204 protein-coding genes and 2 pseudogenes (1 of these 206 cut by a window edge) are annotated in these 230686 nt (G+C 64.6%); 84 read left to right on the forward strand and 122 right to left on the reverse strand.

Features of this window, described 5'->3' with window-relative positions; genetic code table 11:
- Positions 1 to 88: 88 nt before the first annotated feature.
- From AC1RR3_RS19580 to AC1RR3_RS19615, 8 genes are all read right to left on the reverse strand, one after another.
- The gene (locus AC1RR3_RS19580) at positions 89 to 544 is read right to left on the reverse strand and encodes a MarR family winged helix-turn-helix transcriptional regulator (RefSeq protein ID WP_492824745.1); all 456 of its coding nucleotides are present in this window, start codon (positions 542 to 544) and stop codon (positions 89 to 91) included.
- Positions 545 to 569: 25 nt separating this feature from the next.
- On the reverse strand, positions 570 to 1274 hold the full coding sequence (locus AC1RR3_RS19585; protein WP_492824746.1) for an ABC transporter ATP-binding protein: 705 nt from the start codon (positions 1272 to 1274) through the stop codon (positions 570 to 572).
- The gene (locus tag AC1RR3_RS19590) at positions 1271 to 2062 is read right to left on the reverse strand and encodes an ABC transporter ATP-binding protein (RefSeq protein WP_492824747.1); all 792 of its coding nucleotides are present in this window, start codon (positions 2060 to 2062) and stop codon (positions 1271 to 1273) included. Before AC1RR3_RS19590 ends, AC1RR3_RS19585 begins: the two co-directional genes overlap by 4 nt.
- Positions 2059 to 3948, reverse strand: a complete 1890-nt coding sequence (locus tag AC1RR3_RS19595; RefSeq protein WP_492824748.1) for an ABC transporter permease — start codon at positions 3946 to 3948, stop codon at positions 2059 to 2061. The genes AC1RR3_RS19590 and AC1RR3_RS19595 overlap by 4 nt, the downstream gene beginning before the upstream one ends.
- Before the next feature lie 202 nt (positions 3949 to 4150).
- Positions 4151 to 5353 (reverse strand): ABC transporter substrate-binding protein, encoded by a 1203-nt coding sequence (locus AC1RR3_RS19600; RefSeq protein ID WP_492824749.1) that lies wholly within the window; start codon positions 5351 to 5353, stop codon positions 4151 to 4153.
- Between the two features lie 33 nt (positions 5354 to 5386).
- Positions 5387 to 5971, reverse strand: a complete 585-nt coding sequence (locus AC1RR3_RS19605; protein WP_492824750.1) for an amino acid synthesis family protein — start codon at positions 5969 to 5971, stop codon at positions 5387 to 5389.
- Between the two features lie 27 nt (positions 5972 to 5998).
- Positions 5999 to 6898 (reverse strand): UPF0280 family protein, encoded by a 900-nt coding sequence (locus AC1RR3_RS19610; RefSeq protein WP_492824751.1) that lies wholly within the window; start codon positions 6896 to 6898, stop codon positions 5999 to 6001.
- A complete protein-coding gene (locus tag AC1RR3_RS19615) occupies positions 6895 to 8352 on the reverse strand; it encodes a 6-hydroxynicotinate reductase (RefSeq protein ID WP_492825147.1) in 1458 nt (485 codons plus the stop codon). Before AC1RR3_RS19615 ends, AC1RR3_RS19610 begins: the two co-directional genes overlap by 4 nt.
- A gap of 281 nt (positions 8353 to 8633) precedes the next feature.
- On the opposite strand from AC1RR3_RS19615, the gene AC1RR3_RS19620 reads away from it, so the two are divergent.
- Together AC1RR3_RS19620 and AC1RR3_RS19625 are read left to right on the forward strand one after the other, a co-directional pair.
- Complete coding sequence (locus tag AC1RR3_RS19620; protein WP_492824752.1) at positions 8634 to 9116, forward strand: (2Fe-2S)-binding protein; 483 nt, start codon at positions 8634 to 8636, stop codon at positions 9114 to 9116.
- Complete coding sequence (locus AC1RR3_RS19625; RefSeq protein WP_492824753.1) at positions 9116 to 12646, forward strand: molybdopterin cofactor-binding domain-containing protein; 3531 nt, start codon at positions 9116 to 9118, stop codon at positions 12644 to 12646. Before AC1RR3_RS19620 ends, AC1RR3_RS19625 begins: the two co-directional genes overlap by 1 nt.
- A gap of 113 nt (positions 12647 to 12759) precedes the next feature.
- On the opposite strand, the gene AC1RR3_RS19630 is transcribed toward AC1RR3_RS19625, so the two are convergent.
- On the reverse strand, positions 12760 to 13728 hold the full coding sequence (locus AC1RR3_RS19630; RefSeq protein ID WP_492824754.1) for a catechol 2,3-dioxygenase: 969 nt from the start codon (positions 13726 to 13728) through the stop codon (positions 12760 to 12762).
- 439 nt (positions 13729 to 14167) lie between these two features.
- Between AC1RR3_RS19630 and AC1RR3_RS19635 the strand changes: the two genes are divergently transcribed.
- From AC1RR3_RS19635 to AC1RR3_RS19645, 3 genes are all read left to right on the forward strand, one after another.
- Positions 14168 to 15928: an ATP-binding protein gene (locus tag AC1RR3_RS19635; RefSeq protein ID WP_492824755.1), complete on the forward strand. Its 1761-nt coding sequence runs from the start codon at positions 14168 to 14170 to the stop codon at positions 15926 to 15928.
- 243 nt (positions 15929 to 16171) lie between these two features.
- On the forward strand, positions 16172 to 16753 hold the full coding sequence (locus tag AC1RR3_RS19640) for a peroxidase-related enzyme (protein WP_492824756.1): 582 nt from the start codon (positions 16172 to 16174) through the stop codon (positions 16751 to 16753).
- A gap of 10 nt (positions 16754 to 16763) precedes the next feature.
- On the forward strand, positions 16764 to 17255 hold the full coding sequence (locus AC1RR3_RS19645) for an MgtC/SapB family protein (RefSeq protein WP_492824757.1): 492 nt from the start codon (positions 16764 to 16766) through the stop codon (positions 17253 to 17255).
- On the opposite strand, the gene AC1RR3_RS19650 is transcribed toward AC1RR3_RS19645, so the two are convergent.
- The 4 genes from AC1RR3_RS19650 to AC1RR3_RS19665 all read right to left on the reverse strand — a co-directional run bounded on the left by AC1RR3_RS19650 (position 17252) and on the right by AC1RR3_RS19665 (position 21136).
- A complete protein-coding gene (locus tag AC1RR3_RS19650) occupies positions 17252 to 19804 on the reverse strand; it encodes an HAD-IC family P-type ATPase (protein WP_492824758.1) in 2553 nt (850 codons plus the stop codon). The two genes, AC1RR3_RS19645 and AC1RR3_RS19650, sit on opposite strands and share 4 nt — an antisense overlap.
- The gene (locus AC1RR3_RS19655) at positions 19801 to 19968 is read right to left on the reverse strand and encodes a hypothetical protein (protein ID WP_008137419.1); all 168 of its coding nucleotides are present in this window, start codon (positions 19966 to 19968) and stop codon (positions 19801 to 19803) included. Before AC1RR3_RS19655 ends, AC1RR3_RS19650 begins: the two co-directional genes overlap by 4 nt.
- Positions 19969 to 20159: 191 nt before the next feature.
- A complete protein-coding gene (locus AC1RR3_RS19660; protein ID WP_492824759.1) occupies positions 20160 to 20390 on the reverse strand; it encodes a DUF6894 family protein in 231 nt (76 codons plus the stop codon).
- 14 nt (positions 20391 to 20404) lie between these two features.
- Positions 20405 to 21136: a Crp/Fnr family transcriptional regulator gene (locus AC1RR3_RS19665; protein WP_492824760.1), complete on the reverse strand. Its 732-nt coding sequence runs from the start codon at positions 21134 to 21136 to the stop codon at positions 20405 to 20407.
- Between the two features lie 142 nt (positions 21137 to 21278).
- Between AC1RR3_RS19665 and AC1RR3_RS19670 the strand changes: the two genes are divergently transcribed.
- The gene (locus tag AC1RR3_RS19670) at positions 21279 to 21482 is read left to right on the forward strand and encodes a hypothetical protein (RefSeq protein ID WP_492824761.1); all 204 of its coding nucleotides are present in this window, start codon (positions 21279 to 21281) and stop codon (positions 21480 to 21482) included.
- 35 nt (positions 21483 to 21517) lie between these two features.
- Here AC1RR3_RS19670 and AC1RR3_RS19675 read toward each other — a convergent pair whose 3' ends face one another.
- On the reverse strand, positions 21518 to 21661 hold the full coding sequence (locus tag AC1RR3_RS19675; RefSeq protein WP_492824762.1) for a hypothetical protein: 144 nt from the start codon (positions 21659 to 21661) through the stop codon (positions 21518 to 21520).
- Between the two features lie 273 nt (positions 21662 to 21934).
- Between AC1RR3_RS19675 and AC1RR3_RS19680 the strand changes: the two genes are divergently transcribed.
- On the forward strand, positions 21935 to 22090 hold the full coding sequence (locus AC1RR3_RS19680; RefSeq protein ID WP_492824763.1) for a hypothetical protein: 156 nt from the start codon (positions 21935 to 21937) through the stop codon (positions 22088 to 22090).
- Positions 22091 to 22157: 67 nt separating this feature from the next.
- Here the strand turns inward: AC1RR3_RS19680 and AC1RR3_RS19685 are convergent, their stop codons facing one another.
- Both AC1RR3_RS19685 and AC1RR3_RS19690 read right to left on the reverse strand, forming a co-directional pair.
- A complete protein-coding gene (locus AC1RR3_RS19685) occupies positions 22158 to 22826 on the reverse strand; it encodes a hypothetical protein (RefSeq protein WP_492824764.1) in 669 nt (222 codons plus the stop codon).
- A gap of 25 nt (positions 22827 to 22851) precedes the next feature.
- Positions 22852 to 23478 (reverse strand): ParB-like protein, encoded by a 627-nt coding sequence (locus tag AC1RR3_RS19690; protein ID WP_492824765.1) that lies wholly within the window; start codon positions 23476 to 23478, stop codon positions 22852 to 22854.
- 327 nt (positions 23479 to 23805) lie between these two features.
- Between AC1RR3_RS19690 and AC1RR3_RS19695 the strand changes: the two genes are divergently transcribed.
- The 6 genes from AC1RR3_RS19695 to AC1RR3_RS19720 all read left to right on the forward strand — a co-directional run bounded on the left by AC1RR3_RS19695 (position 23806) and on the right by AC1RR3_RS19720 (position 28599).
- Positions 23806 to 24147 (forward strand): hypothetical protein, encoded by a 342-nt coding sequence (locus AC1RR3_RS19695; protein ID WP_492824766.1) that lies wholly within the window; start codon positions 23806 to 23808, stop codon positions 24145 to 24147.
- A gap of 211 nt (positions 24148 to 24358) precedes the next feature.
- Positions 24359 to 24646: an acyl carrier protein gene (locus tag AC1RR3_RS19700; protein WP_492824767.1), complete on the forward strand. Its 288-nt coding sequence runs from the start codon at positions 24359 to 24361 to the stop codon at positions 24644 to 24646.
- A 10-nt stretch (positions 24647 to 24656) separates the two neighbouring features.
- On the forward strand, positions 24657 to 25127 hold the full coding sequence (locus AC1RR3_RS19705; protein WP_492824768.1) for a 3-hydroxyacyl-ACP dehydratase FabZ family protein: 471 nt from the start codon (positions 24657 to 24659) through the stop codon (positions 25125 to 25127).
- Positions 25124 to 26329 carry a beta-ketoacyl-ACP synthase gene (locus tag AC1RR3_RS19710; RefSeq protein WP_492824769.1) on the forward strand — a complete coding sequence of 402 codons (1206 nt, stop codon included), beginning with the start codon at positions 25124 to 25126 and terminating at the stop codon, positions 26327 to 26329. The genes AC1RR3_RS19705 and AC1RR3_RS19710 overlap by 4 nt, the downstream gene beginning before the upstream one ends.
- A gap of 51 nt (positions 26330 to 26380) precedes the next feature.
- The gene (locus tag AC1RR3_RS19715; RefSeq protein ID WP_492824770.1) at positions 26381 to 27658 is read left to right on the forward strand and encodes a beta-ketoacyl-ACP synthase; all 1278 of its coding nucleotides are present in this window, start codon (positions 26381 to 26383) and stop codon (positions 27656 to 27658) included.
- An 8-nt stretch (positions 27659 to 27666) separates the two neighbouring features.
- Positions 27667 to 28599 (forward strand): lipid A biosynthesis lauroyl acyltransferase, encoded by a 933-nt coding sequence (locus AC1RR3_RS19720; RefSeq protein WP_492824771.1) that lies wholly within the window; start codon positions 27667 to 27669, stop codon positions 28597 to 28599.
- A 3-nt stretch (positions 28600 to 28602) separates the two neighbouring features.
- On the opposite strand, the gene AC1RR3_RS19725 is transcribed toward AC1RR3_RS19720, so the two are convergent.
- A complete protein-coding gene (locus tag AC1RR3_RS19725; RefSeq protein WP_492824772.1) occupies positions 28603 to 30339 on the reverse strand; it encodes a tetratricopeptide repeat protein in 1737 nt (578 codons plus the stop codon).
- Positions 30340 to 30482: 143 nt separating this feature from the next.
- Between AC1RR3_RS19725 and AC1RR3_RS19730 the strand changes: the two genes are divergently transcribed.
- Together AC1RR3_RS19730 and AC1RR3_RS19735 are read left to right on the forward strand one after the other, a co-directional pair.
- Positions 30483 to 35075: an autotransporter domain-containing protein gene (locus AC1RR3_RS19730; RefSeq protein ID WP_492824773.1), complete on the forward strand. Its 4593-nt coding sequence runs from the start codon at positions 30483 to 30485 to the stop codon at positions 35073 to 35075.
- Between the two features lie 19 nt (positions 35076 to 35094).
- Positions 35095 to 39849: an autotransporter domain-containing protein gene (locus AC1RR3_RS19735; protein ID WP_492824774.1), complete on the forward strand. Its 4755-nt coding sequence runs from the start codon at positions 35095 to 35097 to the stop codon at positions 39847 to 39849.
- 178 nt (positions 39850 to 40027) lie between these two features.
- On the opposite strand, the gene AC1RR3_RS19740 is transcribed toward AC1RR3_RS19735, so the two are convergent.
- The 12 genes from AC1RR3_RS19740 to AC1RR3_RS19795 form a co-directional block, all read right to left on the reverse strand.
- Positions 40028 to 41134, reverse strand: a complete 1107-nt coding sequence (locus tag AC1RR3_RS19740) for a polyamine ABC transporter substrate-binding protein (protein ID WP_492824775.1) — start codon at positions 41132 to 41134, stop codon at positions 40028 to 40030.
- Positions 41135 to 41140: 6 nt separating this feature from the next.
- The gene (locus AC1RR3_RS19745) at positions 41141 to 42334 is read right to left on the reverse strand and encodes an aminotransferase (protein ID WP_492824776.1); all 1194 of its coding nucleotides are present in this window, start codon (positions 42332 to 42334) and stop codon (positions 41141 to 41143) included.
- 8 nt (positions 42335 to 42342) lie between these two features.
- A complete protein-coding gene (locus tag AC1RR3_RS19750; protein ID WP_008139644.1) occupies positions 42343 to 42669 on the reverse strand; it encodes a rhodanese-like domain-containing protein in 327 nt (108 codons plus the stop codon).
- A 157-nt stretch (positions 42670 to 42826) separates the two neighbouring features.
- Complete coding sequence (locus AC1RR3_RS19755) at positions 42827 to 44755, reverse strand: potassium transporter Kup (RefSeq protein ID WP_492824777.1); 1929 nt, start codon at positions 44753 to 44755, stop codon at positions 42827 to 42829.
- 141 nt (positions 44756 to 44896) lie between these two features.
- Positions 44897 to 46795, reverse strand: coding sequence for a potassium transporter Kup (locus tag AC1RR3_RS19760; RefSeq protein ID WP_492824778.1), 1899 nt, complete (start codon positions 46793 to 46795; stop codon positions 44897 to 44899).
- Positions 46796 to 46969: 174 nt separating this feature from the next.
- A complete protein-coding gene (locus tag AC1RR3_RS19765) occupies positions 46970 to 47800 on the reverse strand; it encodes a flagellar motor protein MotB (protein ID WP_492824779.1) in 831 nt (276 codons plus the stop codon).
- 24 nt (positions 47801 to 47824) lie between these two features.
- Positions 47825 to 48598, reverse strand: coding sequence for a motility protein A (locus AC1RR3_RS19770; RefSeq protein ID WP_071915126.1), 774 nt, complete (start codon positions 48596 to 48598; stop codon positions 47825 to 47827).
- A 213-nt stretch (positions 48599 to 48811) separates the two neighbouring features.
- Positions 48812 to 49636, reverse strand: coding sequence for an SDR family NAD(P)-dependent oxidoreductase (locus tag AC1RR3_RS19775; protein WP_492824780.1), 825 nt, complete (start codon positions 49634 to 49636; stop codon positions 48812 to 48814).
- Positions 49637 to 49651: 15 nt separating this feature from the next.
- On the reverse strand, positions 49652 to 50371 hold the full coding sequence (locus tag AC1RR3_RS19780) for an RraA family protein (RefSeq protein ID WP_492824781.1): 720 nt from the start codon (positions 50369 to 50371) through the stop codon (positions 49652 to 49654).
- A 122-nt stretch (positions 50372 to 50493) separates the two neighbouring features.
- Positions 50494 to 51375: a CDP-alcohol phosphatidyltransferase family protein gene (locus AC1RR3_RS19785; protein WP_492824782.1), complete on the reverse strand. Its 882-nt coding sequence runs from the start codon at positions 51373 to 51375 to the stop codon at positions 50494 to 50496.
- Positions 51376 to 51462: 87 nt separating this feature from the next.
- Positions 51463 to 52167 carry a phosphatidylserine decarboxylase gene (locus AC1RR3_RS19790; protein ID WP_492825148.1) on the reverse strand — a complete coding sequence of 235 codons (705 nt, stop codon included), beginning with the start codon at positions 52165 to 52167 and terminating at the stop codon, positions 51463 to 51465.
- 77 nt (positions 52168 to 52244) lie between these two features.
- Entirely contained in the window at positions 52245 to 54200 is a 1956-nt protein-coding gene (locus AC1RR3_RS19795; protein WP_492824783.1) for an ABCB family ABC transporter ATP-binding protein/permease, read from the reverse strand.
- Between the two features lie 200 nt (positions 54201 to 54400).
- On the opposite strand from AC1RR3_RS19795, the gene AC1RR3_RS19800 reads away from it, so the two are divergent.
- The gene (locus AC1RR3_RS19800) at positions 54401 to 55006 is read left to right on the forward strand and encodes an LOG family protein (RefSeq protein ID WP_492824784.1); all 606 of its coding nucleotides are present in this window, start codon (positions 54401 to 54403) and stop codon (positions 55004 to 55006) included.
- A 4-nt stretch (positions 55007 to 55010) separates the two neighbouring features.
- Here the strand turns inward: AC1RR3_RS19800 and AC1RR3_RS19805 are convergent, their stop codons facing one another.
- The 4 genes from AC1RR3_RS19805 to cysS all read right to left on the reverse strand — a co-directional run bounded on the left by AC1RR3_RS19805 (position 55011) and on the right by cysS (position 59027).
- Complete coding sequence (locus AC1RR3_RS19805) at positions 55011 to 55388, reverse strand: VOC family protein (RefSeq protein WP_492824785.1); 378 nt, start codon at positions 55386 to 55388, stop codon at positions 55011 to 55013.
- Positions 55389 to 55546: 158 nt separating this feature from the next.
- Entirely contained in the window at positions 55547 to 57145 is a 1599-nt protein-coding gene (gene cimA, locus AC1RR3_RS19810) for a citramalate synthase (protein WP_492824786.1), read from the reverse strand.
- Positions 57142 to 57633 carry a GNAT family N-acetyltransferase gene (locus tag AC1RR3_RS19815; RefSeq protein WP_492824787.1) on the reverse strand — a complete coding sequence of 164 codons (492 nt, stop codon included), beginning with the start codon at positions 57631 to 57633 and terminating at the stop codon, positions 57142 to 57144. The genes cimA and AC1RR3_RS19815 overlap by 4 nt, the downstream gene beginning before the upstream one ends.
- The gene (gene cysS / locus AC1RR3_RS19820; RefSeq protein WP_492824788.1) at positions 57633 to 59027 is read right to left on the reverse strand and encodes a cysteine--tRNA ligase; all 1395 of its coding nucleotides are present in this window, start codon (positions 59025 to 59027) and stop codon (positions 57633 to 57635) included. The genes AC1RR3_RS19815 and cysS overlap by 1 nt, the downstream gene beginning before the upstream one ends.
- A gap of 291 nt (positions 59028 to 59318) precedes the next feature.
- Between cysS and AC1RR3_RS19825 the strand changes: the two genes are divergently transcribed.
- Positions 59319 to 59624, forward strand: coding sequence for a hypothetical protein (locus AC1RR3_RS19825; protein ID WP_492824789.1), 306 nt, complete (start codon positions 59319 to 59321; stop codon positions 59622 to 59624).
- A 130-nt stretch (positions 59625 to 59754) separates the two neighbouring features.
- The gene (locus AC1RR3_RS19830; RefSeq protein ID WP_492824790.1) at positions 59755 to 60948 is read left to right on the forward strand and encodes a DUF2865 domain-containing protein; all 1194 of its coding nucleotides are present in this window, start codon (positions 59755 to 59757) and stop codon (positions 60946 to 60948) included.
- Between the two features lie 242 nt (positions 60949 to 61190).
- Here AC1RR3_RS19830 and AC1RR3_RS19835 read toward each other — a convergent pair whose 3' ends face one another.
- From AC1RR3_RS19835 to AC1RR3_RS19845, 3 genes are all read right to left on the reverse strand, one after another.
- A complete protein-coding gene (locus tag AC1RR3_RS19835) occupies positions 61191 to 62948 on the reverse strand; it encodes an NAD+ synthase (RefSeq protein WP_492824791.1) in 1758 nt (585 codons plus the stop codon).
- 97 nt (positions 62949 to 63045) lie between these two features.
- Entirely contained in the window at positions 63046 to 63399 is a 354-nt protein-coding gene (locus tag AC1RR3_RS19840) for a diacylglycerol kinase (RefSeq protein ID WP_492824792.1), read from the reverse strand.
- A 4-nt stretch (positions 63400 to 63403) separates the two neighbouring features.
- Positions 63404 to 64792 (reverse strand): class II 3-deoxy-7-phosphoheptulonate synthase, encoded by a 1389-nt coding sequence (locus AC1RR3_RS19845; RefSeq protein WP_492824793.1) that lies wholly within the window; start codon positions 64790 to 64792, stop codon positions 63404 to 63406.
- A gap of 182 nt (positions 64793 to 64974) precedes the next feature.
- Here AC1RR3_RS19845 and AC1RR3_RS19850 point away from each other — a divergent pair, with 182 nt between their 5' ends.
- On the forward strand, positions 64975 to 65871 hold the full coding sequence (locus AC1RR3_RS19850) for an alpha/beta hydrolase family protein (protein ID WP_492824794.1): 897 nt from the start codon (positions 64975 to 64977) through the stop codon (positions 65869 to 65871).
- A gap of 62 nt (positions 65872 to 65933) precedes the next feature.
- Here the strand turns inward: AC1RR3_RS19850 and AC1RR3_RS19855 are convergent, their stop codons facing one another.
- Together AC1RR3_RS19855 and AC1RR3_RS19860 are read right to left on the reverse strand one after the other, a co-directional pair.
- The gene (locus tag AC1RR3_RS19855; RefSeq protein ID WP_492824795.1) at positions 65934 to 66197 is read right to left on the reverse strand and encodes a hypothetical protein; all 264 of its coding nucleotides are present in this window, start codon (positions 66195 to 66197) and stop codon (positions 65934 to 65936) included.
- 197 nt (positions 66198 to 66394) lie between these two features.
- A complete protein-coding gene (locus tag AC1RR3_RS19860) occupies positions 66395 to 67879 on the reverse strand; it encodes an aldehyde dehydrogenase family protein (protein ID WP_492825149.1) in 1485 nt (494 codons plus the stop codon).
- Between the two features lie 114 nt (positions 67880 to 67993).
- Here AC1RR3_RS19860 and AC1RR3_RS19865 point away from each other — a divergent pair, with 114 nt between their 5' ends.
- The 3 genes from AC1RR3_RS19865 (at position 67994) to AC1RR3_RS19875 (ending at position 70179) form a co-directional block, all read left to right on the forward strand.
- Positions 67994 to 69076 (forward strand): substrate-binding domain-containing protein, encoded by a 1083-nt coding sequence (locus AC1RR3_RS19865; RefSeq protein ID WP_492824796.1) that lies wholly within the window; start codon positions 67994 to 67996, stop codon positions 69074 to 69076.
- Positions 69077 to 69176: 100 nt separating this feature from the next.
- Positions 69177 to 69551 (forward strand): winged helix-turn-helix domain-containing protein, encoded by a 375-nt coding sequence (locus tag AC1RR3_RS19870; protein ID WP_492824797.1) that lies wholly within the window; start codon positions 69177 to 69179, stop codon positions 69549 to 69551.
- A 22-nt stretch (positions 69552 to 69573) separates the two neighbouring features.
- Positions 69574 to 70179, forward strand: coding sequence for a glutathione S-transferase family protein (locus tag AC1RR3_RS19875; RefSeq protein WP_492824798.1), 606 nt, complete (start codon positions 69574 to 69576; stop codon positions 70177 to 70179).
- Here AC1RR3_RS19875 and AC1RR3_RS19880 read toward each other — a convergent pair.
- Positions 70176 to 70553 (reverse strand): hypothetical protein, encoded by a 378-nt coding sequence (locus AC1RR3_RS19880; RefSeq protein ID WP_492824799.1) that lies wholly within the window; start codon positions 70551 to 70553, stop codon positions 70176 to 70178. The genes AC1RR3_RS19875 and AC1RR3_RS19880 overlap by 4 nt on opposite strands.
- Before the next feature lie 181 nt (positions 70554 to 70734).
- Between AC1RR3_RS19880 and AC1RR3_RS19885 the strand changes: the two genes are divergently transcribed.
- A complete protein-coding gene (locus AC1RR3_RS19885; RefSeq protein ID WP_492824800.1) occupies positions 70735 to 72144 on the forward strand; it encodes an aldehyde dehydrogenase family protein in 1410 nt (469 codons plus the stop codon).
- 70 nt (positions 72145 to 72214) lie between these two features.
- Positions 72215 to 72775, forward strand: a complete 561-nt coding sequence (locus tag AC1RR3_RS19890; RefSeq protein ID WP_492824801.1) for a DUF2478 domain-containing protein — start codon at positions 72215 to 72217, stop codon at positions 72773 to 72775.
- Positions 72776 to 72779: 4 nt separating this feature from the next.
- Here AC1RR3_RS19890 and AC1RR3_RS19895 read toward each other — a convergent pair whose 3' ends face one another.
- On the reverse strand, positions 72780 to 73358 hold the full coding sequence (locus AC1RR3_RS19895) for a hypothetical protein (RefSeq protein WP_492824802.1): 579 nt from the start codon (positions 73356 to 73358) through the stop codon (positions 72780 to 72782).
- A gap of 163 nt (positions 73359 to 73521) precedes the next feature.
- On the opposite strand from AC1RR3_RS19895, the gene AC1RR3_RS19900 reads away from it, so the two are divergent.
- The 3 genes from AC1RR3_RS19900 to AC1RR3_RS19910 all read left to right on the forward strand — a co-directional run bounded on the left by AC1RR3_RS19900 (position 73522) and on the right by AC1RR3_RS19910 (position 77671).
- Entirely contained in the window at positions 73522 to 74460 is a 939-nt protein-coding gene (locus AC1RR3_RS19900; protein WP_492824803.1) for a LysR family transcriptional regulator, read from the forward strand.
- 146 nt (positions 74461 to 74606) lie between these two features.
- A complete protein-coding gene (locus AC1RR3_RS19905) occupies positions 74607 to 75575 on the forward strand; it encodes an AraC family transcriptional regulator (RefSeq protein WP_492824804.1) in 969 nt (322 codons plus the stop codon).
- Positions 75576 to 75733: 158 nt separating this feature from the next.
- The gene (locus tag AC1RR3_RS19910) at positions 75734 to 77671 is read left to right on the forward strand and encodes a sensor domain-containing diguanylate cyclase (protein WP_492824805.1); all 1938 of its coding nucleotides are present in this window, start codon (positions 75734 to 75736) and stop codon (positions 77669 to 77671) included.
- 9 nt (positions 77672 to 77680) lie between these two features.
- On the opposite strand, the gene AC1RR3_RS19915 is transcribed toward AC1RR3_RS19910, so the two are convergent.
- The 5 genes from AC1RR3_RS19915 to AC1RR3_RS19935 all read right to left on the reverse strand — a co-directional run bounded on the left by AC1RR3_RS19915 (position 77681) and on the right by AC1RR3_RS19935 (position 80558).
- Positions 77681 to 78265, reverse strand: a complete 585-nt coding sequence (locus tag AC1RR3_RS19915) for a TIGR00645 family protein (RefSeq protein WP_492824806.1) — start codon at positions 78263 to 78265, stop codon at positions 77681 to 77683.
- 34 nt (positions 78266 to 78299) lie between these two features.
- Positions 78300 to 78938: a TerC family protein gene (locus tag AC1RR3_RS19920; RefSeq protein ID WP_492824807.1), complete on the reverse strand. Its 639-nt coding sequence runs from the start codon at positions 78936 to 78938 to the stop codon at positions 78300 to 78302.
- A gap of 6 nt (positions 78939 to 78944) precedes the next feature.
- Complete coding sequence (locus AC1RR3_RS19925; RefSeq protein ID WP_492824808.1) at positions 78945 to 79298, reverse strand: hypothetical protein; 354 nt, start codon at positions 79296 to 79298, stop codon at positions 78945 to 78947.
- A gap of 2 nt (positions 79299 to 79300) precedes the next feature.
- On the reverse strand, positions 79301 to 79762 hold the full coding sequence (locus AC1RR3_RS19930) for a TerB family tellurite resistance protein (protein ID WP_492824809.1): 462 nt from the start codon (positions 79760 to 79762) through the stop codon (positions 79301 to 79303).
- 415 nt (positions 79763 to 80177) lie between these two features.
- On the reverse strand, positions 80178 to 80558 hold the full coding sequence (locus AC1RR3_RS19935; protein ID WP_492824810.1) for a nuclear transport factor 2 family protein: 381 nt from the start codon (positions 80556 to 80558) through the stop codon (positions 80178 to 80180).
- 178 nt (positions 80559 to 80736) lie between these two features.
- Here AC1RR3_RS19935 and AC1RR3_RS19940 point away from each other — a divergent pair, with 178 nt between their 5' ends.
- The 4 genes from AC1RR3_RS19940 (at position 80737) to AC1RR3_RS19955 (ending at position 85323) form a co-directional block, all read left to right on the forward strand.
- Positions 80737 to 82482, forward strand: a complete 1746-nt coding sequence (locus AC1RR3_RS19940) for an MOSC domain-containing protein (protein WP_492824811.1) — start codon at positions 80737 to 80739, stop codon at positions 82480 to 82482.
- A gap of 38 nt (positions 82483 to 82520) precedes the next feature.
- Positions 82521 to 83117 (forward strand): redoxin domain-containing protein, encoded by a 597-nt coding sequence (locus tag AC1RR3_RS19945; RefSeq protein WP_492824812.1) that lies wholly within the window; start codon positions 82521 to 82523, stop codon positions 83115 to 83117.
- A 35-nt stretch (positions 83118 to 83152) separates the two neighbouring features.
- Positions 83153 to 84619 (forward strand): MocR-like pyridoxine biosynthesis transcription factor PdxR, encoded by a 1467-nt coding sequence (gene pdxR, locus AC1RR3_RS19950; RefSeq protein WP_492824813.1) that lies wholly within the window; start codon positions 83153 to 83155, stop codon positions 84617 to 84619.
- A 74-nt stretch (positions 84620 to 84693) separates the two neighbouring features.
- Entirely contained in the window at positions 84694 to 85323 is a 630-nt protein-coding gene (locus tag AC1RR3_RS19955; RefSeq protein ID WP_492824814.1) for an FMN-binding negative transcriptional regulator, read from the forward strand.
- Here AC1RR3_RS19955 and nhaA read toward each other — a convergent pair.
- Positions 85320 to 86555: a Na+/H+ antiporter NhaA gene (gene nhaA / locus AC1RR3_RS19960; RefSeq protein WP_492824815.1), complete on the reverse strand. Its 1236-nt coding sequence runs from the start codon at positions 86553 to 86555 to the stop codon at positions 85320 to 85322. The two genes, AC1RR3_RS19955 and nhaA, sit on opposite strands and share 4 nt — an antisense overlap.
- A 191-nt stretch (positions 86556 to 86746) precedes the next feature.
- Between nhaA and AC1RR3_RS19965 the strand changes: the two genes are divergently transcribed.
- From AC1RR3_RS19965 to AC1RR3_RS19980, 4 genes are all read left to right on the forward strand, one after another.
- Positions 86747 to 87574 (forward strand): class II glutamine amidotransferase, encoded by an 828-nt coding sequence (locus AC1RR3_RS19965; protein ID WP_492824816.1) that lies wholly within the window; start codon positions 86747 to 86749, stop codon positions 87572 to 87574.
- A gap of 17 nt (positions 87575 to 87591) precedes the next feature.
- The gene (locus AC1RR3_RS19970; RefSeq protein WP_492824817.1) at positions 87592 to 88821 is read left to right on the forward strand and encodes a carboxylate-amine ligase; all 1230 of its coding nucleotides are present in this window, start codon (positions 87592 to 87594) and stop codon (positions 88819 to 88821) included.
- Between the two features lie 62 nt (positions 88822 to 88883).
- A complete protein-coding gene (locus AC1RR3_RS19975; protein ID WP_492824818.1) occupies positions 88884 to 89069 on the forward strand; it encodes a hypothetical protein in 186 nt (61 codons plus the stop codon).
- 348 nt (positions 89070 to 89417) lie between these two features.
- Complete coding sequence (locus AC1RR3_RS19980; RefSeq protein ID WP_492824819.1) at positions 89418 to 90557, forward strand: hypothetical protein; 1140 nt, start codon at positions 89418 to 89420, stop codon at positions 90555 to 90557.
- A gap of 110 nt (positions 90558 to 90667) precedes the next feature.
- Here AC1RR3_RS19980 and gor read toward each other — a convergent pair whose 3' ends face one another.
- The 3 genes from gor to rpiA are packed head-to-tail and all read right to left on the reverse strand — an operon-like array spanning position 90668 to position 93351.
- Complete coding sequence (gene gor / locus AC1RR3_RS19985; protein WP_492824820.1) at positions 90668 to 92056, reverse strand: glutathione-disulfide reductase; 1389 nt, start codon at positions 92054 to 92056, stop codon at positions 90668 to 90670.
- Positions 92057 to 92116: 60 nt separating this feature from the next.
- The gene (locus AC1RR3_RS19990; RefSeq protein ID WP_492824821.1) at positions 92117 to 92635 is read right to left on the reverse strand and encodes a DUF2059 domain-containing protein; all 519 of its coding nucleotides are present in this window, start codon (positions 92633 to 92635) and stop codon (positions 92117 to 92119) included.
- A gap of 2 nt (positions 92636 to 92637) precedes the next feature.
- Positions 92638 to 93351: a ribose-5-phosphate isomerase RpiA gene (rpiA, locus tag AC1RR3_RS19995; RefSeq protein ID WP_492824822.1), complete on the reverse strand. Its 714-nt coding sequence runs from the start codon at positions 93349 to 93351 to the stop codon at positions 92638 to 92640.
- Positions 93352 to 93501: 150 nt separating this feature from the next.
- Here rpiA and AC1RR3_RS20000 point away from each other — a divergent pair, with 150 nt between their 5' ends.
- The 3 genes from AC1RR3_RS20000 to moaA all read left to right on the forward strand — a co-directional run bounded on the left by AC1RR3_RS20000 (position 93502) and on the right by moaA (position 95986).
- Positions 93502 to 94176 (forward strand): HAD-IA family hydrolase, encoded by a 675-nt coding sequence (locus tag AC1RR3_RS20000; RefSeq protein ID WP_492824823.1) that lies wholly within the window; start codon positions 93502 to 93504, stop codon positions 94174 to 94176.
- Positions 94177 to 94330: 154 nt separating this feature from the next.
- A complete protein-coding gene (locus tag AC1RR3_RS20005; RefSeq protein WP_492824824.1) occupies positions 94331 to 94801 on the forward strand; it encodes a hypothetical protein in 471 nt (156 codons plus the stop codon).
- Between the two features lie 132 nt (positions 94802 to 94933).
- Complete coding sequence (gene moaA / locus AC1RR3_RS20010; RefSeq protein ID WP_492824825.1) at positions 94934 to 95986, forward strand: GTP 3',8-cyclase MoaA; 1053 nt, start codon at positions 94934 to 94936, stop codon at positions 95984 to 95986.
- A gap of 94 nt (positions 95987 to 96080) precedes the next feature.
- On the opposite strand, the gene AC1RR3_RS20015 is transcribed toward moaA, so the two are convergent.
- The 3 genes and pseudogenes from AC1RR3_RS20015 to AC1RR3_RS20025 all read right to left on the reverse strand — a co-directional run.
- Complete coding sequence (locus tag AC1RR3_RS20015) at positions 96081 to 96782, reverse strand: imm11 family protein (RefSeq protein WP_492824826.1); 702 nt, start codon at positions 96780 to 96782, stop codon at positions 96081 to 96083.
- A 210-nt stretch (positions 96783 to 96992) separates the two neighbouring features.
- The gene (locus AC1RR3_RS20020; RefSeq protein WP_492824827.1) at positions 96993 to 98522 is read right to left on the reverse strand and encodes an aldehyde dehydrogenase family protein; all 1530 of its coding nucleotides are present in this window, start codon (positions 98520 to 98522) and stop codon (positions 96993 to 96995) included.
- Positions 98523 to 98530: 8 nt separating this feature from the next.
- A pseudogene (locus tag AC1RR3_RS20025) lies at positions 98531 to 99442 on the reverse strand (NAD(P)-dependent oxidoreductase); the annotation flags it as partial.
- Between the two features lie 68 nt (positions 99443 to 99510).
- On the opposite strand from AC1RR3_RS20025, the gene AC1RR3_RS20030 reads away from it, so the two are divergent.
- The 4 genes from AC1RR3_RS20030 to AC1RR3_RS20045 all read left to right on the forward strand — a co-directional run bounded on the left by AC1RR3_RS20030 (position 99511) and on the right by AC1RR3_RS20045 (position 104259).
- The gene (locus AC1RR3_RS20030; protein WP_492824828.1) at positions 99511 to 100455 is read left to right on the forward strand and encodes a LysR family transcriptional regulator; all 945 of its coding nucleotides are present in this window, start codon (positions 99511 to 99513) and stop codon (positions 100453 to 100455) included.
- Between the two features lie 268 nt (positions 100456 to 100723).
- The gene (locus tag AC1RR3_RS20035; protein WP_492824829.1) at positions 100724 to 101263 is read left to right on the forward strand and encodes a TRAP transporter small permease subunit; all 540 of its coding nucleotides are present in this window, start codon (positions 100724 to 100726) and stop codon (positions 101261 to 101263) included.
- Positions 101260 to 102861 carry a TRAP transporter large permease gene (locus tag AC1RR3_RS20040; RefSeq protein ID WP_492824830.1) on the forward strand — a complete coding sequence of 534 codons (1602 nt, stop codon included), beginning with the start codon at positions 101260 to 101262 and terminating at the stop codon, positions 102859 to 102861. Before AC1RR3_RS20035 ends, AC1RR3_RS20040 begins: the two co-directional genes overlap by 4 nt.
- A gap of 120 nt (positions 102862 to 102981) precedes the next feature.
- Positions 102982 to 104259 carry a M20/M25/M40 family metallo-hydrolase gene (locus AC1RR3_RS20045; protein WP_492824831.1) on the forward strand — a complete coding sequence of 426 codons (1278 nt, stop codon included), beginning with the start codon at positions 102982 to 102984 and terminating at the stop codon, positions 104257 to 104259.
- A 14-nt stretch (positions 104260 to 104273) separates the two neighbouring features.
- Here the strand turns inward: AC1RR3_RS20045 and AC1RR3_RS20050 are convergent, their stop codons facing one another.
- Positions 104274 to 105674, reverse strand: coding sequence for a sensor histidine kinase (locus AC1RR3_RS20050; RefSeq protein WP_492824832.1), 1401 nt, complete (start codon positions 105672 to 105674; stop codon positions 104274 to 104276).
- 1 nt (position 105675) lies between these two features.
- Positions 105676 to 106350: a response regulator transcription factor gene (locus AC1RR3_RS20055; protein ID WP_492824833.1), complete on the reverse strand. Its 675-nt coding sequence runs from the start codon at positions 106348 to 106350 to the stop codon at positions 105676 to 105678.
- A 228-nt stretch (positions 106351 to 106578) separates the two neighbouring features.
- Here AC1RR3_RS20055 and AC1RR3_RS20060 point away from each other — a divergent pair, with 228 nt between their 5' ends.
- Positions 106579 to 107139 (forward strand): P-loop nucleotide/nucleoside kinase family protein, encoded by a 561-nt coding sequence (locus tag AC1RR3_RS20060; RefSeq protein ID WP_492824834.1) that lies wholly within the window; start codon positions 106579 to 106581, stop codon positions 107137 to 107139.
- A gap of 117 nt (positions 107140 to 107256) precedes the next feature.
- Here the strand turns inward: AC1RR3_RS20060 and AC1RR3_RS20065 are convergent, their stop codons facing one another.
- On the reverse strand, positions 107257 to 108231 hold the full coding sequence (locus tag AC1RR3_RS20065; RefSeq protein ID WP_492824835.1) for a DUF805 domain-containing protein: 975 nt from the start codon (positions 108229 to 108231) through the stop codon (positions 107257 to 107259).
- A 451-nt stretch (positions 108232 to 108682) separates the two neighbouring features.
- Between AC1RR3_RS20065 and AC1RR3_RS20070 the strand changes: the two genes are divergently transcribed.
- Together AC1RR3_RS20070 and AC1RR3_RS20075 are read left to right on the forward strand one after the other, a co-directional pair.
- Positions 108683 to 110212 (forward strand): FAD-dependent monooxygenase, encoded by a 1530-nt coding sequence (locus AC1RR3_RS20070; RefSeq protein ID WP_492824836.1) that lies wholly within the window; start codon positions 108683 to 108685, stop codon positions 110210 to 110212.
- 87 nt (positions 110213 to 110299) lie between these two features.
- On the forward strand, positions 110300 to 110518 hold the full coding sequence (locus AC1RR3_RS20075; protein WP_492824837.1) for a hypothetical protein: 219 nt from the start codon (positions 110300 to 110302) through the stop codon (positions 110516 to 110518).
- A 100-nt stretch (positions 110519 to 110618) separates the two neighbouring features.
- Here AC1RR3_RS20075 and AC1RR3_RS20080 read toward each other — a convergent pair whose 3' ends face one another.
- Entirely contained in the window at positions 110619 to 111077 is a 459-nt protein-coding gene (locus AC1RR3_RS20080; protein WP_492824838.1) for a hypothetical protein, read from the reverse strand.
- Positions 111078 to 111813: 736 nt separating this feature from the next.
- Between AC1RR3_RS20080 and AC1RR3_RS20085 the strand changes: the two genes are divergently transcribed.
- Positions 111814 to 112974 (forward strand): acyl-CoA dehydrogenase family protein, encoded by a 1161-nt coding sequence (locus AC1RR3_RS20085; protein WP_492824839.1) that lies wholly within the window; start codon positions 111814 to 111816, stop codon positions 112972 to 112974.
- A 124-nt stretch (positions 112975 to 113098) separates the two neighbouring features.
- Here AC1RR3_RS20085 and AC1RR3_RS20090 read toward each other — a convergent pair whose 3' ends face one another.
- The 6 genes from AC1RR3_RS20090 to AC1RR3_RS20115 form a co-directional block, all read right to left on the reverse strand.
- Positions 113099 to 113449: a YunG family protein gene (locus AC1RR3_RS20090; protein WP_492824840.1), complete on the reverse strand. Its 351-nt coding sequence runs from the start codon at positions 113447 to 113449 to the stop codon at positions 113099 to 113101.
- Between the two features lie 92 nt (positions 113450 to 113541).
- The gene (locus AC1RR3_RS20095; protein WP_492825150.1) at positions 113542 to 114102 is read right to left on the reverse strand and encodes a glycine-rich domain-containing protein; all 561 of its coding nucleotides are present in this window, start codon (positions 114100 to 114102) and stop codon (positions 113542 to 113544) included.
- A 140-nt stretch (positions 114103 to 114242) separates the two neighbouring features.
- Positions 114243 to 115307 carry a class I SAM-dependent methyltransferase gene (locus tag AC1RR3_RS20100; RefSeq protein WP_492824841.1) on the reverse strand — a complete coding sequence of 355 codons (1065 nt, stop codon included), beginning with the start codon at positions 115305 to 115307 and terminating at the stop codon, positions 114243 to 114245.
- A 428-nt stretch (positions 115308 to 115735) separates the two neighbouring features.
- Positions 115736 to 116827: a TRAP transporter substrate-binding protein gene (locus tag AC1RR3_RS20105; protein ID WP_492824842.1), complete on the reverse strand. Its 1092-nt coding sequence runs from the start codon at positions 116825 to 116827 to the stop codon at positions 115736 to 115738.
- A gap of 204 nt (positions 116828 to 117031) precedes the next feature.
- Positions 117032 to 118174 carry an Mrp/NBP35 family ATP-binding protein gene (locus AC1RR3_RS20110; protein ID WP_492824843.1) on the reverse strand — a complete coding sequence of 381 codons (1143 nt, stop codon included), beginning with the start codon at positions 118172 to 118174 and terminating at the stop codon, positions 117032 to 117034.
- A gap of 108 nt (positions 118175 to 118282) precedes the next feature.
- The gene (locus AC1RR3_RS20115; protein ID WP_492824844.1) at positions 118283 to 118720 is read right to left on the reverse strand and encodes a VOC family protein; all 438 of its coding nucleotides are present in this window, start codon (positions 118718 to 118720) and stop codon (positions 118283 to 118285) included.
- A gap of 197 nt (positions 118721 to 118917) precedes the next feature.
- Here AC1RR3_RS20115 and AC1RR3_RS20120 point away from each other — a divergent pair, with 197 nt between their 5' ends.
- From AC1RR3_RS20120 to AC1RR3_RS20145, 6 genes are all read left to right on the forward strand, one after another.
- On the forward strand, positions 118918 to 119790 hold the full coding sequence (locus AC1RR3_RS20120) for an NAD(P)-dependent oxidoreductase (RefSeq protein ID WP_492824845.1): 873 nt from the start codon (positions 118918 to 118920) through the stop codon (positions 119788 to 119790).
- 22 nt (positions 119791 to 119812) lie between these two features.
- Positions 119813 to 121090, forward strand: a complete 1278-nt coding sequence (nhaD, locus tag AC1RR3_RS20125; RefSeq protein ID WP_492824846.1) for a sodium:proton antiporter NhaD — start codon at positions 119813 to 119815, stop codon at positions 121088 to 121090.
- Between the two features lie 137 nt (positions 121091 to 121227).
- Positions 121228 to 122814, forward strand: a complete 1587-nt coding sequence (locus AC1RR3_RS20130) for a sensor histidine kinase (protein ID WP_492824847.1) — start codon at positions 121228 to 121230, stop codon at positions 122812 to 122814.
- Positions 122815 to 122859: 45 nt separating this feature from the next.
- Positions 122860 to 123063: a DUF1289 domain-containing protein gene (locus AC1RR3_RS20135; protein ID WP_492824848.1), complete on the forward strand. Its 204-nt coding sequence runs from the start codon at positions 122860 to 122862 to the stop codon at positions 123061 to 123063.
- Positions 123064 to 123091: 28 nt separating this feature from the next.
- On the forward strand, positions 123092 to 123646 hold the full coding sequence (locus AC1RR3_RS20140; RefSeq protein ID WP_492824849.1) for a TIGR02281 family clan AA aspartic protease: 555 nt from the start codon (positions 123092 to 123094) through the stop codon (positions 123644 to 123646).
- 214 nt (positions 123647 to 123860) lie between these two features.
- A complete protein-coding gene (locus AC1RR3_RS20145; protein WP_492824850.1) occupies positions 123861 to 124529 on the forward strand; it encodes an outer membrane protein in 669 nt (222 codons plus the stop codon).
- A gap of 91 nt (positions 124530 to 124620) precedes the next feature.
- Here AC1RR3_RS20145 and AC1RR3_RS20150 read toward each other — a convergent pair whose 3' ends face one another.
- The 9 genes and pseudogenes from AC1RR3_RS20150 to AC1RR3_RS20190 form a co-directional block, all read right to left on the reverse strand.
- The gene (locus AC1RR3_RS20150) at positions 124621 to 127938 is read right to left on the reverse strand and encodes a molybdopterin-dependent oxidoreductase (protein ID WP_492824851.1); all 3318 of its coding nucleotides are present in this window, start codon (positions 127936 to 127938) and stop codon (positions 124621 to 124623) included.
- A gap of 2 nt (positions 127939 to 127940) precedes the next feature.
- Positions 127941 to 128924, reverse strand: a complete 984-nt coding sequence (gene lhpI / locus AC1RR3_RS20155; protein ID WP_492824852.1) for a bifunctional Delta(1)-pyrroline-2-carboxylate/Delta(1)-piperideine-2-carboxylate reductase — start codon at positions 128922 to 128924, stop codon at positions 127941 to 127943.
- A 19-nt stretch (positions 128925 to 128943) separates the two neighbouring features.
- Positions 128944 to 129606, reverse strand: coding sequence for a helix-turn-helix domain-containing protein (locus tag AC1RR3_RS20160; protein WP_492824853.1), 663 nt, complete (start codon positions 129604 to 129606; stop codon positions 128944 to 128946).
- Positions 129607 to 129672: 66 nt separating this feature from the next.
- The gene (locus AC1RR3_RS20165; RefSeq protein WP_492824854.1) at positions 129673 to 130902 is read right to left on the reverse strand and encodes an ABC transporter substrate-binding protein; all 1230 of its coding nucleotides are present in this window, start codon (positions 130900 to 130902) and stop codon (positions 129673 to 129675) included.
- Positions 130903 to 131001: 99 nt separating this feature from the next.
- Complete coding sequence (locus AC1RR3_RS20170; RefSeq protein ID WP_492825151.1) at positions 131002 to 131901, reverse strand: branched-chain amino acid ABC transporter permease; 900 nt, start codon at positions 131899 to 131901, stop codon at positions 131002 to 131004.
- Positions 131902 to 132039: 138 nt separating this feature from the next.
- A pseudogene (locus AC1RR3_RS20175) lies at positions 132040 to 132915 on the reverse strand (branched-chain amino acid ABC transporter permease); the annotation flags it as partial.
- An 8-nt stretch (positions 132916 to 132923) separates the two neighbouring features.
- A complete protein-coding gene (locus AC1RR3_RS20180; RefSeq protein ID WP_492824855.1) occupies positions 132924 to 133625 on the reverse strand; it encodes an ABC transporter ATP-binding protein in 702 nt (233 codons plus the stop codon).
- On the reverse strand, positions 133618 to 134379 hold the full coding sequence (locus tag AC1RR3_RS20185; protein ID WP_492824856.1) for an ABC transporter ATP-binding protein: 762 nt from the start codon (positions 134377 to 134379) through the stop codon (positions 133618 to 133620). Before AC1RR3_RS20185 ends, AC1RR3_RS20180 begins: the two co-directional genes overlap by 8 nt.
- A gap of 139 nt (positions 134380 to 134518) precedes the next feature.
- On the reverse strand, positions 134519 to 135802 hold the full coding sequence (locus AC1RR3_RS20190) for an NAD(P)/FAD-dependent oxidoreductase (RefSeq protein ID WP_492824857.1): 1284 nt from the start codon (positions 135800 to 135802) through the stop codon (positions 134519 to 134521).
- Positions 135803 to 135971: 169 nt separating this feature from the next.
- On the opposite strand from AC1RR3_RS20190, the gene AC1RR3_RS20195 reads away from it, so the two are divergent.
- Together AC1RR3_RS20195 and amaB are read left to right on the forward strand one after the other, a co-directional pair.
- On the forward strand, positions 135972 to 136904 hold the full coding sequence (locus AC1RR3_RS20195) for a LysR family transcriptional regulator (RefSeq protein ID WP_492824858.1): 933 nt from the start codon (positions 135972 to 135974) through the stop codon (positions 136902 to 136904).
- A 232-nt stretch (positions 136905 to 137136) separates the two neighbouring features.
- Positions 137137 to 138693: an L-piperidine-6-carboxylate dehydrogenase gene (gene amaB / locus AC1RR3_RS20200; protein WP_492824859.1), complete on the forward strand. Its 1557-nt coding sequence runs from the start codon at positions 137137 to 137139 to the stop codon at positions 138691 to 138693.
- 59 nt (positions 138694 to 138752) lie between these two features.
- On the opposite strand, the gene eutC is transcribed toward amaB, so the two are convergent.
- From eutC to AC1RR3_RS20260, 12 genes are all read right to left on the reverse strand, one after another.
- A complete protein-coding gene (gene eutC / locus AC1RR3_RS20205; RefSeq protein WP_492824860.1) occupies positions 138753 to 139511 on the reverse strand; it encodes an ethanolamine ammonia-lyase subunit EutC in 759 nt (252 codons plus the stop codon).
- 1 nt (position 139512) lies between these two features.
- A complete protein-coding gene (locus tag AC1RR3_RS20210) occupies positions 139513 to 140904 on the reverse strand; it encodes an ethanolamine ammonia-lyase subunit EutB (protein WP_492824861.1) in 1392 nt (463 codons plus the stop codon).
- 5 nt (positions 140905 to 140909) lie between these two features.
- A complete protein-coding gene (gene hisN / locus AC1RR3_RS20215; protein WP_492824863.1) occupies positions 140910 to 141701 on the reverse strand; it encodes a histidinol-phosphatase in 792 nt (263 codons plus the stop codon).
- On the reverse strand, positions 141701 to 142636 hold the full coding sequence (locus AC1RR3_RS20220; protein WP_492824864.1) for a phosphotransferase: 936 nt from the start codon (positions 142634 to 142636) through the stop codon (positions 141701 to 141703). Before AC1RR3_RS20220 ends, hisN begins: the two co-directional genes overlap by 1 nt.
- Positions 142637 to 142652: 16 nt before the next feature.
- Complete coding sequence (locus tag AC1RR3_RS20225) at positions 142653 to 143618, reverse strand: phosphotransferase family protein (RefSeq protein WP_492824865.1); 966 nt, start codon at positions 143616 to 143618, stop codon at positions 142653 to 142655.
- On the reverse strand, positions 143615 to 144895 hold the full coding sequence (locus AC1RR3_RS20230; RefSeq protein ID WP_492824866.1) for a Zn-dependent hydrolase: 1281 nt from the start codon (positions 144893 to 144895) through the stop codon (positions 143615 to 143617). Before AC1RR3_RS20230 ends, AC1RR3_RS20225 begins: the two co-directional genes overlap by 4 nt.
- On the reverse strand, positions 144888 to 145649 hold the full coding sequence (locus AC1RR3_RS20235; protein WP_492824867.1) for a DeoR/GlpR family DNA-binding transcription regulator: 762 nt from the start codon (positions 145647 to 145649) through the stop codon (positions 144888 to 144890). Before AC1RR3_RS20235 ends, AC1RR3_RS20230 begins: the two co-directional genes overlap by 8 nt.
- 63 nt (positions 145650 to 145712) lie before the next feature.
- On the reverse strand, positions 145713 to 147554 hold the full coding sequence (locus tag AC1RR3_RS20240; protein WP_492824868.1) for an ABC transporter ATP-binding protein: 1842 nt from the start codon (positions 147552 to 147554) through the stop codon (positions 145713 to 145715).
- On the reverse strand, positions 147551 to 148471 hold the full coding sequence (locus AC1RR3_RS20245; protein ID WP_492824869.1) for an ABC transporter permease: 921 nt from the start codon (positions 148469 to 148471) through the stop codon (positions 147551 to 147553). Before AC1RR3_RS20245 ends, AC1RR3_RS20240 begins: the two co-directional genes overlap by 4 nt.
- 13 nt (positions 148472 to 148484) lie before the next feature.
- Positions 148485 to 149465 (reverse strand): ABC transporter permease, encoded by a 981-nt coding sequence (locus AC1RR3_RS20250; RefSeq protein ID WP_492824870.1) that lies wholly within the window; start codon positions 149463 to 149465, stop codon positions 148485 to 148487.
- Between the two features lie 69 nt (positions 149466 to 149534).
- Positions 149535 to 151118, reverse strand: coding sequence for an ABC transporter substrate-binding protein (locus AC1RR3_RS20255; protein WP_492824871.1), 1584 nt, complete (start codon positions 151116 to 151118; stop codon positions 149535 to 149537).
- A 559-nt stretch (positions 151119 to 151677) separates the two neighbouring features.
- A complete protein-coding gene (locus AC1RR3_RS20260; RefSeq protein WP_492824872.1) occupies positions 151678 to 152592 on the reverse strand; it encodes a polysaccharide deacetylase family protein in 915 nt (304 codons plus the stop codon).
- Positions 152593 to 152846: 254 nt separating this feature from the next.
- Between AC1RR3_RS20260 and speB the strand changes: the two genes are divergently transcribed.
- Positions 152847 to 153809 (forward strand): agmatinase, encoded by a 963-nt coding sequence (speB, locus tag AC1RR3_RS20265; protein ID WP_492824873.1) that lies wholly within the window; start codon positions 152847 to 152849, stop codon positions 153807 to 153809.
- Positions 153810 to 153843: 34 nt separating this feature from the next.
- Here the strand turns inward: speB and AC1RR3_RS20270 are convergent, their stop codons facing one another.
- Genes AC1RR3_RS20270 through AC1RR3_RS20295 form a run of 6 tightly spaced genes read right to left on the reverse strand, consistent with a single transcriptional unit; the run spans position 153844 to position 159588 of the window.
- Positions 153844 to 155016 carry a M24 family metallopeptidase gene (locus tag AC1RR3_RS20270; RefSeq protein ID WP_492824874.1) on the reverse strand — a complete coding sequence of 391 codons (1173 nt, stop codon included), beginning with the start codon at positions 155014 to 155016 and terminating at the stop codon, positions 153844 to 153846.
- Positions 155009 to 156109, reverse strand: coding sequence for a mandelate racemase/muconate lactonizing enzyme family protein (locus AC1RR3_RS20275; RefSeq protein ID WP_492824875.1), 1101 nt, complete (start codon positions 156107 to 156109; stop codon positions 155009 to 155011). Before AC1RR3_RS20275 ends, AC1RR3_RS20270 begins: the two co-directional genes overlap by 8 nt.
- A gap of 11 nt (positions 156110 to 156120) precedes the next feature.
- Positions 156121 to 157278 carry a M20 family metallopeptidase gene (locus tag AC1RR3_RS20280; RefSeq protein WP_492824876.1) on the reverse strand — a complete coding sequence of 386 codons (1158 nt, stop codon included), beginning with the start codon at positions 157276 to 157278 and terminating at the stop codon, positions 156121 to 156123.
- Between the two features lie 22 nt (positions 157279 to 157300).
- Positions 157301 to 158035 (reverse strand): amino acid ABC transporter ATP-binding protein, encoded by a 735-nt coding sequence (locus AC1RR3_RS20285; protein WP_492824877.1) that lies wholly within the window; start codon positions 158033 to 158035, stop codon positions 157301 to 157303.
- A 5-nt stretch (positions 158036 to 158040) separates the two neighbouring features.
- Positions 158041 to 158766, reverse strand: a complete 726-nt coding sequence (locus AC1RR3_RS20290) for an amino acid ABC transporter permease (RefSeq protein ID WP_492824878.1) — start codon at positions 158764 to 158766, stop codon at positions 158041 to 158043.
- A 12-nt stretch (positions 158767 to 158778) separates the two neighbouring features.
- Positions 158779 to 159588, reverse strand: coding sequence for an ABC transporter substrate-binding protein (locus AC1RR3_RS20295; RefSeq protein ID WP_492824879.1), 810 nt, complete (start codon positions 159586 to 159588; stop codon positions 158779 to 158781).
- 193 nt (positions 159589 to 159781) lie between these two features.
- On the opposite strand from AC1RR3_RS20295, the gene AC1RR3_RS20300 reads away from it, so the two are divergent.
- Positions 159782 to 160672: a GntR family transcriptional regulator gene (locus tag AC1RR3_RS20300; protein ID WP_492824880.1), complete on the forward strand. Its 891-nt coding sequence runs from the start codon at positions 159782 to 159784 to the stop codon at positions 160670 to 160672.
- Positions 160673 to 160695: 23 nt separating this feature from the next.
- On the opposite strand, the gene AC1RR3_RS20305 is transcribed toward AC1RR3_RS20300, so the two are convergent.
- Positions 160696 to 161457 (reverse strand): GntR family transcriptional regulator, encoded by a 762-nt coding sequence (locus AC1RR3_RS20305; protein WP_492825152.1) that lies wholly within the window; start codon positions 161455 to 161457, stop codon positions 160696 to 160698.
- 81 nt (positions 161458 to 161538) lie between these two features.
- Between AC1RR3_RS20305 and AC1RR3_RS20310 the strand changes: the two genes are divergently transcribed.
- The 7 genes from AC1RR3_RS20310 to AC1RR3_RS20340 are packed head-to-tail and all read left to right on the forward strand — an operon-like array spanning position 161539 to position 170156.
- A complete protein-coding gene (locus tag AC1RR3_RS20310; RefSeq protein ID WP_492824881.1) occupies positions 161539 to 162834 on the forward strand; it encodes a M20 family metallopeptidase in 1296 nt (431 codons plus the stop codon).
- 18 nt (positions 162835 to 162852) lie between these two features.
- Positions 162853 to 164400, forward strand: coding sequence for an ABC transporter substrate-binding protein (locus tag AC1RR3_RS20315; protein WP_492824882.1), 1548 nt, complete (start codon positions 162853 to 162855; stop codon positions 164398 to 164400).
- Positions 164401 to 164415: 15 nt separating this feature from the next.
- On the forward strand, positions 164416 to 165363 hold the full coding sequence (locus AC1RR3_RS20320) for an ABC transporter permease (RefSeq protein ID WP_492824883.1): 948 nt from the start codon (positions 164416 to 164418) through the stop codon (positions 165361 to 165363).
- Entirely contained in the window at positions 165356 to 166186 is an 831-nt protein-coding gene (locus AC1RR3_RS20325; RefSeq protein WP_492824884.1) for an ABC transporter permease, read from the forward strand. The genes AC1RR3_RS20320 and AC1RR3_RS20325 overlap by 8 nt, the downstream gene beginning before the upstream one ends.
- Positions 166183 to 167757, forward strand: a complete 1575-nt coding sequence (gene nikE, locus AC1RR3_RS20330; protein ID WP_492824885.1) for a nickel ABC transporter ATP-binding protein NikE — start codon at positions 166183 to 166185, stop codon at positions 167755 to 167757. The genes AC1RR3_RS20325 and nikE overlap by 4 nt, the downstream gene beginning before the upstream one ends.
- An 18-nt stretch (positions 167758 to 167775) precedes the next feature.
- The gene (locus tag AC1RR3_RS20335) at positions 167776 to 168990 is read left to right on the forward strand and encodes a M20 family metallopeptidase (protein ID WP_492824886.1); all 1215 of its coding nucleotides are present in this window, start codon (positions 167776 to 167778) and stop codon (positions 168988 to 168990) included.
- A gap of 44 nt (positions 168991 to 169034) precedes the next feature.
- Positions 169035 to 170156, forward strand: a complete 1122-nt coding sequence (locus AC1RR3_RS20340) for a M24 family metallopeptidase (RefSeq protein WP_492824887.1) — start codon at positions 169035 to 169037, stop codon at positions 170154 to 170156.
- Positions 170157 to 170195: 39 nt separating this feature from the next.
- Here AC1RR3_RS20340 and AC1RR3_RS20345 read toward each other — a convergent pair whose 3' ends face one another.
- Both AC1RR3_RS20345 and AC1RR3_RS20350 read right to left on the reverse strand, forming a co-directional pair.
- On the reverse strand, positions 170196 to 171218 hold the full coding sequence (locus tag AC1RR3_RS20345; RefSeq protein WP_492824888.1) for a glycoside hydrolase family 5 protein: 1023 nt from the start codon (positions 171216 to 171218) through the stop codon (positions 170196 to 170198).
- Positions 171219 to 171237: 19 nt separating this feature from the next.
- On the reverse strand, positions 171238 to 172524 hold the full coding sequence (locus AC1RR3_RS20350; protein ID WP_492824889.1) for an O-antigen ligase family protein: 1287 nt from the start codon (positions 172522 to 172524) through the stop codon (positions 171238 to 171240).
- A gap of 216 nt (positions 172525 to 172740) precedes the next feature.
- On the opposite strand from AC1RR3_RS20350, the gene AC1RR3_RS20355 reads away from it, so the two are divergent.
- Entirely contained in the window at positions 172741 to 173877 is a 1137-nt protein-coding gene (locus AC1RR3_RS20355) for a GNAT family N-acetyltransferase (protein ID WP_492824890.1), read from the forward strand.
- A gap of 29 nt (positions 173878 to 173906) precedes the next feature.
- On the opposite strand, the gene AC1RR3_RS20360 is transcribed toward AC1RR3_RS20355, so the two are convergent.
- Positions 173907 to 175130 carry an FAD-dependent oxidoreductase gene (locus tag AC1RR3_RS20360; RefSeq protein ID WP_492824891.1) on the reverse strand — a complete coding sequence of 408 codons (1224 nt, stop codon included), beginning with the start codon at positions 175128 to 175130 and terminating at the stop codon, positions 173907 to 173909.
- Positions 175131 to 175567: 437 nt separating this feature from the next.
- Between AC1RR3_RS20360 and AC1RR3_RS20365 the strand changes: the two genes are divergently transcribed.
- Positions 175568 to 176914 (forward strand): lipopolysaccharide biosynthesis protein, encoded by a 1347-nt coding sequence (locus AC1RR3_RS20365; RefSeq protein WP_492824892.1) that lies wholly within the window; start codon positions 175568 to 175570, stop codon positions 176912 to 176914.
- Between the two features lie 7 nt (positions 176915 to 176921).
- Here AC1RR3_RS20365 and AC1RR3_RS20370 read toward each other — a convergent pair whose 3' ends face one another.
- Positions 176922 to 179027, reverse strand: a complete 2106-nt coding sequence (locus AC1RR3_RS20370; protein ID WP_492824894.1) for a lipopolysaccharide biosynthesis protein — start codon at positions 179025 to 179027, stop codon at positions 176922 to 176924.
- A gap of 278 nt (positions 179028 to 179305) precedes the next feature.
- Between AC1RR3_RS20370 and AC1RR3_RS20375 the strand changes: the two genes are divergently transcribed.
- Positions 179306 to 180496, forward strand: a complete 1191-nt coding sequence (locus AC1RR3_RS20375) for a glycosyltransferase family 4 protein (RefSeq protein ID WP_492824895.1) — start codon at positions 179306 to 179308, stop codon at positions 180494 to 180496.
- Between the two features lie 29 nt (positions 180497 to 180525).
- Positions 180526 to 182061 (forward strand): glucosamine inositolphosphorylceramide transferase family protein, encoded by a 1536-nt coding sequence (locus AC1RR3_RS20380; RefSeq protein WP_492824896.1) that lies wholly within the window; start codon positions 180526 to 180528, stop codon positions 182059 to 182061.
- Between the two features lie 147 nt (positions 182062 to 182208).
- Here the strand turns inward: AC1RR3_RS20380 and AC1RR3_RS20385 are convergent, their stop codons facing one another.
- Positions 182209 to 183132, reverse strand: a complete 924-nt coding sequence (locus tag AC1RR3_RS20385) for a LysR family transcriptional regulator (protein WP_492824897.1) — start codon at positions 183130 to 183132, stop codon at positions 182209 to 182211.
- A 108-nt stretch (positions 183133 to 183240) separates the two neighbouring features.
- Here AC1RR3_RS20385 and AC1RR3_RS20390 point away from each other — a divergent pair, with 108 nt between their 5' ends.
- From AC1RR3_RS20390 to AC1RR3_RS20445, 12 genes are all read left to right on the forward strand, one after another.
- The gene (locus AC1RR3_RS20390; protein ID WP_492824898.1) at positions 183241 to 183564 is read left to right on the forward strand and encodes a Dabb family protein; all 324 of its coding nucleotides are present in this window, start codon (positions 183241 to 183243) and stop codon (positions 183562 to 183564) included.
- Complete coding sequence (locus AC1RR3_RS20395; RefSeq protein WP_492824899.1) at positions 183561 to 184640, forward strand: maleylacetate reductase; 1080 nt, start codon at positions 183561 to 183563, stop codon at positions 184638 to 184640. Before AC1RR3_RS20390 ends, AC1RR3_RS20395 begins: the two co-directional genes overlap by 4 nt.
- Positions 184641 to 184644: 4 nt before the next feature.
- On the forward strand, positions 184645 to 186018 hold the full coding sequence (locus tag AC1RR3_RS20400; RefSeq protein WP_492824900.1) for an amidohydrolase family protein: 1374 nt from the start codon (positions 184645 to 184647) through the stop codon (positions 186016 to 186018).
- 20 nt (positions 186019 to 186038) lie between these two features.
- Positions 186039 to 186941, forward strand: a complete 903-nt coding sequence (locus tag AC1RR3_RS20405) for an NAD(P)-dependent oxidoreductase (RefSeq protein WP_492824901.1) — start codon at positions 186039 to 186041, stop codon at positions 186939 to 186941.
- Positions 186942 to 186948: 7 nt separating this feature from the next.
- Positions 186949 to 187833: an intradiol ring-cleavage dioxygenase gene (locus tag AC1RR3_RS20410; RefSeq protein ID WP_492824902.1), complete on the forward strand. Its 885-nt coding sequence runs from the start codon at positions 186949 to 186951 to the stop codon at positions 187831 to 187833.
- Between the two features lie 61 nt (positions 187834 to 187894).
- Entirely contained in the window at positions 187895 to 189289 is a 1395-nt protein-coding gene (locus AC1RR3_RS20415; RefSeq protein ID WP_492824903.1) for an FAD-linked oxidase C-terminal domain-containing protein, read from the forward strand.
- Positions 189290 to 189299: 10 nt separating this feature from the next.
- Entirely contained in the window at positions 189300 to 190826 is a 1527-nt protein-coding gene (locus AC1RR3_RS20420) for a sugar ABC transporter ATP-binding protein (RefSeq protein WP_492824904.1), read from the forward strand.
- Positions 190819 to 191769: an ABC transporter permease gene (locus AC1RR3_RS20425; RefSeq protein WP_492824905.1), complete on the forward strand. Its 951-nt coding sequence runs from the start codon at positions 190819 to 190821 to the stop codon at positions 191767 to 191769. Before AC1RR3_RS20420 ends, AC1RR3_RS20425 begins: the two co-directional genes overlap by 8 nt.
- Positions 191766 to 192743, forward strand: a complete 978-nt coding sequence (locus tag AC1RR3_RS20430) for an ABC transporter permease (protein WP_492824906.1) — start codon at positions 191766 to 191768, stop codon at positions 192741 to 192743. The genes AC1RR3_RS20425 and AC1RR3_RS20430 overlap by 4 nt, the downstream gene beginning before the upstream one ends.
- Before the next feature lie 42 nt (positions 192744 to 192785).
- Positions 192786 to 193760, forward strand: a complete 975-nt coding sequence (locus AC1RR3_RS20435; protein ID WP_492824907.1) for a sugar ABC transporter substrate-binding protein — start codon at positions 192786 to 192788, stop codon at positions 193758 to 193760.
- A gap of 74 nt (positions 193761 to 193834) precedes the next feature.
- Positions 193835 to 194122, forward strand: coding sequence for a YciI family protein (locus tag AC1RR3_RS20440; protein WP_492824908.1), 288 nt, complete (start codon positions 193835 to 193837; stop codon positions 194120 to 194122).
- Positions 194123 to 194223: 101 nt separating this feature from the next.
- On the forward strand, positions 194224 to 195078 hold the full coding sequence (locus AC1RR3_RS20445; protein ID WP_492824909.1) for an alpha/beta hydrolase: 855 nt from the start codon (positions 194224 to 194226) through the stop codon (positions 195076 to 195078).
- 123 nt (positions 195079 to 195201) lie between these two features.
- Here the strand turns inward: AC1RR3_RS20445 and AC1RR3_RS20450 are convergent, their stop codons facing one another.
- From AC1RR3_RS20450 to AC1RR3_RS20495, 10 genes are all read right to left on the reverse strand, one after another.
- Positions 195202 to 195564, reverse strand: coding sequence for a Rieske (2Fe-2S) protein (locus AC1RR3_RS20450; RefSeq protein WP_492824910.1), 363 nt, complete (start codon positions 195562 to 195564; stop codon positions 195202 to 195204).
- Positions 195536 to 196240, reverse strand: a complete 705-nt coding sequence (locus tag AC1RR3_RS20455) for an ABC transporter ATP-binding protein (RefSeq protein ID WP_492824911.1) — start codon at positions 196238 to 196240, stop codon at positions 195536 to 195538. Before AC1RR3_RS20455 ends, AC1RR3_RS20450 begins: the two co-directional genes overlap by 29 nt.
- Positions 196233 to 197015 carry an ABC transporter ATP-binding protein gene (locus tag AC1RR3_RS20460; RefSeq protein ID WP_492824912.1) on the reverse strand — a complete coding sequence of 261 codons (783 nt, stop codon included), beginning with the start codon at positions 197013 to 197015 and terminating at the stop codon, positions 196233 to 196235. The genes AC1RR3_RS20455 and AC1RR3_RS20460 overlap by 8 nt, the downstream gene beginning before the upstream one ends.
- The gene (locus AC1RR3_RS20465) at positions 197015 to 198058 is read right to left on the reverse strand and encodes a branched-chain amino acid ABC transporter permease (protein ID WP_492824913.1); all 1044 of its coding nucleotides are present in this window, start codon (positions 198056 to 198058) and stop codon (positions 197015 to 197017) included. Before AC1RR3_RS20465 ends, AC1RR3_RS20460 begins: the two co-directional genes overlap by 1 nt.
- Positions 198055 to 198927 carry a branched-chain amino acid ABC transporter permease gene (locus AC1RR3_RS20470; RefSeq protein ID WP_492824914.1) on the reverse strand — a complete coding sequence of 291 codons (873 nt, stop codon included), beginning with the start codon at positions 198925 to 198927 and terminating at the stop codon, positions 198055 to 198057. The genes AC1RR3_RS20465 and AC1RR3_RS20470 overlap by 4 nt, the downstream gene beginning before the upstream one ends.
- A gap of 488 nt (positions 198928 to 199415) precedes the next feature.
- Positions 199416 to 200570 carry an ABC transporter substrate-binding protein gene (locus tag AC1RR3_RS20475; protein WP_492824915.1) on the reverse strand — a complete coding sequence of 385 codons (1155 nt, stop codon included), beginning with the start codon at positions 200568 to 200570 and terminating at the stop codon, positions 199416 to 199418.
- A 74-nt stretch (positions 200571 to 200644) separates the two neighbouring features.
- The gene (locus AC1RR3_RS20480; RefSeq protein WP_492824916.1) at positions 200645 to 201841 is read right to left on the reverse strand and encodes a xanthine dehydrogenase family Fe-S subunit; all 1197 of its coding nucleotides are present in this window, start codon (positions 201839 to 201841) and stop codon (positions 200645 to 200647) included.
- The gene (locus AC1RR3_RS20485) at positions 201838 to 202674 is read right to left on the reverse strand and encodes an FAD binding domain-containing protein (RefSeq protein WP_492824917.1); all 837 of its coding nucleotides are present in this window, start codon (positions 202672 to 202674) and stop codon (positions 201838 to 201840) included. Before AC1RR3_RS20485 ends, AC1RR3_RS20480 begins: the two co-directional genes overlap by 4 nt.
- On the reverse strand, positions 202671 to 205064 hold the full coding sequence (locus AC1RR3_RS20490; RefSeq protein WP_492824918.1) for a xanthine dehydrogenase family protein molybdopterin-binding subunit: 2394 nt from the start codon (positions 205062 to 205064) through the stop codon (positions 202671 to 202673). Before AC1RR3_RS20490 ends, AC1RR3_RS20485 begins: the two co-directional genes overlap by 4 nt.
- A gap of 9 nt (positions 205065 to 205073) precedes the next feature.
- Positions 205074 to 206366 (reverse strand): amidohydrolase/deacetylase family metallohydrolase, encoded by a 1293-nt coding sequence (locus AC1RR3_RS20495; RefSeq protein ID WP_492824920.1) that lies wholly within the window; start codon positions 206364 to 206366, stop codon positions 205074 to 205076.
- Between the two features lie 221 nt (positions 206367 to 206587).
- Here AC1RR3_RS20495 and AC1RR3_RS20500 point away from each other — a divergent pair, with 221 nt between their 5' ends.
- The 3 genes from AC1RR3_RS20500 to AC1RR3_RS20510 all read left to right on the forward strand — a co-directional run bounded on the left by AC1RR3_RS20500 (position 206588) and on the right by AC1RR3_RS20510 (position 209705).
- A complete protein-coding gene (locus tag AC1RR3_RS20500; RefSeq protein ID WP_492824921.1) occupies positions 206588 to 207031 on the forward strand; it encodes a MarR family winged helix-turn-helix transcriptional regulator in 444 nt (147 codons plus the stop codon).
- A 289-nt stretch (positions 207032 to 207320) separates the two neighbouring features.
- The gene (locus tag AC1RR3_RS20505; RefSeq protein ID WP_492824922.1) at positions 207321 to 208739 is read left to right on the forward strand and encodes a cytosine permease; all 1419 of its coding nucleotides are present in this window, start codon (positions 207321 to 207323) and stop codon (positions 208737 to 208739) included.
- Between the two features lie 15 nt (positions 208740 to 208754).
- Entirely contained in the window at positions 208755 to 209705 is a 951-nt protein-coding gene (locus AC1RR3_RS20510; protein WP_492824923.1) for an acetamidase/formamidase family protein, read from the forward strand.
- Here AC1RR3_RS20510 and AC1RR3_RS20515 read toward each other — a convergent pair.
- The 17 genes from AC1RR3_RS20515 to AC1RR3_RS20595 all read right to left on the reverse strand — a co-directional run bounded on the left by AC1RR3_RS20515 (position 209702) and on the right by AC1RR3_RS20595 (position 228624).
- A complete protein-coding gene (locus AC1RR3_RS20515) occupies positions 209702 to 210412 on the reverse strand; it encodes an RraA family protein (protein WP_492824924.1) in 711 nt (236 codons plus the stop codon). The two genes, AC1RR3_RS20510 and AC1RR3_RS20515, sit on opposite strands and share 4 nt — an antisense overlap.
- A 45-nt stretch (positions 210413 to 210457) precedes the next feature.
- Entirely contained in the window at positions 210458 to 211441 is a 984-nt protein-coding gene (locus tag AC1RR3_RS20520; RefSeq protein ID WP_492824925.1) for a flavin reductase, read from the reverse strand.
- Positions 211442 to 211469: 28 nt separating this feature from the next.
- Positions 211470 to 212594 (reverse strand): LysR family transcriptional regulator, encoded by a 1125-nt coding sequence (locus AC1RR3_RS20525; protein ID WP_492824926.1) that lies wholly within the window; start codon positions 212592 to 212594, stop codon positions 211470 to 211472.
- A 5-nt stretch (positions 212595 to 212599) separates the two neighbouring features.
- Positions 212600 to 213382: an amidohydrolase family protein gene (locus tag AC1RR3_RS20530; protein ID WP_492824928.1), complete on the reverse strand. Its 783-nt coding sequence runs from the start codon at positions 213380 to 213382 to the stop codon at positions 212600 to 212602.
- Positions 213383 to 213490: 108 nt separating this feature from the next.
- A complete protein-coding gene (locus tag AC1RR3_RS20535) occupies positions 213491 to 214798 on the reverse strand; it encodes an NtaA/DmoA family FMN-dependent monooxygenase (RefSeq protein ID WP_492824929.1) in 1308 nt (435 codons plus the stop codon).
- Positions 214799 to 214838: 40 nt separating this feature from the next.
- Positions 214839 to 216014 (reverse strand): alpha-hydroxy acid oxidase, encoded by a 1176-nt coding sequence (locus tag AC1RR3_RS20540; protein ID WP_492824930.1) that lies wholly within the window; start codon positions 216012 to 216014, stop codon positions 214839 to 214841.
- A 209-nt stretch (positions 216015 to 216223) separates the two neighbouring features.
- Positions 216224 to 217522 (reverse strand): TRAP transporter large permease, encoded by a 1299-nt coding sequence (locus tag AC1RR3_RS20545; protein WP_492824931.1) that lies wholly within the window; start codon positions 217520 to 217522, stop codon positions 216224 to 216226.
- The gene (locus AC1RR3_RS20550; RefSeq protein WP_492824932.1) at positions 217519 to 218082 is read right to left on the reverse strand and encodes a TRAP transporter small permease; all 564 of its coding nucleotides are present in this window, start codon (positions 218080 to 218082) and stop codon (positions 217519 to 217521) included. The genes AC1RR3_RS20545 and AC1RR3_RS20550 overlap by 4 nt, the downstream gene beginning before the upstream one ends.
- A 4-nt stretch (positions 218083 to 218086) precedes the next feature.
- Positions 218087 to 219082, reverse strand: a complete 996-nt coding sequence (gene dctP / locus AC1RR3_RS20555; protein WP_492824933.1) for a TRAP transporter substrate-binding protein DctP — start codon at positions 219080 to 219082, stop codon at positions 218087 to 218089.
- Positions 219083 to 219361: 279 nt separating this feature from the next.
- Positions 219362 to 220132 (reverse strand): polysaccharide deacetylase family protein, encoded by a 771-nt coding sequence (locus AC1RR3_RS20560; RefSeq protein WP_492824934.1) that lies wholly within the window; start codon positions 220130 to 220132, stop codon positions 219362 to 219364.
- Entirely contained in the window at positions 220129 to 220974 is an 846-nt protein-coding gene (locus AC1RR3_RS20565; protein WP_492824935.1) for a polysaccharide deacetylase family protein, read from the reverse strand. The genes AC1RR3_RS20560 and AC1RR3_RS20565 overlap by 4 nt, the downstream gene beginning before the upstream one ends.
- Positions 220971 to 222512 carry an ABC transporter substrate-binding protein gene (locus AC1RR3_RS20570; protein WP_492824936.1) on the reverse strand — a complete coding sequence of 514 codons (1542 nt, stop codon included), beginning with the start codon at positions 222510 to 222512 and terminating at the stop codon, positions 220971 to 220973. Before AC1RR3_RS20570 ends, AC1RR3_RS20565 begins: the two co-directional genes overlap by 4 nt.
- 14 nt (positions 222513 to 222526) lie before the next feature.
- Positions 222527 to 224134, reverse strand: coding sequence for an ABC transporter ATP-binding protein (locus tag AC1RR3_RS20575; protein ID WP_492824937.1), 1608 nt, complete (start codon positions 224132 to 224134; stop codon positions 222527 to 222529).
- On the reverse strand, positions 224131 to 224943 hold the full coding sequence (locus AC1RR3_RS20580) for an ABC transporter permease (protein ID WP_492824939.1): 813 nt from the start codon (positions 224941 to 224943) through the stop codon (positions 224131 to 224133). The genes AC1RR3_RS20575 and AC1RR3_RS20580 overlap by 4 nt, the downstream gene beginning before the upstream one ends.
- Entirely contained in the window at positions 224940 to 225884 is a 945-nt protein-coding gene (locus AC1RR3_RS20585) for an ABC transporter permease (protein ID WP_492824940.1), read from the reverse strand. The genes AC1RR3_RS20580 and AC1RR3_RS20585 overlap by 4 nt, the downstream gene beginning before the upstream one ends.
- Positions 225885 to 225898: 14 nt before the next feature.
- Complete coding sequence (locus AC1RR3_RS20590; RefSeq protein ID WP_492824941.1) at positions 225899 to 227464, reverse strand: ABC transporter substrate-binding protein; 1566 nt, start codon at positions 227462 to 227464, stop codon at positions 225899 to 225901.
- Positions 227464 to 228624 carry a C45 family autoproteolytic acyltransferase/hydrolase gene (locus tag AC1RR3_RS20595; protein WP_492824942.1) on the reverse strand — a complete coding sequence of 387 codons (1161 nt, stop codon included), beginning with the start codon at positions 228622 to 228624 and terminating at the stop codon, positions 227464 to 227466. The genes AC1RR3_RS20590 and AC1RR3_RS20595 overlap by 1 nt, the downstream gene beginning before the upstream one ends.
- 100 nt (positions 228625 to 228724) lie before the next feature.
- Between AC1RR3_RS20595 and AC1RR3_RS20600 the strand changes: the two genes are divergently transcribed.
- Positions 228725 to 229636 carry a GntR family transcriptional regulator gene (locus tag AC1RR3_RS20600; RefSeq protein ID WP_492824943.1) on the forward strand — a complete coding sequence of 304 codons (912 nt, stop codon included), beginning with the start codon at positions 228725 to 228727 and terminating at the stop codon, positions 229634 to 229636.
- A gap of 18 nt (positions 229637 to 229654) precedes the next feature.
- On the forward strand, positions 229655 to 230686 hold the 5' portion of the coding sequence (gene aptA, locus AC1RR3_RS20605) for an omega-aminotransferase AptA (RefSeq protein WP_492824944.1). The gene runs 315 nt beyond the window's last position; the window shows 1032 of its 1347 coding nt (coding positions 1-1032); its start codon is at positions 229655 to 229657; the stop codon falls past the right edge of the window.

The raw sequence follows: 230686 nt of genomic DNA on the forward strand, positions 1-230686 counted from the left end.
CCTGATCTATGCCAATACCGTCGTACAGCGCGGAACGCCATGGACCGAAAAAGCCGCATAGCCTTTAATGGTTGCTACGAGGCCGCATTCACCTTAGCTTGCTCAACAGCGCCATCAGTGTCTCGCGCTCCCTGGCGTCGAGCGGCGCCAGCGTTTCGCGGGTGATGGCGAGCGCGTTCGGCGCCAGCTTTTCCGCAAGCTGTTGACCGGCGCGCGTCAGGCTCACCAGCAGGCGCCGTCCGTCCTCCGGATCCTGGCTGGTCTCGGTCAGGCCGCGCGCCGTCATCCGGTCGATTACGCCCTTGATGGTCGCGACATCCATCGCGGTCAGTCGTCCGAGCTGGTTCTGCGAGCACGGCCCGGTCTCGGCGAGTTTCGACAGCGCCGCCCATTGCGTCGGTGTCAGGTTGGTACCGATGTCGCGCGAGAAGATCGAGCTGTGGCGCTGCCAGACCTGGCGCAGGATGAAGCCGACCTGCTCGTCGAGCACGTAGGACGATTTGGACGGCTTGACGCTCTTCTTCGCCGCAACACTTCTCGCCATCCGTTCGCTGCCCTTCTCTTTGCCCTCACAACGACAAATGCGCGTCGCGGATATCCGGACGCGCATCAAGCTCGGCCATGGTGCCGCCGAAGCAGATGCGGCCACGCTCGATGATATAGGCGCGATCCGAGATCAGCCGCGCAAAGTGCAAATTCTGTTCGGAGACGACGATGCTGACGCCCTCCTTCTTCATGGTCAGGATGGCATCGACCATCTGCTCCACGATCTTCGGCGACAGGCCTTCCGAGGGCTCGTCGAGCAGCACCAGCGACGGATTGCCCATCAGCGTCCGCGCGATGGTGAGCATCTGCTGTTCACCGCCGCTCATGCGCCCGCCGGGACGATTCTTCATCTCGCCGAGATTTGGAAACAGCGTGAACAACTTGTCGCGCGTCCAGTATGGCGCATTCGGCCGCTTCGGCTGACGGCCGACTTCGAGGTTCTCCTCCACCGTCAGATCGGTGAAGATGCGCCGCTCCTCCGGAACGTAACCGAGGCCGTCGCGCACGATCTCATGTGTAGGACGCACCGAGACATCCTTGCCCTCGAACATGATGCGGCCGGTTCGCTGCGCCACGAGCCCGACGATCGAGCGGAACGTCGTCGACTTGCCGGCGCCGTTGCGGCCCAGAAGCGCCACCACCTCACCCTCGCCGACCTCGAAGCCGATGTCGAACAGGATATGCGCCGGGCCATAGTGACTGTTGAGGTCCTGCACCGTGAGCTTCATGCCGATGCTCCCTCGCGATGCTCGGCATCGTAGAGCAGGCCCTCGCCGAGATAGACGGCCTGCACTTGCGGATTGCTGCGTACTTCGGCCGGCGAGCCCTCGGCGATCAGCGTGCCACGATTGAGCACGATGATGCGATCGGCATGCTCGAACACGACGTCCATGTCGTGCTCGGTGAAGAGCACGCCGATCGATTTCTCCCGCGCGATCTGCGCGGTCAGCCGCATCAGGTCAACGCGCTCGCGGGGCGCCATGCCGGCGGTCGGCTCGTCCATCAACAACAGTCGCGGCTGGTTGGCGAGCGCGACCGCAAGCTCGAGCCGCTTGAGGTCGCCATAGGCGAGTTCGCCACAGGGCCGATCCGCATAGCCACCCATGCCGACCAGCTCGAGCAACCGGCCGGCCTCGCCGCGATCGACATTCGGCGCCGAGCCCCAGAGATTGAACAGCTGCTTCCCATGCGAGATCAGCGCGACCTGCACGTTCTCGCGCACGGTCATGGTGGCGAAGGTCGCGGTGATCTGGAAGGTGCGCCCGACCCCGAGCCGCCAGATCTCGCGCGGCTTCTTGCCGGTGGTCTCTTCGCCGAGCAGGCGGACGTGGCCGGTATCAGGCTTGTTCTGGCCGTTGAGCATATCGAAGCAGGTGCTCTTGCCCGCACCGTTCGGCCCGATCAGCGCCAAGATCTCGCCTGATCGCAGCGAGAACGAGACGCCGCGGACGGCGTGGATGCCGCCATAGGATTTGGTCAGACCTTCGACCGCGAGAAGTGGGGGTGCGAGGCTCATTCGGCAGACTCGATCGGCTTGGCGAGCAAGGAGGATCCCGGCGGCGATGACTTCCTGCGGCGCTGCGCCAGCATCTCGAGCATACCGACAATGCCCTTGGGGAAGACCACGACAATCAGCACGATGAAGCCGCCGAGCACGAGCTTCGACAGATCGGTCTGGCTGACCAGCCAGATATTCAGCGCCTTGTAGACGATGGCGCCGATCACCGCGCCTGACACCGTCTCGACGCCGCCGAGCAGCACCATGACCAGCGCGTCGACCGAAAGCGAGATGCCGAGATTATCAGGGAAGACGCTGCCCTTGAGATAGGCGAACAGCGCACCGCCAATGCCGGCGGTCGTGCCTGCGATCACGAAGGCGGTCCACTGGATGCGCTTGGCGTTGATGCCGACCGCCTCGCTGCGCAACACCGAATCGCGCGTGGCGCGGAGCGCATAGCCGAACGGCGAGAACACCATGACCCGCAGCGCGATGGTGACGAGTGCCGCGACGCCGAGCGCCAGCCAATAGAAATGCGACGGGCTCGCCGCCCATTTTTCCGGCCAGATGCTCAAAATGCCGTTGTCGCCGCCTGTGACACTCACCCACTGGAACGCGATCGACCAGACGATCTGCGCAAAGGCGAGCGTCAGCATGGCGAAATAGACGCCGGACAGCTGCACGGCGAAGAAGCCGAACACGGCGGCGCCCATGCAGCCCAGCAGCGGGCCGAGCAACAGGCACACGATCATCGGCAGCCCCGCCATCTTGGCGAGGAAGGCGACGCCATAGGCGCCGAGGCCGAAATAGGCGGCGTGGCCGAACGACGCGAGCCCGCCGACCGACATCAGGAAGTGCAGGCTGACGGCGAAGATCACGAAGATCGCGATTTCCGAACCGACGGTCAGGGCGTAATTGCCGGCGAACAACGGCAGCGTCGCTGCGATGACCAACGCTGCCAGCGAGGCGAGCCGCTCGTTCGACGTCAGCGGCCGCCAGGGATTGACGGTGAGACCCGGCGTCTTGCGCGCGGCCGCCTCCGGCTTGCCGAACAGGCCCCAGGGCCGCACGATCAGCACCACCGCCATCACCAGGAAGACCAGGATGATGGAGATCTTCGGAAAGATCAGGATGCCGAAGGCGTTGAGCTCGGAGACCAGCACCGCCGCGACGAAGGCGCCGACGATGCTGCCGAGGCCGCCGATCACGACCACGACGAAGACTTCGACGATGATGCGCAGATCCATCGCGTGATGCACGGCGTCGCGCGGGATCTGGAGCGCGCCGCCGAGGGCGGCGAGGAAGACGCCGACCGCAAACACGGATGTGAACAGCCATTTCTGGTTGACGCCGAGCGCTGCAACCATGTCGCGGTCCTGCGTCGCCGCTCGCACCAGCACGCCCCAGCGCGTGCGCTGGAATAGCAGCCAGAGGATACCGAGCACGACCGGGCCGAGCGCAATCAGGAACAGATCGTAGCTCGGGATGTTCTGGCCGAAGAAATCAATCGCGCCCTTGAAGCCCGGCGCGCGGCGGCCGACGAGATCGTCGGGCCCCCAGATCAGCACAACGAGGTCCTCGACCATCAAGGTCAGGCCGAAGGTCGCGAGCAGCTGGAACAATTCCGGCGCATGATAGATGCGGCGGAGCAAGACCATCTCGACGATGACGCCGATCAGGGCCACCGCGAACGCCGCCATGACGATCGCGCCCCAGAAGCCGAACGCGCCCGACAGCCGCTCCGTCAGCGTGAAGGCGATGTAGGCGCCGATCATGTAGAAGGCGCCATGGGCGAAATTCACGATCCGCGTCACGCCGAAGATGATCGACAGGCCCGAGGCCACCAGAAACAGCGACGCTGCGCTGGCGAGACCGGTCAGGAACTGTACGACATAAAAGGCCATCGGCGGTCCGGGTTGAGTGTTGCATGCCGCGGCATGCGAGACTTGGTTCACCTCTCCCCGCTTGCGGGGAGAGGTCGAATTTGCGCAACGCGCAAATTCGGGTGAGGGGGAGTCTCCGCAGGGCTTACTGTCACCTCCCTCGCGGAGGCTCCCCCTCACCCCGACCTTCTCCCCGCAAGCGGGGCGAGGGAGAAGGAAGAGATCAATCCTTCGGCCGCAGCTTCTCGACTTCGGCGTCGCTCGGGAGGTAGTCCGAGCCCTTCTTGTAGGACGAGTCCACCATCACGCCCTTGCCGTCCTTCAGCGCGGTCTTGCCGACGTAAGCGCCGAGCGTCGACTGGTGATCGATCTTGCGGAAGGTAATCTCACCGAGCGGCGACGGCATCGACAGCCCTTCCGCAGCAGTAATCAGCTTCTCAGGATCGGTCGAACCGGCCTTCGCGAGAATAGCGGCGGCCGACTTGATGGTCTGGTAGCCGACGATCGAGCCGAGACGCGGATAGTCGTTGTACTTGGCCTGATAGGCCTTCAGGAACGCATCGTGCTCGGGCGTCTTGATCGAGTACCAGGGATAGCCGGTGACGATCCAACCCTCCGGCGTCTCCTCCTTGAGCGGATCGAGATATTCGGGCTCGCCGGTCAGGAACGACACAACCTCGCGCCCCTTGAACAGGCCGCGGGTGTTGCCTTCACGCACAAGCTTGACGAGGTCGGCGCCAAAGGTGACGTTGAGGATGGCTTCGGGATTGGCGGCGGCAACCGCCTGCACCACCGGACCCGCATCGATCTTGCCCTGCGGCGGCCACTGCTCGTCGACCCACTGGATATCAGGACGCTTCTCCGACATCAGCTTCTTGAACACCGCGACCGCCGACTGGCCGTATTCGTAGTTCGGCGCTATCGTCGCCCAGCGCTTGGCCGGCAGCTTGCTGGCGGCTTCCACCAGCATCGCGGCCTGCATGTAGTTCGAGGGGCGCAGGCGGAAGGTGTACTTGTTGCCCTTGGACCAGGTCACGGCATCCGTCAGCGGCTCGGCCGCGAGGAAGAACACCTTCTTCTGGTTGGCGAAGTCGCTGACCGCAAGACCGATGTTCGACAGGAACGTGCCCGTCAGCATCGCAACGCCTTCGCTCGATACGAGCTCGTTGGCCGCCGTCTGTGCGTCAGCGGGCTTGCCGCCGTCGTCCTTGGAGATGACGACGAGCTTCTTGCCGTTGATGCCGCCGGCCGCGTTGATCTCTTCCACCGCGAGCTGCCAGCCCTTGCGATAGGGCTCGGTGAACGCCGGCAGCAGCGAATAGCTGTTGATCTCGCCGATCTTGATCTCCTGCGCCACGGCCGAATGAGCCATGCCGCCCGCCAGAAGCGCGAAGGCCGCGCCGACGAAGTAATTTCTTGCTCGCATCCCAACCTCCAGTTTTGAACTCTCTCGAGTCTTCTATTTCAGACCGTCTTCGCCCTTGATCTCCGCAACCGTCAGCCCGCCGACGCGCGGCAAGGGACGGCCGCTGTCGGTGACGGCGACCGCGACCATGATCTCGTTGGCGCGCGGCGCGTCATTGACCTGCACTTCCATGCCGTCGAAATGGCTGCGTACGAAAGCCGCGTCCTTGTGCCCAAGCGGAATGTCCAGCGTCGTACCGGGGCCGCTGCGCTTCTTCGACGACGGAATCAGCGCCGCGCCCTTGGTCAGAACCTTGCGCACCGGCGCGCCCATCTTGGGGTGAAGGATTGCGGCGGCATGTTCCAGCTCACCGTTCTCGCCGACGGCCGCGGCCTTGCCGTAACTCTGCGCTTTCGCACCGTCGATGCCGAGCGCCGCCACCGCGCGCTTCGACAAGAGCTCGCCGAGCTCCTCGCCGATCGCAATCAGCGGTGAGAGATCCTCGACATATTTTCCGGCAAAGGGATTTTCGATCACAGCGATCGCCGCCGCGCGCCGGGTCGGCGGCGAAACCTGGCGGCCCATCTCCATCTGCGTCTCTTCGACAACGGTGACGATCTTGCGGATGATCGCGCTCATGATTGTTTCCCCTGGGCTCTTCCCCGCTCAGGCATGAACCGCATTCCCCAGCACAGCCGGGCGCGATCGTTGCCGTTCAATGTCTTTCGGTCCGATGACAAGCATATCACCACTGAGCTGCAACACGGCACCCTCAATCAGCCCGCGATCGAACAATTCCCGTGCACATTCCGCGCCAGATTCCAGCGCAGCCGCGATCTCGCTCTGCGGCAATTCACCGACGTCGCGGGTCACAAGACGCGCGCCGAGATCGGTGTCAGGCTGAAGCTCGTTCGCAGGCGCCCTGATGATGGCGGGATGTCCGGGCAGATCGACAGCATTGGCGATCACGGTCGCCGCCGCATCGGCCTGCGACGCCGTCGCCGCCATCACCGTCACGGCATCGGCGATCCCGAGCGAAAAGCTGCGGCCATGGCGTCCGCTGGTCGCGATGCCGCGCACGGGCTCATCCGCATCGACCCGCATCGCCCGCATCACGCCGTCACGATCGGGGCGATCCATCAGGCCAACCGAAAAATGCTCGCCCGCGCCAAGATGCAGCGCGATGTCGCCGCCATTGTTGACGTAGGCCCGATCGAGCGTCGCAGCGTTCAGCATCGCGCCGAGAATCTCCTCCGCCACGCTGCCGGCCACCGCGGCCATCGGCGTAATGAAGCAGTCGGCGGCAAAGGGGGCCACGGCGGCAGACATGCGCCGCGCAACCACGCCCTTCAGCGAGCACGCCCCTGGCTTCGCCGCCTCGCGCAGCTCGGGCAGCTCCACGCAAAGCTCGTCGAGCAGCCCGGAGAAACGGCGCGCCGCCGCCTCATAAGCCGCACGCACCTCTCCTGCCTCTCCCCTCGCCTCGACGACCAGATCAATTGGACCATCCTGCAAATGCAGCCGCCGGCCATCAGACAGCAATGCGATTTGCGGGACCCTTGTCATGCCCGGGGCCCTGGAATCGGGTTCTGCCAGGGCAACTGTCTGATATCGTCGCCACCCTGCACTTCTGCGAGCGGCTTGACATAATCCATGTGCCCGCCGAGCGCGGCATAGTCGGACAGCTTCATCGTGAACTCGATCGGCGCGACCAGCGCCGGCGTCGGAACATAGCCGAATGCGCCTGAAGGCATCCGCGTCACATCGACCATGTAGGTGATGCCGCCGCCCGGCCAGACATAGACCGGCGCACCGCCGCTGGTGACGCGCGTCAGCGCGTCCTTCACCGAGCGCGTCAGCCGCACCGGATTGTCGGTGACGCCGGCGCGCAAGGAGCCGCCGGCTCCTGCCATGAACAGCACCGTGCACAGCGCCGGCTCGCAATTCTCCTGGATGCGCTCGACCGAGAACTTCAGGTCATCTGGCATCTCGGTCTCGACCGGCTTCAGGGCCTCGTCGAGCACGTAGTAGGACGAATGCTCGCCGGTGGTGGAGACCATCAGCATCGAGAGGCCAGGCTTGGCCTCCTTGGCATCGAACGGCCCGAGGATCGCGAGCGGATCGGAGATGTTGGTGCCACCCCACCCCGTGCCGGGATCGGCGACCTGGAAATAGCGGCCGGGCGTCGAGCGGCGCCCCTTCATCTTGATGCCGGTGTCGGCGATGTCGAGCAGCTTGCCGGCCTGGTGCTCGCTGAGCACGCCGGTGATGTGGTCGTCGACGACAACGACCTCGTCGACCTTGCCGTGCCATTGCTTGGCGAACATGCCGATCGTCGCCGAGCCGCAGCCGACGCGCATGCGCTCTTCTTTCATGCCGTTCACGATCGGCGGCTGGCCGGCCTGCACCACCACGCTTGCGCCGCCGTCGATGGTGAGCTCAACCGCCTTGCAATTGGCGAGGTCCATCAGCGTGTCGCAGGTGACGCGGCCCTCCTTCTTGGAGCCGCCGGTGAGATGATGCACGCCGCCGAGCGATAGCATCTGCGAGCCGTATTCGCTTGTCGTGACGTGGCCGACCGCCTCGCCCTGCGCGCGCACGGTCGCGGTTTCCGGGCCGAGATAGCGGTCGGTGTCGATCTTCACCTTGATGCCGCAATAGGAGAAGATGCCCTCGGTAACGACAGTCACCATGTCGACGCCGTCGATCTCGGACGAGACGATGAACGGCGCCGGCTTGTAGTCGGGATAGGTCGTGCCCGCACCGATCGCCGTGACAAAGGTTGAAGGCTCGTGGACGATCTTGCCGTCCCAGTCCTCGGTGCGGCTGAACGGCACCAGCTTGCCGCCATGCGAGACGGTGCGCTCCAGAATCACATGCGGATCGACGCGAACCAGCTTGCCGTCGTGGTTGGCATAGCGGTCGCAAGCGCCCGCCGCGCCCGGCTTGATGTAGCACATCACCGGACAGGCATCGCAGCGGATCTTGTCGGTGGCGGCGCTCGTTGTTTCCATCACCATGTCAAAGCCAGCGGACAACGCGGTTATCATTCGTATACGAACGATTTTGCGCGCAGCCCCCAGGGCTGTCAAGCGGCGGCGTGCGCGAAAAGCCCCCCTGCCGAATAAAACCTCATTTGCCTCCCGGCTTTGTCCACAAAGCGGGCAATCGCGCTGCACTGCGGCATGGCCGCTTGCACGTTTGTGTACAAACGGTATCGTCACGACGTAGATTTTGAGCGACCTGGAATTTTCGCGATCGCATGGTCGCCAGGACTTGATCAAGCGGCTGGGAAACGAGGATGACGCAGACACCGATCCGCCTCACCGTAAACGGAGGGATCCACGAGGTCACGGCGGAGCGCGCAACGCCGCTGCTCTACGTGCTGCGCAATGATCTCGCGCTCAACGGCGCGAAATACGGCTGCGGCCTCGGCGAATGCGGCACCTGCACTGTCCTGATCGACGGCGCCGCGGCGCGCTCCTGCGTGATTCCGATCGGCGGGTGTGCCGGGCGCGACATCGTGACACTCGAAGGCCTCGGCACGCGCGACAAGCCCGACGTCGTGCAGCAGGCCTTCATCGACGAGCAGGCCGCGCAATGCGGCTACTGCCTCAACGGCATGATCATGACCACCAAGGCACTGCTCGCCATCAACCCGCAGCCATCGGAGCAGGAGGCACTCGCCGCGCTGCGCTACAATCTTTGCCGCTGCGGCACGCATGTCGAAATCCTGCGTGCGGTGATGCGCGCATCGGGCCAACTCGCCGGGGCCGCTGATTGATGGCCTCCCCTGCTTCGAACCGAGCCGAGCAGCCATCGGGTTCGCTCGTCGTCGTCCGCACCGTGGACGAGATCACATCCGAGACTTTTGTCCGCATCACCGCTGATGGATCGGTCAGGGCCTATAACGGCCATGTCGATCTCGGCACCGGCATTCGCACGGCGCTCGGCCAGATCGTCGCCGAAGAGCTCGACGTGTCCTTTGCCCGCGTCGTCGTCGTGCTCGGCGATACCGCCATCGTGCCGAACCAGGGCGCGACCATCGCCAGCGAAACCATCCAGATCACCGCCATTCCCCTGCGCAAGGCCGCCGCCCAGGCGCGGCACTTCCTGATCGCGCGTGCAGCCGAGCGACTGGAGCTGCCGGTTGCCGACCTCAGGATCGAGGACGGCCTCGTGCGGGGGCAAGACAACCGCAGCATCAGCTATGGCGAGCTGATCAAAGGCGAGACCATCCGTCTCGAGCTTGCCGACGACACGCAGGTCAAAGCTGTCGGCGATTACGCCATCGTCGGCCAGTCTATGCCGCGCGTCGATCTTCCCGCGAAAGCCACGGGCGAGCTGACCTTCGTGCACGACATCCGCCTGCCTGGCATGCTGCACGGCCGCGTGGTGCGGCCGCCCTATGCCGGCGTCGATGCCGGTCCGTTCATCGGCACCAGCCTGATCGCGGTCGACGAATCCTCCGTGCGCGACATCCCCGGTCTCGTCGCCGTCGTGCGCATCGGCGATTTCGTCGGAATCGTCGCCGAGCGCGAGGAGAATGCGATTCGCGCCGCGGAGCAGCTCAAGCTGAGCTGGAAACCGACGCCTGCGCTCACCGATCTCTCCGATGTCGAGACCGCGCTGCGCGCCAATCCGTCGACGCCGCGCACGCTGATCGACAAGGGCGACGTCGACAAGGCGATATCAGGCGCGGCCACGCCGATGCGGCGCACCTACGTCTGGCCGTATCAGATGCACGCCTCGATCGGCCCATCCTGCGCCGTTGCCGACGTCCAGGACGGCAACATCCGCGTCTGGTCGGGCACGCAAAATCCCCACCTGCTGCGCAGCGACCTCGCCTTGCTGGTCGAACGCCCCGAGAGCGAGATCGACGTGATCCGCCTCGAAGCCGCCGGCTGCTACGGCCGCAACTGCGCCGATGACGTCAGCGCGGATGCGCTGCTGCTCTCGCGCGCCGTCGGCCGTCCCGTCCGCGTGCAGCTGACACGCGAGCAGGAGCACATTTGGGAGCCCAAGGGCACGGCGCAGCTCATCGACGTCAACGGCGGACTGAACGCCGACGGCGGCATCGCCGGATACGATCTCGCCACGCGCTATCCGTCGAATGCCGCCCCGACGCTGGCGCTGCTGCTGACGGGACGGATCTCGCCCGATCCAGCCGTGCTCCAGATGGGCGACCGCACCGCGATCCCGCCTTACGACTACGACCACATGCGCGTCGTCGCGCACGACATGGCGCCGATCGTGCGTGCCTCCTGGTTCCGCGGTGTCTCGGCGCTGCCGAACACGTTTGCGCATGAATCCTATATCGACGAGGCCGCGACCGAGGCCGGCGTCGATCCCATCGAATACCGGCTGCGCTATCTCAGGGATCAGCGCGCCGTCGATCTCGTCAATGCGGTCGCCGAGCGCGCAGGCTGGAAGCCGCGGCCGGTTCGCGAGGAGAAGGACGGCGAGGTCGTGCACGGGCGCGGCTTTGCCTATGCGCTCTACGTCCACAGCAAGTTCCCGGGCTTTGGCGCGGCATGGTCCGCCTGGGTTGCCGACGTTGCCGTGAACAAGACGACCGGCGATGTCAGCGTCACGCGCGTCGTCGCCGGGCAGGACTCCGGCCTGATGATCAATCCGGACGGCGTGCGCCACCAGATCCACGGCAACGTCATCCAGTCCACCAGCCGCGCGCTGATGGAGGAAGTCTCCTTCGAGCGCGGCGCGGTGGCGGCGCGGGAATGGGGCGCCTATCCCATCATCCCCTTCCCCGAGGTGCCCAAGATCGACGTGCTGCTGCTGCCGCGGCCGGACCAGCCGCCGCTCGGCGTCGGCGAGTCCGCCTCGGTCCCGAGCGCGGCTGCGATCGCCAATGCGATCTTCGATGCCACCGGCGTACGCTTTCGCGAGCCGCCGTTTACGCCGGAGCGCATCCTGAGGGGCCTGTACGGTGAAGCATCGCCGGTGCCGCAGGCCCTGCCCGCTCCGGCCACGCCGCCGCCGTCCCGCATCTGGCAAAATCCGTTCGCCAAACGCGCCGGCCTCTTTGCGACCATTGCGGCCGTCTGCACCGCTGCGATCGGCGTCGGCGCGGCGCTTCTGCCAGGGCGCGCGATCGCGCCGATCTCGCGTCCCGATGCGTCGGTCTATTCCGCCGCGACGATCGCGCGCGGCCAAGAGCTCGCAGCGCTCGGCAATTGCGCGGAGTGCCACACCAGCCTCACGGGCGCGCTCAACGCCGGCGGCCGCGCGCTGGAGACGCCCTTCGGCACGATCTACGCGACCAACATCACGCCAGACGTCGAGACCGGCATCGGGGCGTGGTCGTACCCCGCCTTCGAGCGCGCCATGCGCGATGGGCTGCATCGCGACGGACGGCAGCTCTATCCCGCCTTCCCCTACACGCATTTTTCGAAGACGAGCGAGGCCGATCTCCAGGCGCTCTATGCCTATCTGATGGCGCAGCCCGCGGTGCGCGCAACGGCGCCAGCGAATACGCTGGCATTTCCGTTCAATCTCCGCCCGCTGCTCGCAGGATGGAATGCGCTGTTTCATCAGACGCGTGAGTTCAAGCCCGATCCGGCGAAGTCCGAGCAATGGAATCGCGGCGCCTATCTGGTCGAGGGCCTCGGCCATTGCAGCGCCTGCCATTCACCGCGCAATGCGCTCGGCGCCGAGCAGCGCAACGCCTATCTCGCTGGCGGCTTTGCCGAGGGCTGGGAGGCGCCGCCGCTGACGTCGCTGTCGCATGCACCGATCCCGTGGAGCGAGCACGAGCTATTCGCGTACTTGCGCACCGGCCATTCGCGCTATCACGGTGTGGCGGCAGGTCCGATGGCGCCAATCGTCAGGGACCTCAAAGCCCTGCCCGACCAGGATATCCGTGCGATGGCGATCTATCTCGGCTCGTTCAATGATGGCTCGGCCGACGCTCCGACACAGAATGCGATTGCCGCAAAACTCGAGAGCGCAACGCAAGTCAGCGTCGCGTCCTCCACCGGCGCGCGGCTCTATCAGGGCGCCTGCGCCGTCTGCCACGAAGTTGGCGGCCTGCCGCTGTTCGGCAGCCGGCCGTCGCTGGCGCTCAACAGCAATCTGCACAGCGCGACACCGGGCAATCTCGTGCAGGTGATCCTGCACGGCGTCGCTGATCCCGCATCGAGCGATCTCGGCTACATGCCCGCGTTCAAGGCCAGCATGAGCGACGCGCAGCTCGAGGAGCTCGTCAGTTTCCTGCGCAAGCAGTTCGCGCCGGACAAGCCGGCATGGACCGGCGTGCGCGAGACCATCGCGCGGGTGCGATCGTCGGCACACTAAGGCCTGATGACTTTTGACGGACTCGATCTGGCGGCTGGCTTGGTCACCTCTCCCGCAAGCGGGAGAGGGAGCGCACCGCCCTCGCCGTATGCCTCATTTCATCATGCATTAGATCAGCCGTGCTTCTTCGCCTCGACCGGCGGCGTGCCGTGGGTGTGGAAGGACTCGATCGTCTTCAGGCCCCAGGCTTGGCCCTTCTTGCGCTCCTCCTCGGTCCACACGATCGGCTTCCAGTCGGGCGCAAGGATGAGGCGCGCGCCGGCATTGGCGACCTCGACGCGGTTGCCGCCGGGCTCGTAGACATAAAGAAAGAAGGTTTGCTGGATCGCGTGCTTGTGCGGACCGGTCTCGATGTGGATGCCGTTCTCCAGGAAGATGTCGGCGGCGCGCAGGATCTCCTCGCGGCTGTCGAGCGCATAGGTGACGTGGTGGAAGCGGCCGGGCGTGCCGGAATGGTCGAGCGAATAGGCGAAATCGTAGCTCTTGTTCGACATGGTCAGCCACATCGCGGCTTCCCTTCCATCGTTGAGCACGATCTGCTCGGTGAGGCGGCAGCCGAGATAATTCTCGAAGAACTCGCGGTTGGCCTTGATGTCGACGGCGAGGCAGTTGAGGTGGTCGAGCCTGCGGACATTGACGCCGCGCGCCGGAAAACGCTGCGCCTGGTTCTTCAGCGCGGGCTTCAGCTCCGGCGGCGCCTGATACCATTCGGTCTCGTAATAGAGCTCGACGATGTGCCCGTCGGGGTCGTGGCAGCGGAAGGTCGGCCCCTGCCCCATGTCGCCGTCGATCCAGCCGATGTCGAAGCCCGAGCCTTTCAGCGCGGCAACGCGGCGCTCCAGCGCCTGCTGGCTGCGCGCGCGCAGTGCCATGTGCTCCATGCCTGATGTCTTCGACGCCGTGAGCTTGAGCGAATAGCGCTCGTAATCGTCCCAGCCGCGCAAATACACGGATTCGCCCTTTTGCCCGCTGACGGTCATGCCCATCACATCGACGAAGAATTTCAGGCTCTCGTCCGGCTTGGGCGTCAGCAGCTCCATGTGGCCGAGATGAGCAAGATCGAGGATCGGTTCGGGCTGCATGAGATGTCCTCCAAAACTTGGCTGGCAAGGCGTAGCTGGCGATCCACCGGACCGGATCGCGCATTCGGATGCCGCGCCGCAATTGGCCCATGCGTCCGGGGCGGCACCGAGGCCGCGGGGTTCATTTGTACTAATGTACAAATGATTAGGTCCCGTCAACAAATCAAACCTCGCATCCCCGGGTCACGGGGCGCCCCGACCAACGAGAGCACCATCCCTCGAACGGCGGACTGAGTGCCCGAATGGTAAAATCTTCCTTAAGCTCTTTTGAACTCACCGGCCTAGAAAAGCAGCATTTTCCGCTCGTTTCCGCCCATAAGTATGCATCGGGAACAAATCTATTGGCCGAATTGTCGCGGATTTAACGAAGCGCGCGCGCCTGCCGTTTAACCGTTTGTGCAGCGAGAGCCGCGCATAGTCGGGGTTAAACTCCTCGCTCATGCCAGGTTCATCCATCGTGACATCCTTTGGACGCGTGATTTCGGTTCGCGGGTCGCTTGCCCGGGTCGGGCTTCTGGCGGAAAGCCAGATGCCGGTCTCGGAGGTGCGGGCGACCGTCGGCCGCTTCGTCAGCATCCGCTGCGCCAGCTCGGTCATTGTCGCCATGATCACCGAGGTCTCCTGCGAAAACCTGTCGAGCGCCGACAAATACATCGCCATCGCCTCGGTCGACCTGCTCGGCGAGATCCTCAACGCCGCCGGCAAGGCCAAATTCCAGCGCGGCGTCACCAATTATCCGACCATCGGCGATTCCGTCGACCTGATCACCAGCCAGGAGCTGCGCACGATCTACGCGCCGACCGGATCGGACCAGATCAACGTCGGCTTCCTCCAGCAGGACAGCTCCGTCATCGCCTATGTCGACGTCGAGGAAATGCTGTCCAAGCATTTTGCCGTGCTGGGATCGACCGGCGTCGGCAAGTCGACCGGCGTGTCGCTCCTGCTCAACGAGATCCTGAAGGCGCGGCCGAATCTGCGCATCTTCCTGCTCGACGTGCACAACGAATATGGCCGCTGCTTCGGCGACCGCGCGCTGGTGCTGAACCCTCGGAACCTGAAGCTGCCGTTCTGGCTGTTCAATTTCGAGGAAATCGTCGACGTGCTGTTCGGCGGCCGCGCCGGCGTGCCGGAGGAGCTCGACATCCTCGCCGAGGTGATCCCGCTCGCCAAGGGCGTCTACACCCAGTACCAGAACGCCGACCGCATCGGCCTCAAGCGCATCGATCCCAAGCAGGTCGGCTACACCGTCGACACGCCCGTGCCGTACCGCCTGGTCGACCTGATGTCGCTGATCGACGAGCGCATGGGCAAGCTGGAAAACCGCTCCTCGCGCATCATCTACCACAAGCTGATCTCGCGCATCGAAGCGGTGCGCAACGATCCGCGCTACGCCTTCATGTTCGACAACGCCAATGTCGGCGGCGACACCATGGCCGAGGTCATCAGCCACCTGTTCCGCCTACCCGCCAACGGCAAGCCGATGACGGTGATGCAGCTCGCCGGCTTCCCTGCTGAAGTGATCGATTCCGTCGTCTCGGTGCTCTGCCGCATGGCGTTCGACTTCGGCCTGTGGAGCGACGGCGTCTCACCGCTGCTGTTCGTCTGCGAGGAAGCGCACCGTTATGCCTCCGCCGACCGCAATGTCGGCTTCGGGCCGACCCGCAAGGCGGTGTCCCGCATCGCCAAGGAAGGCCGCAAATACGGCGTCTATCTCGGCCTCATCACCCAGCGCCCCGCCGAGCTCGACGCCACCATCATCTCCCAGTGCAACACGCTGTTCACGATGCGTCTTGCCAACGACCGCGACCAGGCGCTGCTGCGCGCCGCGGTGTCGGATGCGGCCGCGAACCTGCTCTCCTTCGTGCCCTCGCTCGGCACCCGCGAAGTGCTGGCCTTCGGCGAAGGCGTCGCGCTGCCGACGCGCCTGCGCTTCAAGGAGGTGCCGCCGCACCAATTGCCGCGCGGCGAAGCCACCATCAGCAGCGTGCCGTCAGTCACCGCCGGTCACGACATGCACTTTGTCAGCGCCGTGCTCGAGCGCTGGCGCGGCGCGACCTCAAATCGCGACTCTGCACCGAACGATCCGGTCTTCCAGACGCCACCCGCAAAGACGCTCAGCACCGCCGAAGCCCCGATGCTGCAGCCCTCGATGGGGCTGGACCCGGATCGCTTCTCGCTGCTGAAGAAGCCGCTGCGGTAAGGCCGCGCTCCATCCACTTCGTCATTGCGAGCGCAGCGAAGCAATCCAGAATCGCTCCGCGGAAAGACTCTGGATTGCTTCGCTGCGCTCGCAATGACGGAGCAAGGTGAACGAGCGCCATTCCCCAATTCGCACCCAAACCGCAGATGCGCCTTCGCACCGCGCCAACCAGTGCCCCGCGGCGCGTTGAGCCTGCCGCCCGCATCGACTATGGTTGCCGGCCCCAAGCCGGAATCCATGGCCATGACAAAACCCGCCGCGACACGCTTCCCCGCTCCCGCCCTCGACACGCTGCCCGACGACATCCGCACGCGGCTTCTCGCCGTTCAGGAAAAGAGCGGCTTCGTGCCGAACGTCTTCCTGACGCTGGCCTATCGTCCTGACGAGTTCCGCGCCTTCTTCGCCTATCACGACGCGCTGATGGAGAAGGACGGCGGCCTCACCAAGGCCGAGCGCGAGATGATCGTGGTGGCGACCTCGGCGGCCAACCAGTGCCAGTATTGCGTGATCGCCCACGGCGCTATCCTGCGCATCCGCGCCAAGAACCCGCCAATCGCCGACCAGGTCGCGGTGAACTACCGCAAGGCCGACATCACGCCGCGGCAGAAGGCGATGCTCGATTTCGCGATGAAGGTCTCGGCGGATGCGCAGCGCGTCTCCGAGGAGGATTTCGCCGCGCTCGGCCCCCACGGCTTCAGCGACGACGACATCTGGGACATTGCCGCGATCTCTGCCTTCTTCGCGCTGTCGAACCGGCTGGCGAATTTCACCGGCATGCGGCCGAACGACGAGTTCTACCTGATGGGACGGCTGCCGAAGAAGTGACGAACACGCAATGACCGAGCTGGACTGGCCCGAAATCCTGCTGCGCCTCGGCGTCGCGACGCTGGCCGGCGGCGCCATCGGACTGAACCGCGACCTGCATGGCAAGCCGATCGGGCTGAAGACGCTCGGCATCGTCGGCCTCTCCACCGCGACCGTCGTGTTGCTGGCCGTGCAGTTCGCCGAAGCCGGCAAGATCACCGATGCGGCGAGCCGTGTCATCCAGGGCATCCTCACCGGCATCGGCTTTCTCGGTGCCGGCGTCATCGTCCACGAGAGCGATAGGTTTCGCGTCCGCGGACTGACCAGCGCCGCCTGCACCTTCCTCGCCGCCTGCCTCGGCATCGCCTGTGGCGTCGGCCAATGGAAGATCGTCGCAATCGCGCTGACGCTCGCCTTCGTGCTGCTCACGGTCGGCCGTCGCATCGAACGCCGGCTGCACCGAATGCTCGGCGGCAAGGAGGATCAGCCACCCCCGAAGACGGGCGCCCCGGATGGGAGCTAGAACCGAAGCCGCCGCGCCCACAGCGGCTTCAGCAATTCGAGCACCGTCAGCAGCAGCAGTCCCACGCCGAGCGTGATCATCAAATCGTCTGCGTGCAGCGGACCGAAGCGAAACAGGCTGGAGGCCGGCGGCCAGAGCAGCGTCGTGGCGAGAACGATGGCGACCGCTGCGAAGATCCAGACCAGTGCTGGATTTGGCCGGAAGAATGCGGACGCGAACGACGCGCTGAAAGACCGGTTGACCAGCACGAGAGCGACGATGCAGACGACGAGCGTCACGAAGGTGAGCGTCCTCGCCTCGTCGGCTGCAAGGCCGGAGCGAAGCGCGCCGACGAATATGACGGCCGTCAGGGCAAATGCGAGCGCGCCCTGAAGCACGCTCCAGCCAACCAGTGCCCACGAGAACAGCTCGGCATCGGCTCGCCTCGGCGGGCGCGTCATCGCATCGCGCTCGTCCCGCTCCGCCTCGAACACCAGCGAGCATACGGGGTCGATGATCAATTCCAGAAACGCGATGTGCACCGGACCGAAAATCAGCGGCAGCCCGAACACCAGAGGCAACAAGGCCAGCCCGGCGATCGGGACATGAACGGCGAAGATGAAGGCCATCGCCTTGCGCAGATTGTCGTAGATGCGGCGCCCGAGGCGAATGGCCGACACGATCGAACCGAAATCGTCGTCGAGCAGGACGATCGACGACGCCTCTCGCGCGACATCGGTCCCACGCCCTCCCATCGCGATGCCGATATGGGCGGCCTTGAGCGAGGGCGCATCGTTGACGCCGTCCCCCGTCATCGCCACGATCTCGCCGTTGAGCTTCATCGCCTGGACGATGCGCAGCTTCTGTTCCGGCAGGACCCGGGCGAACAGGTTCACGTGCTTGACGCGTTCCGCGAGTTCCGGATCGTCCGCCAGCTTGACCTGATCGCCGATCATGACGTCCCGGACGTCGAGCCCGGCCTGGTTCGCGATGGCAACAGCCGTTGCCGGATAGTCGCCCGTGATCATGACGACGCGGATTCCCGCCGCGCGGCATTCGCGAACGGCTTCGACGACATGAGGCCGCAGCGGGTCGGCAAGCCCGACCAGCCCGACAAGGCGAAACGCGAAAGCCTGCTGCGACGCCGGGAGTGAAGCGTCATCGCAGGAGGCGACCGCCATCCCCAGCACGCGAAGCCCGTCCTTCGCCATCGCTCCGACGGCAGCTTGCATCGACTCCTGGTCGGCAGCGTTCAATCTGCACAGTCGCGCAATCGCCTCGGGCGCACCCTTGGCGCATGCGATGAGGCCCTCTCGGCCGGCTGTCCGCCAGACCTGCGTCATGGCCAGCAATTCGGGGCGCAGACCGTAGGTACGCACCAGCGTCCGGCCGCCATCCCGCGCGTCGCCGTCCCGCAAGGCGTCGTACGCGAACAGGTGCAGAGCCTTCTCCATCGGATCGAACGGTTCCGGGGAGCTCGCCAAGGCGCCACAGCGCGCAAGCTCGGCAAATTCGGGCCTCGCATCGTCGTGTCCAGCCGGCGCCGGACGCATGCGCATCCCATCGGGCAGCCGCAGCTCCGCGACGGACATCTGGTTCTGCGTCAGTGTTCCGGTCTTGTCGGTGCACAGGACGGTCGCGGAGCCGAGCACCTCGATGGCTGCGGCGCGCCGCGTCAGGACGCGGGCTTGCGAAATCCGCCATGCGCCCATCGCCATGAAGACCGTGAGCACGACGCCGAACTCCTCCGGCAGCATCGCCATGCCGATGGCGATGCCCGCGAGCAACGCTTGCAGCCAATCCCCGCGCAAGACGCCGTAGAGCGCGACGGCGGCGAGGCTGACCACGGCGCCGCCGAGGAAACAGAGCCGCACCAGTCTTGCGGTCTGCTGCTGAAGCCGGGGCGGCTCGGCCTGCAAGCCGCGCAGCGACAGCCCGATCTTCCCGATCTCGCTGCGCGGGCCGGTGGCCTCGACCAGTGCGAGCCCCTCGCCGCGCACGACGAGCGAGCCGGAATACACGAAGGGCTGATCCTCGCCGCCGGGCCGGTGATCGGCTGACGCGGCCTTGTCGACAACCTGCTTGCGAACGGGCACCGACTCGCCGGTCAGCAGCGACTCGTCGATTTGCAGATCGCGCGCGTCCACCAGCGCGGCGTCGGCCGGAATCCGGTCGCCTTCGCCAAGGACAAGGAGATCGCCGCGGACGACCTCGCGGCCCGGGATTCGCCGACGCGCACCGTCCCGCACCACGAGTGCACGCGGGCTGCTCAGGTCGCGCAAGGCTTCCAGCACGCGCTCGGTTCGGGTCTCCTGCACCACCGTGATCACGATGGACATCGCACCGAATGCCAGCAGGATCAGCGCTTCCCTGAGATCGCCGAGCACGAGGTAGACCAGCCCGCCGCAGAGCAGCAGCATGAGCATGGGCTCGCGCAGCACTTCCATGACGATGCGCAGGGGGCTGCGTCGTTCGGGCCGAGGCAATTCGTTGGCGCCGTCCTCTTCCAGCCGCGCCCGAGCCTCGGCCTCGCTCAGCCCGGCAGGTCTTGCGCCCTCCGTGCCGCTCACGTCTTCCGCCGCAGGCTCCAGAGACTCCCCGCGAGCAGGACGCCGGTCACCAGCAGCATGGCGACGAAGGTCTGGATGATGGTGAAGTTCAGGGCATCACGCGCAACGAACAGCGCGGTGATGGCCCCGGCGAGGATAAAGAGGACGCGAAGGATCAAGCTCATCGTCAGTCTCCGGGTTGGCATGACCGGAGCCCCCTCGCCCCCTGCCATCGGGCGCAATGCCGGTTCACCCATCATGTACGGATGACCGTAGCGGCCCACGCCGGCCTCGATTTGCGGCATATCAAAGGGCCTGCGTGCCAGGAGGCCGCAGAATTCAGATCGAGCTGGATGTTGTGTGTCGCCTCGTCCGCCTAGGCCGATTCGACCGCGAGCGTGATCGATATCGTCATGCAGGGAGTGCCTCCCTCGCGGATTTCGACGACGACCTGATGCGCGCTGCCGGCGACGAAGGCGTCACGGGCGATGGACGCGCCGGTAAGCACCGCTTCCTTGCGCGCGCCTTCCACATTCACGAAATCCTGCCCGTGCTCGTCCGGGATGAAGCGGCCGTTCTCGTGGATATCGAAATGGAATCGCGGCATCTGCGGCTCAAAGCTCAAAGTGTTGGCGACTGGTGCAAATAACGGTCGTCGAAATCGGCCAGTTCCAGAAATTTGCGTTCATCGAGCACCGTGACGCGACCGCGATGGAACTCGACGATCCCCTCCTGACGCAATTGCTTGATGACGCGATTGGCGTGGACCGCGGTGATCCCGAGGGCTTCGCCGATCTGCTCCTGTGTCAGCGGCATCTCGAAATGGTCGCCGTCGACGCGTCCGATGATTCTGAGACGCTCGCGCAATTCGATCATGACATGGGCGAGCCGCGAGGGTGCGGGACGCTGGCCGACATTGACAATCCACTCGCGAAACATCGCAGCATCTATCAGCGTGTCGCGCCAGAACATCTCTGCGATATTCGGGGCGCGCCGATGCAGCTTCTGCAGCGTCTCGTGGCTGATGAAGCCCAGCGTCGAAGGCGTCAAGGTCGACAACTCATGGTCCATCACGTGCAGGAACAGGCTCATCAGGTCCGGAATTTCGCCTGGAATGTGAATGGAGAGGATCTGCCGCTTGCCGCTCGCAATCGTCTTGGAGCGCACGCAGAAGCCATCCGCGATCAGACAGCAATCGGTCGCACGCTCGCCATCACGTACCACGGGCATTTCGGCGGGGAACTGCCGCACCGAGATCGGAAGGGCGTCGATCTCCTTGATGTCGTCTTCCGAGATGTTGGAGGTCATGCGCAGGCGCCTGACAAGCGCCGCGCGGATCGCATCGCCGGTCACCCAATGACTCCCGATTGCTCATGGAACTCGTGACGCCGCAGCGCCCGCAATGGAAACCCGCAATGCGCTTGCCCGGTTCCAACAAAAGTTAAGGACGTCGGTCGCGTCCGCATGGTTGGTTTCGTGCCGGAAAGGCCAAGCCATGACCAAGAAACGCAACCGTACGCGCCCCGCCCTGTCGCTTCAGGAGCGCCTGAACAAGTTCACGCAGGACGCCCGCGCCGCCGCCAGGAAGCTGCCGGCCGGCGCCGAGCGCCACACGCTGCTGCAGAAGGCCCGCGACGGCGAGGCCGCCGCCGAGATCGAACGCCTGCTGTCGTCGTCCGGCCAGCAGAACACAAAGTGATCCGCGTCGCCCTGCGGCTGTGGAGCGCTATGCCGTTACCGCTTCGCCATCAACTCGAGTGCCGGGGCAAAGCGCTCGGAAAACGTCAACGCCTTGGCGTGGTGAACAGCGGCAAACGACGCCGAGATTCCCGCTGAGGCGACCGCGAGCAAGGCAACTACAAAAACCAGACGGCGCATTTTGGCCTCCTGTGTGAGCTCGACTGCCTCATAGAGATGGGGTGGCTCTGTTTCAGGACGGTGTCGTGCGAACAGAAAATGACTTCGCTCAAGAGGCTGTGATGAGCTCCTGTCGCGGAGGCGCAGACGCATTACACTAATAATAGTCGCCGCCGTCTTGCAGCGGGTGCGAAACGTACCGGGAATTTTACGCACGCACTCGCGATCCTGAATCGCAGGACTGCCGCAACAGGCAACATTTGCTGGAGTGCAAGGTCTCTAGGGATCACTCAGATGAAGATCGTCATTCAGAAGCTCAATGGTCTATGGCACCTCATCGTCGGGTCGAGCCAGATCCGAACGCCGTTCCTCGCAACCCAGGAGCGCGCGCTGGTCGTGACTTACGCCCGTCGCGTCTATCCCGGCGCCAAGATCTTCCAGCGCGACTGATGTGAACGGTTGCGCCCAATCGTCATTCGCTGGCCCATAGCGACCCGTCATTCGGGCGCTGCGTTCGCTAGAAGCAGGGAGTACGTTTGGTCGCCGCCAGCCGCACGATCTTTCCCTCGGAATCGACCGACCAATTGACCGATATGCGGGTGCCCCCGCAAAACAAACTGACCTTCTCGTACTTGTGGGTCATTTCCCGCGCGCCGGCGGGGCACGAAGCGTAGCTCGTCCATCCCTCGCGCGTGTCCGGCAATCTGCACAGCGGGTGCGGCTGCACGACCTCAGTGAACCCATCCTTCGACAGCGAAGCCTTCAAGACCGCCTCGTCCGTCCCTTCCGGAAATTGCGCATTCAGGGCCGCGGTTATGGCTTGATCACGGTCCATCAATGGCGAAGCAAGCGGCTCTGCAAGGATCCTCGGCGGCGCCCAGTTGTGCGTGAGCGACAGATTCAGCGCATATCCGGTCATTGCGAAGAACAGCGAATAGAGAATGACCGTGCGGCCCCACAGACCCGCATCTCGCGTCAGGCGCCATCCGCGACACGCGACCGCAAACGAAACGATCAGCAGCACGATCGCAATCGGCACGGAGTAAGAGTAACTGGCCAGCAGCCGCACCAGCACGGCGATCAGCACACATCCGGCCAGAGCCAGAACATTCAGCCGAACAAGGGCAATGAGCGGCGGAACGGCCGCCATCATCGTGAAGATGAAAACACCCTGATGAGGCCACATCTAACTGGCCGTGCTTCCGGCTGCCCTAATCGTCGTCCGCCGGCCCGCACCAGCCGGGCAGATAGACCGCATCCTTGCCCTTGGCCGCGGCCAGAGCCTTCTCCAGAGCCTTGTCGAAATTGGCATCCACCGCTTTGCGCGACAGTTTTCGGCGCAGAAAGTCGGCCCACAGGAATTCGGAGAACGGCGTGGTGTCCTTGGCAAAGCCCCCCATGCGGCGAAGCTCGCCGGCAAGGCTCCGGAACGGATCGTCCTTGAGATCGACGACCGATTTCGGCAGGTCGCGGAACGGCCGCCGTTCGCCCTTGGAATCGTAGGGGTAGACCCAGCGCTTGTTGTCCATCACGCCCCAGAAGGCCTCGCGCTCGACCATCCTGAGGTCGCCGACCACGGTCACCAGCACCTCCTTGACGCCCTCGTCGTGCAGCGCGCGGCCGAGATGATGATGATCGATCACGTAGTAGCGCTGGTCCGGTCCGTAGACGACGGGGATCATGTGCTTGCCGAGCAGGTCGGCCTGCTTCCTTCTGTCGTGCTCACGCCAGCGCTTGCGCTTCTCCTTGACCTCACGCATGCCGACCGTCATCTGCGTCGGCCGAAGCGAAAGGATCGGCACGGGATGTACTCTCGGCTCGCGCGCGTTGGTGGTCATGCTCAAAGGGCCCCTCGGGTGGTTGCAATTGTGGTCCGGGTTCCCGGGATTATGCCATGAGCCCCACGGTGGTAAAATGCGTTCGGCGCGACGTGGAGATCACAACACCGATGCTCACGCGAGACCTCACACCAGCTCCATGTCCGTGTTGCAACGCAACCCGTCTCATTCCTGACGCCGGGCTGACGGACGTTGCCGAAATCGTTCGCAGCGCCCCATGAAAGATAGTGCGAAAGCGCAATGCACGTGCGCGTTGAGAAGATTTCCTGCAAGGCTTTCACGACGTATGCTATTTAAAAATTGCTGCTTCGGAGTGATCCTCGCCCCATGAAAACCCAGCGGCCCATAAGCTCGGATGACGAGCACCGGGTGCTCCAGTTCAGGCCGCGCACCTCGCCCTCCCCGGTGATCCACCGGGGCAGCGGTACCGTGCAGCCACTGCGTGTCGCGCCCGAGCCGCTCGACCTGTCGCGCTACGAGCAGCCTCGCACCGAGCCGGACGATTTCCGCCATCGCATGCTCGCCAACATCGCGGCGCTGGCCTTCACCATCGCGCTGACCGCGGTCGGAATCTGGCTTGCGGTCAGCATCGCCGATCTCAGGCGGACGCAGGATTGCGTGCTGATGGGCCGCCGCGACTGCATGAAGATCGTGACGCCGCAGATCTAGGGCCGCCCGACCGGCCGAATGGGTTGAGGCGGGCATCCCCAGCCCCGCCGTCTGGCCCGTCCGGCTCCATTGAACTCAGGGCGGCGCTCCGATATACGGGCTCTCGACCCGGCCAGAGGGGGGTTTGAGGGCGTCATCGGGGCGCGATGCCCACCCACCGTTCCACTCTGGACAATCCGACAAATACCCGCAATATATCAAAGGCTTAGTGATGTCTTCCACATTCGATCAGGTCGCCACGATCATCGCTGAAACCTGCGACATCCCGCGCGACACGATCACGCCGGATAGCCACAGCATCGATGACCTTGGCATCGACAGCCTCGATTTCCTCGATATCGCGTTCGCGATCGACAAGCAGTTCGGCATCAAGCTCCCGCTGGAAAAGTGGACCCAGGAGGTCAACGACGGCAAGGCGACCACGGAACAGTATTTCGTACTGAAGAATCTGTGCGCCCGCATCGACGAACTGGTTGCCGCCAAGGGCGCGAGCGCCTGATCGGGCGATCATGCAACTCGAATATTTCCACATGATCGATCGCATCGTCGACCTCAAGGTCGACGAGAAGGCGATCGTCGTCGAGGCCCTGGTCCCGACCGAGAGCACCGTCTTCGAGGGGCACTTCCCGGGCTATCCGCTGATGCCCGGCGTGCTGCTGATCGAATCGATGGCGCAGGCCTCGGGCTTCCTCCTGCTCGGCGTCCTGAAGTTCGAGCGGATGCCAATTCTCGCCGCGGTGAAAGAAGCCAAGGTGCGCGGCTCGGTGTTTCCGGGCGACCTGATGACCCTCGAGGCCAGCGTGGCTCATGAGGGCTCGGGCTACGCCATGACCGAAGCCAAGGTCCGGGTCGGCGGCAAGCTGCGCGCGAATTCGATGCTCACCTTCACGCTGATCCCCTTCCCCAATTCGGATATGCGCGGATACATGGACGCGGTCGCAAAACGCGTCGGCTTTCCGCAACAGGCCGTATCGCCATGACCGACACTGCTTCGAAGCCCGGCCAGACGGAAGTCTGGATCACCGGCATTGGACTTGCGACCTCGCTCGGCGAGGGCCTCGACGCCAACTGGGCCGCGCTCCAGGAGAAGCGCATCAATGTCGATGAGAAGGGCTTTGCGCCCTTCATCGTGCATCCGCTGATGCCAGTGAGCTTCGACAGCCAGATCCCGAAGAAGGGCGACCAGCGCCAGATGGAAGCCTGGCAGCGCATCGGCGTCTATGCCGCGGGCCTGGCGCTCGACTCCGCCGGGATCAAGGGCAACAAGGATATCCTGGCCAAGATCGACATGGTGGTCGCTGCCGGCGGCGGTGAGCGCGATCTCAACGTCGACACCGGCGTGCTCACTGCCGAAGCCAAGGGCGCCAACGCGCCGGGCTTCCTCAACGAGCGGCTGATGAGCGATCTGCGGCCGACGCTGTTTTTGGCGCAGCTCTCCAATCTGCTCGCCGGCAACATCGCCATCGTCAACGGTCTGGGCGGCACCTCGCGCACCTTCATGGGTGAAGAGGTTGCCGGTGCCGATGCCGCGCGCATCGCGCTGTCGCGCATCGCCTCGGGCGAGAGCGACATCGCGCTGGTCGGCGGCTCGCATAATGGCGAGCGCAAGGACCTGATGGTCCTCTACGAATTCGGTGACTTCAACCTGAAGAACGAGTTCGCACCCGTCTGGGCGCGCAAGGACCACGCCGGCTTCGCGCTCGGCTCGGCCGGCGCCTTCCTGGTGCTGGAGTCGAAGGCCCACGCGGAAGCACGCGGCGCAAAGCCTTACGCAAAGCTGTCGAGCGTGGTGACGGATCTGGCCCGACGCAAGCAGTCCGGCGACATGGAAGCGACGCTGGAGAAGCTCTGGGCGAAACTGCCCAAGCGCGAGGGCAAGGGCGCGATCATCTCGGGCGCAACCGGTGCGGAGCCCGCGACGAGCGAGGAGCGCGGCTTCCTGAAGGGCCATGCCGATATCCCGGTGCGCGCGACCGGCACGATGTTCGGCCACACCATGGAAACGCAATTTCCGCTCGGCCTTGCGCTGGCCGCGCTCTCGATCTCGCGCGGCGCGCTGTTCCCGCCGAACGATTCCACGGGGACCGAGATTGAAATGCAGGGGGCGCCCACCCAGATTGTGGTTGTGGGGGCCGGACACTGGCGCGGCGAAGGCATGGCGCTGGTCGAGGCGGTCGGCTGAAGCGTGTCGCGCTTTGGCCGGATGATGCTCTAGCTTGATCGGGGAATCGACATGACTGCACCACGCGACAAACTCGGGCGTCCCGTCGTCGTCGTCACCGGCATGGGCATCATGACCTCGCTCGGCAACGGCAAGGCCGACAATTGGGCAAAACTCGTCGCCGGCGAATCCGGCATTCGCACCATCACGCGCTTTCCGGTCGACGGCCTGAGGACGACGATGGCCGGTACGGTTGATTTCGTCAGCGTCGATCCGTTCTCCTCCACCGGCCTGTCCGAGCGGATGGCCGAATTGGTGACGCAGGAAGCGCTTGAGCAGGCCGGCATCGGCGCCAAGGCCGATTTTCCGGGTCCGCTTTTCCTTGCGGTTGCGCCGGTCGAAGTCGAATGGCCGCAGCGCCGCGAGCTCGGCCGCGCCGTCGGCTCGCCCGACTTTACCTATGACGATCTGCTGCGCATCTCCGGCGGCGGCAAGTACAGCGCCTATCACCACCGCTTCATGTTCGGCTCGGTCGCCGCCTATCTTGCCGAAACATTCGGCACCAAGGGCTCACCGATCTCGCTGTCGACGGCCTGCGCCTCGGGCGCAACCTCGATCCAGCTCGGCGTCGAAGCGATCCGCCGCGGCGAGACCGATGCTGCGCTGTGCGTTGCGACCGACGGCACCGTGAATCCGGAAGCGCTGGTGCGCTTCTCGCTGCTCTCGGCGCTGTCGACCCAGAACGATCCGCCGCAGGCGGCCTCCCGCCCCTTCTCCAAGAACCGCGACGGCTTTGTCATGGCCGAAGGCGCCGGCGCGCTGGTGCTGGAAAGCTACGAGGCTGCTGTCGCGCGTGGCGCAAAAATTCTCGGCGTGATCGCCGGTTGCGGCGAGCTCACCGATTCCTTCCATCGCACCCGTTCCTCGCCCGACGGCAAGCCGATCATCGGCTGCATGAACAAGACGCTGGCCGATGCCGGCATGACGCCGGACCAGATCGACCACATCAACGCCCACGGCACCGCGACGCCCGAGAACGACAAGATGGAGTACAACACGACATCGGCCGTGTTCGGCGATCTCATCTCGAAGATTCCGGTGACGTCCAACAAGTCGATGGTCGGCCACACCATCTCGGCCGCAGGCGCGGTCGAGGCGATCTTCTCGCTGCTGACGCTGGAGCATCAGCGCATCCCGCCGACCATCAATTACGACAATCCGGATCCCACGATCCTGTTCGACGTCGTCGGCAACAAGGCGCGCGATGCCCGCGTCACCGCTGTCATGTCGAACTCGTTCGGCTTCGGCGGCCAGAACGCCTCGCTGATCCTGACCCGCGAACCGGCCTGACCGGCCGCATGGCGCTGATTTCTCTCGGCACGAAGATCCGCGCACGCAATGCAGCCAAGTCGATCGGCGGCGGCCTGATCGGCGCCGCCACCGTCGGCATGCTGCGCACCACGCGCTATTTCGATCCGGTCAAGACCTCGGACTTTTTCGCGCGCGTCGTGAAGACCATCGGCCCGCGCCTGCGCGAGCACCGCATCGGCCGCGCCAATCTCACCGCGGCATTTCCCGAGAAGTCGCCGGAAGAGATCGAACAAATCCTGATGGGTGTGTGGGACAATCTCGGCCGCGTCGGCGCCGAGTTCGCCCATATGGACCATGTCTGGGATTACGACCGCGCCCATCCCGAGAACAGCCGGATCGAATTGCCCAAGCGCAGCATCGAGCTGTTCGACCACATCCGCGACGACGGCAAGCCCGCGCTGATCTTCGCCTCGCATCTGGCCAATTGGGAATTGCCGGCGCTCGCCGCCGTCGCGCACGGGCTCGATGCGGCGATCCTCTACCGCCGCCCGAACATCGCCTCCGCCGACCGCATCATCCAGGAGATGCGCCAGGTCAACATGGGCACGCTGATCCCGGCGGGCCGCGATGCGCCACTGCGCCTCGCGCAGGCACTGAAGGATGGCAAGCACGTCGCCATGCTGGTCGACCAGTATCTGACCGGCGGCGTCGAGGTCACCTTCTTCGGCCGCAAGACCCGCGCCAATCCGATGCTGGCCCGCCTGCTCCGCCAGGTCGAATGCCCGATCCACGGCGTCCGCATCATCCGCCTGCCCGGCTTCCGCTTCCGCGCCGAGCTGACGGAAGAGGTCAAGCCGGTGCGCGACGCCGACGGCAAGATCGACATCCAGGGCACGACGCAGGCGGTCACCAATGTGGTCGAAGGCTGGGTGCGCGAGCATCCGGAGCAGTGGCTGTGGCTGCATAGAAGGTGGCGGTAGGGCTTACCGCTCCGGCAATCCCGCATCGACCTCGGCCTGAACGACGCGCTCCCAGGCAGCGATACAAATCGGGCTTGCGTTCTTCATCGGCGGCCAGACGGTGACCCGCGTCGTGCCGGGCCGCAGTCTCAATCCTTCGGCGATCGCCGCTTTCGCTTCCTCGAACCGGCCTGTTCTCTGGTAGGCGGCGGCGAGCAGAAAGTGCGAGCGGCCGGTCCCCGGCGTGATCGCGATCGAGCGCTGCAGCCACGGCAGCGCCTCCTCGTAACGTTCCATCAGCACATAGGTCATGCCAGCACCCAGCAGCCAGGTCCAGCGCGAGGCTGGCGGCGTGTCGTAACGGTCGGCTTGCTGGAATGTCGCGAGCGCATCCTCGAAGCGGCCGAGATAGATCTGCCCGAGGCCGATCAGATAGAGCGCCGACCCGTTCCACGGATCGAAGTTGAGCGCCTTGGCGCAGGTGACGAGACTTTCGACGAAATGGTTGGTCGCGCTGAGAAAGCGGCAAGTGGCCTCGAGCACCGCAATCGAATTCGGCTTCGAGCGCAGCGCCTGCTCCAGCGTCGCGTTGGCCCTCGCCTCGACCGCAGCGGCCTCCTCCGGGCTGAACCAGACCATCTGGATGCCGCGCATCTGCAACGAGGCAAGCGCAACCGCGATGTCGAGATTCTCAGGATCGTCGCTGAGCGCCTTCTGCAGCATGGCTTGTGCCGCACCAAAACGCTCGCGCGTGGTCTGGTTGATCGAGGCGAGCGCCTGCTCGACCGCCACCCTGTCGCCGCCGGCCGACGATGTGCGGCGCGCGGAGGACGACGTGCTCGGCTCCAGGATTTCGTTCAGGCGACGCGCCAGCACATGGCCGACGCCCGCGGCGAGCCGGGCCTGCGCAAGCTGCACGTCCAATTCGTCAGCACCGATCGACAGCGCTGCCACCGATTGAACCTCGCCGGTGCCCGCCTTGATGATCCGCGCCCGCAACGTCCAGGATTGATCGGCGAGCTGCAGCTCGCCGCGCAGTTCGTAGTCCGCTGACACCGCCGGCGCGGCGGCGCTCTCACCGCCCGCGACCGCCGTCAATCGCGGCGCCACCACGCTGATGTTCTGGATCTTCGCAAAACCGTCCGTGAGGCGGCCGGTGACTTCCGCCGCCATCGCCGCGCCGCGCGGATCGTTGCTGGCATCAACGATCGTCATCACGGCGATGCGCGGCGGCGTTCGCCTGAACAGGAACTCAGGCTTGAGCACCGGCGCCGCCACGGCGAGCCCGACAACGATCACACCGAGCCCGGCGACCGCGGCGGCCATGGCCTGCCGGCTCACACCGAATATGGTGCGCCGCGGCCTCGCGGGTGCCGCGGCGCCTTCGGCCGGCGGCTCGGTCGCGACCTCGCCGGTCGGAGCCTGCCGGAACGCCTCGGCCTGCGCGGTCACCTCCGGCGCAGCCACGACCTCCGCCGCCAGCAGATAGCCGCCGCCCGAAGCGAGCTTGATCAGCTGCCGCCGCTCGTCGCCGAGCGCGGTGCGAAGCTCGCGAATACACTGAAACAGGCTGTCCTCGCCGACATGCACGTTCGGCCAGACCGCCTCCATCAGCTCCTGCTTGCTCAGCACCCGGCCGCCGCTGGTCGCAAATAACCGCAGCATCTCGAAGGTCTTGGGCCGGAGCTTGATTGGAGTCCCATCGGCCCCACGCAGCTCCGCGCGTTGCGGATCCAGCTCGAAGCCGGCGAAACGAAGCAAGCTATCCCCCAAGGCAACTCTCAAGGCGGCTCATATAACGGAAGTCGGGCGAAAATGCCCGGAAATCGGGCCTGAAATGGAAATATCAGAAACTTTCAGAAACTAGCCAACCCCTTATCAGGACACCACTCCGGCCCAGTGCGATGAATCCCCTTGAGGACTCGGACGGCGTGCTGGGGGAAGTGGTGAGGACGGGGAAAGATTGTTTCAAGGCGACCCGCCGGCTGCGGGCCGCACTGCTGACGTCGTCGGCGCTGGCCCTGGCCTGGGCGCTCCCGGCCGCGCCGTCGCGCGCCGCGTCGAATGGCACCTGGCTCACCTCTCCCGGCAGCAACAACTATGGCACCGCCTCCAATTGGGACGGCGGCTTCGTGCCTGTCGGCACGGCCTCCTTCGGCACCTCTGCGACCACCAGCCTCGTGATTTCGAGCGCCAGCGTCGGCGGCTGGACCTTCGATGCGGGCGCCTCGAATTACGTTTTTGACGTCAGCGGCCAGTTGAACTTCACGGGCGCCGGCATCACCGTCAACGGCGGCAGCGTCACGATCAACTACAACAATAGGTTTACGCAGTCCTCTTTCACCGGTTCAAGCACCGCCGGCAATGCCACCCTCAACGTCAACAGTTCCGACCTTGCGTTCTACGGCAACAGCACGGCCGGCAATGCCGCCATCAACAACGACAGTCAAATCGAGTTTTTCACGACGGGCCCCGTCACGGCGGGCTCGATCGCGGGCAGCGGCGTATTCGACCTTGGCGGCAACCAACTGACGGTCGGCTCCAACGATCTGTCGACCATCGTGACCGGCAATATCGTCAGTGGTTCGCTGGTCAAGGTCGGCACCGGCACGCTGACGCTCGTATCAAGCCACGCCCTGGTCGGCGACCTCACGATCAACGGCGGCACGGTCCAGATCGGCGCGCCCGGTACGCCCTCCGCGGCCACCCAATCCATCCAGGGAGCCGTCACTGTCGGCGCTGGCGCCACCTTCAGCATCTTCTACGCTGACCTCATCGGCGTCACCAGCCTCTCCAACAGCGGGACCACGACGTTTAACTACGGCAACGCCAGCTCCGCCAATATCTCGAACAGCGGCACCCTCTCCTTCAGCTACGGCAGCACCGCCGCGAGCGCGACGATCACCAACACAGGAGCCGGCACCGTCGACTTCTATGCCGACAGCACGGCCGGAAACGCCACCATCACCACCGATCCCGCCAGCGGCAGCCGCGTGACCGTCAGCTTCAACGACACGAGCACCGCCGGAAACGCGACCATCACCAACAACAACACCCTGGCCTTCAACAATTCGAGCACGGCGGGAAGCGCTGGCATCACCAACAACGGCAACGTCAAATTCAACGACACCAGCACGGCCGGCAGCGCGACCATCGCCAATAACGGCGGCTTGATATATTTCTACGGCACGAGCACGGCCGGCAGCGCCACCATCACCAACAACACCTACGGGCAACTCATCTTCGGCGACACGAGCACGGCCGCAAACGCCACCATCACCAGCGGTTACTACACCTTCGTAGGCTTCTACAATTCGAGCACGGCCGGCAGCGCCGCCATTACCGTCAACAACGCCGGCAGACTAAGTTTCTACGACACCAGTACGGCTAGCAGCGCGACTATCACGAACAACAGCGCCGGCTCCACTTATTTTTACGGCACCAGTACTGCTGGCAGCGCCACGATCAACAACAGCAACGGCGGTTCCATCACGTTTTACAACGCCAGCACCGCTGGCAACGCGACGATCAACAACGACGGCGGCTCAGTCGATTTCAGCCAAACCAGCACGGCGGCAAGCGCCGGCATCACCAACAACGGCACATTGAACTTCAGTGCTTCGAGCACGGCGGCAAGCGCAACCATCACCAACAATTTTTCAGCGAATTTCGTCGGCACCAGCACGGCAGGCAGCGCCACCATCACCAACACCTATAGTCTATTCTTCAACGGCTGGAGCACGGCCGGCAACGCGATCATCACCAACAATGGCGGCGGTCCATTTCACAGTTCCATCGGAACGACCTATTTTCGGGGCAACTCGACCGCGGGCAATGCGCAGCTGATCAACAACGACCCGGGCGCCGTCTTCGATTTTTCCGACAGCACCGGCCCGAACGGCGACAACAAGCTCAGCGCCGGCTCGATCGCCGGCAACGGCACCTTCTCACTCGGCGCCAACGAGCTCACGGTCGGCGGCAACAATCTGTCGACCACCGTGAGCGGCGTGATCGGCGATGGCGGCTACTTCGGCGGGACCGGCGGTTCGCTGGTCAAGACCGGCACCGGCACGCTGACGCTGTCGGGCGCCAACACCTATACCGGCGGCACCACCTTCGCCGGCGGGACGGTCAGCGTCTCCTCGGACGCCAATCTCGGCGACCTCGCGGGCAGCCTGACCTTCAACGGCGGCACCTTGCAGATATCAGGCACGGCATTCAACACCACCGCACGCACGGTCACTCTGGGTGCCGGCGGCGGCACATTCGACATTGCGGACGCTGCCAACAATTTCGTCATCACCCAGAGTGTCAGCGGCAGCACGCTGACCAAGTCCGGCGCCGGCACGCTGACCTTGACCGGCGCGGCAGGTTTTTCCGGCGCGACGGTGTCCGCCGGCACCCTGGCGTTCCTCAATAGCACGGCCGGTAGCGCCGTTATCACCAACAACGCGCAGTTGACGTTCTACGGCAACTCCACTGCCGGCAGCGCGATCATCAACAACAGCGGCAATGTGCTGTTCGACGGCAACTCCACGGCCGGCAACGCGCAGCTCGTCAACGTCACCTCCGGCGCGGTCATCGACTTCCACACCCCCGGCCCGGCCAGCGACGGCAAGATCAGCACCGGCTCGATCGCCGGCAGCGGCCGCTTCAACCTCAACGGCGCGGAGCTGACGGTCGGCGGCAACAATTTGTCGACCACCGTCACCGGCGTGCTCACCGGCGACGGAAGCATGACCGGAACATCGCTGGTCAAGGTCGGCACCGGCACACTGACGCTTTCGGGCATCAACACCTACACCGGCGCCACGATCGTGGACGGCGGCACGCTGGCGGTGAACGGCTCGATCCTGGCATCGAGCGGCGTCACCGTGAACGCGGGCGGCACGCTCGGTGGCACCGGCATCGTCGGCAACACGACGATTGCGAGCGGCGGCACGCTTGCGCCGGGCAATTCCGTGGGCACTCTCACCGTCAGCGGCAGCCTCGCCTTCAGTGCCGGCAGCTTCTACAGGGTCGAGGTCTCCGTGACCGCCGCCGACCGGACCAATGTCACGGGAACCGCGACGCTCACCGGCGCGACCGTTCAGGCGGTCGCGATCCCCGGCAGCTTCCGCAGCCAGACCTACACCATTCTCAACGCGACCGGCGGCCTTGGCGGAACGCAGTTCGCCGGGCTGAGCGTCAGCGGCAGCTTCAGCCCCACTCGCAATCCGCACCTCACCTACGATACCAACAACGTCTATCTCGTGCTCGATCCCGGCACGATCGTGTTGCCGGCCGGCACAGGCGCCAACCAGAGCAACGTCGCCGGTGCCATCAACGGAGCTGTCGCGGGCGGCGCGACGCCGCCAGCCGGCTTCGATGCGCTGCTCAACATGGGCCAGCCGCAGCTCAACGGCGCGCTCGGCCAGGTCTCCGGCCAGCCCGGCGCGGCGGGCACACAAGCCTCGTTCAACGCCATGCAGCAATTCGTCGGCATGCTCGATCCGCTCGGTGGCGGCGGCTCGGACGGCGAGCGCGGCGGCACGGCCGGCGACAGCGGGACGCTGGGCTACGCGTCCACCGGCCCGCGCGACGCCAAGATGCGCGAAGCTTACGCCGCAGTCACGCCACGCGAAGCCAGCGGCGACGTCGTCGACCGTCGCTGGGGCGTCTGGGCCTCCGGCTATGGCGGCGCCAGCACATTGAACGGCAACACTGCGGCCGGCTCGAGCACCACCACCAGCCGCATCTATGGCACTGTCGTCGGTGCCGACTATCGCGTCTCGCCGAACACGCTGGTCGGATTTGCGCTCGGCGGCGCCGGCTACAATTTTGCGCTCTCAAATAGCCTCGGCGGCGGCCGCGCCGATCTGTTCCAGGCCGGCTTCTATGGCCGCCACACATTCGGGCCGGCGTATATCTCCGCGGCGCTCGCCTATGGCTGGCAGGACGTCACCACCGATCGCACCGTGACGGTCTCAGGCACCGACAGGCTCACCGCGAACTTTAGGGCGAGCACCTTCTCCGGCCGCCTGGAAGCCGGCTGGCGCTTCGCACCCATCCCCGCCTCCAGCTTCGGCGTCACGCCCTACGCGGCCGCACAAGTCACGACCTTCCACCTGCCCGGCTACGGCGAGACCGCGATCGTCGGCAGCAACCAGTTCGCGCTGTCCTACACATCACAGGACACGACGAATGTCCGCACCGAGCTCGGCGCGCGGACCGACCAGCGCTTCCTCGTCAACGACGGCGTGCTCACGCTGCGCGGCCGCCTCGCCTGGGCGCACGACACCAACACCAACCGACTCGTCAGCGCCGCCTTCCAGACCCTCCCCGGCGCCGCCTTCACCGTCAACGGCGCGCAACCGGCGGCGGACTCCGCGCTGGTCGGTGGCCGCGCCGAGATGAAATGGCGAAGCGGCCTCTCGCTCGCGGGCACAGTCGAAGGCGAATTCTCCCACAGCACGCAGACGTACACGGGCAAGGGCACGGTGCGTTATGAGTGGTGAAGGGGAAAATCGGCTCGCGGTGACCCGCCACCTGAGGGCCGCGCTACTGACGTCGTCGGCGTTGGCCCTGGCCTGGTCGCTGCCGGCCACGCCGGCTCACGCGCAGGATGCCACCTGGCTCGCCTCACCGACGACCAATACTTTCAGCCTCGGCGCCAACTGGGACACCGGCACAGTACCGACCGGAACCGCGTATTTCGGTGCGACGAACACCAACAACCTATGGATCAACAGCGGCTCCGTCACGCCAATTGGCGGCTGGACGTTCACCGCCAGCGCGCCGGCCTATACGTTCGACAACAACTATGGCGCGAATCTTAGGTTCGACGGCGCCGGCATTGTCGTCAATGGCGGCAGCGTTGCCATCAACAACACTCAGGGCCAACTGTCTTTCCGCAACTCCAGCACGGCCGGCAGCGCCGTCATCAACAATGCGTACAGCAGCTTCACGTATTTCTACGACACCAGCTCGGCCGGCAATGCGTCCATCACCAACACTGGCTCTGGACTGGCTTTCTACAACTCCAGCACGGCTGGCAGCGCATCCATCACCCACAATTCAGGCTTCCTGGATTTCTACGATTCCAGCACGGCGGGATCCGCCACCATCACCAGCAACGCCGGCATAATATTTCTTGGCTCGAGCACGGCCGGCAACGCTTCCATCACCGGCTCCGGCGGCACGGACTTCGTTGACCACAGTACCGCCGGCAGCGCCTCCATCACCGTCAACTACTACCTGAATTTCTCCGAAAACAGCACGGCCGGCAGCGCGACCCTCCTCAACAATGCCGGCGGCCTGGTCGATTTCTCGAACACGACGGGGCCTAACGGCGACCATAAGATCAGCGCCGGCTCGATCGCGGGCGCCGGCTCCTACAATCTCGGTGCCAACGAGCTGACCGTCGGCTCCAATAATCTTTCGACCGAAGTGAGCGGCGTCATCGCAGGTACCGGCGGCTCGCTGGTCAAGACCGGCACCGGCACGCTGAAGCTGTCGGGCAGCAACACGTTCACGGGTGGCGTCACGCTCAACGCGGGCACACTAGGGCTCGCCAACAACAATGCGCTCGGCACCGGCGTGCTGACGACATACGGCGGGACCGTTGCCTATGCCGATGGCGTCACCATCGGCAATGCGATCGATCTTCGCGGCAGCACGACGCTCGATGTCGCCGCCGGTAGCGCGACCCAGGCCGGCACCATCGGGCAAACCGGCGGCGCGTTCGGCATCGTCAAGACCGGCACGGGCACGCTAACCCTGTCGGGCAACAACACGTTCACGGGCGGCGTCACTCTCAATGCGGGTACGCTGGGGCTCGCCAACAACAATGCGCTCGGAACCGGCGTGCTGACGACCTACAGCGGGACCGTCGCCTACGCAGACGGCGTCACCATCGGCAATAGGATCGACCTTCGCGGCAGCACGACGCTCGATGTCGCCAGTGGCGGGGCAACCCAGGCCGGCGCCATTGGAGAAACCGGCGGCGCGTCCGGCATCGTCAAGACTGGCGCCGGCACGCTGATCCTGAGCGGCGCCAACACCTACACCGGCGGCACCGCCGTCAACGCCGGCACATTGCAACTCGGCAACGCCGGCGGTGGGGTCGGATCGATTGTGGGAATCGTCAACGTCGCCAGTGGGGCGACATTCGACGTCGTCAACGCCGGCACGAGCGGCATCACCAGCATTGCGAACGGCGGGACCACAAACTTCCGCAACAACAACAGTGCTGGCACTACATCGATCACCAATGCCACCGCCAGCAACCTCTATTTCTTCGATAGCGCGACGGCAGGCAGCGCCACCATCACCAACAATGGCGGGGGCCTGATCTTCAACAATTCGAGCACGGCCGGCAGCGCCAACATCGCCAACAACGACTGGTCCGCCGTCCTCTTCAACGACACCAGTTCGGCTGGCAGCGCCACGATCAGCAATGCAAGCAGGTCATCGCTGAGTTTCATGAACAGCAGCACCGCGGGCAGCGCCACCATCACCAACAACGGCGATATGAGCTTCTCGAATGCGAGCACGGCGGGCAGCGCGACCATCAACAACACCAGCGACTACATGCATGCACAGTACGCCTATCTGAATTTCTACGACTCGAGCACGGCCGGCAGCGCCATCCTCAACAACGCCATTTCCTCCACCATCAACTTCCACGACACCAGCACGGCCGGCAGCGCCACGATCACGAATGCCAGCCCTGGATTTCTGAACTTCCTGAACAGCAGCACGGCCGGCAACGCCACCATCACCAATTCCGGCTCCATCAATTTCTGGAATTCGAGCTCGGCCGGCAGCGCGACCATCGACAATCTGAGCGGGATCGCCTTCTTCGATTCCGCGAGCGCCGGAAGTGCCCACATCACCGGCGGCGTGATCGAGTTCGGCAATACGAGCACCGCCGGCAACGCGACTATCATCAACAATGGTGCGCTCTCCTTCCGGAACAGCAGCACTGCCGGGAGCGCGACGATCGTCAGCAACATATACATGTCGTTCGGATTTTATGAAAGCTCGACCGCCGGCAACGCCACCATCACCAACAATGGCCCGATGTTCTTCCGGAACCAGGCCACGGGGGGCAATGCGACCATTGCCGTCACCAGCACCGGCACTCTCATATTCTTCGACACCAGCACCGCGGGCAATGCGACGATCGTCAACAACGGAGCGACGGGATTCAACGACACGTCTACGGCGGGAAACGCTGTCATTACAAACAATCACACGCTGGATTTCAACACGCAGGCTGCGGCCGGCAATGCAGCCATCACAAATAGCAGCCTTGTGCTGTTCCGGAACTCCGCCAACCCCGGCAACGCGCAGCTGATCAACAGCACCTCCGGCGCCGTCTTCGACCTCTCGTCGACATCAGGCGCGAACGGCGACCACAAGCTCACCGCAGGCTCGCTTGCGGGCAGCGGAACGTTCTCGCTTGGCGGCAACGAGTTGACGGTCGGCAGCAACGATCTGTCCACCACCGTCACCGGCGTGATCGCCGATGGTGGAACTGCCGGCGGCACCGGCGCCTCGCTGGTGAAGGTCGGCACCGGACGCCTGACCTTGTCGGGCGTCAATACCTACACCGGCGCCACCACGGTCAACGGGGGCACGCTGGCGGTGAACGGCGACATCACGGCGTCGAGCGGCGTCACCGTGAACAGCGGCGGCATTCTCGGCGGCACCGGCATCGTCGGCAACACGACAATCGCGAGCGGCGGCGCGCTGGCGCCGGGCAATTCCATCGGCACGCTCACCGTCAGCGGCAATCTGACATTCAGCGCCGGCAGCTTCTACACGGTCGAGGCCTCCCCGACGGCCGCCGACCGAACCAACGTCTCGGGCACGGCGACGCTCACCGGCGCCACCGTGCAGGCGGTCGCGATTCCAGGCCGGTTCCGCAGCCAGACCTTCACCATCCTCACGGCGACCGGCGGCTTCGGAGGGACCGAGTTCTCCGGGTTGAGTGTCAGCGGCGCGTTCACGAGTGCGCGCAACCCGCATCTCACCTACGACCTCAACAACGTTTATCTCGTGCTCGATCCCGGCGTGATCATTCTGCCGTCAGGCAGCAGCGGCAACCAGATCGGTGTCGCCGGCAGCATCAACAAGGCGGTCGAAGGCGGCGTAACGCCGCCGGTGGGCTTTGACGCGCTGCTCAACATGACCGACACGCAGCTCGCCCGGGGCCTCAATCAAATATCCGGCCAGCCAGGTGCAGCCAGCACGCAGGCTGCCTTCAACGCGATGCAGCAGTTCGTGAACACGCTCGATCCGCTCGGCGAGCGCGGCGCGGACACCGGCCAAGGCGGCGCGCTGGGCTATGCCTCGACCGATCAACCTGGTGAGAGAGTTCGCGCAGCTTATGCCGCCGTGACGCCGCGCGACGCCGACGGCGACGTCATCGACCGCCGCTGGGGCGTGTGGGCCTCCGGCTATGGCGGCGGCAGCACGTTGAGCGGCAATGCGGCGGCGGGTTCAAGCTCTGCCACCAGCCGCATCTACGGCACCGTGGTCGGCGCCGACTACCGTGTCTCGCCGGACACGCTGGTCGGTTTTGCGCTCGGCGGCGCGGGCTTCAACTTCTCGGTGGCGGATGCGCTCGGCGGCGGCCGCGCCGACGTCTTCCAGGCCGGCCTCTATGCCCGACACAATTTTGGGCCGACCTACCTCTCGGCTGCGCTGGCCTATGGCTGGCAGGACGTCACCACCGACCGCACCGTGACGGTGTCGGGCACCGACAGGCTGACCGCCAATTTCAAGGCCAGCACCTTTGCCGGCCGGCTCGAAACCGGCTGGCGCATCGCCCCCATCCCCGCCTCCAACTTCGGCGTGACGCCCTACGCGGCCGTGCAGGCCACGACCTTCCACCTGCCCGGCTACGGCGAGACCGCGCTCGTCGGCAGCAACCAGTTCGCGCTCTCCTATAGTTCGCAGGACACGACGAATGTCCGCACCGAGCTCGGCGCGCGCACCGACCAGCGCTTCCTCATCGGCGACGGCGTGCTCACCCTGCGCGGCAGGTTCGCCTGGGCGCACGACACCAACACGAACCGCTTCGTCAACGCCGCCTTCCAGATGCTGCCCGGCGCCGCCTTCACGGTCAACGGCGCGCGGCCTGCCCCGGACTCCGCGCTCGTCGGCGGGCGCGCCGAGATGACATGGAGGAACGGTCTGTCGCTTGCGGGAACGGTCGAGGGCGAGTTCTCGCGGAGCACGCAGACGTACACGGGCAAGGGCACGGTGCGCTATGCATGGTAGATGGTGAAGCGGTTTTCGCCGCACGCCGAGCGCTTCAAGCTTTTTGCGCCGGCAGAGCGATTAGACCCGCGCCCATCACGACTTGAGCCTCGTGACTGCCAACAGCCGCTCAGTCACAGGTCTACTGTGCATGGGGTTGTTTTGCAGAAAATGAGTTACGGGGGCGATCCCACAACGACTACCGCCCCGTCTTCACCTTCGTCCACAGCCGGTTGATGATGCGCTGGGTCGCCGGTTCGCGCGCCGTGATGACGAACAGTTTTGCGAGCGTCGCCTCATCCGGATAGATGTTCTTGTCGTTCAGAATCTTCGGATCGACCAGCTTCTGGCTGGCGAGGTTGCCGTTGGCGTAGGACAAAAAGTCCGAGTTCTTGGCGGCAACGTCGGGGCGATAGAGATAGTTGATCAGCTCGTAGGCTTCCCTAACGTTCTTGGCGTCGGCGGGGATCGCGAGATTGTCGAAGAACATCTGCGCGCCCTCCTTCGGAATGGTGTAACCGATCTCGACGCCGCTCTTGGCCTCCGCCGCGCGGGCGCGCGCCTGCATGATGTCGCCGGACCAGCCGACCACGAAGCAGATCTCGCCGGTCGCAAGCGCGCTCAGATATTCGGACGAGTGAAATTTTCGGACCGACGGGCGGACCTTGGCGACGATGTCGGCGGCCTTCTCCAAATCGGCCTGCTTGGTCGAGTTCGGATCGAGCCCGAGCCAGCTCAGCGCTGCCGGAAAGATGTCGTCGGCGGAGTCGAGCATGTGCACGCCGCAGTCTTTGAATTTGGCGAGGTTCTCCGGCTTGAAGACGATGTCCCAGCTGTCGATCTTCGCGTCGGGGCCGAGGATCTGCTTCACCTTGGCAACGTTGTAGCCGATGCCCGTCGTGCCCCACATGTAGTTGGCGGCATAGACGTTGCCGGGGTCGTAGATGCCGAGCCGCGCGGTCACCACGCCCCAGGCATTGGCAAGGTTCGGCAGCTTCGTCTTGTCGAGCTTCTGGAAGATGTTCGCCTTGATCTGGCGTTGCAGGAAATACGCCGTGGGCACCACGACATCATAGCCGGACTTGCCGGCCATCAGGCGTGTCTCCAGCGTCTCGTTGGCATCAAACGTGTCGTAGACCACCTTGATGCCGGTCTCCTTGGTGAAGGCCTCGAGGACGTCAGGCGCCATGTAGTTCGACCAGTTGTAGAAGTTGACGACCCGCTCCTCGGCCCTGGTGGGGGCGGAGAGCAACGTCAGCGCTGCGGCAATTGCTAGGCCAAGGCCAAAGCGGCTGACGTTCGTCATCTCGATCTACCTTTTGCGTCCACGCACCGCGTCCGACAGCCGCTCCAGCGCGGTGTCGAGCGTCTCGTCCTTCTTGGCAAAGCAGAATCGCACCACCGAGGTCACCGGGTCCTGCTCGTAGAACGCCGACACCGGGATCGCGGCGACCTTGTAATCCCTAACGATCCGCCAGCAGAACTCGGTGTCGCTCTCGTTCAGCCCGAGCGGCGACAGGTCGACCGTGAGGAAGTAGGTGCCCTGCGACTTCAGCACGGGGAAGCCGAGGCTTTCGAGGCCCTTGGTCAGGCGGTCCCTGCTCCGCGTCAGGTCCTTGCGCATCGACAGGAAGTAGTCGTCGGACTTGCCGAGGCCGTAGGCGACGGCGGCCTGCAAGTTCGGCGCGGTGGTGAAGGTCAGGAACTGGTGCACCTTGGCGGCGACGCGCAAGAGCGGCGGCGCCGCGCAGACGAAGCCGATCTTCCACCCCGTGAGCGAGAAAATCTTGCCGGCCGAGCCGACCTTGATGGTGCGGTCGCGCATGCCGGGGATGGTGATCAGCGGGATGTGCTTGTGCTCGTCGAAGGTGACGTGCTCCCAGACCTCGTCGCAGATCGCGATGACGTCGAATTCCTGGCAGTAGCGCGCCAGCAGCTCGAGGTCCTCGCGCGGATAGACCACCGCGGAGGGATTCAAGGGGTTGTTGAAGAGCACCGCCTTGGTCTTTGAATTGAAGACGCTTTTCAGCATGTCCTCATTCAGCCGCCAATGCGGCGGTTCGAGCCGGACGAGGCGCGGAATGCCGCCGGCCTGGCGGATGATCGGCAGGTAGGAATCATAGACCGGCTGGAAGCAGACCACCTCGTCGCCAGGCTGCACCACCGCCAGGATCGCCGAGGTCAGCGCCTCGGTGCCGCCTGATGTCACCATCACCTCGCTCATCGGGTCGAGCTTGAGGCCGTGCCAGTGACCGTAATGGGTCGCGATCGCCTGGCGCAGTTCCGGCAGGCCCATCATCGACGGATACTGGTTGTAGCCGTTCAGCGAGGCCTCGGCCGCGGCGCGGCGGATGTCCTCGGGGCCGGGATCGTCAGGAAAGCCCTGGCCGAGATTGATGGCGGCATTGTCGCGCGCGGCTTGCGACATCGCCTCGAAGATGGTGACGGGAAGGTCCGAGAAGACCTTGTTCAGGGACGAGCTCTTTTTCAGCGAAGAATTGGACATCGGGTCGATCAGCCACCGACCTTGCTGGGGAGCCCCGCCGCCTTCCAGCCCAGCATGCCGCCGGCCAGATGCTTGTCGTAAGGCAGGCCCGCCGCCTGCGCCGCGAGCGAGGCCGTCACCGAGCGCTTGCCGGAGCGGCAGGCGAACACGACCTCTTTGCCTTGCGGATCGGGGATCGCCTTGGGATCGAAGGTCGAGAGCGGCACGACGACGCCGTAAGGGTAAGCCTCGGCTTCGACCTCGTTCGGCTCACGGACGTCGACGAGCAGATAGCGCCCTTCCGCGACACCCTTGGAGACTTCGTCCGGGGTCAGATCCTGTACTTGATTTGCCACATCATCCTCCAACGTCGCGGGCCGCTGCCGGGGCGATCCCGGCGGCCGGCAACCTCGCCTCTCAGCAGGCGAAAATCAAGCGCTACAAAGGCTTGAGCTGCCTTGCGCAAGTTAAAGCTAAATCGCAGCGAGTTGAAGCGCGCTTTGAATCCCTGCCCTAAATCGTCACCTGGGTGCCGACCTCGACGACGCGGCCACTCGGGATCTGGAAATAGTCGGTGGCGTCGTTGGCGGAGCGGCTGAGCGAGATGAACAGCCGGTCTTGCCAACGCGGCATGCCGGAATGGGCGGCGGGCTTCAGCGCCCTCCGCGACAGGAAGAACGAGGTCGACATGATGTCGAACTGCCAGCCGAGCTTGCGGGCGATCGCCAGCGCCTTCGGCACGTTGGGCGATTCCATGAAGCCGAACTTCAGCGTCACCTTGGAGAAGGTCGGTGAGATCTGCTCCAGCCTCACCCGCTCGGCCGGATCGATGCGCGGGGTCTGCGCAGTCTCGATGGTGAGAATGACGTTCTTCTCGTGCAGCACTTTGTAGTGCTTCAGACTATGCATCAGCGCGGTCGGGGCGCTGAGCGGATCGCTGGTCAGGAACACGGCGGTGCCGGGCACGCGCTGCGGCGGCCGCTTCTCCAGCATCGCCACGAGGTCGGCGAGTGGGAACTCGAGCTTGCGCGATTTCTCGAACAGCAACCGGCTGCCGCGCCGCCACGTGTACATCAGCATGATCATGAGTGCGCCGAGCGCCAGCGGCACCCAGCCACCCTCGAACACCTTGAGCAGGTTCGCCGCCAGGAAGGTCAGGTCGAGGAACAGGAACGGCGCAATCAGGGCGGCGGCCGTGAAGGGCGACCACTTCCAGACCTTCCAGATCACGACAAAGCCCATCATCGCCGTCACCACCATGGTGCCGGTGACGGAGATGCCATAGGCGGACGCCAGCGCGCTGGAGGAGCGGAACAGCAATACCAGCAGCACCACCGCGACCAGCAGCAGCTGGTTGATGCGCGGGATGAAGATCTGGCCGGAATGGGCTTCAGACGTATGGCGAATTTCAAAGCGCGGCAGCAGCCCGAGCTGAATCGCCTGGCGCGTCAGCGAATAGGCGCCGGTGATGACGGCCTGGCTTGCGATGACAGTGGCGGCGGTGGCCAGCACGACCATGCCGCCGCGGATCCAGCCTTGCGGAAACAATTGGAAGAACGGGCTCTCGATCGCCGCGGGATCGCCGAGCACGAGCGCCCCCTGCCCCAGATAGTTCAGCGCAAGCGACGGCAGCACGATGAACAGCCAGGCGGTCTGGATCGGCCGCTTGCCGAAATGGCCAAGGTCCGCATACAGCGCCTCGGCGCCCGTCACCGCCAGAAACACCGCGCCCAGCGTCACGAAGCCGATAATGCCGTGGTGGAGCATGAAGGTCACGGCGTAGAGCGGGTTCAGCGCGTACAGCACCTGCGGCTGCTGGATGATCGGATGGATCGCCGCCACCGCGAGGACCGCGAACCAGACGCACATGATCGGACCGAAGAACGCCGCGACCCGGGCGGTGCCGCGCGACTGCACGGCGAACAGGCAGACCAGGATGATCACCGTCAGCGGCACGACATAGGGCTCGAAGTGCAGCGTGACGTCCTTCATGCCTTCGATCGCCGACAGCACCGAGAGCGCCGGCGTGATCACGGCGTCACCGTAGAACAGCGCGCCCGAGATGATGCCGAGCAGGACGATGGTCGCCCCGCCGGTTCCGACAGCGCGCTGGGCCAGCGCCATCAGCGCCAGCGTGCCGCCCTCGCCATTGTTGTCAGCGCGGAGCAGGATCACGACGTATTTGAGCGTCACCACCACGATGAGCGCCCACAGGATCAGGGAGGCCACGCCGAGAATGGCCGCCGGCGTCGGGGCGCCTTCCGCACCCGAGGCCGCCATCACCGCCTCACGGAAGGCGTAGAGCGGGCTGGTGCCGATGTCGCCATAGACCACGCCGATGCTGCCGAGCGTCAGCGCACCGAAACCGGCGGTGGTGTGGGCGTCGCCATGCCCATTGGCCGCCGCCGTTTCCGGGGCGGGAACTGCTACGTCACTTGTCATGGGAGAGCCCAGTGGCCTCTGAAAATGCTTCACTGCACAACGGCGGAGGAGCGCGCGGCTTATAGTCCTGCGCTACCGGCATAGCCTAGCCCGATTTTGGGCCCTCACCATGCAAAATTCGCATAGGTCCACCGATTGCGTTCAAATGGTGACTTGGGTGCCGACTTCAACCACCCGCCCGGTCGGAATCTGGAAATAGTCCGTGGCATCGTTGGCCGAGCGGCTCAGCGCGATGAACAGATGGTCCTGCCACAGCGGCATGCCCGACTGCGCCGAGGCCTTCAGCGAGCGGCGCGACACGAAAAACGACGTCGACATGATGTCGAACTGCCAGCCCTGCTTGCGCGCGATGGCGAGCGCCTTGGGCACGTTCGGCTGCTCCATGAAGCCGAAGCGGAGGCGTACCTTCGAGAACTTGTCGCTGATCTTCTCCATGCGGAACCGCTCGGAGAGATCGACCCGCGGCGTGTGCGCGGTCTCGATGGTCAGGACCACGTTGTGCTCGTGCAGCACCTTGTTGTGCTTGAGATTGTGCAGCAGCGCCGTCGGCACGAAGGCGGGATCGCTGGTGAGGAACACCGCGGTGCCCTTGACGACATGCGGCGGCCGCTTCTCCAGGCTCCGGATCAGATCGTCGAGCGGCACCTCGATCCGGCGCGTCTTCTGGAGCAGGATGCCGGTCCCCTTGCGCCAGGTCCAGATCGTCCCGGCCATGGCCGCGCCGAACAGAAGCGGCACCCAGGCGCCCTCGAGCAGCTTGAGGAGATTGGCACTGAAGAAGCTGATGTCGACGACGACGAAGGGCACGATCACCGCCGCCGCCGTCGCGGCGCGCCAGTTCCACAGTTTCCAGATCACGACGAAGCCCATGACGCCGTCGGCGACCATGGTGGTGGAGACCGCGATGCCGTAGGCCGAAGCGAGGTTGCTCGGGGTGTGGAACAGCAGCACGAGCAGCATCACGCCGATCAGCAGCAGCCGGTTCACGCGCGGCAGATAGATCTGCCCGGCATGGGTTTCGGAGGTGTAGCGCACCTCGAAACGCGGCAGCAGGCCGAGCTGCACCGCTTGATAGACCAGCGAATAGGCGCCGGTGATCACCGCCTGGCTCGCGATGACCGTCGCGGCGGTCGCAAGCCCGACCAGCGGCAGCACCAGGTGCTCCGGCACCATGCGATAGAAGGAATGTTCGATCGCGCTCGGATCGGACAGCACCAGCGCGCCCTGCCCGAAATAGTTGATCAGCAGCGAGGGCAGCACGAAGAACATCCAGGCCGCCTGGATCGGCTTGCGGCCGAAATGGCCGAGGTCGGCGTAGAGCGCCTCGCCGCCGGTCACCGCCAGAAACACCGCGCCCAGCGTCACGAGGCCGATCGTGCCGTGCGACAACAGGAATTGCAGCGCGTAATAGGGATTGATCGCCGCGAGCACCGACGGATCGTCGGCGATGTGAACGATGCCCATGATCGCAATGACCGTGAACCAGACCACCATGACCGGCCCGAAGGCGGAGGCCACCAGTGCAGTGCCCTTGCTCTGTACCGCGAACAGCAACACCAGGATCATGACGGTGAGCGGCACGACATAATGCTCGAACGCGGGGGTCACGAGCTTCAGGCCCTCGACCGCGGACAGAACCGAGATCGCCGGCGTGATCATGGAATCGCCGATGAACATGGAAGCGCCGACGACGCCGAGCGCGAGCAGGAACCAGCTTCTCCGCCCCAGCGCACGCTGGCCGAGCGCCATCAGCGAGAGCGTGCCGCCCTCCCCGTTATTGTCGGCGCGCAGCAGCAGCAGAACGTATTTGGCGGTGACGACGATAAAGAGCGCCCACAGGATCAGCGAGAGCACGCCGAGCACCATGACCCGCGTCACCGGCTCGCCATGAGCCGCGCCCCGGACCGCCTCGTGGAATGCGTAGAGCGGCGAGGTGCCGATGTCGCCGAAAACGACACCGATGCTCCCGAGCGTAAGCGCCCAAAAACCTGAGGTGACCGGCCCGTCCTGGGTCTCGGCCTGTGTGATGCTCGCCGTCATGAAAGTGGAAAACGCTTCGTCCCTGAATTTGATCCGGCGCCTTTTGACGCTTCCGGCGCGCCTGTCAATCGGCGCACCACCTTAGCAGGCGGTGAGCCGAATGCTGTGACGGCGCGGCCACGCTCGTCGCCAGCGCGACGACATGCCTCAGGTAAGATGGTAGCGCAAGGGGGGTTACGGCTTCAGATTCGGCGGTAGCGGCGGATCTTCGCGCATCAGGGTGATGGTCACCCGCCGGTTGGCGGCGAGCGAGGGATCGTCCGGAAACAGCGGCTGGGTGTCGGCCTTGCCGGCGACGGCGAAGACGTGCGAGGCCGGCAGGCCCTCACGTTCGAGGATCTGGCGCACCGCATTGGCGCGGTCGGCCGACAGGTCGAAGGCGCCGTAATCGCTGCGGGTCGGCACGAACCCGGCCGCGGTGTGGCCGGCGATGGAGACGCGGAGCGGCGTCGCCTTGAGCGGAATTGCGAGCTTCTCGATCAGGCGGCGGGTGCGGTCATAGGGCACCTTGGAGCCGTCGGCGAACATCGAGCGGCCGTCCTGGTCGACAATCTCGAGGTTGAGGCCCTGCTTGGTCTCCTCGAACATGATGTGCTTGGACATCTCGGTCAGCTCAGGCATGTCCTGCAGCGCCTGGCGCAGCGAGGCAGCTGCCAGCGCAAAATTGCGGTCGATCTTCAGCTTCGCGCCCGACGTGCGATCGCGATCCTCCTGATCCGGGGTCGGTGTGTTGGAGGAATCCTCCGGCTGGATGTGGTCGACGTTCTTCAGCCGCGGGCGCGTCGGCAGGCCGTCGGACTCGACGATGCCGGCGTAGCGCGCTTCGCTCTGCACGCCGAAGGCGTCGCGCATCGAGCCTGCGACGATCTTCAGCTTGTTGGCGTCCTGGGTCGAGAACGCGACGAGCATCACGAAGAAGCTCATCATCAGGCCCATCAAATCGGCGAAGGTCACGAACCAGCCGTGACCGCCACCGTGAGCATCGCCGCGCTTCTTCTTGGCCATCTCTGTTGATCCCGGCGGGCGGCGTTACGCCGGCACCGGCTCGCCTTCGGCGTGACGATGCTTCTCTGGCAGATAGGCCAGCAGCATTTCGCGCACCAGCGTCGGGCTCTTGGAGTCGCGGATCATCAGGATGCCGTCGATGATCAGCGTGCGGTTGGTTTCCTCGTCGAGCAGCTTGCCGTGCAGCTTGTCGGCGATCGGCAGACAGAACAGGTTCGCAACCAGCGCGCCGTAAAGCGTCGCAAGCAGCGCGGTCGCCATGAACGGGCCGAGTTTCGAAGGGTCGGTCATGTTGGCGAACATCTGCACCATGCCGATCAGCGTGCCGATCATGCCGAAGGCCGGGGCGCAGTCGCCGATGGCGCGGTAGATCTTGCTGCCCTCGTCGAGGTGCATCAGGAAGTTGTCGCGGTCGCGCTCAAGATTGTCGCGGATGAAATCGAGGTCGTAGCCGTCGGCGACGTAGCGGATGCCCTTGGCCAGGAACGGCTCGTCGGTCTCGACCTTTTCAAGGCCGACCGGGCCCTGCTTGCGGGCGATCTCGGCGATGCGGGCGAGTTCGTCAACGAGGTCGTGGGCCGACAGGCGGCTCATGGTGAAGGCGAACTTGGCGCCGAGCGGAAGGCCGTGCAGGAGCGCGCTGAGCGGAAAGCGGATCATGGTGGCGGAGATCGAACCGCCGAAGATGATGATCATGGCATGTTCGGAGATGAACATGTGCAGATCGCCGCCCATGAAGACCATCGCCGTGATGACGATGATGCCTGCAATGAGGCCAACGCTCGTCATGATATCCATTGGATACTCCAACGCGTACGCAACAACGGCCGTCCTGGCCGCTGGCGCGGCCCAACCCCGAACCGCATCGGAAACCCTAGAGCGCCGCCCTTAAAGCCGCGTAAAGGTTAAGTTGAGCCGGCGCGCCAGACCGGCGCAGAGCGCTGAATGAAGGCCGGCTTTGCCGTCCGCCGACAGGAATCTCAATACTTTGCTAACCATAATTGCGGCGCGCTAGGACGACAGTCCCGCCAGCTTCACGCTGAGCGCATGCAGACGCTTGCGGGCATCGGCATCATAGGCCTGCGGATTGGCACGGGCTTCGTTCATTCCGTTGAAGAACAGGCCGCTCTTGCCAGCGACGTCGTCGCCTTCGACCAGATGGAGGATCGCCGCACCACCCTGCTCCACCGTCGAGATCGGCGTAATGCCGCCGGCACGCACCATCGTGGTGTTCATGTAGGTCGCCGGATGCAACGAATTGACGGTGACACCGGCGCCCTTCAGCTCCTCCGCAAGATCAACCGTGAACATGATCTGCGAAAGCTTGCTCTGCGCATAGGCACGCGAACCGCTGTAGCCCTTCGTGATCATGACGTCGTCGAAATCGATCGGATGCTGTCCGAGGGAAGCGACATTGACGATGCGCGACGGGGCTGCGGCCTTGAGCAGCGGCAGCAACAGATGGGCCAGCAGGAAACCCGAGAGATAATTGACAGCAAAACGCAGCTCGTGACCGTCGGCACTGACTTGCCGCTGCGGCCCGTCGTTCTGCGAGCCAATGCCGGCATTGCTGACGAGAACGTCGAGACGTTGATGATCGCGTATGACCGCCTCGGCGAGCGCGCGCGTGCCCGCCATCGACGAAAGATCGGCTTGATAGAAGGTCGGCGCGGCGTGGCCGGCTTTCATGATCTGGTCGATCAGCGCTTTTGCCCGCGCGGCATCGCGGCCATGGATCAGGACGTGCGCGCCTTCGGCGGCAAGGCGGCTTGCGACATAGCGCCCGACACCATCGGTCGAGCCCGTGATCAGCACCGTCTTGCCGCTCATGTCCATGGCATCACTCCAAGCTTAGTGGATCTCCGCCGAGCGCTTCAGCGCGGCCTTCAGCTTCTCCAGCGAGAAGTCGGGGCTGCGGGCGATCTCGAGGATCGGCGTCTCGCGGCGGCCACAGAGCTCGGCGGCTTCAGGCAGCTTTGCCGCGATGTCGAGCGGGATCACGATGGCGCCGTGCTGATCGGCGTGGATGAGATCGTCCGACTTCACGGTCATGCCGGCGACGCGCACCTCGCCGCCAAAGCTTTCCGCATGCACCCAGGCATGCGACGGGCCGATCGAGCCAGCCAGCGCCTGGAAACCCGGGGCCCATTGCGGGATGTCGCGGATCGAGCCGTCGGTGATGACGCCGAGGCAGCCGAGCGCCTTGTGCACGTTGCTCTGAACCTCGCCCCAGAACGCACCGTAACCGACGTCGGGGCCGTCGATGTCCTGGATCACCGAGATGCGCGGACCATGACCGGTGCCGACATATTCGTAATATTCGATGCGGCGCTTGGACTGCTCTTCAGCCGGCAGCGAGGATTTCAGCACCGAACGGATCGCAACCGTGCGGGCATAGCCGACGATCGGCGGCAGGTCGGGAAACGGACAGACCAGTTGCTTGGTGGTGTAGCCGATCAGCCGGCGCTCGGGCGCCACGATCTCCATGGCATTGCAGATCGTCGGGGTGTCGTAGCGGCCCAGCGCTTCGAGGACGGAAGCGGGCAGCGGCCCGGTCGCGTTATCAGTCACGGCGTTCTCTCCCAGATTGGCGGCCGCTGTTAGCGCGGTGCCGCCGGCACAGGGCGATATAGCCGAGATCGGGCCTCAACCCAACTCAGCGCGCCCTCATGGCAGATATCCGTTGGCAACGCTCAGTGCAGCCGTCCGGGCCGGTCGTCGTCTTGCGGCGGCTCCGACAGGTTCGCCAGCGTTGGCGCTGACGGCGGCGACGAGACCTCGCCTCCCGACGGTGCGGTTGCCTCTATTGCACGCGCCTGGTCGCGATAGGATTTGTAGCCGAGCGGCAGGCAGAGCAGATACAGCACCGTGCCGATCGAGAGCACGTGCCAGGGATATGCGATCAGAAGCGCGATGAAAAAGATCACCGCGACGAAGGCTGGCAGCACCAGCTCGGGAGGCACCCGCATGCGCATGCTCTTGCCGGAGAACACCGGCAGGCGCGAGACCATCAGGAAAGCAATCAGCAGCGTGTAGCCGGCCGTCAGGGCTGCAGGCCAGCGCCCCAGATCCAGGAATGCCGCATAGATCGGCAACATCACGGTAATGGCGCCGGCCGGTGCCGGCACGCCGGTGAAGAAATTGGCGGCGAAGGCCGGCTTGTTCGGATCGTCCAGCGTGGCGTTGAAGCGCGCAAGCCGCAGGCACATGGAGATCGCGAACACCATGGCGGCGATCCAGCCGGCATTGCCGAGCTCGTGCAACTGCCAGAAATACAGCATCAGGCCCGGCGCGACGCCGAAATTGACGAAGTCGGCGAGGCTGTCGAGCTCGGCCCCGAACTTGGACTGGCCCTTGATCATGCGCGCGATGCGGCCGTCGATGCCGTCGAGCGCGGCCGCGAACACGATGGCGTAGACGGCCAGCGTCATCCGCCCCTCGATCGACAGCCGGATCGACGTGAGGCCGGCGCAGATCGCCAGCAGCGTGATGACGTTGGGCACCAGCATGCGCACCGGAATCGGGCGGAACCGCCGGCGGCGTACGTCTGGATCTTTGAAGTCGTAGGGCGTCATTGGCTCGTCCTCACCTTAAGGCGAGATATAGCAAGCCCCATTCCCCTCCGCCATTGCGGCGGAAGGCCCTCAAGGACCGACTATTGGTTAATTGGCGCGGTAGGCGCGGCTCGGGTCGTCACCGGCGAGATCGGCCAGGATTGTCTCGCCAGCGATCGCGGTCTGCCCTTCCGAGACCAGCGCCTTGGTGCCCACAGGCAGATAGACGTCGAGGCGTGAGCCGAAGCGGATCAGGCCGAAGCGCTCGCCGGCGCCGATCGCCTGCCCTTCCTTGACGAAGCAGACGATGCGCTTGGCGATCAGGCCTGCGATCTGGACCACGCCGATCCGCGCATTGGGCGTCGTGATCACCAGCGAATTGCGCTCATTGTCCTCGCTCGCCTTGTCGAGCTCGGCATTGATGAACAGGCCGGGCCGGTAGGCGATACGGTCCACCCTGCCCGCGAGCGGGCTGCGGTTCACGTGGCAGTTGAACACGCTCATGAACACCGAGATGCGCGGCAGCGGCCGGTCGCCGAGCCCGAGCTCGGCCGGCGGCAGCGCCATGGTGATCATCGAGACGCGGCCGTCGGCCGGCGACACCACGAGCCCCTCGCGCACCGGCGTCACCCGCACGGGGTCGCGGAAGAACAGCGCGCACCACACGGTGAGGATGGTGCCGATCCACCCCAGGGGCGACCAGAGCCAGAACAGAATCAGGCTTGCCAGCGCAAAGCCGCCGATGAAGGGATAGCCCTCCTTGTGGATCGGCGGGATCTGACGCTGGATCGAATCGAGAATGGACATCGCTATCTGCCGCTCAGGGTTGATGGCGCAGGTCGTCCCGCGCGGTGGGCCTGTTTAGGCCAGAGTTGGGACCGGAGACAAGGTCACTCCGCCGCCGCAGGCGTCGTCAGGACGTCATCGACCGGCGGCGGCTCCCGGTTGGGCGCCTCGCCAGAGTCGGCCATTTTGGCCAGTTTCTCGCGCGCGGCTTCCGCCTCGCGTTGCCTGTTCCACATGCTGGCATAGAGGCCGCCCTGCGCCAGCAGCTTGGCGTGGGTGCCGCGCTCGGCGATCCGCCCCTGGTCCAGCACGATGATCTCGTCGGCGCCGACGATGGTCGAGAGCCGGTGCGCGATCACCAGCGAGGTGCGGTTCTTCGCCACGCGGTCGAGCGCACCCTGGATCTCGTGCTCGGTGTGGGTATCGAGCGCAGAAGTCGCCTCGTCCAGCACCAGGATCGGCGGCGCCTTCAACACGGTGCGCGCAATGGCGACGCGCTGCTTCTCGCCGCCCGACAGTTTCAGGCCGCGCTCGCCGACCTGGGTCTCGTAGCCCTTCGGCGCCATCCGGATGAAATGGTCGATCTGCGCCAGCCGCGCCGCCTCCTCGACCTCGGCATCGCTGGCGTCCCAGCGGCCGTAGCGGATGTTGTAGCGGATGGTGTCGTTGAACAGCACGGTGTCCTGCGGCACCATGCCGATCGAAGCGCGCAGTGAATCCTGCGTGACCTCGCGGATGTCCTGGCCGTCGATCAGGATCCTGCCGCCGGAGATGTCGTAGAGGCGGAACAGCAGCCGCGAGATGGTCGACTTGCCCGCGCCGGACGGGCCGACGATCGCGACCGTCTTGCCGGCCGGCACCTCGAAGCTGATGCCTTTGAGGATCGGCCGCGCCGGCTCATAGGCAAAGCGCACGTCCTCGAAACGCACGATGCCGGCAGAGATGACCAGCGGCTGCGCGTCGGGCGCGTCCTTGATCTCGGCCTCGCGTCCCAGCACGCCAAACATCTTCTCGATGTCGATGATCGCCTGCTTGATCTCGCGATACACCATGCCCATGAAATTCAGCGGCTGGTAGAGCTGGATCATCATGGCGTTGACCAGCACGAAATCGCCGACCGTGTTGGTACCGTTGCGCACGCCGATCGCGCACATCAGCATGGTCGTGGTCAGCCCCAGCGTGAAGATCACGGCCTGTCCGGTGTTGAGTACGGCGAGCGACGTATAGGCCTGGACACTCGACTCCTCGTAGCGCGCGACCGATTTGTCGTAACGCTGCGCCTCGCGGGTCTCCGCGCTGAAATATTTCACGGTCTCGTAGTTGAGCAGCGAGTCGATCGCCTTGGTGTTCGCCTCGGTGTCGGAATCGTTCATTTTGCGGCGGATGCCGATCCGCCACTCGGTCGCGATGTAGGTGTAGTACATGTAGACCGCGACCGTGATCAGCGTCGCCACCACGTAGCGCCAGTCGAACTGCCACAGCAGCACGGCGAGCAGCAGCGAGACCTCGACGATGGTCGGGATCAGCTGCAGGATCACCATGCGCACGATGACCTCGATGCCCTCGCGGCCGCGCTCGAGCACGCGCGTCAGGCCGCCGGTCTTGCGCTCGAGGTGGAAGCGCAGCGACAGTTCGTGCATGTGGATGAAGGTGATGGTGGCGAGCTTGCGCACCGCATGCATGGCGACGCGCGCAAAAATGCCGTCGCGCCATTGCGTCAGCACCGCCATCAGGATGCGCGTCGCGCCGTAACTGGCGGTGAGCAGCAATGGCGAGGCGATCACCCAGAGGTGCCAATTGTCGGGCTGCACCGGCGCGGTGTTCGCCCCGGTCAGCGCGTCGGTGGCCCATTTGAAGCTGAACGGCACCGTCAGCGTGATCAGCTTGGCGGCGAGCAGCAGCACCATCGACCAGACCACGCGCATCTTCAGGTCGAAACGGTCGCCCGGCCAGATATAGGGCCACAGATGCGCCAGCGTGCCCATCAGGGTAGCCCGCTCGAGCGGCCCGCCTGGGGAATCGGGCACGTCCGGGACGTCTGGCGAATGAGGTGGGCTCATCAAGAAACCTGGAGGCCCGCCGGATGCGGGCGCGCTGCGATTAACTGTTTTCGCTCGTCATATAGAAGCTTCCGGAGGCGAGCGCACCCCGCCAGATGGCGAATCTTTGATTGTTTGTCGCCATTTACCGGTAGATTTCCGGGTAGTCCGAATCACCTGAAGGGCTTGACGCCTCTTCGCTGCAATGCATCATGGCACCAATGAGCACGATCAAAACCGTCTGTGTCTATTGCGGCTCCGGTCCCGGAACCAATCCCCGCTTCACCGAAGGCGCAAAAGCGTTCGGCAAGGCGCTCGCCGAGAACAACATCCGCCTGGTCTATGGCGGCGGCTCGCTCGGCCTGATGGGCTCGGTCGCGACCTCCGTGCTCGATCACGGCGGCAGCGTCACCGGCATCATTCCCGAATTCCTGCGGAAGCGCGAGAATGCGCTGACCCGCGTGCAGGAGATGATCGTCACCCCCGACATGCACGAGCGCAAGCGGCTGATGTTCGAGCGCTCGGACGCCTTCGTGGCGCTGCCGGGCGGCGTCGGCACGCTGGAGGAGCTGGTCGAGCAATTGACCTGGAAACAGCTCGGCCGTCACGCCAAGCCGGTGCTTCTCGCCAATATCGACAATTTCTGGGAGCCGCTGTTCTCGCTGCTGTCGCACATGCGCCAGACCGAGTTCATCCGCGCCGGCCTTTCGGTCGACATCCTCAAGGCCGATCGCGTCGAGGATATCCTGCCGAAGCTGAAGTCCGCCGTGGCACAGCTCGCCGAGTCGGAAAAGCAGCTCGCCCCGGAAGTGGCGCGCAAGCTCTGACGCCCTACTCCGACGGAAACGTCACAGCCTCGATCCGGTTGCCGTCGGGGTCGAGGACGAAGGCTGCGTAATAGCGCACGCGGTCATGCGGGCGCAGGCCCGGTGCGCCGTCGGATGTACCGCCAGCGGACAACGCTGCGGCATGAAACGCATCGATCTCTGCCGTGGTCTTCGCCCGCAGGCAGATGTGCACGCCGCTCTCCGGTGGGACGGGCAGCATGCCTTCGCGCAAATTAATCCAGAACTCGGGATAGGACTTTCCAAAACCGACCGTTCGTGGCCGCGTCACGACACGTGTGAGGCCGAGCGCGGCGAGCGTGGCTTCGTAGAATCTTGCGGAGCGATCGAGATCGCTGACGCCGACGGAGATGTGGTCGATCATACCTTGGCCCCTCCTCACCCCAGCTGTCATCGCCCGGCCAGTGCGCAATTGCGCACTAGGACCGGGCGATCCAGTATTCCGAGACGCCGGCGAGTTACCGAGAAGCCGCAGCGTACTGGATACCCCGCTTTCGCGGGGTATGACAGCCGTTGCGGGTCTTACGCCGGCGCGCCCGACTTCACGAGCTTGTAGATCACCGAATCCATCAGCGCCTGGAACGAGGCGTCGATGATGTTCGGGGACACCCCGACCGTGGTCCAGACATCGCCATTCTCGTCCTCGCTCTCGATCAGCACGCGCGTGACCGCGCCGGTGCCGCCGTTGAGGATACGCACGCGGTAGTCGATCAGCTTCAGGCCTTCGATATATTTCTGGTACTTGCCGAGGTCTTTACGGAGCGCAACGTCGAGCGCGTTGACGGGGCCGTTGCCTTCGGCGGCCGAGATCAGATGCTCGCCGGCGACATCGACCTTGACCACGGCGAGGGCCACCGTGACGCGCTCGCCGAGCGAATTGTAGCGCTGCTCGACATTGACATCGAACTGCTCGACCTCGAAATAATGCGGCACCTTGCCGAGCGTGCGGCGCGCGAGGAGATCAAACGAGGCATTGGCGGATTCATAGGCGTAGCCTTGCGCCTCACGCTCCTTCAATTCTTCGACGAGGCGCGTCAGCTTGGGATCGCTCTTCTCATAGGCGATGCCGGCACGGTCGAGCTCGGCGATCACGTTGGAGCGTCCGGCCTGGTCTGATACCAGCACCTTGCGATGATTGCCGACCAGTTCCGGCAACACATGCTCATAGGTCTGCGGATCCTTCAGCACGGCGGAGGCATGGATGCCGGTCTTGGTGACGAAGGCGCTCTCGCCGACATAGGCCGCATGCCGGTTCGGCACGCGGTTGAGCATGTCGTCGAGCGTGCGCGAGACCTTGACGAGAGTTGCAAGCTTCTCGGTCGTAACGCCGATCTCGAAAGCGTCCGCAAACTCCTTCTTCAGCTTCAAGGTCGGGATCAGCGAACAGAGATTGGCGTTGCCGCAACGCTCACCGAGGCCGTTTAGCGTACCCTGAATCTGCCGCGCGCCGGCGCGCACCGCGGCCAGCGAGTTCGCCACCGCCTGCTCGGTGTCATTATGGGCGTGGATGCCGAGATGATCGCCGGGGATGTGCTTGATCACCTCGGTGACGATGGCCTCGATCTCATTCGGCATGGTGCCGCCGTTGGTGTCGCACAGCACCACCCAGCGCGCGCCTGCGTCATAGGCGGCCTTGGCGCAGGCCAGCGCGAAGCTCGAATCTTCCTTGTAGCCATCAAAGAAGTGCTCGCAATCGAGCATGACCTCGCGGCCGGCGGCCTTCGCCGCGGCAACGCTGTCGCGGATCGAAGCGAGGTTTTCTTCCTTGGTCGTCTCCAGCGCGACGCGCACCTGGTAGGCCGAGGACTTCGCCACGAAGCAGATCGCATCCGCCTTCGCTTCCAGGAGCCCGGCGACGCCGGGATCGTTGGAAACCGAGCGCCCTGCCCGCCGCGTCATGCCGAAGGCGGTGAAGCGCGCATGCGAAAAATTCGGCTTGGTGCCGAAGAATTCCGTATCGGTCGGATTGGCGCCGGGATAGCCGCCCTCGACATAGTCGATGCCGAGATCGTCGAGCATCGCCGCGATGATCTGCTTGTCGGTCAGCGTGAAATCGACGCCATTGGTCTGCGCGCCGTCGCGCAACGTGGTGTCGAACAGATAGAGACGCTCCTTGCTCATTGCGCTGCTCCGAGCGTCTTCTTCATCGTGGTGTTGGCGAGCCACTCGTCGTTGACGGTGATGCTGTTGCGCTGCATGGCGACATAGCCGCGCTTGGCGAAGAAGTCTTGCGCGGTATCGCTGGCATCGACCGAGAGGCCTGTCGCGCCGCGGCCGCCGGCAAGCTTCTCCAGCGCGTCGACCAGCATGGTCGCAATGCCCTGCCCGGCCACCGCGGGATGCACATAGAGCATGCGAATGTGATCGGCGCCGCGCAGCGAGGCAAAGCCGACCGGCGAGCCCTCCAGCGTCGCGATCAGCGTCAAATCGGCCGCGAGCCGCTTGCCGAACTCCTCGGTTTCCGCCGCCTCCATCCAGGCCTGCTGCTGCGCTTCGTTATAGTCGTCGCCGGTCAGCTCCTCGATGCTGGCGGCGAAGATCGCGGCGAGCAACGGCACGTCATCAGGCAGGAAGGGCCGCAAGCCGGGCTTGGGATGCGCTTGTGCCATCACGCGAGCTCCCATGTCGTCACCGGCTTGCCGTCGGCGTCCTTGCCGTCCTTGATCACGACGCCCCTGGCCGCGAGTTCGTCACGGATGCGATCGGACTCCCTGAAGTCTTTTCGCGCCCGCGCAGCGGCGCGTTCCGCGATCAGGCGGTCGATCTCGCTGGCATCGACCCCGCTCGCCTTTTGCTTGCGGCCCTGCCATTGCACAGCACTCTCGGACAAGAAGCCGAGCAAACGCAACGAACCCGCCAAAGCGCTCACATCGCTATTGCGGAGGCTATGCAACGCGGCGATCGCGAGCGACGTGTTGAGATCGTCAAGCAGCGGCTCGACCACGGACGCAGCCGGTTTCCCCGGCGCGACGTCGGCCGCGACCCGATACCAGTCGTCGAGCGTCCGGGCGCTCTCGTCCAGCGATTTCATGGTCCAGTCGATCGGCGAGCGGTAATGCGTCTTCAGCATGTTCAGGCGCAGCACCTCGCCCGGCCAATCCGCAAGCAGCTCGTGGATGGTGACGAAATTGCCGAGCGACTTCGACATCTTCTCGCTTTCGACCTGCAGGAAGCCGTTGTGCATCCAGTAGTTCGCCATGCGCTCGCGGTGGAAGGCGCAGCAGGTCTGCGCGACCTCGTTCTCGTGATGCGGAAACACGAGATCGATACCGCCGCCGTGGATGTCGAAGTGCTCGCCGAGATGCTTCCAGGCCATCGCCGAGCACTCGATGTGCCAGCCCGGGCGTCCTTGCGCAGCGATCCCCGCCGGCGACGGCCATGACGGCTCGCCCGGCTTGGACGGCTTCCACAGCACGAAGTCGGTGCTGTCCTTCTTGTAGGGCGCGACGTCGACGCGGGCGCCGGCGATCATCTCGTCCAGCGAGCGATTGGATAGCGCGCCGTATCGCGGCAGTCCGGCATTGGCCGCGTTCATGGCCTGCGGCGAGAACAGCACATGGTCCTCGGCGGCATAGGCGAAGCCGCCGGCGATCAGCTTCTCGATGATCTCGCGCATCTCGCCGATATGCTCGGTCGCGCGCGGCTCCACGCTCGGCCTGAGCGCACCGAGCGCGTCGACGTCGGCGTGAAACTGCTTGCCGGTCTGCTCGGTGACCTTGCGGATCGCCTCGTTCAGCGGGAGCCCTGAAAAATCACGCGCGGCGCGGTCGTTGATCTTGTCGTCGACGTCGGTGATGTTGCGGACATACGTCACATGCGCTTCGCCATAGAGATGGCGCAGCAGCCGAAACAGCACGTCGAACACGATCACCGGCCGCGCATTGCCGATATGGGCGAAGTCGTAGACCGTCGGTCCGCACACATACATGCGGACGTTGTTTGGATCGAGCGGCACGAACGGCCGCTTCTCCTTGGTCAGCGTATCGTAAAGGCGTAATTCCATATGGATACCCGTCGGCTGTTGGCCGGGCGTCCAGTGCTCTCAATGTTTTTGAGAAAAGACGGCTCCAGCCAGCGAATCGCTAGCTCGTAATCTCGCAAATGGTGCAAATGGCGAGGAGACCGTTCATGCGGGAACATATGGGCCACGGGAGGGCCTGACGTCAAGGGAGCCGCGAAAAAGCCGTCTTCCGTCCGCAAAGCGCGGCCACACGCCATAACGGTTCCATTATCCTTAACCTTTTGAGCCCATTCTGGAACTGGCGGTTCCTTCTTTTTGCCCCCCGGTGATTTCATGCGATCCCTGCTCGCGCTCATTTCCTGCGCCTCCATCCTTGCGGCCTCCAGCGCTTTCGCCGAGACCCGCGTCTTCATCATCCCCAACCAGGCTGACGGCTACGGCGTGGACCAGTGCCTGGCCAAGGGCGACAAATGCGGCGCGCAGGTCGCGCGCACCTACTGCCAGTCACGCGATTTTGCCCAGGCATCGAGCTATCGCCGGGTCGATCCCGACGAAATTACCGGCTCCGTCCCCAAAACCGGCACAAACTGCTCCCATGGCCATTGCGACGAATATGTCGCAATCACCTGCCAGCGCTGAATTCCCTCGGAGCTGGCGGACCTTAGGACCAGTTTTCGGCCCCTGAAACGACGTGACGATGCCGCAGGAAGCGGCTATTGGAGGGCGCGCGTCGGCCCCCAAAATCACGCTGGGCCGTGACCTCGCTAGAATGGCGGATATGCCTGAATTTTTGTCTCTCTCCCGTGCTCGCTTCGTCTCTGCCTGCACCGTGCTTCTGAGCATGGTCGTGCTCGCCACCGGTGCTTTCGCGCAGGCCGGCCCGCCCGGGCCGCCGCCTCAGCCCGGCCAGAACGGACTTGGACCCAATCCGATGTGCTCGCGGCTGGAAGGCCAGCTCGCCGCGCTCGATCGTGGCGGCGGCGGTGGAGACCCCGCGCGCGACGACCAGATCCGCCGCTATCAGGATTCCCAGGCCAAGCAGCAGGCCGAGCTCGACCGCGTCACCATGCAGGCCAAGCGCATGGGTTGCGATTCCTCCGGCTTCTTCTCGCTGTTCAACGGCCAGTCGGCGCAGTGCGGCCCGGTCAACACCCAGATCCAGCAGATGCGCGCCAATCTGGACCAGATCACCGGCAATCTCGAACGTCTGCGCGGCGGCGGTGCCGGCGGCTTCAGCCCCGAGCGCGACAATCAGCGCCGCTCGGTGCTGGCAGCGCTGGCGCAGAACAATTGCGGCCCGCAATATGCCAACGCCGCGCAGTCGCAAGGCGGCGGCAACTTCCTGAGCAATCTGTTCGGCGGCAACAACCCGAACAATCCGCAAGGCGTGCCGCCCTCTGATCTCGGCCCACAATCCGGCACCTACCGCACCGTCTGCGTGCGCACCTGCGACGGCGCCTATTTCCCGGTCTCGTTTGCGACCGTGCCGGCGCGCTTCCCCGACGACGAGAAGACCTGCAAGGCGCTGTGCCCGGCCGCGGAAGCCGTGCTGTACACCCATCGCAATCCCGGCGAGGACATGAACTCGGCGGTGTCGATCGGCGGCCAGCCCTATACGGCGCTGCCGACCGCGTTCAAATTCCGCAGCGAGTTCAACCCGTCCTGCTCCTGCAAGGCGGCGGGACAGACCTGGGCCGACGCGCTGAAATCGGCCGACGACAAGGCCGCGGCCGAGCAGCAGGGTGACATCATCGTCACCGAGGAGAGCGCCAAGAAAATGCAGCAGCAACGGCTTGGCAAGGGCGCGCCTGCAAATGCCAAGAAGGGTGCAGCGCCTGCGCCGACGACAGCGACTGCACCGGCTGCGACGCCGCCCGCGGATACCGGCACGGCCGCGACGAGCTCGGAGAATAAGCCGATCCGCTCGGTCGGTCCGAGCTTCCTGCCGCAGCAGCAGAAGTAGGTGCGATCAGATCACGTCTGCCGATGCCGGGGTCCCCTTCTCCCCTTGCGGGAGAAGGTGGCGCGAAGCGCCGGATGAGGGGTTCTATCCGCGCTCACATGTGCACATGAATACGTGGATAGAACCCCTCACCCAACTGAGTTCGTTTCGACAGCAGTGCTGCCCTCTCCCGCAAGGGGCGAGGGCACATTAACGCCCATCTCCCTCGCGGATACGGAAGAGATAATCCGCCGTAGCTTGCCCTACCCCTCGAACGCATCGATCGAGGCGCGGTTGCCGCGCGAGACCAAGGTCTCGTCCGGGGCAGGCAGCGGCTCGCCCCTGTCGCGAAAGCGGTTGGTGATGGGATAGCGGCGGTCGCGGCCAAAGTTCTTGCGCGTCACCTTCACGCCGGGCGCGGCCTGGCGTCGCTTGTATTCGGCGACGTTGAGGAGATGGTCGATGCGGGTGACGGTCTCGCGATCGAAGCCGGCGGCGATGATCGCATCGAGCGGCTCCTCGCGTTCGACCAGCCGTTCGAGAATGGCATCGAGCACCTCGTAAGGCGGCAATGAATCCTGATCGGTCTGGTTGTCGCGCAATTCCGCGGTCGGCGGGCGCGTGATGATGTCGGGCGGGATCACCTCGCCTGCCGGCCCGAGCGCGCCCTCCGGCTTCCAGCTGTTGCGCAAGCCGGCCAATCGAAACACCTGCGTCTTGTAGATATCCTTGATCGGATTGAAGCCGCCGTTCATGTCGCCATAGAGCGTGGCGTAGCCGACCGACATTTCCGACTTGTTGCCCGTCGTCACCACCATCAGCCCGATCTTGTTGGAGATCGCCATCAGCAGCGTGCCGCGGGTGCGGGCCTGAAGGTTTTCCTCGGTGATATCAGGCGGCAGATTCCTGAAGATGCCCGAGAGGATCGTCTCGAACCCGTTCACGGCCTCCGCGATCGGCAGCACCTCGTAGCGGATGCCGAGATGGCCGGCGAGCTCGCCGGCGTCCGCGATCGAGTGCGCGGCCGTGTAGCGATAAGGCAGCATCACGCCATGGACCTGGTCGGCTCCGAGCGCATCGACGGCGATCGCCGCGCACAGCGCGGAGTCGATGCCGCCGGAAATGCCGAGCAGCACGCCGGGGAAACCGTTCTTGGCGACATAGTCGCGCAGGCCCAGCACGCAGGCGGCGTAGTCGGCCTTGTCGCCCTCGACAAGCTCCGCGATCGGCCCCGTGCAGCGCCAACCCTCGCCGTTGCGCGTGAAGCGCAACGTGGTGACATTCTCCTCGAACGCCGGCAATTGCGCCGCCAGCGAGAGATCGCCGTTGAGCGCAAACGAAGCGCCGTCGAACACCAGCTCGTCCTGGCCGCAAACCTGGTTGAGATAGACCAGCGGCAAGCCGCTCTCGGTGACGCGCGCCACCGCGACCGACAGGCGTACATCGTTCTTGTCGCGGGCGTAGGGCGAGCCGTTCGGCACCAGGATGATCTCGGCACCGGTCTCGGCCAGCGTCTCGACCACGTTTTCGTAGTCCTCGGACTCTTCCAGCCAGATGTCCTCGCAGATCGGCACGCCGATGCGCACGCCGCGCACCGTGACGGGACCAGCGGCAGGGCCGCGCGCAAACAACCGCTTCTCGTCGAACACGCCGTAATTCGGCAGATTGCATTTGAAGCGCAAGCCGGCGATGCGGCCGCCGTCGAGCAGCGCGCAGGCATTGTAGAGTTTTCCGTCTTCGACCCAGGGCGTGCCGACCAGCATGGCCGGGCCGCCATCGGCGGTCTCACGCGCCAGGCTTTCGATCGCGGCGCGGCAGGCGGCCTGGAAGGCCGGCTTCTGCACCAGATCTTCCGGCGGATAGCCGGCGATGAACAATTCCGGAAACAGCACGAGATCGGCGCCGTCGGCGATCGCCTGCAGGCGCGCCGCCCGCGCCTTCGCGGCGTTGCCCTCGATGTCGCCCATGGTCGGATTGAGCTGGGCGAGCGTGACCGCGAATGCGTTGAGACGTTCGGTCATGGCCGCTCCGATCCGATCAGAGCATGATCCGGAAAAGTGTGAAGCGGTTTTCCGAAAAGATCATGCTCAAACAATATTCTAAAGCGCGGTACGCGCTTTAGAGGAACCCCAGGCGCTCGACGATGGCGATGATCCAGAACGCGCCGGCCATCAGCAGCGCAACGCCGACCGCGGCCGAGCCCATGTCCTTGACCCGCCCGATCTGCTTGTCGTGATCCAGGGTCAGCCGGTCCGCAAGCTTCTCGATCGCGGTGTTGAGCAGCTCGACCGTCAGCACGAACGCAACCGAACAGACCAGCTCAACCGCCCGCAGCGCCGTCGCGGCAACGAACCAGGCCAGCGGCACCGACAGCAGGAGCGCAAACACCTCCTCGCGGACGGCCTGCTCCGAACGGAACGCAAAGGCCAGACCGTTGCGGGAATTGATCGTGGCCTTCCAGATCCGCAGCAAGGTCTTAGAGCCCCGCTGCGGCCGGCATCGGCCTGGCCTTGCCGACGCGTTCCTGCTTCAGCAGCTCGGCGACCAGGAAAGCCATGTCGATGGACTGCTCGGCATTGAGGCGGGGATCGCAGACCGTGTGGTAGCGGTCGTTGAGGTCCTCGTCCGTGATCGCGCGGGCGCCGCCGAGACATTCGGTAACGTCCTGGCCGGTCATCTCCAGATGCACGCCGCCGGCATGGGTGCCTTCGGCCGCGTGGATCGCAAAGAACGACTTCACCTCGGACAGGATGCGGTCGAACGGCCGTGTCTTGTAGCCCGACGTCGAGGTGATGGTGTTGCCGTGCATGGGATCGCACGACCAGACCACCACTTTGCCCTCGCGCTTCACCGCGCGCACCATGTTCGGCAGATGCTCGCCGACCTTGTCGGAGCCGAAGCGGCCGATCAGGGTCAGCCGGCCCGGCTCGTTGTCGGGGTTGAGCACGTCGATCAGCTTCAAGAGTTCGTCGGTCTTGAGCGACGGACCGCACTTCAGCCCGATCGGGTTCTTGATGCCGCGGAAATATTCGATGTGGCCGTGGTCGAGCTGGCGGGTACGGTCGCCGATCCAGATCATGTGGCCCGAGGTGGCATACCAGTCGCCGGTGGTGGAATCGACGCGGGTCATGGCCTGCTCGTAGCCGAGCAGCAGCGCCTCGTGGCTGGTGTAGAAATCGGTCGAGCGCAGCTCAGGATGAGCCTCAAGATCGAGGCCGCAGGCGCGCATGAAATTCAGCGCGTCCGAGATGCGGTCGGCCAGTTCCTTGTAGCGGCGGGACTGCGGTGAGTCCTTGAGGAAGCCGAGCATCCATTGATGCACGCTGCCGAGATTGGCGTAGCCGCCGGTCGCAAACGCGCGCAGCAGGTTCAGCGTCGCGGCCGACTGGCGGTAGGCCATCAGCTGGCGCTGCGGATCCGGGACGCGCGCTTCCTTGGTGAAGGCGATGTCGTTGACGATGTCGCCGCGGTAGCTCGGCAGCTCGACACCGTTGATCTTCTCGGTCGGCGATGACCGCGGCTTGGCAAACTGGCCGGCGACGCGGCCGACCTTCACCACCGGGACGGCGCCGGCATAGGTCAGCACCACCGCCATCTGGAGCAGCACGCGGAAAAAGTCGCGGATATTGTTGGCGCCGTGCTCGGCAAAGCTTTCGGCACAGTCGCCGCCCTGGAGCAGGAAGGCCTCGCCGGCCGCAACCCGCCCCAGCGCCTTCTTCAGATTGCGTGCCTCGCCCGCGAACACCAGCGGCGGAAAGGTCGCAAGCTGCGCCTCGACGTCGGCCAAAGCCTTGGCGTCGGGATAATCGGGCACCTGGAGCACCGGCTTGCTGCGCCAGGACTCGGGCGTCCACCGCTCGGACATCGCAATCTCTCCGTGAAGCAAAAAGCACAACCTGATCTAGGGGTTGCGAGGGCCGCCTTATACACAGGCTCGCCCCGCCCCGCCAGTTGTAAATCCATTTCGCACTGCAAACCCTTGCAGGAAAAGCCAAATTCGCATTTGCTTGGGAAGGCTTGAGGAAACTGGCAGGACCTGGGCTGCCCATGGACGCGGCGCGCGACGACGTTTTCATCGACGAGATCAGCTTCCCGGCGACCGACGGGTATGCGCTGAGCGGCACCCTGTTCCTGCCGCGCGGGGCAAAACGCCACGCCGTCCTGATCAATTCGGCCACCGCCGTGCCGCGAAAAATCTATCGCGGCTTTGCCTCCTATCTCGCCCATCGCGGCTGCGCGGTGCTCACCTACGACTATCGCGGCATCGGCGACTCCCGCCTGCCGGCCATGGTCGGCTACAACCAGCCGAAATCGCTGGTCGGCTTCAAGGCCTCGATGTCGGACTGGGCCGCGCTCGACGTCACCGCCGCGGTGAGCTGGATGCGCGAGCGCTACAACACCCTGCCGCTTGCCTATGTCGGCCATTCCTTTGGCGGCCAGGCGCTCGGGCTGATCGCCAACAACAGCGACATCTCGCGCGCCGCGTTCGTGGCCTCGCAGGCCGCGACCTGGCGGCTGATGACCTCGCCGGAAAAATATCGCGTCTTCGCCTTCATGAACTTTGTCGGCGTACCGCTGGTCCATGCACTCGGCTATGCGCCGGGCTGGGCCGGCATCGGCGAGGATTTGCCCAAGGGCGTCTTCCTGCAATGGGCGGAGTGGGTCTCGAGCCCGCGCTATCTGTTCGATTCAAAACTGCCGGCGCTGGAGAATTTTGCAAAATTCAAGGGCGAGCTGCGCGCGCTGTGCTTCTCCGACGATCCCTGGGCGACCCGCCCCGCGGTCGAGTTGCTCGCCGGCGGCTTCACCGCGACCAAGCCGGAGGTGTTGACGGTGAAGCCATCCGATGTCGGCGCCAAGGGAATAGGCCATTTCGGCTTCTTCCGCCCCGAGCACCGCGACACACTGTGGCGCGGCGTCGCGGAATGGATTCAGGGGGAGTGAAGATGTTCACCTCTCCCGTAGGGAGAGGTGAACCCAAGCCGACGGGCCTGGTTTCATATGGACTAACGAATGATCGTCGTCAGCGACGAGTAGCGCTTGTTCGGCTTGGCTTCACCCGGCGCGAACTGAGCAAAAGCCTCGCTGACGCGGACCGCCGGCGGCGTGTCGCCGGCGAAGCGGAATTCCTTCGGTTGCGGCGCGTAGAAGCTGGCGCGGTAATAGGCGTCGTCGAAGCGTGCGTCACCGACGCCGAACAATGCGTCGCAGACGAACAGGAGCGCGTAGACTCCCGCGACCGCTGCGACGATCTCCCTGAAAATAGACATGCTGATGCCCCACCCTTTTGCAGGCAGGATGCAGGTCGGTTCCAAAGCTCTGGTTTAAGGCGACATGCTTCTTGTCCGCAGGGTTTGCCGCTGCTGAGCGGAATGCAGACAATTTTATCGATCTCGAAAAGAGAGCCCGCCTGAATCATCAGGCGGGCTCCAGGATTGGCCGCTCGGGAGGTTATCAGACGGCCAAATCAGACGGCCAAGTTCATCCACACCGCCTTGGGCTCGATGAAATTGTCGATCGCGGCGGTGCCGTGCTCGCGGCCGAGGCCGGAGTCGCGCTCGCCGCCCCAGGGCAGGCGTACATCGGTATAGCCATAGGTGTTCATCCAGACCGTGCCGGCGCGAGCCCGCTTGGCAAACCGCTGGAGCTTGCCGATGTCGCGGCTCCAGACGCCGGCCGCGAGGCTGTAGGCGGTGCCGTTGGCGATCCGCAAGGCATCAGCCTCGTCCCTGAACTTGATGACGCTGACGACGGGGCCGAAGATTTCCTCCTGCGAGATCCGCATCTCGTGCGCAACATTTGCGAACACCGCGGGGCTGATGAAATAGCCGCGATCGCCAACCTTCTCGCCGCCGGTGACGAGGGTCGCGCCTTCCTTCTGTCCGATGTCGACATAGTCGAGGATCGACTTCATCTGCTTCTCGGAGATTACAGGGCCGAGCGCCGTCTTGCGATCGAGCGGATCGCCGATTCTGATCGATTTCGCGCGGGCAGCGAGACGCTCGACGACTTCGTCATACGCCCTCTCCTGCACCAGCACGCGGGAGCCGGCCGAGCAGACCTGGCCCGCATTGAAGAAGATGCCGGAGGCCGCAGCCTTGGATGCACCTTCAAGATCGGCGTCGTCGAAGATGACATTGGCCGATTTGCCGCCGAGTTCGAGCGAGACGCGCTTGAAGTTGCTCGCCGCGCCCTTCATGATTCCACGGCCCACGCCAGGCGAGCCGGTGAAGGTGACCTTGTCGACGTCAGGGTGATTGACCAGCGCGTCGCCGACGACGCGGCCGGGTCCGGTGACGACGTTGAAGACGCCCGCCGGCAAGCCGGCTTCGAGCGCCAGCTCGGCGATGCGCAGCGCCGACAGCGAGGTCAGCTCGGCCGGCTTCATCACGATGGTGCAGCCGCAGGCCAGCGCCGGCGCGAGCTTCCACATGCCGATCATCAGCGGGAAATTCCACGGCACGATCGCCGCGACCACGCCGACCGGCTCGCGCATGGTGTAGGTCAGGGCATCGTCGCGCACCGGCACGACATCGCCGCTGATCTTGTCGGCCCAGCCGGCGTAATAGATCAGCGTGTCGACCGCAGCCGGAAAGTCCTGGCGCGTCGTCGCCGAGATCGGCTTGCCGGCATCGATCGACTCGAGCTCGATGATCTCTTCGGCGTGAGCTTTAAGCAGGTCCGCCCAGCGCAGCAGGATCAGGCCACGCTCGGAGGCGCGCATCGTGCGCCACGGGCCCTCGAACGCGCGGCGTGCGGCGGCCACGGCCTGCTCGACATCGGCCTCGTTGCCTTCGGCGATGGTGGCAATGACCTGGCCGGTGGCGGGATTGAGGGATTTGAAGGTGCGGCCGGAGCTGGCGGGGACGCGGCGGCCGTCGATGAGCAGATGCTGCGGCCGGGCCATGAATTCGGTCGCCGGCGAATGCGCAAAGTCATATGCAACTGACATCATATTTCCTCCGTTTCTGGTATACCAGCGTAGGCGCGTATTGGCCGGAGTAAATATGATATGGTGTGCCTATGACCCGCTCATTATATGAACTCGACTTCATAAGGATGTTTCATGCTCCAGATTGAGATCGAGGCCGTTTGGCGGTTTCGCCAGGAGGGTAGCCCGCGCACGGCGGTGGTCATGCTCGGCGTTCTCAACGAAATCCGGAAGACCGGAAAGATCACGAGCGCTGCCGCCGACGCGCACCTGTCCTATCGGCATGTCTGGAATCTGATCGAGCAATGGTCGGAGTTCTTCGGCACGCCGCTGGTCGAGACCCAGCGCGGCAAGGGTTCAAAACTCACGCCGTTCGGCGAGCGGCTGGTGTGGGCGGGCGAGCGCATGCAGGCGCGGCTTGGACCGCAACTCGAAAACCTCGCGCAGGAGCTCGCGAGCGAAATCAAGCCGTTCCTCGAGCAGCGCCCCGCGGTGATCCGCGTCCATGCCAGCCACGGCTTCGCGGTGGCAAAGCTGCGTGAATTCCTTGACCGCGAGCCCGGCATCGGCGTCGATTTGCGCTATGTCAGCAACCAGAATTCGCTGGTGTCACTGGCGCAGGGCGCCTGCGATCTCTCCGGCCTGCATCTGCCGCACGGCGCGCTGCGCGCCCAGGGCATCAAGGCGGCGCGCGAATGGCTCGATCCGCGCGAGGATCGCGTCATCAGTTTCGTCACCCGCGAGATGGGGCTGATGGTCGCGCGCGGCAATCCGCTCGGCATCGAAACGATCGAGGACCTGACCAGGCCGAAGGTCCGCTTCGTCAACCGCGACCATGATTCCGGCACGCGCCTCTTGTTCGACCAGTTGCTCGCCGCACATCGCATCGACGAAGGCCGCATCAACGGCGCGCAGCAGATCGAGTTCACCCACGCCGCGGTCGCGGCCTATGTCGCGAGCGGCATGGCGGATGCGAGTTTCGGCGTCGAGGCGGCCGCCCGCCATTTCGGCCTGGATTTCATTCGCATCGTGACCGAGGATTATTTCTTCGTCTGCAAACGCGCCTTCCTCGATACCGGGCCGATGCAGCGCATCCTCGAGATCATGCGCAGTGCTGATTTTCGCGCCGCTGTCGCGAACCTTCCCGGCTACGTGCCGTCGGACACCGGCGAGGTCACCGGCGTGAAGGCGTTCCTGGAGATGCACGCCGTACGGTGACGCCGTACGCCGCTCTCACCTTGTCCGTCGCGGGCAAGAGTGGCAATCTCGCCGACGAACAGGCCAAGAAACCGTCAAGAGACCGTCAAGAGACCCAATCATGTCGCGCGCGAGCGCAAAATCGCTTCCCCAACTGAGCCTCCGCATCGACCTCGACGGCAAGGATCGAATCGGGCCCGGCAAGATCGAGCTTTTGGAGCAGATCCGCGAGCAAGGCTCGATCTCCGGAGCCGGCCGCGCCATGGACATGTCCTACAAGCGCGCCTGGGATCTCGTGGACGAGATCAACCGCATCTGCGGACATGCCGTGGTCGAGCCGCAGGCCGGCGGCAAGAACGGCGGCGGCGCGATACTCACCCCATTCGGTGAGAAACTCGTTGCGCGCTACCGCAAGATCGAGCGCGACGCCGCACGCGCTGTGCACAAGGAGCTCGAAGCGCTCAAGAGCGACATCGCCCGTTCGCGCAAGTCGTGAACCGGATGGACGGGATCGCACCATGCTGCTGATCGGGGTCAATCGATCACCTTTTACGCGACGTGTCGCGATCACGCTCAATATCTACGGCGTACCATTTGAGCAGCGCCCGGTGTCCGGCTTCGGCCATCGCGCTGAGGTCAGGGCGAGCAATCCGCTTGGCCGCATTCCCGCGCTCGTGCTGGACAGCGGCGAGACATTGATCGATAGCGACGCGATCGTCGATCATCTCGATGAAGTCTACGGTGGCGACCGGCCACTCACGCCGCGTGACGGCGCCGATCGCCGTGCCGTGTTGAAGGTCGCGGCCATGATGATGGGCGCGTGCGAGAAGTGCCTTCACGCGGCCTATGAGGGGAACCACCGCCCGCCGGAGAAAGTGCATCAGCCGTGGATCGACGACTGCATGGCTCAGGCCGCCAATGCCCTCAGCGCGGTCGAAGCCATGATAGAGCCGAAGCAGCCCTACCTGCTGCTTGAGCGTCTCACCCAGGCCGATGTGACCGCCGTCGTCGCCGAACGCCTCGCGCGGGCGCGCGGCATCGACACCGATGTTCATATGCCCAAGCTAAGGACACTGACGAGCCGACTCGCAGAACAACCATTCTTCCAGGTGAGCGAACCCTAGTTCGGCCGCGCCGTCATTCCGGGCATCGGCTGCGTCAGGGCCTCGCCGAGCAGGCTCTGCTCGTCCCTGGGGATCGAGAAACGGACCTTGAAGCCGTCCTCGGTTTCCAGCGTGATGATGCGCTGGGTCGTATCGGTCGACTGCTCCAGCACCCAGGACGCCAGCGGATAGGCGTAGCGCAGGCTCTGGTCGCCGTAGCGGGCCTTCAGGGCGGCCTCGAGCAGCCCTGGCAGCGTCATGATCAGCGCGCCGACCTGGTTGAGCGAAACGCTGACGGCAGCGGGATTGCCGGTCACATCCTCGAAGCGCAGCGAGATCGCACCGCCATCGGCCGCAACCTCGCAGGTCGTGAGCTGTCTCACCTTGATTTCCATCGCCAGTCCCGGAACGCAGTTCGCTATATCCGCTACGATATATCGATATGTCCATCTGCGTCCAGCCCTGCTTTTCTGGAATTGATCGAGCCGGCCGCATGGCCGGTTCGGCGAAGTCGTGATATATAGTTCGATATAACGAGGCCCGAACGGCCCGTTTCTGCAAGGGAGCGCAAAGCCTATGAGCGACTACAATCTTCTCATCGACGGCAAGATGGTGCCCGGCGACCAGACCATGCCGGTTCTCAATCCCGCGACCGAAGAGGTGCTGGCACAGTGTCCGCGTGCCTCGAAGGCGCAGCTCGACGTGGCCGTCGCCGCGGCGAAGGCCGCCTTCCCGGCCTGGGCCGCGACCCCGATGGCGGAACGCCGCAAGCTCGTGAACAAGATGGCCGACGCGATCGAGGCCAATTCGGGCGAGCTCGCCCACATCCTCACCAGCGAGCAAGGCAAGCCGCTCGGCGATGCCACCGGCGAAGTGCTCGGCATGGCCGCGTTCTTCCGCTATCTCAGCTCGCTCGAATTGCCGATGAAGGTGATCGAGGATTCCGGCGACCGCAAGGTGGAAGCCTATCGCCGCCCACTCGGTGTCGTCGGCGCCATCATTCCCTGGAACTATCCGCTGCTGATCCTCAGCTTCAAGCTGCCGTCGGCGCTGCTCGCCGGCAATACGCTGGTGGTCAAGCCGGCGCCGACCACGCCGCTCGCAACCCTGCGCTTCGCCGAGCTGATCAAGGACATCCTGCCGAAGGGCGTTCTCAACTTCATCACCGACGCCAACGACCTCGGCGGCGAGATGACCAAGCACCCTGATATTCGCAAGATCTCCTTCACCGGCTCGTCCGCCACGGGACAGAAGGTGATGGCGAGCGCGGCGCAGACGCTCAAGCGCATCACGCTCGAGCTCGGCGGCAACGATGCCGGCATCGTGCTCGACGACGTCGATCCGAAGAAGGTCGCACCTGGCATCTTCGAAGGCGCCTTCCAGAACTCCGGCCAGGTCTGTCTCGCCATCAAGCGGCTCTATGTGCACGAGTCCGTCTATGACGAGCTCTGCAACGAGCTGGTCGCGATCGCCAAGAGCACAGTGGTGGACGACGGCGCCAAGCAGGGCACCAAGCTCGGACCGCTGCAGAACAAGATGCAGTACGAGAAGGTCAAGACGTTCCTCGAAGACGCCCGCAAGAATGGCAAGGTGGTCGCGGGCGGTTCGGCGATGGACCGTCCCGGCTATTTCATCGAGCCGACCATCGTGCGCGACATCAAGGAGGGCTCGAAGCTGGTCGACGAGGAGCAGTTCGGTCCCGTGCTGCCGCTGATCAAATATTCCGACAAGGACGACGTGATCCGCCGCGCCAATGCCACGACCTACGGTCTCGGAGCCTCGGTCTGGTCATCGGACATCAAGCGGGCCCACGAGGTCGCGACCCAGCTCGAGTCCGGCACGGTCTGGATCAACAAGCATCTCGACATGGCCCCGCACATCCCGTTCGGCGGTGCCAAGCAGTCGGGCATCGGCACCGAATTCGCCGAGGAAGGCCTCGCCGAATTCACCCAGCTCCAGATCATCAACGGCCCACCGGCGGCCTGATCCGATATCCGGGGATCGCGGCAGAAAGGCTGCGGCCCCGCTTCACTTTGCAACGAAACAGAGGCGAACCATGTTCGACGCGCAATGCGACCTCGCCGCCCTCGTCTACGAACCGCATCAGGACCCCGACGCCGTCCTGCGTGACTTTGCGGCCGATCTGATTGCACGCGGCTTTCGCGTCATCGGCATGGTGCAGGCCGGCCAGTGCGCGGACTCAAGTCTATCCGCAGTGCTGCTTCACAGCGGCGAGAAGCTTCTGCTGGCGCAGGATTTCGATCCAGCCGCGCAAGGCTGCCGGCTCGATCTCGCACGGCTGCAAAATGCCGGGATGCGCATCGCGGGCGCGCTGGCTCACGGCGCCGACCTGGTCGTCATCAACCGTTTCGGCAAGCGCGAGCGCGACGGCAAGGGGCTGTGCCACTTGATCGAGCGCGCGCTCGACGCCGACATTCCCGTCGTGATCGCGGTCGGCAAGGACCATTTCGCCGACTGGATCAAATTCGCCGGCGGCATGAGCGTCAAGCTCGGCTGCGCGCGCGATGCGCTGGAAGCGTGGTGGCACGGCATCTCGGCCGCAGACGCGCGACCGTCGATCGGATCGCATCCGACGGTTTGCGAGATTCTCAAATAGCAGGTCAGATCAGCGGCTCGTCCTTGAGCGCCGACACCACCTGCTCGCCGCGGTCGGTCAGGCGATAGGTCACCAGCGGGCGGCTTGACGGTGGCTTGCGGTCGATCTCGACGATATAGCCGCGCACCATCAGCGCTTCGAAGCTGCCATAGTAGCCGAACATGCTGATCTGGTTCTGCTTGAGCAGCTTGAACTCGCGCAAGAGGCGGATCTCGTTGCCCGAGAGCAGCGACCGGCGCACGCGTTGCACAAACCGCGCGCGCTGCTCGAACCACGCCTGGTCGGGCAGCTCGTGTGTGATCGGCGCCGGGTCCCGCTCGCAGGGGCGCGCCTCCGGCACGGCCTCGACCATGACAGGTGGCAGGCACGGCATGCTGCTGACGACCGCGTCCTTGGCGACGTCGAGCAATGCGATCGGCCAGCGCCGCTTGTTGTCCACCAGGACGGGCGGCGGCACGACATTGTCGCGCACCAATTGTTCGAAGCGGCCCGCGGTGACGCCGACATAGGCGGCTGCCCGACGGCGATCGACCAGACGGGTGTCCAGCCCGTGCTCCTGCTCGCAAGCGATGTTCTCGTTCACCCCAAAATCCCCCGCCGCGTCGTTGCGCGAGGCCTGGCCGGGCCCATGGGGACCCAGCCGCGCCGACGCCCAACCTAGAGGCGAGCAGCGCTCTCGAAAAGCAGAGAGATTCGTACGGGTTGATGCCGTTTCGGCAACAGCTATAGTCAGGCCGGGGGGTCCCATGCGCTTTCACTCACCGGCCATCCAGTATTTCCATGCCGTCCGCCGCACTGGCTCGATCCGGGCCGCGGCGCGCGTCCTGAACGTCGCCTCCTCGGCAGTCAGCCGCCAAATTCTCAAGCTCGAACAAGAAGTTGGATCGCCCTTGTTCGAGCGCAATGCGCGCGGCCTCACGCTGACAACGGTCGGCGAGATGCTGGCCCGGCACGTCATGAACGTGCTCCAGGACCTCGACCGCTTCCGCTCGGACGTCGCCTCCCTGTCCGGCGCCTGGCATGGCACCGTCAGCATCGCCTGCATCGAGTCGCTCACTGAATCGGTGCTGCCGGATCTGATCGCCTCGCATCGCGGCCGGGCCCGGCGCGTCAGCTTTACGACCGAGGTCAAGGGATCGTCCGACGTGCTGGAGGCCCTCAGCCGCGGCGAGGCCGACATCGGGATCGCCATGGCGCTGCGGCACCCGCCGGATCTGCGCCAGGTCGCCTTGAAGCGGTTTCGCCTCGGCGCGGTGGTCGCGCGCGAGCATCCGCTGGCGCGCCGCAAGACGGTCACGCTGACGCAGTGCCTCGCCTTCCCCGTCATCCACGCGCTGCCGGAGCTGTCGATCTATCATCTGCTCCAGCCGCTGATTGCGCAGCTCTCCGAGACGCCGGAGCCGGCCATCCAGGCCAATTCGATCGACTTGATGCGTGAGCTCGCCGCACGCGGCGTCGGCGTCGCCTTCCAGACCCAGCTCGGCATCGGGCGGCTGTCGCGCGACAGCCAGCTCGTCTTCCTGCCGCTCGACAATGCCGGCAGCCCGGTCTGGTCGGACCTCGGCATCTATGTCCGCGCCGAGCGCACCCTGCCCGCCTACACCGAGTCCTTCCTCCAGGAGCTGGTGCGCGAATTGGGCGAGCGCGAGCGGCGCGAGAACGCGGCTTATCCGCAGACGTCATAGCGTCTCGGCACGGCAGCGCAGCGACCATGCCCGTGGTCTTGCGGACTTGCGCCAAGCACGGTTGCTCCGGCAACGTTTCCGGCCGATGCCGCGCGCGAGGTCGACGACGCGCCGGCACGATCGCCGCAAATGACTGGGGCCCCGAGATGCCGGTACGTTGGCTCAAGCCGTCGCGAGTGCTGAGCATCGAGCACTACAGCGACTTCGAGTCCTTTCGTCCGAGCGAGGTGCTGGGCGGCGGCACCAGCACACCGCTCGAGCCGCGCCAGTTCTCGCTGCATCGCGCCATCCTGCCGCTCCAGGACGGTCTCTTCGTGCTGCAGCGGACGTTCGCCCGGCGGCTTCAGGCCAATGTCGGCACCGACCACGGCGTCGGCCTCGTCATCCCGCTCGCCTGTCATTTCACCGCCAACGGGCGCGAGATCGACAATTCGATGATCGGGATCGTGCGCGGCAAGGTCGCCACCGAGGCGGTCGAGCAGCATCCCAACACCTATCTGATGCTGCGCTTCAACTCCGACATGCGCCATCGCGGCTGGGCGGATTACGAGACCGGGCTCGAATTCACGCGCCTCGCCGACGATTCGATGACGCGCGTGCGCGCGGCCATTCTCGACATGTTCTGCCTGGCCTCGCGGTGCAACGATCCCAGACAATTCGAAGCCATCGACCGGCCGATCCAGGAAAGGCTTCTCGCAAGCCTCGATGCCGCCCTTGCCCCCGTCGATGCGCAAGACCTCCGGCGCGGATCGTTTGACAAGCATCGCAAGCTGGTCGCACGGCTGGACGAGGCGGCCACGCTGTCCGGCAGCAGCCCGCTCTACAGCGGCGACCTCGCCAACACGCTCGGCGTCTCCGTCCGCACGCTCCAGAGCGCGACACAGGCGGTGCACGGCGTCAGCCTGCAGCAGCATCTCAGGCTGAAGCGGCTGTGGTCGACCCGCACGCAGCTGATGACCGGAGGTGACGGAATGTCCGTGAAGGCCGCGGCGCTCGCCAACGGCTTCTGGCACATGGGCGAATTCGCGAGACTCTACAAGACGACGTTCGGCGAAATGCCATCCGGAACGCTGGCGCAGGCCCGTGATTTTGTGGACGAGCGCCCGCACCTTTGAAAGGTCTCCGGTCAAACACGGGCACTTTGCCTGTTTCCGACGACTGCCTGCACGCACCGTTAATGACGCGGTGAGTTTCCGTCCTGCGCACCGGGGGAAATTAGCCACTCGGAAATACGGCTTGGCGATCGTGGCCGGGATCAATCCGGAACAGCCCGATGCCGTCGAAACGTCTTCATGCCAAGATCCAGCACCACCCGACCATGGTCATCTGGGCCTTCGTCGTGCTGATGAGCGCGTGCGTGCTCGGGCTCGTCGCATGGAAGGCGACGCTCGGCCGCAACACGGTGCTGACGCGCAACGAGGAAGACATCCAGAACCTCGTGCATTCGCTCGCCCAGCATGCCGTGCATTCGTTCCAGGCGCCCGACGTCGCGATGAACGGCATTGCGGATCTCCTGAAATACCGCAAGCCCGAAAGCGCGGCGCGGCTCACCGCCCATCTGGCAAGCACGGTGCGGTCGCTGCCCCAGCTCCGCGAGCTCAAGGTGCTCGATCGCAACGGCGAGGCGATTTATTCGAGCTTCGGGACGCTTCCGTCCCATAACAATGCCGACCGCGATTATTTCCGCTTTCACCGGGACAACCCGGACTCCGGTCTGCATATCAGCGGACCTCTCGACTCGCGGACCACGGGACAGCCGACCCTCGTGCTGTCGAAGCGCATCAGTGACGCCGTGAGCGGTGAGTTTTCCGGCATCGTCATGGCGACGATCCCGTGCGACTATTTCGGCGACTTCTACCGTTCGTTCTGGGTCGGCGAGCATGGCGCCATCAGCCTGATCACCGGCGAAGGTAAGGTGCTGGTCCGCTGGCCGTCGGTCTCCACCGGCCGCGACCTCTCCGGCACGCCGCTGTTCCAGACCCGGCTGAAGCAGAGCACCGCCGGCTACTACAGGATCACCTCGCCGTTCGACGGGATCGGCAAGTATTTCGGTTACGAGCAGAGCGCGCGCTATCCCATCGTCGTCACGGTCGCACGATCGGAGGCGCAGATCCTCGGCGGATGGTACCAGAACCTGCAATGGGACGCCCTGGTGGCCGCGTTCTTCCTGCTCGTGGTCGCCGGCACCGCGGTGCTGCTGGCGCGGCAATTCCGCTACCGCTCGCATCTCGAACAATCGCTGCGCGAACGCGAGGAACGCTATCGCCTGCTCGCCGACAACATCGCCGACATCGTCGTCGTGCTCGATGCCGAAGGGATTTGCCGTTACGTTTCGCAATCAGTCCATGCGGCACTCGGCATGACCGAGGACATGGTGCTCGGCCGCTCCTGCCTTGCCCTCGTCCACCCCGACGACCGCGAGATGGTGGCGAGGAGCGCAGAATTCCTCGACGATAGCGGTCGTACGCGCTCCATCACCTTCCGCGTCAGGCGACCCGACGGCGCGGTGGTCTGGCTGGAATCCAACTTCCGCCCCGCCCACGGATTGGGTACCGGCGGGATCGAAACCGTCGCGGTGCTGCGCGACATCACGCAGCGCAAGCTGCTCGAAGAGGAGCTCTCGACCGCGAATCGTCGCCTCGCGCAGCTCGCCACCACCGATGGCCTGACGCGGCTCGCCAATCGCCGCAGCTTCGACAGTTTCCTGCGCGAGGCCTATGCGCGCAATCCGCTTCTATCGGTGCTGATGATCGACATCGATCATTTCAAAGGTTTCAACGACACGCTGGGGCACCAGGCCGGCGATGCCTGCCTGCGCCAGATCGCCGGCGTGATCGAGCGCGTCACCGCCAGCACCGGCACCGGCGGACAGGCCGCACGCTATGGCGGCGAGGAATTCGCGATCGTGCTTCCTGGCACGACGGAGGGGCAAGCGCTGGAGATCGCCGAGCAGTTGCGGCAGTCGATCAGGGCGCTCGACATCCGCCATCCGGCTGCGCCGCGCGGCCATGTCAGCATCAGCATCGGAGTCGCCGCCAAGGACGCGGACAAGGACGCGGACTGCGCCGACGACATCATGCTGGTCCGCGAGGCCGACATCGCGCTCTACCATGCCAAGGACACCGGCCGAAACCGCGCGGTCGCGAGCCGCTCGCTCCGCACCGGGGAAACCGCCTCGCCGCCCCTCGCCGACCTGGATCTGGCCGGCTAGGCGCTACATTCAGCCGTGACCGGCCTCCTTGCGGTGCCCGCTCTCGCCGAGACGGTCGACCCAGGCGATGCCGATCGCGGAGACGATGAAGGTCAGGTGGATCAGCACCTGCCACATCACGCCGGTCTCGGTGAAGTTGCTGCGCGTCGTACCGAGATTGCCAGCCTCGATGAAGGTTCTGAGCAGCGAGATCGAGGAGATGCCGATGATCGCCATCGCAAGCTTGATCTTGAGCACGCTGGCATTGACGTGGCTGAGCCACTCAGGCTCGTCGGGATGGCCGCTCAGGTTCAAGCGCGAGACGAAGGTCTCGTAGCCGCCGACGATCACCATGATCAGAAGGTTCGAGATCATCACGACGTCGATCAGCCCGAGCACGACCAGCATGATCTGCTGCTCGCTGGCGTCGAACGAGTGGACGACCAGATGCCAGAGCTCTTTCAGGAACAGCAGCACGTAGACGGCTTGCGCGATGATGAGGCCGACATAGAGCGGCACCTGCAGCCAGCGCGAGCCAAAGATGACCTGGGCAAACAGGCCGATCGGCGGAGGCGGCACAGGCGCCGCCGAAGGTGCTTTGGGTTCAGACGTCATGGATCACTCCGGATTGCGCGCAGAGATCGTCGCCTTAGAGGCTTGCGATGACCGGCGCAAGCTCGAGCGAGCCGCGATAGATCATCTCGAAGGCGACGTAAACGATGATGGCGAGACCAACATAGGCGATCCAGCGCTGTTTCTGGAGCACGCGGCCGAGCAGATCGGCCGCGACGCCCATCAGGGCGACCGACAGCACCAGGCCGAAGACCAGGATGTAGGGATGCTCGCGCGCGGCGCCTGCGACCGCCAGCACGTTGTCCAGCGACATCGAAACGTCGGCGGCGACGATCTGCGCCGCGGCCTGACCAAAGGTTTTCCGCGGCGCGGACGCAACGCTTCCACCGCCGCCATGGTTGAATGCAAGCTGACTCGCATGGGCCGCCTGCTCGCGCAGCTCGCGCCACATCTTCCAGCACACCCAGAGCAGCAGCACACCGCCGGCGAGCAGCAGGCCGATCACTTGCAGCAGCTGGGTCGCGACGCCGGCAAAGACGATGCGCAGGGCGGTGGCAGCAACGATGCCGACGACGATGGCGCGGCGGCGTTGCTCGGCCGGCAGGCCGGCGGCGGCAAGGCCGATAACGACGGCGTTATCACCGGCGAGGACGAGGTCGATCAGGACAACTTGAAGCAGCGCGGACAGCGCGTCGGCGGTGATGAATTCAATCATGATTGATCATTTTTTCGGAGCGGACGGATCCAGCCATTGCGGCTTGCGGCGTTCGATCCAGTCGAAGACCTTTGAACGGGAGGAGCGCAATGCCGGCACGTCCTCGGCCAGCAGCGCGAGGCCGAGCGGCAGCATCCAGATGCCGAGCACCGGCAGGATGGAGAGCACGCCGCCGGCCACGAGCAGCGCGCCCGAGGGGATCCTCACCCAGCGGCTGGATGGCTTCAGCAGATAGGTGACGGCGTCACTGACGCGCGGCGGCAGGCGATGGACGAGCTTGTCGAGCCGCGGATCGCCGCCAGCCATCTGACCGGTGGCGCCCTCGGTCCCCGTCGTACGCTCGTCCGAAGCTGCGCTCATGCTCACTCCTTTGGGGCGGTGCTCACCGCACCCGTCCCGACCTGTTTTGCGCGCGGCAGCACCAGCGTCAGCAGGCGCAACAGCTTGATCGCCTGCACTTCATGGGGATGCACGTCCTCGTCCGCGGCCGCAACACGCTCCGACAGCTCCATCAGATGCGCCGAGAGCGACATGTTGGAGACCGGACGCAGCGTATCGATCACCACATTGGCAAAGTCCGGCTCCTCCAATCGTTCCGCCAGCTCGTCGAACATCGCAAACAGCCGTTCGTCGCTGACGTGCGGCGCCAATCCGCGATCCCTGATGAAGCGGATCACCTCGTCGCGCTCGACCGGTGAGACCCGGCGGTCGGCCACCGCGACGAGCGCACCGGCGATCACCAGCGCCACCGCGGCCTGCTCGTTCAGGCGGGACGGTTCGGTGATCTCGAGTTCGATGGGATTTGCGTATTTGGCGTCAGACATCACTGCTCCTCAATTTGCGAAATGGCCGCGCGGAGCTGCGATGGGGACGATTGGGTCGGAAGGAACTCAAGAAGGCCCGACGATCGGCCGATCCATCGCATTCGCGCGGGACAGGTCATCCGACATCGCGAGGTTTTGCCGACATTCGTCGGCGTCCTCGCCAGAGGGGCCCGGATTCTTGTTCTCCCCAGACATAAAGCCGGGGGCGCCGGAATCAAGGCGGGAAGCCTGCGACCAGCCGCCGCATCGGTTCCATGTTCCGACGTTTGGTTAAGCGACGGTGCGCGTGTCTCGGACGCGCTGTTTCCACGTCGTCATTGCGAGCGCAGCGAAGCAATCCAGAATCCCTCCGCGGAAACACTCTGGATTGCTTCGCTGCGCTCGCAATGACGGAGTGTGGGCACGAACACCGCTCCTACCTCACGACCTCAACCAAATGCGCGCGCGATGGTGACGGATCGAACCTCTCGCCAAAATATTGCGTTTCGTGCGCCACGAGGCCATCGCGGAATTCCATGATGCTGACGACGTAGGACGGCACCCCGTCATAGCTCAGCACGAACTCGCTGACCCAGAGATCGCCGCCGCCGATGATGCGCCGAACCGTGAAGCGCTTCTTGTTCGGCTGCACGAAGCGGCTTTCCTGAATGCTGCGGCGACCATGAATCCGCTCGCCCGATTGCGGATAGTCAAGCACGGCATCGTCGCGATAGATGTCATGCTCGGCCTCGAAATCGTTCGCGTCCGAGGCATCCCAATGGCGCCGGAGCGCTGCCCGTATCGCCTGATCGTCCATCGCGCTCTCCTGTCTGCCGTCCCCGCTGTTCAAATCGGAGCCTGGACGGCCGGTAGCAAGGCACTCTAGCAACGTCTAACAACCACTAACGCGCAAAATATCCGATCTGGATGCAGATTGAGGGTGCAGCAATCGGGAATTCGCCGGGTTGCGCAGTTGGCTACGTCGGGGAACGTCCATGGCCCGTCTGCTCTCCGTCAATGTCGGCCTGCCGCGCGACGTCGCCTGGCAAGGCAGGACCGTGCATACCGGCATCTGGAAGGCGCCCGTCAACGGACCGCGCAGGGTCCGCCGGCTCAACATCGACGGCGACGGCCAGGGCGACACCGCGGGTCACGGCGGCGAGCAGCGCGCCGTCTACGTCTACCAGCAGGAGTCCTATCAATACTGGCAGGAACAACTGGGGCGATCGAATCTCGTCCCCGGACAATTCGGTGAGAATTTTACCGTCGAGGGCCTCGCCGACACGAACGTGTGCATCGGAGACCGCTACCGGATCGGATCGGCGGTTTTCGAAGTAACGCAGCCGCGTGTCACCTGTTACCGGCTCGGCATTCGCATGGAGGAGCCGGACATGGCCGCGCTGCTCGTCAAGCACGGCCGGCCCGGTTTCTATTTGCGTGTGATCGAGGAAGGCGACGTCGAGGCCGGCGACGAGATCGCGCAGGTCGCAAGAGGCCCCGAAAGCATGAGCGTGTTCGAGATCAACGCGCTGCTTTACCTGCCACCTCACCCGCGCGAGCGCCTGGAGCGCGCGCTGAAAATTCCGGCGCTGAGCCGCGGCTGGCGCCGTTCCTTCGCGGCGCTGCTCGCGCAAAAGGACGAGCCGGCCACAGGAAACGCCGGGCTCGGCCCCGCCGCAAGCCCGCCTCCGGCCTGGCACGGCTTCAGGCCGTTTCGCGTCTCGCGCAAGATCGCCGAAAGCGGCAGCGTGACCTCGCTGATCCTCGAACCCGCCGACGGAGGCCCTGTCACCACCGCCCTGCCCGGTCAGTTCGTCGTCGTGCGCCTTGGACCATCCGCGATGACGCGCAGCTATTCGCTGTCGCGCCGCACCGATGCGGCGTCCTATCGCATCAGCATCAAGCGGGAGGCGCACGGCGCGGCGAGCGGCTATGTCGCCGATGAGCTCAAAACTGGCGACGTCGTCGAGCTCGGTGCGCCACGCGGCAGCTTCACACTCCGCCAGGATGCGAGGCCGATTATCCTGCTGAGTGCCGGCATCGGCGTGACGCCGGTGCTCGCGATGCTCCACGCCCTCGCCGCGCAAGGGGCGACGCAAGACATCTGGTGGCTGCACGGCACCCGCAACGGCCGCGAACATCCGTTTGCCGCCGAGGCGCGCGGGCTGCTCGCCGGGCTCGCTCACCATCATAGCCATGTCTGTTACAGCGCGCCCGATCCGGCTGATCGTCCCGGTACGGATTTCGACAGTGCCGGACACCTCGATCAGCGCCTGCTCGAACAGCTCAACGTGCCGCGCGACGGCGACTTCTACCTGTGCGGACCGGCCGTCTTCATGGACGACCTCACCGCCGGCCTTTCTTCGTTGGGCGTTGCACCCGATCGCATCCACACCGAGCTGTTCGGCAGCAAGCCATCCCTGACACCCGGCATCGCAGCTGCGCCGAAGGTACAAGCGCATATGCCAGCCGGTGCAGCCGGCCCTGGCCCAAAGGTGTCATTCGCCCGCAGCGGCCTCAATGTCTGCTGGGGACCGGCCTATGCCAGCCTGCTCGAGCTGGCCGAAGCGTGCGACGTCCCCGTTCGCTGGTCGTGCCGCACGGGGGTCTGCCATAACTGCGAGAGCGGACTCGTCGCCGGAGAGGTCGCTTACGCGCCCGATCCGCTCGATCCGCCGGCGGACGGCAACGTTCTGATCTGCTGCGCACGCCCGCAAGGCGACATCGTCATCGATCTGTGAAGCGATCCGCACATCCGCGAAAGACATGGGAGAGTTTGATGCGAAGCGACATGACGCCGGGAGTGACCTTCCCGGATTACGAACTCAGCGACCACACCGGCAAGCACCGAAAACTCTCCGAATTGCAGGGGGGCGATCCCATGATCGTCGTCCTCGGTCGCGGCGGCTTCTGCCCGAAGGATCGTCGCCAGGCCGAAGGACTGCTGCAACTCCATCGCGAGATGGAGGTCGGCTATTGCCGGCTGGTCACGATCACCACCGACAACATCACCCAGACCAGTGAATATCGCAGCGGCGTGGGAGCGCATTGGCCTTTCCTCTCGGATTCCAGGCGGATCATCCAGAAGGACCTCGACATCGCCGAATACACCGATCCCGTCCACAATCCGATGATCCCGCATGTCATCGTGCTGGAGCCCCGCCTCCGCATTCACAAGATCTACAACGGCTACTGGTTCTTCGGACGCCCGACCATCGAGGAGCTCCGTCAGGACCTGCGCGCCGTCAGCATGACCTGCCGCCCGGATTGGGACATCACGGCGCCCGGGCTCAAGGCGCTCTGGGACCAGGGCCGCAAGGAGCATTTTTATCCCTACGGCAAGGCTTACGTCGAAACTCTCGGTGAACAGGATTAGAACCACACTCGGACGGATACCCGCCTGGAATGTGGATGATCGGGATGACGACGAAGACCGGGCGCAGCGGCGGCCGCATGGGCGCACGCGAGATCTACGAGGCGCTGCGGGATCAGATCATGGCGCTTGTGTATGGCAAGGACGGCTTGCTGCCGTCCTCGCGCGCGCTCGCCGGCGAGATGGGCGTCGCGCGCTCGACGGTAACGGTGGCCTACGAGCAACTCGCGGCCGAAGGCTTTATCGAGACGCGCCACGGTGCCAGGCCGCGCGTGGCCCGCGCCGTCGTTACGCCCGGACACGCGCGCGCCTCCTCCCGTCCGCCGGCGCGCAAAATGCAGCTGTCGGCCTTCGGCGAGCGCCTGCGGCAGGACCCGCCGCGCTGGACCGAGCCGCCGCGCAGGCTCATTGCGAACTTCCGCTATGGCGAGCTCTCGCCGTCGGATTTCCCGGTGCAGGCATGGAAGAAGGCCGTGATCGCAGCGATGGCGCGGAAGCCCGAACGGCTGGCCTATGACGATCCCTGCGGCTCGCTGCGGCTGCGCACCGCGCTTCAGGCCTATCTGTGGCGGTCGCGTAGCGTCCGCTGCGAGCTCGACCAGATCATCGTCGTTAACGGCTCGCAACAGGGTCTCGACATCTGCGCGCGCCTGCTGCTCGATTCCGGCGACCGCTTCGTCATGGAAGATCCCGGCTACCAGATGGCGCGACACACTTTTGCGGCGACGGGCGCCGAGACTGTGCCGATCCCGGTGGATGCGGAAGGCCTTCAGACCGAACGGCTCGACGGCCTCCATGCCCGCCTCGCTTATGTGACGCCGTCGCATCAATATCCGCTCGGCGGCGTCATGCCGGTCGGACGCCGGCACCAATTGCTGGCCTGGGCCAGGAAAGCCGACGCCTATGTGATCGAGGACGATTACGACAGCGAGTATCGCTACGACACAAAACCGATCCCGCCGCTGCATGCGCTGGAAGGCAGCGACAACGTGATCTATCTCGGTACTGTCTCCAAGACGCTCTCGCCGACCCTGCGGATCGGCTACCTGGTCGTGCCCGCAGGCCTGCGATCCCTGTTCTCCGCCGCCAAGCAGATCATGGACCGGCACACGCCGCTCATCGAGCAGGACGCGCTCGCCGCGATGCTCGAGAGCGGCGCCTATGACAGGCACGTCAGGCGCGTGCGCCGGCGCAACGCCGAGCGCCAGCAGGCGCTGCTCGACGCCCTGCATCGCCGGTTCGGCGATCACATCAGGATCGAGGGCACCGCCGCCGGCCTGCACGTGGTGGCGTGGTTCGACGATTTGCCGCAGAAGCGCGAGGCCGCGTTGGTCGACGCCGCGCGCGCCAAGGGCGTCGGCATCTATCCTGTATCCGCACTGCTGGTCGGCCCCCGCCGGACGCAGAAGAGTGTCGGCCTGGTCATGGGCTATTCGGCGCTGGAGCCCGCGCAGATCGAACGCGGCTGCAAGTTGCTCGCGCAGGCCGTGACCGAGCTGGACTGATAAAATTGTCAAAAACTGGCAGTTTCTGATAGACCAGATTCCGGCTATCTCCGGACCAGACACGGAGACACGCCATGTACATTCCCCCCGCCTTCAGGGACGACGACATCGAGAGCATCCGGGCGACCATTCGCGGCGCCCGCCTCGCCAGCCTGGTAACGGCCACCACCGACGGGCCGGTCGCGACGCCCCTGCCGCTCTTCCTCGACGAGAGCGAAGGCGAGCACGGTGTGCTGTACGGGCATGTCGCCAAGGCCAACCCGCAATGGAAGCTGCCGCCGATCGGCGACGCGCTCGCCATCTTCAATGGCCCCGACGCCTATGTGACGCCGTCCTGGTACGCGACCAAGCAGGAGACCGGCAAGGTCGTGCCGACCTGGAACTACGTCGCCGTGCACGCCTATGGTCCTGTCGAATTCTTCCAGGAACCGGAGCGGCTGCTCGACGCGGTCACACGGCTCACCAACAGGCACGAAGGCGTGCGCACAAAACCCTGGGCCGTCGATGACGCCCCCGCCGATTTCATCGCCGCGCAGTTGCGCGGGATCGTCGGCGTGCGCATTCCCGTCGTGCGGTTCGAGGGCAAGCGCAAGATGAGCCAGAACCGGCCCGAGGCCGACCGTGTCGGCGTCGCGGCTGGGCTTGCGGCGAGCGACAACGCTGGCGATCGCGAGGCCGCGGTCCTGATTCCGATTCCGGTCTAGTTTTCGGTCTCCTTACGCCGACGCTGGGTATACTCCGCCCCAAAGCCGAGGCCGAGCGTCACGGAGATCAGCGAGCCGAACAGCACGCCGAGCTTGGCCGCATCCAGCAGCTCGCCGTCGGCGAACGCAAGCATGGCGATGAAGATCGACATGGTGAAGCCGATGCCGGCCAGCAACCCGATCAGCCAGACGCCGCCCCATGAGACATCAGGCGCCAGGCGACACCAGCCGGTGCGCACCGCAAGCCACGTCGCACCGATCACGCCGATCGGCTTCCCTGCACAAAGCGCTAGCGCAACGCCAAGCGTCACCAGCTGAGTACCGCCAGATAGCTCCATGCCTTTGAAGCTGACACCTGCATTCGCCAGCGCAAAGAGCGGCATGATGGCGTAAGCGACCCAGGGATGCAGCGCCGCCTCCACGCGGATGACGGGCGGCGCGATCTCCGGATCGGACGACCGCACCGGCGTGATCAGGCCAAGCACGACGCCCGCGAGCGTCGGATGGACGCCCGCCATGAGGAAGCCCGCCCAGACGATGAACGCCGGCGCGACATAGGCGTAGGCGGAGCCAAATCCGAGGCGCTGAAAGCCGAGCGCGACGAGAACGCCGAACGCTGCGACGGCGAAGCCGCTGGGATCGAGCCCGCTGGTGTAGAACAGCGCGATGATCAGAACCGCGATGATGTCGTCGATGATCGCGAGCGCCAGCAGAAAGACCCGAACGTTGCCGGGAATCGATTTACCGAGCAGCGCCAGCACGCCGACGGCGAACGCGATATCCGTTGCTGTCGGTATCGCCCAGCCCTGGTCGCGCCCAGCAGCGGCGTTGAAGCCCAGATAGATCAGCGCGGGCGCGACGACGCCCCCCAAAGCCGCCAGCACCGGTAGTATCGCCTGATCCAGCCTGCTGAGCGCACCCTCATGGATTTCGCGGCGGATCTCCATGCCGACGACGAGGAAGAACACAGTCATCAGCGCATCGTTGATCCAGAAGTGCAGCGACCGAGCAAAGACGAACTCGCCGACGCCCAGCGGAACCTTCAGGTTCCAGACATCGTGATACGAATGGGCAAGGGGCGAGTTGGCCCACAGCAATGCGGCAGCCGCCGCCGCGAGCAGCACCACGCCGCTGACGGCCTCGACATGCAGGAAATGCTGGAGCGTCGAGAGCGCTCGTTCGACGAAAAACGGGGATTTCGACAGGTCCCTGCCGGGCAGCTGGTCGTTCATGGGCGCACGCTTTCCGCGTGGCGGCCCGACCATCGCTTGACCTGTCACTGCGCAAATGCAGCGAGCACCCGGAGCTGTTCTACACACAGTCGGGCGTAAGGCAACCTTGCTCGTACAGGGCCTGCGCCTGGAACCGCGACGCATTGAAGATCGTTGGCGAACTTCAGGACATATCCCCGACTGGAACTCTCATGTGCCGATGGATCGCATACCGGGGCGAGACCACCTCGTTCGAACCTTACGTCACCGAGCCCGAGCATTCGCTGATCGCGCAGAGCATCCGCTCGCTGCAATCCACCGCGGGCTCGAACGGCGACGGTTTTGGTCTCGGCTGGTATGGCGAGCATCCGGAGCCCGGCCTTTATCGCGAGACGCGCCCGGCCTGGTCGGACGAGAACCTGCGCTACCTCTGCCGCCATTTGCGCTCGCATCTCTTCTTCGCCCACGTGCGCGCCGCGACCGGCACCGCCGTGACGCGGCAGAATTGCCATCCCTTCGCCTGCGGCCAGTGGATGTTCATGCACAACGGTTTTGTCGGCAGCTGGAATCGGCTGCGGCGCAAGGTCGAGGCGCTGATCCCCGACGCCTATTATCCCTCGCGGCTGGGCACGACCGATTCCGAAGCCGTGTTCCTCGCCATGATGGGTGCTGGGCTAGACAATGACCCACTCGGCGCAACGCAACGCGTGCTGCAATCGCTCGTCGGCCTCGTCAACGAAGGCGAGCTTCGCGAAAAACTGCGCTTCACCAGCGCCATCGCCAACGGCCGGGATCTCTACGCCTTTCGCGTCTCGGTCAACGACGCCGCCAACACGCTCTACTTCCGCGAGGCCGGCGGCCAGGTCATTGTCGTCTCCGAACCGTTCGACAAGGAATCGGACTGGACGGAAGTGCCGGCGAATCACGCCCTGATCGCGCGCGCGTCCAAAAGCGTGAAAATTGTTCCGTTCGAGGTTGCAATTTCCAGTGGGGCCGAGGCGGAACCGGTTCCTGTCCGACGGATTATTGCCCGCAGGTAACCACTGCCGGGTGGCTCATGACATTTGCTTCAGACGTTTTGAAACTGCTGCGCCTCGATTCCTCCGATGACAAGCAGCACCTCGTCATTCGCTCCGCCGGCGGCGGCGGCAAGGCGGCGGACTATTCGTTCGGCATCGAGGAGGAATATTTCCTCGCCGATCGGCGCAGCCTGGAGGTCGCGATCGAAACGCCCAACGCACTGTTCGAATCCGCGAACTGGTCTACCGGCGGCCAGGCCATGCGCGAGATGCTGCAATCCCAGCTCGAGGTCGCCACTAACGTTCATGTCGACGTCAATGACGCGCGCGAGGAGCTGCGATTCCTTCGCCGTGAGGTCGCCAACGTCGCCGCGCAATATGGCTTCGTCATCATGGCCTGCGGCACGCATCCGACCGCGGTGTGGCGCATGTCGCAGCCGAGCCCGAAGCCGCGCTACGAGGAGATGATCGAGGATCTGCGCAGCATCGGCCACCGCAACATGATGTGCGGCATGCACGTGCACGTGCAGCTGCCCGATCCCGAGAAGCGGATGGCGGTGATGCGGGCGATGCTGCCGCATCTGCCGCTGTTCATCGCACTGGCGGCGTCCTCTCCGTTCTGGAACGGCCACAAGACCGGCCTGAAAGGCTATCGTCTCGCCGCCTATTCCGAGCTGCCGCGCACCGGCCTGCCGGAACTGTTCGAGAACAGGCACGATTACGACGACTATGTCGGCGCGTTGCAGCGCTCCGGCGTGATCCCCGACGAGAGCCACATCTGGTGGGCGATGCGTCCTTCCATGAAGCATCCAACACTGGAGCTTCGCGCGCCCGACACCTGCACCCTGGTCGATGACGCCGTCGCGATCGCCTCGCTCTACCGCTGCCTGACACGTCACCTCTATTTGCGGCCGCATCTATCCAGGGAGGTCACCGTTGTCGAACGCGCGATCGCGGTCGAGAACAAATGGCGCGCCCAGCGCTACGGCACCGATTGCATCTTCGCCTCCAAGGATGGGCCGGTCACGATCTCCGAGCTGCTCTCCCGCGTGATCAACGACACCGCCGAGGACGCGGCCGCGCTGAACTGCGCCGCCGAGATCGAGCATTGCCGCACCATCGTGGAACGCGGCAGCTCGGCCGAATTCCAGCTCCGCGCCTACCGCGAAAACGGTGACGACATCGCAGCCGTGTCACGATGGATTGCTACATCGACGATATCAGGGACGAGCGCTCCCGTCGGACGCAGCGCCCAGGCGCCGTCATAGCGCCCGCGCAAGCTTCGCCAGCGATGGTGCCGCCCTCGAATTCGATGACCGTGGAGAAACGCATGCATCTTATCACGTCCTGCACCGGTTGCGGCCATGCGCTTGTCCCGATGCTGACGGCCAAGGGCCGTGCGGAGCCGAACTGCCTCTGGTGCGAAGGCATCGACGCACGTGCGGCGGACATGGCGAAGTGGGCCGACAGCCCGTCCGGCAAGCCCGAGCGGATCGCCCGTCGGTCGTTCGAATGAGCAGCCTTGGGCGCGCGGGCCCGCGGCCCTTGCCCGTCCCCGCGACCGCCACGATTGCATGCCCTTTGCAGGACATGCCGACAAATTAGACAAGATACGTCCCTCCGCCCGACTTGCGGACTTGCGAACAGGGCCAGCCAGGTTGGTGAAACGGACCATCTAACCTCTGGCGCAACCTCGATTTTTCTCTCGCTGCGTGAGGCGCGGGGGCCCACGCGCCGCACCGCGCGCCGACTGGCCCAAAATTCGCAAGACAGCATCAGGCCTGAAGTCCCTGCCCTCCACAAAAAGGAGCGGCAAGTTGCGTGCGCCCAGCTCTGGGATGATGGCCTCAAATCGGAGAATGCCATGAACGTGCATGCTGCCGGCGATCTCAAATTCACGGGCCTGACCCGCCCGGATGGTTCACCCCTTCGCCTGAACGACCAGGACTTTGTCGCGATCGATCGCGACAAGAACGCGAAGTTCGAGGCGACCTACCGGCCGCAGGCGCTGTACAACCGCGCCAACGAGGGCTTTCACGCCAACAACGAAACCTTCCTGCTGCACGAAGTCGCGACCAATCTGCCGATCTATCGCCCCGACACCGGCCCGACCGATTTCCATCTGCATCTGCCGCCGGGCGGCTTCCAGCTCGTGCTGGTCACCTCGGGCGCGTTCACCTTCGACTATGACGGGCGCTGGTACAATGTCGGCCCCGGCGCGGTGATGCTGCAAAGCGCGATCGTGCATCGCCAGCTGTTCTACACCTGGTCGGGACTGTCGACTGAAGAAAACCTGAAAACGCCGCAGACGGTGGTGCCCGATCCGATCTCGATGGGCTATTCCGGCAAATTCCTCGAGGCCTTCATCACCGATCCCACCACCTTTCCGAACCCGACCATCGTTGGCCCGGAGCAGATCAATGAGGACGAAACGCCGCGCGTGGCCTGGAGCCATGCGCTGCATGACCGTCCGGCCGATGCTGGCTTCTGGCTTCAGGATCCGCTGGCACTGGACGCCCTGTTCAAGCCGCTGGTCGACAGCCCCGTCAAATCGGCCTCGCCCGTTTACGTGCGCGATATCGGCATCGAAATTCCGAGCGGGCATCTCGTCACCGGCCACATCATTGCGACCGACCCGCGTGGCCATGCACTCCTACCGAAGAGCACGTCTGCCGCCGCGGACGCGACTTGTTTCGCCAAGGGCGAGGTCGTGATCTATCGCGTCGTTCGCGGCACGGCCGAGTTCAAGAAGAAGTCCGGCGAGAGCTTTGAACTCTCCGCCGGCGACGTGGTGACGGCCGGCAAGAGCTCGATCAGCCTCGTCGGTATCGGCGAGAACACCCAGGTCCTCCGCCTCGGCCTGCTCAAGGGCATGAACGAACTGCGCAGCTGGACGCCGACGCAGCGCGACGAGATCGACGGCCTCGCCGGCCAGATCATCACCCACAAGGACGTCCGCCCCCTGCGCACCGAAGGCAAGCCGGTCGGGTATCTGTACGGCTAAAGCGGAATGTGTTTTGGCTGAATTGATAGCTGCCAGTGGCTCACCTCTCCCGTAGGGAGAGGTAACCCATGGGCGGCCAGCTCGCCAAACATTACGACGCCGGCGCGTCCCTATTCCGCCGCCTGCCGCACATGGCGCGCGGTCGGCGTGCGCATGGTGACGAGCTCTTCGGCCGCAGTCGGATGCAGCGCGATCGTCGCATCGAAATCGGCCTTGGTCGCCTTCATCTTCACAGCGATTGCGACCACCTGGGTAACCTCGGCGGCGCAATCGCCGACGATGTGGCAGCCGAGCACGCGATCGGTCGAGCCATCGACGATGAGCTTCATCAGCACGCGTGTATCGCGGCCGGACATCGTCGCCTTGATCGGGCGGAACGTCGTCTTGTAGATGTCGACATGGCTGAATTGCGCGCGCGCCTCGGCTTCCGTCAGACCGACCGTGCCGACCTCCGGCTGCGAGAACACCGCAGTCGGGATATAGGAATGATCGACCTGCACCTCGCGCTTGCCGAACACGGTGTCCGCGAACGCATGGCCCTCGCGGATCGCAACCGGCGTCAGATTGTGCCGGTGGGTGACGTCGCCAATCGCATAGATGCTGTCGACCGAGCTCCTGGAGAAATGGTCGACCGCGATGCCGCCATTCCCAGGATTGATCGCAACGCCGGCATTCTCGAGGCCGAGATTGGCGACCGCCGGATGGCGGCCGATCGCGAACATCACCTGGTCTGACGCGATGCTCGATCCGTTCGACAGATGCGTAGTGAATTCCTCGCCGTGGCGATCGACCTTCGCCACCGTGCAGCCGGTGAGGATGGTGATGCCCTGCTTCTCCATCTCGCTGCGGACATGGGCGCGAACGTCCTCGTCAAAACCGCGAAGAATGTTGTCGCCGCGATAGATCACGGTGACGTCGGAGCCGAAGCCGGCGAAGATGCCTGCGAATTCCAGCGCGATGTAACCGCCGCCCTGGATCACGATCCGCTTCGGCAGCTTCTTGAGATGAAACGCCTCGTTGGAGGAGATCACGTGCTCGATGCCGGGGATCGCCGCGCCATGGTTGGGCGCGCCGCCGGTCGCGATCAAAATGTATTTCGCCGTGATCTTCTTGTCGTCGACGAGCAGACGGACGGTGTGCTTGTCCTCGATCACCGCGCGGCTCTTGACGATCTGCGCGCCCGACTTCTCGACATTCGTCGTGTAGGCCGCCTCCAGCCGCGCGATCTCCTTGTCCTTGTTGGCGATCAGCGTCGGCCAGTCGAAGGTCGCCGGCGGAACGGTCCAGCCAAAACCGGCGGCATCCTCCAGCTCGTGCCGGACATGCGAGCCGATCACGAACAGCTTCTTCGGTACGCAACCGCGGATCACGCAGGTGCCGCCCATGCGGTACTCTTCCGCGATCATGACGTGCGCACCGTGGCCGGCCGCGATGCGGGCGGCACGCACGCCGCCCGAACCGCCACCAATGACGAAGAGGTCGACGTCGAATTCAGCCATTGTCCACTCCGACCTCTTTCAGGGATTCCCGATCAGGTATCCTCCGTCAGATAGGTATCGTCAGATTTCCTTGCCACGCTTGCGCATCTCGGCGCGGAAGGCCCCCATTACGGTCTCGGAGAAATTCTGGGCCCAGGAGTTCATGAAGGCCATGCTCAGCCCGATGGCGCGCGGCTCGGCCTCGATCAGCTTCTTGCCCAGCGGCGACTTGTAGAAGGTGACGAGATCCTTCAGCTCCTGCTCGGTGAACTCGCTGGCATAGACCTGCGCCATGCCTTCGCCGATCTCGTTCTGGCGCCCGTTGAGCTGCTGAGCGACCACCTGGGCGACCTCGGTGAGATCCTTCTGGTAGTTCAGGTTCTGCTGGATCAGCGCAATCTTGGTCTTCTCGACCAGGCCCGGCACGGCGCCGGCGTACATCGCACCCGCGTTCTTGATCGTGAGAATCTCCTTGGCCGCCGCGATGGCCGCCGGCGAGGATTTCGGCGGAGCCGGCTGTTGGGCGACAGCCGGGGCGGCCGAGAGGGCCAGTCCCACAGCGAGGGTCGCGACCGGCCAGAATTTCAAAACGCTCTTCATTCCTAGTCTCCTTTCGGCTTTCGCCGTTCAATCACGCGAATTCCCTCGCCACCCGCCAGAACGGCCGAGCTGGCCAAGCCGATGAACAACCCATGCTCGACGACGCCGGGGATCGCACTCAACGCCCTGGCGAGGCTGGGCGGGTCCACGATACGGCCGAGCTGGGCATCGAGGATCCAGTGGCCGCCGTCGGTGACGAAAACGTGGCCATCTTTGGCCTTGCGGACCGCCATTGGCCCGGAAACGCCGCACGCCGCAAACGCCTTCTCGATCGCGCGGCGCGTCGCGCCAAGCCCGAACGGGATGACCTCGACCGGCAGCGGAAACTTGCCGAGCGTCGGCACCCATTTGCTGTCGTCGGCAATCACGATCATGCGATCTGACGCGGCGGCCACGATCTTCTCGCGCAGCAGTGCCCCTCCGCCACCCTTGATCAGGTTGAAGTCGGGATCGATCTCGTCGGCGCCGTCGACGGTCATGTCGAGATGGTCGATCTCATCCAGCGTCGTCAGCTTCACGCCGCAGCGCTCTGCGTCAGCGCGGGTCGTCTCCGAAGTCGGCACGCCGATCACCTTGAGCCCGGCGGCGACGCGCTCGCCGAGCAGCTCGACGAAATGTTTGGCGGTCGAGCCGGTGCCGAGCCCGAGCTGCATGCCGTCACGCACCTCCTCGAGGGCGCGCGCCGCGGCCTGCCGCTTCAACTGGTCCATGTTCACGTCTGCGCCCGCCTCTGGATTGAAAGTGCCGCCGGTATAGCCGCTTGCGGCGGCCTATGTAGCCTCGTTTTCCGCGCGGGAACAGGCCTATAAGGTGAACTTATGGCCCCGCCCCTTGCGCCGGCGCAGCCGGACCGATAGCGCTGGACCATGGCCTCTCCCTACACCCTCGTCTTCGATCTCGACGGCACGCTTGTGGATACGGCGCCCGACCTGATCACCGCGCTGAATCACGTGCTCGACCGCGAAGGATTGCCGCCGGTGCCGATGGCCTCGGCCCGCAACATGATCGGCGCCGGTGCCCGCAAGCTGATCGAGCGGGGCCTGGAGGCCGAGGGCCGATCCGTGACGCCCGCGGACATGGACCGGATGACGGCGGATTTCATCGCCTATTACGCCGACCATATCGCCGTCGAATCGCGCCCCTTCGAGGGGCTCCTGGACGCGCTCGACCTGTTTGCCGCCCAGGGCCACCGGCTGGCGGTCTGCACCAACAAGCTGGAATGGCTGTCCAAGCGGCTGCTGGACCAGCTCGACCTCACCAAGCGGTTCGCGGCGATCTGCGGCGCCGACACGTTTGGCGTCCAGAAGCCCGATCCGACCATCTTTCGCGAGACGGTGGCCCGCGCCGGCGGGGAGGTGAAGGCCAGCATCATGGTCGGCGACGCCGGAACCGATGTGGGGGTGGCCCGGCGAGCCGGGGTGCCCGTGATCGGGGTCAGCTTCGGCTATACGGACGTGCCGATCGCCGAGCTGAAGCCGGACCGGCTGATCCATCACATGCGCGACCTGCCGGCCGCCGCCCACAGCCTGATGTCCGCCTAGGCGCTCGCAACGCGCTGATATAGCTTGGTTATTTCCGGGAACACTGCGTTAACCATCTATTAACTATGCGTGGCCCGCCGGTTGCTTGCCCCAAACGACGCTTCTAAGGTCGGGCCGGGGATGTGGCGGTTCGTCGCAGTAGAAGTGGATGGTCATGCGTCGTGTCATCGCGATTGCGTTAGCGGGAGCGAGCCTGGGTGGCTGCTCCTCGATGTCCTGGGACATGTTCAAATCAGCGCCGCCGACCGTCCAGGTCCGGCTCGAATCCAATCCCCCGGGAGCCGACGCCACGACCTCGCTGGGTGCGGGCTGCAAGACCCCCTGCTCGGTCTCGGTACCTGCCCCCGACGCACCGTTCACGGTCGCTTTTGCGCTGCCAAAGTACCAAGCGACCAGCGTGCCGGTGAATGTGATCAAGAATCCCGGCGATTTCACCACGCCCGCCTCGGTCACCACCGATCCGAACCCGGTGTTTGCGGAACTCCAGCCGGCGGTGCCGCCCAAGCCGGTGAGGAAGCCGCACCGGCCGAAGAAGCCGAAACCAGCCGCGCCCGCCGCTGCCCCCGCCGATGCTGCACCGGCTGCGGGCTCGCCGTTCCCCGATCCGAGCGCGGGAAAGCGCTGATCCAAGCGCGGACTTACCTGCATCACCCGATTGTCCTGACCGCGTCCGATGCTTAGATTGCGTTAAGAGCACCGCTGGAGCAAAGGTGCGCCCGTCGCCGTAAGTGACAAGGCATTTGGCAAGGCTGTTGGTATGAACGGATCTTCTGCGAGCTCTCTCGCAACCGCGAGCCCCCGCGCCGCGCTGTCGAGCGCGATGACCGATCCGTTCGGGCGGACCATCTCGTATTTGCGCGTGTCCGTCACCGACCGCTGCGACCTGCGCTGCTTCTACTGCATGTCGGAAGACATGACGTTCCTGCCCAAGGCGGACCTCCTGACGCTCGAGGAGCTGGATCGCCTCTGCACGGCCTTTATCGCCAAGGGCGTGAAGAAGCTGCGGCTCACCGGCGGCGAACCGCTGGTCCGCCGCAACGTGATGTCGCTGGTGCGCTCGCTGTCGCGACATCTGACGAACGGTGCGCTGAACGAGCTGACGCTGACCACCAATGGCACCCAGCTGGCAAAGCATGCGCAAGAGCTCGCCGATTGCGGCGTCCGCCGCATCAACGTCTCGCTCGACACGCTCGATCCCAAGAAGTTTCGCGAGATCACCCGCTGGGGCGAGATCGACAAGGTGCTGGAAGGCATTGAAGCGGCACGCGCCGCGGGCCTCGCCGTGAAGATCAACGCGGTCGCGCTGAAGAACCTCAACGAGGACGAGCTTCCCGAATTGATGCGCTGGGCCCACGGCAAGGGCATGGGCCTGACGCTGATCGAGGTCATGCCGATGGGCGAGATCGGCTCGGGCCGCATCGACCAATATCTGCCGCTCTCGCTGGTGCGCGCGCGCCTGTCCCAGCAATTCACGCTGACGGATCTCGCCGACAACACCGGCGGGCCGGCGCGCTATGTCAGCGTTGCCGAAACCGGCGGCAAGCTCGGCTTCATCACGCCGATGACTCACAATTTCTGCGAATCCTGCAACCGTGTCCGCATCACCTGCACCGGCACGCTGCACACCTGCCTCGGCCACGAGGACGCGTCCGATTTGCGCAAGCCGCTGCGCGCCTCCGATGACGACATGTTGCTTGCGGACGCGATCGACCGCGCCATCGGGCTCAAGCCCAAGGGCCACGATTTCATCATCGACCGCCGCCACAACCGGCCCAGCGTCTCCCGGCACATGAGCGTCACCGGCGGCTAAGGCATGCTCCGGCAGCGGCCGAAGAGCGGATGTTCTCTGAGATCGCGGACGGGCCCATAGGCGACATCGCTCGTCCCTTGTATAAAAAGGAGTCCTAGCGGTCCGCCTGCAACGGATGCAACTGGCCCGGAAAGGTCTTGTCAAGCTCGCGCCAAAGCGAGTCCTCGACCAACGCCTCGGTGTATTTGTACACCCGGTTTCCGTCACGCCACGGCGTTTCCAGCCAAATCAGCGGCTCGCCTGTCGCGCGGCGAGAAAGCCTCCACTCGTGGAAGTTATGAGCCGCGCCAACGATTATTGTCCCGTCCGCTTGTGGTCCGTACTCCTGCGTCGGGGTCTGGAGCCACAACATGCGTTGGGCACGGCCGAGAACGTTGATGAAATAGTATGCGCTCGCCAGATTTAGGCGCATGGTGATCCGTTGCCAGTGCTCGTTCATTACATGGTCTGGGGGACGGAATAGATTTCTAATCGAGTAGCAAATATCGATTATAGGATTGAGCAATCCCAGACGAGATTTGTTCATCTGAACAGGAATAAATTCGACCTCTCCCGGAGCCATCCGCTCAAGTAGCGCCCTTGCCCGTTCTGATACGACGAGGGTGCCTCGCGATACGTGAAACAAATCGGGCATCGCCGCCGATGCCCTCTCGATGGTGAGAGATTTTGGGAAGTACGATTCCGGGATAGGCAAGCTCTCGGATATATATTTGATCGCGTCCCTGTCCCTGCCTGGCCCATCGTCCAAGAGGAAAATCCAGCCGTTGAAATTGATCGGATCGAGCTTGTAGACCATGCGGCACTCCCTGGAACGGTCATCTAGCTCGATCCCGGAAATTTAGACAAGCGACGTCCGTTCTGGGTCATTTGCGGGCCTTCCCAGCCGGGAAGGTCACGCCGGCTATGCCCCCGAAAGCGGATAATCCGGGATTTATGAGTAAGCGCCCCAGCGCAAAGTGGGCAGCGATCTTCCGGAAAGATCGTCCTCAGACGACAACCGAAGACATTACTCCCGAATCCCCGGTGCATAGCCGAAGCCCACAGCCGGCTCGGCCGCGGTCTCGACCCAGACGCTTTTGACCTGGGTGTACTCGAAGAGCGTTTCGACTCCGCTCGAACGGCCGTAGCCGCTCATGCCGTAGCCGCCGAAGGGCGAGGCGACGCTGATCGTCTTGTAGGAATTGATCCAGAACGTCCCGGCCCTCACTTGCGCCGCGACCCGGTGCGCACGCGCGACGTCGCGGGTCCAGACCGCGCCGGCGAGACCGAAATCGCTGTCATTGGCGAGTGCGACCGCCTCCTCCTCGGAATCGAACGGGATCGCAGCGACGACAGGCCCAAAGATCTCGTCGCGAGCAACCGCCATGCTGTTGCTGACGTCACGCAGCACGGTCGGCGCGACGAAGAAACCGCCCGTCCCGGTGCTGCTATCGCTGCCGGTCGCAAGCGTTGCCCCTTCCGCGAGGCCCTGCTTCACCATGGCGAGCACGCGGGCATGCTGCCGGGCATTGTTGATCGGCCCGACCTCGGTCTCCGCCGCATCGGGTGCGCCGACCTTCAGCTTCGCGGCACCGTCGGCGACCATCCTGACGAAACGGTCGTAGACGGAGCGCTCGACCAGCAGCCGGGAGCCTGCGACGCAGCTCTGGCCGGCACCGGCGAAGATCGCCGACTGGGCGCCGATCGCCGCACGGGCGAGATCGGCATCGGCGAACACGATATTGGCGGACTTGCCGCCAAGCTCGAGCACGCAGGGCAACAGCCGCTTGGCGGCGGCTTCCGCGATCAGCCTGCCCGTCGGCACTGACCCCACGAACACCACTTTCTTCACTGCGGGCTGGCCGAGCGCGGCCTGTCCCGTGGTGTGGCCGTAGCCTGCGAGCACGTTGACGAGACCGACCGGCAATCCCGCTTGTTCTGCGAGCAGCGCCACCGCCATCGAGGTCAGCGGCGTCAGCTCCGACGGCTTCAGCAGGACGCCGTTGCCCATCGCGATAGCGGGCGCGACCTGCCAGCCGCAGGTGAAGATTGGCGCATTCCAGGGCGTGATCTGGAGCACGATGCCGACAGCTTCGCGCCGCGTGTAGTTGAGATGGCTCGACGGCACCGGGATGACGTCGCCGTGGAATTTGTCGGCCCAACCCGCGTAGTACTCGAACATCTCGGCGACCTTGGCGACCTCGACGCGGGTGTCGCGGATCGGCTTGCCGGCCGAGAGCGACTCGAGTCGCGCCAGCTCCTCCGCCTTGCCCTGAATGGCCCGCGCGATCGCCTGCATGACGCGGCCGCGCGCAGCACCCGTAAGCCGCGACCAGCCGGCTTGCGCGGTGACGGCCGCCGCAGCCGCCTCGGCAACGACGGCCTCGCCGGCATCAGGATAGGCGTAGAGCGGCGCGCCGGTTGCGGGGTCGTCGATCGTGATGAGCTCGCCGCTGCCCAGCGCAATACGGCCCGCCACGTGCGAGCCGATCGCCGCGCAATCCGGCCAGAACGGAGCGAGCGCATCGCGCAGCCGTGTCTCGATGAAGGGGGTCATGGTGTCGCTCACATCCTGCCGAGCTGAGTCTCGACGATCCTGTTGAAATCTTCGCCGTCGCCGATCGCGCCGGCGCTCTCCGACCAGATCCGCGCGGCTTCGCCGCCGATCGGCAGATCAAGCCCGAGCCCGGCGATGAGCTGCGTGGCGAGGCGCAAATCCTTGCGCATCAGGGCCATCGTGAAGCCGGAATCGAAAGCGCCGTTCAGCACCCAATTCGGTAGATTGACCTGCGTGACGCCGGACCGGCCCGAGCCGGCATTGAGGCCTTCGAGCAGCCGGGCCGGATCGACCTCGGCCGCGCGCGCAATGCGCATTGCCTCGGCGGCGGTGAGCAGATGCGCCGCGCATAGCAGATTGTTGATGAGCTTGCAGACATGCCCGGCGCCGACCGATCCGACATGGACGCGCTTCGCGCTCATGTCGCTGAGGACCGGTTCGACCGCGGCCACATCGGCGTCCGCGCCGCCGATCACCATGGTCATGGTCGCGGTGATGGCGCCCTTCGGACCGCCGCTGACCGGCGCGTCGATCATCGCCATGCCGTGCGCAGCAAGCGCCGCGGCAAGGCGGCGGGTCGTATCAGGATTGGATGTCGAGGTGTCGACGACGCGCAGGCCCGGCCTTGCATGGGCGATGATGCCGCCGCCGCCAGCGACGACGGCGTCGACAATCTCCGCGGTCGGCAACGACAGGATGAGCAGATCGGCGCGGGCGCAGAGCGGTGCGACGCCGTCGAACACCGCGATGCCCTCCGATGCGAGCGCGCTGCGGGCCTTTTCCGAGGCGTCGGTCCCAAGCACCTCATGCCCGGCCCGCATCAGCGAGAGCGCCATGCCGCGCCCCATATTCCCGAGCCCCACGACGCCGACCACCGCCATAACCCTGTTCTCCGTCCTGATATCGCCGGAAAACCATACGGAGCCGGGCCGGGCCCGGGCATCAGCAGCGCGGTTGCCTAATGTTGCCTCATGGGCAACACTTGGGCATGATCAATGCACTCGACGAGAACCGGCTTCGTTATCTGTTCGAGGCCGCGCGCTACGGCGCCGTCCGCGCCGCGGCCGACGCGCTCGGGGTCAACCCGTCTGTGGTCTCCCGGCAGATCGCTCTTCTGGAGCGCGAGCTCGACGCCGCCCTGCTCGACCGGCACAGCCGCGGGGTGCGGCCGACCGAGGCTGGTGCGCTCCTGATTGAGCATTATCGCCGCCATACGGTGGACCGCGACGACACGCTGGCCCGCTTGCGGGAGCTCCAGGGGCTGCATCGCGGTCACATCGACCTCGTGCTCGGCGAAGGCTTCGTCGCCGATCTCATGGGCGGCGCGCTCGACGAGTTCTGGCGCCGGCATCCGCAGCTGACCATTGCGCTGGAGCTCGCGGGCACCAGCGAGGTCATTCGCGCCATTGCCGACGACCGCTGCCACATCGGGCTCGTCTATCATCCGCCGCAGGATCCGCGAATCCGCTCCTGCGCCGCCATCCGGCAGCCGATTTGCCTGATTGCCCGCCCCGACCATCCGCTTGCGAAGCTCCGCCGCCCGGTCAGGCTGCGCGAAATCGCCAGGCACCCGCTCGGAATCATGCATGCGGGTTACGGCACGCGCCGGTTGCTGACGATGGCCGAGACATCCGAGAAGATCGGTCTGTCGCCCAAGCTGACCACGACCTCGATCAGCATCCTCAGGCATTTCGTCCGCTCCGACCTCGGCGTGACCTTGCTCCCGGCTTTCTCGGTGGCGGCCGACCTCGAGGACGGATCGCTGGTCGCAATTCCCGTCGACAATGTGCTGCTGGCATCGGCAGAGGCTCACATCATCACCCGATTGGGCCGCGAACTGCCGAACGCGGCGAGCCAGCTGCTCAGGTTCTTGATCGGCCGGATGAAGGCCTTCCAGGCCGGGCGCCGCGACCTCAAGCTTTTGCGATCTTAAGCTTTTGACTCGGCGTCAATTTGTCCATTTTCCGATTGACGGCAGGTGAAGCCGCTGGTTTGGTGCACCCGCCTTTGCTTGCCCGGCAGCAATAAGCCGGCCCGCCCCTTTGGCGGTCGCGGTCAAGACGGCAAGGCACGAGGGGAGGACTGACGCCGCAATCGCTCCGGACTACGAGCCGTGCGGTCGCGTGCTTTTTGCACGCGGGCCGAGCGATGCGTGCTGATGCCTCTCATGAAGTGTTAGGCCGCGACGGAGATGAAGTAAGATGCGTCCATTGCTGGCGGTGAGCAACGCCATCGACCTCCTCAACGAAAAGATCGGGTACATCTGTAACCTGCTCGTGCTGCTGGCCTGCCTGGTCAGCGCAGCCAATGCCATGATCCGCTACGCCTTCAGCAACTCCTCCAACGGCTGGCTGGAGCTGCAATGGTACATGTTCGCGATCCTGGTGATGTTCGGCGCATCCTACACCTTCAAGCGCAACGAGCATGTCCGGGTCGAGATCTTCTATTTGACGCTCTCGGAGCGCGGCCAGCTCTGGCTCGACATGATCGGCACGCTCTGCTTCCTGATCCCCTCCTGCCTGCTGCTCGCCTATCTGTCGTGGCCGTTCTTCATGCAGGCCTATAGCGTCGGCGAGATGTCCGGCAATGCTGGCGGCCTGATCCGCTGGCCGATCAAGTTCGTGATCCCCGCCGGCTTCGTCCTGCTGGCGCTGCAGGGTGTTTCCGAAGTCATCAAGCGTATCGCGGCTCTCAAGGGCTATGTCACGATTGACGCCAAGTACGAGAGGCCGACCCAATGATTACGCTGGAAATGATGCCGCCGCTGATGTTCGGCGGCCTGGTTCTGGCGATGCTGATCGGCTTCCCCGTCGCGTTCACGCTCGCGGCGGTCGGCCTCTCCTTCGGCTTCCTTGCCATCCATCTCGGATTCTTCGACCTCAACTTCCTCCAGGCGATTCCCGGCCGCGTGTTCGGCAGCGTGCTTTCCAACGAGCTCCTGCTCGCGATCCCGTTCTTCACCTTCATGGGCGCGATATTGGAGAGATGCGGGCTCGCCGAGGACATGCTGGATTCGATGGGCCAGCTGTTCGGCCCGATCCGCGGCGGCCTCGGCTATTCCGTGATCATCGTCGGCTTCATCCTCGGCGCCATCACCGGCACGGTGGCGGCGCAGGTCATCGCCATGGCGCTGATCTCGATGCCGGTGATGATCCGCTACGGCTACAACATGCGCTACATCACCGGCGTGCTGGCGGCCTCCGGCACCATCACGCAGCTGGTGCCGCCCTCGCTGGTGCTGATCGTGCTCGCCGACCAGCTCGGCAAGTCGGTCGGCGACATGTATCTCGGCGCCTGGGGCCCCTCGGTGTTCCAGATCATGCTGTTCGCCGGCTACACCTTCATCCTCGGCCTGATCAAGCCGGGCCACGTGCCGCCGGTGCCGCTGGAAGCGCGCACGCTGACCGGCTGGGCGCTGTGGAAGAAGTGCCTGATGGGCATCATCCCCTCGGCCGTGCTGATCTTCGTCGTGCTCGGCACCATGATGATGGGTCTTGCGACCCCGACCGAAGCCGGCGCCATGGGCGCGGTCGGCGCCATCGTGCTCGCCGCGATCCATCACAAGGACTTCACCTCGAAGGACCGCACGGTGCTGATCGTCGGCGTGATCGCGGCCGGCATCGGCACCATCGTCGCGATGCTGTTCACCGAGAACCTGGTGTTCAGGCTTTCGTTCGCAGTGTGCTATATCGCCGTCGCGTGGATCTGCATCCAGGCCGCCCGCATCCCCGAGCTGCGCGACCTGATCAAGCAGGGCTACGAATCCACCATGCGCCTCACCTGCATGGTCACCTTCATCCTGATCGGATCGACCTGCTTCTCGGTGGTGTTCCTCGGCGTCTCCGGCGGCGTCTGGCTCGAGCATCTCCTGACCTCGCTGCCCGGCGGCGTCTGGGGCTTCCTGATCTTCATCAACCTCTTCATCTTCTTCCTGGCGTTCTTCCTCGACTTCTTCGAGATCGCCTTCATCATCCTGCCGATGATCGCGCCGATCGCGCAGAAGGTCCTCGCCCCCGTGGTCGGACCGGACGCGGCGCTGATCTGGTTCGGCGTGATGCTGTGCGTGAACATGCAGACCTCGTTCCTGCATCCGCCGTTCGGCTTCGCGCTGTTCTATCTGCGCGGCGTCGCGCCGAAGGAAGTGAAGAGCTCCGACATCTATTGGGGCGCGATTCCCTGGATCGGTCTCCAGATGATCATGGTGCTGCTCGTCATCATCTTCCCGGTCACGGTGACGGGCCTGCTCGACAAGCCGCTCAACGTCGACCTCGACAAGGTCAAGATCGAGGTGCCGCAGATCGACCTGCCGCCGCTGGATCTCGGACCACCGTCGAAATAGCGGCCATCGCACTCGCCGTCATGTTCCGCCTCGGCGCCACATGACGCATGCGACGGCCACGTGACAAGCGCCGGAAACATGGGCATACCGGGCCATCCTCCAACTGATGGACCGCCGCGTATGCCCCGATTGCACTTTGCTCCGTCGCTCGTCGCCTCGCTCTGGCTGGCATGTGCCGCAACGATGGCGCATGCCGAACCGATGGCCGATGTCCACGCGCTGGCGCAAAAGGAGCAGCAGCCGCTGCTCGATACGCTGCGCGATCTCGTCAGCATCGAATCCGGCAGCAAGGACATCGACGGTCTGAACCAGATCGCCGAGCGCGTTGCGGGCCAGCTCAAGCAGCTCGGCGGCACAGTGGAAATCCTGCAAACCACCGACGTCTATCGCCTCGACGACACGCCCGAGAAGATCGGCCCGGCCGTGCACGCCGTGTTCAAGGGCACCGGAGCTAAGAAGATCATGCTGATCGCCCACATGGACACGGTGTACCTGAAGGGCATGCTGAAGGACCAGCCGTTCCGGATCGACGGCGACAAGGCCTACGGCCTCGGCATTGCCGACGACAAGCAGGGCGTCGCGCTCATTCTCCATACCGTGGCGCTGCTGCAGAAGCTGAATTTCAAGGACTACGGCACGCTGACGGTGCTCACCAACAGCGACGAGGAGATCTCCTCGCCCGGCTGGCGCAGCACCATCACGAAGTTCGCGGGCGATCAGGACGTGGTGTTCTCGTTCGAAGGCGGCGGCAGTGACGGCACGTTGCGGCTTGCCACCTCCGGCATCGGCTCGGCCTATCTCACGGTACAGGGCAAGTCGTCGCATGCGGGCGCGCGGCCCGAGGGCGGCATCAACGCGCTGTACGAGCTCTCGCACCAGCTGCTCCAGATGAAGGACCTGTCCAAGCCCGAACAGGGCCTGAAGCTGAACTGGACCGTCTCCAAGGCCGGCACCAACCGCAACGTCATCCCGGCCGAGGCCACAGCCCAGGCCGACGCGCGTGCGCTCAAGGTGTCGGATTTCGACGAATTGCAGAAGGCGTTGCAGGACAAGATCAAGAATCGCCTGCTGCCCGACTCCAAGGTCGATTTGAAATTCGAGGTGCGGCGCCCGCCGCTGGAAACCAACGACGCCTCGCGCCGCGTGGCCGCCTACGGCAAGACGATTTATCAGGAGATCGGCATGTCGCTCCGGGTCGACGAGAAGGCGACCGGCGGCGGCACCGACGCCGCCTTCGCCGCGCTGAAGACCAAGGGCGCCGTGGTCGAAGGCATGGGCCTGTCGGGCTTCGGCGCACACTCCAACGATGCCGAATATGTGCAGCTCGGCAGCATCGTGCCGCGGCTTTATCTGGCCACGCGCATGATCATGGATCTCTCCACCGGCAAGCTGAAATAGCGCGCGCCTGGCGGTCAACCCTGACCAAGGGAGCGAGCGTCAGCGGCTCCCTCCGCCAGCCTGAACCGCAACGTAAACTCTGCGCCGCCGCCCGCGAGGTTCTCCACCGCCACCGTCGCGGCGTGATCGTCCGCCACCCCGCGCACGATCGAGAGCCCGAGGCCCGCGCCGTCGCTGCGCTGGCGGTCGCGGCGCCAGAAGCGCTGGAAGATCAGGTCGCGCTCGGCTTCCGTGATGCCCGGGCCGCAATCGCGCACGCGCACCACTCCGTCCTCGCTCACCTCGACGTCGACCGAGGTGTCCTTTGCGGTGAACTTGATGGCGTTTTCGGCGAGGTTGAAGATCGCGCGCTGCAGCATCTCCGAATTGCCGTGGATCAGCACCGGCGCGTCAGCGCCCTTCAGCGCGATGTCCTTGTGCTGGGCGAGCGCGAACGGCGCGATCGAGCCGACCACTTCGGTGCAGACGGCGCGCAGATCGGCGGTCTCGCCGGGATCGAGCACCAGCGTGTCGAGCTCGGCGATCTCCAGCAGCTGGGCGACGATGCGGCTCATGCCCTCGATATCGGCATGCAGCGCCTCTCTCGCCGCGCCGTCGCCGAGCGTCTCGATCCGCGTGCGCAGGATGGCGAGCGGCGTGCGCAATTGGTGCGCGGCGTCCGCCGTGAACTGCCGCTGCACCCGAAAGCCATCCTCGAGGCGGTCGAGCGCCTGGTTGACCGCGGTGACGAGCGGCATGATCTCGCGCGGAATCTGCTCGGTCGGCAGGCGGATGTCGGTGCGCGCCGGGCCGATATTGCTGGCTTCCTCCGAGGCCTTCCACAGCGGCGCGATCGCGCGGCGGAAGATGACGATGTCGATGCCGAGCAGGATCAGCAGGATCGGGATGGTGATCCATCCCACCCGCCGGAAGAAATTCGAGACGATGTCGTCGATGATGACGTCGCGATGCGAAAGGTCCTCGGCGACGCGGATGCGCACCGTCCTGCCCTCGATCACGCGGCTGACGCCGGCGCCGGAAATCGTCTCGGACAAGCGCGCCGGCGCGGTATCGCCGGTCTTTCGCCGCGACGAGAACAGCACGCGCCCATCGGCATCGCGAATGTCGTACTGGTAGCGGCCATAGGCTTCCGAATAGAGGCCGCGCAAGCTGTCCGGCAGATTGAACGTCAAGGTGCCGTCGACCTGCGGCACGATGCGCTCGGCCAGCACCTCGGCCTGGGCGCGCATGGCGTCGCGATGCAGCTGGTCGATCTCGGAATTGAGCAGCCAGAACAGCACCAGCGGCAGGAAGATCGCGACCACCGCGACCGCCACGATGTGCATGAACACGATGCGCCAGATCAGCGATTTGAACGTCGGCGATCTCGCCGATATCCCGGCGCGAAATCCGGCATGGGACCCGATCTGGGTCACGCTATTTCTCCTCGGCCATGAGATAGCCGACGCCGCGGATGGTGTGGATCACGACCCTGGCACCGTGCTCGGTGAGCTGCTTGCGCAGACGCGAGACGTAGACCTCGACGGCGTTGGAGGCGACCTCGCCTTCGAGACCGAAAATGTGATCCTCGACATTCTTCTTCGGCACCACCCGCCCCTGCCGGCGCAGCAGGATCTCCAGCACCGACGTCTCGCGCGCGGAAATGATCCGCGGCTGGTCGTCGACGAAGATCTGGCGGCTCTCGGTGTCGTAGACGAGGTTGGCGAGGCTCAGCGAGCGGCCGAGCAGCTGGCCCGGCCGGCGCAGGATCGCCTCCAGCCGCGCCACCAGTTCCTCCATTGCGAACGGTTTTGCGAGATAGTCGTCGGCGCCGCTGCGCAGGCCGTTGACGCGGTCCTGCAGGCCGCCCCGCGCGGTCAGCACCAGCACCGGCAGCGGTTCCATCTGGCGGCGCAGCTCGCGCAGCACCGAGAGGCCGTCGCCGTCGGGCAGGCCGAGATCGAGGATCATCGCGGCATAGCTGACGCTGCTGACCGCCTCGCGCGCCTCGGCCGCGCTGCCCACGATGTCGCTCTCATAGCCGGCCGCCGACAGCCCGCCGGCCACGAGCCGCGACAGCTCGGCATTGTCCTCGACGATCAGAAGGCGCATCGCATGTCCGCAAGGCTGTCAAAGCTTCACACGGCTCGCGCCGTATCTTCGTTCTCTTCCACCATTCGGGGCGTCCCGGCCAGCGAAAAAACGCCTGGCGGGCGACCGCCCTGCGCCGTCAGCCTGGTGTAAGCCAAGCCGCGCATGACGGCTGCCGGCAGCTCCGCAAGGGCCTGACCGGACGTCACCGCGTCCGCCCCGTTGCGGACTTCGGAGCCCTGCCCCATCATGGGCATCATGACTCCATCATCGGTCCTCATTGTGTTCGGCGGCCTTCCCGGAACCGGCAAGACGACGATATCTCGCGAACTGACCGCTCGGCTCGCAGCGACATATCTTCGTATCGACTCGATCGAGCAGGCATTGCGGGAAGCGGGCGTTGAGGTCGGCGCGAAGGGCTACGCAATAGCCAACGCGCTGGCTGCCGAAAATCTCAAGCTCGGGCGCATCGTCGTCACGGACTGCGTCAATCCGGTGCTGGCCAGCCGCGCCGGATGGCGCCAGACCGCCTTGCAGGCCTCGGCGCGTATCGTCGAAATCGAAATGGTTTGCAGCGATCCGGCACAGCACCGGCAACGCGTGGAAAGCCGCTCGCCTGACATCGGCGGCTTCAAACTCCCCACCTGGGCCGACGTCGTGAACAGGGCCTATGAGCCATGGGATCGAGAACACCTGGTGCTCGATACGGCTGACAATTCACGCGATGATCTGCTGGCGCGAGCAGAGGCCTATGTTCACGACAGGATTGGCGGTCTGACCGCCGATCGTTCTTGGCCGCGGCGCGACTGACGACGCCACCATCCACGTTCGCAATCATCGACCATGCGCCTGAGATCATGGTCCGGAAATCGCCAACGACGCTTCCGCCCGACTTCGCATCTGTCACCTTGGCGCACGATCGCAATTCTAGGCCGGTAAATAGCCGCGCTCTGGCGGGGCGACAGGCGGGCCATAGAGATTGTCGAGATCGCTGCCACGCTTCAGGAGAAGCCAGACAAGCAAGATCAGGCAACCAAGGCCTTGCACGCTCGTAAACACGATGAACGGGTTAGCGAGGGTGGCGACAAGCACTTGAGGATTCCGAACCAGAGGGACGAAAAGAAGGAACCCCATCAGTGAGACCAGGCCGAACGGGAACAGGATAATCCACCAACCGCTCAGGTTCAGGTCGTGCAGGCGCCTGATTGTCGATGACGTCAGGAACATCTTGACGAAGAGGCTGAGGATTTCGTTTGCCGATGCGACCGCACTCACGAGAATTGGCAAGGCTTGCCCACTGGGCCGGGCGAAACTGCGCATACTCCATGGACCGAGAACAGTAAGAACGATAATCGATCCGAAAGCGATCGCAAGGCTCAGGGCGAAGGTTTGGCGGCCGAGACGTCCCTCGCAAGCGGTGGCAAGATGCGCAAGCTTCAGAATCCGGTTGGAGCTGTGCGCGAGGTAATCGCCGCGAGGAAGCACAGCCAGCGCTGCGCCAAACGCAAATTCGACCCAGAATGGCACTGTCATGACGGGCGACGTCGCCGGCAGCGGCCACAGGATGAGCGACTTATTCGCGACAGCGAACAGGAGCAGCGTCCAGAGCGGACCGAGCGGAAAGACCAGAAGCCATACGCCGGACAAACCAAGCTCGCGCATGCGTCGCCGGGCAAAGAACACCAGCGGCGCGCCGGTGATGAGAAGGCCTGCCCCGAGGAGCACCGGGTTCAACAGCGAGCGCAATATCGCCAGCGCCGGGTCCGGACCTCCGGCTACGGACGCTGCCAGGATCTTGCCTGCGATGAATGGCAGGACTGCAATAGCCGCGGACGAGACGACGAGCGCAACCGCGTAGGGGAACCGCCCGGTTCGTCCGTGCCACAAATTTGAGAACGCCATGGACGTGCCTCCTCAACGATATCCACGGCTGGACAGGATCAGAACTTGCAGAACGATGGGGTCGAGTCCGCTGGTCCGAAGCCGCCGCATAAACCATATGGATCGCAGACTGCGGCCAATTTGATTGCGAAATCGTAAAGGTTGTGTGAGCGATTTATCACCCGCTTGAGCAGAGGCAACTCGCGGGATGGTTGTCACAGTCTGTCCCGTTGACGAGGCTGCAATCAAACAGCTAAATTGACCACGTCGGAAAAGGCAGACTTGGTCTGGTAAGCCCGAGTCCTTTCGCTACCAAGTCCTTTCGGTAACGAAAGCTCTGGTCTTTGGCCTCGGGCCTGAGATCCCCACGACGAACACGGTCGCTGTTTTGGCGATCGCACGTTCGTCCGTGAGGTCCTCAAGTCTGGGAAACGCTCCGGTCGAACATCGATCATCGATAACGGAGCATTTCATGCAGACCCCCGACACGATTCCCTATGACGTCATCATCGCCGGCGCCGGTCCCGTCGGCCTGTTTCTGGCTTGCGAGCTGCGGCTTGCCGGGTGTTCGGTGCTTGTGCTGGAGAAGGCGCATGACCCGCACGCCCCGCTGAAGAGCCTGCCGTTTGGTTTGCGCGGCCTTTCGGTGCCGACAATCGAAAGCTTCGACCGCCGCGGCTTGCTGGATAATCTGAAAGCTCGCGCGGCAAGCCGCGACACGCCGGCGGCTGCGCACTGGATGCAGCAGCAGCGTCGCCCGGGCGGTCATTTCGCCGGCATCCAGTTCTTCCACGATCAGATCGACGCTACGCAATGGCCATATCGCCTGTCCGGCCCGATCGGCAGCGTGGCCGCCGACATGGCGAGCATCGAGTCCGTGCTTGCGATCCGCGCCGAAGCGCTGGGTGCAAAGATCAGGCGCGGTTGTGGCGTCGAAGCCTTCACGCAATCGAGCGACGGCGTCGCCGTTGAGCTACCCGGCGAGACCGTCCATGGCCGCTGGCTCGTCGGCTGCGACGGCGGGCGCAGCAGCGTGCGAAAGGCGGCCGGCATCGGCTTCACCGGCACTGATCCGGAGTTCACCGGATACTCTGTGCAGGTCGAACTGGCCGATCCGGCGGCGCTCAAGCCGGGCCGCCACTACACGCCGTCGGGCATGTACACATTCGCCGCGCCCGGCACGATCGCGATGGTCGACTTCGACGGCGGCGCCGCTCACCGCAGCGAACCGCAGCGCGACCATATCGAAGCGGTGTTGCGCAGGGTCTCCGGCATCGACGTAACGGTGACGACCCTGCTGCTTGCCACCACCTGGACCGATCGTGCTCATCAGGCAACCGACTATCGCAACGGCCGCGTCTTGCTCGCTGGCGATGCCGCGCATATCCATTCGCCGCTGGGCGGCCAGGGCCTCAACCTCGGCCTCGGTGATGCCATGAACCTCGGCTGGAAACTCGCGGCGACCATTCGCGGCGATGCGCCGGCCGGCCTGCTCGACAGCTATTCAGCCGAGCAGCATCCCGTGGGCGCAAAAATCCTCGACTGGTCGCGCGCGCAGGTCGCGCTGATGCGCCCCAGCAAAAGCTCCCGCGCGCTCGAAGCGATCATCCGCGATCTCATCGACACCCGCGACGGTGCGACCTATTTCGCCGAGCGCGTGTGGGGCGTCTCTCTCCGCTACGACCTCGGCGGAGGCCATCCTTTGGTCGGGCGAAGTGCGCCCGACTTTGAATTGGACGATGGGACAAGACTGAGCGAGTTGCTCCAGACAGGGCGAGGACTGCTGCTCGATTTCAGTGCCCCGTCACCGCTCCAGGCGCTTGCAAGCCGCTGGGGCGGCCGCATCACCTATGTCGCAAGTGACGCCAAGGACCGCCTCGGCCTGAGCGCGCTGCTGGTGCGCCCCGACGGCATTGTGGCCTGGGCCAGTGAGGATGCTCACGACCAAGAGCACGCATCTCGCGCCGCCGCGCGATGGTTCGGCGCGCCAGATGCCGAATGAGCATGACGATAGCAGCGCCTCATCCGGAATAGCAGTGACCTTTAGTGCCGTAGTGTATAGGCTCCGGTCGATTCACCCGGAGGGTGTATGAAGAGAGCCCTGCTGACCATCCTCGGCATCTACCTTGTCGGCGTGATTGCGCTGGAAGCGTTTATTTTGGTGTCCGACTACAGGGACGGACTGTTTCACAGCCCTGGCGAATTTCTAAGCCTCGCACTTCATGAGCTTCGCGTGGCCGCCCTCTGGCCCGTTTTTCTGGCAATGATTTTACTGAGCGAACTCGGACTCATTGGCCCCATAGAATAGCCTGTTTAATTCAAGTCCTATTCGTCCGAGCCCACCTGTGGCCCAGGGCGGGCGTATCACGACCAAAGGGCAAATATCGCCAGCAATCGCTGGGTGGTCCTTACGCCAGATCCTTTTCGACCCTTTTCCAAGTATGCCAACCCTGCCCCAAACGCTTGGCCCTGTAAAAATCCATGGTGATGACTCCGACGAGAGCGCCTACGCCGAACCCACCAAAACCGGCGAGCGCAAAGAAAAATGGAACGAGAAGGACGTGACCCACACTTGAGCATGAAAGTCCCAAGAACCAGCAGGACTCCGCCCAGAGCATCGCCAACGGCGGAATGACTGCGAATACGGTTATCGACCAAGCCAATGCGGAGCACTTGCGGTCGATCCACGAGATCAGCACCAGTCCGATTAGCAATCCGGCAGTGTTGAAGGTAATGACAGCCATGATCACAAAGCTATGCCAAGTGATTTTAACAACCGTAAATCGCAACGAATGCTGTTGAACAATCGCAGGCCTTCGCGAGGGGCCGAACAGGGCTTCGATGGCGCAAGCGCGGCCGTTGCTCAAATCCGGCCCACCCGTCTATAAAACGAGCTTCCGTCACTGCGATCGATGGCCGCAATCTCCCACATCCGCCACGATCGAATGCCAGCGCGCCGCCAAGGCGGGGATCGACCGGTGTTTCCGTTATGATGTCCCATCAAGACGATAGCCTTGAAGTCCGATGCCAATGGGAAACGGGAAAAGCTTGAAGACGAACTAGCGGAGCTTGGCTAATGAGCGCGGGTATAAAAGTTGGTTGGAGCTTCTTCGGGCTACTCGTGGTCTCGCTGTTCGGCTACGGCCTGACGCGCGGGATCTTCGTGGGATCGATGACAGATTACCAGGCGAGCATGGGTGGTTTCTACACCTACAATTGCCGCTACCTTTATCCGGATGGCGTGAGGCTGAGATTCGGAGGCGGGACGGGTAAGAGTCCAGACGAAGCTATCACCAGCGCCAGCGGCGTCTGTCCCCTCCTAGACCGCTAGTGGCCCCAAGCTGATACGAAGGCCTCTTCGCTGAACGTCCGCTTTCGGCTGGCAGTTGCGGCAGACCCGACGGATCGCGGCTTCCGTCGTCCAACGGGGCTCCGCCAGCCTTGGCGTGGCTGTTGCTCAAATCTGGCTCACCCGTCTAATATAACGAGTTTCCTTCACTGCGATCGATCGCCGCAATCTCCTGCTTACGCCCCGTCATCGAGCGGCGTCGATCGACAGCCAGCGCCCCGCCGAGGCGGGGGTCGACCGGAGTTTCCTTAAATATGTCCAATCAAGACGACAGCCTTGCCGCGAAGATCGAAGCGTTCATCCGCACCGAGGTCATTCCCTACGAGAAAGATCCGCGGACAGGCCCGCACGGGCCGAGCGACGAGCTCGTGCAGGAGCTGCGCGCCAAGGCGCGCGAGGCCGGCGTCCTGACGCCGCATATTCTTGCCGATGGATCCCATCTCACGCAACGCGAGACCGCAAAGGCCTTGATCAAGACCGGCCTCTCGCCGCTCGGGCCGCTGGCGTGCAACACCATGGCGCCGGATGAAGGCAACATGTATCTGCTCGGCAAGGTCGGGAGCGGCGAGCAGAAGACGCGCTTCCTCGAGCCGCTGGTGTCGGGCAAGGCGCGCTCAGCGTTCTTCATGACCGAGCCTGCGGATACGGGCGGCGCTGGATCCGATCCGTCGATGATGCAGACGACATGCCGTCTCGACGGCAATCACTGGGTCATCAACGGGCGCAAGAAGTTCATCACCGGGGCGGAGGGCGCAAAAGTCGGCATCGTCATGGCGAAGTCGAACGACGGCGCCTGCATGTTCCTGGTCGATCTGCCCAATCCCGCGATCCGCACCTTGCGCGTGCTGGATACGATCGACAGCTCGATGCCCGGCGGACATGCCGAGATCGACATCGAGAACCTTCGCGTGCCGGCCGACCAGATGCTCGGCGCGTCCGGCGACGGCTTCAAATACGCGCAGATCCGCCTGAGCCCCGCGCGCCTGTCGCACTGCATGCGCTGGCTGGGCCTTGCGATCCGCGCCAACGAAATCGCCACCGATTATGCCTGCCGCCGCCAGGCGTTCGGAAAGCCGCTGGTCGATCACGAAGGCGTCGGCTTCATGTTGGCGGAGAATTTGATCGACCTCCAGCAATCGGAGCTGATGATCGACTGGTGCGCGGGTGTGCTCGACACCGGCTCGCTCGGCACGGCCGAGAGCTCCATGGCGAAGGTTGCCGTGTCGGAAGCGCTGATGCGCGTCGCCGATCGCTGCGTCCAGGTGATGGGCGGCACCGGCGTCTCGACGGAAACCATCGTCGAGCAGGCTTTTCGCGAGATCCGCGCCTTCCGGATCTATGACGGCCCGACCGAAGTCCACAAATGGTCGCTGGCGAAGAAAATCAAGCGCGACTGGAAGGCGGCGCAGCACTGACGCGTCTGGAGCACGCAGCGCGTAGGATGGGTAGAGCGAAGCGAAACCCATCGCGGTCTGCTCAATCCGAATGACACGCTCGATCGTTTTGGGGAGATGATGGGTTTCGCTGCGCTCTACCATCCTACGGTTTACCAATTTGACGTCCGACAAACGCATCTCTCAACACAGCCAATTGATTGCTCGTTGTCCCCTGCTCCGCATCGGCGCGATCCGTCGGCCTGTCCATGTACGCGATCGGCTGATCGAACTGGCTCGCCGTGAAATCGTAACGCCGGCCTTGGATCCGGTTGTAGAAATGGTCGCCAGCCGGCAGCGGCGTCTTCAGCAGCTCGCCTCCGAAGAGTTCGTGGATCAGCAGCGCGGTGACGTTGCATTGCCCCGCAGCCGGATTGTCCGCCGTCCACTGGCTGGACGTCGATGACGACCACGCCTTGCGCAGCGTGCGTTGAACGTCGTCGGGATCGAAACCCATCGCCACTCCCGGAGATCGAGGCCTGTCCGATGGCCTCGATCGACTTGGCCAATGCCGCTCATTGGACCATGTCACTGCGTCCGAGGCAGGATTCAGAAATACTCGTAGACGATCACGATACCATCGCCTCCTGCTCCTCCGCTAGCGACGGAGCCACTGCGGATCGCACTTGCGCCGCCACCTCCGGCGCCGGGCGAAGCCGCGGAATGCCCCGCGGCATTTCCAGACCCTTGCCCGCCGCCGCCGAAGAAGGATTCGCCGCCGGTCCCGCCGATCACGACGGTCGAGCCCAGCACGAAGCCGGGAGCGCCGGCTCCTCCGGCAGCGTTGATCAGATTCCCGCCGGTTGCGGCGGATTGACCCGGACAGCCGCCGTTCACGGCAGGTGGCGTGTAGGCCGTCCCGGCGTAGCCGCCCTTGCCGCCGGGGGCCGCAATCAGGGACCCGAAACTCGACGCTCCGCCGTCGTTACCCGCATTGGCGCCGGCGGCCGGTGCACCACCACCGGCTCCCACCGTCACGGCAATGCCGCCGGAGAACCCGCCCGTGAGAAGACTCTTCGCGTAGGCGCCCGCGCCACCGCCACCGGCAGCGGATGGCCCGCATCGAGAGCCACCGTCATGTCGGGTGTCGCCTGCGCGTGCGGCGCGAATGCATCCGCAATTCGTGTGAAAACGGCAATGTCGCCGTCGATCGTCGGCGAATACGCTGCAACGGTCTGGCTCGTGGAGTCAGGTTGAAGAAAGGTCGATACGCTCATGATGCCCTCGATTGCATTGCGACGAAGGTGATTTCAGGCTTGCTTTGGAAATGCGATGAAGTCGTCGATGGTGTGAACGGCGTGCGGATAGAGGAAGCTGTTTTCCTGTAGCGGGATCATCATTCCCTCCGGGCGCCCACCCAGGAAATAGACGTCATGCTTCCCCTCTCGCGCGAGCAGTTCGGGGTTGGTCGTCGCGCCGAAGGTCACGCCAATGGGCTGATACCTCAGGTCGACGCCGAACACGGCTGCGAGCGCGGCGTCGACGAAGCAGTAATTCGCGGGATCGGAATGTCTGAGGTGAGTGTCCTGCACCAGCACCGCATGAAGCTGCGAACGCAGATAGAAGAGCGAGGCAAGGTCACGCACGACGATGTTGAAGCGATGCGAGCCGTCGTGATGCAGCATGACGTTGCGCAGATCGCCTTCCTCCAGACAGGCCTTCACGTAGTTCGGCAACTCACCCAGGAAGAGGCGAATTCGCGGGATGGCCTCCGGAAAAGTCAGCCTTATCCTCTGAAAGGTCGCGTTGAGCGCGGCCGGATTGACGTCCACGAGATCGAGCCGGAAATCGAAAGCCTGCGCGCAACCCGCAAGGATCACGCTGAGGCCGCCCTGAAAGACACCGCACTCGACGAAACGGTCGATGATGCCGTTGTTCAACCGGATGAATTCGACGACGTCTCGATAGTGCTTCTCACTGCATTGGTCGCTGGTGGCGTAGGGATAGACGTTGATGCGCGTTGCGAGATCGTTCCAGATCTCGTCGGGCGTATCCGTCGATCTGGATTGTCGCCGCATGTTTCGTCCCGGCAGCAACCTGGCGGGATCCTCTCCGTCATTCGGAGGCGGCGGCAAGAACGAGGCCCAGAGCGGGTCTCGGGCGAACTGTTCGACGAACCCATCCTTGAAGTGCAAAACGGCCCCCGCGACAATTTCTGGTCGATTGTCACTTTTATACGGAGGCAAGGCCCCGATCAGGCGCAGGGATTTACCAAGCGCGTCGGGATTTTTCGGGTGATCGCGGGTGGCGGCGTTCCGAAATCGCGCGATGCGCGGGGACCAGCCCTTACCGCGTTCGGCCCTTGCGACGACCAAGGCCCTGATTTCGGATTATTCGATGATATACCTGTACCCCTGTTTTGCCCGACGAGTCAAACGGCCTCGTTAGGCCCAACTCCATCCACTCGTCATTGCGAGCGCGGCGAAGCAATGACGACGCGGACGCAGCGCTGCGCCAAAAAGACGATGGCATTCCGAACAACTTGGCCTCCGATCAAGCCATACGAAGCTCTTGTTCCAACCGCAAGACCGCATTTCGGCCCCAATTGCACGAGGTCGCGTCTCCTCGCCGATTTCTCACAACGCATCAGACCGTTGGCGACATCCACCAGGCGACGCAGGCTTTCCGCGTTTCTACTGTGCATGGGGTTGTTTTCGCATTTTTGTCTCGGGCCCCGGATTGGCCAAAGAAAAAGCCCGGCCTCACGAGGAGGCCGGGCTCAATCGTCCGACGTGTTCGACGATCAGCCGCGGGTGCGCGAGCGGATCATGAAGCTGTCGTAGGTGTATTCGGCGACCTGCCACCACAGATATTCGTCGGAGCGGTAGGCCTGCATGGCGTCGATCGACTTCTTGAAGTCGGCGTTCTTGGCCGAGATCTCGCCCCACAGCTCGTTGGTCGCCTTGAGGCAGGCTTCCAGCACCTCGTTGGTGAACGGACGCAGCTGGGTGCCGCCGGCAACCAGACGCTTCAGTGCCGACGGGTTCTGCATGTCGTAACGCGCGGCCATCCAGCTGTTGGCATTGGCCATCGCGTTGGTGAGGATCGCCTGGTAGCTCTTCGGCAGCGAATTCCACTTGTCGAGGTTGGTGAAGGCGTGGACGGTCGGACCGCCTTCCCAGAAGCCGGGATAGTAATAGTACTTGGCGACCTTGGCGAAGCCGAGCTTCTCGTCATCGTAGGGGCCGACCCACTCGGCCGCGTCGATGGTGCCCTTTTCCAGCGCCGGATAGATGTCACCGCCGGCAAGCTGCTGCGGCACCACGCCGACCTTCTGAAGCACCTGGCCGGCGATGCCGCCGATGCGCATCTTGAGGCCGCCGAGATCCGCAACGGTCTTGATCTCCTTGCGGAACCAGCCGCCCATCTGGGTGCCGGTGTTGCCGCAGGGATGACCGATCACGTTCGACTTCTTGAAGAACTCGTTGCCGAGCTCCTGGCCGCCGCCCTGGTACCACCAGGAGTTCTGCTGGCGCGCATTGAGGCCGAACGGCACCGAGGCGTAGATCGCCCAGGTCGGGTCCTTGCCGACGTAGTAGTAGGACACGGTGTGGCACATCTCGACGGTGCCGTTCGAGGTCGCGTCGAGCGCCTGGAGACCCGGGACGATTTCGCCGGCGGCGAACACCTGGATCTGGAATTTGTTGTCGGTCATCTCGGCGACGTATTTCGCCACCTGCTCGCCGCCGCCATAGATGGTGTCGAGCGACTTCGGGAAGCTCGACGTCATGCGCCACTTGATCTCGGGCGAGGATTGCGCGATCGCCGGCGAGGCCACCGCGGCGGTCGCCGCCGCGCCTGCTGCCGACACTTTCAGGAAATCACGACGCTTCATCTTCAGGTCTCTCCTTGCTGGGGCGTTTCCCCTAACTTCCTCTTTTGCTGCCGCTCATTCCGGCGACGCGTTTTGGGGCGCGTCGGACCGAAGGGGCTTGACTGCCGTGGGCCTTTAACACGGACGGCCCGGTTTCGGAACGCGACAATGGCATGACGGGGCGCTACGAAAGTCGCATGTCCCCAAGGGACTGGTCTGAGAGCCTCAGGCTGCGGCGATGACGCCCTTGAGCTGGTCCCGGACCTGTCCCGCAATGGCGCGATAGATCGCCGCATGGGGGCCGTCAGGCTTGCTGTCGACGACGGGATTGCCGGCGTCCGAGGTGGCGCGAATCGCCATGTGCAGCGGGATCTCGCCCAGGAACGGCACCTCCAGCTTCTCGGCCTCGTGGCGCGCCCCGCCATGACCGAAGATGTCGGATTTCGTGCCGCAATGCGGGCACTGGAAATAGCTCATGTTCTCGACGATGCCGAGCACGGGCACGTTGACCTTCCTGAACATGGCAAGCCCTCGCCGCGCGTCGATCAGGGACAGGTCCTGCGGGGTCGAGACGATCACGGCGCCCTTCAGTGGCACGTTCTGCGCCAGCGTAAGCTGGGCATCGCCGGTGCCCGGCGGCATGTCGACCACGAGCACGTCGAGCGTGCCCCATGCGACGTCGCGCAGCATCTGCGTCACCGCCGACATCACCATCGGTCCGCGCCAGATCATCGCGGTCTCTTCCTCGACGAGGAAACCGATCGACATGATGGCGAGGCCAAACCGCCGGAGCGGAATCATCTTGCGCTCGGCGTCCAGCTCCGGCTTCTCGTGAAGGCCGGTCAGCCGCGGCACCGAGGGGCCGTAGATGTCGGCATCGAGCAGCCCGACCTTGAGGCCGAGGTCGCGCAGGCCCAGCGCCAGATTGAGCGCGGTGGTCGATTTGCCGACGCCGCCCTTGCCGGAGGCGACCGCGATCACAGCGGCAACGCCCGGAATCTCGGATTGCCGCGCCATCGGCGATTGGGCGCCGCCCTGTGGCGGCGGCTTGTGGGCATGGACCGGCTGCACGCCGGGCGCGCCGCGGCTCGGCGTTGGCGGCGGAGGCGGTGCCGCGCCCGCTTTGCGCTCGGCGGTCAGCGCCACCATCACGGTGGTGACGCCGGGCATGGCGCGCACGGCAGCCTCGGCTTCGGCCCGGACGGATTCCCAGGCCCGCGCCTCCGCGGCATCGACGTTGATCGAGAAGAACACCTTGCCGTCGGCAGCGCTGATCGCGCTCAGCACATTGGCATTGGTGAGCGCGACCCCGCGCGGCGACTTGATCCGGCCGAGGGTGTCGAGAACCTGTTGCTGCGTCACGCTCAATGCGCATCTCCTGGAGTAGGGCATGATCGGGAAAAGTGTGGGCGGTTTTCCGATACGATCATGCCCAAGGCTTGAGGATGCCCCATTAGAGCGGAAACGACCAAAAGGCTACTGCCTGCCGATATCACCAGCCATCTCCGCGGGGGCGGCCCCCTGCTCCAGAGCTGCCTCGTAATTCAGCTCGATCATGACCCCGTTGGGGTCGTGGACAAAGATCTGCCAGAGGTCGCCGCCCGGCACCTGGCGGGAGTCGAATTTCATGCCCTTGGAAGCTAGCCGCTGCTTCATGCCGTCGAAACCGCGGCTGACGAAGGCGACATGGTGGACCACGCCGGAATCCGGCTTTTGCGGCTCCGAGGTCGGGGAGATATCGACGAGGTGCACCACCGGCTTGCCCTCGCTGTACATCCAGGCGCCCGGGAAGGCGAAATTCGGCCGGGCGCCTTTTTCCAGGCCCAGCACGTCCTCGTAGAAGCGGACCGTCTCGGCCAGATTCCGGGTCCGGATGTTGAAATGATCGAGGACGCCGACACTTGTGCCGCCCATGCTTTCGCTCCCTTGTTTTGAAGTCCTTGAGGCCCGCCATCCTAGCACAGGGGGCCGTCAAACGAAGCCGTTGCCCTCCGCCCTTAACGGTTTATGGTGCGCCCGATCCGCCCCCAGGGCGGAACCTCAGGACCCCAGCCGGCGCCCTGCGCCCCGGCTGCAACCGTAAAACTCAAGCTACGGACAAGGTACCACACATGGCTAAAGTCGCTTTCCTCGGTCTCGGCGTGATGGGCTTCCCCATGGCCGGACACCTCGTGAAAAAAGGGGGCCATGAGGTCACCGTCTACAACCGCACCGCGGCGAAGGCGAAGGAGTGGGCGGACAAGTTCGGCGGCAAGACCGCGGCGACCCCGAAGGCCGCGGCCGAAGGCCAGGATTTCGTGATGTGCTGCGTCGGCAACGACAATGATCTGCGCTCGGTCACCATTGGTGCTGATGGTGCGTTCGCCGGCATGAAGAAGGGCGCGACCTTCGTCGATCACACCACCGCGTCCGCCGAAGTCGCCCGCGAGCTCGATGCGGCCGCGACGAAAGCCGGCTTCAAATTCATCGACGCGCCCGTCTCCGGCGGCCAGGCCGGCGCCGAGAACGGCGTGCTGACGGTGATGTGCGGCGGCGCGCAGGATGTTTATGCCGGCGCCGAGCCGATCATCACAGGCGCCTATGCGCGGATGTGCAAACTGCTCGGGCCCGCCGGAAGCGGCCAGCTCACCAAGATGGTCAACCAGATCTGCATCGCCGGCCTCGTGCAGGGCCTCTCCGAGGGTATCCACTTCGCCAAGAAGAGCGGCCTCGACGTCGCCGCCGTGATCGAGACCATCTCCAAGGGCGCAGCGCAATCCTGGCAGATGGAGAACCGCTACAAGACCATGAACGACGACAAGTACGATTTCGGCTTCGCGGTCGAATGGATGCGCAAGGATCTCTCGATCGCGCTGGCCGAAGCCCGCCGCAACGGCGCCAATCTGCCTGTCACCGCGCTGGTCGACCAGTTCTATGCCGAGGTCGAGAAGATGGGCGGCAAGCGCTGGGATACGTCGAGCCTGCTCGCACGTCTCAATCGTTGACACCTGACGAACTGACCCCGCTTTGCTGATCGCGCTCGCCGCCATCTTCGTTATCGCTTATGCGGCGATCGCGCTCGAGCATCCGATCGGGGTCAACAAGAGTGCGTCCGCGCTGCTCGGTGCGGGCCTGCTCTGGACGGTCTACGCCGTCGCGACGGGCGACCATGCGCTGGTCGGCCGCGCGCTCGACGAATCCGTCGCCTCCACCGCGCAGATCGTGTTCTTCCTGATCGGTGCGATGACCATCGTCGAGGTGGTCGACGCCCATGACGGGTTTGAGGTCATCACCTCCCGCATCAGCACGACCAGCCAGGTCAAGCTGATGTGGCTGGTCGGGTTCGTCGCCTTCTTCCTCAGCGCGATCCTCGATAATCTGACGACCACCATCGTCATGATCTCGCTGGTCCAGCGGCTGATCGCACGGCGCGAGGACCGGCTGCTGTTCGCCTCCCTCATCGTCATCGCCGCCAATGCCGGCGGCGCCTGGACCGTGATCGGCGACGTCACCACGACCATGCTGTGGATCGGCGGACAGATCTCGCCGCTCAAGATCATGAGCGCGGTGTTCCTGCCCTCGCTGGTGAATCTGCTGGTGCCGCTCGCCTTCATCAGCCTCTCGCTGAAAGGCAAGACCATCGCGCCACCACCTAAGGACAGCGGATTGCTTGCTGTCGAGCGGTTCGAGCGCAATCTGATGTTCTATCTCGGGCTCGGCGTGCTGATTGCCGTGCCCGCGTTCAAGACGCTGACGCACCTGCCACCGTTCATGGGCGTGCTGCTCGGGCTCGGCATCGTCTGGCTGGTCGGCGAGATCGTCCATCGCGACAAGGACGAGCATGTGCGCCGCCCGCTGTCGCTGGCGCATGCGCTGACGCGGATCGACATGGGCTCGATCGTGTTCTTCGTCGGCATCCTGCTTGCCGTCGCCAGCCTCGAACATGCCGGGCTGCTGTCCATGCTGGCCAAATGGCTGGACGCGACCATCGGCCGCCAGAACGTCATCGTCGTGGTGCTCGGCCTGCTCAGCGCCGTCATCGACAACGTGCCGCTGGTCGCCGCGACCATGGGCATGTACGACCTCGCGCATTATCCGGCCGACAGCTTCCTTTGGGAGTTCATCGCCTATTGCGCCGGCACCGGCGGCTCGATCCTGATCATCGGCTCGGCCGCGGGCGTTGCTGCCATGGGGCTCGAGCGCATCGAGTTCCTCTGGTACGCCCGCCGCATCGCCGGCCCCGCGCTCGCGGGCTATCTGGCGGGAGCCGTGGTGTACATCGCGCAGCATGCGTGGCTGCCCTGAGCAGCACGGACGCGCTTAAAATTAACGCCCGGTTAACGTAATTCTTTAGCTCCTTAAGTCACCTCTTAAGGATTTCTTGCCAGAAATAGACAATGCAGAAGGCCCGCGTCCGGCGCGGGCAGGAATCGTGTTGCTTGATGAGTAACCCCGCTGAAAAGCCTGAGGTAGTGCAGCTTCCGGCCGAGCCGGCAAGCGCTCCATCGGCGAGCAGCCGAAGGGCTGCGGCGCAGCGGGTGCGCGAGGCGCGCGATAAGTTAACGTCGACCAGTGGAACCCGGCCGGCTTTCGACGCCGAGATGCTGCGCCAATATGCGCAGACGCGGCTGTCGGCCTCCTATGTCGTGATGCTGCTGGTGGTGGCCACCGGCGTGCTGTTCGGACTGTGGATGCAGCCGATCCCGGCTGCGGCCTGGACCGCCGGCATGCTCTGCATCCATGCCGCGATGGTCCGCAGCTGCCACCGCTTCCTGGCCGAGCCCGCCTCGCCTGCCGCGACGCGCGCGTGGCGGACGCGCTTCGTCGTGCTCGACCTGCTCTATGGCCTGTGCTGGATGGCGATCCTGATCCATCCCGTGCTCGACATGGTCACGGAAACGCTGATGATGTTCCTGATGCTGCTGGTGATCGCAGTATCGAGCATGCTCGCCGCCAATCTGCCGATCGCCGCCCTTGCCGCGACCGCCCCGGTCGCGGTCGGGATGGCGCTGAGCTTTGTGATGACCGGCTCGCTGGACAATTACATCCTGGCGGGGCTCGCGCTCGCTGCCGAAGGCTATTTCGTGCTGCTGGCGCACCGCCTGCACTCCTCGACCTTCGCCACGCTCGAGGCGCGCGCCGAGAAGGATGCGCTGATTGGCGAGCTCGAACAGGCCAAAGCAATCTCGGACGAAGCGCGCCACCGCGCCGAGGCCGCCAACGTCGCGAAATCACGCTTTCTCGCGCAGATGAGCCACGAGCTGCGCACACCGCTGAACGCGATCCTCGGCTTCTCCGAGGTGATGAAGAGCGAGATCTTCGGCGCGCATGCCGTACCGGTCTACAAGGAATATTCCGGCGACATCCATAATTCCGGTGTGCACCTGCTCAACCTCATCAACGAAATCCTCGACCTGTCGCGGATCGAGGCCGGGCGCTATGAATTGAACGAAGAGGCAGTGTCGCTGGTCGGCATCGTCGCCGACTGCCATCACCTCATGAAGCTGCGCGCCTCGAGCCGCGGCATCACCATCCACGAGGTGTTCGAGCAGGCGATGCCGCGGCTGTGGGCCGACGAGCGCGCGATCCGCCAGGTCGTGCTCAACCTGCTCTCCAACTCGATCAAGTTCACCCCGCAAGGCGGCGAGATCTGGCTCAAGGCCGGCTGGACGGCTTCGGGCGGACAATATCTCTCGGTGAAGGATTCCGGCTCCGGAATCCCCGAGGACGAGATCCCGGTCGTGCTCGCGTCCTTCGGCCAGGGCTCCAACTCGATCAAGTCGGCCGAACAGGGCGCGGGGCTGGGCCTTCCCATCGCCAAGAATCTGATCGACCTGCATGGCGGCACATTCACGCTGAAATCGAAGTTGCGCATCGGCACCGAGGTGATCGTCACCTTCCCGCCGGAGCGCGTGATGAGCGCGCTGGCGCCGATGTCGGATGATTCTCCGCCGCTCCAGCCGGAGGTTCCCGACGAGAAGCGCCGGCCGCGCCACAAGCCGATCATGAGCGCAGGTACGGGCTCCTAAACGAGATGCTTGCAGAAATGCCCGACCATCCTTCACTATATCCGTATGAGCAAAGAAACGCCGTGCGTCGCCGTCTGCATGATCGATCCCAAGACCAAGCTGTGCTTCGGCTGCGGCCGGACCTTGCCGGAGATCGCGCGCTGGCACGCCATGGAAAGCGCGGAACGTCTCGCAGTGATGGCGCTGCTGCCGGCTCGTATGACGGACGCTGGACTCACGCCGATCGCAGCGTCGCCGAAGCGCGCCTGACCGGCTTGCGCGCTGGCGGAGGCGCGCAATGATCCGTTTCCTGCTCGTCATCGTCTTGCTCGCCGGCACCGCCGGTGCCGTCGTCGCCTATGGCGATCCCGACCAGATCGCGCGCGCCAGCACCAAGGTCTCGCACATGTTCCGCGGACCGGCTGCAACGCCCGCTCCCGCTGTGCAGATCCCGCGCGGCCAGGGCGGCGAATTCGCGTTGCGTGCCAAGATCAACGGCGTCGCCGCGCCGATGGTGATCGACACCGGCGCGACCTCCGTGGTGCTGACCTGGGAAACCGCGAAGGCGATCGGGCTGCCACTCGAGATGCTCGAATATGACGTCGATCTCGAGACCGCCGGCGGCCACACCAAGGCAGCTCGCCTCACAATCGACCGTCTCTCCGTCGGCCATCTCGTCGAAAAATCGGTGCCGGCCCTCGTCGTGCAGCGCGGACAGATGAAGACCAACTTGCTCGGCATGAGCTTCCTCGATCGCCTGGAGAGCTGGGGCGTTCGCGCCGACAAATTGATGCTCACCGGCTATCCGGAGCTGCAGAGCAGCCAGCGCCGCTCGCGCACCGCGGTCGACTGATCACGAGAACGGCGGCGCGACGGCCGACAGGCGCGTTCGCGCGGGCCGGCACCCCACCGATGCCTGGCATGAAGCGGCTCCTCGCAAAAGCGCGCGAGTGTGGCATTTGCGCCATTTACAAACCGCCCAGTCGGTTTATAACTACGGCCATTCCCGGATCGGGGTTGGACGAGTGCTGCTCCGTGAAGGGCGGCCATGTGGGAGATTGAGAGTCATGACTGCCAGAGCCGCCTTACGCTGCACGATGCGCGCCCTGCCCTTTGCCGCGGTGTTCGCCGCGGGCAGCGCCTGCGCTGCCGACCTGTCGCCGCGCTACGCCGCGCCCTCCTCCGCCTACACGTCGCCGCAGCCCGCTTATTCCTGGACGGGCCTCTATGCGGGCTTCAACGCCGGCTATGCCGAGAGCGGCGACGACGCCTTCAACACGCTCGTCGGTACCAATGGCGGCAAGGTCAAGGGCGCCTTTGGTGGCGTGCAGATCGGCTACAACTATCAGCTCTCGCCGATGTTCGTGGTGGGCATCGAGAACGACTTCGAAGGCGGCGACATCAAGAACCACGACGCGCTCAACAGCGCCGCAGTCAGCCTGCCCTGGTACATGACCGGACGCGCCCGCGCCGGCATCGCGACGATGGATTCACGGCTGCTGTTCTTCGGGACCGCGGGTCTTGCCGCCGGCGAATTGAAGGACGGTCCGATCAACAAGATGAAGATGGGCTGGACTGCGGGCGGCGGCGTCGAATGGGCGTTCCTGCCGAAATGGTCGGCCAAGGCCGAATATCTCTACACCGAGTTCAAGCACGACGATCTGCAGGACTGGAACGCCGCGAAGTTCCACACCTTCCGCGTCGGCGTGAACTATCATTTCGATCTGTTCCGCTGAGGCGGACCGACGAAGAGCCGGATGTTGCGATCCGGCTCTTCACCTAACTGGAGCTAGGCGGCCGCTAGTTGACCCAGCTTCCGCGACCCCGTCATGCGTCGATGACGAGATCGGAGAGCGGAACGGCCTGGCAGGTCAGGCAATGCCCCTCATCCAGATCCGCGCAATCGACGAGATGACGAATCTCGCCGCTCTTCATCGGCACAGCGCAGCTTTCGCATTGTCCGACACGGCAGCCGCTCGGAAGCGTAAGCCCGGCGCTTTCGGCCGCCGCGAGAATGCTGGTCAGCGGCGCCTGCGGCGACCATGTCAGCGTTCGGCCAGAACGGGCGAAATGAATCTGGCGCGGCACGAGACCATCGAGCGCGGGTGGTGCGGGTGAGCGGAAACGTTCCCTGAAGATCTCGAAGGCTGGCACGCCACGCGCCTGGAGACCCGCGCTCACCTCTTCCATCATCGCATCGGATGCGCACATGTAGAAGCGCGCACGCTTGTGCAATAATTCCGGATCGATATCCGACGCGGTGAACCGACCCTGCCTGTCAAAGCGGTCGCCGCTTCGCGGCTGGCTCAAATATGTGACCAGGGTCAGGTTCGGAAGCCTCTGCCGCAGCGCTTCAAGCCGAAGCTGGAACGGCCGGCTCTTACTATCCCGGCAGCCATAGTGCAGCGTGACGCGCGGCTCGTCGGTCGTTCCCTCCAGCGTTTCGAGATAAGACAGGAATGGTGTGATGCCGATGCCGCCGGCGATCAGAACGACCGGAAATTCGTTACGTAGCGGCAGGACGAAGCCGCCTGTCGGTGACTGCAATTCGACAACGTCGCCGGGCGCGAGCGCATGCCTGATCGCCGTCGAGACCTGCCCGCCCTCGATGTGTCTGACGCCGATGTCGTAGGCCTCGGGTGACGCGACCGCGGCTCCGATGAGCGAATAGGATCGGATCGCCTCGCCGATCCGGACACTGACATATTGGCCTGGCCGGAAAGCGGGAAGTGAGCCGCGGTCGACGGGCCGCAACGTCAGCCCGACCACATCGGAACATTCCTCGCGACGCTCCGCCACGGCGAATGACCGCCAGCCTTGCCAGGACGCACTTTCCTCAGGTGCGACATCGCAGGAAAAAGAGCGCAGCGCCAGCGCCCCGCTCAGGGGATCGCGGCCATCTTCCGCGATGATGGCGTTGAAGCTCGCGCCGACAGGCTGTGTTTCATCCGAAAGATAGCCCGCAAGGCCAAGATCCGGCGCCGGCTGCCACCAGCCATAATCGCTCGCCACCACATCCTGCGCGAGCGCATCGTTGAAGGTGGCCCGCATCCGGATCGTGCCCATACGGCTGCTCACGCGCATCCAGTCACCTTCCCGGATATGCCTGCGGCGGGCGAGTTCAGGATGAATTTCGGCCGTCGGCTCCGCGCGCTTGCGGCGCAGCGCATTGATGCCCCGATGCTGGCTGTGGCAGAAATAGCCGCTGTTGGCCGAAAACAGCGTCAGCGGAAACGCCTCGTCGCGACGCTCGGCTGGTTCGATGAAGCGCGGGACCGCGGGATAGCCATGGCGATGCAGCAGCTCCGAATAGAGCTCGGCCTTGCCGGTCTGCGTGGCAAAGCCGGTCGTCTCATATTTGCGATGGGCATGCTTGAGCGGCACGCGAATGCCCTCCGGCCTCGCCCTGAGCGATTCGAGGTCGAGTCCGAGCGGGGCGAGCAGGTGCGCAAAACCCTTCTCGACATCACCATCGAAGAACAGCTCGCCCATGCCGAGCCGTTTGGCGAGCTGGAACACGATCCACATGTCGGAACGGGCCTCGCCCTGCCGCGGAATCATCTGCGGGCGCAACTGCACCAGTTCCTGCGCCTCGGGCGAAATCTCGAAGCCCAGACGCAGCGCCTCGTGCTCCCACGGACTCGACACCGGCAGCACGATGTCGGCCATCTCGGCGGTCGGATTCAGGAACAGATCGCAATGGACCTGGAAGTCGAGCGCCTTCAGCGCCTCCCGTCCACGCTCTGGCGCCGGATGCGACACCAGAAGATTGGAGCCAAACGCGAACAGCGCGCGCACGCGGTAGGGCTTGCCGGTCAGCGCCGCGTCGTAGAAATCGCTGGAGGTGATCCAGCCGTCGGTCGGCGGGCCGAGCGGACGCTGCGAGAGCCCGAGCGTGCGCGCTCTCGTCTCCGGCGGGATCATCGCCATCGAATGCAGCGAGGGAGCCGGGAGGTTCGGCATCCTGACATTGCCGCCCGGCGCATCGAAGCAGCCTGTCAATGCATAGAGCGTTGCGACAGCGCGTTCGGTCTGCGAGGCATTGGTGTGCTGTCCGAGCCCGGTCCAACCGTGATAGCAGACCGATGCAGCGGCCGCGATCGTGGCCGCGAGCTGCTCGACCTGCGCCGCAGGAATGCCGGTGATGCGCTCCACCGCCGCGGGATCGTAAGGCTCGGCGGCCGCGACATAGTGATCGAACCCGGTGCGGCAGGCGATGGGGCCGTCGGGACCAATGACTTCGAAGCCTCCTTCGAGCGCAGCCACAGCGAGGCCGTCCTTGGCTAGCACCGCGTGGCCTGCGGCCTCGTCCCAGACCAGGAAGTCGTCGCCTTCGAGCCCGACATCGCCAGCACGCAGAAAGCAGCCATCGCTGTTGCGAATCAGGAAGGCAGCATTGGTCCAGTGCCTTACGAACCCGGCGTCGTAGGCGCGGTTGACGATCAACCAGCGTGCCAGGCCCAGCGCCAGCGCAGCATCCGTGCCGGGGCGGATCCGCAGCCATAGATCAGCGTCGCGCGCCGAGCCGGTCCGGCGCGGATCGATCACCGCAAGCTTGGCGCCCCGCGCCCGCGCGGCGCTGATCGCCTCCGCCTGGGCCAGCCAGACATTGGCGGGGTTGTGGCCCCAGAGCAGGATCAGTTCGGAATTGCGATAGTCCGCTGTCGGCAGGCCGCAGCCGAAGGTGAAGGCGTGGGCGTGGTCCTTGTGCCAGTTGCAGATCTCGGTGGAGAAACAATTGTTGGGACTGCCGAAGCCGCGGATGAAGCGCTGGATCCAGTCCAGGCTGTCCGATGTCGAGGACGAAGACCCCGACGTCACCGCGAACGCGACCGATTCCGGTCCGGTTTCTTCCCGGTAGCGCCCGAGCCGCTCGGCGATCTCGCCCAGTGCCTCGTCCCAGGATATCGGCACGAAGCCCGGATCGGCGGCGCCCTTCGGCGCGGTGCGTCGCAACGGCGTCTTCAGGCGCCGGGCCGAGTGCGCGATCTCCGGAGCGGCCCTGCCCTTTGGGCACAACGCCTTGCCGGTTGGATGAGCTGGATTCGGTCGTACAGCGACAAGCCTGTCATTCTCGACCACGTTGAGCGTGCCGCAGCGGGAGCGGCACAACGTGCAGAATCCAGGCTTTTCCTGCTCGGACATCGTCAGGCCTTCGTCGTCGTGCGCCCTCGCTCGGGAGGCCGCACGAGGGAACTCGGGTTGGCCAGCAGACTCGCGGCCGTGAGATCCTCGATCGCCGCGCCGACCGATTTGAACAGGGTGATTTCGCTGCGGTCAAGGCGACCCGGTTTGGTGCCATTTGTCAGTTCATGCAGATCGCCGCAGATCCTGTCGGCGCTCCAGCTTCCGGCGGAGATGGGTTGCAGCAGGTCTCCCGCCTCGGCGAGTGCTCCGGCATAGGTATCGACGAAGACGCGGCTGCGCAAAACGGCGTCATCGTCGCTTTCGCGCATCTGCGGCCTGAACGCACCGACGAGGTCGATATGAGTTCCCGGCCGCAGCAGTGCCCCTTTGACCAAAGGCTCGGTCGAGGTCGTGGCGCAGCTGACGATGTCAGCCTGCGGCAGAGCCTCGGCAAGGTCGGCCGCACCGGCTGCGTTGACGCCCTGCCGGGCCAGCGTATCGGCCAGGGCCAGCGCGCGCTCAGGATGGCGTCCCCAGACCAGCACTCTCTCGATCGGACGCACGGCGCAGTGGGCTGCGACAAGGTGAGGTGCAAGATGGCCGGTTCCGACGACCAGCAGCGTGCGGCTGTCGGCGCGCGACAGATAGTCGGAAGCCAGCGCCGAGGCGGCAGCAGTGCGCCGATTGGTCAGGGCTTCGCCGTCGATCATGGCACGCGGCTGGCCGGTCTGGCCATCGAGCAGGAAATAGAGCGACGACACCGCTCCGAGACCGCGTTCGGCATTCTGCGGAAACACCGTGACGAGCTTGACGCCGAGCGCCTCACCGCGGACCCAGGCCGGCATCGTCAGGAGACTGGCGGGCGCGCCGTCGACGCCGACCTCATAGGCCTGTCGCAGCGGCATCGGTTCGCCGTCGCGCCTGAAGGCTTCGCGCAACGCCTCGATCAGCCTGGGAAACGCAAGCGCGGCATGAACGTCGGCAGCGGAGTAACTGCGCAGCATCGGTATCATTCCGTCCTGATCATGAAAGTGCGCTGATGCCGGTGCAAATCCAGATGACTTCGGCATCCTCCTTGCTCAACGACACGATGGCGTGGCCCATCTTGCTGTCGAAATAGGTGCTGTCGCCTACTTCGAGCGTGACGGGAGCATAGAACTCCGTGAAGACCCGGACCGTCCCGGACAGAACGCACAAGAACTCCTCGCCCTCGTGACGCACCCAGCCGGGGAAATCGTCCAGGCTGCGCGCCCTGATCCGCGCCTTGAATGGCAGGATGTGTTTTTGCGACAGGTCGGTCGCCAGAACTTCGTAGTCATACGTATCGGTCGGATGCGGCTTGCCCTCGCCGCGACGGGTGACGCTGCGGCGCCCAAAGGGCGCGCTCTGGCGACGCTGGTCGAACAGCTCGACGATGTCGAGATCGACCCCGCGCGTGATCTTCTGAAGCACGTCATAGGTCGGCGACATCTGGCCGTTCTCGATCTTCGACAGGGTCGAACGCGCAACCCCGGTGCGCTCACTCACCTCTTTCAAGGTCCAGCCCTTGTCGATCCGTACGCGCTTCAGCCTCTGACCGAGATCGTCGCTTGTCTCGGCCGGCGCGACGTCAGCCGAAAAACGCGCCGGCACGATCTCGGCGGCCGCGGTCTCCCTCAGCGACGGTCGCGTCGCAGTCTTCTTCATCGCGGCTCTCTCCCTTGGTATTGCATATGTGCAGCCCCGGCGGCGCGACGCCGCCGGGGCTTCGCCTCACTTCTTTACGAGCGGGCATTCACTCTGGGCAAGAGACTGGAAGGCCTGCTCCCCGGGAACGGTCGCCACGACATTATAATAGTCCCATGGCTGCTTCGATTCGGAGGGTTTCTTGACCTGGACCAGCAGCATGTCGTGGACCATGCGGCCGTCCTCGCGCACCTTGCCGCCCTTGGCGAAGAAGTCGTCCACAGGCAATTCGCGCATCTTGGCAGCCACGGCCTTGGCCTCATCGGTGCCGGCGGCCTGGATCGCCTTGAGATAGTGCCGGATCGAGGAATAGACGCCGGCCTGCGGCGCGGTCGGCATCGCCTTGCGCACCTCGAAGAAGCGCTTGGCGAAGGCGCGTGTCTCGTCGTTCTGGTCCCAATAGAAGCCCTCGATGAACGAGATCCCCTGGGCGGTCGACAGACCTAGCGCGTGGACGTCGGTGATGAACACGACCGGCGCGGAGACGGCCTGGCCACCTGCGATGATGCCGAACTCATTGGCCTGCTTGATCGCGGTCGTCATGTCCTTGCCGGCGGTGGCGAGCACGATGACTTTCGCTTTCGACGCCTGCGCCGGTAGCAAGAACGCCGACAGATCGTTCGCGCCGAACGGATGGCGGACGGTGCCCAGGACCTTGCCGCCATTTGCCGCGATCGCCGCGCTCGCGATCTTCTCGAGCGAATGTCCGAAGGCGAAGTCGGCGGTGATGATGAAGAAGGTGTCGTTGCCCTTGTCGATCAGGGCCTTCATCGGTCCGACCGCATTGGAATAATTGTCGTAGACCCACTGAAAGCCGGTCGGCGAGCACTGCTTGCCTGTCAAATCCGTCGTGCCCGGCGACGAGAACAGCGCGACGCGGTTGGTGTCGCGCGTCAACTGCTGCACCGCCAGTGCAATCGCGCTGTTGGTGACGTCCGAAATCGCGTCGACCTTCTCGTTCTCGATCCAGCGCCGGGCGATGCCGACGCCGATGTCCGCCTTCTGCTGATGATCGGCGCCGATGATCTCGATGGGCTTGCCGAGAACCTTGCCGCCGAAGTCTGCCGCCGCCATCTGCGCCGCCAGGAGCGAGCCAGGTCCGTTCAGGTCGGAATACTGGCCGGACATGTCGGTCAACACGCCGATCTTGACCACGTCGTCGCTGACCTGGGCCGCGGCTTGGCCGCCAACGGCGAACGAACCCAGGCAGAGCGCGGCCGCGATCCCGCGCAAGGATTTGGAAAGCGTCTGTTGCATCATCTATTCCCTGTTTTCAGATCCACTCTCTCGAGCGGGTTTGGCCCGGTCCTGTCGTGCTCCGCCGGACGGCGAAGCTTTTGTTCGAAATGTCGCGGCTCACTCCTGTGGAGTGACCGCCACCTCGCGGAGCGCGGCGGGCGCAGCCGCCGATGTCCGGCGCAGGCGATGCCAGAGCTCGATCAATTCGCCGACGATGCCGCGGCGGAAGGCGAGCACGCAGAGCACGAAGATCAGGCCGTGAATGACGGTGACCCATTGCCCGAATGCGGCCAGATAGTTCTGCATCGCGACGACGATGAAGGCGCCGACGAGCGGCCCGTAGAGGGTGCCGACGCCGCCGAGAAACGTCATCAACAGCACCTCGCCCGACATCGACCAGTGCACGTCGGTGAGGCTGGCGAGCTGGCTGACGATCGCCTTGGTCGACCCCGCAAGCCCCGCCAGCGCCGCCGAGAGCACGAAGGCAACAAGCTTGTAGCGGCCGGTCTCAAAGCCGAGCGATTGGGCGCGCGCGTCGTGATCGCTGATCGCCTTCAACACGCGCCCGAACGGCGACCCCACCAGCCGCATGATCAGGAAGAAGCCGCCGAGGAATATCAGCAGCACGAAGCCGTAGAGATTTGCCGGCTGCGAAAGGTCGATCAGGCCGAACAGCATGCCACGTGGAACGGCCTGCAACCCGTCTTCGCCGCCGGTGAAACGCGCCTGGAGCGCCACGAAATAGACCATCTGCGCGAACGCGAGCGTCACCATCGCGAAGTAGATGCCGCTGCGACGAATGGCGAGCCAGCCGGTGACCAAGCCGAGCATCGCCGCCGTTGCGGTCCCGGCCAGGATCGCAAGTTCGGGAGATAGCCCCCAGATCTTGGCGGCATGGCCGCAGACATAGCCGGCCGAGCCCAGGAACATCGAGTGACCGAAGGAAACCAGCCGTCCGTAACCGGCGACCAGGTTGAAGGCACAGGCGAACAGCGCGAAGATCATCGCCTTCATCATGAAGCCGGGATAGACGACGAGCGGCGCGGCCGCGAGGCAGCAGGCGAGCGCGAGGAAGACCAGCGTCTGCGTACGCGTTGACGGCACAGTCGCCGACAGGCCGGACTGCGGTTGCCCCTGCACCGCATCGAGCTTCGAGCCGAACAATCCCGCGGGACGGATCAGCAGCACCACCGCCATCACGACAAAGACGACCGTCGTCGAGGCCTCGGGATAGAAGGCCTTCGTCAGCCCCTCGATGATGCCGACGAGAAAGCCGGTCACGATCGCGCCCATGATCGAGCCCATGCCGCCGATCACCACCACGGCAAACACGACGATCAGGAGATCTGCGCCCATCAGCGGACTGACCTGGTAGACCGGCGCGGCCAGCACGCCCGCCAGCGCGGCGAGCCCGACGCCGGCGCCGTAGGTCAGCGTGATCATGCGCGGGACGCGGATGCCGAAGGCCTGAACCAGCATCGGGTTTTCGGTCGCGGCGCGCAGATAGGCGCCAAGCTTGGTGCGCTCGATGACGTACCAGGTGCCGAGGCAGATCACGACCGAGGCGGCGATCACCCAGGCCCGATAGTTCGGCAGGAACATGAAGCCGAGATTGCGGCCTCCCGTCAGCGCCTCCGGAATCGTATAGGGCTGGCCGGAGGATCCGAACCAGTTGCTGAAGGCGCCCTGCAGCATCAGCGCGAGACCGAAGGTGAGCAGCATGCCGTAGAGATGGTCGAGCTTGTAAAGGCGCCGCAGCAGCAACACCTCGATCACGATGCTGATCGCACCGACGACGAGCGGCGCCAGGATCAACGCCCACCAATAGCCGATGCCGAGATAATTGAGCAGCAGCCACGCGCCCATCGCGCCCATCATGTACTGCGCGCCATGCGCGAAGTTCACGATGTTCATCATGCCGAAGATCACCGCGAGCCCGAGGCTCAGCATGGCGTAGAAGGCCCCGTTGATCAGCCCGAGCAGGAGCTGGCCATAGAGCACTGCGGAAGGGACGCCGAAGATCGTGGTCATGATGCCCTTTAAAGTCCGAGATAGCTCTTGAGCGCGCCCGACCTGCCTTCGAACTCCGCGCCCGGAATTTCCTCGACGACGCGGCCGAGCTCCACGATATAGTGTCTGTCGGCCAGGCCGGCGGCGAAGCCGACATTCTGCTCGACCAGCAGGATGGTGAAGCCGAGCGCCTTCAGCTCGGTGATCGTCCGGCCGATCTGGCGGATGATCACGGGCGCGAGCCCCTCGGTCGGCTCGTCGAGCAGCAGGATGCGCGCGCCCGTGTGCAGAATGCGCCCGAGCGCCAGCATCTGCTGCTCGCCGCCGGACAGCTTGGTGCCCTGGCTGTCGAGACGCTCCTTCAGGTTCGGAAACAACTTGAGGATCTGCGCGACCGTCATGCCGCCGGCGGCGATTTTCGGCGGCAACAACAGGTTTTCGCGCACGCTCAGGCTCGCGAAGATGCCGCGCTCCTCCGGACAGAAGGCGATGCCCTTGCGCGCGATGTCGTAGGGTGCAGCACCGATGAGTTCGTGGCCATCGAGTGCGATCGAGCCCGAACGCCTGTCCAGCAGCCCCATGATCGCCTTCAGCGTCGTGGTCTTTCCGGCGCCGTTGCGGCCGAGCAGCGTCACCACCTCGCCGGCGCGGATGCTGAAATCCATCCCGTGCAGGACTTTGGACTCGCCGTACCAGGCCTGGAGATTGCCGACCGCGAGACTCTCACTCATGCGCCTGCCCCGTATAGGCAGCCATCACGTCGGCGCGCGAGGAAACGTCGGCATAGCTTCCCTGCGCCAGCACCTCGCCGCGCACCATCACGGTGATGGTGTCGGCAAGCTCGGCGACCACGTTCATGTTGTGCTCGACCAGCAAAACCGTACGGCCCTTGCCGGCCTCGCGGATCAACTGCGTCACCCGCCCGATATCTTCATGACCGAGCCCCGCCATCGGCTCGTCGAGCAGCAGCACGCCGGGCTCCAGCGCGAGCGTCGTCGCCAGCTCAAGCACGCGCTTGCGGCCATAGGAAAGACTGCCCGCCATCGTCCCGGCATAGTCGGACAGGCCGAAGCGCTCGAGCAACGCATCGGTGCGCTCCAGCACGCTACGATGACGCGAAATCCGGCCAAGCAGATTCCAGGCAAGGCCATGCGCGCGCAGCAGCGCCAGCTCGATGTTCTCGCGCACGGTCAGTCCGGCGAACACCGCGGAGATCTGGAAGGATCGCACCACGCTGCGCTTGGCCATCGCCGACATGCTGAGGCGGGTGACGTCCTCGCCATCATGCAGGATCGTGCCGGCCGACGGCGGGAGGAATTTCGTCAGAAGGTTGAACAGGGTGGTCTTGCCAGCCCCGTTCGGGCCGATCACGGCGTGCGTGCTGTTGCGGACAAGGCGGAAGTCGACGCCCTTGACGGCGAAGAAGCCGCCGAACTCGCGGCTCAGGCCGCGGGTCTCCAGAGCGTAAACGGCGCCGTCCGACATGCCTTTGCCCTGCTGACGTCTGGATCACAGATGGACGAAACGCGTTTGGACCAGACCGCGGGTCCATCCTCGATCAAAAGTTTCCTATCGTCAACTTATTTCCTATAGGACTATTTTGTCGCACTTCGGAATTCCAGGTCTACCGCCGCGCCTCGATCAGATGAACGAACTGCGCCCCGACCTCGTACAGCGCCGTCCTCGCGCTCCGGAAGTTCGGCTTGATCGGGGGCGATGCCGGGAGCGGCAGGTCTTTCTCGTCGAGTTGTCCGAGCGCGTAGAGGGCGAGCAACCGCCCGAATGTCGTGCCCGGCGCAATGCCGCGCCCATTGTAGCCGCTGAAGCCGAACACGTTTTCAGCAAGCTTGTGGAAGCGCGGCAGGTGATCGTCAGTCATGCCGATCAGGCCGTACCATTCCGCTTCGAACCTGACGTCGCCGATCTGCGGGAACAGCTTCTTGAGCGCCCGTCGTGCCCAGGATCGATGAACCGCAACACCCGTCCCGCGAAGCGCGCCGCAACTTCCGAACACGAGGCGGCCGGCGCGATCGAAGCGAAACGAACTCAGCACCTCATTGGTGTCCCAGGCGCCCTGCCGTTCGGGAAGAATGGATGCGCGAACGTTGTCGGACAACGGCTGGGTGGCGAAGTTGAAATAGGGAAGATGGATCTGCTCCGTCCTGACCTCGGACCAGGGCCCCGTCGCATAGGCGTCCGTCGCGACGATGACGCGGTCGGCGATGACGTCGCCGCCCGCCGTGTGCAGCTTCCACTTTCCGTCGATCCGCTCGGCCGAGGTTACCGCGCTGCGGGTGAATATCTTCGCGCCGGCATTCACGGCGCTGCGGGCAAGGCCCCGCGCATAAGCCAGCGGCTGGATCGTGCCCGCGCGCCGATCCCACAACGACCCCGTATAGGCCGACGAGCCAATTTTCGCGGCGGTGTCGGCAGCGTTGAGCAACTCGACCGGCGCGCCGCGACGACTCCACTGCGCCACGCGCTGCTCCAGCTCCCTCAACCCCTTGAGCCCGACGGCGCAATGGAGCGTGCCGGCACGTTCCAACTCGCATTCGATGCGGTGGCGCGCGATCAGATCGAACACCAGGCTCGGGGCGTCGCCCAGCAATTGGAGAAGACGCTCGCCGTAATCGCCGCCGAGCACGTCGCCAAGGACGTCCGGCATCACCCACATGCCGGCATTGACCAGGCCGACGTTGCGGCCGGCCCCGCCAAAGCCGATCTCCACCGCCTCGAGCAGCGCGACATTGGCCCCTGCCTCGGCGAGATGGAGCGCGGCCGACAGACCGGTATATCCGCCGCCGATGATGGCCGTGTCGACCCTGATCGATCCGTTCAATCCGCTCGTTTCCGGTGGCGGTGGCGCGGTCAACTCCCAAAGACCGTGGGATCTGGCGTTGTCTAGCATCGGCTCCGATGTCCTCGTCTGTGTCCGCCCGCAGGGTCGCGTTGTCCGAGGCGCGTTGACCGGTTCATTCCAATTCGGCAAGTGAGATGCGACCGTTGCAGGCGTGCCGAATACCTGGACTGCGGGTCCGGGCGGTAATCTAGCGTTGCCAGTTGCGCCGGGCCAAGTCATGTTTGGTCAAGACCTCATTCGGCTGGAGAATGACGTGCAAAGCCCCCGCCGCTTCCTACCCTCACTGCCCCTGCTGACCGCCTTCGAAGCGGCGGCGCGGACCGGGAGCATCACGGCCGCAGCCCGGGAGCTGTCGCTAACGCAGAGCGCGGTGAGCCGCCAGGTCAAGGCGCTGGAGGAACAGCTCGAGGTCGAGCTGTTTCATCGCGAGCGGCAGACCATCCGCCTGACCGTGGGCGGCGACGCCTATGCCCGCGAGATCCGCGATGCGCTGCGCAAGATCAGCACGGCCTCGCTCAATCTGCGCGCCAATCCGTTCGGCGGCACGCTAACCCTCGCAATCCTGCCAACCTTCGGCACACGATGGCTGGCGCCGCGGCTGCCCAAATTCCTTGCGGACAATCCCGGCATCACCATCAACCTGGTCACGCGGTTGTCGCGCTTCGACTTCAGGCTTGAGCCGGTCGACGCCGCGATCCATTTCGGGCGCCCGGAATGGCAGGGGGGCGAACTGGCACTGCTGCGATCGGAGACCGTGATTCCGGCCTGCAGCTCCGAGTTGCGGCGCCAATACGGCTTCAAGGAAGCAAGCGATCTCCGCAAGGCCCCTCTGCTGCATCTAACGACGCGTCCGGACGCCTGGGAGCAATGGCTGACGCTCCACGGCGTCGACGCCCATGCCGTCCATGGCATGCTGCTGGATCAGTTCGCCACCGCATCGCAAGCGGCGATTTCCGGGCTCGGCATCGCGCTGCTTCCCGAATTCCTGATCGAGGAGGAGCTGAGCACCGGCAAGCTGGTGCACGCCCTCGACCTGCCGATGAAAAGCGCCGAGGCCTACTATCTGGCCTGGCCGACCGATCGCGCATCCCATCCGCCACTTGTTGCCTTCCGGGAATGGCTTCTGCTGGAGACAGCACCGGACCGCTGATGGCCTCTCCCCTGACAGAGGCGGGTGCGCCGGCTCATCGCTCCCCCGTGCGCTCAGACCCCTATCATTCGCCCTTGGAATGACTTGTTGAGCTTCTATCGTTTGAAAACGCCTGCTCATTGTCCTCTTTATGAGGTGGGATGGGCCGCCGTTGAGCGAATCCGCCAACGACGCCGTGGCCCATCAAACAGTCCCTTCTTGAATCAACGCCAGCCCCCGGAAAGAGCCTCTCATGTCCGCCACCTCATCCAGTCAGACCGGCAACCTCTCGCTCAAGGCCGAGGTCGACGCGCTGCTGGTTGAACTCGGTGTCGACCCCGGCAGCTACGGCAATGGCACGCTGGCGGCAAAAACCCCGATCACCGGCGAGACCGTGACCCGTGTCAGGGAAATCGATGCCGCCGGCGCGACCTCGGTCATCGACAAGGCTCACGCGGCATTCCTGCAATGGCGCGTTGTCCCCGCCCCCAAGCGCGGCGAGCTCGTTCGGCTCCTTGGCGAAGAGCTTCGCGCCAACAAGCGCGCGCTCGGCCGGCTCGTATCGATCGAGGCCGGCAAGATCGAGTCGGAAGGTCTCGGCGAAGTCCAGGAGATGATCGACATTTGCGACTACGCCGTGGGGCTCTCCCGCCAGCTCTACGGCTTGACGATCGCCACCGAACGACACGAGCACCGCATGGCGGAAACCTGGCATCCGCTCGGCGTCACCGGAATCATCTCGGCGTTCAATTTCCCGGTCGCGGTCTGGGCCTGGAATGCCGCGCTGGCACTGGTCTGCGGCAACAGCATCGTCTGGAAGCCTTCGGAGAAGACCCCTCTCACTGCGCTGGCGACGGACGCGCTGCTCGGGCGCGCGTTGAAGCGCTTCAAGGCCGACGGCGGCGCAGTGCCCGACGGCTTGTCCGCCGTGCTGATCGGAGGGCGCGAGATCGGCGAGGCCCTCGTCAACAACACCAAAGTGCCTCTGGTCTCGGCGACCGGCTCGACCGCGATGGGACGCGCCGTCGCGCCGAAGCTCGCCCAGCGCTTTGCCCGCGCCATTCTGGAACTCGGCGGCAACAATGCCGCGATCGTCACCCCGACGGCCGATCTCGACCTGACGCTGCGCGGCGTTGCCTTCGCGGCCATGGGCACGGCCGGCCAGCGTTGCACCACCCTGCGCCGCCTGTTCGTTCACGAGAGCGTCTATGACAGCTTCGTGCCGCGGCTGAAGAAGGTCTATGCGTCCGTTTCGGTCGGCAATCCTCTCTCCGGCAACCTGGTCGGGCCCCTCATCGACGGCCTTGCCTACGAGGCGATGCAGCGAGCGCTCGGCGAAGCCAAGGCCGCGGGTGCGGCCATTGTCGGCGGCGATCGCGTCACCGTTGCCGATGCAGACGCGGCCTTCTACGTTCGCCCTGCGCTGGTTGAGATCGGCGGACAGACCGGCTCGGTCGAGCGCGAGACCTTTGCGCCGATCCTCTATGTCATCAAGTACCGCGATTTCGATGCCGTGATCGAATTGCACAATGCCGTTCCGCAAGGCCTGTCGTCGTCGATCTTCACCAACGATCTGCGCGAGGCCGAAGCCTTCCTGTCGGCGCGCGGTTCCGATTGCGGCATCGCCAACGTGAACATCGGCCCCTCGGGCGCCGAGATCGGCGGCGCGTTCGGCGGCGAGAAGGAAACCGGCGGTGGGCGTGAATCCGGATCGGACGCGTGGAAGGCCTATATGCGCCGCGCCACCAACACCATTAATTTTGGCCGCACGCTGCCGCTCGCCCAGGGCGTCAAGTTCGACGTGGATTAACTGCAACTCGCCATGAAGGCGGCGCCGCGGGTATCTTTGGGCCGGCGACTGTCCGAACGTCAGTCGCGCGGCAGTCCCATCAAGGCATCCCTCAATCCAACTCCGCTGATACCTGTCCGCAGCATCTCCGCGACCAGCACCACCACTCCGTCAACTGCGCGGTCGATGGCAAGTCCGCCGGCACGGATGTTGGATATGCAATTCCTTCTTGAATCGGGCGTGCCCGGCCGCGGCGAGCAGGTCACATAGACGCCGACGCTGTCGGCGGCCGAAAGGCCGGGCCGCTCCCCAATGATCACGATGGAGATCCTCGCCCCCACGATCTCCGCGATGGGATCGCCGAGTGCGACGCGCGACTGCGATGCCAGAACCAGGGGAGCTATGGAAAGCTGCCGCGCTGATAGGCGGCCGACGAGTGCCCGCACCAACGGCACGGCATTTGTATCGATCGCGCTCGCAGACAAGCCGTCCGCAACGACGATCAGGACGTCATAGTCCGAGCGGAAGCCCGCGAGGCGCTCTGCCGCCTGCAACGAGAGCTTTCGGCCCAAATCCGGACGACGGACATAGCTGGCGCGATCATCAGCCTGGCTTTCGACGTCGACGATTCCCACCCCAAGGTCAGCCAGCCCGGATCGAACCGACGCCCAGTCGACTTCAGACCAGACCGCCTGGCGGGCGCGCGCATGATCGAGCAGGAACGACTGCGCTGCCCGGGTCGGCAGTCCCGCGCCGAACCGGCCGAGGAGCACCCGTGCCTGCGTCATCTCCCGAAGATCGAATGACGTCGCGGGCGTTCGATCGAGTTCGTCCGTCATGTCAGGCTCCGAGCAGCCGGGCATCCGCCATATAATTCGCAAGCCTCGGCGGCGCCTCCAGAAGCCTACCCGCTCCGTCGGTCAGCCCGATGTCAAGCAGCCATCGTTCGAACTCCGGTGCTGGCGGCCGCTTCAAAGTCTCGCGGCAATAGACCGCGTCATGATGCGCGAGCGACTGGTAGTTCAGCATCACGTCGTCGGCGCCGGGCACGGTGATGACGAAGTTGACGTTGGCCGCACAGAGCAGCGTCAACAGAGCGTCCATGTCCTCCTGGTCGGCATCCGCGTGGTTGGTGTAGCAGACGTCCACGCCCATGGGTAAGCCGAGCAGCTTGCCGCAGAAATGATCTTCGAGGCCGGCGCGGATGATCTGCTTGCCATTGAAGAGATATTCCGGGCCGATAAAGCCCACGACGGTATTGACCAGCAGAGGGCTGAACTCGCGCGCCACCGCATAGGCGCGGGCCTCCATGGTCTGCTGATCGACACCGAAATTCGCGTCGGCCGAGAGTGCGGCGCCCTGCCCGGTCTCGAAATACATCAGGCTGGCGTCGATGGCGCCGCGACCGAGACTGCGTACGGCCTCATGAGCCTCCTTCAGCAGCGATAGACTGACGCCAAACCCCTCATTGGCTTTCTGCGACCCTGCAATCGACTGGAACACCAGATCCACCGGCGCCTTCGCCGCAATCGCCTTCATCGCCGTCGTCACGTGGCCGAGGCAGCAGGTCTGCGTTGGAATGGAGAGGCGCGCGCGCAACTCGTCCAGCAGCGAAACGATGCGGATATAATCATCCACGGTATCAGTTGCCGGATTGACGCCGATCACGGCGTCACCCGATCCCATCAGGAGACCGTCGATCGCCGACGCGGCAATGCCGTAGGAATCATCGGTCGGATGGTTGGGCTGATTGCGTGTCGAAAGCCGTCCCTTGAGGCCGATCGTCGATCGGAATCGCGTGACCACCTCCCGCTTGGACGCCACCGAAATCAGGTCCTGCAGCCGCATGATCTTCGAGACCGCGGCCACCATCTCGGGCGTCAAACCGGGCGCCACGGCCTCAAGCAATTGCGGGGTCGTCTCCGGCTTGAGCAACCATTCGCGGAATTCCCCGACGGTCAGCGATGAGACGATCGCGAAGGCCGCCTCATCATGGCGCTCCATGATAAGGCGCGAGACCTCATCGGTCTCGACCGGGATCAACGCCTCGGCGAGGAAGGCCTTGAGTGGCAGATCCGCGAGCGCCATCTGCGCGGCAAGTCGCTCGACCGGTCCTTCCGCGGCGATGCCGGCAAGCTGATCGCCCGACCGCTCCGGTGTCGCCTTGGCCAGGAGATCTCTGAGGTCGGCAAAGCCATAGACCGTCCCGTCGATGGTTGTCTTGTACGGCATGATCGCTACCCGCGGATGAGGGCGAGCGCGTCCGCATGCAACCTTGGCGTGGCAGCCGCCAACACACGCCCTTCCGAACGAATTGTGAGCGGACGTCCCGCCCAGTCCGTGATGCAACCTCCGGCGCCCTGCACGATTGGAATCAGCGCCATGTAATCATGCGGCTGAAGGCCGGTTTCGAGAACGATGTCGCAGTGCCCCGACGCCAGCAGGCCATAGATGTAACAATCCCCGCCAAAGCGGCGCAATCTCGCAGCGCGCGAAATCCGTTCGAACGCCTCTGCATCGCCGCGGTTGGCGAACATGTCGGGCGACGTCGTGTAGAAGCGCGCATCCGCGATGCGCTCGCACGCGCTGGTCCGCGCCGATCCGCTGCCGAACAGGGCCTGACCCGGCCTTCCTGTCCACCGCTCTCCCGTGAAGGGAACGTCGATCAAGCCGCAGAACGGCTGCTCCTGATAGGTCAATGCAATCAGCGTACCGAACAGGGGAAAGCCGGTGATGAAGCTCTTGGTGCCGTCGATCGGATCGACGATCCAGGTGAAGGCGCCGCCCGGCTTGCCCCCGATCTCCTCACCGATAATTCCATGTTCCGGAAAGCGTTGCTCGATCCTCTCCCTGAGACGCAGCTCGACGGTGCGATCGGCAATCGTCACCGGGCTGTCATCGGATTTGGAAACAACCTCCAGCGGCGTCCGGAAATAGGACAGCACGATGGGCCTGACCAGATCCGCAAGTTCGGCCGCAAAGGACAGGTAGACCTCGGTATCGTCTGCCGCAACGGCTGGGTGTGCCATCACAGCGCCTTCAGGAACAATGGCCATCGCGGATCTTGGATGATGGAGCGGGCCCGCATGTGCTTCCATATGCCGTACTTGTAGAAGTCGAAGTCCAGTGTCGAGATGCGGTTCTGCACCATCGCCCAGGTGCTCCACTTGATATCGGCGAGCGCCTTGTGAATGATGAAGCGCGCGTGCCACTGCTTGTTGCAGGAGCCGAAATACTCCTCGATGATTTCCTGTTCGATATCCTCGGAGAAGAAGTGCTCCCCGCTCCAGATCGCGAGGTCGTAGAGCCTCTCGTTGTTGGACGCATATTCGAAGTCGATCAGCTTGATCGACCTGTCCTCCCCTACGAGGAAATTCCCCGGCATCGGATCGTTGAAGCATGGCACGAGATCGAGCCCGGCCGCTTCGAGCGCCGCACGGGCCTGCCCGTACTGACGGTGGAGCCAGGCATGATCTTCCGGCCAGTAGCCGCCAAGCTGTCGCACCTGCTCATAATGCTCGTCGATCATGTCGAACACGGTCTTGGTCAGCGGGAGCGGCCGGCCTTCGTGAAAACGGCGGTACATCCTGACGACGCTGGCGCGAAACCGCGGGTCGACGCAATCGCGATGGGTCGATGCCCGCCGGTCATCCAGGAACTCGGACACCTCGATGTCCAAATGATCCAGATAATCGAAGGTCCGGGGCCCGACCGCCATGATCTCCGCTTGCTTGCTTGCGGCCCGCGCCGCGCGGCGATCGATGAACATCTCGGTGCCGCGGCCGGGTATCTTGACGAAATATCCGACCGGGTCGCCTTCGACCGCGACACGAAAATTGGTGTTGCTGATGCCGCCCGACACCGGCCTGTATGTCAGACGAGCCCCCTTCCAGGCATCCACCTGAACAATCGCCGTCTCCAACGCCCGTTCGGCATCGGACCGGCCTGCCCCTACCTCCATCATCACCTTGCCACCTTCGCTAGAGAGATCGTACCCGCTCTTCAAAGCCGGGATGTCCGAGCAACATCCGGCATCGCAGGAAGCGCCACGCCGCATACTTCAGGAACTCCACGCCCTGCACGGGCGAACGGACATCCTGCAACAGGCTGCGAAGCGCCCAGTAGAGATCGTCGGCGGCCGCATAGAGCCGGCATCGGCTAAAGGCCTTGTCGCTGAACTGGCCATCGTGCATTTCCAGAAGCGGCTTCATCTGACTCTCGAACTGATAGAGCTCGTTCATCTGAACCCCGAGCTGGTAGTAAGGGTCGATGTCGCCGGCCATGTCGAAGTCGACCAGCATCATGGCGTCGTCCGGACCGAGCATCACGTTGGATGAGTGCGGATCGCCGTGCGCCGGTCTCGGGTCGACACCGGCCGCCGAAATCGCCGCCCGAATGGGCGTCATCCAGGCCAACATCCAGTTCACGTCGCCGGGAAGCACGGCGCTTGACTGCGAGACCAGCGGCCAAAGCCGATCGATCCCGTCGAAAACTGACCAGGGACGCCCCAACGGTTCGCCGGCGGCAATCAACTTCTGCATTTCAACGAGCCGCGCCACGGCGCCTTCCTGCATCAGATCGTCGATCTTCGCCGTACGCCAGCCGTCGCCGAGGCGCGCGAACAGCACGGCCCTTTCCGTCGGCGCACGCGCGATCGGCGTGGGCGACAAGCCCAGGCCAAAAAGACGTCGCGCCGCCACAAAGGCCGCGTCGTCGTCGACGAGCTCGGCAACTTCGTCGTTCGCCAGCCGCAGAAACAGACTTGCGTTAATGCCGTCGGGCGCCACATTGAATGTCGTCGCCTCGACGGCATGATAGGACGGTGAAGCCACCGGGAACGCAGATGCCGCGTAGGCAGCCGTCGCCGCCTCGGTGACCAGCAGGTTCCTGATTGCGCGCTCGGCGCGCATCTCCATGACCGTATCCGGATGACCAAGCGTCTTCATGCCGCGGCCTCGATCGCTGGCAGTCCTTCGCAGGCAAGCGTGTAGAGCATGTCTGCAAGGACCTGCGTCCCTAAGGCCTGGTCTGCCGCGCTCGTGAACTCGGTGGGATGATGAATGACGCCGTCGCGTGAACGGACCGCCAGCACGACCGAGGGGCAGACGCCGGACATCGCCACGGCATCGTGCCCGCCGATCGTATCGAGATGACGCGCCGTTTCGCCGAAGCTTGCGGCAGTTCGCTCCGCAAGCGAGATCAGCCCTTTCGCAAATCGGCCGGCCTTGCGACGATCGATCGATCTCACCTCGAATGTCACCCCGGCTTTCTCCGCCGCCACCGCCATCCGAAGCTTCATCTTTCGTTCGGCCTCGGCGAGAACCTCCGGCGATCCCGAACGCAGCTCGATGAAGAGAACGGCTTCGGACGGGACCGTGTTGGGCGAGTTCGGAAACACCTCCAGCCGGCCAACGGATGTATGCAGGTCGAGGCCGTGCTCGCCTGCGATCTGCTTCAGATCAGCAATGAGGTAGGCTGCACCAAGCACTGCGTCCTTGCGCTGCGCCATCGGCGTGGCCCCCGTATGGGCCTGCCGGCCGAGGAAGGCGAGGCGATACTTGGTCGCGCCCCAGAACCGGGTGAAGATTCCGAATTTCTCATTGGCCTCAAACAAAGCCTTGTCGCCTTCAATGTGAAGTTCGATCAGCGCGCCCGGCCTCGCCACGCTGTCCTTGCCGGCATAGCCGATCTGCGCCAGGGATTCGCGCACCGTTACTCCATCGCCGTCCTTGCGCTCGAGCGCCCATTCGCACTCGAGCGCGCCGGCAAACACGCTGCTTCCCAGCAGGCTCGGCTGGAAGCGTGCCCCCTCTTCGTTGGTCCAATTCACCACCTGGAAATTGCAGACCGGCAGCTTCTTTTCGGCCTTCAGCCTTTCAGATACGGCAAGTACGGCCTCGCAGGCCGAGACGACGCCGAGCGCGCCGTCGAAGCGGCCGCCATTGGGCTGGCTGTCGATATGCGATCCCACCATGACCACCGGCGCGTTGGCGCCGGCCAGCGACAGGCTCCCGAACTGATTGCCGATGGCGTCGACGGCCTCGGTGAAACCGTTCCGGGCGAACCAGCGGCCGAGCCAATCACGCGCGGCTCCGTCCTCTTTCGACAGAGAGAGACGCGTCATGGATCCGTCCGGCCCGCCGCCGAACATCGACAATTCGTCCATCATCGCCTGGAGACGCGATGGATTGATGGGAGCACGCTCGGGGGCGATGTCAGGCATAGATGATTTCCACGCTGGACTTGAGGAACTGATCGGAGAAGTCTTTGGTCAGGGTGCTCCCCGTGATCACCGCGTGGACGTCTTGCAGGCCGAACGTGTGGATCGAGCCGAGGCGACCGAACTTGGAGCTGTCCGCGACGATGACCGAGCGTTTGGCCTGCGCGCGCGCCACGCGGCGGATGATCGCCTCGTCCTCGCCGTAGTCCATGAAACCGCGCTCGGCATGAACCGCACTGATTGCGATGATGGCGAGATCGAAGAAGTGCTCCTTCATCGCCGCCGCCGTCTCGGGACCGAAGGTCGCCTGATAGTCGGGACGCAACCGCCCACCGAGCACGCGGACGCTGGGCGTCGCCGAATAGTAGAACTGAGCCGCCACTGCGAGCGAATTGCTCACGATCGTGAGATCCTTGCGGGTCTCGAGATGCTTCAGGCAGGCGAGCACCGTGGTCCCCTCGTCGACGAAGATCTTCATGCCGTCCTTGACCAGGGCCGCGGCCGCCTCTCCGATCCGTGCCTTTTCCCTTGCGCCGACGCGCAGGCGCTCGGCAAAGGGCTGGTCGCTCTCCTGGCGGTCGAGCACGGCGCCGCCATAGACGCGGCGGGCAAAGCCCTGCGTCTCGAGCTCGCGGAGGTCACGTCGGATCGATTCCTGGCTGACCTTGAACTGATCGACGAGGTCCTTGACGTGGACGCGCTGCTTCTGCCGCAACAGGTCGCGGATCAACTCCAGGCGATGCTCCGTAAAGCTCATGGACGTTCCCCGGTTGTGTCGGCACTTCCGGCCGCTGCGCGGCACTTCTTCTTCATGACTTTCTCACGGAACGGTGGCGCGCACCGCGCCGATGTCGCCGGACGCCGACGGCGGCACGACCAGGTGGCAGGCAGCGAAATCCTGTCGCTCACGCACCGTCAGGCTCGGCTGAATACGGCTGCATTTGTTCATCGCCTGCGGGCAGCGCGACCTGAAGCTGCAGCCATCAGGGATGTCGAGTGGGCTCGGTGGCTCCCCTTCCAGCAGGCATTCCTCCGGCCGATAGCGACGCTGCTCGAGCGTCGGCATCGCGCTCAGGAGCGCCTTCGTATAGGGGTGTCCCGGGTCGAAGAAGAGACGCTCATTGTCGGCGAGCTCGAAGACCTCGCCCAGATACATCACCGCGACGCGATTGCAGGCTTTCCTTACCATCGCAAGATCATGCGAGATGAAGATGTAGGTCAGGTCGTACTCCTTCTGAAGCTTCTGGAAGAGGTCGAGCAGCTTGAACTGCTCGGCCTGGTCGAGCGCCGACAGCGTCTCGTCCATGATCAGGATTTCCGGCTCAAGGACGAGCGCGCGGGCCACGTTGACACGCTGCCGCTGTCCCGCGCTCAAGCCGAGCGGAAGCTCCTCGTAGAGTTCGGCCGGCAGCCCCACCTCTCCCATCACTTTCAGGACGCGCTCGCGAATCCTGGCCCTGTCGCGCCAGCCGTGCGTTCGCAGCGGATCTTCCAGAATCTTTCCGATCGAGGTCCGCGGCGGCAGCGAGCCGAACGGGTCCTGCAGCACCATCTGGAGCTTGCCGCGGAACGCGAGCAGCCCCTTGCCCCTGAGCGCGGCGATATCCTGGGCCGAGCAGAGGATCTGTCCCGAACTCGGCAGTTCGAGCCTGCACAGAAGCCGCATCAGGGTCGACTTTCCACAACCGGATTCCCCGACAATGGCAAAGCTGTCACCGCGGCGAACGTCGAAGGTGACGTTGCGAACGGCACGAACCAGATTGACGCCGCCGAAACCGGTCTTCTTCCTGACCTTGTAGATCTGCGACGCATCGCGCAGGCTGAGAACCACCTCCCGCCGGTCATCCAGCGGGGGCGTCGCGGCCGGTTCGCCCCATATCCTCGGGGTCTGCCGCACCAGCTCCCGCGTATAGGGATAGACGGGTTTGTCGATCAAATCCTCGGTCGACTGCTCCTCGACGATGCGGCCTGCTTCCATCACCAGAATCCGCGAGCAGGCCTCGCGCGCCACCGGCAGCGACGACGACACGAACAGGACGGCGGTGTCGAAGCTTGTCGTCAGCTCCTTCATCAGCCGGATCACCTGGGCCGCGACCGTGACGTCGAGCGGCTGCGTGACATTGTCGGCCACCAGCAGTGCGGGATTGGTCACCAGCGCGTCGACGATCAGCGCACGCTGCATCATCCCGCCGGAGAATTGCGAGGGATAGTCGTGAAAGCGGTTGCGCGCGGACGGGATCCGAACGGCATCGAGAAGCTCGATGACGCGACGCTCGGCGTCGCGCCGCGATACGCCGGGCACCACCGCCCGCATTTTCTCGACGATCTGGGCACCGACCGGCAGCGTGGGATCGAGCGCTCCCATCGGATTGGCGCCGACATAGGAAATCCGCTGGCGCAAGGTGCGCATGTCCGCGCCGCTCATCGCGTAGATGTCGCGTCCCTCGAACAGGACCTCGCCGGACCGCTTCGCCAGCGGCGGCTCCAGCCAGTTGACCACGGCCTTGGACAGCACAGTCTTTCCGGAGCCGCTCGCGCCGACCACCCCGACGATATCGCGCGGCGCAAGGCTGAGCGACACGCTATCGAGAATGATCTTCGCCGAGCCGGCGCGGCCGGCGGCAACAGTCAAATTCCTGAGTGCGAGAAGTGGCTGCGTCATCCTTCCCCGCCTCCATGGACCGTATTGCGCGCGCGCTCGAGCGAGGCGCCGATCAGATTGATACTGGTGAGGGTCAATCCCAGGAACAGACCGGGCATGGTAGCGATCCACCACGCGTTCAGCAGATATTTGCGCCCATCCGCGATGATGTTGCCGAAGGTCGGCGTCGGCGGCTGAACCCCGAGCCCGAGAAAGCCGAGCGTCGATTCGAAGATCATCATGCGGGCCACGTCGAGCACGGAGGTGAACAGCACCGGCGGCAGCAGCAACGGAAGCAGCAGGGTGAGGATGATTCGCGCGTCTGTCGATCCGCCGATCTTCGCGGCACGAACATATTCGCGCTGCCGCTCGGTCATCACGATGCTGCGCATGATGCGCGCATAGACCGGCCAGTTGGAGACGCCGAGCACAAGGATGATCGCGGGGATGGTCGGCCGGGACACGCCCAGCACGGAGATGGCAAGGATGATCATCGGGATCGACAGCTGCGCATCGGTCAGTCGCATGATGACGGCATCGGTCCGCCCGCCGAAATAGCCGGCGATCGTGCCGAGCGCGCATCCGATCGTCAGCATGACGATGACGGACGCAACCCCGATCAGGAACGAGTAGCGCAGGCCGACTAGCGAGCGCACCAGCATGTCGCGGCCGATCTGGTCGGTGCCGAGCGGATGAGCCCAGCTCCAGTTGTTGCCGAGCAACAACGGCGGCAGCAGACGGGCTTTGACATCCATCTTGGTCGGATCGATGCCGCTCAGCTCGGGATAGAGTGCGGTGGCCAGGGCGAGGACGACGAAGATGCCGAGGCCGACGCGGAAGCCCGGCGTGGATGCCGCCTTGTCGAAGATGCGTCGGGCGATGGAGCGTTGGGCCGGCTTGCGCACGATCGGCGCGCCGGCGGCTGTGGTCACGGACATCAATATTCGCGCCTTAATATTCGAGCCTTGGATCCATGGTGGTGGCGACGAGGTCGACGACGATGTTGATCAGCACGAAGATGGCGCTGGTGACGATGGCGATCCCCTGGATCAGCGGAAAGTCGCGCTGCAGCACCGCGTTGATGGTCAGGAGGCCGAGCCCCGGATAGTCGAAGATGTATTCGACGATGATGACGCCGCCGAGCAGGCTCGAAAACTGAATCCCGAGCAGATTGAGCAGCGGCACCGAGGCGTTGCGAAGCGCATGGTTGGCGATGATGCGGCTGCGCCCGAGGCCGCGGACGTGCCCGACCGCCACATAGGGCTCGGTCATCTGCGCCGACACGGAGCTCACGAGCGTCCGGATCAGGACGGGCGACAGCTCGACCGCGAGCACGATGGCCGGGAGGATCGTATAGGCAAATCCCCTGTAGCCGATCGCGGGCAGCCATCCGAGCTTGACGGAAAACAGCAGCGCCAGAACGATTCCCAGCCAGAAGTTCGGCAGCGATATGAAGATCGAGGAGATGTAGAACGCCAGCTTGTCCGGCCATCGTCCGATCGCAAGGCCTCCGGCAATGCCGACGATTCCGGAGAACACCAGGGCAATCACCAGCGTCACCGCGGCAAGCTGCAGCGTCATCGGCAGCGCTTCGAGGATCAGGCTCAGCACCTTCGCCCGTTCACCGCGCGTCGTGTCGTTGAAGGTCGCCCCGCCCGTCGCCGCCCCGTTCGCGGGCCGAACGAAGGACTGCCCGAGATCGCCGCGCACGACGCCGCCGATGTAGCGCCCGAACTGGACCACGATCGGATCCCGCAAGCCCATGTCGGTTGCGATCTTCTCGATCAGGGCTTCGGGCGCCATTCCGCCAGCCATCAGCCGCACCGGATCTCCCGGCACGACCCTCAACAGCGTGAAGATCAGCAGCGAGACGAGAAAGATGATCAGGACGCCCTGAGCCAGACGCCGCATTAGGAAATTCAGGACGAACATCCGCAGGCTCCGTGAAGGGCATGGCGGGCCGCGCGCCGCACGATCGCGGCACGCGGCAGCCAGTCGTGGTCAGGCAACGGGCTTGGACGCATCCATCGATCCATCCGGGTAGATATAGAGGCCTTCGAAATCCTTCTGCATTGCGTGGATCATCACGGAGGTGAACAAGGAGAGCGCCGGCATCTTCGAAGCGAGCAACGGCATCGTCTCGGACTGGAGGATCTTCTTTCGCTCCTCGAGGGTCGAGGCACTGCGCTCCTTGTCGAGGCTTGCATCGATCGCCGCATCCTCGATGCCGCAGATGCGATGCGAGGAGGAGTGGAAATGCGTGCGCAGAATGAGGTCCGGCTCGGGCGAACCGGTCGACCAGCCGCAATCCACCATGTGGCCGGGCCCACCGCCCGGGCGATGGTACAGCCGCTCATTCCAGGCGGCGGGCTCGAGCACGGTCAGGCTGACATTGAAGCCCTGCTCGTTCAGCATCGCCGTGATGATCTCGCCATACTCTTTGGTCTTGGGATAGAAGCCCACCGACGTGATGTATTCGAGCGGCGGCAAGCCCTTGCCGTTCGGGAAGCCGGCCTCGGCGAGCAACGCCTGGGACTTCTTCGGATCAAACTTCGGATAGTTTTCGAGGTCGACATAGCCGAACTTCACCGGCGAAACGAAATTCGACGAGGCATGGCCCGCCGAGCCCAGCACCTCGAGGATCAGGTCGCGGTTGATGGCATGACAGGCGGCAAGGCGAACGCGGGGATCGTTGAAGGGCGGTTTCGAGCAGCGGAACCAGAGATATTTGTTCTCGACGGACACCACCCGGTTGATGCGAATATTGGGGTTGCCCTTGACGGTGTCGACCTGTTCCGGCTCCAGCCGTTCGACGATCGAGGCTTGGCCGTTCATCAGCGACAGCATGCGCGTCGTGGAGTCGCCGGTGAAGGTGAAGTTGATCCCTGCGATGGCCGGCTTGCCCTTGAAGTAGCCGTCGAACGCCTTCATCACGGTATCGTTGCCGCGCTGCTCGACGAACTTGAACGGACCCGTGCCGTTGAGACGTTGCGAGAGCACGCCGCCCGGGCCGCCCGCGATGTCCTTTGCCGACATGATCGGCAGGAATGCCGCGAGGAACATGAAGAGGTGCGCCGGATAGCCGCCCTTCGAGGTGTCGACGATGACCGTATAGTCGTCGGGCGTCTCGATCTTCAGTGTTTCGCTGGGGCCGGGATACCATTGCGCGGGGCGATCGGGCTTGGATCCATATTCGAAGGTGGCCTTGACGTCCTCCGCCTTGAACGGCTTGCCATCGTGGAACACCACACCCGGGCGCAGCTTGATTTGCAGGCGGTTAGGATCGAGCAGCTTGATGTCGGTTGCAAGCTCGTAGATGACCTCGCCTGGATTATCGAGTTTCATCGGCGTGCGGGTGAGAAAACCCATCACGAAGCCTTCGATGTTCTTCTGCGACAGCGTGGTGTGGGCGGTCGGGTCCCAATTGCCGGTGATGTTCTCGGCCGACAGGAAGGTTATGGTCTTGCCGGCCTGCGCATGTGCCGCGGAGATGAAGAAGTCTGGATTGATCTGCGTGTAGCTCGCGGCAACCGCGGCTCCCGCCGCACCCTTTAGAAAGTGGCGCCGGTCAAATTTCGGATGCATCGACATTCCCCTTTTTTGCAGCAACCGTCCAATCGGTCAAAACGGTCATGCAGAAGGCGTGCCATATATAAAATCGGCCCGATATCGTAGGCATCTTTGTGGCTTTTGACCGATTATATGGCAAACTGCCGCGGCGCGAGGCCCACGCCTGGCAAAAATCTGTCGTCTGACGCACGAACCGCCTACGACATGCGCAACACGTGATCAGCGGGATTGCATCGGCCCCGCCAGAGTTCCGTGCGAACGACATGCCGCGACGCATGCGATGACTGTCGTTGCAACTGCCGACTGTGCCGCAACGTTGATCGAATGGCCCGCGGGGTGCAGCTATGCGAATGCGTGGCGAGTGGCACCTTCCGCCATCGACAACCACGGGCCGAGATTTGGGACCTTCCGGTTGACCGGCATGGCGGGACTGAGCTCACCGATCGAGATGCTCTTCCATTGCCAGTTCGAGCCGATGCTCTAGCGTCGCAAGCTTGCAGCCTCGTCGGTGACCGGCGCCAGCGCTCGGCCGTTGCATCAGGCCGCTTCCACAATCGCTCAACGAGCCCGAGATCTACCGCTGACGTCGAGGAAAGATCCGGCCGACCGGTTCGGGATATTGCGGAAGGAGTTCGATACGGGGCAAATAGCGCCCCTCGTCGATCTCGCGCCGTACATGCGCGGCGATCTCCTCCATGGGGGCGAACCAGACGTCGCCTTGCGCCACCATCCGCTCGAGGAAGCCGGCAAAGACATGCCAGCGGGCGAGCCGCCCCGTTGCAAAGGGATGCAGCGTGGCGACCCACAAGCCGCCATAGGTGTAGGCCGCCTGGAATTCCTCCAGGAAGGCCGCAAAGCCGTTGCTGGGACTGCGCACGGGCATGAAGTAATCGAGATCGAAGGACTGGACATATTGCGGCCAGTCGTCGAGGCCCCAATGGGTCGGCAGCTCGATCAGCTCGTCGCCGCTCGCCCTGCTCTTGATGACATAGGGCACATCATCGCCCATCAGCGAAGCGTCGTAAGTGAAACCCCTCGCCAGCAGCAAGTCGAGCGAATGCTGTGAGAAATTATAGAGAGGCGCCCGCCAACCACGCGGCGCCCGTCCCGTCGCCCTGCGAATGATGTCGATACCGAGATCGAGCCAATAGGCCTCCTCCTCCCGCGTCTGCTCGAGTGGGTTCTCGTGGATATAGCTGTGGTGCCCGATCTCATGTCCGCCGGCGAGCATCGCCTCGACGGCGGAGGGATATTGCTCGATACACCAGGCTGGCACGAAGAAGGTTTGCCTGATTCCGAGTTGCCGGTAGGTCTCGACGATGCGCGGGACGGCAACGGTCGGCCCATAGCGCAGCATCGAGATGCCCGAGACGCGATTATTGCCGTCTCGGGGGTGCTCGACATGGATCAGGCTGTCGGCATCCATGTCGAAGGTCAGGCAGCAGGCGCACTTCGCTCCGCCGGGCCACTGGACGGGATTGGCGATCATTCCCGTGGTCTCCGAATTCTATCTTCCTTCCGTTCAAATGCCGGGCTTTCTCCGAAGCCGACATCGGTGCCCGGGCCCATGCATTGGACGTGCCACGACATTTCGGCGCACGGCTACTCGATGCCGACCGATACAGGCGAAATTGGCATATCGATTGGAATGAAATCTGCTTCCGCAGGCATCGACGCTGTCGATGGTCGGCTCTTTCAGGCCATAGCCTCGTCGTCGGCGCGAGCAGCTTACTGAACGGGGGAATGATGGCACACGGGTATGAGGGCGGCAGGCTGGACCTGCCATTTGTGGGACATTGCACCTTCGGCAAGCGGCCGGTCTGCCTCGAGTGGGATAAGCTCGACGCTGATGTCGCCGTGCTCGGCGTGCCTTTCGACATGGGCACGCAATACCGCTCGGGCGCGAGGTTCGGGCCCCGTGCCATCCGCGAAGCCTCGACCCTCTTCTCGTTCGGCCATGGCGGAGCCTACGATCATGAGGACGACGTCACCTATCTGCCGCTCGACAAGGTGCGCATCGTCGACGTCGGAGACGTCGACATCGTCCACACCGATACTGTCAGAAGCCACGCCAATGCAGAAGCCGCCGTTCGCAATATCCTCGAACGCGGGGTAATGCCTGTGGTCCTCGGCGGCGACCATGCGGTCAACATTCCCTGCGTCAGGGCCTTCAGCGAGCATGGTCCGATCCATATCGTGCAGATCGATGCCCATCTCGATTTCGTGGACGTGAGGCATGGCGTGCGCGAGGGACACGGCAATCCGATGCGGCGCGCCGCCGAGCAGGCCCATGTCACCGGTTTGACCCAGGTCGGCATCCGTAACGTGTCCTCGACCGCCCGCGAAGGCTATGAGGATGCCCGCGCGCGCGGCTCCACCATCCTCTCGGTGCGCCAGGCGCGCAAGCTCGGCACCGAGGGCGTCCTGCAGCAAATTCCGCACGGCGTTCGCTACTATGTCACGATCGACATCGACGGCTTCGATCCCTCGATCGCGCCGGGAACGGGGACGCCGAGCCATGGAGGCTTCCAGTACTACGAGGTGATGGAGATCCTCCAGGGCCTTGCCAAGCGAGGCGACGTGGTTGGAATCGATCTCGTCGAGGTCGCCCCGGCCTACGATCCTGCCGGCGTGACGGGCATTCTCGCAGCACAGGTGCTGATGAATTTTCTCGGCTACATCTTCGAAGAGCGCTCGCGGCGATAGTTTCGCAACGGTCGGTCGATGCCGTGCCGCATCCTCAGCCCACGACGCGCAGGATCGGACGAGCGACCGTGCTGAGCGGCCGGCAGCCAGTCTCGGTGACGACCACGGTCTCGCTGACGCCGACCGTGAATTGGCCGAAGTCCCGCATTGCGACCGGCAGGTGGAACGTCATGCCCGGCCGCAGCTCGGTGGTCACGCCCGTGTAGAGGCTGAGCACGCCGCCCTCGCCCCAATCAGGCGCAAACGCGATGCCGATGCTGTAGCCGACCCGCTTCTTGAAATTCTCGGTATACCCCGCGCGATCGATGATCCGCTGACAGGCCAGATGCGGTGCCTCACAGGGCGCGCCCGGCTTGATCGCCTCGAGCGCCGCAGAAAGCCCGTCCTGACAGGTCTTCTCCATGTCGATCGCACGCTGCGGCATGGTCCCGAGCCAGGCGCTGCGCATCAGCGCGGCGTGGTAGCGGTCGTGGCTTGCCGCCATTTCCAGGAACACCGGATCGTCGGCTCCGATCCGCCCGCGCCGCCAGGTGCCGTGCGGCACGCCGGAGCGACGGCCGACCGAGACCAGCGGCTCCATGCCGACATATTCGGAGCCCGCGGCGATCGACGTTCCCACCATCGCGGAGACGAGATCGTTCTCGCTCGCACCGAGCTTGACCGCGGCAAGGCCTGCGCGCATGCCGGCTTCGACATAAGACGCGGCCGTGGCGATCTTCTCGAGCTCGGCCGCCGATTTCACGATCCGAAGCTGCTCAATGATGCCGGCGCCGTCGTGCACTGTCCCAAGCTTGTCCTGGAGCGCCTCATAGGTCGCGACGGGCAGGAACCAGCCGCGCTTGTCGATTGCGATGCGCTTCGACGCCCAGCCGCGGTCCTTGATGACATCAACCAGGAAATTCACCGGCTGATCGCCGTCCTGGTAGACTTGTGCATTGGCGATGAACGTGTTCGCGATGAAGTTGAAATATTCGAGCTGACGGACGACGAAGGCCGGCTCGCCCTCGACCGGCAGGACCAGCGCCTGAAACGTGTAGTAGCCCGGCGTCTGCTGTCCCGTGAGGTAGAAGATGTTTTCGGGCCCGGTGACGACCATGACGTCGATGCCGGCCCTGGCGAGCAGCGCGCGAGCACGCGCGACCCGTCCATCATACTCCTGTTTCGGGAAGGCTGATTCAGAGCCCTGCTGAACGCTGTCGCTAGTCATATTTGTAGTCTCCGATGAGCTTGGTGGTGGCGGCGTCGAACTTGACGCCAAGGCCCGGGGCGCGCTCCGCGTGGACCGCCCCCGCGGTGTAGGAGATGCCCGAAACCGGATCATTGACGAGCCCGTCAGCTCCGTAGAGCTCGGCGAATTCAGGCGCGGTCGCGCAGGCAACGTGCAGCGCCGCCACGGTGGCCGCGGCGCCTTCGTTCATCTGACCGATCATGAAGGGCACGCCAGCCTCAGACAGTTTTCGCGCGGCCGCAACGGTCGGCGCAATGCCGCCGAGCTTTACGAGCTTGAGATGCGCAAACACCCGCCCCCGATAGGCGCACACCTGTGCGATATCCGTGGCCGTGGCGATGCTCTCGTCGAGCATCACGGGAACAGGACTTTTCCCCGCGAGCGCATCGATGCTTGCCCAGTCGCCGGGCGGCACCGGCTGCTCGACATAAGCGAGATCGTACGCGGCGAGCGCCTCAAGCTTGGCCAGCGCCTCATCGGCCATCCAGCGTCCGTTTGCGTCCGCTGCAATCTTCACCCGTCCGCCAAAACGCGCGCGCAGGGCCGCGATGCGACGCAGATCCTCCGCAAAGTCACCGACGGCGATGCGCACTTTGAGATCCGTGTAGCCGCGATCGACGTAGGCCTGCGCCTTGGCAAGGAAGTCTTCGTAAGACGACCAGAACAGGGTCTGGTTGGTCTTGCAGCTCACATCTCCTCGCGGCGCGCCGAGCCAGGCGGCCACGGTTTTGCGCTCCCGACGTGCGACGAGATCATGCAACGCGCAATCGATCAGCGTACGGACCGGCGCAATGTATGGCGCCTCCCAAAGCGTCATCATCGCGATCAGATCGATGGGATCGCGCCTCCAGTCGACGTCGCGAACAGCGGCGACGACGGACTCTATCACGGTCCTCTCGCCATAACCGTTGAGGTAGGCGATGTTGGCCCTCACCTCGCCGACGCCGACCGTCTCGCCATCATCAAGCCGCAGATACACTTCCTTCAGGGACGGGATGCTGCCCGACGACGCCGTGTGCAGGACGAGCCCGCCGCCGTAGTGCAAGTCTGCCAGGTGCAGTGAAACGCGCAAACGCTTGGATCCTAGTTGCGCAGCATGGCTTTCGCCACGTCGCGATAGATCAGGCTGGCAGTGATGAACTCATCGACCGGCACGAACTCGTCGGGCTTGTGCGCGACGGCGAGATCGCCCGGACCGATCACAACTCCTTGCGCGCCCGCGCCGGTGAAATGCACGAGGTCGCAAGCCCCCTGGAAGCCGAACGGACCCGGCTTTGTCACACCGTGAGCGTGACTGGCTGCAAGGCTCGCCTGCACGATCGCGCTATCCTGCGCCGTCTCCGTCGCCCCGCCCGTCGTCGCCTTGTACTCGACGACCTCGGCACGCAAGCCGAAGCGCTCGCGCGCGACCACGAGGAGTTCGTCGATCTCGCGTTTGACGGCCGCCTCATCCTCTCCAGGCACCATCCGCCGATCGAGCAAAAGATCGCAGGCTCCGGGCAGCACGTTATCGGCATGGCCGCCGTTGATCCTGGTGACCGTAAGACTGGCTGCCCCGACCAGGGGATGGCTGCGGTGACGGACGACCTTATCGTGATGCTCGGCGACAAGGCCCAGCAACTCGCCGGCCCGGTAGATCGCATTCTCGCCGAGATGCGGCGTTCCGGAATGCGCCGAGACGCCATGCACCCGCACCACTGGCCGCAGGCTGCCCTTGTGCGCGGAGAAGACGGCATTCGACGTCGGCTCGCCGATCACGGCGGCGTCGATCAGGGGATGGCCCGCGGCATAGAATTTGGCGCCTTCGCTGGCGATCTCTTCATCCGCGACGAAAACACCAAGCAGCGTCCCCGACCATGCCGTACGGTCGGCCGCAAGCATGCGCATGGCCTCCAGCATCGCCGCCAGCGGCCCCTTGCAGTCACAGGCGCCACGGCCATAGAGCCGGCCGTCCTTCTCGGTCAGGCCAAAGGGATCGGAGGACCAGCCTTCGCCGGCGGGCACGACATCCATGTGGGTGTTGAATGCGAACACCGGGCCGGCGCCGTTCTGGAGCCGCGCCACGACGTTGACGCGTCCGGGCTTGTACGCCTGCAACGCGACGTCGAAGCCGCCGGTGACCAGCAGATCGCGCAGATATTGCGCGGCGGGGGCTTCGTGACCGGGCGGATTCTGCGTGTCGATGGCAATGAGCTCTGCGAGTTCGCGCTTCATACGGGCGACATCGGGAGATGTAGGCATCAACGGGCTCCGGATATCAGGGTCAGTGAAGAATCTGATCGAGAAAGCGGCGCGTTCGGTCGTTGACCATGCCGCCAAAGAACTGGTCGCTCGGGGCACTCTCGATGATCTCGCCGCTTTCCATGAACACGATCCGGTCGGCGGCGCGTTTGGCAAACCCCATCTCGTGGGTGACGACGATGCTCGTCATGCCCTCGGCGCTGAGGGCCGCCATGACATCGAGCACCTCACGGATCATTTCCGGATCGAGCGCGGAGGTTGGCTCATCGTACAGCATCAGCTTCGGCCGCATCGCGAGCGCGCGCGCAATGGCGACGCGCTGCTGCTGGCCACCGGACAGCTCGTCCGGGAAGGCGTCGGCTTTCTCGGGGATCTGCACCTTGCGCAAGAGGTCGACCGCGATGTCATGGGCATCGGCCCGGCTCATTCCGAGGATCTTCACCGGCGCCAGCATGACGTTCTCGGCTGCCGAGAGGTGGGCAAACAGTTCGAAATTCTGGAACACCATGCCGATCTGCCGGCGCAGCAGATGCGCGGTGCGCCGGGCGCGCGTGATGTTCTCGCCTTCGAAGAAGATGTCGCCGCTGTCGACCGTCTCCAGCAGGTTGACGCAACGCAGCAGCGTCGACTTGCCGGACCCTGATGGCCCGATCACAACAAGCGTCTCCGACGGATCGACCGTCAGCGTGCAGGTCTTCAGGACCTGCGTCGCGCCGAAGCTCTTGTTGATGCCGACGATTTCGAGAAGGTGCTGCATCCCAGTTATCGCACCGCCAGCGCCTTCGACGTCCCGAGCATCCGCTCGGTCAGCGAAAGCCGCCGCATCCGTTGCCGCTTCTTGGGGTCGAGCACGGTCTCCAGCAGGATCTGCAGGCCCATGAAGGCCGTGGTCATTGCGAGATAATAGATACCGGCGGCGGTCAGCGCTTCGAAATAGCGGAAGTCCGCGCTCGCCGTCTGGTTCGCGACCAGCAGCAGCTCCTCCACGGCAATCACCGAGACCAGCGCGCTGAGCTTCAGCATGCCGATCATCTGGTTGCCGATCGGCGGCAACACGATCCGCGCGGCCTGGGGAATCACGACGTAGCGCATCATCTCGGTCCTGGTCATGCCGAGCGCGAGACCGGCGGTACGCTGCCCTTTCTTGACGGCCTGAAGCCCCGACCGCAGGATCTCCGCCATGTAGGCGCCCTCGTTCAGCGACAGCGCCAGCACCGCGCAGACAAAGGCCGACAGCCTGATGCCGAACGACGGCAGGACGTTGTAGATGAAGATCACCTGAAACAGCACGGGCGTGCCGCGGAACAGCCAGAGATAGGCCAGCGTCACCACGGCGCCGATCCGGGTCTGGCTCTCCTGGATCAAGGCAAGCACGAGACCGATCAGGACGCCGAAGACGAGCGAGGCAATCGTCAGCAGCAGCGTCATCTCCGCGCCGTGCAGGAAGTTCGGCGATGTCAAATATTTCAGGACGAGTTCGATGGACACCGGCAGGCTCCCTTAATCGAACAGCGACACCGAGGCAGGAAATTTCCAGGTTTCGATCAGTTTCTTATAGGAGCCGTCGGCAACGATCTCCTTCAATGCGGCCTCGACCGCGGATTTCATCGCGGTGTCGCCCTTGCGCACCGCCATGCCGATCTGCGTGTTGGCCTCGAACTCCGCGCCCGCCACCGCGTAGACGCCGGGCACCTTGTCCATCAGTTCGACCACACCAGGCGTGGCGTTGAACAGGACATCGGCCCGTGCCTGCCGGAGCGTGAGCGCGGAATCCTGCGCGGTTGGCAGCGTCATCACGTTGATCGCGGCGAGCCCCTTGTCGCGGCAGCGCTTGTCGTCCTGTCGAGCATAGGTTTCCTGGATGCCGCCGAGCGTGACGGCGATGGTCTTGCCGCACAGGGAATCGTCGCGGCCGGTGATCTTGGCGGGATTGCCCGCCTGCACAACAACCAGCGTGCCGATCTTGAGATAGGGGACGAAGTCGACCTGCGCCGCACGCTGCTCGTTGATGTACATCGCGGAATTGATGATGTCGGCGCGGCCGCCTTGCAGCGCGACGATCAGCCCTTTGAACTCCATGTTCATCGGCTTGGCCTCGACGCCGAGCTTCTTGCCGAGCAGGCCGATCATGTCGATGTCGAAGCCGGAGAGCTTGCCGTCCTTCTGAAACTCGAACGGCGCGAAGGTGCCGGCGACGCCGTAGGTCAGCGCGCCCTTCTCGACCAGCGTGGCCGACGAGAGATCCGCCGCCATCACCGACCCCGACAGGCAAAGCGACAGGATTCCGCAGGCAAGGCGCAAACGAGACATGGGTAACCCCTGTGGCTTGATTGTTTTATTGTTGGTTATTATACAATCCTTGCCGCGTTTGAGGTCAAGCCCGATCAGCGAGCATCGCTGGCTAAGCTTTAATCAGCATAGGTTTTGGCCGAAATCGTGGCTTGAGGTCATTGTATCGTAAGTTGCAACTCGTACTTCAGGACGGATCCCAGAGCCTCCCGCCATGGCGCGGTCAACCCAACAAACCCGCTTTCGCCTCGCCAACCAGATTCTGGATGTCATCAGGGACGCCAAGCTGGAGCCCGGCCATCATCTGCGCGAGCAGCAGCTCGCTGATCTCATCGGCGTCTCAAGGACCCCGATAAGGTCGGCGCTGGACCTGCTTGCCGACCGCGGCATCGTCGAGACGCGAAAGAACCATGGCTTCTTCCTGCGCAAGCCGTTCGACTCGCTGCATCGTATCGAGATCGAGGTGCCGTCGACGGCCGAAGAGAAGCTCTACGCAAAGCTGGTTCGCGACCGGCTCGAGCATCGCATTCCCAACTCCATTACCCAGAGCGAGATCGCGCGCCGCTATGATGTGGACCGCGTCGCGCTCGCGCGCACCCTCTCCCGTCTTGCCGAAGACGGCCTCATCGCACGCAAGCAGGGCCATGGCTGGGCGTTCCTGCCGACGCTCGACTCCCTCGTCTCGCTCCGCGCCAGCTACGAGTTTCGCCTGACGATCGAGCCCTCGGCCTTTCTGCTCGCGACTTTCAAGCCGGATCCCGCCGCCATCGAACGGATGCGCCTGCAACACCTTTATCTGGCCTCGCACCCCGACATCGCATCCGTCTCCAGCACGCAACTGTTCGAGACGGATGCGGCATTTCACGAGATGTGCGCCGAGTTCTGCGGCAACGCCTTTTTTGCCCAGGCCATCCAGTACCAGAACCGGCTGCGGCGCCTGCTCGAGTTCGGCAGCTATTTCGACGGCCGCCGCGTCCGCGAATGGTGCCGCGAGCACCTCGCCATCATCGAATCCATTGCGGCGGGCAATCTGACCGAGGCCTCGATCCGCATGCGCGCGCATCTGGAGCAGGCCTTCATCTCCGCCCAGGCCGCGGCGCGCTGATCAAACCAGGACGATTCACGCCGTCAGCGGATCTCGTTGACATAGTGATGATGCGCGGTTGTCGCGCGGTGCTCGCTGAGGAGCGCCAGTGATCCGGCCTGATCATATGCTTCTTCGCGAATGACCAGAACGGCACTTGGCGATCGCAAGCCGAGCAGCCGCCGGTCTTCCGCGCTCGCCAGTTCTGCCAGCAATTTTTCGCGGACCGCTGAAATGCGGATGCCATAGACATCGAGCAGATGCAGATAGAGCAGCGCCGGCACACGTGTCGGCACTGAGGGGAAATCGGGCACGCGACGCGCAACCAGGCTGATGCGTGAATGCATGACCGGTACGCGGCCGACGCGCCGGATACGGCGGAGATGCAGCAGCGGTTCCCCGGCCGCCTCCGAGAACAGCACGGCCTCCTCGGAACTTGCCGGCCGCATCGCCAGCGACAGCACTTCGGGCGTCGAGCGCTGCAGGCTTCCGTTCTCTCCGTGCAGCCGGAAATACTGAAAGAAGAAGCGAAGGCTGTGCTGTGGCGCGCGGCCGGTGACGACCGTTCCGGTCTTGCGACGGCGCACCAGCATGCCGTCGGCCGTCAGGTCCGCCAGCGCGCGGCGCATGGTACCGACCGCAACGCCATAGCGCGCTGCAAGCGCAACCTCGCCCGGCAAGACAGTACCGGGGGATAATTCGCCGACGAGGATCGCCTCGGCGATCTGCCGCTTGACGTGCTCGTACAGCGGAATCGGCAGGCTCGAGGACCCGCCGGTCGCTGCCTTTGCCTGTTTGCCGGTCACATGTGCCTCATTCTTTGGAATTGACAGCAGTCGGCGTCCATCGTCTATTTCTTTATAGAATATAGAAATTGACCATCGCAAATGAATTCGCCTCTACCGACCCTGGCCGCCGGCTTTGCCGAGATCGAACGCACCGCCGAAACTGCGGTCGACGATCTCGCGCGGATGATTTCGGTGGACACGAGCTTTCCGCCCGGTGCGGGCTACGACGCATTTGCCGGGCTGATGGAAAGCGTCGTCGCATCGCTCGGCCTGGAATGCCGGCGTGTCGCAGTGCCCGAGAAATTGTGGCACGTCGACGGCGGCCCGGCGCACGGCGCGCGCACCAATCTCATCGCACGCCGCCGCTCCGGCAAGCCAGCGCTGGGGTTATATTTCCACGTCGATACCGTGCCTGCTTCGCCCGGCTGGACAACCGATCCGCTGCAATTGACGCGCGATGGCGACCGGCTGATCGGCCTTGGCGTCGCCGACATGAAGGGCACCATCGCCGCCGTGCTGCTGGCGCTACGCGCTGCCGACAGAACCGGTCTGCCACTCGGCTACGATCCGATGCTGCTGCTCTGCACCGACGAGGAAGGCGGGCTCTATCCCGGCATACGCTATCTCGCCGAGCAGGGCTTGTTGGACGGTCACATCCTCAACTTCAACGGCGCGGCTGCGCCACGCATCTGGGCCGGCTGCTTCGGCCTGTTCACGCTTCTGGTGAAAGTCCACGGCAGGACGGTTCATGCGAGCGAGGCCGCGCGTGCAGGCGCCGGCGCCAATGCCATCGAGGCCGCATTGCCGATCCTCAATGCGCTCGCCGCCTTGAAGCCGGAGATCGCAAAGCGCATCTCCGCCCTGCCCGCCCCGCCAGGCGCGACGAGTCCGCTCGCCGCGCAGCTCGACATCTCCGCTGCGCATGGCGGCCAATGCGGCGGCCAGATTCCCTCGCAGTTCGAGATCCTCCTCTGCCGCCGCTACGCGCCAGAAGAGGATTTTTCCGCCGCGCGCCGCGAGATCGAGGATGCGATCCGCAAGGCCGCAGCCCACGCCGAGATCGAGATCGCTCTCACCGGTCATTTGATGCCGACGTCGGATCCGACTGGCCCGCATTGGCCGCGCTGGCAGGGAGCGCTGTCGGCCGGGTTCGGCTACGCGCCCGACGACTTCGCCAAATGGGGCGCGACGAGCTGCTCCGACTTCGGCTGGGTGCAGGCGACCGGCATGCAGGAGATCCTACTGACGGGCCTTGGCCGGCCAGACAGCCGCATTCACGCCCCCGGCGAATTCACCACACTCACTGACATCGTCGCGCTGGCGAAGTCGGTCCTTGCCTATCTGTCCGCAGAATTCCGTCCCGATCTTTCGCCCGAAGCAACCGCCATTCGCTAACTCGAGGAGCTCACTCCTATGCTGTCCGTCACCCGCCGCCTCTTTCTTGCCGGGACCGCCATCAGTCTCGTTACCTTGCCCAGGGCCGCCATCGCCGATACCCCCAAGCGCGGCGGCGTGCTGCGGATGTCGCTGGACCAGGCGGCGTCGGTGATTCATCCGATGCTGGCGCGGGTCAATCCGGAATATCTCGTCACCGAACTGCTCTACTCCAACCTGACCCGGCTGAAGCCCGACATGACCGTCGAGCCGGACCTCGCGATCTCCTGGGAGCCGAATGCGACAAGCACGGAGTGGATCTTCAAGCTACGCCCTGGCGTGACGTTCCACGACGGCTCGCCGCTGACGTCGGAAGACGTCGTCGCCAGCATCAATGCCATCCTCGATCCGAAGACCGCCTCCCCCGGCCGCACCAATGTCGGCCCGATCAAGGAGGTCGCGGCGATCGATCCCCTGACCGTCAAGTTCACGCTCTCCGGCGCCTACGCCGACCTGCCGGTGGCTCTGACCTATCTCAACGCGCGTATCGTCCCAGCCAAGGTCATCGCATCCGACCTCGCCAGCCTGTCGACGACGGCAAACGGCACCGGGCCGTTCAAGCTCGTATCCTATGAGCCGGACCGGAAGATCGTCGTCGAACGCAATGCCGCCTACTATGACCCGACCCGGCCTTACCTCGACCGCGTCGAGTTGCTCGTCTACCCGGACCGCACCGCCGAAGCCTCGGCAATGATATCAGGCGAGATCGACCTGCTGCTGACGACGACGCCCGGCGAATATGAGCGCCTTGTGAAGGCCGGCGGCGTCAAGGCGCTGCGCACGCCCTCCGGCCAATTCCTCAATATCAACCTCGGATGCGACCAGAAGCCATTCAACGACATCAGGGTCCGCCAGGCCCTCGCATTGGCGGTCGACCGCGAGGCGACTGTCGGTTTCGTCGCCGGCGGCTACGGAACGCCGGGCAATGACACGCCGCTGAACTCCGCCTATCACTTCTACAAAAATATCCCGCAGAAGAAGCCCGATATCGCCAAGGCGAAGCAGCTTCTGGCCGAGGCGGGTTATCCCAACGGTATCGATCTGACGCTGATCGCCTCCGACAGGCCAACCACTCGCACCCAGCTCGGCGTCGCGGTTCGCGAAATGGCCGCCGCGGCCGGCTTCCGCATCAACGTGCAGACGATGCCGCACGCGACCTATCTCGACCAGGTCTGGAAGAAGGGGAACTTCTACGTCGGCTTCTACAACATGCAACCGACCGCAGATGCGATCTTCAACCTGCTCTATACCTCCAATGCGACCTGGAACGAGACCCGCTGGAACAACAGCGAGTTCGACACCGTCATCAATGCCGCCCGCGTCGAGACCGACGAGACAAAGCGTGCCGCGCTCTATGCCAAGGCGCAGGAGCTGATGAACACGGAGGTCCCCACGGTGATCTCGGCGTTCTTCGATCTTCTTGCCGCCCAGCGCGCCTATGTCGAAGGTTACGTACTGCATCCGCGCGGCTCTGTGTTCCGCCTCGACATGGTCTCGCTCGGCACCGGCGCGCCGAAGCGCGCCTGACGCCGGAGACATCGGGTGTCACTCACCTGGCTTGCGCGCCGTCTGCTGCTGATGGCCTACACCGTCATCGTGGTCTCGATGCTGGTGTTCGCCATTACGCAGATTCTGCCGGCCGACGCGGCCCAGTCGCTGCTTGGTGAGAACGCAACGCCGGAGATGCTGGCCGCGCTCAGGGCAAGGCTCGGGCTCGGCGATCCGGCCTGGCAGCAATATCTGCGCTGGGCCGGCCACGTCTTCAGCGGCGATTTCGGCATCTCGATGCGGACGAGCCGGCCCGTCGGTCCGGATATGCTGACGGCGCTGTCGCGCTCGCTGCTGCTCGCGGCGGCGTCGATCCTCGTCACGCTCGTCGTCGCCGTGCCGCTCGGCGTGGTGGCGGCTCTGCGGCAAGGCAAGCTCACGGACACCGGCGTCAGTCTCATCGCCTATCTCGGGGTCTCACTGCCCGAATTCGTCACCGCAACGCTGCTTGCGCTGCTGCTGGCCGACACGCTGCATTGGCTGCCGGCAACCGGCTACGTCTCGCTACTGGAGGATTTCGGCGACGGCATCCGTCATCTGGCACTGCCGGTCCTGACCATCTCGGTGATCCTCATCGCTCACGTGATGCGCATGATGCGCTCCGAGACGCTCGATGTACTGAAATCGGACTACATCCGCGCCGCACGTCTGAAGGGCTTGCCGGAACGTACCGTGCTGTTCCGCCACGCGCTCCGCAACGCGCTGCTGCCGGTGGTGACGATCATCGCATTGGATGTCGGCTATCTGCTCGGCGGCATCATCGTGATCGAGGAGATTTTTGCCATTCCCGGGATCGGGCGCGCGTTGATGGTTGCCATCACCACGCGCGATCTGCCATCGATCCAGGCAGGCGCATTGATCATGGCGGTCACCTACGCCATCACCAACACGCTTGCCGATATGGCCTACGCCCTTCTCGACCGGCGGATCCGCTATGACTGATCTGTTCATCCGCCTGATCCGGAGACCGCAGGGGCTCGTCGGCGTCACGCTGCTGGCGCTCATTGCCATTGCCTGTCTGTTCGGGCCGGCGCTCGCACCGTACGCGCCGGAGAAGATCGACTTTCTCGGCCGGTTTCGCGCACCCGGTTGGCAGAACTGGCTTGGCGCGGATCAATTCGGCCGCGACATCCTGAGCCGCCTGATGGTCGGCGCGCGTTCGACCGTACCGATGGCACTGATCGCGACCCTGGCCGGCAGCGCAGCTGGCGCGATCATCGGCGTCGGCTCGGCCTATCTCGGCGGCCGGACCGACGAGGCCATCATGCGCACCAACGATGCCGTGATGGCGATCCCGGGCCTTCTGATGGCCCTGCTCCTGGTCTCGACGCTGGGCAACGGCGCCGGCAACGCCGTCGTCGCCATCGCGGTCGCCTTTGCACCTGGCATGGCGCGCATCACCCGCTCGGTCGCGCTCAACATACGCAATCAGGACTATGTCAAGGCGGCCATCGCGCGCGGCGAAGGCGCGGCGTGGATCATCTTCCGCGAGATGCTGCCCAATGTGATGGCGCCGATCGTGATCGAATCCACCATCCGCGTATCCTTCGCCGTCATGCTGTTCGCAACGCTCAGCTTCCTTGGCGTCGGCGCCCAGCCACCTGCATCCGAATGGGGGCTCATGGTGGCGGATGCCCGCCAATATATGTACCAGGCGCCGTGGGGTCTGATCGCACCGTCCGCAGCGATCGCGCTCACCGCCATCGCCTTCAACCTCCTGGGCGACGGCCTTCGCGACGCTCTCAATCCGAAGGATGAGCGGTGACCCCGGCGCTGGCCATCAGGAACTATACGCTCGACTATGTGACGGCCGCCGGACCGGTGCGCGTGCTGCACGACATTTCGCTGGAGGTCAGGCCGGGCGAGGTGCTGGGCCTCGTCGGGGAATCCGGCTCCGGCAAGAGCTCGCTCGCATGGGCGCTGATGCGCCATTTGCCCGACAATGCCCGCGAAATCTCAGGCTCCCTGCTCCTCGGCGACACCGACCTCCAAAGCCTGAGCCCCAAGGAACTGACCAATATCCGGGGACGCCGCCTCGGCATGGTGTTCCAGGATCCGTCGACCGCGCTCAACCCGACGCTCACCATCGGTCGGCAGGTGACGGAGACGCTGATCCAGCATCGCGGCCTCGGCCAACGCGAAGCGAATGCACTCGCCATCGACCTGCTTGGTCATGTCGAGCTGCGCGACCCCGCTGCGATTATGCGGCGCTATCCACACGAGATCTCCGGCGGCGAGAAGCAGCGCGTCATCATTGCCACGGCGTTCGGTTGCCGCCCTGACGTCATTCTTTTCGACGAGCCGACCACGGCACTCGACGTCATCACCGGCGCCCGCATCCTCGAACTGTTTGCCCGGCTGCGCGAGGAAACCGGCGTTGCCGCGCTCTATATCTCCCATGATCTTGCGCTCGTGACCCGGGTTGCCGACCGGGTCGCAGTGCTGAAACGCGGCCATCTGGTGGAGCAGGCCCCAGCAGCTGATATCTTCCGCGCGCCACGCCATGCCGATACGCAGGCCCTCGTCCAGGCCGTGCCGAGGCCGGAACGGCGCCTCGTTCACGACAAGTCAGGCGACGACGTTCTTCTCGCGGCCTCAGACATCGAAGTTCACTACGGCCGAGCCAGCCTGTTCGGCCATGCACCGCCGCCTGCGACCAAACGCGTCGGCCTCGACGTGCGGACCGGAGAGATTCTCGGCCTCGTCGGCGAATCCGGATCGGGCAAATCCTCAGTCGCACGCGCGCTCACCGGCCTCGCACGCTTCTCGGGGAATGTCCGCTTCAACAATCGTGTGATCACGGGCGCGCGCGACATGAACGCGGCCTATCGCCGCGACGTGCAGATCATCTTCCAGCATCCAGATGCCTCGCTCAATCCGCGTCAGAAGATCAGTGAAATCCTGTCGCGTCCCCTGAAGCTTTATGGCGGCAATGCGGCCGAGATTTCCCGCCTTCTCGAGCAGGTTCGCCTGCCCGCTTCCTATGCCGGTCGCTGGCCGCACCAGCTTTCGGGCGGCGAGAAGCAGCGCGTCGCCATTGCACGGGCCTTTGCCGCACGGCCGAAGCTCGTGATCTGCGACGAGATCACCGCGCCGCTGGATGTTTCCGTGCAGGCGCAGATCATCGAACTGCTGCTGGCGCTGCGCGCCGCGACCGGAACGGCCTTTCTCTTCATCACCCACGATCTCAACCTTATCCGTCAAATCGCTCACCGCATCGCCGTGATGCGCCAGGGCGAAATGGTCGACCTGTTGCCGATCGAGGATTTCGACGCGGATCACGTTCATCCCTATACAAGCGAACTGATGGCCGCCTCCCCCGTGCCGGTCGGCTGACGACAAGGAATTACTGCCATGGATCACGATAAGCTTCTCGCCCGGATCGACGTGCCCGCTGCCCTCGACCTGCTGTCACGCATGGTGCAGCACAAGAGCTACTCCAAATCGGACGGCGAGAAGCAGCTCGCCTCCTACATGGCCGGCCGCATGCGTGAGATCGGCCTCGACACCGAGCTCTCGCCGTTCGGCAATGAGGGCCGGGTCAATGCGGTCGGCCGCTGGCAAGGTACGGGCGGCGGCAAGAGCCTGATGTTCAACGGCCATCTCGACACCAACCCGGTGACCGAGGGCTGGACCGTCGATCCCTGGGCGGGCAAGGTTGACGACGCCTTCATCTATGGCATCGGCGTCTCCAACATGAAGGCCGGCGACGCGGCCTATTTCTGTGCGGTGAAGACACTGATCGACGCCGGCGTTAGACTCCGGGGCGACGTCATCCTCACCTACGTCGTTGGCGAGCTGCAGGGCGGGGTCGGCACCTACTCGCTGGTCGAACAGGGGCTCCGCGCCGACTATTTCATCAATTCAGAGCCGACCGATCTGAAGGCGATGACCATGCACGCCGCAGCGTTCATGTTCATCATTGAGCTGACCGGCAATACCCGCCATCTGTCCAAGCGCGAAGAGGCCGTCGATACGATCACGGCGGCGTGCGATCTCATTCCGCGCCTCAATGCGATGAAGTTCTCGGGCGCACTCTCGCCGGAACATGAACGGATCAATCGCGTCCATGTCGGCGTCGTCCACGGTGCGCTCGGGCGCGAGCTGCACGAATGGCGTACGCCCCAGGTCGCGGATTTCCTGCGGATCAAGGGCTCGGGCCGCTATGCACCGGGACAGACCGAGTCCGGCGCGATGGCGGACATGCGCCGCGAGCTCGATGCGCTTGAAGCACGTTTTCCCGGGCTCAAGGCCGAAATCATGTCGGAGGACCGCGCCGGCGTGCCGACCATGCCGCCATTCGAGGTGGCACGCACCAGCCCGATCGTCGCGGCTGTCAACCGCGCCTATCGCGCGGTGCGCGGCGAGGAGCAGCCGACGGGCGCCGTTGCGCCGAGCTGCTTCTACGGCACAGACGCCGGTCATCTGCATTATTTCGGCGGGATGGAAGGCGTCGTCTGCGGCCCCGGCGGCCGCTACAACACCATGCCCGACGAGCGGGTCGACATCGTCGACTTCGTCGACATGATCCGCATCTACATGCTCGCCATCCTGGAGATTTGCGCCTAGGCGCGCTCGAAAGCGCGCATCTGCTCCCTTGAGGATGAAAGACGATGTTGTTTCCGATCGACGAATATGACGCACGCGTCAAGCGCGTCCGCGAGCGGATGGCAGCTCGCAATCTCGATGTCCTGATCATCGACCAGAGCGAGTTCCTCGGCTATCTCACCGGCTTCCTGATCTCCGAGAACATGTATCGGGCCTGCCTGCTGCCGCGCGATGGCGAGCCGATCATGATCCTTCGCGCCGTCGACCTCGGCCCGTTCACCGAGAGCTCGTGGCTGTCGCGCTCCGTCGCCTTCGCCGATTGGGAAGACCCGATCAAGGTACTGGCCGACACCATCCGCAGCCTCGGCTGCGCGAAGGGCCGCGTCGGACTGGATGAAGACTCCTATTGCATGCCCCTCTCGCGCTTCAAGCACCTGTCGGCGCAACTGCCGGAAGCGCGCTTTGCCGACTTCTCCGGCGTGATGGCCGAGCTCCGCGCCAGGAAGAGCGCAAGGGAGATCGCCGTGCTTCGGCGCGCCGCAGGGATCGGTGACCTCGGCATTGAAGCCGCTGTGAAAGCATCCGGTGAAGGCCGATCGGCCCGCGACGCAGCTGCGGCCGTCTATCAAGTGTTCATGCAGGAAGGCGCCGACGCGGCGCGCGCGGGCATCATTACCGCCGGTGTCGGCAACGCCTTCTTGCACGGCGGGCTGACCAGCGCGCCACTCGCCGAAGGCGACATCCTGCATATGGAGCTGTTGCCCTATATCGACGGCTACAGCGCCCGCCTGATGCGATCGGCCGTGATCGGAGAGATCGATCCGCGTCGGTCGCAGCTCGCCCGCCGCCTGATCGAGATCCAGGACAGGCAGTTCGATGCGATGAAACCGGGAGCCAGCGCCGCCGACGTCGACGCATTGGCAAGAAACGCCATGCTCGCTGATGGCCTGAGGCCCGACTATCCCAACATCACCGGCTATTCGCTTGGCTGCTATCCGGCCCACACACCGCGCACCAGCGACTTCTCGCGCATCTTCCTGCCCACCGCGGACTGGACGCTCGAAGAGGACATGGTGTTCCACATGTATGTTTCGGCCGACGGTCTCGCGCTGAGCGAGACCGTGCTGATTACGGCAACCGGACACGAGTGCCTGACGCGTGCGCCGCGGCGGTTGTTTCAGGTCTAGCTAGCGCACCGAGACCTCGTCCTTTCGACAGCCGCGATATCAACGCGGCGGGATCAGGGCACGCAGGACATCCGGCTTCCAGGCCTGTCTTGCGCTGTCGAAGGCTGCGAAATCATGGTCGAACTGCCAATAGGCCCATGACCAGCCGAGCCGGTCGGCGCTTCTCGCCACGAACGACAAATATCTCTGGCGGCTCTCGGATGGCGCACGCTCGTACACCCCGAACTCACCGAGATAGATGGAGCGCTTCTCCTTCTCGGCCCAGAGACTCATCTTCTTGAAGTCGGCCGCAGCCTTCGCTTCGTCGTCCGGACTGCCCCAATCCAGCGGCCCGATCCGCGAAAACGTCCGCGACCACGGTGCACCTTGATGCGTGAATTTTATCGGCGCGTAATAGTGAAACGTGACGATAAGGTTCCTATCATCAGCGGGGAGAACCAGCGCGTCGACAGGGATGTCATCCGTGTTGAGAACGGCGGCAATGACCGACCGCCCGGGATTGGTGCGACGGATGATTTCAAGGCATTCGTTGAGAAGTGAATTCCAGTCGGCGGACGTCATTTGTCCGCCGGGCTCATTCAAGATTTCGAAGACCAGCGCCGGATATTTTCCGGCGTAGCGTTCGGCGATCTGACGCCAGAACGCCCTGAGCTTTTCGGCACAACCGGCAACGTCGCGCTGACAAAGGTGCGTGTCGTGCTCGTCAACGATCGGAATGAGGTTCCGCGCAAGAACTTCCTCGATGACGGCATCAAGTCGCCTCAGGACGATCTCGTCGAGTACATTCCCGGCGCCCATGAACTTGAAGCCGAAGAAATTGATCCTGACATGCGAGAACCCGGCGCGCTTGATGGCCGTCAGATTGTCCAGGCGAAATGGCGCGTTCTGACCACCTTCCCAGATCCCGTCATAGCCGAGAATATTGATGCCGCGCCCCAATTTCAGCACGTCACGCGAAGCGCCCTGCTCTGCCCCATGGGCAAACGAGAACAGCGACGCCAGGAAGAATGCCGCGGCCGCGAGACTGAGGCTTATCGGCCAGCGAGCACAAATCGCGGTCATCTTGCTTCCATTCCAGAGACTAGAAATCGGCCCGCGGCACCGGTCTGCACGTCGCGAAGAAGAACGCCGCCAGAAGCACCGACGTGAACGTCGTCGAGCGAAGGAACATCGTCTCCGTAAAATTGGTCTGAAAGCTGAGGACGACAAATCCGATGATGAGCGCGCAGTGCGCCCGGTCGATCGCTCGGGCGGAAATCAGGTGGAGAATCTTGTTCGAGAACAAAAGGACGCTTCCGGCAAACAGCACATAGCCTAGAAATCCGGTTTCGATCAGGATCGCGATGTAGCCGCTGTGGTAATTGTCGAGCACCCAGCCATGGTTCTGCTCGAAATAATCGTAAATCGACGGAATCGTCCAGAAGCCGTTGATCCCGAAGCCGAGCAGCGGCGCGTCGTCGAAATGGCTGATGGCGTAGTGCCAGATGAACGTCCGCTCGGTCAAATCAATGGTCGCATCGCCGACATGGATCGCGTCATAGCCCGTCGTGTAGAAGTAAAGGATCAGCGCGGCGGCCAGCAAGCACATGACGAACGGCAGGACCGCATAGAGTCGCATACAGGTGATCGACCACATCGAGGTCACGAGCAGGGCACAGGCGACCAGGGCAACAGCACCGGCACCTCGCGATTCCGACGCAAGGACGCATGTTGACGCCAGCAGGAACATCACGAGGAAAGTCAGCCACCCCTGCCCCCTCAGCTTCAGATAGCAGGCGAAGAACATCAGATAGGCGCCGACGAAACCGAGGCTCTGCTTCGATTCATATACGCCTTGCCATTGACCATTGTGCATCCAGCTATGGTCTATCCCGATATCGGGCGCGGCAAGCGCACAGAAGGCCGACGCGGCGACCAATATGAAGAGCCCAAAGGCCGTGGCCCTGATGACCACGTCCATGTCGATGCGTGTGATCAGGCAGAATGCACCGAAGGTCGTCATCGCGAGCGCCGCGCTCTTCATGATCGCTGCGGCATTCAGGCTGGTCCAGAACACGGAGATGACGGCGAGAGTGTAAAACGCGACCAGCACGGTCAGATCGGGGTTGAACTGCAGCCGCAGGCACGGACGCACGAAGGCACTTGCGTAGATGAGCACGCTCCACATCAGGATCGCGACGGCCTGTTGCAGATAGGTCAGCTCCGCCGGCAGCAATGCGGAGTTGAAGGTACCCATCGACACAATGACGTTGATGGTGATCGAACAGCCGATCGCAGCCCGGGCAATCTTCTCGACGCCAACGCTGCGCGTCTTCCAGATCGCGCTCTCGGGTGCCCCGGAATCCACCTCGGTCTGCAGGCTGGCCATGAACTGACCTTCCTTAAACGCGGTTAATTATTTGCTAGCGCGGATTGGACGCCCCACGCGGCTGCCAAATCTTAAGAGTTCGGTAACGATATGAGCCTGGCTCAATGCATTAGTCCAAATCGGACCCCGTCGGTATCTCGCTCCTCACTCCCCTGCTATAAAACCTCGGCTCCGGCTCGATCGGCATTCCCGACTATGTGATTTCCCTGGTTACGCATGAAAACGCCCAGCAACACGTTCGATATCGCCGTCGAGCCGGCATTCGACTTCCTGTCCCCGGAATATGCAGAGTTGTTCGACGGCTCGGCCGCCACCGCGTTCCAGCATCCGCTCTGGCTGCATAGCCTTTACACGAGGCTCGCGTCTCATGTCGGGGCAACCCCTCTGGTTGTCGTGGCGCGCCACCGCGCGACGGGTGCCCCTGCGATGGTACTGCCCTTGCTCCGGATCCGGCGTGGTCCGGTGCGGACTGTCGAATTCGCCGACCTCCGCGTCTCCGATTATCTGGCGCCGGTTTGCAGCACGAAGGTGTTTGCCGATTTGCTTGGGGACACGGATGCATGTGAGGAGATTCGCCACCTCATCCGCCCCTTCGACCTGATCCGAATGACCAAGCTGCCGGACGGGCGGCTTCCGATCGAGAACCTTCTGGCCGCGCCCCGCCGCCTAGCGATGGACACGAACGCATACGCGACCGTTCTGGTTGCTCCGTTCGAACAATGGCGGACCAGCGCACTGGATCGCTCCTATCAGAAGGAGCTCGCAAAGAAATATCGACAGCTCCAGAAGAAGGGCGCGCTGAGCTTCTCATGCTGCGATGACAGCGCCGCCGTCCTCGACGCACTCGACGTGATGAGGAGGTTCCGCGGTCCGCGCTTTCGGTCGCAAGGCGACGGAGACCTGCTCCAGCGTCCCGAATATTACGACTTCTATTCCGACGTGGCGGTGCGCGGCCTCGGCTCCCTCGTTCGGCTCTATGCCATGAAGATGGATGGCCAGGTGATCGCCGCCGTGCTCGGATTGCGCCATCGTGACAGCTTCCTCGTCATCATGAGTGCCTTCGATATTGACGGGTACAAGAGCCAGTCCCTGGGCGCGTTGATGTTCGAGCAGGTGGCGAGGGATTGCATCGAGCGCGGCGACCAGATGCTCGATTTCACCATCGGTGACGAGCCGTACAAGAAATTGTTCGGCGCGCAGCCTTCGCCGATGTGGGCGGTCACGCAGGCCGGCAGCACCACCGGCGCCATATCCCTGTTCGCACTGAAGCAGGCGCCATGGCTCAAACTGGCGGCCAAGCGGATATCGGAGTTCCGGCTCTCGCCGACCCGCACGTCAACGCCCACCAGCTGACCGCTGCGATGCGCCGCCGGGCGCAGCACTCAGGCCCGCAGCGCGCTTCGGACCTGCGCGAGCCAACCTGGCCGCATTTGATCGACCCGATGGGTGATATGACGCCGCAGGAAATGCAGCCGTCGCCGCATGTCCCAGCTGATGTCGTCGCGGGACGTCAGGGCCTGGCGGAAGCGAGCCATCTTCAGCGATTGCTGGTCTGCCGCGATCTTGTCGGGGTCCGAATAGAATTGCGATATCTTCTCAGTGCCCATGCCCGCAGTTGCAAGCCAGCGCGGCGCATATTCGTTGCAGAGGCGCTCGACATCCACCAACAGGCGGGCAACACCGGTTCCTGCAGCGGGACAATTGGTTTGAAACGCATCGCCGATCAGCACGATTCCGGGCTGGAGGTGTCCTTCGACGACGGACAGGTCCATCACCCAATTCTGCACCCGGTCGGTCACGCGGAAATCGCCGAGAAAGGGCTGCAATCCCGGCAACAACCGCAGCAGTGTCGCTTCCGTGTCGCGACGCAGATCGCGCATGACCGGATCGGTCGGGTCGCGAAACATGAAGAGATTTGCCCGCATGCCGGCACGCACCGGAAACAGGCTGAGATAGTCGACGCCATCTGCCGTGCGCTCGCCGTAGCAGGTCAACGCCTCGAAATCGAAGGGTGCGCCATTCCGGCGGACAATCGTGAAACCGAACGAAACCGAATGGCGCTCGGCCAGTACATGCCGCTTGATGCCGAGCTTGTAGCCGAGCGCTCCGGCCATGCCCGTAGCCAGCACGACAAGGCGCGCGTCGAGGCGCCTTCCGGACGCAAGTTCGAGATGCTGGATATCATCGCTACCGCCGATCGCGGTGACTTCGTCGACGATCAGGCTGGACAGATCGGGCAGCTGGCTGCGCGCCATGGCCACGAGATCGGCATAGGGGAGCCCGTAGGCCTGGCCGACGCTGACGTCGACCACCTTGCCCTCCCTGACATTGAGCACGCGGTCATATCGGCAACCGGCGCTCACAAGACCATCGACAAAGCCGAGCTTGCGGAACATCTCCAGTTGATGGCCGCCGATCTTCTCGACCCGAAACTCGTCCGGATGGACCGCGCGCTTGTCGACGAGCGCGACGCGGTGCCCTGCCCGCGCAAGGACCGACGCCGCAAACGAACCCGCAAGGCCGCCGCCGACAATCGCGATGTCCGCGAAGATCGCTGCGGCCCCGGCTGCGGCGATCGGATCGGTCGCGGTGCTATCCGCTGTCATGGTCCAGGCTCCCACGGTCAATGGTGGTTCCATGTGCAATTATCCCGCCTGATGTCGCATCCCAGAACCGAATGCGATCATTTCCGGCGATCGAGGTTAATGAATCCGACAGCCGATCTGGCGAGGCGATGACCCGGCACGCGTCTTGCTCAGAATGGTCGACGAGGACGGGGGCTTCTGCAATGCCGTGATGGAATGCATGACTGCGCCTTGTCAGAACGGCATTACGCCGCTGTCCGATAGAGCCGGCCTTTGCTCGATCTGGGACAACCCGAACGAAGGTGTTTCATCGTGACGCAGCGAGCCTACCACCGATCCCGGCCGCGGCCGACAGGCCTCCGAAGGCCCCCCATTAACACTCGTGATTTTCTGGCATGCTAGGTTATCGACGATATCGAAACGTGTGTCCTCAGGGGAGAGTTGCCCCTTAAATTTCCATGATCGATTCCATCATCCAGTTCATGCGGCGCGACGTGACGCGCGGTGTTGCCGGGACCATCCTCCTCAAGGTTGGGAGCGGCGCGCTTGCATTTGCGTTGTTCTCGCTGGCGGCACGGACGATGTCGCCCGATGGTTTCGGCATCTTTGCGACCTGGCTTTCGGTTGCCCAGATCGCAGCGGTGGTGGGACTGGTCGGCCAGGAATCGCTTCTGGTACGATTCCTGAACGAGTATCACGTCGGAGACAGGCCCGATCTCATCAAAGGTGTTCTCCTGTCGAGCTTCAAGCTCGCTTCCGCCGCGATGCTGATCGCGATCGGTGCAGTCGCATTGGCCGCGAGCTTGAGGGGCGATTGGTGGCTGCTGATCCTCGCGGTGTCGGCTTACACCGCCGTAAATGCCGGATTGATGCTTGGCAGCCAGATCGCGCGCTCGCTCGTCAGTATTCTCATGGGCGAAGGAAACCGCGAGTTCTTCTGGCGGGTCATCGTCGTCCTGTTTCTGCTCGCCATGTTGTTCGGTCATCGGCAGCTCGATCCCGCCGAGTTGATCGCCGTGATGACGATCGCGATGTCGGTGGGCCTCGGCGCCCAGATCATTGCGATCGTGCGCGCGCTGCCCGACTTCCATGCCACGCCCGCGCGTTCCGAGACCTCGCGCTGGCGATCGAGCGCGCTTCATTTCTGGGTCGCCTCCATCCTGGAGGCGGCAAACCAGTATTTCGACGTCATCCTGGTCTACTGGTTGCTGGATCCGGCGACCGCCGGAATCTATTTCGCAGCGTCGCGCCTGGCCAACATCTTCGCCATGCTGTCGGCTGCGCTCTACAGTTTCGGCGCGCGCCGGCTTCCTTCGCTGTATTTCAGCAAGAACCACCAAGAGTTCGAGCGGACGTTGCAGCTGATGGCGGAAGTGACTGCGCTTTGCGTCGCCGGCGGCCTCCTCCTGATCTGGGTCGGCAGCCCGTATCTTCTCAACCTGTTCGGGCCTCACTTCGCCGCGCAGCACTGGGTCCTGATCGTGCTTGCCATCGGAACGGCCATTCAGGCGGCGGGTGGCCCATCCGCGGCGATATTGCAGCTCACCGGCCATGAGCGCATCTATGTCCCCGTCGTCGCGGCGAACGTGGCACTGAGGCTGGTCGGATTTCTGGTCCTGATCCCCTGGCTCGGCGTGCTCGGCGCGGCGATCTCGGCGACCGTATCGCTGGCCCTCGCGACCATCGCGCTCAACATCCTCTGCCGGCGGCGGACCGGAGTCGATCCTTCCATTCTGGTGCTGTTGCGCTTCTCGGCATCGAAACGCCGCACCTATGCGGTCCGCGGCGCTGACACGGCCGACTAGCCGTCGATCAGCCGGCCAGGCCCAACACTTCGCCTCGACGCTGGGCCGACGTTGAATCGGCCGGCACACGATTGACGACGATCCCGGTCGGCACGCCGCCGAAGCGGGAGAGCGCAGCCGTTACCCTGCGCATTGCGGCTGAATCGACCGCATCCTCGCGAGCTACCAGCATGACCAGATCGGCGTGAGCGGCCAGCGCCGCCGCCTCAGGCTGCAACGCCAGGGACGTGGCATGGACGACGATGAGATCGAACTCGGAACGGATATCCTCCGCGGGCGACAGCTCGGGCCGCCTACCGGCACTCAGAAGCGCGTCAACACCGGGAAAGCTTGCTGTGGTCGAACCGTCCGCGTGCCCTCTGGCTTCCCCGGCTCCGGCACCGCCGAGGTCCGGCTCGACCCGGATGAGCACGCTCAGCTTTCCCCTGTTCACCGCCCACCGGTTCAGCGATCGTGCGACGGTGTTGCCGCCGGCCCGCTTGCCGACCGACATCACGAGCGCAATCTTGCCCCGCGGTACAGGCGATTTCTCCAGCCTCTCGAGCAGCGGGCGCAGATAAGGACCGAGATCGAGCTCAGCCGTCGTCGCGGACACCGGACCTTGCCAGATGTTTCTGGGCGCATCGCCAGGCACCAGGTCGGGAATACGAGCCCACACGGGCGGACGCGGCCACGCCGGCGCAGGCTGGCGCGGCGCCGGATCGGGGCTGCGAACCTCTTCGACGGCTTTGTTGTCCGACCCGCGTCCCGTGGCGGCAACGACCGCCGTCGATGTCAGCAGCGAGACGATCGCGAGAGCTGCGAGCAGCAAGGGCAGCGGTGGAAGGGTCGAACGCAGAGGTGGGATGGCGGAGGACGCAATCTTGGTCTGCGAACTCTGCAAGAGACGCTGCTCGTTCGTCGTCTTGGAGCGCGAGAGGAACTGCTCGTAGATGTTCCTGTTGGCCTCGGCGTCCCGCTGCAGTTCCTGGAGCTTCACCAGAGCCTGACCGTCGACGAGCAGCTGCGATTCAGCCGCCTTCATCTGGCTCTCCAGCGCCTTCTGCTGATCGCGCTGGGCCTCGTATTCCGACTTGGCTGTGTCGATGCCCTTGCTTCGCTCGACCTCGATCTGCCTGTTGAGATCGTTCAGCTGGCTGTACGACATCACGAGATCGGGATGGCGATCGCCGAACACCGCCCGCTTCTGCGCGATCTGGTCGTTGAGCGCCGAGCGCTGGGCGCGCAGCGCGCTCAGCAGATCCTGCTTGGCGGGCGCCTCGACATTCGCCTTCACGTCACGCTGCGCCTGCTCGTAGCGCGCTTTCGCCTCTTCGGTCCGGGCGCGCGCAGCGGCAACCTGCTGCGACAGCTCGGTCACGCGCAATTGCTGGGTCGTAGCATCCTTGCCCGCGTTGACGATCCTGTGCTCGAGCTTGAACGTGGCAACGGCATCCTCCGACGCCCTCAACCGGTCGTTCAATGTCTTGAGCCGGCCGCCGAGCCAGTCCGCCGCCTCGTCGGTCGCATCGGTGCGGTTGCGAGTCTGGCTTGCGACGAACGCTTCCGCGATCGCATTGGCATAATAAGCCGCTCGCTCTGGCCGGTTCGAGGTGAAACGGATGGCGATGACGTAAGTGAGGCCGCGACGGGAAATATCGAGACGGTTGCGGAATCTCTCAAGCAGCCGCGTCGGGTCGGTATGGCCGCCCGAAATGTCTTCGTCATCCCGAACCTTGAGCTGCTCGATCAGCGGGTTGAGAAAGCCGTCGGACTTCGCCACCTCGACCAGGCTTTGCAGCGCCGCGCTATCCTGCCCGATGCCCGGCAAAACGTCCTGGTCCGCGGTCACGCGTTGTTCGCGGGGATCGACGACGACCAGCGCGGTCGCGGCAAATCGAGCCGGGATCACCACGAGAACGACGACGCCGAGGGCGAAGATCGCAAGAGCAAGGGTCAGGATACGGCGGGCATTGTCCCGCATGAAGGTGAGTGCACCTTTAGCGGTCAGCACGCCGCCAAGACGCGCGGCGGCTCCGCCAGCCTCACCGTTCGACGCACTCCTGGTCTGCCACGACGCGGCGACACCGGTCGATCCGGAACTTATCGGCTCTGCGCCGCGACCGAACGTCATGGACTTTACTCGGATTCAACTGGCGAACACTGTTCAGTGGCCTGTGCCACCGTAAATATCTATGGTTAATCGGCAGTTACCCTCCCTCCGCGCGACGATGACCAATTGGTTAATGCGCACGCGTCACGCAGGCGGGAACTGCTGGAATTTGCCTGTGGCGATGCCCTTCCGAAGCGCGGGGCATTAACTCCGTTTATTGCTAGTCGGTGTCCGCGCGATGCCCGCATGGTAGGTACCGGGTTAAAGAAGGTGAACGTTTCATTAGCAGGTCGGGATCCGTGCTCCATTACCAACCAGGCGCAGAACTGGGCGATGCACCGAAGCTGCCTTCGACCGCAGCATCACTCGCAGGACCAGACAGCGGCGGACCAAGGCCGCACGTGCTGCTCGTGCAAACCCAGGCCGAGAACGCAGGCGCGCAGGAGATCTCGAGGCTGCTCGGCGCCGGTCTGACCGCGCGCGGCTATCGGGTCACCAATCTGTTCTTCTTCCGCAAATCGGAGTCCTTCGACGAGCCGCCGGATACGCTCTACTGCGCGCCGAGCCGGCCGGGAAATCCGTTTGCACTGCTGCGAATGCTGTGGCGGCTCGCGCGTCATATCAGAACCACCAAGCCCGACGCCATTCTGACCTTCCAGCATTTCGGCAACGTCATCGGTGCAGGCACATCGCGCCTCGTTTGCCGCGCACCTGTCGTAGCCAATCAGGTGTCATCCGCGCTGGCGATGAGCTGGCCGGTCCGCACCGCCGATATCATCATGGGCAGCCTCGGCTTCTTCGACTGCATCACGCTCAATTCTCAGGACATGCTGCGCGAATATTCGCGCTATCCCGCCGCCTACCGCTCGCGCATGGTCCATGTCCCGCACGGCTTCGACGACAAGGCGCTCACGCTGTCCAAGGCCACTGCACGAGAGAAATTCAGCCTGCCGCCGGATCGCGTCCTGCTCGGCTGCGCCGCAAGGCTGCATCCGCACAAGCGGCTCGATGCGGCGATACGTCTGTTGCCGGATCAGCCATCCTGGCACCTCGCGCTGGCCGGCCAGGGCGCCGACGAGGCCCGGCTGAGGCGGCTGGCGGATGAGTTGAAAGTCTCAGACAGGTTGCATCTGCTCGGAGATATCCCGCCGCGCCGCATGGCGGACTTTCTCGCTTGTCTCGACGTGTTCGTGTTTCCGACGCAGGCCGAAACCTTTGGTCTGGCCGCAGTCGAGGCCGCGAATGCCGGCGTCCCCTCCGTAGTCACCGATCTTCCCGTGCTGCGCGAGGTGTTGTCATTCGAAGGCAAGCCGACGGCGCTCTTCGTCGATGCCTCCGATCACGCAAAACTGTCGGAGGCCGTTTCCAGGCTGCTGACCGACCAAGCTCTGAGCGACGAGCTGCGACAAAACGCCAGGGGTCTCAAGCTGCGCTATTCGGTAGACGCCATGGTGGAAGAATACGTTCGAATTCTCGGCCAAGTCATTTGACCTGATACGTTGGGATAGATCGGCTCGACATGATCATCGAGTTTCGCTGTGAACGTGAGCATGCGCGGCAGTGGATGAGCCGCGACACGTTGTCGGTCGACGGCCGAGACGTTCCGGTGCAAATCGCATGGACTGAAGCGGCGGAGTCGCGGCCCGCAGGTCTCGACGCACTGTTCGAGCTCGAACGCGTGGTTTTGCGCAAGGGCAAAGCCGGTGGTGCCGACAGGCTGAAGCTCATTCCGGAGCGGACGCACGCTCGCACCAGCGCGGCCGACGTGATCGTCGATTTCACGGGCGCCGCGCGGGACCCCGACTGTTCGGCTCAATTGTATCTCCGCCCGCTGTTCAACGGCGCGGCCGGCGAGAATGCCGCGCTGGCCGCCATCCTTGCCGGCGACCTGCCGATGATCGAGATCGTCAACGAGATCGACGGTGCAGTCCTCGATCGCGGCCACCCCTCCGGAGAGATTGCTGCCGGCCTGAGCGGCGCGCTCGACACGGTCGTGGCACGCACCCTGACCATGGTGGCGGCAATCCTGTCGGGACGGCCGCGCATTGTGCCGCAGCTTTCGCGTCCTGCCGGTGCCACGCACCGCCACGGACCTGTCGGCTATGTCGCGCGCGGCCTCGCCGTGTCGATTGCCAAGGAGATCTACCGCCTCTGCTGCTACGCCCCGCATTGGCACATCGGCTGGCGCTTCAACGATAATGCCGGCGTCTGGCAGACGGGAGATCTTTCCGGACCGGGCTGGAACATCCTCGGCGATCCCGGACACCATTTCTACGCCGATCCCTTTCCCATCACGTGGCGGGGACGGACATTCGTCTTCTTTGAGGATCTCGATCACCGCGTCGGCAAGGGCGTCATCTCGGCGATCGAGTTCGGTGACGCCGGTCCGGTCGGAGACGTCGTGCCCGTGCTGGAAGAGCCCTGGCACCTTTCCTATCCGTTCCTGATCGAGGACGATGGCGAGTTGTGGATGATCCCGGAGAGTTCGCTCCACGGCGACGTCGCCCTCTACAAATGCGTCCGGTTTCCGGACAAATGGGAGCGGCACGCAACGCTGCTCTCGGGCCTCGAACTCGCCGATGTAACGATCACGCGGCACAACGGCCTGCACTATCTGTTTGGCGCCTGGCGCGACGGAACCGGCGGCTATTCGGACTCGCTGGCGATCTACCACGCCGACCACCTTCTCGGCCCGTGGCTGCCCCATGCCAGCAACCCGGTCCTGATCGACCGCGCGAGCACGCGACCCGCGGGGAATTTCGTCACCATCAACGACAGGCTGTGGCGCCCGGTGCAGGATTGCGCCGGGGGATACGGCGCAGCGCTCGGCCTCGCGGAAATTGTCGAGCTGTCGCCGACGACCTTCAAGCAGATCGTCCGCCACTCGCTCAGACCCGGACCGGCATGGCCCGGCAGGAAATTGCACACATTGAACCGCTGCGGCCGGCTCGAGGTGATCGACGGATCGCGCGTTCAACCCAAGACCCGCACTTTCATGAATAAATTTCCATCGGCCGTCATGCCTTCGCGAACCAGTCCATATACCGCCTGCTGACGCGCCAACCGGCGAAGCCAATAAAAATCGGCAAAACAACCCCATGCACAGTAGAACCGCCGCCGGCCCATCGCCGGCAGCGGTTCGGCTCAAGTCGAGATCGGATCTGGCTTAATCGGCCCGCAGGCGCAAAATTCGAGACGGCCCTCACTTCGCCGCGTCAATCCAGATCCCCGGCTCCGAATGCTCGCGGATGTAGGTGACGAGAAAATCGGAAAAGGCCCTGATCTTGGCAGGCAGGCCGGCACGGTTCTGGTAGGCGATGTTCATGGTGAGCAGAGGCAGCTCCCAGTCCGGCAGCACCGGGACGAGACGGCCGGCTGCGATGTCGCTCTGCACGATGTAGAGCGGCTGGATGAGGATGCCGAGACCCGCCAGCGCCGCGCCGCGGATGACCTGGCCGTCATTGCTGTCGAGCGTCGGCGTGATGCGGACCGTCTGCGCGCCATGGCCTTTACGCAGGCGCAGCGAATAGGGATCGTTGGCGAGATTGTAGACCAGCATGTTGTGGCGCGCGAGATCGGCGGGCTGCTCCAGCTCGCCTGCGCCTGCGAGATAGGACGGTGCGGCAGCGAGCACGCGCCGCATCTGGCCGATGCGGCGAACGATGATGTTGGAATCCGGCTCCTGCTCGCGCGTGCGGATCGCGACGTCGATGCCCGCTTCGATGAAATCGGGATAGCGGTTGGCGGTGGTGATCTGCATGTTCAGCTTTGGATAGCGCGCGCGGAAGGCCGGCAGCATCGGCGCCAGATAGATCACCGCAAAGGACAGCGAGCTCGTGACGCGGAGCGTGCCCTGCGGTGACAGCGCGCGATCGCTGACGATGTCCTCGGCTTCCGCCAGCTCGCTCAAGACTCGGCTGGACCGCTCCAGGAGCTCCTGCCCCGCCTCGGTCAGCCACAGCCGCCGCGTGTTGCGCTCGATCAGCCGGACGGCAAGCCGTTCCTCCAGTGCGCTGAGATAGCGGCTCGCGGCCGCATTCGACATGCGCAAGGCCTCCGCGGCCTTGGACAGGCTGCCGAGCTCGGCCGTCTTGGCGAACACCTCCAATTGCAGCAGGCGATCCATTTTTCCACTTTTAGGAAAAGAGACTTACAATTATTGGCCTTTATTTCCGTATCCCGCAAGTCAAAATGGCCGCAACGCACGCAAGATGGTAGGCGAGGAAACAGGGAAATGTCGGGCCCGATCAGGCACATCGTGATGTGGCGGCTGCGCGGGGAGACGCAGGAAGAGCGCTCCGCCGCCCGGCTCAAGGTCAAAGCCCTCTTCGAGGGCCTGCGCGGCCGGATCGACGGCCTCACCCATATCGAGGTCGGCGTCGATGTCAGTGCTGTCGACTACGCCTGTGACGTGGTCCTCTTCTCCGAATTCACCGACCACGCCGCGCTCGCGGCCTATGCCAATCACCCCGAACATTTGCGCGTCCGCGAGGCGCTGGGCGACTTGCGGATCGGACGCTTCCAGGTCGATTATCCCATCAAAGAGACCGGCGCATGATCGGTTCGTTTGCCTTTGAAAATCTGCCCTGCCGCGTCGTGTTCGGCAGCGGAACGTTGGCTAGCGCCAAGGCCGAGGTCGAGCGGCTCGGCGGCAAGCGCGCATTGGTGCTGACGACGCCGCAGCAGGAGGCGCAAGGCAAAAACCTCGGTGCCGCGCTCGGCCCGCTCTATGCCGGCATCTTTCCGGGCGCCACCATGCATACGCCGGTTGACGTTACCGAGCGGGCGCTCACGGCGATGAAGGCGTGCGAGGCCGATTGCGTCGTGTCGCTCGGCGGCGGATCGACGACGGGCCTTGGCAAGGCGCTGGCCCTGCGCACCGGAATCAACCAGCTCTGCATTCCCACCACCTACGCCGGCTCGGAGATGACGCCGATCGTCGGGCAGACCGAGAATGGCCTGAAGACCACGGTACGCGATGCCGCCGTGCTGCCGGAGACCGTGATCTACGATGTCGATCTCACCTTGACGCTGCCGGCAAGTCTCGCTGCAACATCGGGCATCAACGCGATCGCGCATGCGGTCGAGGCGCTTTACGCGCGCGACACCAATCCCGTGACCTCACTGATGGCAGAAGAAGGCATCCGCGCACTCGCACGCGCCCTGCCCGCCATTGCTGCCAACAGCGATGATCGCGACGCCCGCACCGAAGCGCTCTATGGCGCCTGGCTGTGCGGCGTCTGCCTCGGCACGGTCGGCATGGCGCTGCATCACAAGCTCTGCCACACGCTTGGCGGCACATTTGATCTGCCGCACGCCGAAACCCACACCATCGTGCTGCCGCATGCGCTGGCCTACAACGCGCCAGCCGTGCCCAAGGCCATGGCGCGGATTTCGCGCGCAATCGGCGTCGCCGATGCCTCGCAGGGACTTTTCGACCTCGCGAAGCGGCTGGGTGCGAAAGTCGCGCTGCGCGATATCGGCATGCCCGAGAGCGGCATCGACAAGGCCGCCGATCTCGCCGTCACCAACGCCTATTGGAACCCGCGGCCGCTCGAGCGCAATGCCATCCGCGACCTGATCGCGCGCGCCTGGGCCGGCGAGCCGCCTGTTCCCATCAAAGCGGCGGCTTAAGGCGATGCGGCGCACGCTGATCAAATCCGCCACTGTCATCAGCATGGATGATGCGATCGGCGACCTCAGCACCGGCGATGTGCTGGTTGAGGGCAGCCGCATCGTCGACGTGCGCCCATCGGTCGACCTCGGCAGCGGCGCGGCTGAGACGGAGATCGTCGATGCTACAGGCCGCATCGTCATCCCCGGCCTGATCAACGCGCATATGCACACTTGGCAGACGGGCTTGCGCGGCTATGCCGCGAACTGGACGCTGCTGGAATATTTCCGCCGCATGCATGCCGGGCTCGCGACCGTGTTCCGGCCCGACGATATCTACATCGCCACGCTGGTCGGCGCGCTGAACCAGATCAATTGCGGCACCACGACGCTGGTCGACTGGTGCCACAACAATCCGACCCCCGATCATACCGACGCCGCCGTGCGCGGCCTGATCGAGAGCGGCATCCGCGCCGCGTTCTTTCATGGTTCGCCAAAGCCGGAGCCGAAGCCGGGCGAGCCGCATTTCTCCGAGATTCCGCATCCGCGCCGCGAGATCGAGCGGCTGCTCGCCGGCCCTCTCGCCGACCGCGACGGCCTCGTCACGCTCGGGCTCGCCATCCTGGGTCCGCATTACTCGACGCTCGACGTCGCCATGCACGATTTCCGCCTGGCGCGCGAGCTCAAGCTGATCGCCTCGATGCACCAGGGCGGCGGGCCGGCCAAGACGCAAGGCGGCTGGGAGAAGCTGATCGAGGCTGGGCTCGTTGGCGCTGGAATCAACATCGTCCATGGCAACGATCTGCCTGATGATCTGCTCGACCGGATGGTCGATCTCGGCGTCTCGTTCTCGGTGACACCGGAGAACGAGATGATCCAGGGGCACGGCTTTCCAATCACCGGCCGCCTTCTGAAGCGCGGCGTGCGACCGACCATCGGCATCGATCTGGAATCCGTGCTGGCCGGCGATCTCCTCTCCGTCGCGCGCGTCGCGCTGTCGACGCAGCGGGCGCTGGACAACGCGGACTCGCGCAAGGCAAGCGGCAGCATTCCGGCGACCACCACGATCCCCGTGCGCGAGGCGCTACGCTGGATCACGACGGAAGGCGCGCGCATGCTCGGCCGCGAGGATCAGATCGGCTCGCTGACGCCCGGAAAACTCGCTGACCTCGTCGTCATCAGCGCTTCCGATCTCAACCTCGTCCCGGTGCACGACCCCGTCGCGACCGTCGTGATGCAAACGAGCCTCGCCAATATCGAGTCCGTGATGATCGGCGGCGCCTGGAAGAAACGGAACGGCCGGCTGCTGGTCGACGGGCTGGAGACGAAGAAGGAGTTGCTGGCGCAATCCGGCCGGCGGCTGGTGCAGGACATCGAACGACAGGGTCGCGCCGCCTGAGCGTCCCAAGGACAACAGCAATGACAGACACACCAAGGAATGTCGCTTTCATCGGGATCGGCAAGATGGGCCTGCCGATGTCGGTGCTCGTCGCCAAGGCCGGCCATGCCGTCACCGCGTTCGACCAGAGCGCGGCACGGATCAACGAGGCGCGCTCGCAAGGTATCGGCATCGCCGCCTCGCCGGCCGAAGCGGTTGCCGGACGGGCAGCAGTCGTCACGTCGTTGCCCGACGACACCGCCTTGCGCGCGGTGTTGCTCGGTCCCGCTGGCCTCATCGCCGCGATGGCGCCCGGAGCCGTCCTGATCGAGACCAGCACCGTCAGCGTCGAGGCCTCCACTGAAGTCGCAGCCGCCGCTCAGGCGCGCGGTATTGCCTATCTGCGCTCGCCGGTCTCCGGCAATGCCAGCATCGTTCATACCGGCGCCCTGACCTGCTTCGTCTCCGGACCGAAGGACGCCTTCGACAACGCAAGGCCGCTGTTCGCCGCCTTCACCCGCGCCCAGACCTATCTCGGGCCCGGCGAGGAAGCGCGCTACGCCAAGCTCGCGGTCAATCTGATGATCGCGGTGTCGGCGGCGATGATGGCGGAGAGCCTGGCGCTGGCGCGCAAGGGCGGCATCGCCTGGCAGGACATTTTGAAGGTGCTCGACGACAGTGCGGTGGCTTCGCCGATGGTGAAGTACAAGACCGCGCCGCTGCGAACGCGGGATTTCGAGTCCACCTTCTCCTGCAAGCAGATGGCCAAGGACCTCGATCTCATCCTCGGCGCGGGCCACGCCGTCGGCGTGCCGCTCCAACTCGCCGCACAGGTGCGCGAGACCTATGGCTCGCTGGTCGCGCAGGGCGACGGCGAGGCCGACTTCATCGCGACCGTCAAGCACCTGGAACGACTGTCCGGGCTTGGCGAACCGAAACTCTGAGGAACAGATGCGCAACTTCAACGAAAACACGATCACGGACGCGGTGCTGGAGCGGATTGCGGATGCCACCGATCCCCGGATCAAGCAAGTCAGCGAAGCGCTGGTGCGTCACCTGCACGCCTTCGTCCGTGAGATACGGCCGACCCAGAAGGAATGGGAATACGGCATCGATTTCCTGACCCGCACCGGCCACATGTGCGACGACAAGCGCCAGGAGTTCATCCTGCTGTCGGACACGCTCGGCGTCTCCATGCTGGTCGACGCCATCAACCATCCGGTGCCGGAAGGTGCGACCGAGACGACGGTGCTGGGACCGTTCTTCGTCCAGGCCGCGCCGGAAAAGGATAGCGGCGCCGATATCTCCGGCCCGATGGAAGGCGACCCGATGCTGGTGACCGGCTCGGTCTCGACCGTCGATGGAAAGCCGCTGGCGGGCGCCATCGTCGACGTCTGGCACTCCGACGACGACGGCTATTACGATGTGCAGCAGCTCGACGACATCGGCGATCTCGCGATGCGCGCGCGCTTCCACACCGACGCCCATGGCCGCTTCCATTTCTGGTCGATCAAGCCGGCGGCCTATCCGATCCCGCATGACGGCCCGGTCGGCGAGATGCTGGAGGTGCAGGGCCGCCATCCCTGGCGTCCGGCGCATGTGCATTTCATGATCTCAGCGCCCGGCTTCGAGCAGCTCGTCACCCACGTGTTCGTCGCCGGCGACAAATATCTCGACAGCGACGTGGTGTTCGGCGTCAAGGACAGCCTGATCCGCGAGTTCGTCCGCCACCCGGCCGGCCGTGCGCCGGATGGTCGCATGGTGGACGGCGAGTATTTTCATCTCAACTACGATTTCGGCCTGAAGCAGGTTGCGAGCAGCGCAAGAGCCGCCTAAGCCGAACCACAACGCTAACGGACCGGCAAGAGTCCGTCATCGGGGCAGACAGGGAGCAAGGATGGGACCGCGGGTCAGCACAACAGCTTTGGCCGATCGCCTCACGGGCATGATCGGTCCGCGCGCGAGCGTCGCGCGCGGCGTGCTCGATCAGCATGGCCAGAGCGAGTCGCATTATCAGAGCCTGCCGCCTGACATCGTCGTCTTCCCTGAAACCACGCAGGAAGTGATCGAGATCGTCAAGCTGTGCGCAAACGCGGGGATGCCGATCGTCCCGTTCGGCGCCGGCACTTCGCTCGAGGGCAATGCGGCCGCGGTCGCAGGCGGTGTCTGCTTCGACTTTGCGCGCATGAACAAGGTGCTGGCCGTGCACGACAGCGACATGGATGTCGTAGTGCAGCCCGGCATCACGCGAAAGCAGCTCAACGCCGAGCTGCGCGGCACCGGACTTTTCTTTCCGATCGATCCGGGCGCCGACGCCTCGATCGGCGGCATGACGTCGACGCGCGCCTCCGGCACAATGGCGGTGCGCTACGGCACCATGAAGGACAATGTCATGGCGCTGGAGGTGGTGCTGGCCGATGGTCGCGTGATCCGGACCGCCCGGCGCGCCCGCAAATCGGCCGCGGGCTACGACCTGACGCGCATGTTCGTCGGCGCCGAAGGCACGCTCGGCCTCATCACCGAGATCACGCTGAAGGTGCATCCCGTGCCGCAGGCGATCTCGGCCGCGGTCTGCAGCTTCGACACCCTGCACAGCGCCGTGGACACCGCGATCTCCGTGATCCAGTCCGCGATCCCCGTGGCGCGCATCGAACTCGTCGACGACGTCATGATGCGCGGCATCAATGCCTACGCCAAGCTCGGCTATCGCGAGGCCCCCACCCTGTTCTTCGAATTCCATGGTTCCGAGAGCTCCGTCGCCGAGCAGGCCGAGGCCGCGCAGGCGATCGCCGCCGACCATGGCGGTCATGGCTTTGCCTGGGCCAAAGCGCAGGAAGACCGCAGCCGGCTCTGGCACGCCCGCGACAACACGCTCTATGCCGGCCTCGGCCTGCGGCCCGGCGCGCGCGCCGTGATCACCGATGTCTGCGTGCCGATCTCGCGGCTGGCGGAATGCCTGACCGAGACGCGGCGCGACGCGGACGAACATGGCTTCACCGCGCCGATCGTCGGCCATGTCGGCGACGGCAATTTCCACATGCTGATCCTGATCGATCCGGCCAGGCCGGAAGAAGCCGAAGGCGCCAAGGCGCTTCAGGGCCGCATGGTCGCCCGCGCCATCGCCATGGACGGCACCTGCACCGGCGAGCACGGCATCGGCCTCGGCAAGATCGATTATCTCGCCGACGAGCTCGGCGAGGCCGTCGACGTGATGCGGTCGATCAAGACCGCGCTCGACCCCCACGGACTGATGAACCCGGGAAAGATCTTTGCGAGCGGAGCCAAAACATGAGTGAGATGGCATGAGCAACGCTGCATTGGCGATCGAGCCCGCTGCGCCCGTCCCGCTGCTGGAGCTGCGCGGCATCAGCAAGGAATTTCCCGGCGTCAAGGCGCTGGATGACGTGTCCTTTGCCGTCTTCCCCGGCGAAGTCCATATGCTCTTGGGCGAGAACGGCGCCGGCAAGTCGAGCCTGATGAAGGTGCTGTGCGGCGCCTATCGCGCCGATGCCGGCGAGTTCTACTACAAGGGCGACAAGGTTACGATCCATTCGACCGCGGATGCGCAGAAGCTCGGCATCGCTGTGATCTTCCAGGAATTCTCGCTGGTCCCCCATCTCGACATCGCCCAGAACATCTTCCTCGGCCGCGAGCCGAAGGGCCGCATCCCCGGCACCATCGACCGGCGCAAGATTTTGGCCGACGCGAGGCGGGTACTCGGCACGATCGGCTTCGACATCGATCCCTCCACCACCGTCGACAAGCTCGGCGTGGCCCAGCAGCAGATGGTCGAGATCGCCAAGGCGATCAGCCAGAACGCCCGCATCCTCGTCATGGACGAACCGACGGCAGCGCTGTCCGATCGCGAGACCGAGCTGCTGTTCGCGCTGATCGCACGGCTGAAAGCGGACGGCGTCTCCATCGTCTACATCTCGCACCGCATGGCCGAGGTGTTCGCGCTCGGCGACCGCATCACGGTGCTGCGCGACGGCCGCCGCATCGACGGCGTCCGCCCCGCCGACGTCACGCCGGACCAGCTCGTCCGCATGATGGTCGGCCGCACCGTCGACATGACCTATCCGCGCAATTTTGCCGACAAGCCCGGTGAGCTGCTGCTGGAGGTCAAGGGCTTGAGCTCGTCGACCGGGATCTCCGACATCAACATTGAGGTGCGCCGGGGCGAGATCGTCGGCCTGTGCGGCCTGGTCGGCTCCGGCCGCAGCGAAGTCGCCCGTGCCATCTTCGGCGCCGACCCCGTGACGTCAGGCCAGATCATCTTCGACGGCAAGAGCATGTCCGGCGAACCTGATCTCGCCGCCCGCCGCGGCATCGCGCTGATCCCGGAGAGCCGCAAGAGCGAGGGCCTCGCGCTGTTGCGGTCCGTGAGCGACAACCTCGTCGTGTCGGCACTGCGAAAGCTGTTTCCGAGCGGACTGTTCGACCAGCGTAGCGCGCAGCGGACCTCCGACGGCCTGATCCGGCAGCTCCGGATTGCGACGCCCAGCGCGCGCCAGACGGTCGGTCTGCTCTCGGGCGGCAACCAGCAGAAGGTCGTGATCGGCAAATGGCTGGCGGCCGGCTCAAAGCTGTTCATTTTCGACGAGCCGACGCGAGGCATCGACATCGGCGCCAAGTCCGAGATCTTTGCGCTGATCGACCGTCTCGTGGCCGAAGGCGCCGCGGCGCTGATGATCTCGTCCGAGCAGGTCGAGATCTGCCACGTCTGCGACCGCGCCTATGTGATGCGCGAGGGCCGCATCGCCGGGCACCTGACCCGCAACGAACTGACCGAGGAGAACATCGTGCGACTGGGGATGCATCATGCGTGAAGCCGCGGTCGTCTCGGAGCCCAATCCGCTGCAACGCATTCCCGGCGTTGCCATCGTGCTGGTGCTGCTGATCGCCTTGTTCAGCGCGATCGCGCCCGGCTTCCTGTTGGTCGCCAATCTCTCCAACGTACTGGTGCAGTCGACCATCCTCACCATGCTCGCGCTGCCGATGACGCTGATCATCATGACCGAGGGGCTGGACCTGTCGATGGGCGCGGTGCTGACGCTGACCTCGCTCTGCGTCGCCATCGTCTCGCTCGCGACCAAGTCGATGCTGCTGGGTCTCGGCGCCGGCCTGCTGGTCGGCACCGCTTTCGGCTTCGCCAACGGCTGGCTGGTCGCCATCGTCGGCATTCCGCCCTTCGTGGCGACGCTCGGCACGCTCGGCATGGCGCAGGGCCTGTCGCTGATCGTCAGCGACGGCCAGAGCGTGGTCGGCATCCCCCACAGCGTGCGCGACATCTATTCGGCGACACTTGTCAGCGTGCCCGTGCCGATCGTGATGGCGCTGGTGACTTACGCGGCGTTCCACGGCCTGCTCTATCACACCCGCTTCGGCACCTATATCTTCGCGCTCGGCGGCAACCGCGAGGCACTGCGCTATGCAGGCTTGTCGCCAAACAAGCTGCTGATTGCGGTCTATGCGATCGGCGGCGCCATGGCCGGCATCGCTGGCCTCCTGATGACCGCGCGGATGAATTCCGGCCACCCCACCGCCGGCCTCGGGCTTGAATTCGACGCCATCGCGGCCGTCGCGGTCGGCGGCACCTCGTTCGAACGCGGCAATGGCTGGCTGCTCGGCACCCTGCTCGGCGTGCTCTCGGTCGGCGTCTTGCGCAACGGGCTGAACCTGATCTCGCTGCCGTCCTCGGTGCAGGTCGCAAGCGTCGGCGTCCTCGTCATCGTCGCCCTGTTCCTCGATGGCCTCCGGAGCCGCGCATGACCGACATCACCAAAGAGACCGTGATGCCGCCTCGCTCGTTCATCTCGCAGGACGCGATCCAGGTATTCTATCGCCTGCTCGCCGCGCTGCTGATCTGCGCGGTACTCGCCGTGCTCAGCGATTCCTTCCTGAGCCTCGGCAACATCCTCAACGTTCTGAGACAAGCGAGCCTGACCTTCTTCATCGCCTCCGGCCTGACGCTGGTGGTGCTGACCGCTGGTCTTGATCTCTCCGTCGGCGCTAACGTCGCGCTGTCCGCCTGTATCGCCGGCACTGTGATCCACAAGACCGGCTCGCCCACGCTCGGCATCCTCGCAGGGCTCGCCTGTGGCGGCCTCGTCGGGCTGCTCAACGGCGTGATGGTCACAGCGCTGCGCATCCCCTCCTTCATCGCCACTTACGGCATGCTCTGGGTGTTGAACGGCCTCACCTATTGGTACATGGCGGGCGAAACCCTGCACGGCTTCCCCGCTGGCTTCCGCCAGATCGGCAGCGGCTATCTGTTCGGTCTTCCCATCCCGGTCTATCTGCTGCTGGTGTTCCTCGGGATCGGCACGCTGTTTGCGCAGCGGACGGTCTGGGGCCAGGAGATCTATGCGATCGGCGCCAATCCGGTCGCGGCCCGGCTCTCCGGCATTCCGGTCGCGCGGCGCCTGCTGCTGGTCTACGCGGTCTCAGGTACCATGGCGGGGCTTGCCTCGATCATCTTCCTGTCGCGACTCAATTCGGCCGAGGCCGACATCGGCGAAAGCCTGACCTTGCCCGCGATCGCGGCCGTGCTGATCGGCGGCACCTCGCTGTTCGGCGGCGTCGGCACCGTGTTCGGCACCTTCATCGGCGCGCTGATCCTAACGCTGGTGCTGAACGGCATGAACCTGCTTTCGGTCAGCGCCAACTGGCAGCCGCTGGTGACGGGCATCATCGTCATTCTCGCGGTCTGGCTCGACATGAAGACCCGCCGCCGCGCGCAATGAGTTCCTGGACGACCAACAATCAAAACGAGGGATGGAGGCAACATGAAACAGACACTGAGACATCTGGCACTACCGCTGCTGCTGGCGGCCGCATTCACCACGAAGGCGCATGCCGACGGCGAGACCATCGCCGTCTTCACCAAGAACCAGACGAATCCGTTCTTCCAGACGGTGCGGGTCGGTGCCGACAACATGGCGAAGGTGCTGAACGCCAAGACGCTGCAATACATCCCGACCAAGCCAGACTCGATCCCCGAGCAGCTCAGCCAGATCGAGGACGTCGTGGTGAAGAAGCCGAGCGCGATCGTGTTCACGCCTGTCGACTACAAGGCGATGGTGCCGGGGGTCGAGAAGATCAACGAAGCCAAGATCCCCGTCGTCAACATCACCGATCGCTCCGCCGGCGGCAAGTTCCTCTCCTTCGTCGGCGCCGACGATTACAGCCTTGGCCTCGAGACCGCGCGCTTCCTGCTCAAGACGCTGGGCGGCAAGGGCAACATCGTCATCATCGAGGGCGTCAAGGGCTCGCTGACCAATGTCGACCGCGTCCGCGGCTTCAACGACGCGCTGAAGGAGAATACGGGCGCCAAGCTCTTGGCCTCGCAGCCCGGCAATTATCAGCGGCTCCAGGCGCTCCAGGTGATGGAAAACCTGATGCAGTCGAATTCGCAGATCGACGGCGTGCTCGCCGCCAACGACGCCATGGCGGTCGGCGCGATCGAGGCGCTCGACGGCGCCAACCGCAAGGCTCAGGTGATCGGCATCAACGGCACCAAGGAGGCGATCGATGCGATCAAGTCCGGCAAGCTGCTCGCGAGCGGCGACTACAACGGATTTGCGCAAGGCTGCCTCGGCACCATGATGGCGATCCGCAGCTTGCGCAACCAGCCTGTTATCAACGAGATCGTGCTGAAGCCGACCGTCATCACCAAGGACAATTACCAGCCGTTCGACGTACCGCTGGAACAGCGGACCTGCCCGACCTTCGAGGACGCCAGCAAGCTCGGCGCCAAATAAGCCGGCCACCACGACAAGTCAGGACGGCCGCTGCGCGGCCGTCCCAAAAACTGAAGTAAGAGAACGGAGACATCATGCTGTTCGCCATCCATGCCCTCGACCGCGCCGGCGCGCTGCCGACCCGGCTCGCCAATTACGATGCCCACAAGGCCTTCCTCGGCGATACCTCGCGCTTCGGCGTCAAGATCGTGATGTCGGGGCCGCTCGTCTCAGACGATGGCGCGAGCATGATCGGCAGCCTGTTCCTGATCGAAGCGCCCGGCCGCGCCGAGGTCGAGGCCTTCAACCGTGCCGATCCGTTTGCCGCGGCCGGGATCTGGGAAAAAGTCACGATCACGGGGTTCCTGCGCCGCCAGGGTTGAGCGGTCGCGATCGATGTTCAATTCGAACGGGATTCGTGGCAGACAGGAGAAAGCGACGCCGATCCCAGCCATGCCAGGGCGTCCTACGCTCCGGAGACTCCATGGTAGACAGTTCGACACATCGGCCGCTCGATCCCCGTACCGATTGGGCTGCGCTTCCCCAGGAGGAACGCAACGCCGCCTATGACAACAACGGGGCCGTCAAGAACAGCGCGGCCCTGATCGCCGAGCGCAATGAAGCTTCCGGCCGGCTGCGGGGCACGCTGAAGTCCCATCTCGATCTGCCTTACGGCGAGCGCGCCAACAACAAGATCGACCTCTATCCGGCAGCTCAGCCCGATGCGCCCTGCCTGGTGTTCGTGCATGGCGGCTATTGGCAGCGCAACTCGCGCGAGCTGTTCGCCATGCTGGTCGAAGGCGTCGCGGCGCATGGCTGGTCGGTTGCCATTCCCGGCTATTCGCTGGCCCCGGAGGTGTCGCTCACCAACATCGTCGGCGAAATGCCCCGCGCGCTCGACTGGCTCGCCGCGCAAGGCGCATCCTATGGCGTGGCCGGGCCGGTCGTGCTGTCCGGCTGGTCCGCCGGCGCCCATCTCGTGGCGATGGCGCTGGACCATCCGCGCGTCCATGCTGGCCTCGCGCTATCGGGCGTCTACGATCTCGCACCGATCCGCGACACCGGCCTCAACAACGCGCTGAAGCTGACGGATGAGGAGATCGCCAGGCTCTCGCCGCTTCGCCTGCCCGTGACGCACAAGCGGCTCGACATCGCCTATGGCAGCAACGAGTTGCCCGCGCTGATCTGCGATTCGATCGACCTCCACGACAAGCGCATGGCGGCGAAGGCGTCCGGCAAGCTCATTCCGGTCGAAGGTGCCGACCATTTCACCATTCTCGAGGCGCTACGCCGACCCGACGGCATTCTGGTGGAAGCTGCCCGCCGGCTGCTGGACTAAAACCGCGAAAACAACCCCATGCACAGTAGAAACGCCCTTGTTTTCAAAGGCAAATTTTTGACGACATGTCGATGCCATCGTCGATGGCTTTGACACGTCGGGCAAAACAGGAGCATGATGCCATCATCGCCCCGGTTGCCGCTCGGGCGCTTCAACCCAGATTTGCTCTCCCGTGATCCTGACCGGATAGAGCCGCAACGGTGGGCTCGGCCAGCCGGCAGTGATGGCTCCGTCGCACAGATCGAATGATGCGGCATGGCGCGGGCAGAGCAGCCGCCCCGCCGTCACCTGCCCAAGACCGAGATCGGCTTGCTCATGCGGGCACGCTCGGTCGCAGGCGACGACATCGCCGTCGTTCCAGATCACGAGCATGTCGCGGCCTGTCACGCGAACAATTGTCTCTGCCTTCAGCCGGTCGAGATCGCAGACCGGAATCCATCCGGTCTCGCTTGCCCCATCATCCACCGAGGTAGGCTTTCCGCACATGCTCGTTCTCGATCAACTCGGAGCCTGGGCCTGACAGCACGATGCGGCCGTTCTCGAGCAGATAAGCGTGGTCGCACATCTCGAGCGCGGCGAACGCGTTCTGCTCGACCAGCAGCACCGTGGTGCCGGCGTCGCGAATGCCGCGGATGATCGCAAAGGTGCGCTCGACGATGTTGGGCGCGAGGCCCAGCGACGGCTCGTCGAACATGATCAGCCGCGGCCGCGACATCAGCGCGCGCCCGATCGCCAGCATCTGCTGCTCGCCGCCGGACAGTGTGCCCGCCGCCTGCTTGCGCCGCTCGGCGAGCCGCGGAAATTCCGTGTAGATGCGGTCACGATCGGCCGCGATTTCGCCCGAACCACGACGGAGGTAAGCCCCCATGTCGAGATTTTCCTCGACGCTCATATGCGGAAACACCCGCCGCCCCTCCGGACAATGCGCGATGCCGCTGGCCAGCACGCGCGGCGGCTTCGCGCCGGTGATGTCGATGCCCTCGAACCGCATCTGCCCGGAGCGCGGCGGCACCAGGCCGGAAATCGCGCGCAAAGTCGTGCTCTTGCCGGCGCCGTTGGCGCCGATCAGGGCGACGAGCTGCCCGGCCTTCACGTCCAGCGAAATCCCGCGCAGCGCGGTGACGCCGCCATAACCGCAGACCATGTCGCGGATCTCAAGCACGCGCCGCTCCATGTCCGAGATAGGCTTCGATCACGGCGGGGTCGTTCCGGATCACGTCCGGCGTCCCTTCCGCGATGATGCGGCCATAGTTGAGCACCACGATGCGGTCCGAGACGGTCATCACCATCGGCATGTCGTGCTCGACCAGCAGGATCGTGATGCCGCGATCGCGGATGCTGCGGATCAGCTCGACAAACCGGTGGGTTTCGGACGCATTCATGCCCGAGACCGGCTCGTCGAGCAGCAGCATCGAGGGCTCGGCCGCAAGCGCCAGCGCGACGCCGACGAGGCGCTGCTCGCCATAGGAGAGCGAGCCAGCAAGATCGTGAGCGCGGCGTTCGAGCCCGACCCATTCGATCAGCTCGCTCGCGCGCTGCCGCAGCTTGCGTTCCGAGGCGCGCGCCCCCGGCAGCCCAAGGATGGCATCAAGCAGCCGGACCCGGCCCTGACGATGCAGGCCGATCAGCAGATTGTCGTAGACGGTGTCGTTCGGAAACACGGAGGTCCGCTGGAAGGTACGGATCAGGCCGAGATCGGCGATCTCGTGCGGCTTCAACCCGGTGAGCGTGGTGCCCTGATAGGTGACATGGCCTGCGCTCGGTGTCAGGAAGCCGGTCATGACGTTGAAGGCGGTGGTCTTGCCGGCGCCGTTCGGCCCGATCAGGCTGACGATCTCGCCCTCGCCCACCGTAAAACTCATGTCGGAGATCGCGACCAGCCCGCCGAAGCGGACGGCGACCTGCTCGATCGTCATGGCCACGCTGCGCGCCGTCATCACGCCGGCTCCTTGGCGCCGGTTTCAGTGAGCGCGACCGGCGCCAGCGCGGTCGCTCCGCGCCGCCTGGCAAATCGCTGCGCGAGCGACGGCACGATGCCGCGCGGCAGCACGAACAGAATGGCGATCAACACGCCACCATAGGCGATCCACTGCGCCTCCGGCGCCATCACCGGCCGCAGCGCGACCGGCAGCAGCCCGAAGATCAGGCCGCCGACGACGGGCCCGGCCAGCGAGCCCTTGCCGCCGCTGATCACCATGATCACCATGGTGACGGTGTTGATGAAGGCGAAGACCTCAGGGTCGATGATCCGGATGTAGTGCGCATAGAGGCTGCCGGCCGCGCCCGCGATCGCCGCCGAGATCACCGCGGCAATCGTCAGCGTCCTGGTGACGTCGATGCCGACCGAGACGGCGAGCGTCTCGTTCTCCATCAGCCCGCGCATGGCGCGGCCGAAATGGGAATGAACGAGGCGCGCGATCAGGAGATAGGCGATGAGAGCCACGACCAGCACGAGATAGTAGTTCTGCAACTTGGTGCGCAGCGTCAGCTCGCCGAAGCCGGGCAACGGCAGTGCGAGGGAAGGAATGTTGGTCAGCGCCAGCGGCCCTTGCGTCAGCTCGACCCAGTTCAACGCAACCAGCCGGACGACTTCGGCAAAGGAGATCGTGACAATGACGAAATAGGCGCCGCGGACGCGGAACGAGAGCAACCCGACGAAATAGCCGCACAGTCCGGCAGCCAGGATCGCGAGCACGAAGCCTGCGACGGGCGGCCAGGGCGTGTGGACCAGACGGAAGCCTCCGGGCAGGCCGGCGTCGAAGCCGAGCGATGTCAGCGCGCTGACATAGGCGCCAATGCCGAAGAAGGCGATGTGGCCGAGGCTGAGCTGGCCGGTGAAGCCGAGCAGCAAATTGAGGCTCATCGCACCGACGACGAAGATGCCGGTCGTGATCAGCGCGTTGAGCAGATATGGATCGCGCAGCCAGAGCGGCACCGAGGCAAGGGCTGCGACGGCGAGAATGGTGACGACGATCCTCATCCGACGCGCTCCGCGCGCGCGAACAGGCCGGTCGGCTTGAAGATGAGGACCGCGATGATGATCACGAAGCCCATCGCATCGCGATAACCTGACGACACGTAGCCAGCGCCGAGTTCCTCGGCCAAGGCCAGGATGAAGCCCCCGATCACCGCGCCAGTGATGTTGCCGAGACCGCCGAGGATGACGATGGCAAAGGCCTTGACGGCGGCAAGATCCCCCATCTGCGGGAAGATCACATAGACAGGCCCGAGCAGAGCGCCCGCGGCGGCGGCAAGGCTGGAGCCGATCGCGAAGGTCGAGGTGTAGATCATGTCGACATTGACGCCCATCAGCGAGGCCGTGTCGTGATCCTGGAACGTCGCCCGCATCGCGCGGCCGAGGCTGGTCTTGTTGATCAGGAGGTACGTCACCACGATCAACAATGCTGCGGCGGCGAGGACGAACAGACGCAGCCAGGACACGGACACCGGCCCGAGCACCAGCGGCGCCTCGGGAAACGGCGTCGTCACCGATTTGGCAACGCCGCCCCAGATCCAGAGCGTGCCGGACTGCATCGCAATCCAGGCGCCGATCATCACCAGCATCGTGGTGTCGATGTCGGAGCCGCGCAGCGGCCGCAGCAATGTCAGCTCGATGGCAGCCCCGAGCAGCCATCCAGCGAGCACGGCGACCGGCAGCGCGAGGAAGAAGTTCAGCCCGAACTGCTGCACCACGATGAACATGATGTAGGCGCCGAACGTGTACAGGATGCCGTGCGTAAAATTCACGACGTTCATGATGCCGAAGATCAACGTCAGCCCGATGCCCAGCAGCGCATAGGTGCCGCCGAGCACGAGCATGTTGACCAGATGCTGGAGAAACTCGCTCAAGGCTGTTCCTGAATGACTCGTTCGCAAATGACAGCGCGAAGCTGCCGGATGAGGTCGGCCTGCATGGTTCGAGACGCCCGCTTTGCGGGCTCCTCACCATGAGGGTCTGAGATCTCGCCGCAAAACGCGACCTCATCCTGAGGGCCCGCCGCAGGCGGGCGTCGCGAAGGATGGGCCGCAGGCAAGGTGCCCGCCACGCTTTTCTTCATATGCGATAGCCCTGCGTAGTAAGACGAATTGCGATGTGCCGCCCTCGCCTGTGACCTGCCGACACAAAAGCCTGATGACTTTCTGATTGACTCGATCTCGCAGCAGTCTCCGTCACCTCTCCCGCTTGCGGGAGAGGTCGGCGCATTTGCGCCGGGTGAGGGTTCTATCCTCTTGGGGAATTCCACCGCGGAGACACCCTCTCCCCAACCCTCTCCCGCAAGCGGGAGAGGGAGCGCACCGGCCTCACGGCTCGCAATCAGACCTAACTTCATCATGCTCTAGAGCGTCTTCATCTCGACCTTGCCGTCGTTGATCTCGATCAGATAGACGTTCGGCTGGCTCTGCCCGCTCTCCTTGCCCTCGGGGCCGGACTTGCGGAACACGATGTCGCCGTTCAGGCCCTTGATGTTGATGTCCCAGAACGCCGCCTTGATCGCGGCGGGCTCGGCCTTGCCGGCCTTCTCGATCGCGGCCGCCGCGGTGCGGATGCCGTCATAGCCGCGGAAGCTCTCGGTGCAGCCGGCGAACTCGAAGCCGCGCTTCTTCCATTCGGTGATGAAGTAGTTGGTGGCTTCCGGGTTCGGGGTCTTGTCCGGGAACCAGGGCAGGAAGGTGGTCAGATGCATGGTGCCGTTGGCGGCTGCTCCCGCCTGCGCGATGATCTGGTCCGGGTTCTGCGAGCCGCCGGTGGTGATGATGCGCTTCTTCAGGCCCAGTGCGGCGGCCTGCTTGAAGATCAGGGTGAGCTGGTCAACTGCGGTCGTGACGATCACAGTCTCGGAATCCGAGCTCTTGATCTTGGAGAGCTGGGCGCTCATGTCCTGCGCGCCCTGGTCCATGGTCTCGACGAGGCCAATGGTGATGCCCTTGTCCTTCATCATCTTGCTGAAGTCCTCGGCGGTGCCGCGGCCCCAGTCGTTGTTGATGACGAGGAAGTCCACCTTCTTCAGCGCGAGCTTGTCGACGATGCCCTTGAACGCGGCGGCCTCGACCGCCGACGGCGGCGAGATGCGGAAGATGAAGGGATTGCCGGTCGTCGTAATCTTGCCGGAGGACGAGGTCTCCACCACCATCGGCGTCTCGTATTCCATCAGCTTCGGCATCACCGCAAGCGTCAGGCTGGAGCCCCAGGCGCCCATCAGCACCGGCACCTTGTCACTGGTGATGAGCTTTTCGGCGACGGCGGCGGCTTCCGTCGGGTTGCTCTTGTTGTCCTCGATGACAAGCTCGATCTTCTTGCCGAGAATGCCGCCCTTGGCGTTGATCTCGTCGGCGGCGATCTTGGCGCCATTGACGACATAGGTGCCTGACGCCGCGAACGCGCCGGTGAGCGGCTCGTTGACGCCGATCTTGATGGTCTGCGCGACTGCCGTACCGCCGAGCAAGGCCGTCGCCAGCGCGATTGTCCCAACCAGTCCGAGTGCTCGTGTCATGTTGTCTCTCCAAATCCCACGCTGTTGATCTCTAGCAGTCCAGACTTCGTCACTCTGCGGCGCCGGCACGCCGATCATTCCGCGCTACCTTTTCCGGTGAAGACGCGGCCAAACATGCGCGCCAGCCGGGCGCGCAAGACGTCTGAGACAATCGACCAGCCACTGAGCTCCGCCGCAGCTGTCTGTTCAGACGGCGCACCGGACATGTGGCGATCGAGATTGCCCGCGAATTCCGCAACCAGGCGCTTGGCGAGATCGCGCACCAGGCCGGGCCGGCCGACCTGCGCCAGCATTCCCGTGAGCGTGTAGCCGATCGCGAGTTCAACGGCGGTCGCCGCGCCGTCCTCCAGCGGAAGCAGGCGATAGCGGATTTCACCCTGCGTCGCCGAATGGCTGCGCTGGTCGGTGCCGATGCCGACGATGCGCCCGGAGAGCGTTGCGGGATCCCGCTCGACGCGCGCGGCGCCTTCAAAGGACGCCGCGATCGGCCCCAGCCTGACGCTGATCATGCCTTCGACGCGGTCCGGCCGTGGCGGCGCCGTCAGCGATACGCCCGGCAGGCAGGATGCGATGCTCGCGATATCGTCGAACATCGCGAATACTTTTGCCGGTGGATGCGGCAGCGTGAAGCGCTGGTCGAGGACGGTTGCCGGCGTGAAGTCCGGGATTCTGACCGGCGCGGCACTCTCCGATGCCGGTGCCAACGCTTGCCGCGCGGACCGTTCACTTGAGTTGGATATGGCTCGCCCCGATCCGGCGGGGCCGAGACTGGTCCGGCCGGCATCGGCTTGCGGCGCGATGTTGCGCGCACGCCTCGCTTCGATCACCGACTGCACCGCCCGTACGATCCCAACATATCCGGTGCAGCGGCAGAGATTGCCGCTGAGGCCGACGCGAATGCGCCGTTCGTCGGCGTCGGGCAGGCGCAGCACCAGGTCGCGCGCGGAAACCAGCATGCCGGGCGTGCAGTAGCCGCATTGCAGGGCGTGTTCGCGGGTGAAGGCCGCGCGCAGCTCGGTCGTCACCTCGTCCTCGTCGAGGCCTTCGATGGTGGTGATGTCGGCGCCCTCACAGGCCACCGCATAGGTGATGCAGGAGCGCGCCGGCACACCGTCGAGCAGCACGGTGCAGGCGCCGCAGACGCCGTGCTCGCAGCCGAGATGCGTGCCGGTCAGGTCGAGCTTGTCACGCACGAAATCGGCAAGGCTGGTGCGTGGCTCGGCCGATAACTCCACCGCACGGCGATTGACCTGAAGCGCGATCGTGGTCATGCCGCAGCCTCCAGGACGGCGCGCTTCAACACGCTGACATGGATATGGCGCTGCGTGGCGTCATCGATGCCGGCCTTTGCGAGCAGCGCGTCGGCGACGCGGGCGTCGAAACGCTGCTTGTAGTCGGTGGCGATCCTGCCGCCGAACAGCTCGGCCGCATCGGTGACGACGATCGGCGTCGTATCGATCGCACCGATCACGATTCGCGCCGAGGCGGCGGCGGGATCGACCAGGACCGCGCCGATGGCGTGGGCGAACTCGCCGGTCTTGCGGCAGCTCTTCGCATAGCCCCAATGGGCCGAGTCTGCTCGTGACGGGACGTGGACCGCCTCGACGATCTCACCTGTTTCTAGTGCCGATTCAAGGGCGCCGACGACGAAGGCTTCGATCGCCATCGTACGCGCGCCGGCAAGGCTACGCAGCGTCACCCGTGCCCCCAGCGCCGCGAGCGCCGAGATCCAGTCCGCGGCGGGATCGGCGTGGCTGAGCGAGCCGCCGATGGTGCCGCGGTTGCGCACTGCGCGATAGGCAATGTTGGTGGCGACGCCGCGCATGGCGCCGCGGGTGACGTCGGCGGTGCGGCCGTCCTCGATATCGGCATGGGTGACGAGGGCACCAAGCACGAGCTCACCTCCGGAAACCTCGGCTCGCTTGAGCTCGGCAAGACCGGAGATGTCGACGATCAGCTCCGGCTGCACCAGCCGCAGATTGAGCATCGGCCCCAGCGACTGGCCGCCGGCGATGATCTTTGCCGAGCCGCTGCTTGCGGCCAGCATCGACAGGGCCGCATTGAGATCGCGCGGGCGCTCGTAGCTGAAAGGAGCCGGCTTCATGCCGCGCTCCCTTCGGCCGCGCGTGCGGCCAGCACGGCTTCGACGACGCGATGCGGCGTGATCGGCGACTGCATCAACTCGACACCGAGCGGACGCAGCGCGTCGTTGACGGCGTTGGCAATGGCGGCAGGCGGCGCAATCGCCCCGCCCTCGCCGATGCCCTTCACGCCGAACTGCGTATAGGGCGACGGCGTCTCCATGTGATCGAGGCGTGCGGCCGGAACTTCGGTCGCACCGGGCAGCAGATAGTCGGCCAGCGTCGTCGCCAGCGGCTGGCCGGAGGTGTCGAACGGCATTTCCTCGTAGAGCGCGGTGCCGATGCCTTGCGCGAGTCCACCATAGATCTGGCCGTCAACGACGAGCGGATTGACCAGCACGCCGCCGTCCTCGACGATCACGTAGTCGAGGATCTCGACCTCGCCGACATCAGGGTCGACCGCGACGACGGCCGCATGCGCGGCGTAGCTGAAGGTGCCGCTGTCGCGCACCGGCTTGTAGCCCTGCGTCACTTCGAGCCCGCCGGGATCGACATCGGCCGGCAGGTCCTGCGGGCGGCGATACCAGGTGTGGGCGATCGCCTTGAGGCTGACGCTGCCATTGACGCCGCGTACCTCGCCGTCCTGCAACACCACCGAGGCCGGATCGTGTTGCAACAGCTTCGCGCCGATGCGCAGCGCACGCTCGCCGAGTTCGCGGCAGGCGGTGGCGACCGCACCGCCCGCCATCACCATCGAGCGCGAGCCCCAGGTGCCGGTCGAATAGGGCGTCATCGCGGTGTCGCCGAGGATGATGCGGATTTTTGCGACGTCGATGCCGAGCATCTCGTGCGCGACCTGGGCGAGCGTCGTCTCCATGCCCTGCCCGTGCGAATGCACGCCGACGCGCAATTCGAGGCCGCCGTCCGGCGTCAACCGCGCCGAGGCCTGCTCGTGCCCCGGCACCATCGGAATGCCCCAGCCGGCATAGACCGAGGTGCCGTGAGCGGCCTGCTCGCAATAGATGGAGATGCCGACGCCGACACGGCGGCCGTCGGCCTCGCCTTCGCGCTGGCGCGCGCGAATGGAATCGATGTCGATCGCCGCGATCGCGCGCCGCATCGCCTCCGGATAATCGCCGCTGTCAAAATGCTTCCTGGTGATGTTGTCGAACGGCATCTGTTCCGGCAGCACCAGATTGCGCAGCCGAACCTCGCCGGGCTCGAGCCCTGCCTCCGCCGCGACGAGATCGAGCATCAGCTCCAGCGCAAAGCAGACGCCGGTGCGCGCGACGCCGCGATAGGGCAGGATTGGACATTTGTTGGTGGCGACCGAGAAGGTGCGGCAGCGATAGGCCGGCATCTTGTAGGGACCGGGCAGGATGCTCGCGACCTGCGCGGCTTCCAGGCAGGCCGAGAACGGATAGGACGAGTAGGCGCCGGAATCCACCGTCGCCTCGCAATCGATGCCGCGCAGCGTGCCGTCACGATCGGCGTAGAGCGTGATCTTGTAATGATGCTCGCGGCAATTCGAGCTGGCGACGAGATGCTCGCGGCGATCCTCGGTCCAGCGCACGGGATGGCCGCGCTGCATGGTCAGCCAGGACAGGCAAACCTCTTCGGGCAGCAGAATGCCCTTGTGGCCAAAACCGCCGCCGACATCCGGCGAGATGATCCGGATCTGGCCCTCCTCCATGCCGAGGCATTCGGCAAGGCCGCTGCGCGTGATGTGCGGCATCTGCGCTGCGGAATGCAGCGTGAGCTGATCGAGCCGGCGGTCGAAGGTCGCAACCACGCCGCGGCCTTCGAGCGGCGACATGCATTGCCGCGCGGTCGAAATCTCGCGCGTCACCTTGATCGGCGCGTCGAGCGCTGTGGAGATATCGACCTCGTAATTGGTCTCGAGGAAGACGTTGTCGCCCCAATGCTCGTGCACCAGCGTCGAGCCGGGCTCGCGCGCCTTCAGCATGTCGGTGATTGCGGGCAGCTCCTCCAAATCGAGCGTCACGGAGGCCGCGATGTCCTCGGCCTCGGCCCGCGTCGGCGCGAGACACATCGCGACGAGCTCGCCGACCTGGCGCACCTTGCCGGTGGCGAGCACCGGCTGCTCGGAGATCTTGAAGCCCGGAAGCCCCGAGACCGCGCGGATCGGCTTGATGCCGACGAGATCAGCTGCCGTGAACACGCTGCCGCGATAGCGCTCGGGCACATGAATGCCGCGGATGCGCGCATGCGCCATCGGGCTGCGCACGAAAGCGACGTCCTGAAGGCCTGCGAGCCTGATGTCGGCGACGTACTGGCCGCGGCCGCGCATCAGGCGGTCGTCCTCCTTCCGGGGCAGCCGTGCGCCCACGCCCTGCCCGGACTTGCCGTGAGGAAACTCTCGCTCGTTGCGCAACTCCGCGTTCTCCCTCACCGCGCGGCCTTACGCCGCGACGGCCTGCGGCAGGATCGGTGCGACCGCGTCGAAGCGCGTGCCGGCGCGCAGGCAGAAGGCCGGCTGCAGCAGGCGCTCGGCGATCACCTCGTTCTTCTCGTTGTCGGTCAGCGCAAACCTGCCGTTCTTCTCGGAGAGCACGGAGACATCGGCGTCCATGCCGACCTTGAGCGCGCCGATCTCGGCGCTGCGGCCGAGCATTTTTGCAGGGTTAGAGGTGACCATGGGGACCACCTGCTCCAGCGACAGGCCGAGCGCCATCATCGAGCTCATCGCCTGGACCAGGCTGAATTTTGCCTGGCCGGCGAACGGATGGTTCTCCTCATCCTCGTGCTGGTCCGGCGTTCCGGCCGGCGCGGGCACATGGGTGTTGTAGCCGTGAATGTCGGCGCCGAGCGTGGTCGGAATGATGCCGGCGGCGATCGCCTTCTTGGCGAGGCGGTAGGAGAAATGGCTGCCGTGGCCGACATCGACCTTCAGGCCGCGGTCGAGCGCCGCCTGGATCACCGGATGCACCTCGCCCTCGCGATTGACGAAACCGCCGGGATGGCGCGTGAACGGATGAGCGAGCACGTCGCCTTCGCGCAACAGCGGGATCACGCGCGTGAGGATGGTGTCGGCATCCTCGCCATTGGCGCCGCTCTCGGGCAGGCCCCAGAGCTGGCCGAAATGCACATAGACCGGCAGGTCGGCACGCTTGCCGATCTCCGCCGCCATCTCGATGACGCGGATGCCCCAGCGCGCAAAGCCGCCGATCTCGGCGTGAGCCTTGATGCCGCGGACGATGTCAGAATTGGCCGTCGCCGCCTTGACGGTCGCGTCGATGTCGACACCATCAGGGCTGTAGAGCTGCGGATAATAATGCCCCTCCAATCCGCCGACGAGATAGGCCGACAGGAAGGCGTAGACGCGCGTATGGGACGGCTCGGCGATGAAATGACGAAAGCCCGGCAGCGTCATGCAGGACGGACCGCCCTGGTCGATCACCGTCGTCACGCCCGACTGCACGCCGACCATGTCGGGGTTCATGCCGAAGCGTCCCGAAACGTATTGATAGACATGCGCGTGGGTGTCGATCAGCCCGGGCAGCACCAGCTTGCCACCGACATCGACGACCTCCTTCGCACTGGTCGGCAGAATGTCCGGTGCGACCGCCGCGATCTTGCCATTGCGGATGGCAATATCCCTGATGCCGTCCACGCCCGAGGCCGGGCAGATCACGCGACCGCCTCGCAGCAAGAGATCGAAGCTGGCAGTGACGGAGCTGGCAGTAGAAGGCATGGCGCTCTCCTTGATCTCGCCGGCGGTTGCCTCCGCCCTCGAATTACGAAGTATGCTTCGTATTTTGACAAAAGCAAGCTTCGTGCCATGATCTGACGGTGGCGAGCGCACTCGAATCGAGCTAAGCGCGACGGAGTTCTGGGTTGGGAGAGCGTGCATTGCGGCAAGCACAGAAGCGTCGCAGCGGGGCCAGGACCGGGGCTAGGCATCGCCCCTGGCCATTGTCGCAACGCCCCGGCTATCTGATCCGGCGGCTGCACCAGATTCACGTCGCGCTGTTTCAGGATGCTTGCGGCGCGTTCGAGGTCACGCCGCTGCAATACAGCCTGCTCTCGGCACTGGCGGTGCGCGAAACCGCCGATCAGACCACTTTGGCGGCCGATATCGCCCTCGACCGGACCACGACGACCGGCGCGTTGAAGCGGCTCGCCGCGCGACACCTGGTCGAGCGCGCCGTCAACAAGGACGATCGCCGCGCGCGTCTGTGCCGGTTGACGCCTGATGGTGCCGCCCTGCTGGTCAAGATCGAGGGCGCGGCGCGGCAAGCGCATCGCGCGACACTCGGCGATTTGAACGAGCGGGAGCAGGCGCTCTTCATCGAAATGATGCAGCGCATCGTGGCCGGCAACCCAATCCGCGACAGCGCCGCTGCCCTATTCGATTAGCGGCACCTGCTGCAGTTTTGAGTGGGGCTGCTCAATTTATCATCGTACCGCTGCTCGGCCGTGCAACGCCTTTCGCCTCTTGCCGGCAAGCTCGAGCCGAGACGCACTGCTTCAAACTTGCAGCGGCAAGCTGGCGCGTGACGTCGAAGCGCGCTTGAAATTTCAAGTGCAATCCGGCACGAGGCGCGTTCCCTCCGGCATCGGCGTACGCCCTGTTCCAGCGGCTTCACAACCAATGGCACGATTTATGCTGCGATGATGCGAAGCGTGCTTCGTATTGGGGGATGTCATGACGGATTCCGAACTTCGCGCTGATATTCACAGCATTGAACCAATTCCGGATGCGGACCGGGACTCGACCGGCCCGCAGCAGATGTGGATCTGGGCCGGCGCCAACATCGCGCCGGTCAACTGGGCGCTCGGTGCGCTCGGCATCATTCTCAAACTCGGCCTGATGGAGACGATCGCGGTCATCGTGCTCGGCAACATCGTGGGCTGCGCGATCTTCGCGACCTTCACGGTGATGGGGCACAAGACCGGCGTCAACCAGATGGTCTTGAGCCGGTCCGCCTTCGGCGTCCGCGGCGCCTACCTGCCCAGCATCCTGATGTTCGTGATGACGCTGGGCTGGATCGGCGTGAACACCTACTTCCCCGTGAAGGTCTCGATGGGCATCCTCGGCCAGTTCGGCATGCCCGACACCTGGTTCATCGAGATCGTCGTCATCACGCTGGTGATGGCCGCGCAGGTCCTGATCGGCATCTACGGCTTCTACGCGATCCGCACCTTCGAGAAATACACGGTGCCGCCGACCATCGCCATCATGGTGCTGATGAGCGTGCTGGCCTGGACGCGTCCCGGCGTCGTCAACTGGGGCCTCACCACCTCGCTGCCGCCCGGCGCGCATCTGGCGATGCTGACCCTGCTGATGACCGCGATCGGCGTCGGCTGGGGCATCTCCTGGGTGACCTGGGCCTCCGACTATTCGCGCTTCGTGCCGAAGAGCGTGTCGTCGAAATCCGTGTTCTGGTACAGCTATATCGGCATGTTCGTGCCGACGGTCTGGCTCGGCATTCTCGGCGCGACCATCGCCTCGACCACGCTGGACACCGATCCCGCCAAGATGGTGAGCGCGGTGTTCGGCGGACCGGTCAGCATCCTCGTGCTGCTGATGGTGCTGCATGGCCCGATCGCCACCAACATCCTCAACGTCTATTCGGCGACGCTGGCTGCGCTGAGCGCGGGGCTGAAATTCTCGCGCTTCTGGCTCACCGTCATCGTCGGCGTCGCCGGCTATCTGGTCACGCTGTATTTCATCTTCGCGCCATCCTTTGCGAAGGCGTTCGACAACTGGATGATCAGCCTCTTGTTGTGGATGAGCCCGTGGGCCGGCGTGGTACTGGCGGACTTCTTCATCAAGCGGAAAGGCAAGATCGACGTCGCCGAGCTCTATCGCTCGCCCGAGACCAGCGCCTATGGCGACATCAACTGGGCCGGCATGATCGCCTTCTTCGCGGGCCTCGTCGCCGGATGGCTGGTGGAAGACGGCCTCGTCGGTGCGCTCCAGGGACCGATCTCGATCAACCTGCTCGGCGGCGCCGATCTGAGCTGGCTGTTCGGCATCGGAGTGGCGAGCCTCGTCTATCTCGGGCTCGGCAAGCTCGTGACGTCGCCCTCCTCGATTGTTGCCAGCAGCGCAGGCAGGTAGCGGCGGGCCAAATCGATGGACTTCGTTCTGCGATCCACACCCGGCAACGTCCAGTGGGGACTCTGGGATGGACGGCTGAAGCCGGTGCTCCGGATCGCGTCCGGAGACCGGGTGACCATCGAGACCCTCTCGGGCGAGCCGGACGACCTGCCCGATCCGTCGCTCGGCTTTGATAGCGTTCCCGGACATGCGGAGGTGCTGGCGAGTACCTTCCGCGGTCCGGGGCCGCATCTCCTCACCGGTCCCGTCTACATCGAGGGCGCCGAGCCCGGCGACGTGCTCGAAGTGCGCGTCCAGAGCATCGAGCTGCGCTGCAATTGGGGCTGGAATATCCAGGTCCCGACGCTCGGCACGTTGCCGGAGGATTTCCCCGAGTTCCGCCGCATCCACATTCCCTTGGACCGCGCGCGCAATGTCGCAAAACTGCCCTGGGGGCAGGAGCTGCCGCTCTCCCCGTTCTTCGGCAATTTCGGCGTCGCGCCGCCGCCGGGCTGGGGCCGGTTGTCATCGAAGGAGCCGCGGGCGTTCGGCGGCAACATGGACAACAAGGAGCTCGTCGCCGGCAGCACGCTGTATTTCCCCGTGTTCGTGCCCGGCGCGCTGTTCTCGGCCGGCGACGGCCACGCGCTGCAGGGCGACGGCGAAGTCTGTCTCACCGCGATCGAGGCCGCGCTGACAGGCACCTTCGAATTCCACGTCCGCCGCGATCTCAGGCTAACCTCGCCGCGCGCGGAGACCGCGTCGGACTGGATCACGATGGGCTTCGACGAGGATCTCGACGATGCCGCCAAGGCCGCCTTGCGCGACATGATCGCGCTGATCCGTGAAAAGAGCGGCCTCAGCGCGCAGGATGCCTATACGCTCTGCTCGATCGCCGCGGACCTCAGGGTCACGCAGCTGGTCGATGGCAACAAGGGCATTCACTGCGTGCTGGCGAAGTCCCGCATGCCCCTGAAGCAAATCTAGGCCCGATCGTTCCAGACCGCATCGATCTCGACGATGCCGGCGGCCTCGAACAGGCTCTTCATCCCCGCCACATCGTAAAGCGTCTGGCCCTCGTCGAGCCGCCGCTTGATCTCCGCCTCCTTCGCCACCCGCGCCTCGGCATTGCGAACGGCAGCCTCGACCTGAGCAGGCGGGATCGCCATGACGCCGTCGGCATCGCCGACGATCAGGTCGCCCGGATTGACAGTCACGCCTGATACGACCACGGGCACATTGACCGCGCCCGGGCCGCGCTTGCCGGGATAGGACACGGAGATGCAGGAGGCGAACACCGGAAACGCCATCTCGGTGATCTGCAGGGAGTCCCGCATCGCGCCGTCGATCACGGCGCCGCCCAGTTTCCTGATCCGGCTGTAATAGGTCGCGATCTCGCCCCACAGCGCGCCCTGCGGCGAGCCGCCATTGGTCAGCACGAGAATGTCGCCGGGCGCGGCGACCCGGAAGGCCGCATGCAGCATGAGATTGTCGCCGGGAAAATTGAACGAGGTGATCGCCTGGCCGCAGATCCGGGCCGTCGAGAACAGCGCGCGCATCTGCGGCTGCATCAGGCATTGCCGCCCGACGACCGCGCCCAATCCCTCATGCAGATCGGCGACATTGATGCGGCTGGCACGCGCGATCAGCGCGGGATCGAGTCGGGGAATTCGTGTGTAGACGACTGATTGCACTATGATGTCCTTTCCAGGTGGGAACCGCTAGCGCTCGCGCGCGGATCATTGGACGGGCGCTGGCTCCGGCGCGTTGAGCTGCGTCGAAACCATCGTATTGAGAACGCGCCTGACGGTTGCAAGATCGCTGTCCGGGATTCCCTGAAACAGGATCGCTTCATTGGCGCGCGCATGGGCCACGATCGCGCGAAGACACCCCTCGCCCGCCGCGGTCAAACGGATGCGTCCGTGATCATCGACCGCCACGAGCCCCAGCGACACGACCGATTCAAGAAGGCTGCGGCTGGCACCGAAATCGAGGAACAGCTCTGGCATCAACGCATCGAGCGTGCGATCCGGCGACGTCGCCGCAGCGCGCAGCAGCCGCGCCTGCATCAGCGTGAGGCCGAGCCCTTCCGTCTGCCGCCCCTGCTCCAGCCGCGATGCAATGCTGCTGTAGGCGCGGATCATGAGGTTGGACAGCACGCGCTCCTCGCTGCCGTCGGACCGGTCCGCGCTTCCGCCTCCAGCGAAGGCGCGCATGTCGGGATGTTCGGCCGAGACCGCATAGCCGCCCTTGACGAACAACAGCGGCCGCCGATCGTGGCGATGGTAGCGCACGACCTCGCCGATCAGGATGACATGATCGCCACCATCGAGGGTCTGGCGGCAGACGCATTCGAACGAGGCCGCGACGCCAGCGAGCAGCGGCGCAGCGCCCTCGCCTGCGTCACAGTCGAGATCCCTGAACTTGTCCGGCCCCGACCGCGCAAAGCGCTGCGACAGCTCGATCTGGTCTTCGGCGAGGACGTTGACGGCAAAATGGGAGCACGCCGCAAAGGCGGCAAAACTCTTGCTCTCCCGGCGGATCGACCACAGCACCAGCGGAGGATCGAGCGAGACCGAGGTGAACGAGTTCGATGTCAGGCCGAAGCGCTCGCCGCCCGTCGACGTCGAGATGACAGTGACGCCGGTTGCGAATTCGGCGAGACTGCGCCGAAAGCCTTCCATCTCGACACGGGGGTCTCCACTCTCGATCGGCAATTTCATCGACGACTCCGTTCAGCCTGATCAGCCATCACACCGTGGTCACCCGGATCTGGATTCCCCGCCGCAGCGATTGACGATCGACGGTTGCGGCGATCCATTCCGAAAAGCGGCGCCGCAGCTCGCTCAGCAGCCATTGCGCGGCCGGCCCGGGCGGCTGCTCGATCTTGTGCACGGCATAGAGCGGAAACCGCAGCGGCTCGCCATTGTGCGCGGCGAGCTTCAATTCCACGAGCTCGCCGGAATCCAGATAGGATTGCGCGAGATGGGTCGGCATCGCGCACCAGCCAAAGCCGTTACGGACGAAATCGAGCCGGCTGAACTGGTCGATGAAGCTCCAGGTGTGCGTTCCCATCACGACGCCGCGGTAACGCTTGGTGCGATCGACCATGGTCAGCTGGATGTGCTCTTCCAGCGCGGATTGCGGAATCAATCCCTCGATCGCCGCCAACGGGTGCCGGGACGAGGCCACCAGCGAGATTGGCACGTCGCCGAGAAATTCCATCTGGAAACCCGGCATCCCATCCAGCGCGGTCGAATAGATCGCGAGCCGTGCGTTGCCTTCGAACAGCGACTGCTCGGGCGCGCCGAGGCCTTCGGCGAGCAGGTTCACCGACACCAGCGGGAAGCGTTCCCGAAACGCGCGCAGGCTCTCGATCAGCACCGAGCTCGGAAACACCTGCTCGATCGAGAGACTGATCTCCGGCTCGGCCACGGTCGCCATGTTCTTGGCGCGGGCGCGCAGCGCATCGGTGCTGCTGACGATCCGGCGCGCGTCCTGGACGATGGCCTCGCCCGCGTCCGTCAATCGGGGCAGCTTGCTCGAACGATCGAACAGCTTCAGCTCGAGCGCGTCCTCAAGCGATTGGATCGATTGGCTGACCGCCGACTGGACGCGATTGACCTTGCGCGCAGCCGCAGAGAAATTGCCGCAGTCCGCGACGGCGATCAGCATCTGGAGTTGGTCCAGCGTCACCCTGGAGAGCATGTTCCACCTAGCCCAATGAGTTAAATCGGGCCGCGCAGGCCCTCTCATCAGGTCAATGAAACGGTCCGCCCGGCATACCATCATTATATCTGATGATAGCGCAATGCATCCGCTCTGATCGCGTCGATCAGGCGTCGGCAGGGTGGATTGCAGGGCGGCGTGCAACATGTCGGCTACCCGAACCCGTAGAGACGGGCAGGATTGTCGGAGAGGATGGCCTGACGCGCGGCCGGATCCGGCGCCCAGCTCAGGAGCAGATCCAGCAGATCGGCGTCATCAGGCATGGTCTCGGCCGTCTCGGTCGGATGCGGCCAGTCCGATCCCCACAGCAGGCGGTCGGTCCCCTGTCGAACCAGCGCCTGCGCGATCGGCGCAACCTCCTTATAGTCGGGGCCACCCGCATGCGCGATGTGATAGGCACCCGACAGCTTGACATAGACGTTGTCGCGCGCAGCCAGACGGAGCAGCGACTGGACGGCCGGATGCTCCACCGCGAGCGGCCGGGCATAGCGGCCCATATGGTCGATCACCAATGTGCAAGGCAAACGCGCGAGCAGTGCCTCGTGCTCGGGGAATTCCAGCCCGTCAAATTGAATCTGAAGATGCCAGCCGGTGCCGCGGACGCGCTCCGCCATCACGTGCACGTCGGACCATTCGGTGACGCTGCCGCGCATCTGGTGGTAACGCAGCCCCCGCGCGCCGCCCTGCCAGAGCCGGTCGAGCTCGCCGTCGGTGACATCGGTCGGCACGGTCACAACCGCCCGCGCGCCGGGGCCGAAGGCAGCAACCGAATCCAGCGTGCAGCGATTGTCAAAACCGTAGGTGACGGGCTGAACGATGATCGTGCGCTGCAGGCCGATCCGCGCCTGCACCTTGCGATAGTCCTCGACGCTGAAGTCGGGCGGGAACAGCCACGCCTTGGACGAGGCCGGATACGCCCTGCTGTAGATGTGCATATGGGTGTCGCAGGCGCCTGCGGGCGCTCGGAGCTTGGGAGTTCGTGGTGTTGACTTGTCTGGCATCTCGAAAGCACCGATCGCGGCACAGAGCGCGCGATCTCCTCCTCAGTTCATGAAATTGTCGCGCAGGGTTTCGCCGTCATAGTCGGTCCGGAACACGCCCCTCGCCTGCAGCAGCGGAACGACCTCGTCGACGAAGTTCTCGATGCTCCGGATGTTGGTCGTCGGCGTGATGTTGAAGCCGTGACATCCACTCGTGCGCCAGAGATGCTCGAGCTGGTCGGCGACCTGCTCCGGCGTGCCGACCAGTTGCGGCATGCCGGCGGTCGCGCCGAACACGCGCGCTGCGTCGCGCGCGGTCGCGTTGCCGTCGCCGGTCATGTTCGCCAGCGCCATCAGCATGCCGCGCGAAGCGTCCGTCGTGTTGGCCGCAAGCGGCGTGTCGAGATCGATCCTGCTGAAGTCGATGCCGAGCGTGCCGGACATCCGGCTGAGCGCGGCGTCGAGCGGGATGCGCTCGAAGATTTCGGCTTGGCGGCGCTTCGCTTCGGCCTCGGTGCCGCCAAGCACGCATTGAATGCCGAACACCACTTTCGGCGGCTCGGCCCGCCCCTGCGATGTCGAGGAGTCCTTGAGCTTGTCGACGAACGTCTTCATCGATTCCACCCGCGCCTGGATCGAGAAGACGACGTCGCTGTGCTTCAGCGCGAATTCCTGGCCGCGGCCGGATGAGCCCGCCTGAAACAAGACAGGCCGCCCCTGGGCCGATGGCAGCGTTGGCGGCACGGTATGGCAGCGATAGTGCGCACCCTTGAAATCGACCACCGCGACCTTGGCCGGATCGGCGAACTTGCCGCTCTGCCTGTCGGCGAGAACGGCGCCGGGCTGGATCCCGTTCCACAGCGCGTGGCAGATCTCCATGTACTCATCGGCCTGGTCGTAGCGCTTGTCGTGCTCGATCTGATCGAGGCCGAGCGCGCGATGCTCGCCACGCAGATGCCCCGACACGATGTTCCAGCCGACGCGCCCGCCGCTGAGATAGTCCAGCGTCGAGAGCCGGCGTACCGTGTGATAGGGATGCGTCCCAGCCGTCGACAGCGTGACGGCAAGCCCGAGATGCTTGGTCTCCGCCAGCATCACGCCGAGCAGGGCCATCGGGTCGTGGCATGGCCAGGTGACGCCGTAGCGGACATAGTCCTCAAAACTGTCCTTGTAGCGCTCCATCCCGCCGGGCGTATCAGCAAAGAACGCCGCATCGAAGCGGCCGCGCTCGAGCGTCCGCGCGAGGCGCTTCCAGTGCTCGAACGTCTGCATGCCCTCTACGCGATCGTCCTCGGGATCGGCCCAGCTCAGTGCCGTATGGTTGATCGGGCTGTGCATGTAGAAGCCGATCAGGTGCATGCGTTTGGTCACGTCGTTCCTCTCGTTCTCGAACCGGTGTTGGCCGCGTTCGCTAGTTTCGTCCCATGCGGGGGTCCAGCAGGTCGAGCAGGCTGTCCGGCCCCGCCTTGTCCACGTCGATCCAGCCCAGCTGTCCCATCAGCAGGCTCATCTCCTGCCGCATGATGTCGATGACCTTGCAGGCGCCGGTCTCACCGGCCGCGGCGACGCCGAACATGGCGGGGCGGCCGAAGAACGCGGCCTTGGCGCCGAGGCACAATGCCTTTGCAACGTCGCTGCCACGGCGGAAGCCGCTGTCGATCAGAACTTCCATGCGGCCCCCGACCGCGTCGGCGATCGCCGGCAGCATGTCGATCGAGCCCGGCGCGCTGTCGAGCTGCCGTCCGCCATGGTTCGACACCATCACGCCATTCGCTCCACACTCGAGGCACTTCAGCGCGTCCGCCGGATGCATCACACCCTTGACCACCAGCGGGCCGTCCCACGCCTTTCGGACCTGCTCGAGGATCGACCATGTCTGCGCCGGCGCCGGCGTCTGCTCGCCATAGAGGTCGGCGATCGCATTGGCGTTCGCGCCCTCCGCCGCGTAGGGCCGCCAGTTCTCCATCATCGGGATTCCGCCCTTGGTGAGATAGCGCCAGGTCCAGCCCGGCCGGCTCAATCCCTGCAGGATCACCGATGGCGTCATCTTCATCGGCCGGCGAAAACCGTTGCGGACGTTGCGCTCGCGCTTGCCCATGACAGGCGTATCGATCGTCATCAGCAGCACCCGCACGCCGAGCGCCTTGGCGCGGCGCACCAGGTCGAGCGTGATGTGGGGATCGCGTGTGCCGTAGATCTGGAACCAGGTCGTCTTGGGCGCGATCGCCATCGCCGCCTCGATGGAATCGCAGCTCGCGCTCGACATGATGTAGGGAATGTCGAAGCGAGCCGCAGCACGCGCGAGCATCAGATCGGCGCCAGGGCGGAAGAATCCGGCAATGCCCATCGGCGAGATACCGAACGGGCTGGCATAATCGTGGCCGAACAGATTGACGGTCTGGCGACGCTTTTCGACGTCGACAAGATAGCGCGGCAGCAGCTTGTAGCGATCGAACGCAACACGATTGCGCGCAAGCCCTGCCTCTCCGTCCACGCCGCCGTCGATGAAGTCGAAAGCGATCCGCGGCAGGCGTTTGCGCGCGAGCGTCCTGATGTCGTCGAAGTTTATCGCGTGTTCGAGTTGCATGAGTTCTTGTCGGCTCACCTTGATGCGCAGAATCGACTGGGGTCGATCCGTAACGCCATTATTGGTCGATCGTGGCGCGACAGAGAATTGGCCAAATTTTGATGCTGACCATCAGTCGGTGTGATGATGTCGCACGCAATTTTAAGGACGAAGCGAGGCGGCACGCGGCGAGCGCCGCGCGCGCAAACCTGCCTGACGATAGGGTCTTCTCAGCCCATGCGCGTCGGCAGGAACAGAGCGATTTCCGGCCAGATCGCGAGCATGAACAAGAGGACCAGCATGATCAGATGGAACGGGATCGTTCCCATCACCACTTCGCTGAGCTTGCCGTCCCAGATGCTCTGGATGACGAAGAGATTGATGCCGATCGGCGGCGATATCTGCCCGAGCTCGATGAACATCACGAGCATGACGCCGAACCAGATCGGATCGACGCCGTACTGGACCAGCACCGGATACAGCAGCGGCACCGTGATCACGATCATGCCAAGACTCTCAACCAGACAGCCGAGAACTGTGTAGAGAACGAAGACCGCGATGAAGAACTCGACCTTGCTCAGGTGCAGACCGACGACGAAGGCGGTGACGTCATCGCCGACGCCGGCATAGCTGATCGCGTAGGAGAACAGAAAGGCCGCATAGACGATGAACAGGATATTGCCGACGACCTCGACCGTCCGGTGCATGGCGGCGACGAATTTCGGCCAGGTCAGCTCGCCCCAGATGGCGGAGATCGCGATGCCGAACAGACAGCCGATCGCCGCCGCTTCGGTCGGGGTGGCCAGCCCCGAATAGATGCTGCCGAGAATGAACGCGATCAGGATCGCGAAGGGCACGACGTCGACCAGCGCGCTCATGATGCCGGCGACGCTCCGCGTCAGCACCTCCGCGGGCGCCGCGCTCGGCCTCATCGTGGTGTAGATGGCGATATAGGCCATGAACATGGCGGTCAGGATCAATCCCGGGATCACGCCGGCCATGAACAGCTTTGCGACCGAGGTCTCGCTGAAGGTGCCGTAGACGATCATCGCAATGCTCGGCGGAAACAGAATTCCGAGCGTGCCGCCGGCCGCGAGCGATCCGGCGGAGAGCCGGCGATCATATTTGCGCTGGCCGAGCTGAGGCAACGCGACGCTGCCGATCGAGGCCGCGGTCGCGATGCTGGAGCCGCTGATCGCGGCGAACACCGCGCAGCCCGCGATATTAGTCTGGAGCAAGCCGCCGGGGATGCGCGCGACCAGCACGGACAGGCCGCGATAGATCCGGAAGCTCAGTCCGCTCTTTTGCATGATTTCGGCGAGCAGGATGAAGAGCGGGATGGCGGTCAGGGTGAAACTGTCCATGCTGCCCCAGCTGACGAGGCCGAGCCCGTTGAAGGCATCAAAGCCGTTCTGCATGAACAGATAGACCGCGGCAGGGATCGCGATGGCGAACGGCACCTGCATGCCGAGGCCGAGCAGCGACAGGAACACCGCGAAGGCGACGATGAGTTGGAGACCCGCGCTCATTGACCACGGCTCCGACGGTTTGCGGCCCCGAGCCAGCGGATGTCCGCTCGAATCGCCCTGATCAGCGAAGTGCAGAGAGCTGCGGTGCCAAGCGGCATGATGGCTTGCGGAATCCACAGCGGCGTACCGAGAATGGTCGCGGCGAAATCGCCGCCGTCGAAGCTGCGCAGCACCAGGCGGACCAGCTGCCAGAGCAGCAGCAGGCTGAAGGCGAGCGCGATCGCATCGAAGATCAATTTGCGCAGGGCGTGACCGCGTTCGCCGAGCCGGCTATCGATGAATTCCACCTTGTGGAAGGCGCCGCTGACGAAACAGGTCGACAGGCTCAGAAACGAAACGGCGACGAGCAGATAGCCGCCGAGCTCGTCTGCCGACTGAAGCGAGACGCCGAACAGGTTTCTCAGGACCACCTCGGCCGCAACCATGACCATCATGGAGACGATGGCGAGCTCGCAGAGCCAGCGGCACAGCCGCTCGATCCATCCCTCGGCGACTTGCGAGGGTGCGGCCTCGACGGCGTGTCCGGCGTCGAGCCGCTGCGGTTGGGGAGATGTCAGCATGCCCTCAGCGTCCCAGAGCCTTGCGGACCTGGTCCAGCAGTTCGGCCGCCTCGGGTCCCTGCCCTTTCGCCCATTCGGCGTAGTAGGGCTTGATCTTCTGGCCGGCTTCCTCGATTTCCGCGGTGGACGGCGTGGTCGAAGTCATCTGCGCGGCAAGCTTCTGGGTGAGGTCCTGATCCTCTGATGCCATCGCCTTGGTCGTCTTGTCCGCGATCTCGCGGATCGTGTCCTGCACCACGGTCTGGACGGACGGCGACAACCGGTCCCAGGCCTTCTTGTTCACCAGCAAGAGCGAAGAGACATAGCCGAGGTTCAGCCGGTAATTGTACTTGAACAGATCGCGCCAGACGTAGCCGTAGCCGGAGCTTGCGGTGATCGCGCCGTCAACGACGCCGCGGTCGATGGCGGCGGGGACCTCGGCCGTTCCCAGCGTCACCGGCGAGCCGCCCATCTTCTTGATGAACTCGCCCTGGTCGGGCGAGATCACCCTGATCTTCTGGCCCTGGATATCCCTGAGCGACTTGAGCTCCTTCCGCGACCAGATCACCTGCTCCGGAAACACGTATTGGCCGACCACGACGATGCCGCGCTTGGCATAGGCTTCGCTCAGCGCCGGCGCCAGGATGGCCGACACCTTTTCGTATTCGGCGGGATTGTGGACCAGCATGGGCAGGCGCACGACCGCTCCGACCGGCACACTGCCGAGGAAGAACGCGTCATCTCCCATCTGGACGATGTTGTCGGCGACGGCCTGGGTGATGTCAGTCGCCTTGATCTGCAGCGTGCCGCCGAGATGCAGCTTGATCTTCAGCTCGCCATTGGTCCGCTTGCCGATCTCGTCGAACAGTTCGGCGAGGCCCTTGGCCGCGGTGACGGTGGCGACGGAATTGTAGGTGTAGGCGTTCCAGGTCTGGCCAGCCGTACCAGGGGTCGTTTGCGTTGCGAGGAAGGAGAGCGCCAGCAGGGTTGCTGCTGCGAAATCCGCAAGCCGTCGTGCCATTTCCATCCCTAAGGTTGATGTTATTATTTTGTATTACCGGGACGTGCCGCCCCTGGCCCTGCGCCTCTGCAGAGCCCCATCAAGGTCCCTTGCCGAAACGCCATTGAGTTTTGTTAGCACAAGGCTTTCAGGCCCGATTGGGCATTTTCCTGATGGCATCCATCGGCCGGAATGATGCATCGCGCGGCGATTTGCCGCTTATTCCGATGAATGACGCAGGCGCGACCGGCGGGCTTGGGCGGCCCCTGTCGGCGGCTTCTCGCGCGGTTACGCCGGCGGTCAGGAGAGCGACTGGCCGGCGACCTCTTCGCAGGTCAGGAATGCAACACCGTCGAGGCCCCGCAGCCAGGTCAGCAGGCCGTCGAGGGCAGCTACGCGGCTTGCCCGCGCGCTGCCATAGTCGCTGCGCGGATGCAGCGTCAGCGTGATCAGGCAGCGCGCGCGATGCATCGCCTCGATCTCCTCGCGCCACATCTTCATGACGCGGTCGTGCGTCTGGCGCTGGCCGTAGAGCGTCGCGTCGATCAGGATCTCCGCATGCGGCACCTCGACCATGCCGCGGCCGCCATCGGCGTCTAACCGGTACGGATGGTCGTCGTCCTGGAAGCTCGAATCATAGCGATAGCCGAGATCGGCCAAGTGGCCGAGCGTGCGTTCCGTGAGGCGGCCATGCGGCGCCCGAAAGCCGCGCGGCGCTCGTCCGGCGATCCGCGACAGCGTCGCATGCGTGCGCTCCAGCAGCGCCCGCTCGTCGATGCCTGCTGCGTCCATCTCTTCCATCGCCCAGCCATGCGCGGCGATCTCGTGTCCACGGCCGGCGAGCGCGGCGACATAGGCGGGATTGGCTTCGGCCTCCGCACCCGGAACGAACACGGTGGACTTGATGCCGTGGCGATCGAGCAAGCCGAACAGCCGCTCGCAGCCAACCGCATAGGCGTATTTTCCGTAAGACGCGCGGCCGAACAGCGCGTCCTCGCCGAGCTGGGTCCGCTCGACCGTCTTGCCCTGGAGGTTGACGGTCACGACAACTGGAATGATCGGCTTGCTCATTGTCCGCTCCAGTCCCGTCGCCAATCTGACGGCCGCTTCAGGCACCATTCCGCCAGCTCCAGCATGCCGACGAAGCGCACGCCGTCGTGGAGCTTGGCGTATTTGATCAGCCCCTCGACTGCCGCGACACGCGCGGGCGAGCCGGAGCCGTAGCCGACGCGTGGATGGAAGGTCAAATTGTAGTAACCGCCCTCGGCATAGATGGCGTCGAACTCCTGCTCCCAATGCGTCAGAACTTCCGACGGCGGCGTGTAGCTGACGCGGTAGAACGGGAAATCATCCAGGCTCGAGGTGTTGTTGGGCAGGCAGACATAGTCGCTGCGCTCCTCGCCGTCGTAGCGGGCGAGATACGGCAGATCAAAATCCTTGTCGCTGGAATCATAGACATAGCCGAGCTCGCGGAGCTTGCGCAGCGTCCGCGCGGTCTTGTGCCCGGACGGCGAGCGCCATCCGCGCGGCGCTGAGCCGGTGATCTCCGTGAGCAGACGGTGCGTCCGCTCCAGAAGCTCCGGCTCGGCATCGCCGGGGTCGGTGCCCTCGTGGAAATAGCCGTGGGAGCCGATCTCGATGCCGGAACGCGAGATGTCGCGGACGAGATCGGGGCTCTCCTCGGCGTCATAGCCGGAGACATAGAACGTCCAGGGCACGTCGTGCCGCGTGAACATGTCGACGAAGCGCGGAATGCCGCACTTGGCGGAGTAGCGGCCGTGCGAGCGCGCGCCGAGCGGCAACTGCCCGCGGCCGCGTTCCAGCGAGGTGCCGTCGAAATCGAGCGTGAGGCCGACGACGCAGCGCGCGCCGTCCGGCCAGGCATGCTGCCTGCGCTGGGCAAGGGAAATCATCTGACAACCTCGACATTCCAGAAGCGGGGTTTGCGGCCGGCCCACGGCGCGTAACCGCGCACCGCCGGCGAGACCGCAGAAACATTGACGCCGGAGCTCCACACGATCATCGGCGCATCATCGACGAAGAGCTTGTGGAGTGCATCGAACAGCGGCTGGCGTGCCTCTGGCGCGGCCGTCTCCATCAGCTTGCCGAGCAGATCAATCGCAGCAGCATTGCCCCAGACGCGGTCGGGCTGCACGCTCTTGTCGCCGATGAAACGATCGAGGCCGAAGGCGGGATCGAGATAGGGCGTGTAATTCCACACCATCAGCTGATAGTCGCCCTTGTTGTAACGGCTGAGCTGGGTGGCGAATTCAACGACCTCGACGGTGAGGTTGAGGCCGGCCTGCTGCGCCATCGCTTGCGCCAGCACGGCAACGTCGTTCATGACGGGAAAGCGCGAATTGGTTGTGATCCTGATCGGCTCGCCCTTGTAGCCCGCTTCAGTCAGCAGCTTCTTTGCGCGCGCGATGTCGAGACTGTAACCCGCCTGCTCCACCGCGCCATAGTAACGGCTCGAGAGCGGCACCAGTGAGGTGCTCGGCTTGGCATAGCCGTCGGTCAGGCTGTCGCTCATGCTGGGATAATCGAGCGAGGCGGCAATCGCCGCGCGGATGCGCTTGTCCTTCAGCAGCGGATCATTGGTCTGCATCACGATCGCATTCAGCGAGGCGACCGGCGCCGATGCGATCACGAGCCCTGCCGATTTCAGCTCGCCTGCGAATTTTGGATCGGCCGAGGGCCAGAGATCGAGACTACCGGACTGGATCGCCGCCTTCGCCGCCGCCGGATCGGGCACGATGGACAGCCTGATGCGATCGACCTTGGCCAGCTTGGCTCCAGCGAGACCGTCGGCCGGCTCGACGCGCGCGGCATACGCCTCGTTGCGCGCAAGCTCGATGAATTGGCCGCGGCGCCATTCGGCGAGCTTGAACGGGCCGGTGCCGATCGCTTTCTGCCAGCTGCCGTCGGCCCCGACCGAGTCCGGATGCGCGACGCCGGTGCCGTCGCAATCGGCCCGCGCCATCGTGCTGAGGAAAGCGCCGCTCGGCTCGGCGAGACGGAAGACGATTTGCTCCGGCGACGGCGCCGTGATCTCGGCGATCTTGATCTTGCGCGTGCCGTCGAAATTGGTCCGGCACGGCCAGCCTGATTTCGGATCGAGGAAGCGTTCCCAGGTCCACGCCACCTCCCGCGAGGTCAGGGGCGCGCCGTTGTGAAAGGCCACGCCCTCGCGGAGTGTAAAGGTGTAGGTGCGGCCGTCCGCGGAGGTCTCGATCGCCTTGGCGAGCATCGGGGCGACGGTGCCATCGCCGCGCCAGGCGACGAGCCCTTCATAGATCTGCTGGAGCACGAGGCCGGTATTGTCGTCGGGGCTGTTGCCCGGCATCAGGCCGCGGATGTCGGTCGTGACCATGCTGCGCAGAACGCTCTCGGCGCGGGCAGCGGGTAGCGATGCAAGCATCAGACACAACGCAACGACAAAACGCTTCATACGCAAAATCCTGTTCAGCCCGAGGCACGCTCCGCCGCCGCACCGGCGAAATCCAAGACGGGCGCGGCCGCGAGCAGCGCCTTGGTGTAGTCATGCTGGGGGTGATCGAAGACGTCGTCGCGCAAGCCCTGCTCGACGATCCTGCCGCCCTGCATCACCACGACGCGGTCGGCGACCTGCTCGACCGCCGCGAGGTCGTGGCTGATGAACAGGCAGGCAAAGCCGTATTGCGCCTGGAGCCGCTCGAACAGTTTCAGCACTTGCGCCTGGATGGTCATATCGAGCGCCGAGACCGGCTCGTCCGCCACGACGAAAGCCGGCTGGCGCACGATGGCGCGCGCAATCGCGATCCGCTGCCGCTGACCGCCGGACAGTTCGTGCGGCCAGCGCGCAGCCAGACCGGCAAGCCCGACTTCGTCCAGCATTGCATCGACGCGCCTGTCGCGCTCGGCCGTCGCCAGCTGCGGAACATGACGCAGAGGCTCGGCGACGATCTCGCCGACCCGCATGCGTGGGTCGAGCGAGGAGTAAGGATCCTGGAACACGAGTTGCGAGGCGAGACGGAAGTCGCGATCCACCGTCGCCGTGACGTCCCTGCCCCGGAATCTGATCTCGCCGCCCGAAATCGGGATCAACCGCAGCATGGCGCGGCCGAGCGTCGTCTTGCCCGAGCCAGAGCCGCCGACCACGGCGACCGTTTCACCAGCAGCGATCTCGAGATCGACGCCGTTGACGGCGGAGACGCCGGTATCGCGGCGGAACAATCGCTGCCGCCCGGCGAAGCCGACCTTGAGACCGCGCACGCTGACGAGAGGTTCGCCAGCCTGTCGCACCTTGGTCGTGGCGCCACGGCGCGGCAAGGCCTCGACCAGCCGCTTGGTATAGGCCTCGCGCGGCGTGAACAGGATTTGCCGGCTCGTGCCTGTTTCAACCATCTTGCCCTGGCGCAGCACCAGCGCGCGCTGTGCGTAGCGCGACACGAGACCGAGATTGTGGGTGATCAGCATCACCGACGTCCCGTGGTCGCGCGCGAGCCCGACCATGAGGTCGAGCACCTCGCGCTGGGTCAGGGTATCAAGCGCCGTGGTCGGCTCGTCCGCGATCAGCAGTTTTGGCTTCAGCAGCATCACCGAGGCCAGCATGATGCGCTGGCGCATGCCGCCTGAGAATTCGTGCGGATAGGCATCGAAGGTCCGCTCGGGATCGCGGATCTGCACCCGCGCCAGCATGTCGAGGCAGCGGCGCTTGATCTCGTGCTTGCCGAGCCGCTCGTGCAGACCGAGCCCTTCCGCCATCTGTGCACCGACGCTGATGGCGGGATTGAGCGAGACCATCGGCTCCTGGAACACCATGCCGACAACAGGCCCGCGCAGCGTCCGCATCTGGCGCGCGGAGACGCCAGCAAGATCGACGCCGTCGAGCACGATGCGGCCGCCGGCCTTGCGCAGCCCCGGCGGCAACAGGCCGAGCACGGCGCGTGCGGCGGCGGTCTTGCCGCTGCCGGATTCGCCGACGATGGCGAGGAACTCGCCGCGCTCGACGGCGAAGGAGATGTCGTCGACGATCACGGCCTTGCTGGCCGACACCTCGATGCGCAGGTTTTCGACCGACAGCAGCGTCATCCGTGCGCCATCCTGGGGTCGAGGCGATCACGCAGGGAATCGCCGAGCAGGTTGATGCCGAGCAGCGTCAGCGCGATGCAGAGGCCCGGCGCGATCGAGAGCCAGGCCGCCGTCTCCATGAACGGACGGCTCGCGGCGAGCATGTTGCCCCAAGTCGGCGCCGGCGGTGGCACGCCGAGGCCAAGGAAGCTCAGCGCGCTCTCGGCCAGCAGCACCCAGCCGAACATGCTGGTCGCGAGCACTGCGACCGGCGCAATCGCGTTCGGCATCACATGGCGGATCATCGAGTAGACCTCGGAATTGCCGATCACGCGCGAGGCCTCGACATATTCCTTCTCGCGGATCGACAGCACGGTGCCGCGCACCACGCGGACGACCGAGGGGATGTAGGCAAGGCCGAGCGCCAGGATCAGCCCGACCTTGTTGGCGCCGACCACGATCATCACGGCCAGCGCCAGCAGGATGCCGGGGAAAGCGAGCAGCGCGTCGTTCACCGCCATGATGACGCGGTCGGCCCAGCCGCGGATGTAGCCGGCCGCGCAACCGATCACCATGCCGGCGGCGACTGCGAGAAGCACCGTCACGAAAGCAATGACCACGCTGGCACCGGCGCCGACCATGATACGGCTCAGCACATCGCGGCCGAATTCGTCCGTGCCGAGCCAGTGAACCGGCGACGGCGCCTGAAGCCGCGCCCGCAGATTGATGCGGAGCGGGTCGAACGGCGTCCAGAACGCGCCGGTGACGGCCGCGCCGAGCAAGATCGCCATGAGGGCGCCGCCGATCGCGGTGTTGGCGCGCATCCTCATGCCACCGTTACCCGGGGATCGAACAAGGGATAGCAGAGGTCGACGATGAGATTGACCACGACATAGATCACGGCGGTGAACAGCAGACAGCCCTGCACCACCGGATAGTCGCGCGCGAAGATGGAATCGACCAGGAGGCGGCCAAGACCCGGCAATGTGAACACGGTCTCGATCACGGCGATGCCGCCGAGGAGATGACCGAGCACAAGGCCGATCAGTGTCCAGGTCGGCGCGAAAGCGTTAGGCAAGACATGCCGGGCCAGCACGCGCCATTCCGGCACGCCCTTGGCGCGGGCATGGGTGACGTATTCGAGCCTGAGGACCTCGATCGAGGCGGCGCGCGCCATGCGCGTGAGCACGCCGATCTCCACCATGGTCAGCGTCGCGATCGGCAGCACGATGAAGGTCGCCGCCTGCCAGAAGTTTTCCGCGAACGGCACATAGCCGATCACCGGCAGCCATTTCAGCTTGAGCCCGAACAGGAGCAGCAGCAGCAGGCCGAGCCAGAAGCTCGGGATCGACAGCAGCAGCGTGGCGCCGCCGACGACGGAGAGATCGACCAGGCTGTTCTGCTTCCAGGCCGCGACGAGGCCGGCCGGGACGGCGATGCAGGCAGCAAGCCCGACCGCCACCAGCACGATGACCGCGCTGACCTGGAAGCGATCGAGGATCAGCGGCAGTACCGCAAGATTGTTGGTGATGGAGTGCCCGAAATCGCCGGCGGCAAGCTTTGCGATCCAGTGCATGAACTGGACCGGAATCGGCTGGTCGAGGCCAAGCTGGGCGCGGAGCTGCGCCGCCTGCGCGGGATCGGCGGCATCGCCGAGCATCACCTGCACGGGATCGCCGGGAATGAGCCGCACCAGCGCAAAGACGGCGATCGCGACCAGCAGCAGCGTCGGGATCGTCATGGCCAGCCGTCTTGCGAGGTAACCCAACATGGCGCGCCCTTGCTCTACTCGACCGTGACGCCCCAGAACCGCGGCTCCGGATAGAGCCAGCCGGCATAGCCCTTGATGCTCTTGCGTAGCGCCGTCAGTTCGGCGCCGTTGAACAGCACGATCATCGGCACGTCGGCGATGAAGCGCTTGTGCATCTCGTCGAACAGCGCCTGCCGCTTCGCGGTATCGTCGATCATCATCGACTGGCGCAGCATCTCCTGCGCCTCTGGATTGTCCCAGACCTTGCGTGGCTGCGCCGCCTTGGGCCCGGTCAGCATCTCGAAGCTCAGGGAGGGGTCGAGCCGCGCCGAATAGACGAAGGCCATCGACTGGTAGTCACCACGGTTGTAACGGTCGAGCTGGGCCGCCCAGTCCATCACCTCGAGCTCGATATTGATCCCGACCGTCTGCGCCATCGCCTGCACCAGCACGGAGGAATCGAACACGAAGCTATAGCGCTTGTTGGTGATCATCTTGATCGGCTGGCCGCGATAACCGGCCTCCAGCAGCAGCTTCTTGGCCTCCGCGATGTTCTGCGCGTAGCCGTGCGACTGCGCCTCGCTGTAGAAGGGGCTGCCGAGCGGCAGCGCGGAATTATTCGGACGGGCCGTGCCCATCATCACGGCGTCGACGATCTGCGCGGTGTCGATGGAGAGTGCAATCGCGCGGCGGATCCGCACATCTTTCAGCAGCGGGTCTTTGGTCTGGAACAGGATGCCGGTAAGACCGAGCGCAGGCGTGATGCTGAGCTGCACTTCAGGGCGCGATTTGAGCTCCTCGAGATCGGGGATCGACAGGCTCATGATGACGTCGAGCGAGCCGCTGAGCAGTCCCGCCTTCGCCGCCGAACTGTCTGGGATCACGTTGAAGCGCACGCGATCGACCTTGACGTCCTTGGCGCCGGTATAGCCGGTGCGCGGCTCGCTGCGCGAGACATAGCCGTCGAAGCGGACGATATCGACATATTGCCCCCGCTTCCATTCGGCGAGCTTGAACGGTCCGGTGCCGATGGGGGCGATCCACTTGCCATCAGGTCCAACGGAATCACGATGGATGATGGCGGTCTGGCCGCAATCCGGCCGCGCCAGCGTCGGCAGAAATAACGCCGTCGGCTGATCGAGCGTAATGGCGACAGTCTGCGGATCGGACGCCTCGATCTTCTCGATCCGTGCGATTCCGGTGGCGCTGAACTCGGACAGGCAGCGCCATTGCGTCGCGGGGTCGAGCCAGCGCTTCAGCGACCAGACCACGTCGTCGGCGGTCATGGTCGCGCCGTTGTGGAACTTGACTCCCTGGCGCAGGCGGAACGTGTAGGTCTTGCCTTCGTTCGAAACGGTCCAGCTGTCAGCCAGCATCGGACCGATCGATGTATCGTCACGGAAGGCGACCAGCCCCTCCACGAGATGGGCCACTACCGCATCCGTATTGGCGTCGCGATTGGTGCCGGGATCGGTCGAGCGGATGTCGGCGTTGAGCCGCGTCCGCAGCAGTGTTTCGGCGCCGGCCTTCCCCAGCATCGCCAGCAGGGCCAATGCGGCCAGTCCGACCGCCCATGCCGGCGATGGCCGACGCCGGCGCATCACGCCGCCCCCGCCGCAGCCGAGCGCTCGAACGCGGCCCGCCCGATCTCGTCGATCTCGAGCCGGTACTCGGTGAATTCGCGGTTGAGCGCCGGCAGCGGCGCCGCCTGCATCAATCCGCTGGCCGGCTCCATCAGGATCATCGCCACGGTGGCGCTGAGATTGTTGCTGAGATTGCGGCGCGGCGGGCGGCAGACGGACCAGGGATAGGCGAACTCGTCGAACAGCGCGTTCTTGACGGTGTCGAAGGTGATGCTGCCGATGTGCGGCTGGAGCAGATCGCGGACGCGGATGTCGCGGTAGAGGCTGTCCGGGGTATCCTGGATACCCGCGTCCTTGAGCTTGCCGAGCGCAACCGGGCTCACGAAGTGATTGGCATGCACGAGCAGGCCGTTCTGCGGATGCACCTGAAAGGTCTCATCCGGCGCACATTCGAAATCGATCGCGATGCCCTCGCGATGGCTGACGATCATGTTGTTGGCCGCTGACTTCTTGGTGCAATAGACCGCGCGCATCGCAAGCGCGACATGCTCCTGCTCCAGCACCTTGCGGCGGATCAGTGCCAGCGGCACGCCGACCTGGCGATAGTCGCGGTCACTCTGGAGATAGTTCGCGGTGATCGCAATGCCGACCGCGTTGAAGCCGCAGCGACCCAGCGCGCCGGCCTCGGTGAAGGTCATGAGATCAGGACCGTCATCGCGGCGCACCTTCAGCACCACAGCGGTCTCCGCGCACTCGCGCTTCCAGTCCCAGTTCTGGGCATGGATCAGACGACCGTTACTGGTCGCCGTCGGCAGCGCAACGACGCCGGTGCAGCCATCGGGCTCATCGGGCGTCTTCAGGCGCGCGCGGATCTTTGGATTGGCAAGCTTGAGGATCTCTGTGCGGGCGTTGAGCAGCACGATATCCTCGAACGGGACGTCGGCGCCTTCGGCAATGCCGCGCATCTCCTCGATGTAGTTCGGCTCGAACGCCTCGATAACAGGCAGATAATCCCGCACCAGCTCGGCGACGCCCTTCGCATCGAGCGAGAGCTCCTTCAACTGCGCGAAGTAATGGGTCGTCCCCTTCTTGATGCGGCCTGCCGCCTTCTGCCCGTACTGACGGCCACGCGCGCGCGGAGGACCGGAGATTTCGATGAGGGGAAAGGGCTCGACCATGGGACGCCAGATTCCTTCTTGAAGTTCCTTTTGCTTTCTCACGAAGCCTAATGTATTTTGTGATCACATGAAACAAAAATCTTCAACCGCGAAATCTGCCGTGGAAAAAGCCTCTCCAAGCCGGCTCCAGCGCGAATTGTCCGCCGGGATCATCGACCTGATCCGGAGCGAGGGGCTTGCGCCCGGAACACGGCTTGCCGAAGTCGCGCTCGCCGAACGCCTCCAGGTCTCGCGCACGCCGGTGCGCGCCGCGCTGAAGCTGCTGGCGCGGCGCAAGCTCGTGCACGCCGGCGCCAGCCGCGGCTATTTCGTCGCCGCCACCGCCTCTGCCCAGCACAAGACGCCGCCAAAGCCGAGCCCCGACGACACCGACCGGCTGTTCCTCGCCATCGCGCGCGATCGCCGCGCCAAGCGGCTGCCCGACGAGGTTTCCGAGCGCGACCTGATGCAGCGCTACGATGCGACGCGGCCGATCGTGCAGCGCGTGCTTACCAGGCTTGCCGAAGTTGCCGCGGTCCAGCGCAAGCCGGGACATGGCTGGCGGTTCCAGCCGACGCTCGGGGACACGCAAGCGCGCGACGAGAGCTATCGCTACCGTCTGCTGATCGAGCCGGCCGGCCTGCTCGAGCCGGGCTTCCAGCTCGATCCGGCCTGGGCAGCCGGGATGCGCCTGCGCCATCAGGAGATGCTGGCAATGCCGTGGAGCGACACGGCCAGCATCGCGCTCTACGAGATGAACGCGGCCTTCCATGAAGGCCTCGCCGCCGCATCAGGCAACCGCTATCTGCTGGTCGCGGTTCAGCAGCAGAACCGGCTGCGGCGCTTCGGCAATTACGACTGGACCTTCGGCCATGAGCGCGTGATCGTGAACTGCCGCGAGCATCTCGCCATCCTCGACCAGCTTGAAGCCGGCCAGAACGAGGCGGCCGCGGCGCTGCTGCGCCGGCATCTCGAAGGTGCCGCCAGGCTCAAGCGCAGCCCGGCCAATGCCGCTCCATCAAAGACCGCCTGAACACGCACAAGAGTTGTCATGACCATGAATGCCTTCGCCTCCTCCAACAGCCCCCTCACCCGCGAGGCCATGGAGCCGTTCTGGCTGCCGATGACGCCGAACCGGCAGTTCAAGTCGAAGCCGCGCATCTTCGTCGGCGCCGAGGGCATGCACTACATCACCGACGACAACAGGCGCATTCTCGACGGCATGGCAGGGCTGTGGTGCGTGAACGCGGGACACGCGCAAAGGCGGATCGTCGAGGCCATCCAGGCGCAGGCGGCGAAGCTCGACTTCGTCTCCTCGTTCCAGATGAGCCATCCGGCCGCCTTCGAGCTCGCCCGACGCATCACCGAGATCGCGCCTGATGGACTGGACCACGTCTTCTTCACCAATTCAGGCTCGGAATCGGTCGACACCGCGCTGAAGATCGCACGCGGCTATCATCGCGCCCGCGGTGAGGCCAGCCGCATCCGCTTCATCTCACGCGCCAAGGCCTATCACGGCATGGGCTGGGGCGGCCTGTCGGTCAGCGGCATCGTCCGCCACCGCAGGGATTTCGGCCCGCTGCTCCCCGAAGTCGATCACCTCCCGCATACGCATGATCCCGAGCACGCCGCGTTCTCGCGCGGCCAGCCGCAATGGGGCGCGCATTTTGCCGACGAGCTGACAAAGCTGCTGCAGATCCACGATCCCTCGACCGTTGCCGCCGTCATCGTCGAGCCCGTGACGGGCTCAGGTGGCGTGCTGCCGCCGCCGGTCGGCTATCTCGAGCGACTGCGAAAGATCTGCGACCAGCACGGCATCCTCCTGATCTTCGACGAGGTGATCACCGGCTTCGGTCGCCTGGGCGCAGCGTTCGGCGCCAACGCCTTCGGCGTGACCCCTGATATCATCACCTGCGCCAAGGGCATGACCAACGCCGCCGTGCCGATGGGCGGCGTCATCGTCGCCAGCAAGGTCTACGACGCGCTGATGCAGGGGCCCGACAACGCGGTCGAGCTGTTCCACGGCTATACCTATTCGGCGCATCCGCTTGCCTGCGCGGCCGGTCTTGCCGCGCTCGACGTG

The sequence above is a fragment of the Bradyrhizobium sp. GW821-FHT13H05 genome, assembly GCF_058804065.1.

Bases quoted from the DNA above. Each gene is read 5' to 3' on its own strand.
- AC1RR3_RS20240 (WP_492824868.1), bottom strand. From the start codon at position 147,554: ATGACGCAGCCACTTCTCGCACTCAGGAATTTGACTGTTGCCGCCGGC.
- AC1RR3_RS20295 (WP_492824879.1), bottom strand. From the start codon at position 159,588: ATGTCTCGTTTGCGCCTTGCCTGCGGAATCCTGTCGCTTTGCCTGTCG.
- AC1RR3_RS20190 (WP_492824857.1), bottom strand. From the start codon at position 135,802: ATGCTAGACAACGCCAGATCCCACGGTCTTTGGGAGTTGACCGCGCCA.
- AC1RR3_RS20480 (WP_492824916.1), bottom strand. From the start codon at position 201,841: ATGACCACGATCGCGCTTCAGGTCAATCGCCGTGCGGTGGAGTTATCG.
- AC1RR3_RS20130 (WP_492824847.1), top strand. From the start codon at position 121,228: ATGAGTAACCCCGCTGAAAAGCCTGAGGTAGTGCAGCTTCCGGCCGAG.
- AC1RR3_RS20365 (WP_492824892.1), top strand. From the start codon at position 175,568: ATGATCGATTCCATCATCCAGTTCATGCGGCGCGACGTGACGCGCGGT.
- AC1RR3_RS20580 (WP_492824939.1), bottom strand. From the start codon at position 224,943: ATGAGGATGCGCGCCAACACCGCGATCGGCGGCGCCCTCATGGCGATC.
- AC1RR3_RS19900 (WP_492824803.1), top strand. From the start codon at position 73,522: ATGCGCTTTCACTCACCGGCCATCCAGTATTTCCATGCCGTCCGCCGC.
- AC1RR3_RS19605 (WP_492824750.1), bottom strand. From the start codon at position 5,971: ATGAGCGCGATCATCCGCAAGATCGTCACCGTTGTCGAAGAGACGCAG.
- AC1RR3_RS19740 (WP_492824775.1), bottom strand. From the start codon at position 41,134: ATGACGAACGTCAGCCGCTTTGGCCTTGGCCTAGCAATTGCCGCAGCG.
- AC1RR3_RS20160 (WP_492824853.1), bottom strand. From the start codon at position 129,606: ATGAAGAAGACTGCGACGCGACCGTCGCTGAGGGAGACCGCGGCCGCC.
- hisN (WP_492824863.1), bottom strand. From the start codon at position 141,701: ATGGCACACCCAGCCGTTGCGGCAGACGATACCGAGGTCTACCTGTCC.
- AC1RR3_RS20510 (WP_492824923.1), top strand. From the start codon at position 208,755: ATGGACTTCGTTCTGCGATCCACACCCGGCAACGTCCAGTGGGGACTC.
- AC1RR3_RS20085 (WP_492824839.1), top strand. From the start codon at position 111,814: ATGTCCAATCAAGACGACAGCCTTGCCGCGAAGATCGAAGCGTTCATC.
- AC1RR3_RS19835 (WP_492824791.1), bottom strand. From the start codon at position 62,948: ATGACCGAACGTCTCAACGCATTCGCGGTCACGCTCGCCCAGCTCAAT.
- AC1RR3_RS20070 (WP_492824836.1), top strand. From the start codon at position 108,683: ATGCAGACCCCCGACACGATTCCCTATGACGTCATCATCGCCGGCGCC.
- AC1RR3_RS19800 (WP_492824784.1), top strand. From the start codon at position 54,401: ATGAGCACGATCAAAACCGTCTGTGTCTATTGCGGCTCCGGTCCCGGA.
- AC1RR3_RS19925 (WP_492824808.1), bottom strand. From the start codon at position 79,298: ATGAGCGCAGCTTCGGACGAGCGTACGACGGGGACCGAGGGCGCCACC.
- AC1RR3_RS20505 (WP_492824922.1), top strand. From the start codon at position 207,321: ATGACGGATTCCGAACTTCGCGCTGATATTCACAGCATTGAACCAATT.
- AC1RR3_RS20195 (WP_492824858.1), top strand. From the start codon at position 135,972: ATGTTTGGTCAAGACCTCATTCGGCTGGAGAATGACGTGCAAAGCCCC.
- AC1RR3_RS20135 (WP_492824848.1), top strand. From the start codon at position 122,860: ATGAGCAAAGAAACGCCGTGCGTCGCCGTCTGCATGATCGATCCCAAG.
- AC1RR3_RS19585 (WP_492824746.1), bottom strand. From the start codon at position 1,274: ATGAAGCTCACGGTGCAGGACCTCAACAGTCACTATGGCCCGGCGCAT.
- AC1RR3_RS20280 (WP_492824876.1), bottom strand. From the start codon at position 157,278: ATGCCTACATCTCCCGATGTCGCCCGTATGAAGCGCGAACTCGCAGAG.
- AC1RR3_RS20165 (WP_492824854.1), bottom strand. From the start codon at position 130,902: ATGCAACAGACGCTTTCCAAATCCTTGCGCGGGATCGCGGCCGCGCTC.
- AC1RR3_RS20040 (WP_492824830.1), top strand. From the start codon at position 101,260: ATGATTACGCTGGAAATGATGCCGCCGCTGATGTTCGGCGGCCTGGTT.
- AC1RR3_RS19815 (WP_492824787.1), bottom strand. From the start codon at position 57,633: ATGGCACAAGCGCATCCCAAGCCCGGCTTGCGGCCCTTCCTGCCTGAT.
- AC1RR3_RS19910 (WP_492824805.1), top strand. From the start codon at position 75,734: ATGCCGTCGAAACGTCTTCATGCCAAGATCCAGCACCACCCGACCATG.
- gor (WP_492824820.1), bottom strand. From the start codon at position 92,056: ATGGCTGAATTCGACGTCGACCTCTTCGTCATTGGTGGCGGTTCGGGC.
- AC1RR3_RS19970 (WP_492824817.1), top strand. From the start codon at position 87,592: ATGACATTTGCTTCAGACGTTTTGAAACTGCTGCGCCTCGATTCCTCC.
- AC1RR3_RS20065 (WP_492824835.1), bottom strand. From the start codon at position 108,231: ATGGCGTTCTCAAATTTGTGGCACGGACGAACCGGGCGGTTCCCCTAC.
- AC1RR3_RS19955 (WP_492824814.1), top strand. From the start codon at position 84,694: ATGTACATTCCCCCCGCCTTCAGGGACGACGACATCGAGAGCATCCGG.
- AC1RR3_RS20020 (WP_492824827.1), bottom strand. From the start codon at position 98,522: ATGACCCCCTTCATCGAGACACGGCTGCGCGATGCGCTCGCTCCGTTC.
- AC1RR3_RS19645 (WP_492824757.1), top strand. From the start codon at position 16,764: ATGACCGAGCTGGACTGGCCCGAAATCCTGCTGCGCCTCGGCGTCGCG.
- AC1RR3_RS20115 (WP_492824844.1), bottom strand. From the start codon at position 118,720: ATGGGCGGCACAAGTGTCGGCGTCCTCGATCATTTCAACATCCGGACC.
- AC1RR3_RS20210 (WP_492824861.1), bottom strand. From the start codon at position 140,904: ATGCCGTACAAGACAACCATCGACGGGACGGTCTATGGCTTTGCCGAC.
- AC1RR3_RS19590 (WP_492824747.1), bottom strand. From the start codon at position 2,062: ATGAGCCTCGCACCCCCACTTCTCGCGGTCGAAGGTCTGACCAAATCC.
- AC1RR3_RS19685 (WP_492824764.1), bottom strand. From the start codon at position 22,826: ATGTGGCCTCATCAGGGTGTTTTCATCTTCACGATGATGGCGGCCGTT.
- AC1RR3_RS19865 (WP_492824796.1), top strand. From the start codon at position 67,994: ATGCTCCAGATTGAGATCGAGGCCGTTTGGCGGTTTCGCCAGGAGGGT.
- AC1RR3_RS20225 (WP_492824865.1), bottom strand. From the start codon at position 143,618: ATGAAGACGCTTGGTCATCCGGATACGGTCATGGAGATGCGCGCCGAG.
- AC1RR3_RS20425 (WP_492824905.1), top strand. From the start codon at position 190,819: ATGCGTGAAGCCGCGGTCGTCTCGGAGCCCAATCCGCTGCAACGCATT.
- AC1RR3_RS20185 (WP_492824856.1), bottom strand. From the start codon at position 134,379: ATGTCGGACGGCGCCGTTTACGCTCTGGAGACCCGCGGCCTGAGCCGC.
- AC1RR3_RS20550 (WP_492824932.1), bottom strand. From the start codon at position 218,082: ATGCTGACATCTCCCCAACCGCAGCGGCTCGACGCCGGACACGCCGTC.
- AC1RR3_RS19930 (WP_492824809.1), bottom strand. From the start codon at position 79,762: ATGTCTGACGCCAAATACGCAAATCCCATCGAACTCGAGATCACCGAA.
- speB (WP_492824873.1), top strand. From the start codon at position 152,847: ATGATGGCACACGGGTATGAGGGCGGCAGGCTGGACCTGCCATTTGTG.
- AC1RR3_RS20560 (WP_492824934.1), bottom strand. From the start codon at position 220,132: ATGAGCAAGCCGATCATTCCAGTTGTCGTGACCGTCAACCTCCAGGGC.
- cysS (WP_492824788.1), bottom strand. From the start codon at position 59,027: ATGGAATTACGCCTTTACGATACGCTGACCAAGGAGAAGCGGCCGTTC.
- AC1RR3_RS19595 (WP_492824748.1), bottom strand. From the start codon at position 3,948: ATGGCCTTTTATGTCGTACAGTTCCTGACCGGTCTCGCCAGCGCAGCG.
- AC1RR3_RS20030 (WP_492824828.1), top strand. From the start codon at position 99,511: ATGATCAATGCACTCGACGAGAACCGGCTTCGTTATCTGTTCGAGGCC.
- pdxR (WP_492824813.1), top strand. From the start codon at position 83,153: ATGATCGGGATGACGACGAAGACCGGGCGCAGCGGCGGCCGCATGGGC.
- AC1RR3_RS20310 (WP_492824881.1), top strand. From the start codon at position 161,539: ATGAATTCGCCTCTACCGACCCTGGCCGCCGGCTTTGCCGAGATCGAA.
- AC1RR3_RS20545 (WP_492824931.1), bottom strand. From the start codon at position 217,522: ATGAGCGCGGGTCTCCAACTCATCGTCGCCTTCGCGGTGTTCCTGTCG.
- AC1RR3_RS20325 (WP_492824884.1), top strand. From the start codon at position 165,356: ATGACTGATCTGTTCATCCGCCTGATCCGGAGACCGCAGGGGCTCGTC.
- AC1RR3_RS20405 (WP_492824901.1), top strand. From the start codon at position 186,039: ATGACAGACACACCAAGGAATGTCGCTTTCATCGGGATCGGCAAGATG.
- AC1RR3_RS19805 (WP_492824785.1), bottom strand. From the start codon at position 55,388: ATGATCGACCACATCTCCGTCGGCGTCAGCGATCTCGATCGCTCCGCA.
- AC1RR3_RS19770 (WP_071915126.1), bottom strand. From the start codon at position 48,598: ATGGATATCATGACGAGCGTTGGCCTCATTGCAGGCATCATCGTCATC.
- AC1RR3_RS20360 (WP_492824891.1), bottom strand. From the start codon at position 175,130: ATGACAGCGGATAGCACCGCGACCGATCCGATCGCCGCAGCCGGGGCC.
- AC1RR3_RS19825 (WP_492824789.1), top strand. From the start codon at position 59,319: ATGCGATCCCTGCTCGCGCTCATTTCCTGCGCCTCCATCCTTGCGGCC.
- AC1RR3_RS20230 (WP_492824866.1), bottom strand. From the start codon at position 144,895: ATGCCTGACATCGCCCCCGAGCGTGCTCCCATCAATCCATCGCGTCTC.
- AC1RR3_RS20220 (WP_492824864.1), bottom strand. From the start codon at position 142,636: ATGATGGAGGTAGGGGCAGGCCGGTCCGATGCCGAACGGGCGTTGGAG.
- AC1RR3_RS19630 (WP_492824754.1), bottom strand. From the start codon at position 13,728: ATGCAGCCCGAACCGATCCTCGATCTTGCTCATCTCGGCCACATGGAG.
- AC1RR3_RS19625 (WP_492824753.1), top strand. From the start codon at position 9,116: ATGGCCTCCCCTGCTTCGAACCGAGCCGAGCAGCCATCGGGTTCGCTC.
- AC1RR3_RS20475 (WP_492824915.1), bottom strand. From the start codon at position 200,570: ATGACACGAGCACTCGGACTGGTTGGGACAATCGCGCTGGCGACGGCC.
- AC1RR3_RS20315 (WP_492824882.1), top strand. From the start codon at position 162,853: ATGCTGTCCGTCACCCGCCGCCTCTTTCTTGCCGGGACCGCCATCAGT.
- AC1RR3_RS19580 (WP_492824745.1), bottom strand. From the start codon at position 544: ATGGCGAGAAGTGTTGCGGCGAAGAAGAGCGTCAAGCCGTCCAAATCG.
- AC1RR3_RS19660 (WP_492824759.1), bottom strand. From the start codon at position 20,390: ATGCCGCGATTCCATTTCGATATCCACGAGAACGGCCGCTTCATCCCG.
- AC1RR3_RS20255 (WP_492824871.1), bottom strand. From the start codon at position 151,118: ATGCATCCGAAATTTGACCGGCGCCACTTTCTAAAGGGTGCGGCGGGA.
- AC1RR3_RS20540 (WP_492824930.1), bottom strand. From the start codon at position 216,014: ATGCAACTCGAACACGCGATAAACTTCGACGACATCAGGACGCTCGCG.
- AC1RR3_RS20250 (WP_492824870.1), bottom strand. From the start codon at position 149,465: ATGTTCGTCCTGAATTTCCTAATGCGGCGTCTGGCTCAGGGCGTCCTG.
- AC1RR3_RS19875 (WP_492824798.1), top strand. From the start codon at position 69,574: ATGCTGCTGATCGGGGTCAATCGATCACCTTTTACGCGACGTGTCGCG.
- AC1RR3_RS19935 (WP_492824810.1), bottom strand. From the start codon at position 80,558: ATGGACGATCAGGCGATACGGGCAGCGCTCCGGCGCCATTGGGATGCC.
- AC1RR3_RS20495 (WP_492824920.1), bottom strand. From the start codon at position 206,366: ATGCCTTCTACTGCCAGCTCCGTCACTGCCAGCTTCGATCTCTTGCTG.
- AC1RR3_RS20570 (WP_492824936.1), bottom strand. From the start codon at position 222,512: ATGAAGCGTTTTGTCGTTGCGTTGTGTCTGATGCTTGCATCGCTACCC.
- cimA (WP_492824786.1), bottom strand. From the start codon at position 57,145: ATGAGCAAGGAGCGTCTCTATCTGTTCGACACCACGTTGCGCGACGGC.
- AC1RR3_RS20435 (WP_492824907.1), top strand. From the start codon at position 192,786: ATGAAACAGACACTGAGACATCTGGCACTACCGCTGCTGCTGGCGGCC.
- AC1RR3_RS19700 (WP_492824767.1), top strand. From the start codon at position 24,359: ATGTCTTCCACATTCGATCAGGTCGCCACGATCATCGCTGAAACCTGC.
- AC1RR3_RS19980 (WP_492824819.1), top strand. From the start codon at position 89,418: ATGAACGTGCATGCTGCCGGCGATCTCAAATTCACGGGCCTGACCCGC.
- AC1RR3_RS19795 (WP_492824783.1), bottom strand. From the start codon at position 54,200: ATGAGCCCACCTCATTCGCCAGACGTCCCGGACGTGCCCGATTCCCCA.
- AC1RR3_RS20060 (WP_492824834.1), top strand. From the start codon at position 106,579: ATGGGCATCATGACTCCATCATCGGTCCTCATTGTGTTCGGCGGCCTT.
- AC1RR3_RS20585 (WP_492824940.1), bottom strand. From the start codon at position 225,884: ATGTTGGGTTACCTCGCAAGACGGCTGGCCATGACGATCCCGACGCTG.
- AC1RR3_RS20105 (WP_492824842.1), bottom strand. From the start codon at position 116,827: ATGAAGCGTCGTGATTTCCTGAAAGTGTCGGCAGCAGGCGCGGCGGCG.
- AC1RR3_RS19760 (WP_492824778.1), bottom strand. From the start codon at position 46,795: ATGACGGCGAGCATCACACAGGCCGAGACCCAGGACGGGCCGGTCACC.
- AC1RR3_RS19615 (WP_492825147.1), bottom strand. From the start codon at position 8,352: ATGGTGATGGAAACAACGAGCGCCGCCACCGACAAGATCCGCTGCGAT.
- AC1RR3_RS20075 (WP_492824837.1), top strand. From the start codon at position 110,300: ATGAAGAGAGCCCTGCTGACCATCCTCGGCATCTACCTTGTCGGCGTG.
- AC1RR3_RS20035 (WP_492824829.1), top strand. From the start codon at position 100,724: ATGCGTCCATTGCTGGCGGTGAGCAACGCCATCGACCTCCTCAACGAA.
- AC1RR3_RS20520 (WP_492824925.1), bottom strand. From the start codon at position 211,441: ATGAAATTGCCGATCGAGAGTGGAGACCCCCGTGTCGAGATGGAAGGC.
- AC1RR3_RS20370 (WP_492824894.1), bottom strand. From the start codon at position 179,027: ATGACGTTCGGTCGCGGCGCAGAGCCGATAAGTTCCGGATCGACCGGT.
- moaA (WP_492824825.1), top strand. From the start codon at position 94,934: ATGAACGGATCTTCTGCGAGCTCTCTCGCAACCGCGAGCCCCCGCGCC.
- AC1RR3_RS20300 (WP_492824880.1), top strand. From the start codon at position 159,782: ATGGCGCGGTCAACCCAACAAACCCGCTTTCGCCTCGCCAACCAGATT.
- AC1RR3_RS20395 (WP_492824899.1), top strand. From the start codon at position 183,561: ATGATCGGTTCGTTTGCCTTTGAAAATCTGCCCTGCCGCGTCGTGTTC.
- AC1RR3_RS19710 (WP_492824769.1), top strand. From the start codon at position 25,124: ATGACCGACACTGCTTCGAAGCCCGGCCAGACGGAAGTCTGGATCACC.
- AC1RR3_RS19620 (WP_492824752.1), top strand. From the start codon at position 8,634: ATGACGCAGACACCGATCCGCCTCACCGTAAACGGAGGGATCCACGAG.
- AC1RR3_RS19675 (WP_492824762.1), bottom strand. From the start codon at position 21,661: ATGCGCCGTCTGGTTTTTGTAGTTGCCTTGCTCGCGGTCGCCTCAGCG.
- AC1RR3_RS20340 (WP_492824887.1), top strand. From the start codon at position 169,035: ATGTTGTTTCCGATCGACGAATATGACGCACGCGTCAAGCGCGTCCGC.
- AC1RR3_RS19990 (WP_492824821.1), bottom strand. From the start codon at position 92,635: ATGAAGAGCGTTTTGAAATTCTGGCCGGTCGCGACCCTCGCTGTGGGA.
- AC1RR3_RS20120 (WP_492824845.1), top strand. From the start codon at position 118,918: ATGGCTAAAGTCGCTTTCCTCGGTCTCGGCGTGATGGGCTTCCCCATG.
- AC1RR3_RS19670 (WP_492824761.1), top strand. From the start codon at position 21,279: ATGACCAAGAAACGCAACCGTACGCGCCCCGCCCTGTCGCTTCAGGAG.
- AC1RR3_RS20595 (WP_492824942.1), bottom strand. From the start codon at position 228,624: ATGGTCGAGCCCTTTCCCCTCATCGAAATCTCCGGTCCTCCGCGCGCG.
- AC1RR3_RS19940 (WP_492824811.1), top strand. From the start codon at position 80,737: ATGGCCCGTCTGCTCTCCGTCAATGTCGGCCTGCCGCGCGACGTCGCC.
- AC1RR3_RS19655 (WP_008137419.1), bottom strand. From the start codon at position 19,968: ATGAGCTTGATCCTTCGCGTCCTCTTTATCCTCGCCGGGGCCATCACC.
- AC1RR3_RS20530 (WP_492824928.1), bottom strand. From the start codon at position 213,382: ATGCACATCTACAGCAGGGCGTATCCGGCCTCGTCCAAGGCGTGGCTG.
- AC1RR3_RS20245 (WP_492824869.1), bottom strand. From the start codon at position 148,471: ATGTCCGTGACCACAGCCGCCGGCGCGCCGATCGTGCGCAAGCCGGCC.
- AC1RR3_RS19680 (WP_492824763.1), top strand. From the start codon at position 21,935: ATGAAGATCGTCATTCAGAAGCTCAATGGTCTATGGCACCTCATCGTC.
- AC1RR3_RS20450 (WP_492824910.1), bottom strand. From the start codon at position 195,564: ATGTGCGGAAAGCCTACCTCGGTGGATGATGGGGCAAGCGAGACCGGA.
- AC1RR3_RS19730 (WP_492824773.1), top strand. From the start codon at position 30,483: ATGAATCCCCTTGAGGACTCGGACGGCGTGCTGGGGGAAGTGGTGAGG.
- AC1RR3_RS19695 (WP_492824766.1), top strand. From the start codon at position 23,806: ATGAAAACCCAGCGGCCCATAAGCTCGGATGACGAGCACCGGGTGCTC.
- AC1RR3_RS19755 (WP_492824777.1), bottom strand. From the start codon at position 44,755: ATGACAAGTGACGTAGCAGTTCCCGCCCCGGAAACGGCGGCGGCCAAT.
- AC1RR3_RS20055 (WP_492824833.1), bottom strand. From the start codon at position 106,350: ATGCGCCTTCTGATCGTCGAGGACAATGCCGAGCTGTCGCGGCTCGTG.
- AC1RR3_RS19965 (WP_492824816.1), top strand. From the start codon at position 86,747: ATGTGCCGATGGATCGCATACCGGGGCGAGACCACCTCGTTCGAACCT.
- AC1RR3_RS20565 (WP_492824935.1), bottom strand. From the start codon at position 220,974: ATGATTTCCCTTGCCCAGCGCAGGCAGCATGCCTGGCCGGACGGCGCG.
- AC1RR3_RS19830 (WP_492824790.1), top strand. From the start codon at position 59,755: ATGGCGGATATGCCTGAATTTTTGTCTCTCTCCCGTGCTCGCTTCGTC.
- AC1RR3_RS20410 (WP_492824902.1), top strand. From the start codon at position 186,949: ATGCGCAACTTCAACGAAAACACGATCACGGACGCGGTGCTGGAGCGG.
- dctP (WP_492824933.1), bottom strand. From the start codon at position 219,082: ATGGCACGACGGCTTGCGGATTTCGCAGCAGCAACCCTGCTGGCGCTC.
- AC1RR3_RS19905 (WP_492824804.1), top strand. From the start codon at position 74,607: ATGCCGGTACGTTGGCTCAAGCCGTCGCGAGTGCTGAGCATCGAGCAC.
- AC1RR3_RS19720 (WP_492824771.1), top strand. From the start codon at position 27,667: ATGGCGCTGATTTCTCTCGGCACGAAGATCCGCGCACGCAATGCAGCC.
- AC1RR3_RS19855 (WP_492824795.1), bottom strand. From the start codon at position 66,197: ATGTCTATTTTCAGGGAGATCGTCGCAGCGGTCGCGGGAGTCTACGCG.
- AC1RR3_RS19885 (WP_492824800.1), top strand. From the start codon at position 70,735: ATGAGCGACTACAATCTTCTCATCGACGGCAAGATGGTGCCCGGCGAC.
- AC1RR3_RS19845 (WP_492824793.1), bottom strand. From the start codon at position 64,792: ATGTCCGAGCGGTGGACGCCCGAGTCCTGGCGCAGCAAGCCGGTGCTC.
- AC1RR3_RS20140 (WP_492824849.1), top strand. From the start codon at position 123,092: ATGATCCGTTTCCTGCTCGTCATCGTCTTGCTCGCCGGCACCGCCGGT.
- AC1RR3_RS20170 (WP_492825151.1), bottom strand. From the start codon at position 131,901: ATGATGAAGGCGATGATCTTCGCGCTGTTCGCCTGTGCCTTCAACCTG.
- AC1RR3_RS19715 (WP_492824770.1), top strand. From the start codon at position 26,381: ATGACTGCACCACGCGACAAACTCGGGCGTCCCGTCGTCGTCGTCACC.
- AC1RR3_RS20270 (WP_492824874.1), bottom strand. From the start codon at position 155,016: ATGACTAGCGACAGCGTTCAGCAGGGCTCTGAATCAGCCTTCCCGAAA.
- AC1RR3_RS20015 (WP_492824826.1), bottom strand. From the start codon at position 96,782: ATGGTCTACAAGCTCGATCCGATCAATTTCAACGGCTGGATTTTCCTC.
- AC1RR3_RS19705 (WP_492824768.1), top strand. From the start codon at position 24,657: ATGCAACTCGAATATTTCCACATGATCGATCGCATCGTCGACCTCAAG.
- AC1RR3_RS20590 (WP_492824941.1), bottom strand. From the start codon at position 227,464: ATGCGCCGGCGTCGGCCATCGCCGGCATGGGCGGTCGGACTGGCCGCA.
- AC1RR3_RS19870 (WP_492824797.1), top strand. From the start codon at position 69,177: ATGTCGCGCGCGAGCGCAAAATCGCTTCCCCAACTGAGCCTCCGCATC.
- AC1RR3_RS20260 (WP_492824872.1), bottom strand. From the start codon at position 152,592: ATGATCGCCAATCCCGTCCAGTGGCCCGGCGGAGCGAAGTGCGCCTGC.
- AC1RR3_RS20445 (WP_492824909.1), top strand. From the start codon at position 194,224: ATGGTAGACAGTTCGACACATCGGCCGCTCGATCCCCGTACCGATTGG.
- AC1RR3_RS19860 (WP_492825149.1), bottom strand. From the start codon at position 67,879: ATGTCAGTTGCATATGACTTTGCGCATTCGCCGGCGACCGAATTCATG.
- AC1RR3_RS20045 (WP_492824831.1), top strand. From the start codon at position 102,982: ATGCCCCGATTGCACTTTGCTCCGTCGCTCGTCGCCTCGCTCTGGCTG.
- AC1RR3_RS20525 (WP_492824926.1), bottom strand. From the start codon at position 212,594: ATGTTGCACGCCGCCCTGCAATCCACCCTGCCGACGCCTGATCGACGC.
- AC1RR3_RS20485 (WP_492824917.1), bottom strand. From the start codon at position 202,674: ATGAAGCCGGCTCCTTTCAGCTACGAGCGCCCGCGCGATCTCAATGCG.
- AC1RR3_RS20335 (WP_492824886.1), top strand. From the start codon at position 167,776: ATGGATCACGATAAGCTTCTCGCCCGGATCGACGTGCCCGCTGCCCTC.
- AC1RR3_RS20575 (WP_492824937.1), bottom strand. From the start codon at position 224,134: ATGACGCTGCTGTCGGTCGAAAACCTGCGCATCGAGGTGTCGGCCAGC.
- AC1RR3_RS19635 (WP_492824755.1), top strand. From the start codon at position 14,168: ATGCCAGGTTCATCCATCGTGACATCCTTTGGACGCGTGATTTCGGTT.
- AC1RR3_RS19785 (WP_492824782.1), bottom strand. From the start codon at position 51,375: ATGACGCCCTACGACTTCAAAGATCCAGACGTACGCCGCCGGCGGTTC.
- AC1RR3_RS20345 (WP_492824888.1), bottom strand. From the start codon at position 171,218: ATGACCGCGATTTGTGCTCGCTGGCCGATAAGCCTCAGTCTCGCGGCC.
- AC1RR3_RS19975 (WP_492824818.1), top strand. From the start codon at position 88,884: ATGCATCTTATCACGTCCTGCACCGGTTGCGGCCATGCGCTTGTCCCG.
- AC1RR3_RS19765 (WP_492824779.1), bottom strand. From the start codon at position 47,800: ATGGCCAAGAAGAAGCGCGGCGATGCTCACGGTGGCGGTCACGGCTGG.
- nhaA (WP_492824815.1), bottom strand. From the start codon at position 86,555: ATGAACGACCAGCTGCCCGGCAGGGACCTGTCGAAATCCCCGTTTTTC.
- AC1RR3_RS20355 (WP_492824890.1), top strand. From the start codon at position 172,741: ATGAAAACGCCCAGCAACACGTTCGATATCGCCGTCGAGCCGGCATTC.
- AC1RR3_RS20400 (WP_492824900.1), top strand. From the start codon at position 184,645: ATGCGGCGCACGCTGATCAAATCCGCCACTGTCATCAGCATGGATGAT.
- AC1RR3_RS20460 (WP_492824912.1), bottom strand. From the start codon at position 197,015: ATGACGGCGCGCAGCGTGGCCATGACGATCGAGCAGGTCGCCGTCCGC.
- AC1RR3_RS19745 (WP_492824776.1), bottom strand. From the start codon at position 42,334: ATGTCCAATTCTTCGCTGAAAAAGAGCTCGTCCCTGAACAAGGTCTTC.
- lhpI (WP_492824852.1), bottom strand. From the start codon at position 128,924: ATGCTGCGCAGTTACTCCGCTGCCGACGTTCATGCCGCGCTTGCGTTT.
- amaB (WP_492824859.1), top strand. From the start codon at position 137,137: ATGTCCGCCACCTCATCCAGTCAGACCGGCAACCTCTCGCTCAAGGCC.
- AC1RR3_RS20440 (WP_492824908.1), top strand. From the start codon at position 193,835: ATGCTGTTCGCCATCCATGCCCTCGACCGCGCCGGCGCGCTGCCGACC.
- AC1RR3_RS19880 (WP_492824799.1), bottom strand. From the start codon at position 70,553: ATGGAAATCAAGGTGAGACAGCTCACGACCTGCGAGGTTGCGGCCGAT.
- AC1RR3_RS20145 (WP_492824850.1), top strand. From the start codon at position 123,861: ATGACTGCCAGAGCCGCCTTACGCTGCACGATGCGCGCCCTGCCCTTT.
- eutC (WP_492824860.1), bottom strand. From the start codon at position 139,511: ATGACGGACGAACTCGATCGAACGCCCGCGACGTCATTCGATCTTCGG.
- AC1RR3_RS20090 (WP_492824840.1), bottom strand. From the start codon at position 113,449: ATGGGTTTCGATCCCGACGACGTTCAACGCACGCTGCGCAAGGCGTGG.
- AC1RR3_RS20150 (WP_492824851.1), bottom strand. From the start codon at position 127,938: ATGTCCGAGCAGGAAAAGCCTGGATTCTGCACGTTGTGCCGCTCCCGC.
- AC1RR3_RS20005 (WP_492824824.1), top strand. From the start codon at position 94,331: ATGCGTCGTGTCATCGCGATTGCGTTAGCGGGAGCGAGCCTGGGTGGC.
- AC1RR3_RS20390 (WP_492824898.1), top strand. From the start codon at position 183,241: ATGTCGGGCCCGATCAGGCACATCGTGATGTGGCGGCTGCGCGGGGAG.
- AC1RR3_RS19915 (WP_492824806.1), bottom strand. From the start codon at position 78,265: ATGACGTCTGAACCCAAAGCACCTTCGGCGGCGCCTGTGCCGCCTCCG.
- AC1RR3_RS20430 (WP_492824906.1), top strand. From the start codon at position 191,766: ATGACCGACATCACCAAAGAGACCGTGATGCCGCCTCGCTCGTTCATC.
- AC1RR3_RS19600 (WP_492824749.1), bottom strand. From the start codon at position 5,353: ATGCGAGCAAGAAATTACTTCGTCGGCGCGGCCTTCGCGCTTCTGGCG.
- AC1RR3_RS19690 (WP_492824765.1), bottom strand. From the start codon at position 23,478: ATGACCACCAACGCGCGCGAGCCGAGAGTACATCCCGTGCCGATCCTT.
- AC1RR3_RS20385 (WP_492824897.1), bottom strand. From the start codon at position 183,132: ATGGATCGCCTGCTGCAATTGGAGGTGTTCGCCAAGACGGCCGAGCTC.
- AC1RR3_RS20380 (WP_492824896.1), top strand. From the start codon at position 180,526: ATGATCATCGAGTTTCGCTGTGAACGTGAGCATGCGCGGCAGTGGATG.
- AC1RR3_RS20235 (WP_492824867.1), bottom strand. From the start codon at position 145,649: ATGAGCTTTACGGAGCATCGCCTGGAGTTGATCCGCGACCTGTTGCGG.
- AC1RR3_RS20465 (WP_492824913.1), bottom strand. From the start codon at position 198,058: ATGAGGATCGTCGTCACCATTCTCGCCGTCGCAGCCCTTGCCTCGGTG.
- AC1RR3_RS20350 (WP_492824889.1), bottom strand. From the start codon at position 172,524: ATGGCCAGCCTGCAGACCGAGGTGGATTCCGGGGCACCCGAGAGCGCG.
- AC1RR3_RS19640 (WP_492824756.1), top strand. From the start codon at position 16,172: ATGACAAAACCCGCCGCGACACGCTTCCCCGCTCCCGCCCTCGACACG.
- AC1RR3_RS20420 (WP_492824904.1), top strand. From the start codon at position 189,300: ATGAGCAACGCTGCATTGGCGATCGAGCCCGCTGCGCCCGTCCCGCTG.
- AC1RR3_RS19920 (WP_492824807.1), bottom strand. From the start codon at position 78,938: ATGATTGAATTCATCACCGCCGACGCGCTGTCCGCGCTGCTTCAAGTT.
- AC1RR3_RS19890 (WP_492824801.1), top strand. From the start codon at position 72,215: ATGTTCGACGCGCAATGCGACCTCGCCGCCCTCGTCTACGAACCGCAT.
- AC1RR3_RS19610 (WP_492824751.1), bottom strand. From the start codon at position 6,898: ATGACAAGGGTCCCGCAAATCGCATTGCTGTCTGATGGCCGGCGGCTG.
- AC1RR3_RS19775 (WP_492824780.1), bottom strand. From the start codon at position 49,636: ATGGACATGAGCGGCAAGACGGTGCTGATCACGGGCTCGACCGATGGT.
- AC1RR3_RS19850 (WP_492824794.1), top strand. From the start codon at position 64,975: ATGGACGCGGCGCGCGACGACGTTTTCATCGACGAGATCAGCTTCCCG.
- AC1RR3_RS20285 (WP_492824877.1), bottom strand. From the start codon at position 158,035: ATGCAGCACCTTCTCGAAATCGTCGGCATCAACAAGAGCTTCGGCGCG.
- AC1RR3_RS20415 (WP_492824903.1), top strand. From the start codon at position 187,895: ATGGGACCGCGGGTCAGCACAACAGCTTTGGCCGATCGCCTCACGGGC.
- AC1RR3_RS20000 (WP_492824823.1), top strand. From the start codon at position 93,502: ATGGCCTCTCCCTACACCCTCGTCTTCGATCTCGACGGCACGCTTGTG.
- AC1RR3_RS19945 (WP_492824812.1), top strand. From the start codon at position 82,521: ATGCGAAGCGACATGACGCCGGGAGTGACCTTCCCGGATTACGAACTC.
- AC1RR3_RS20180 (WP_492824855.1), bottom strand. From the start codon at position 133,625: ATGAGTGAGAGTCTCGCGGTCGGCAATCTCCAGGCCTGGTACGGCGAG.